Source organism: Chryseobacterium sp. ON_d1 (genome assembly GCF_006829085.1).
In the GTDB taxonomy this organism is placed as follows: Bacteria; Bacteroidota; Bacteroidia; order Flavobacteriales; family Weeksellaceae; genus Chryseobacterium.
Genome location: NZ_BJTC01000003.1, coordinates 115,344 through 346,029, shown reverse-complemented (window position 1 = coordinate 346,029; position 230,686 = coordinate 115,344). Strand labels below are relative to the sequence as shown.

The 230,686-nt window shown below is 37.5% G+C and carries 204 protein-coding genes and 1 riboswitch (2 of these 205 only partly in view); of the genes, 119 read left to right on the top strand and 85 right to left on the bottom strand.

Annotation, left to right across the window (positions count from 1 at the left end):
• From CRS_RS24795 to CRS_RS07025, 6 genes are all read left to right on the top strand, one after another.
• Positions 1 to 5, top strand: the final stretch of a protein-coding gene (locus tag CRS_RS24795) for a helix-turn-helix domain-containing protein (RefSeq protein WP_373995761.1). It extends 124 nt beyond the left edge of the window; 5 of the gene's 129 nt are visible here — the last part of the coding sequence; the start codon falls outside the window, past its left edge; the stop codon is at positions 3 to 5.
• 989 nt (positions 6 to 994) lie between these two features.
• Positions 995 to 2,062: a S9 family peptidase gene (locus CRS_RS07045; RefSeq protein WP_142723358.1), complete on the top strand. Its 1,068-nt coding sequence runs from the start codon at positions 995 to 997 to the stop codon at positions 2,060 to 2,062.
• An 806-nt stretch (positions 2,063 to 2,868) separates the two neighbouring features.
• A complete protein-coding gene (locus CRS_RS24600) occupies positions 2,869 to 6,117 on the top strand; it encodes a phage baseplate assembly protein V (RefSeq protein WP_185150434.1) in 3,249 nt (1,082 codons plus the stop codon).
• Between the two features lie 46 nt (positions 6,118 to 6,163).
• On the top strand, positions 6,164 to 6,877 hold the full coding sequence (locus tag CRS_RS07035) for a hypothetical protein (protein WP_142723357.1): 714 nt from the start codon (positions 6,164 to 6,166) through the stop codon (positions 6,875 to 6,877).
• A 5-nt stretch (positions 6,878 to 6,882) separates the two neighbouring features.
• The gene (locus tag CRS_RS07030; protein ID WP_142723356.1) at positions 6,883 to 7,236 is read left to right on the top strand and encodes a DUF4280 domain-containing protein; all 354 of its coding nucleotides are present in this window, start codon (positions 6,883 to 6,885) and stop codon (positions 7,234 to 7,236) included.
• 801 nt (positions 7,237 to 8,037) lie between these two features.
• Positions 8,038 to 8,418 carry a hypothetical protein gene (locus CRS_RS07025; protein WP_142723355.1) on the top strand — a complete coding sequence of 127 codons (381 nt, stop codon included), beginning with the start codon at positions 8,038 to 8,040 and terminating at the stop codon, positions 8,416 to 8,418.
• Between the two features lie 728 nt (positions 8,419 to 9,146).
• On the opposite strand, the gene CRS_RS07020 is transcribed toward CRS_RS07025, so the two are convergent.
• Positions 9,147 to 9,779, bottom strand: coding sequence for a hypothetical protein (locus CRS_RS07020; RefSeq protein WP_142723354.1), 633 nt, complete (start codon positions 9,777 to 9,779; stop codon positions 9,147 to 9,149).
• Positions 9,780 to 10,441: 662 nt separating this feature from the next.
• Between CRS_RS07020 and CRS_RS07015 the strand changes: the two genes are divergently transcribed.
• Together CRS_RS07015 and CRS_RS07010 are read left to right on the top strand one after the other, a co-directional pair.
• Positions 10,442 to 11,842 carry a tetratricopeptide repeat protein gene (locus CRS_RS07015; RefSeq protein WP_172617017.1) on the top strand — a complete coding sequence of 467 codons (1,401 nt, stop codon included), beginning with the start codon at positions 10,442 to 10,444 and terminating at the stop codon, positions 11,840 to 11,842.
• A 500-nt stretch (positions 11,843 to 12,342) separates the two neighbouring features.
• Positions 12,343 to 13,539 carry a hypothetical protein gene (locus CRS_RS07010; protein WP_142723352.1) on the top strand — a complete coding sequence of 399 codons (1,197 nt, stop codon included), beginning with the start codon at positions 12,343 to 12,345 and terminating at the stop codon, positions 13,537 to 13,539.
• Between the two features lie 296 nt (positions 13,540 to 13,835).
• Here the strand turns inward: CRS_RS07010 and CRS_RS07005 are convergent, their stop codons facing one another.
• The 3 genes from CRS_RS07005 to CRS_RS06995 all read right to left on the bottom strand — a co-directional run bounded on the left by CRS_RS07005 (position 13,836) and on the right by CRS_RS06995 (position 16,879).
• The gene (locus tag CRS_RS07005; protein ID WP_142723351.1) at positions 13,836 to 14,648 is read right to left on the bottom strand and encodes an AraC family transcriptional regulator; all 813 of its coding nucleotides are present in this window, start codon (positions 14,646 to 14,648) and stop codon (positions 13,836 to 13,838) included.
• A 103-nt stretch (positions 14,649 to 14,751) separates the two neighbouring features.
• The gene (locus CRS_RS07000; RefSeq protein ID WP_142723350.1) at positions 14,752 to 15,795 is read right to left on the bottom strand and encodes an aldehyde reductase; all 1,044 of its coding nucleotides are present in this window, start codon (positions 15,793 to 15,795) and stop codon (positions 14,752 to 14,754) included.
• Positions 15,796 to 16,180: 385 nt separating this feature from the next.
• Complete coding sequence (locus CRS_RS06995) at positions 16,181 to 16,879, bottom strand: DUF1826 domain-containing protein (RefSeq protein WP_142723349.1); 699 nt, start codon at positions 16,877 to 16,879, stop codon at positions 16,181 to 16,183.
• 195 nt (positions 16,880 to 17,074) lie between these two features.
• Here CRS_RS06995 and CRS_RS06990 point away from each other — a divergent pair, with 195 nt between their 5' ends.
• Positions 17,075 to 17,893 (top strand): helix-turn-helix domain-containing protein, encoded by an 819-nt coding sequence (locus CRS_RS06990; RefSeq protein WP_142723348.1) that lies wholly within the window; start codon positions 17,075 to 17,077, stop codon positions 17,891 to 17,893.
• Here the strand turns inward: CRS_RS06990 and CRS_RS06985 are convergent.
• The 3 genes from CRS_RS06985 to CRS_RS06975 all read right to left on the bottom strand — a co-directional run bounded on the left by CRS_RS06985 (position 17,890) and on the right by CRS_RS06975 (position 25,314).
• Positions 17,890 to 18,339 (bottom strand): DUF4440 domain-containing protein, encoded by a 450-nt coding sequence (locus tag CRS_RS06985; RefSeq protein ID WP_142723347.1) that lies wholly within the window; start codon positions 18,337 to 18,339, stop codon positions 17,890 to 17,892. The genes CRS_RS06990 and CRS_RS06985 overlap by 4 nt on opposite strands.
• Positions 18,340 to 18,497: 158 nt before the next feature.
• Complete coding sequence (locus CRS_RS06980) at positions 18,498 to 20,360, bottom strand: T9SS type A sorting domain-containing protein (protein ID WP_172617016.1); 1,863 nt, start codon at positions 20,358 to 20,360, stop codon at positions 18,498 to 18,500.
• A 70-nt stretch (positions 20,361 to 20,430) separates the two neighbouring features.
• On the bottom strand, positions 20,431 to 25,314 hold the full coding sequence (locus tag CRS_RS06975; protein ID WP_142723345.1) for a PKD domain-containing protein: 4,884 nt from the start codon (positions 25,312 to 25,314) through the stop codon (positions 20,431 to 20,433).
• A 513-nt stretch (positions 25,315 to 25,827) separates the two neighbouring features.
• Here CRS_RS06975 and glsA point away from each other — a divergent pair.
• Positions 25,828 to 26,841 carry a glutaminase A gene (gene glsA, locus CRS_RS06970; RefSeq protein WP_142723344.1) on the top strand — a complete coding sequence of 338 codons (1,014 nt, stop codon included), beginning with the start codon at positions 25,828 to 25,830 and terminating at the stop codon, positions 26,839 to 26,841.
• Between the two features lie 70 nt (positions 26,842 to 26,911).
• On the opposite strand, the gene CRS_RS06965 is transcribed toward glsA, so the two are convergent.
• Positions 26,912 to 27,787: an alpha/beta fold hydrolase gene (locus CRS_RS06965; RefSeq protein WP_142723343.1), complete on the bottom strand. Its 876-nt coding sequence runs from the start codon at positions 27,785 to 27,787 to the stop codon at positions 26,912 to 26,914.
• A gap of 1,223 nt (positions 27,788 to 29,010) precedes the next feature.
• Between CRS_RS06965 and CRS_RS06960 the strand changes: the two genes are divergently transcribed.
• From CRS_RS06960 to CRS_RS06880, 17 genes are all read left to right on the top strand, one after another.
• Positions 29,011 to 36,033 (top strand): type I polyketide synthase, encoded by a 7,023-nt coding sequence (locus CRS_RS06960; protein ID WP_142723342.1) that lies wholly within the window; start codon positions 29,011 to 29,013, stop codon positions 36,031 to 36,033.
• A gap of 19 nt (positions 36,034 to 36,052) precedes the next feature.
• Positions 36,053 to 40,306, top strand: a complete 4,254-nt coding sequence (locus CRS_RS06955; protein WP_142723341.1) for a type I polyketide synthase — start codon at positions 36,053 to 36,055, stop codon at positions 40,304 to 40,306.
• Positions 40,294 to 40,593, top strand: a complete 300-nt coding sequence (locus CRS_RS06950; RefSeq protein WP_002977699.1) for an acyl carrier protein — start codon at positions 40,294 to 40,296, stop codon at positions 40,591 to 40,593. Before CRS_RS06955 ends, CRS_RS06950 begins: the two co-directional genes overlap by 13 nt.
• The gene (locus CRS_RS06945) at positions 40,584 to 41,366 is read left to right on the top strand and encodes an alpha/beta fold hydrolase (RefSeq protein WP_142723340.1); all 783 of its coding nucleotides are present in this window, start codon (positions 40,584 to 40,586) and stop codon (positions 41,364 to 41,366) included. The genes CRS_RS06950 and CRS_RS06945 overlap by 10 nt, the downstream gene beginning before the upstream one ends.
• A complete protein-coding gene (locus CRS_RS06940) occupies positions 41,359 to 43,761 on the top strand; it encodes a glycosyltransferase (RefSeq protein WP_142723339.1) in 2,403 nt (800 codons plus the stop codon). The genes CRS_RS06945 and CRS_RS06940 overlap by 8 nt, the downstream gene beginning before the upstream one ends.
• Before the next feature lie 87 nt (positions 43,762 to 43,848).
• Positions 43,849 to 45,120 (top strand): condensation domain-containing protein, encoded by a 1,272-nt coding sequence (locus tag CRS_RS06935; protein WP_142723338.1) that lies wholly within the window; start codon positions 43,849 to 43,851, stop codon positions 45,118 to 45,120.
• Positions 45,117 to 46,370 (top strand): condensation domain-containing protein, encoded by a 1,254-nt coding sequence (locus CRS_RS06930; protein ID WP_142723337.1) that lies wholly within the window; start codon positions 45,117 to 45,119, stop codon positions 46,368 to 46,370. Before CRS_RS06935 ends, CRS_RS06930 begins: the two co-directional genes overlap by 4 nt.
• A complete protein-coding gene (locus tag CRS_RS06925) occupies positions 46,367 to 46,918 on the top strand; it encodes a hypothetical protein (RefSeq protein ID WP_142723336.1) in 552 nt (183 codons plus the stop codon). The genes CRS_RS06930 and CRS_RS06925 overlap by 4 nt, the downstream gene beginning before the upstream one ends.
• Positions 46,919 to 47,093: 175 nt before the next feature.
• A complete protein-coding gene (locus CRS_RS06920) occupies positions 47,094 to 47,924 on the top strand; it encodes an AraC family transcriptional regulator (protein ID WP_142723335.1) in 831 nt (276 codons plus the stop codon).
• Between the two features lie 46 nt (positions 47,925 to 47,970).
• Positions 47,971 to 48,387 (top strand): hypothetical protein, encoded by a 417-nt coding sequence (locus tag CRS_RS06915; protein ID WP_142723334.1) that lies wholly within the window; start codon positions 47,971 to 47,973, stop codon positions 48,385 to 48,387.
• A 315-nt stretch (positions 48,388 to 48,702) separates the two neighbouring features.
• On the top strand, positions 48,703 to 49,227 hold the full coding sequence (locus tag CRS_RS06910; protein ID WP_142723333.1) for a hypothetical protein: 525 nt from the start codon (positions 48,703 to 48,705) through the stop codon (positions 49,225 to 49,227).
• Positions 49,228 to 49,299: 72 nt separating this feature from the next.
• Positions 49,300 to 50,103, top strand: coding sequence for a molecular chaperone (locus CRS_RS06905; protein ID WP_142723332.1), 804 nt, complete (start codon positions 49,300 to 49,302; stop codon positions 50,101 to 50,103).
• Positions 50,096 to 51,124, top strand: coding sequence for a hypothetical protein (locus CRS_RS06900; protein WP_142723331.1), 1,029 nt, complete (start codon positions 50,096 to 50,098; stop codon positions 51,122 to 51,124). Before CRS_RS06905 ends, CRS_RS06900 begins: the two co-directional genes overlap by 8 nt.
• Positions 51,125 to 51,165: 41 nt before the next feature.
• Positions 51,166 to 53,922, top strand: a complete 2,757-nt coding sequence (locus tag CRS_RS06895) for a hypothetical protein (protein ID WP_142723330.1) — start codon at positions 51,166 to 51,168, stop codon at positions 53,920 to 53,922.
• A gap of 783 nt (positions 53,923 to 54,705) precedes the next feature.
• Complete coding sequence (locus CRS_RS06890) at positions 54,706 to 56,004, top strand: DUF262 domain-containing protein (RefSeq protein WP_142723329.1); 1,299 nt, start codon at positions 54,706 to 54,708, stop codon at positions 56,002 to 56,004.
• Complete coding sequence (locus CRS_RS06885) at positions 56,004 to 57,842, top strand: DUF262 domain-containing protein (RefSeq protein ID WP_142723328.1); 1,839 nt, start codon at positions 56,004 to 56,006, stop codon at positions 57,840 to 57,842. Before CRS_RS06890 ends, CRS_RS06885 begins: the two co-directional genes overlap by 1 nt.
• Positions 57,843 to 57,898: 56 nt before the next feature.
• Positions 57,899 to 58,747 carry a GIY-YIG nuclease family protein gene (locus CRS_RS06880; protein WP_142723327.1) on the top strand — a complete coding sequence of 283 codons (849 nt, stop codon included), beginning with the start codon at positions 57,899 to 57,901 and terminating at the stop codon, positions 58,745 to 58,747.
• 86 nt (positions 58,748 to 58,833) lie between these two features.
• Here the strand turns inward: CRS_RS06880 and CRS_RS06875 are convergent, their stop codons facing one another.
• On the bottom strand, positions 58,834 to 61,305 hold the full coding sequence (locus CRS_RS06875) for a TonB-dependent receptor domain-containing protein (protein WP_142723326.1): 2,472 nt from the start codon (positions 61,303 to 61,305) through the stop codon (positions 58,834 to 58,836).
• A gap of 396 nt (positions 61,306 to 61,701) precedes the next feature.
• Between CRS_RS06875 and CRS_RS06870 the strand changes: the two genes are divergently transcribed.
• Both CRS_RS06870 and CRS_RS06865 read left to right on the top strand, forming a co-directional pair.
• Complete coding sequence (locus tag CRS_RS06870; RefSeq protein ID WP_142723325.1) at positions 61,702 to 62,022, top strand: GIY-YIG nuclease family protein; 321 nt, start codon at positions 61,702 to 61,704, stop codon at positions 62,020 to 62,022.
• Between the two features lie 572 nt (positions 62,023 to 62,594).
• Positions 62,595 to 63,737 carry a 1-acyl-sn-glycerol-3-phosphate acyltransferase gene (locus tag CRS_RS06865; protein WP_142723324.1) on the top strand — a complete coding sequence of 381 codons (1,143 nt, stop codon included), beginning with the start codon at positions 62,595 to 62,597 and terminating at the stop codon, positions 63,735 to 63,737.
• Between the two features lie 70 nt (positions 63,738 to 63,807).
• Here CRS_RS06865 and CRS_RS06860 read toward each other — a convergent pair whose 3' ends face one another.
• Positions 63,808 to 64,854: an alpha/beta fold hydrolase gene (locus CRS_RS06860; RefSeq protein ID WP_172617015.1), complete on the bottom strand. Its 1,047-nt coding sequence runs from the start codon at positions 64,852 to 64,854 to the stop codon at positions 63,808 to 63,810.
• 192 nt (positions 64,855 to 65,046) lie between these two features.
• Between CRS_RS06860 and CRS_RS06855 the strand changes: the two genes are divergently transcribed.
• From CRS_RS06855 to CRS_RS06825, 7 genes are all read left to right on the top strand, one after another.
• Entirely contained in the window at positions 65,047 to 65,895 is an 849-nt protein-coding gene (locus CRS_RS06855; RefSeq protein WP_172617014.1) for a helix-turn-helix domain-containing protein, read from the top strand.
• Between the two features lie 82 nt (positions 65,896 to 65,977).
• On the top strand, positions 65,978 to 67,183 hold the full coding sequence (locus tag CRS_RS06850; protein WP_142723322.1) for an NAD(P)/FAD-dependent oxidoreductase: 1,206 nt from the start codon (positions 65,978 to 65,980) through the stop codon (positions 67,181 to 67,183).
• Positions 67,184 to 67,385: 202 nt separating this feature from the next.
• Positions 67,386 to 68,369 (top strand): L-histidine N(alpha)-methyltransferase, encoded by a 984-nt coding sequence (egtD, locus tag CRS_RS06845; RefSeq protein WP_142723321.1) that lies wholly within the window; start codon positions 67,386 to 67,388, stop codon positions 68,367 to 68,369.
• Positions 68,370 to 68,455: 86 nt separating this feature from the next.
• The gene (gene egtB, locus CRS_RS06840; RefSeq protein ID WP_142723320.1) at positions 68,456 to 69,625 is read left to right on the top strand and encodes an ergothioneine biosynthesis protein EgtB; all 1,170 of its coding nucleotides are present in this window, start codon (positions 68,456 to 68,458) and stop codon (positions 69,623 to 69,625) included.
• A gap of 10 nt (positions 69,626 to 69,635) precedes the next feature.
• Positions 69,636 to 70,556, top strand: coding sequence for an ABC transporter ATP-binding protein (locus CRS_RS06835; protein WP_142723319.1), 921 nt, complete (start codon positions 69,636 to 69,638; stop codon positions 70,554 to 70,556).
• Entirely contained in the window at positions 70,553 to 72,121 is a 1,569-nt protein-coding gene (locus tag CRS_RS06830; RefSeq protein WP_142723318.1) for an ABC transporter permease/substrate-binding protein, read from the top strand. Before CRS_RS06835 ends, CRS_RS06830 begins: the two co-directional genes overlap by 4 nt.
• Before the next feature lie 107 nt (positions 72,122 to 72,228).
• Positions 72,229 to 72,774, top strand: coding sequence for a hypothetical protein (locus CRS_RS06825; RefSeq protein ID WP_041461650.1), 546 nt, complete (start codon positions 72,229 to 72,231; stop codon positions 72,772 to 72,774).
• Positions 72,775 to 72,783: 9 nt separating this feature from the next.
• On the opposite strand, the gene CRS_RS06820 is transcribed toward CRS_RS06825, so the two are convergent.
• The 3 genes from CRS_RS06820 to CRS_RS06810 all read right to left on the bottom strand — a co-directional run bounded on the left by CRS_RS06820 (position 72,784) and on the right by CRS_RS06810 (position 75,455).
• A complete protein-coding gene (locus CRS_RS06820) occupies positions 72,784 to 73,188 on the bottom strand; it encodes a DUF3592 domain-containing protein (RefSeq protein ID WP_228451199.1) in 405 nt (134 codons plus the stop codon).
• 119 nt (positions 73,189 to 73,307) lie between these two features.
• Positions 73,308 to 74,789 (bottom strand): serine hydrolase, encoded by a 1,482-nt coding sequence (locus CRS_RS06815; RefSeq protein WP_142723316.1) that lies wholly within the window; start codon positions 74,787 to 74,789, stop codon positions 73,308 to 73,310.
• An 87-nt stretch (positions 74,790 to 74,876) separates the two neighbouring features.
• A complete protein-coding gene (locus CRS_RS06810) occupies positions 74,877 to 75,455 on the bottom strand; it encodes a helix-turn-helix domain-containing protein (RefSeq protein WP_142723315.1) in 579 nt (192 codons plus the stop codon).
• A gap of 188 nt (positions 75,456 to 75,643) precedes the next feature.
• On the opposite strand from CRS_RS06810, the gene CRS_RS06805 reads away from it, so the two are divergent.
• Positions 75,644 to 76,537, top strand: a complete 894-nt coding sequence (locus tag CRS_RS06805; RefSeq protein WP_142723314.1) for a CPBP family intramembrane glutamic endopeptidase — start codon at positions 75,644 to 75,646, stop codon at positions 76,535 to 76,537.
• Between the two features lie 62 nt (positions 76,538 to 76,599).
• On the opposite strand, the gene CRS_RS06800 is transcribed toward CRS_RS06805, so the two are convergent.
• Positions 76,600 to 78,339 carry an amidohydrolase gene (locus CRS_RS06800; RefSeq protein ID WP_228451198.1) on the bottom strand — a complete coding sequence of 580 codons (1,740 nt, stop codon included), beginning with the start codon at positions 78,337 to 78,339 and terminating at the stop codon, positions 76,600 to 76,602.
• 259 nt (positions 78,340 to 78,598) lie between these two features.
• Entirely contained in the window at positions 78,599 to 80,044 is a 1,446-nt protein-coding gene (locus tag CRS_RS06795; protein ID WP_142723313.1) for a hypothetical protein, read from the bottom strand.
• Positions 80,045 to 80,416: 372 nt separating this feature from the next.
• On the opposite strand from CRS_RS06795, the gene CRS_RS06790 reads away from it, so the two are divergent.
• The 11 genes from CRS_RS06790 (at position 80,417) to CRS_RS06740 (ending at position 84,940) form a co-directional block, all read left to right on the top strand.
• Positions 80,417 to 80,632 carry a RebB family R body protein gene (locus tag CRS_RS06790; protein ID WP_047400697.1) on the top strand — a complete coding sequence of 72 codons (216 nt, stop codon included), beginning with the start codon at positions 80,417 to 80,419 and terminating at the stop codon, positions 80,630 to 80,632.
• A 17-nt stretch (positions 80,633 to 80,649) separates the two neighbouring features.
• On the top strand, positions 80,650 to 81,165 hold the full coding sequence (locus tag CRS_RS06785; protein ID WP_142723312.1) for a hypothetical protein: 516 nt from the start codon (positions 80,650 to 80,652) through the stop codon (positions 81,163 to 81,165).
• A gap of 38 nt (positions 81,166 to 81,203) precedes the next feature.
• Positions 81,204 to 81,392 carry a hypothetical protein gene (locus tag CRS_RS06780; protein ID WP_142723311.1) on the top strand — a complete coding sequence of 63 codons (189 nt, stop codon included), beginning with the start codon at positions 81,204 to 81,206 and terminating at the stop codon, positions 81,390 to 81,392.
• Complete coding sequence (locus CRS_RS06775; protein ID WP_142723310.1) at positions 81,389 to 82,204, top strand: hypothetical protein; 816 nt, start codon at positions 81,389 to 81,391, stop codon at positions 82,202 to 82,204. Before CRS_RS06780 ends, CRS_RS06775 begins: the two co-directional genes overlap by 4 nt.
• Before the next feature lie 27 nt (positions 82,205 to 82,231).
• Positions 82,232 to 82,609, top strand: coding sequence for a hypothetical protein (locus CRS_RS06770; protein ID WP_142723309.1), 378 nt, complete (start codon positions 82,232 to 82,234; stop codon positions 82,607 to 82,609).
• A gap of 19 nt (positions 82,610 to 82,628) precedes the next feature.
• Complete coding sequence (locus CRS_RS06765) at positions 82,629 to 82,856, top strand: hypothetical protein (RefSeq protein ID WP_142723308.1); 228 nt, start codon at positions 82,629 to 82,631, stop codon at positions 82,854 to 82,856.
• Positions 82,857 to 83,317: 461 nt separating this feature from the next.
• The gene (locus tag CRS_RS06760; RefSeq protein WP_142723307.1) at positions 83,318 to 83,575 is read left to right on the top strand and encodes a RebB family R body protein; all 258 of its coding nucleotides are present in this window, start codon (positions 83,318 to 83,320) and stop codon (positions 83,573 to 83,575) included.
• Between the two features lie 77 nt (positions 83,576 to 83,652).
• On the top strand, positions 83,653 to 83,910 hold the full coding sequence (locus CRS_RS06755; RefSeq protein WP_228451197.1) for a RebB family R body protein: 258 nt from the start codon (positions 83,653 to 83,655) through the stop codon (positions 83,908 to 83,910).
• 82 nt (positions 83,911 to 83,992) lie between these two features.
• Positions 83,993 to 84,250: a RebB family R body protein gene (locus CRS_RS06750; protein WP_228451196.1), complete on the top strand. Its 258-nt coding sequence runs from the start codon at positions 83,993 to 83,995 to the stop codon at positions 84,248 to 84,250.
• A gap of 84 nt (positions 84,251 to 84,334) precedes the next feature.
• The gene (locus CRS_RS06745) at positions 84,335 to 84,592 is read left to right on the top strand and encodes a RebB family R body protein (protein ID WP_142723304.1); all 258 of its coding nucleotides are present in this window, start codon (positions 84,335 to 84,337) and stop codon (positions 84,590 to 84,592) included.
• Between the two features lie 84 nt (positions 84,593 to 84,676).
• Positions 84,677 to 84,940: a RebB family R body protein gene (locus CRS_RS06740; protein ID WP_142723303.1), complete on the top strand. Its 264-nt coding sequence runs from the start codon at positions 84,677 to 84,679 to the stop codon at positions 84,938 to 84,940.
• A 66-nt stretch (positions 84,941 to 85,006) separates the two neighbouring features.
• Here CRS_RS06740 and CRS_RS06735 read toward each other — a convergent pair whose 3' ends face one another.
• Genes CRS_RS06735 through CRS_RS06720 form a run of 4 tightly spaced genes read right to left on the bottom strand, consistent with a single transcriptional unit; the run spans position 85,007 to position 87,752 of the window.
• Positions 85,007 to 85,687 (bottom strand): response regulator transcription factor, encoded by a 681-nt coding sequence (locus tag CRS_RS06735; protein ID WP_142723302.1) that lies wholly within the window; start codon positions 85,685 to 85,687, stop codon positions 85,007 to 85,009.
• A gap of 7 nt (positions 85,688 to 85,694) precedes the next feature.
• The gene (locus CRS_RS06730) at positions 85,695 to 86,444 is read right to left on the bottom strand and encodes a sensor histidine kinase (protein WP_142723301.1); all 750 of its coding nucleotides are present in this window, start codon (positions 86,442 to 86,444) and stop codon (positions 85,695 to 85,697) included.
• The gene (locus CRS_RS06725; protein ID WP_142723300.1) at positions 86,414 to 87,058 is read right to left on the bottom strand and encodes a hypothetical protein; all 645 of its coding nucleotides are present in this window, start codon (positions 87,056 to 87,058) and stop codon (positions 86,414 to 86,416) included. The genes CRS_RS06730 and CRS_RS06725 overlap by 31 nt, the downstream gene beginning before the upstream one ends.
• On the bottom strand, positions 87,045 to 87,752 hold the full coding sequence (locus CRS_RS06720) for a hypothetical protein (RefSeq protein ID WP_142723299.1): 708 nt from the start codon (positions 87,750 to 87,752) through the stop codon (positions 87,045 to 87,047). Before CRS_RS06720 ends, CRS_RS06725 begins: the two co-directional genes overlap by 14 nt.
• Before the next feature lie 205 nt (positions 87,753 to 87,957).
• Here CRS_RS06720 and CRS_RS06715 point away from each other — a divergent pair, with 205 nt between their 5' ends.
• From CRS_RS06715 to CRS_RS06670, 10 genes are all read left to right on the top strand, one after another.
• Entirely contained in the window at positions 87,958 to 88,593 is a 636-nt protein-coding gene (locus tag CRS_RS06715; protein ID WP_142723298.1) for a LysE family translocator, read from the top strand.
• A 174-nt stretch (positions 88,594 to 88,767) separates the two neighbouring features.
• Positions 88,768 to 89,634: an AraC family transcriptional regulator gene (locus tag CRS_RS06710; RefSeq protein ID WP_142723297.1), complete on the top strand. Its 867-nt coding sequence runs from the start codon at positions 88,768 to 88,770 to the stop codon at positions 89,632 to 89,634.
• Positions 89,635 to 89,722: 88 nt separating this feature from the next.
• Positions 89,723 to 90,445, top strand: a complete 723-nt coding sequence (locus tag CRS_RS06705; RefSeq protein ID WP_142723296.1) for a siderophore-interacting protein — start codon at positions 89,723 to 89,725, stop codon at positions 90,443 to 90,445.
• A gap of 511 nt (positions 90,446 to 90,956) precedes the next feature.
• On the top strand, positions 90,957 to 91,532 hold the full coding sequence (locus tag CRS_RS06700; RefSeq protein ID WP_142723295.1) for a TerD family protein: 576 nt from the start codon (positions 90,957 to 90,959) through the stop codon (positions 91,530 to 91,532).
• A 5-nt stretch (positions 91,533 to 91,537) separates the two neighbouring features.
• A complete protein-coding gene (locus tag CRS_RS06695; RefSeq protein ID WP_142723294.1) occupies positions 91,538 to 92,197 on the top strand; it encodes a stress protein in 660 nt (219 codons plus the stop codon).
• A 28-nt stretch (positions 92,198 to 92,225) separates the two neighbouring features.
• A complete protein-coding gene (locus tag CRS_RS06690; protein ID WP_142723293.1) occupies positions 92,226 to 92,864 on the top strand; it encodes a VWA domain-containing protein in 639 nt (212 codons plus the stop codon).
• A gap of 2 nt (positions 92,865 to 92,866) precedes the next feature.
• A complete protein-coding gene (locus tag CRS_RS06685; protein WP_142723292.1) occupies positions 92,867 to 93,505 on the top strand; it encodes a VWA domain-containing protein in 639 nt (212 codons plus the stop codon).
• Between the two features lie 83 nt (positions 93,506 to 93,588).
• Complete coding sequence (locus tag CRS_RS06680) at positions 93,589 to 95,073, top strand: protein phosphatase 2C domain-containing protein (RefSeq protein WP_228451195.1); 1,485 nt, start codon at positions 93,589 to 93,591, stop codon at positions 95,071 to 95,073.
• A gap of 1 nt (position 95,074) precedes the next feature.
• A complete protein-coding gene (locus CRS_RS06675; protein ID WP_142723291.1) occupies positions 95,075 to 96,586 on the top strand; it encodes a helix-hairpin-helix domain-containing protein in 1,512 nt (503 codons plus the stop codon).
• 8 nt (positions 96,587 to 96,594) lie between these two features.
• Complete coding sequence (locus tag CRS_RS06670; protein WP_142723290.1) at positions 96,595 to 97,611, top strand: TerC/Alx family metal homeostasis membrane protein; 1,017 nt, start codon at positions 96,595 to 96,597, stop codon at positions 97,609 to 97,611.
• An 88-nt stretch (positions 97,612 to 97,699) separates the two neighbouring features.
• Here CRS_RS06670 and CRS_RS06665 read toward each other — a convergent pair whose 3' ends face one another.
• The 4 genes from CRS_RS06665 to CRS_RS06650 all read right to left on the bottom strand — a co-directional run bounded on the left by CRS_RS06665 (position 97,700) and on the right by CRS_RS06650 (position 102,134).
• Complete coding sequence (locus CRS_RS06665; protein WP_142723289.1) at positions 97,700 to 98,278, bottom strand: NAD(P)H-dependent oxidoreductase; 579 nt, start codon at positions 98,276 to 98,278, stop codon at positions 97,700 to 97,702.
• Positions 98,275 to 99,297, bottom strand: coding sequence for a saccharopine dehydrogenase (locus CRS_RS06660; protein WP_142723288.1), 1,023 nt, complete (start codon positions 99,295 to 99,297; stop codon positions 98,275 to 98,277). The genes CRS_RS06665 and CRS_RS06660 overlap by 4 nt, the downstream gene beginning before the upstream one ends.
• Positions 99,298 to 99,350: 53 nt before the next feature.
• A complete protein-coding gene (locus CRS_RS06655) occupies positions 99,351 to 99,917 on the bottom strand; it encodes a Crp/Fnr family transcriptional regulator (protein ID WP_142723287.1) in 567 nt (188 codons plus the stop codon).
• A gap of 447 nt (positions 99,918 to 100,364) precedes the next feature.
• Entirely contained in the window at positions 100,365 to 102,134 is a 1,770-nt protein-coding gene (locus tag CRS_RS06650; protein ID WP_142723286.1) for an aminopeptidase P family protein, read from the bottom strand.
• A 570-nt stretch (positions 102,135 to 102,704) separates the two neighbouring features.
• Here CRS_RS06650 and CRS_RS06645 point away from each other — a divergent pair.
• Together CRS_RS06645 and CRS_RS06635 are read left to right on the top strand one after the other, a co-directional pair.
• The gene (locus tag CRS_RS06645; RefSeq protein ID WP_142723285.1) at positions 102,705 to 103,139 is read left to right on the top strand and encodes a DUF6526 family protein; all 435 of its coding nucleotides are present in this window, start codon (positions 102,705 to 102,707) and stop codon (positions 103,137 to 103,139) included.
• 196 nt (positions 103,140 to 103,335) lie between these two features.
• Entirely contained in the window at positions 103,336 to 104,442 is a 1,107-nt protein-coding gene (locus tag CRS_RS06635) for a DNA topoisomerase IB (RefSeq protein WP_142723283.1), read from the top strand.
• Positions 104,443 to 104,563: 121 nt separating this feature from the next.
• Here CRS_RS06635 and CRS_RS06630 read toward each other — a convergent pair whose 3' ends face one another.
• From CRS_RS06630 to CRS_RS06570, 13 genes are all read right to left on the bottom strand, one after another.
• Positions 104,564 to 105,454, bottom strand: coding sequence for an AraC family transcriptional regulator (locus CRS_RS06630; RefSeq protein WP_142723282.1), 891 nt, complete (start codon positions 105,452 to 105,454; stop codon positions 104,564 to 104,566).
• 193 nt (positions 105,455 to 105,647) lie between these two features.
• The gene (locus CRS_RS06625; protein WP_142723281.1) at positions 105,648 to 107,894 is read right to left on the bottom strand and encodes a TonB-dependent receptor plug domain-containing protein; all 2,247 of its coding nucleotides are present in this window, start codon (positions 107,892 to 107,894) and stop codon (positions 105,648 to 105,650) included.
• A gap of 195 nt (positions 107,895 to 108,089) precedes the next feature.
• A complete protein-coding gene (locus CRS_RS06620; RefSeq protein WP_142723280.1) occupies positions 108,090 to 108,983 on the bottom strand; it encodes an urea transporter in 894 nt (297 codons plus the stop codon).
• Between the two features lie 159 nt (positions 108,984 to 109,142).
• A complete protein-coding gene (locus CRS_RS06615; RefSeq protein ID WP_142723279.1) occupies positions 109,143 to 109,844 on the bottom strand; it encodes a hypothetical protein in 702 nt (233 codons plus the stop codon).
• A gap of 140 nt (positions 109,845 to 109,984) precedes the next feature.
• A complete protein-coding gene (locus tag CRS_RS06610; RefSeq protein ID WP_142723278.1) occupies positions 109,985 to 110,773 on the bottom strand; it encodes an urease accessory protein UreD in 789 nt (262 codons plus the stop codon).
• Positions 110,774 to 111,412 carry an urease accessory protein UreG gene (gene ureG / locus CRS_RS06605; protein ID WP_002977658.1) on the bottom strand — a complete coding sequence of 213 codons (639 nt, stop codon included), beginning with the start codon at positions 111,410 to 111,412 and terminating at the stop codon, positions 110,774 to 110,776.
• 135 nt (positions 111,413 to 111,547) lie between these two features.
• Positions 111,548 to 112,237 carry an urease accessory protein UreF gene (locus CRS_RS06600; protein WP_142723277.1) on the bottom strand — a complete coding sequence of 230 codons (690 nt, stop codon included), beginning with the start codon at positions 112,235 to 112,237 and terminating at the stop codon, positions 111,548 to 111,550.
• Position 112,238: 1 nt separating this feature from the next.
• Entirely contained in the window at positions 112,239 to 112,748 is a 510-nt protein-coding gene (gene ureE / locus CRS_RS06595) for an urease accessory protein UreE (RefSeq protein ID WP_142723276.1), read from the bottom strand.
• Positions 112,738 to 113,385: a hypothetical protein gene (locus CRS_RS06590; protein WP_142723275.1), complete on the bottom strand. Its 648-nt coding sequence runs from the start codon at positions 113,383 to 113,385 to the stop codon at positions 112,738 to 112,740. The genes ureE and CRS_RS06590 overlap by 11 nt, the downstream gene beginning before the upstream one ends.
• A 113-nt stretch (positions 113,386 to 113,498) precedes the next feature.
• Complete coding sequence (gene ureC / locus CRS_RS06585; protein WP_142723274.1) at positions 113,499 to 115,220, bottom strand: urease subunit alpha; 1,722 nt, start codon at positions 115,218 to 115,220, stop codon at positions 113,499 to 113,501.
• A gap of 1 nt (position 115,221) precedes the next feature.
• Complete coding sequence (gene ureB / locus CRS_RS06580) at positions 115,222 to 115,590, bottom strand: urease subunit beta (protein WP_068944101.1); 369 nt, start codon at positions 115,588 to 115,590, stop codon at positions 115,222 to 115,224.
• Positions 115,591 to 115,601: 11 nt separating this feature from the next.
• Positions 115,602 to 115,904 carry an urease subunit gamma gene (ureA, locus tag CRS_RS06575; RefSeq protein WP_002977652.1) on the bottom strand — a complete coding sequence of 101 codons (303 nt, stop codon included), beginning with the start codon at positions 115,902 to 115,904 and terminating at the stop codon, positions 115,602 to 115,604.
• A 156-nt stretch (positions 115,905 to 116,060) separates the two neighbouring features.
• Positions 116,061 to 116,426 carry a hypothetical protein gene (locus tag CRS_RS06570; protein WP_002977651.1) on the bottom strand — a complete coding sequence of 122 codons (366 nt, stop codon included), beginning with the start codon at positions 116,424 to 116,426 and terminating at the stop codon, positions 116,061 to 116,063.
• Between the two features lie 406 nt (positions 116,427 to 116,832).
• Here CRS_RS06570 and pruA point away from each other — a divergent pair, with 406 nt between their 5' ends.
• The 3 genes from pruA to CRS_RS06555 all read left to right on the top strand — a co-directional run bounded on the left by pruA (position 116,833) and on the right by CRS_RS06555 (position 119,502).
• Positions 116,833 to 118,458: an L-glutamate gamma-semialdehyde dehydrogenase gene (gene pruA / locus CRS_RS06565; protein ID WP_142723273.1), complete on the top strand. Its 1,626-nt coding sequence runs from the start codon at positions 116,833 to 116,835 to the stop codon at positions 118,456 to 118,458.
• 270 nt (positions 118,459 to 118,728) lie between these two features.
• Complete coding sequence (locus tag CRS_RS06560) at positions 118,729 to 118,950, top strand: cytochrome C551 (RefSeq protein WP_142723272.1); 222 nt, start codon at positions 118,729 to 118,731, stop codon at positions 118,948 to 118,950.
• A gap of 342 nt (positions 118,951 to 119,292) precedes the next feature.
• A complete protein-coding gene (locus tag CRS_RS06555) occupies positions 119,293 to 119,502 on the top strand; it encodes a hypothetical protein (RefSeq protein ID WP_142723271.1) in 210 nt (69 codons plus the stop codon).
• 318 nt (positions 119,503 to 119,820) lie between these two features.
• Here the strand turns inward: CRS_RS06555 and CRS_RS06550 are convergent, their stop codons facing one another.
• Positions 119,821 to 121,449: an AraC family transcriptional regulator gene (locus CRS_RS06550; protein ID WP_172617013.1), complete on the bottom strand. Its 1,629-nt coding sequence runs from the start codon at positions 121,447 to 121,449 to the stop codon at positions 119,821 to 119,823.
• Between the two features lie 300 nt (positions 121,450 to 121,749).
• On the opposite strand from CRS_RS06550, the gene CRS_RS06545 reads away from it, so the two are divergent.
• Positions 121,750 to 122,910 (top strand): thioredoxin family protein, encoded by a 1,161-nt coding sequence (locus CRS_RS06545; protein ID WP_142723269.1) that lies wholly within the window; start codon positions 121,750 to 121,752, stop codon positions 122,908 to 122,910.
• 160 nt (positions 122,911 to 123,070) lie between these two features.
• Here the strand turns inward: CRS_RS06545 and CRS_RS06540 are convergent, their stop codons facing one another.
• Complete coding sequence (locus CRS_RS06540; RefSeq protein WP_142723268.1) at positions 123,071 to 124,093, bottom strand: 3-oxoacyl-ACP synthase III family protein; 1,023 nt, start codon at positions 124,091 to 124,093, stop codon at positions 123,071 to 123,073.
• 73 nt (positions 124,094 to 124,166) lie between these two features.
• Between CRS_RS06540 and CRS_RS06535 the strand changes: the two genes are divergently transcribed.
• The 6 genes from CRS_RS06535 (at position 124,167) to CRS_RS06510 (ending at position 129,736) form a co-directional block, all read left to right on the top strand.
• Positions 124,167 to 125,066 carry a CorA family divalent cation transporter gene (locus CRS_RS06535; RefSeq protein WP_142723267.1) on the top strand — a complete coding sequence of 300 codons (900 nt, stop codon included), beginning with the start codon at positions 124,167 to 124,169 and terminating at the stop codon, positions 125,064 to 125,066.
• 116 nt (positions 125,067 to 125,182) lie between these two features.
• Positions 125,183 to 126,769 (top strand): patatin-like phospholipase family protein, encoded by a 1,587-nt coding sequence (locus CRS_RS06530; protein ID WP_142723266.1) that lies wholly within the window; start codon positions 125,183 to 125,185, stop codon positions 126,767 to 126,769.
• A 32-nt stretch (positions 126,770 to 126,801) separates the two neighbouring features.
• A complete protein-coding gene (locus CRS_RS06525) occupies positions 126,802 to 128,271 on the top strand; it encodes an FAD-binding oxidoreductase (RefSeq protein WP_142723265.1) in 1,470 nt (489 codons plus the stop codon).
• Between the two features lie 49 nt (positions 128,272 to 128,320).
• Positions 128,321 to 128,791 carry a hypothetical protein gene (locus tag CRS_RS06520; protein WP_142723264.1) on the top strand — a complete coding sequence of 157 codons (471 nt, stop codon included), beginning with the start codon at positions 128,321 to 128,323 and terminating at the stop codon, positions 128,789 to 128,791.
• 17 nt (positions 128,792 to 128,808) lie between these two features.
• A complete protein-coding gene (locus CRS_RS06515) occupies positions 128,809 to 129,246 on the top strand; it encodes a hypothetical protein (RefSeq protein ID WP_142723263.1) in 438 nt (145 codons plus the stop codon).
• A gap of 37 nt (positions 129,247 to 129,283) precedes the next feature.
• The gene (locus CRS_RS06510) at positions 129,284 to 129,736 is read left to right on the top strand and encodes a hypothetical protein (RefSeq protein ID WP_142723262.1); all 453 of its coding nucleotides are present in this window, start codon (positions 129,284 to 129,286) and stop codon (positions 129,734 to 129,736) included.
• 46 nt (positions 129,737 to 129,782) lie between these two features.
• Here CRS_RS06510 and CRS_RS06505 read toward each other — a convergent pair whose 3' ends face one another.
• The gene (locus CRS_RS06505; protein WP_142723261.1) at positions 129,783 to 130,313 is read right to left on the bottom strand and encodes an NAD(P)H-dependent oxidoreductase; all 531 of its coding nucleotides are present in this window, start codon (positions 130,311 to 130,313) and stop codon (positions 129,783 to 129,785) included.
• Positions 130,314 to 130,404: 91 nt separating this feature from the next.
• Between CRS_RS06505 and CRS_RS06500 the strand changes: the two genes are divergently transcribed.
• Entirely contained in the window at positions 130,405 to 130,776 is a 372-nt protein-coding gene (locus CRS_RS06500; protein WP_142723260.1) for a helix-turn-helix domain-containing protein, read from the top strand.
• Positions 130,777 to 131,337: 561 nt separating this feature from the next.
• Here CRS_RS06500 and CRS_RS06495 read toward each other — a convergent pair.
• Positions 131,338 to 131,889: a DNA-3-methyladenine glycosylase I gene (locus CRS_RS06495; protein ID WP_142723259.1), complete on the bottom strand. Its 552-nt coding sequence runs from the start codon at positions 131,887 to 131,889 to the stop codon at positions 131,338 to 131,340.
• Positions 131,890 to 132,154: 265 nt separating this feature from the next.
• On the opposite strand from CRS_RS06495, the gene CRS_RS06490 reads away from it, so the two are divergent.
• Genes CRS_RS06490 through CRS_RS06480 form a run of 3 tightly spaced genes read left to right on the top strand, consistent with a single transcriptional unit; the run spans position 132,155 to position 134,520 of the window.
• The gene (locus CRS_RS06490) at positions 132,155 to 133,069 is read left to right on the top strand and encodes an alpha/beta hydrolase (protein ID WP_142723258.1); all 915 of its coding nucleotides are present in this window, start codon (positions 132,155 to 132,157) and stop codon (positions 133,067 to 133,069) included.
• A gap of 17 nt (positions 133,070 to 133,086) precedes the next feature.
• Positions 133,087 to 133,458 (top strand): hypothetical protein, encoded by a 372-nt coding sequence (locus CRS_RS06485; protein WP_142723257.1) that lies wholly within the window; start codon positions 133,087 to 133,089, stop codon positions 133,456 to 133,458.
• 48 nt (positions 133,459 to 133,506) lie between these two features.
• The gene (locus CRS_RS06480; protein WP_142723256.1) at positions 133,507 to 134,520 is read left to right on the top strand and encodes a TQO small subunit DoxD; all 1,014 of its coding nucleotides are present in this window, start codon (positions 133,507 to 133,509) and stop codon (positions 134,518 to 134,520) included.
• Positions 134,521 to 134,846: 326 nt separating this feature from the next.
• On the opposite strand, the gene CRS_RS06475 is transcribed toward CRS_RS06480, so the two are convergent.
• From CRS_RS06475 to CRS_RS06455, 5 genes are all read right to left on the bottom strand, one after another.
• Positions 134,847 to 135,443, bottom strand: coding sequence for a hypothetical protein (locus CRS_RS06475; protein WP_142723255.1), 597 nt, complete (start codon positions 135,441 to 135,443; stop codon positions 134,847 to 134,849).
• 262 nt (positions 135,444 to 135,705) lie between these two features.
• Entirely contained in the window at positions 135,706 to 137,283 is a 1,578-nt protein-coding gene (locus CRS_RS06470) for a DHA2 family efflux MFS transporter permease subunit (RefSeq protein ID WP_142723254.1), read from the bottom strand.
• Between the two features lie 92 nt (positions 137,284 to 137,375).
• Entirely contained in the window at positions 137,376 to 138,479 is a 1,104-nt protein-coding gene (locus CRS_RS06465) for an HlyD family secretion protein (protein WP_142723253.1), read from the bottom strand.
• A gap of 16 nt (positions 138,480 to 138,495) precedes the next feature.
• The gene (locus CRS_RS06460) at positions 138,496 to 139,812 is read right to left on the bottom strand and encodes a TolC family protein (RefSeq protein WP_142723252.1); all 1,317 of its coding nucleotides are present in this window, start codon (positions 139,810 to 139,812) and stop codon (positions 138,496 to 138,498) included.
• Positions 139,796 to 140,434 (bottom strand): TetR/AcrR family transcriptional regulator, encoded by a 639-nt coding sequence (locus CRS_RS06455; RefSeq protein WP_142723251.1) that lies wholly within the window; start codon positions 140,432 to 140,434, stop codon positions 139,796 to 139,798. The genes CRS_RS06460 and CRS_RS06455 overlap by 17 nt, the downstream gene beginning before the upstream one ends.
• 224 nt (positions 140,435 to 140,658) lie before the next feature.
• On the opposite strand from CRS_RS06455, the gene CRS_RS06450 reads away from it, so the two are divergent.
• Complete coding sequence (locus tag CRS_RS06450) at positions 140,659 to 140,889, top strand: hypothetical protein (RefSeq protein WP_142723250.1); 231 nt, start codon at positions 140,659 to 140,661, stop codon at positions 140,887 to 140,889.
• 47 nt (positions 140,890 to 140,936) lie between these two features.
• Here CRS_RS06450 and CRS_RS06445 read toward each other — a convergent pair whose 3' ends face one another.
• Entirely contained in the window at positions 140,937 to 142,055 is a 1,119-nt protein-coding gene (locus CRS_RS06445) for a DNA polymerase III subunit delta' (RefSeq protein ID WP_142723249.1), read from the bottom strand.
• Positions 142,056 to 142,473: 418 nt separating this feature from the next.
• Here CRS_RS06445 and mdlD point away from each other — a divergent pair, with 418 nt between their 5' ends.
• From mdlD to CRS_RS06415, 6 genes are all read left to right on the top strand, one after another.
• Complete coding sequence (gene mdlD, locus CRS_RS06440) at positions 142,474 to 143,793, top strand: NAD(P)-dependent benzaldehyde dehydrogenase MdlD (RefSeq protein WP_142723248.1); 1,320 nt, start codon at positions 142,474 to 142,476, stop codon at positions 143,791 to 143,793.
• A gap of 196 nt (positions 143,794 to 143,989) precedes the next feature.
• Positions 143,990 to 145,306, top strand: a complete 1,317-nt coding sequence (locus CRS_RS06435) for a hypothetical protein (protein ID WP_142723247.1) — start codon at positions 143,990 to 143,992, stop codon at positions 145,304 to 145,306.
• A gap of 1 nt (position 145,307) precedes the next feature.
• On the top strand, positions 145,308 to 145,898 hold the full coding sequence (gene lptC, locus CRS_RS06430) for an LPS export ABC transporter periplasmic protein LptC (RefSeq protein ID WP_142723246.1): 591 nt from the start codon (positions 145,308 to 145,310) through the stop codon (positions 145,896 to 145,898).
• 11 nt (positions 145,899 to 145,909) lie between these two features.
• On the top strand, positions 145,910 to 146,953 hold the full coding sequence (locus CRS_RS06425; RefSeq protein WP_142723245.1) for an anhydro-N-acetylmuramic acid kinase: 1,044 nt from the start codon (positions 145,910 to 145,912) through the stop codon (positions 146,951 to 146,953).
• A 211-nt stretch (positions 146,954 to 147,164) separates the two neighbouring features.
• Positions 147,165 to 148,031, top strand: a complete 867-nt coding sequence (locus CRS_RS06420) for an AraC family transcriptional regulator (protein WP_142723244.1) — start codon at positions 147,165 to 147,167, stop codon at positions 148,029 to 148,031.
• Between the two features lie 72 nt (positions 148,032 to 148,103).
• Entirely contained in the window at positions 148,104 to 149,162 is a 1,059-nt protein-coding gene (locus tag CRS_RS06415) for a hypothetical protein (RefSeq protein WP_228451194.1), read from the top strand.
• Between the two features lie 121 nt (positions 149,163 to 149,283).
• Here CRS_RS06415 and CRS_RS06410 read toward each other — a convergent pair whose 3' ends face one another.
• Positions 149,284 to 149,673, bottom strand: coding sequence for an orotate phosphoribosyltransferase (locus CRS_RS06410; protein WP_076597685.1), 390 nt, complete (start codon positions 149,671 to 149,673; stop codon positions 149,284 to 149,286).
• A 35-nt stretch (positions 149,674 to 149,708) separates the two neighbouring features.
• On the opposite strand from CRS_RS06410, the gene CRS_RS06405 reads away from it, so the two are divergent.
• Positions 149,709 to 150,317 (top strand): NUDIX hydrolase, encoded by a 609-nt coding sequence (locus tag CRS_RS06405; protein WP_142723242.1) that lies wholly within the window; start codon positions 149,709 to 149,711, stop codon positions 150,315 to 150,317.
• Between the two features lie 162 nt (positions 150,318 to 150,479).
• Here CRS_RS06405 and murF read toward each other — a convergent pair whose 3' ends face one another.
• The gene (gene murF, locus CRS_RS06400; RefSeq protein ID WP_142723241.1) at positions 150,480 to 151,751 is read right to left on the bottom strand and encodes a UDP-N-acetylmuramoyl-tripeptide--D-alanyl-D-alanine ligase; all 1,272 of its coding nucleotides are present in this window, start codon (positions 151,749 to 151,751) and stop codon (positions 150,480 to 150,482) included.
• Between the two features lie 154 nt (positions 151,752 to 151,905).
• The gene (gene gldJ, locus CRS_RS06395) at positions 151,906 to 153,507 is read right to left on the bottom strand and encodes a gliding motility lipoprotein GldJ (RefSeq protein WP_142723240.1); all 1,602 of its coding nucleotides are present in this window, start codon (positions 153,505 to 153,507) and stop codon (positions 151,906 to 151,908) included.
• Positions 153,508 to 153,671: 164 nt separating this feature from the next.
• Here gldJ and porU point away from each other — a divergent pair, with 164 nt between their 5' ends.
• Both porU and porV read left to right on the top strand, forming a co-directional pair.
• On the top strand, positions 153,672 to 157,571 hold the full coding sequence (gene porU / locus CRS_RS06390) for a type IX secretion system sortase PorU (RefSeq protein WP_142723239.1): 3,900 nt from the start codon (positions 153,672 to 153,674) through the stop codon (positions 157,569 to 157,571).
• A gap of 59 nt (positions 157,572 to 157,630) precedes the next feature.
• Entirely contained in the window at positions 157,631 to 158,794 is a 1,164-nt protein-coding gene (gene porV, locus CRS_RS06385; RefSeq protein ID WP_142723238.1) for a type IX secretion system outer membrane channel protein PorV, read from the top strand.
• 139 nt (positions 158,795 to 158,933) lie between these two features.
• On the opposite strand, the gene blaCHM is transcribed toward porV, so the two are convergent.
• Positions 158,934 to 159,692: a CHM family subclass B1 metallo-beta-lactamase gene (gene blaCHM, locus CRS_RS06380; RefSeq protein ID WP_142723237.1), complete on the bottom strand. Its 759-nt coding sequence runs from the start codon at positions 159,690 to 159,692 to the stop codon at positions 158,934 to 158,936.
• 223 nt (positions 159,693 to 159,915) lie between these two features.
• On the opposite strand from blaCHM, the gene CRS_RS06375 reads away from it, so the two are divergent.
• Entirely contained in the window at positions 159,916 to 162,180 is a 2,265-nt protein-coding gene (locus CRS_RS06375; RefSeq protein WP_142723236.1) for an FUSC family membrane protein, read from the top strand.
• On the opposite strand, the gene CRS_RS06370 is transcribed toward CRS_RS06375, so the two are convergent.
• Positions 162,161 to 162,775 (bottom strand): 4'-phosphopantetheinyl transferase family protein, encoded by a 615-nt coding sequence (locus CRS_RS06370; RefSeq protein WP_142723235.1) that lies wholly within the window; start codon positions 162,773 to 162,775, stop codon positions 162,161 to 162,163. The genes CRS_RS06375 and CRS_RS06370 overlap by 20 nt on opposite strands.
• A gap of 228 nt (positions 162,776 to 163,003) precedes the next feature.
• On the opposite strand from CRS_RS06370, the gene ahcY reads away from it, so the two are divergent.
• The 5 genes from ahcY (at position 163,004) to CRS_RS06345 (ending at position 169,347) form a co-directional block, all read left to right on the top strand.
• A complete protein-coding gene (gene ahcY / locus CRS_RS06365) occupies positions 163,004 to 164,317 on the top strand; it encodes an adenosylhomocysteinase (protein ID WP_142723234.1) in 1,314 nt (437 codons plus the stop codon).
• Positions 164,318 to 164,419: 102 nt separating this feature from the next.
• The gene (locus CRS_RS06360) at positions 164,420 to 165,229 is read left to right on the top strand and encodes a hypothetical protein (RefSeq protein WP_142723233.1); all 810 of its coding nucleotides are present in this window, start codon (positions 164,420 to 164,422) and stop codon (positions 165,227 to 165,229) included.
• 251 nt (positions 165,230 to 165,480) lie between these two features.
• Complete coding sequence (gene yiaA, locus CRS_RS06355; RefSeq protein ID WP_142723232.1) at positions 165,481 to 165,873, top strand: inner membrane protein YiaA; 393 nt, start codon at positions 165,481 to 165,483, stop codon at positions 165,871 to 165,873.
• Positions 165,874 to 166,211: 338 nt separating this feature from the next.
• On the top strand, positions 166,212 to 167,771 hold the full coding sequence (locus tag CRS_RS06350) for a BspA family leucine-rich repeat surface protein (protein ID WP_142723231.1): 1,560 nt from the start codon (positions 166,212 to 166,214) through the stop codon (positions 167,769 to 167,771).
• A gap of 16 nt (positions 167,772 to 167,787) precedes the next feature.
• Complete coding sequence (locus tag CRS_RS06345; protein ID WP_142723230.1) at positions 167,788 to 169,347, top strand: BspA family leucine-rich repeat surface protein; 1,560 nt, start codon at positions 167,788 to 167,790, stop codon at positions 169,345 to 169,347.
• 53 nt (positions 169,348 to 169,400) lie between these two features.
• On the opposite strand, the gene purE is transcribed toward CRS_RS06345, so the two are convergent.
• Positions 169,401 to 169,904 carry a 5-(carboxyamino)imidazole ribonucleotide mutase gene (gene purE / locus CRS_RS06340; protein ID WP_034699885.1) on the bottom strand — a complete coding sequence of 168 codons (504 nt, stop codon included), beginning with the start codon at positions 169,902 to 169,904 and terminating at the stop codon, positions 169,401 to 169,403.
• Positions 169,905 to 170,091: 187 nt separating this feature from the next.
• Between purE and CRS_RS06335 the strand changes: the two genes are divergently transcribed.
• Complete coding sequence (locus CRS_RS06335) at positions 170,092 to 171,000, top strand: DMT family transporter (protein WP_142723229.1); 909 nt, start codon at positions 170,092 to 170,094, stop codon at positions 170,998 to 171,000.
• Positions 171,001 to 171,094: 94 nt separating this feature from the next.
• Here the strand turns inward: CRS_RS06335 and CRS_RS06330 are convergent, their stop codons facing one another.
• On the bottom strand, positions 171,095 to 172,024 hold the full coding sequence (locus tag CRS_RS06330) for an alpha/beta hydrolase (protein ID WP_172617012.1): 930 nt from the start codon (positions 172,022 to 172,024) through the stop codon (positions 171,095 to 171,097).
• Between the two features lie 156 nt (positions 172,025 to 172,180).
• Here CRS_RS06330 and CRS_RS06325 point away from each other — a divergent pair, with 156 nt between their 5' ends.
• The 3 genes from CRS_RS06325 (at position 172,181) to CRS_RS06315 (ending at position 175,957) form a co-directional block, all read left to right on the top strand.
• Positions 172,181 to 172,744, top strand: a complete 564-nt coding sequence (locus CRS_RS06325; protein ID WP_142723227.1) for a hypothetical protein — start codon at positions 172,181 to 172,183, stop codon at positions 172,742 to 172,744.
• A 6-nt stretch (positions 172,745 to 172,750) separates the two neighbouring features.
• Positions 172,751 to 174,874 carry a cation:proton antiporter gene (locus CRS_RS06320; protein WP_142723226.1) on the top strand — a complete coding sequence of 708 codons (2,124 nt, stop codon included), beginning with the start codon at positions 172,751 to 172,753 and terminating at the stop codon, positions 174,872 to 174,874.
• A gap of 270 nt (positions 174,875 to 175,144) precedes the next feature.
• Positions 175,145 to 175,957, top strand: coding sequence for a hypothetical protein (locus CRS_RS06315; RefSeq protein ID WP_142723225.1), 813 nt, complete (start codon positions 175,145 to 175,147; stop codon positions 175,955 to 175,957).
• Positions 175,958 to 176,075: 118 nt separating this feature from the next.
• On the opposite strand, the gene CRS_RS06310 is transcribed toward CRS_RS06315, so the two are convergent.
• A complete protein-coding gene (locus tag CRS_RS06310; RefSeq protein ID WP_142723224.1) occupies positions 176,076 to 177,188 on the bottom strand; it encodes a 5-(carboxyamino)imidazole ribonucleotide synthase in 1,113 nt (370 codons plus the stop codon).
• 23 nt (positions 177,189 to 177,211) lie between these two features.
• On the bottom strand, positions 177,212 to 177,763 hold the full coding sequence (locus CRS_RS06305; RefSeq protein WP_142723223.1) for a DUF1543 domain-containing protein: 552 nt from the start codon (positions 177,761 to 177,763) through the stop codon (positions 177,212 to 177,214).
• A 97-nt stretch (positions 177,764 to 177,860) separates the two neighbouring features.
• Between CRS_RS06305 and CRS_RS06300 the strand changes: the two genes are divergently transcribed.
• Together CRS_RS06300 and CRS_RS06295 are read left to right on the top strand one after the other, a co-directional pair.
• A complete protein-coding gene (locus tag CRS_RS06300; protein WP_142723222.1) occupies positions 177,861 to 178,691 on the top strand; it encodes a sulfite exporter TauE/SafE family protein in 831 nt (276 codons plus the stop codon).
• A complete protein-coding gene (locus CRS_RS06295; RefSeq protein ID WP_142723221.1) occupies positions 178,691 to 179,074 on the top strand; it encodes a DUF1634 domain-containing protein in 384 nt (127 codons plus the stop codon). Before CRS_RS06300 ends, CRS_RS06295 begins: the two co-directional genes overlap by 1 nt.
• Positions 179,075 to 179,078: 4 nt before the next feature.
• Here CRS_RS06295 and CRS_RS06290 read toward each other — a convergent pair whose 3' ends face one another.
• Both CRS_RS06290 and CRS_RS06285 read right to left on the bottom strand, forming a co-directional pair.
• Entirely contained in the window at positions 179,079 to 179,456 is a 378-nt protein-coding gene (locus tag CRS_RS06290; RefSeq protein WP_142723220.1) for a VOC family protein, read from the bottom strand.
• 35 nt (positions 179,457 to 179,491) lie between these two features.
• Positions 179,492 to 179,929, bottom strand: a complete 438-nt coding sequence (locus CRS_RS06285; RefSeq protein ID WP_142723219.1) for a nuclear transport factor 2 family protein — start codon at positions 179,927 to 179,929, stop codon at positions 179,492 to 179,494.
• A 122-nt stretch (positions 179,930 to 180,051) separates the two neighbouring features.
• On the opposite strand from CRS_RS06285, the gene CRS_RS06280 reads away from it, so the two are divergent.
• Positions 180,052 to 181,119 (top strand): endonuclease/exonuclease/phosphatase family protein, encoded by a 1,068-nt coding sequence (locus CRS_RS06280; RefSeq protein ID WP_228451193.1) that lies wholly within the window; start codon positions 180,052 to 180,054, stop codon positions 181,117 to 181,119.
• 55 nt (positions 181,120 to 181,174) lie between these two features.
• On the opposite strand, the gene CRS_RS06275 is transcribed toward CRS_RS06280, so the two are convergent.
• From CRS_RS06275 to CRS_RS06230, 10 genes are all read right to left on the bottom strand, one after another.
• Positions 181,175 to 182,233: a diphosphomevalonate/mevalonate 3,5-bisphosphate decarboxylase family protein gene (locus CRS_RS06275; protein ID WP_142723217.1), complete on the bottom strand. Its 1,059-nt coding sequence runs from the start codon at positions 182,231 to 182,233 to the stop codon at positions 181,175 to 181,177.
• A gap of 21 nt (positions 182,234 to 182,254) precedes the next feature.
• A complete protein-coding gene (locus CRS_RS06270) occupies positions 182,255 to 184,024 on the bottom strand; it encodes a long-chain fatty acid--CoA ligase (protein WP_142723216.1) in 1,770 nt (589 codons plus the stop codon).
• Complete coding sequence (locus tag CRS_RS06265) at positions 184,021 to 185,034, bottom strand: NAD-dependent epimerase/dehydratase family protein (protein WP_142723215.1); 1,014 nt, start codon at positions 185,032 to 185,034, stop codon at positions 184,021 to 184,023. Before CRS_RS06265 ends, CRS_RS06270 begins: the two co-directional genes overlap by 4 nt.
• A gap of 257 nt (positions 185,035 to 185,291) precedes the next feature.
• Positions 185,292 to 186,296: an MvdD family ATP-grasp ribosomal peptide maturase gene (locus tag CRS_RS06260; RefSeq protein ID WP_142723214.1), complete on the bottom strand. Its 1,005-nt coding sequence runs from the start codon at positions 186,294 to 186,296 to the stop codon at positions 185,292 to 185,294.
• Positions 186,289 to 187,245, bottom strand: a complete 957-nt coding sequence (locus CRS_RS06255) for an MvdC family ATP-grasp ribosomal peptide maturase (RefSeq protein WP_142723213.1) — start codon at positions 187,243 to 187,245, stop codon at positions 186,289 to 186,291. The genes CRS_RS06260 and CRS_RS06255 overlap by 8 nt, the downstream gene beginning before the upstream one ends.
• 74 nt (positions 187,246 to 187,319) lie before the next feature.
• Positions 187,320 to 187,544, bottom strand: a complete 225-nt coding sequence (locus CRS_RS06250; RefSeq protein WP_142723212.1) for a microviridin/marinostatin family tricyclic proteinase inhibitor — start codon at positions 187,542 to 187,544, stop codon at positions 187,320 to 187,322.
• 51 nt (positions 187,545 to 187,595) lie between these two features.
• Positions 187,596 to 187,832 (bottom strand): microviridin/marinostatin family tricyclic proteinase inhibitor, encoded by a 237-nt coding sequence (locus tag CRS_RS06245; RefSeq protein WP_142723211.1) that lies wholly within the window; start codon positions 187,830 to 187,832, stop codon positions 187,596 to 187,598.
• 114 nt (positions 187,833 to 187,946) lie between these two features.
• Positions 187,947 to 188,726 carry an alpha/beta fold hydrolase gene (locus CRS_RS06240; protein WP_142723210.1) on the bottom strand — a complete coding sequence of 260 codons (780 nt, stop codon included), beginning with the start codon at positions 188,724 to 188,726 and terminating at the stop codon, positions 187,947 to 187,949.
• A gap of 94 nt (positions 188,727 to 188,820) precedes the next feature.
• On the bottom strand, positions 188,821 to 189,540 hold the full coding sequence (locus tag CRS_RS06235; protein WP_142723209.1) for a pyridoxine 5'-phosphate synthase: 720 nt from the start codon (positions 189,538 to 189,540) through the stop codon (positions 188,821 to 188,823).
• Positions 189,541 to 189,712: 172 nt separating this feature from the next.
• Complete coding sequence (locus CRS_RS06230; RefSeq protein ID WP_142723208.1) at positions 189,713 to 190,981, bottom strand: mechanosensitive ion channel family protein; 1,269 nt, start codon at positions 190,979 to 190,981, stop codon at positions 189,713 to 189,715.
• A 257-nt stretch (positions 190,982 to 191,238) separates the two neighbouring features.
• On the opposite strand from CRS_RS06230, the gene CRS_RS06225 reads away from it, so the two are divergent.
• The 3 genes from CRS_RS06225 (at position 191,239) to CRS_RS06215 (ending at position 193,517) form a co-directional block, all read left to right on the top strand.
• Entirely contained in the window at positions 191,239 to 192,420 is a 1,182-nt protein-coding gene (locus CRS_RS06225; protein ID WP_172617011.1) for a carboxypeptidase-like regulatory domain-containing protein, read from the top strand.
• A 79-nt stretch (positions 192,421 to 192,499) separates the two neighbouring features.
• Entirely contained in the window at positions 192,500 to 192,991 is a 492-nt protein-coding gene (locus tag CRS_RS06220) for a DUF456 domain-containing protein (protein WP_142723207.1), read from the top strand.
• Between the two features lie 16 nt (positions 192,992 to 193,007).
• Positions 193,008 to 193,517: a hypothetical protein gene (locus tag CRS_RS06215; protein ID WP_142723206.1), complete on the top strand. Its 510-nt coding sequence runs from the start codon at positions 193,008 to 193,010 to the stop codon at positions 193,515 to 193,517.
• Here CRS_RS06215 and CRS_RS06210 read toward each other — a convergent pair.
• From CRS_RS06210 to CRS_RS06200, 3 genes are read right to left on the bottom strand one after another with little or no spacing between them, the layout of a single operon-like run.
• Positions 193,504 to 194,145, bottom strand: coding sequence for a uracil-DNA glycosylase (locus CRS_RS06210; RefSeq protein WP_142723205.1), 642 nt, complete (start codon positions 194,143 to 194,145; stop codon positions 193,504 to 193,506). The genes CRS_RS06215 and CRS_RS06210 overlap by 14 nt on opposite strands.
• Before the next feature lie 36 nt (positions 194,146 to 194,181).
• Entirely contained in the window at positions 194,182 to 195,180 is a 999-nt protein-coding gene (locus CRS_RS06205; RefSeq protein WP_142723204.1) for an acyltransferase, read from the bottom strand.
• Between the two features lie 43 nt (positions 195,181 to 195,223).
• The gene (locus CRS_RS06200) at positions 195,224 to 195,745 is read right to left on the bottom strand and encodes a GNAT family N-acetyltransferase (RefSeq protein WP_142723203.1); all 522 of its coding nucleotides are present in this window, start codon (positions 195,743 to 195,745) and stop codon (positions 195,224 to 195,226) included.
• Positions 195,746 to 196,105: 360 nt separating this feature from the next.
• Here CRS_RS06200 and CRS_RS06195 point away from each other — a divergent pair, with 360 nt between their 5' ends.
• The gene (locus CRS_RS06195) at positions 196,106 to 198,253 is read left to right on the top strand and encodes a DNA mismatch repair protein MutS (protein WP_142723202.1); all 2,148 of its coding nucleotides are present in this window, start codon (positions 196,106 to 196,108) and stop codon (positions 198,251 to 198,253) included.
• Between the two features lie 61 nt (positions 198,254 to 198,314).
• On the opposite strand, the gene CRS_RS06190 is transcribed toward CRS_RS06195, so the two are convergent.
• Positions 198,315 to 199,379 carry a T9SS type A sorting domain-containing protein gene (locus CRS_RS06190; protein WP_142723201.1) on the bottom strand — a complete coding sequence of 355 codons (1,065 nt, stop codon included), beginning with the start codon at positions 199,377 to 199,379 and terminating at the stop codon, positions 198,315 to 198,317.
• A gap of 457 nt (positions 199,380 to 199,836) precedes the next feature.
• Between CRS_RS06190 and CRS_RS06185 the strand changes: the two genes are divergently transcribed.
• The 4 genes from CRS_RS06185 (at position 199,837) to CRS_RS06170 (ending at position 203,582) form a co-directional block, all read left to right on the top strand.
• Positions 199,837 to 200,499 carry an ATP-binding cassette domain-containing protein gene (locus CRS_RS06185; RefSeq protein ID WP_142723200.1) on the top strand — a complete coding sequence of 221 codons (663 nt, stop codon included), beginning with the start codon at positions 199,837 to 199,839 and terminating at the stop codon, positions 200,497 to 200,499.
• 30 nt (positions 200,500 to 200,529) lie between these two features.
• Positions 200,530 to 201,330: a hypothetical protein gene (locus tag CRS_RS06180; protein ID WP_142723199.1), complete on the top strand. Its 801-nt coding sequence runs from the start codon at positions 200,530 to 200,532 to the stop codon at positions 201,328 to 201,330.
• Positions 201,331 to 201,364: 34 nt separating this feature from the next.
• Positions 201,365 to 201,545: riboswitch (cobalamin riboswitch) on the top strand.
• 115 nt (positions 201,546 to 201,660) lie between these two features.
• Positions 201,661 to 202,044 (top strand): acyl-CoA thioesterase, encoded by a 384-nt coding sequence (locus tag CRS_RS06175; RefSeq protein WP_002977578.1) that lies wholly within the window; start codon positions 201,661 to 201,663, stop codon positions 202,042 to 202,044.
• Positions 202,045 to 202,208: 164 nt separating this feature from the next.
• Positions 202,209 to 203,582 carry a DUF4932 domain-containing protein gene (locus CRS_RS06170; RefSeq protein WP_142723198.1) on the top strand — a complete coding sequence of 458 codons (1,374 nt, stop codon included), beginning with the start codon at positions 202,209 to 202,211 and terminating at the stop codon, positions 203,580 to 203,582.
• Positions 203,583 to 203,630: 48 nt separating this feature from the next.
• Here the strand turns inward: CRS_RS06170 and CRS_RS06165 are convergent, their stop codons facing one another.
• On the bottom strand, positions 203,631 to 204,221 hold the full coding sequence (locus CRS_RS06165) for an HD family hydrolase (protein WP_142723197.1): 591 nt from the start codon (positions 204,219 to 204,221) through the stop codon (positions 203,631 to 203,633).
• Between the two features lies 1 nt (position 204,222).
• A complete protein-coding gene (locus CRS_RS06160; protein WP_142723196.1) occupies positions 204,223 to 204,924 on the bottom strand; it encodes a hypothetical protein in 702 nt (233 codons plus the stop codon).
• 514 nt (positions 204,925 to 205,438) lie between these two features.
• Here CRS_RS06160 and CRS_RS06155 point away from each other — a divergent pair.
• From CRS_RS06155 to CRS_RS06135, 5 genes are all read left to right on the top strand, one after another.
• A complete protein-coding gene (locus tag CRS_RS06155; protein WP_142723195.1) occupies positions 205,439 to 205,768 on the top strand; it encodes a PadR family transcriptional regulator in 330 nt (109 codons plus the stop codon).
• Positions 205,769 to 205,779: 11 nt separating this feature from the next.
• On the top strand, positions 205,780 to 207,501 hold the full coding sequence (locus CRS_RS06150) for a PspC domain-containing protein (protein ID WP_142723194.1): 1,722 nt from the start codon (positions 205,780 to 205,782) through the stop codon (positions 207,499 to 207,501).
• Positions 207,502 to 207,817: 316 nt separating this feature from the next.
• The gene (locus tag CRS_RS06145) at positions 207,818 to 208,426 is read left to right on the top strand and encodes a 1-acyl-sn-glycerol-3-phosphate acyltransferase (RefSeq protein ID WP_142723193.1); all 609 of its coding nucleotides are present in this window, start codon (positions 207,818 to 207,820) and stop codon (positions 208,424 to 208,426) included.
• A 25-nt stretch (positions 208,427 to 208,451) separates the two neighbouring features.
• The gene (locus CRS_RS06140; protein ID WP_002977570.1) at positions 208,452 to 208,880 is read left to right on the top strand and encodes a PaaI family thioesterase; all 429 of its coding nucleotides are present in this window, start codon (positions 208,452 to 208,454) and stop codon (positions 208,878 to 208,880) included.
• Between the two features lie 159 nt (positions 208,881 to 209,039).
• Positions 209,040 to 210,008: a chorismate-binding protein gene (locus CRS_RS06135; protein ID WP_142723192.1), complete on the top strand. Its 969-nt coding sequence runs from the start codon at positions 209,040 to 209,042 to the stop codon at positions 210,006 to 210,008.
• A gap of 241 nt (positions 210,009 to 210,249) precedes the next feature.
• On the opposite strand, the gene CRS_RS06130 is transcribed toward CRS_RS06135, so the two are convergent.
• From CRS_RS06130 to CRS_RS06085, 10 genes are all read right to left on the bottom strand, one after another.
• On the bottom strand, positions 210,250 to 210,450 hold the full coding sequence (locus tag CRS_RS06130; RefSeq protein WP_142723191.1) for a hypothetical protein: 201 nt from the start codon (positions 210,448 to 210,450) through the stop codon (positions 210,250 to 210,252).
• A 5-nt stretch (positions 210,451 to 210,455) separates the two neighbouring features.
• On the bottom strand, positions 210,456 to 211,058 hold the full coding sequence (locus CRS_RS06125) for a MarC family protein (RefSeq protein ID WP_062674416.1): 603 nt from the start codon (positions 211,056 to 211,058) through the stop codon (positions 210,456 to 210,458).
• Positions 211,059 to 211,102: 44 nt separating this feature from the next.
• Positions 211,103 to 212,842, bottom strand: coding sequence for a BatD family protein (locus CRS_RS06120; RefSeq protein WP_142723190.1), 1,740 nt, complete (start codon positions 212,840 to 212,842; stop codon positions 211,103 to 211,105).
• Positions 212,842 to 213,585: a tetratricopeptide repeat protein gene (locus CRS_RS06115; protein WP_142723189.1), complete on the bottom strand. Its 744-nt coding sequence runs from the start codon at positions 213,583 to 213,585 to the stop codon at positions 212,842 to 212,844. Before CRS_RS06115 ends, CRS_RS06120 begins: the two co-directional genes overlap by 1 nt.
• Positions 213,586 to 213,685: 100 nt before the next feature.
• Entirely contained in the window at positions 213,686 to 214,693 is a 1,008-nt protein-coding gene (locus CRS_RS06110; RefSeq protein ID WP_142723188.1) for a VWA domain-containing protein, read from the bottom strand.
• On the bottom strand, positions 214,693 to 215,685 hold the full coding sequence (locus tag CRS_RS06105; protein WP_142723187.1) for a VWA domain-containing protein: 993 nt from the start codon (positions 215,683 to 215,685) through the stop codon (positions 214,693 to 214,695). The genes CRS_RS06110 and CRS_RS06105 overlap by 1 nt, the downstream gene beginning before the upstream one ends.
• A complete protein-coding gene (locus CRS_RS06100) occupies positions 215,678 to 216,574 on the bottom strand; it encodes a BatD family protein (RefSeq protein WP_142723186.1) in 897 nt (298 codons plus the stop codon). Before CRS_RS06100 ends, CRS_RS06105 begins: the two co-directional genes overlap by 8 nt.
• Positions 216,575 to 216,630: 56 nt before the next feature.
• Complete coding sequence (locus CRS_RS06095; RefSeq protein ID WP_142723185.1) at positions 216,631 to 217,494, bottom strand: DUF58 domain-containing protein; 864 nt, start codon at positions 217,492 to 217,494, stop codon at positions 216,631 to 216,633.
• Positions 217,495 to 217,546: 52 nt separating this feature from the next.
• Complete coding sequence (locus CRS_RS06090; RefSeq protein WP_142723184.1) at positions 217,547 to 218,005, bottom strand: GNAT family N-acetyltransferase; 459 nt, start codon at positions 218,003 to 218,005, stop codon at positions 217,547 to 217,549.
• Positions 218,005 to 219,009 carry a MoxR family ATPase gene (locus CRS_RS06085; protein WP_041461642.1) on the bottom strand — a complete coding sequence of 335 codons (1,005 nt, stop codon included), beginning with the start codon at positions 219,007 to 219,009 and terminating at the stop codon, positions 218,005 to 218,007. The genes CRS_RS06090 and CRS_RS06085 overlap by 1 nt, the downstream gene beginning before the upstream one ends.
• A 252-nt stretch (positions 219,010 to 219,261) precedes the next feature.
• On the opposite strand from CRS_RS06085, the gene CRS_RS06080 reads away from it, so the two are divergent.
• The 7 genes from CRS_RS06080 to CRS_RS06050 all read left to right on the top strand — a co-directional run bounded on the left by CRS_RS06080 (position 219,262) and on the right by CRS_RS06050 (position 227,160).
• Positions 219,262 to 219,735 (top strand): DinB family protein, encoded by a 474-nt coding sequence (locus tag CRS_RS06080; protein ID WP_142723183.1) that lies wholly within the window; start codon positions 219,262 to 219,264, stop codon positions 219,733 to 219,735.
• A gap of 114 nt (positions 219,736 to 219,849) precedes the next feature.
• Positions 219,850 to 220,599, top strand: a complete 750-nt coding sequence (gene rlmB / locus CRS_RS06075) for a 23S rRNA (guanosine(2251)-2'-O)-methyltransferase RlmB (RefSeq protein ID WP_142723182.1) — start codon at positions 219,850 to 219,852, stop codon at positions 220,597 to 220,599.
• 3 nt (positions 220,600 to 220,602) lie between these two features.
• Entirely contained in the window at positions 220,603 to 221,721 is a 1,119-nt protein-coding gene (locus tag CRS_RS06070; RefSeq protein WP_142723181.1) for a serine hydrolase, read from the top strand.
• A 13-nt stretch (positions 221,722 to 221,734) separates the two neighbouring features.
• A complete protein-coding gene (locus CRS_RS06065; protein WP_142723180.1) occupies positions 221,735 to 222,784 on the top strand; it encodes a DUF6263 family protein in 1,050 nt (349 codons plus the stop codon).
• Between the two features lie 62 nt (positions 222,785 to 222,846).
• Positions 222,847 to 223,077, top strand: coding sequence for a hypothetical protein (locus tag CRS_RS06060; RefSeq protein ID WP_142723179.1), 231 nt, complete (start codon positions 222,847 to 222,849; stop codon positions 223,075 to 223,077).
• A gap of 31 nt (positions 223,078 to 223,108) precedes the next feature.
• Complete coding sequence (locus CRS_RS06055) at positions 223,109 to 225,649, top strand: YfhO family protein (protein WP_142723178.1); 2,541 nt, start codon at positions 223,109 to 223,111, stop codon at positions 225,647 to 225,649.
• Between the two features lie 221 nt (positions 225,650 to 225,870).
• The gene (locus CRS_RS06050; protein ID WP_142723177.1) at positions 225,871 to 227,160 is read left to right on the top strand and encodes a glycosyltransferase family 4 protein; all 1,290 of its coding nucleotides are present in this window, start codon (positions 225,871 to 225,873) and stop codon (positions 227,158 to 227,160) included.
• 63 nt (positions 227,161 to 227,223) lie between these two features.
• Here the strand turns inward: CRS_RS06050 and CRS_RS06045 are convergent, their stop codons facing one another.
• The gene (locus CRS_RS06045) at positions 227,224 to 227,865 is read right to left on the bottom strand and encodes a hypothetical protein (protein WP_142723176.1); all 642 of its coding nucleotides are present in this window, start codon (positions 227,863 to 227,865) and stop codon (positions 227,224 to 227,226) included.
• A gap of 131 nt (positions 227,866 to 227,996) precedes the next feature.
• Between CRS_RS06045 and CRS_RS06040 the strand changes: the two genes are divergently transcribed.
• Positions 227,997 to 228,962, top strand: coding sequence for a YpdA family putative bacillithiol disulfide reductase (locus tag CRS_RS06040; RefSeq protein WP_142723175.1), 966 nt, complete (start codon positions 227,997 to 227,999; stop codon positions 228,960 to 228,962).
• Positions 228,963 to 229,052: 90 nt separating this feature from the next.
• Here the strand turns inward: CRS_RS06040 and CRS_RS06035 are convergent, their stop codons facing one another.
• On the bottom strand, positions 229,053 to 230,234 hold the full coding sequence (locus CRS_RS06035) for an MFS transporter (RefSeq protein ID WP_142723389.1): 1,182 nt from the start codon (positions 230,232 to 230,234) through the stop codon (positions 229,053 to 229,055).
• Between the two features lie 288 nt (positions 230,235 to 230,522).
• Here CRS_RS06035 and CRS_RS06030 point away from each other — a divergent pair, with 288 nt between their 5' ends.
• Positions 230,523 to 230,686, top strand: the 5' portion of a protein-coding gene (locus CRS_RS06030) for an AraC family transcriptional regulator (protein WP_142723174.1). 715 nt of this gene lie beyond the right edge of the window; only the first 164 of its 879 coding nucleotides appear in the window; the start codon lies at positions 230,523 to 230,525; its stop codon lies beyond the right edge, outside the window.

Here is a 230,686-nt window from a genome sequence, read left to right as displayed (position 1 = left end):
GATAGTAGACACCGGATTTCAATCCAAAGTGTGCACCCAGGTTTAGTCCCTGGATCCAGGGAAATTTGATTCAATCTGTATCAAAGATAAAAGTTCATCCGAAATTTCAGCTTTCAGTTTTTAAGTGCAGCGATCCGCTCTGCCAGGTGTTCAGAATAGATTTTGGATCCCTAAATCTCTAAAGGCCCAATAGGCATCATTCAAAAGGTGCCCAGGTACGAAAAAACAGCCCATCTAAACCAGATCACCTAGCACAATCTACACTTTCTTTTTAAGCGGATTTTAAAGCATCTGCAGCGCGTTTTATTACCCGGATGATAAAAGATTCCGGTAGGCTAAAAATCAAGTTTAAAAACGCTAAAAATCAGCCGACTGCACACTTTAAGCGGTAATCTGTGCACATTTTGGAGCGAAATGAGTGGTCATTTTGGTTAGGAATGAGTGGACACTTTTCGGATAATCCCCAGATTTATCCGAGAACCCAAATTGTAACACATGATCTTTCAATTCGCCAAGTAATTTTCGAAGGTACTTGGTCATTCGATAACTTTCATCAATAATTCGCAGTGATTCCCCACTGACTTTCTGTTCGTACTTCAAGATGCTCGAAATAGCATCCTTGTAAATCTGGTTTTTCATGGTAATAATTTTTAGTGAATAGTCAATATCCCCTAGAGAGAATTTTTAGACCTTCAACTTAAGAAATAAAATTTTAATTCTCAATACTGCGAAATAAAATTTTATCGATTTCCTTGGCTAAAAATCCCGCCTTCAACAATCATTATAAATCTTGTCTTGGAGTTAATTTCCGAAGTGATTAATATTACCAATCTAAAAAATGAAATTAGTTTTTTTGACGGACATTTCGTGATATATTAAAAAGAAGCCGGAAGTCTTTTATCGATATTTAATGTAAATAATTCTGATATTTTCCTGAATTTATACGTAAATTTAAACCGTTCTAAACTAACCATTTCAATATCCATCATCACTTATGAACATTAAATTATCTATTTTCCTGTTTTCATTCATGCTTCCATTTCTGGCTTCTGCACAATCAAAAAAAAACCTGAATAACACAATTTCTACCCGTCAGATTCACGAAGAGCAATATATTCCCATCAATGGAATTGAACAATGGGTAACTATTAACGGGAATCCTTCCAAACCTGTTATTTTGTTTTTGCATGGTGGGCCGGGAAGTCCCATTACCCCATATATTGATGTTCTGTATAAAGATCTCGAAAAAGATTTCATTGTTGTGCAGTGGGACCAGCGCGGTTCTGGAAGAACATATGGACATAATAATCCTCCTGATGAACTGACTCCAGAATATTTAAAAACCCACCCACTCACCCTGGAACAAATGACAAATGATGGCATTATGCTTTCCCAATATCTTCTACAGCACCTTGAAAAGAAAAAAATCATCCTTACTGGTACATCCTGGGGATCTGCTCTTGGTGTAAAAATAGCCACCAAAGCTCCTGAGCTTTTTTATGCGTATGTAGGACATTCTCAGATTGTGAATCCTAATTTCAGTACAGAAAGATATTCAAAGCTTTACAAAACAGCAGAAGACCAAAAAGATAATGACGCTCTGAAAATATTGAACACCATAGGTAAGCCGCCCTACTCCAGCGCAAAAAGCACAGGCATGCTTTACAGAGTGATCAAAAAATATGAGAAAGCAAATTCTACTCCCGCTCCGGAAAACTGGTTTGTAGTAGCTCCAGAATACAACAATGAAAAGGACCGTAAAAACAGAGAAGACGGTGACGATTACTCATTTGTCAATTTTGTCGGAGATCAGAAACTGGGTGTACAATCGATGGGAGCTTCCATTGATATGATGAGAGATAATCTGAATTTTAAAATTCCTGTTTATCTGATCCAGGGTGAAGGAGATATTCTGACGCCTAAGGAAATGTCCAGAAACTATTTTGATACCCTGAAAGCTCCTAAAAAAGAATATTTCTTACTGCCTAAAGCAGCACACGGATTTAACCAGTCTGTGGTGGATACTCAATATAAAATCTTCAGAAGTATAAAAACAAAGTAAGGCAAGGAAATGGGAAACAGGAAGTTATGATCATATAAAATCAAATAACCCAAACCTTTGTCACTACTATGTTGAATCTTTCATTTCTGATGAGAAATATTGAAGACCATTGCTGGTGAACAATTTAGATATCCAAATGCAAATGCTGCGACAAACAATTAAAAAAACATATTGAACTTCATAGGGAAGCAAGAATTTTTAATTCAGTTATTTTTGGTTTGATTTCATAATAACTTTACCTTTGTACTAGTTATTATTGGTTTGTGGATATTTATCCCCCATTTGTCCCTCAAGCGAGATAAAAAACTGTAAGATAAGGATTTATAAGTTTTGTATCGGAAAGTAGATGTTTTTAAGATTATATAATTGAGTTTTTTATAAAAAATCAGAGCAAGCTGTTAGCTTGCTTTTTTTGTTTTTATAGTTTTATGAAATAATGGGTGACGAACGTAACGCTTGCGCCAGCGAGGGGGCGAGAATATACGATTTTGATCATTGGTAAGAGTTTAATATAAGTATTTTCAAAATTTATTTACGTCCTCTTTTACTTAAGGCAATAAAAGCATTAGGTTTTAAAAATATAAAAGCGGTAAAGTGCCAAGGTACTAAAGAATAAAGGTATACAAACACCTGGTCAATCTTTAGACATATAGTTAAAGAATAGGCTATTTCGATTGTTTTAATGTCAAAATTGCATTGTGCTATTTGAATCGTAGTTTTACTACAATTTTTGAAATAATATCAAAAAAATTCAGTTTTGGCATTGTTTTTATCTACATTTAGTGATATAAAACACACAAATCATAATGAAAAAAAATAGATCTAATGCCGAGAAAATTTCGGATAATCATATTGCAGGCATTAACCGTGTGGTGAAGCTTGACATTATGATTGATGGAAAACCCATCAGCCACTTTAAGCATTTCCGTCTACAGCAAAGTGTCAGAACACACCATTACTTTGAACTTACTCTAGCACACGATTCATTAGGTAAAACACAAAGCCATAATTTAGAGCAGACAAAACAGTTTTTGGGAAAAAGATTAACAGTTATTTTCAAGTATAAAGACCCTGAAAACGAAAGTCCAGAACGCACATTTGTAGGAGTTATTATGAAGGTAGCATTTAATCAGGAAAAGATGCGTCTGGGAAATATTGTATTGAAAGGAAATAGTCCTACCATTCTGATGGATTCTGCTCCGCATACTCAAAGTTTTGGAGGCAGCCAACCAGTCAATACTTCCATTATTGCTGATAGAGTGATCAAAGAAGCATTGAGTAACAATGATTTTGATATTAGAATAGATACGCAAAACAATAGTTATATCAACTACAGTTCACAATATTGCGAAACCCATTATAATTACCTTGCCAGAATTGCAGAAGCTTATGGGGAACAATTCTATTATGATGGAGAAACGCTACACTTCGGAAAGTTACCTCCTCATGAAAAGTCTATAAAGCTTATTGATGGCAGTAATATCAATGGGATACAGATAGAGTTAAATGCGATACATATAAAGCCTGAATATTTTGGATACAATAGCAGTAATCACGCAAAGATGATTGGTGTTGATAATCAGATCAAGCATCTTGGTGAACTATCATCTGAAACTTATGAACTTAACAACAATATATTTAAAACCCGCTCATTGACTCCTGCTCCTGTAAATCCTAATATGTTTCTAGATATAGATGATTCACAGAAAAGTGCAAGAGGAAGTAAAGCGGTAGATGTTTTTAAAGTTTCAGGAAAAACAACTGTACCATTTCTATATACAGGCTGTGTAGCAGATCTAGCCATGAGAAAACCAGATAGCAACCAAACTTCACACTTCACTAGATTGATGATAACTGAAGTAAATCATGAGGTGGATGCAAGAGGATACTATACTGGAGATTTTGAAGCTATTGCCGAAGGAACTGGCTTTATACCTAAACCTGATTTTCTAATACCAAAAGCTGAACCACAAGTAGCAACTGTAATCTCTAACGTTGATCCTTTAAACCAAGGAAGAATACAGGTAAGATTTGATTGGCAGTTGAATGATACCACCCATTTTATCAGAATGATGAGCCCTGATGCGGGCGGAACAGATGCAGTAAGTCAAAACAGAGGATTTGTTGCAGTCCCTGAAATCGGAGATCAGGTAATGGTTGGTTTTGAATATCACAATCCAGATTTCCCTTTTGCAATGGGTGGAATGTTTCATGGTAAAATTGGTTTAGGCGGAGGGGCTGATAATCATCTTAAATCCATACAAACACGTAGCGGAAATAAAATTCTTTTTAATGATACTGAAGGACAGGGAAGTATACGAACAGAGGATGGAAGTACCAACTTTATTTATTTAGATGGTGAAGGGAATATCAGAATAAATGCTCCTAACAATATTATACTTGAGGCTGGAAATAATTTGGATATGAATATTGGAAACAATATGACATTCAATGTTGTGAATAATGCAATGCTCAACATTTTACAAAAAATGATGGTTAACTCTCCGACTTTATTGCAAAATATAACAGAATTTTTCCATACACAAGCAGGTAAAGCTGTATTTAATTCTGAAAATGAGATCAAAATTGAAGCAAAGGAAACCAATGTAGCTGGAACCCAAAAACTGTTTATGCATTCTGATAAAAATACAATTGTAAACAGTAAGGGAATTGTAGATATGCATGGTAAACAGGGAAATAATCAAACTAACAAACCTCAAAACTATAAATATGCTCCTGTTTATGTGGATGAAAGATGTCTCGTAAGTTTTAGACCAAAAGATGATTGGGGTGGCAAAGGATATGGTTTTGACTGGATAAGAGTTGGTGATACGAAAATCCCAGGAGATGTTTACTATGGAAATAGAATAGGAAAATATCGAGATAGTAATGGAGCATTACGACAAGTATATGATAATGATCCTAATCTTCCTCCTGTAAGTTTTTTTGTTAGTGATAAAACTGAGTTTGTTAAATTAATGTCATTATTCAATCCTCATGTCTATACTGTAAAAAATAAAAAAGGTAAAAAAATAAAGATAAACTATTGTGTTCCTTGGTTAAGCTTATATCCTAAAATAATAATCAAAAATATTAAACAGAGTAATGGAAAAGTTATACCTAAAGAACTTGCAACCACATATAAAAATACTTTAGCTACATTAAGAGTAATAGTTGATATAAAAAAGAAACCTGAAAAATTAACATTAGAATATGAAAATAAGTTTTTCAACATAACCCATGCACCTTTTCCTTTAACTATAGGAAAACATGAATTAGAAATGAACATTACTTGTCTGAAAGAATTTGCAACAGACCAGCCTATTAAGGTTATCGCAACTTATAAAGACTCTCAAGGTAAAGAAGAACTATCTTTGGCAGGTAAATTAAAAGTTGCGAAAAATAAAAATAGATATAAAGCCAAAATTGTTTTTATTGAAGTATGGACAAATATTGGCAATGGTATAAAAAAAGCGCAACCAGTAGGTCGAAGTATTGAGCTTACACAATACATGAACCAAGCATTAATAAATCCACATTTTGAAAATAAATTAACATTAAAATTCCATGAAGATGTTGATTCAATAACGAAACAAAAACATAATCGCAAAACTAATTTTAATAATACGCTTGTCATTGTTGGCTCAAATGCAAAAAAGAGAATTGAAAACGGATGGTCTGATAACATTTACAATTTTTTAAATAATGAGCTTTATAAAAAATATGATAAAACAAAGAATTATAGGGATTATTATAAAATTTATTTTATAAATGAATCAGCTGGTGGTTTATATGGTATTGGACGAAGTGTAGATAAAGATTTGAGAACAATTATAGTTTACGCAAAGGGATTCAATGACAGCACTGTGGCTCATGAAACTTTACATTCTTTAGGTTTGTATCATAGCTTTGATAATGATGGAGAATTTACTCTTGAACAAAATATTACTGATAATATAATGGACTATTCTGATATGGCAACTCCTCCTGTCCCTGTTATTAGCATTTATCATTGGCAATGGACAAAAGCACAAAAAAGATGTGAAAAAGAATAATTTGCCTGATTTTTTTAAAGAGTAATAATATTATAAAAAAAATAAAATGAAAAACTTAATTTATATAACCTTTATATTCTTATTTCTTTCTTGCGAAGGACAAAATAAAAAACAAAGTACCGCAGATAAACCAAATATACCGACCTCTATAAAACATTCAGCTATGCATACACAAAACAATTATAAAAATCTTATTAATGATAAAGTAGAATATTTTGACATAAAATATTTTGATAATCATAAAGATGAGGCAGAAAATTTAATTTACACAGACAACTTCGGTTCAGAAATAAAAATATTTGGAGATAAAGAAAGTGGCTACTTTAATGACACGACTCCTAAAAATTCTTTATTTACAATTCATAAAGAATATAATCACAAGGGAGTTATTCATCAAAAATGGGTAAATTTCAAAAATGGTATTGGAGCTATCGGTATCAAATATGAGTTTGACGATTCAGGAAAACTTATCAAACAAACAGACACAGACAAAGATTTTAAAATAACACCTGACGATATTATCAATTATTGCAACAAAAATAATATTGATTTGCATAATGAATATACTTCAATAAGCCGAGGAGTTGATGACATAACTAAAAAAAGTACTTGGGAAATAGAATATAGAGGAAAATATGACGGTAAATATGGTTCAAGTATAATAATTGAGCTTGAAGGTAATACCGGTGAGATTCAAAAGGTAACTTGCATCAATGGCAAACATAATGATTCTGTTGAAATTCTATATGAAAAAAAATAACCTTTATGCCACAAAAAATTACTGATACCGCCCAATTATCCTGTAACCAAGGAACAACACCAAGTATTCTAAGTGTTACCAGCCAGAACTTCTCTACGGTTGAAGGAAAATATATTGCTACAGAACAGGATGAGCAGGCGAATGTAAATATAAAACCTTTTGGACAATGTAAATTAAAACCTACTTCAGCTGGATATTTACCATGTATGCCAGCACCAACGGCTTGGCAGAAAACAACAGAAAAAGATACCATCAATAGCTATAAAATCCTTACAGAAGATTCATTTTGTATGTGTAGTATAGGAGGTAAAATAAGTATAAAAAACAAAGGGCATAAAGAAGACCATGAGGCGCGGTGAATAATTTGGTTTCACTGATGACATAATTTAAAAAGCATCTACTCCACTCATAAACCTATGTTTTTTAAATAAAAAAATTAACATTGTGAATCATTTGAATTTGTCTCCAGTTTTGTCCCAATTCTAAAGTAAAAAATTCAAGATTTTATAGGTTAACTCACTGCACTTAACAGACACTATCACTTTATAAATAATCAATTACTATTTATTTCAACAGAATTTTTCAGAATTTTCACCAGTTTTTCAAATAATCGATTAAGAACATATCATTAGTTTAGTTTGGATAGTTGGCCTATTTCTTCACTTTGAAGAATTTATTACGTCCATTAAAAGGTTAATTTACTATACTTAATAAATTGATTAACAATTTTCAAAAGCTGATTGTTAAAGTTCTCTCAACATTCTATATCATCCACTTTGAGAGAATTTGAGTGAGGAAAACAAATAAATTAGCCTGAGTCCAAAATATATAATAATAAAAATTCATTTCTAAAAAATGAAGTCACTGAGAAAGTAAACCACAGCTCTACATAGCATTGCTTGATAATACAAATGACTTTAGACAATTAGGTTTTCAAATTTAACACATATATAAAATCTATCGATAATTACCTGATTTACAATAAGTAAAAATTATATTTACAACATATTATTCACTAGTCATTGAATACAAATCGCCAAGATAGTGCATAGTGCAATAACATTTGTGATGTTCAACTTTCGAATCATATTTTAATCACATTGTTTTATTAGACATTCATATTATTAAATACTTTTTATTAACCATAAAATCATTAAAACATGAGTTATCCATTAACACCTGTTGGTGTAAAACAAAAGCAGGCTGAATTGTTTCAGCTTTCAGACAACGAATTGCAACAGGTTGCCATCGAAATGGCAACTGATTTAAAATCTTGGGTTTTAGCCAATTTTGTAGTAACCCAATCCCAGCAGGAATATTATGAAGGCATGGAAGAGGGTTTTAGGCTGGTGCTTGGCTGGCAGACTGCAACTTCTATTCTATGCAGGGATTATGTTGAATTTGGAGATGTACCCGTTAATGCTACTGCTGAACAAAAAAAGGCAAGATCCACTACAGGGGAAGTCACTGGTAACGTATCGTATTCTCCTGGCACTGGTTGGCAAGGAAATATTGGTTTTACTGTAAAATTCGCTCTTTAAAAAGGTGACAATATACTTGAATGTACCAAAATTTATTTTTTAAATAATAGAATTTTATAGATTGGCAGATCAAATATTTTAAGTTAATTAACGTCCTATTTTATACGACTAAACATTTGGTACATTTAAGTATATCATTATCAAAATAATTTAGGTACTATTTTGAAAGTGAATTATTTATATTAATTATGACTGTTTTGTTTTCATAATAATTTGTCCTTTGTAATAGTTATTATTGGTTTGTAAATATTTACCCCCCAGTTGTCCCTACCCTTATAAAGATAAAACACAATGACAGCAATGAAATTTTTATTTTGTAGGGTATTAAAAAATCCTGTCTCCAAAAAAGAGACAGGATAACCGAAAAGACTAAAAAATATTTTTAAATGAAAAAAAACTTTTCCAAAAGTATACAGCATCATACCAATCACTTTATCTTTCCGGTACATTTTGAAGATAATAATACTGATTACTAGTTCTTTAATAAAAATCCTAGATTTAATTTATCAGAATACTTTTTGGAGATATCGATTTTATTATATTCCGGATATTCAATTTTCTTCACAATAATTTATTTTATCCTAGTCATTTATGTCTTTAGAATCTACGAATGAAATTGGCTAATATTCTTAAACTGCAGTCAACATTGAGTGAGGGAAAACAGCTAACTACTTTCAAGTAAAATGAATACTTTTCGTAGCTTTTCTAAAGCTAAAAAGAATTCATTTTTAGTAAGAGCTTGTTATATACCAATAATTTCCTTTCGAATGAAATGTTAAACATTTATTAGTATTTGGATTGACTATTGTGCTTGGAGTTGGTCCATGTAATGGCAAGTATATTTGTGACCCGGAGGAAGAAGATATTAACTTCCCTCCAGAATTTGCTGTACACAAAACCAGAATTCTATTAATATTTTTGCCACCTGGCGGAGGTAAAGTTATATTTCCTTTAAGAATGATAGTATAATCATCATCAAGTACAGAACCACTTCCTTCTCTGATCTTGGCATATATGCCACTTCCTGAATAGGTTGTGGAATCCAGGCCAGAACTAAATCGCACCCAGATACTACCATCAAAGTAATAATAACCTTCTTCTTTAACGTTTTTAGTTTGCCCTGTGGAATTATTAGCTGCTGAGGTAACATATACAATTGCCCCTTTCTGACTTGAAGTATAGTTTTTTTCAGAAAGCTGATTTCCTGTAATTCTTGGAGCAATAATACCATCATAAAAAGCGGGATTTTCGGGCTTACCTACGACATCTAAGCTTGCATTAGGATTAGTAGTATTTATCCCTACCTGACTAAAAAAACTAGCTGATAAACAAAAACTTACCATAAAAGTAACCTTTTTCATAAGTACATATAATTTTAATTATAAATTGAATTTAAAATGTAATCTCTAAAACATATCTGGACTTAATACTTTAAAAGCCCCTGTCTGGTTATTGTACTCCACCTTTGCAAAAGTTATCTGTCTGACAGGTCATTACTAAACTTTCGTAAATACAAATGGATTCGTTTTGCATCGCAAAATTGAAAAAAAACATCTTTCCTCTAAAAAAATATACTATCCACAAATACTCATTTATACCTGCTTTAAACCATATTACCAATAAAACAATTGACGGAGTTTTAAAAAAAAATTGAAATAACTTATTACCCGTCATAAAAACTCTTATTTACACTAAAATGCCAGTAGCTCGCAACATAAGAGTATCTTAGTACTATGAATTCACATGTTATCAAAAGCTTGTAGGATTAATGTTTAATATCTGATAGTCATTTTGGATGTTTAAATGATGTCTGTACATTATTAAAACAAGGGTTTAGATTGCCTAAACCCTTATTTTTTTAGTATAAGCTTGTACAGAATACAGTATAGATTTATTTTTTAATAATTTATATATAATTTTGCACCTACAATTCAGCAGTTTCATGCTATAAACACAAATAATTTATACAATAAATTAGATTATGAAATTTTTTTGCTTAATGTTTTCATTCATGATATTAATCGTGAATGCTAAAGATCCATCCCAACGTCAAATTGATAGCCTCATCAATGTAGCAAACAATAAAAATGCATATTCAAATTTAGGAGATAAAGAAATGCTAAGGTTAATCACCGAAGCTTATTATCTTTCAAAGGACCGGGGCTATGATGGAGGCCGTTTAGCATCATTAATTAAGTTTCTGGAAATATATTATAACACAAACAATATCAATGGTATATATGAAAAATCTGATAAAACAATTAGACTGGCTACAGAGTTGGATAATAATTATATTCTAAGCAGAGCGCTCAGATATAGAGCATGGATGTATATTAAAATAGGCAAATATAATCTAGCAAAAAATGAATTAAAAAAAGCTGCAGAAATTGCTTCAAATATTATTGACAATGATCAAAAATACAAATCTTTAATGAACATTAGTTCTACTATGGCCTCTTATTACGAAGCTTATAGATCAGATACTGATTCAATGCTATCGCAAGCAAAAAAAGCATATCAATACGCTTTCCATATCAAAAGTTCGAATCCAGATAAAAAAGGATACCTCTCAGCAACAGCCACTGTAATAGGTCATATTTTATTATATAAAGGAAATGTAAAAGATGCTAAAAAATATATTCTTAATGCTGAAAAAAATCTTATTAATAGTCCAGATAAGGCGACTCTGGTAAAAATATACAAAGCATTAGGAATAATTTCAATGAAGGAAAATCAACATGAACTGGCCATAGATTATTTTAATAAATCTATTTTTCTTGCAAAAAAATATAATCAGAATGACGAGTTAAAAAATATCTATCCAATGCTATCAGAAGCTTATGAGGCATTAAAGGATTATCAAAAAGCTCTTAATCAACATAATAATTACAAGAAAATCAATGACAGCTTGAATTTTGAAACAAAAAAAGTAATAAATAAAATAAAAAATCTTGAGAATAAAGATTACCAAAGCTTTGATTTCTTTGACTACAGTATACTTGGAGTATGTTTATTGCTTATTATTCTTATGATTATACCTAAGCAAGATATAGTAGAAACGCCCAGATCAGAAATAACGCTAACGACTGAGAAAGAAAATCATAAACAAAATATTTTATCATATGCCACCATAGAACAGTTGAATCAACTTACAGATCTTGCTACAAAAAATGAACAGGCATTTTATACAAAATTCCAAGAAATATATCCCCACTTTATAATAAATATAACTGAAAAATTTCCAAAACTATCCACAGCTGACATTAGATTATGTGCATATTTAAAAATGAATTTTGACACCAAACAAATTGCTGTTTTTACTAATTCTACCATACGATCTGTGGACGCAAAGAAATATCGCCTTAGAAAGAAAATAAATCTTAACCCAGAAGAAGAATTATACACTTATTTATCAAAATTCTAATTTTCTAATTAAGGCTAGTCATTGATTGTAATTTTTGGATTTTATCATTAGTGTGATGTAGTAGTAATTCTTTCTTTTAAAATTATTTATATTTTGTGATAATTATTAATAGTTGAAAAAAGGTAAACCTTATTTCCCACGATTTAGATAAAACTTTTATTATTAAGGATTTTACGTTTTGTATCGGGAAATAACCTTTGTTTTATTTTATTAAAATATTCCTTACCTCTATTCACCCTTGCTTGTTTTTCTATTTTATATTATGCACATCTTTTGTACTCTTCAACCAGGAAAATTAGAAGTGTTCAAAATAAATATATGTTTTGCAAAAGCCTTTGCTATACTTCTTAATAGACTATTTTATTTTTAAAAAGATTTTTAATGACAAAAATTCACTAAAATGTGAATGTGTTATTTTTTTTTGTGAAAAAATAATAGTAAATTTGACTGAACGACAATCACATAACACCAATAATCGTATGAAAGCAAAATTTACACAATTGAGTATAGTACTTATTTCCGGATTCTCGATTGCACAAGTAGGGATTAATACAGCCTTACCTAAAGCAACAATGGATATATCTGCTAAAAGAGATAATTCCGGACAGATTACAGACAATACACAAACTTTTGGATTGCAGGCCCCAAGACTTACCAGAGCCGAGTTAACAGTAAACACAGCTACCTATAATAGTGATCAGAGAGGAGCTTTAATTTATATTACAGATGTTACCGGTGGAGATAATGCGGGACAACGTGTAAATATAACTTCGATGGGCTACTATTATTTCGATGGAACGGTATGGCAAAAACTTTTAGAAGCTACCAATACCATCGCTCCTGCAATTAGTGCTTTACAATGCAACTCTGCTTATCTGAATCCTTCTACTTATACCGCTGGGACTCCTTTCAATGGTAACTTAAGAATTACCTATAGCCAAGGAAACGGAGGGCGATATAACTCAGGAGCTCCATTTACAGTAAATGGATTAACTTTCCAATTAAGGCCGGGGACTCTTGAGTTCGGAGATGGGGAATTGGTATTTTCTGTGACGGGAACTCCTACTAATGATAACAACATGCTCCTTCCTATGACCACCGCAGCAATTCCTTTCTTAACCGCAGCACAAAACTGTACGGCTACCGTGGGAAACAACAGTCATGCGGATATTACCCCTGTCGCTGTAATGGGTTATCCTTCCTTAACGACTGATGCTAACGGAAAGCAGGCTTACACCTTAGCGCTACCTACCCCGGATGGTAAATATTCGATTAGGGTTATATTTGATACCACAAGCGGAACAACTCCTGCAATCCCTAATGTTCAATTATATAATAATACCGGTTCTACAGTTAATCTATACTGGAATTATAATACTGAATATGGCGGGTATATTGGTGCTGCTGTAACGACAAACAATATCACTTCAGGAGTATGGGGAGGTATGGGAGATGCATCAGCTACATGGTATCCACAAGGCACAGGAGCAGTGGGAAGTGCGTACTGGGGGAATGTAGGGATTATAGATGGATCCGGTGGGGGACCTGAACACAGGAGATATACCTGGATAGACAGCAATCCTTCTTCAAAAACAGCTTATACTGCAACCATTATGGTGGGAGCTCCTACTACAGGCAGTGCTCAGCCTAACCTTTCAAAAATATTTATAAAGCTGGAACAAGTGAAAGCTCAATAATGAGATGTATCTATACGAATACCTATATTGAACGCTTTTGAATATTTTTTTATTCAATGATTTAATTCTGATAGCACAAACGAAAGAAGAGGCTGTATTGAAAGTTTTTATACTTTGAAACAGCTTCTTTCTTATTACTGAATTAAATCTTACAGGTTCTTATTCTTTGGATACAAACGTACATAAAAAAGGACAGAAACCATAGGTTACTATCCTTAATTAATTTAAAACCTTCAGAAAACAGATCTGCTATTTTATCGGGATTTTATTTGAATTATCTTTTAAATCAGCATAATTTATGGACTCTTCACATCTTTATTTCTCTTCTCAATCAATTGTGTCGGAGGATGCCCGAACAATTTTCTAAATGCAAAAGAGAAATGAGAAAAATTCTCAAAGCCAAGATCAAGATAAATTTCAGAAGGCTTTTTACCTTTCTTATCGATAAGGTAATAAGCTTCTTCCAGTCGTTTCTGTACAAGCCAATGCTTGGGAGTTGCACAGAATATCTTTTCAAAATCACGTTTGAAAGCGGACAGACTTCTGCCAGTGAGATAAGCAAACCGCTGTAGACTCACATTGAATCTGTAATTACGGTTCATAAATTCCTCAAGATCTATTTTTTCAGGGTTAGTGAAGTCAAAAAAAACATTCGCAAGCTTCGGATTTACCTTCAGCAGAACCAATAAAAGTTCGGTCCGTTTAACATTTAAAAACTGTTCTTCTATGATCCCGTTTTCATTAAAATAAGGAATAATGGATTCCATAAAATTTTTGACCAGTTTATGTTTTGCCATCGGAATGATTGCATCAGTTGTTTTACTCCCTTCAGCACTGAATTTGTAAGTATCATTAAAGGTCTTTAAAAAATCCTGTTCAAATAAAATGAATATCTTTTTGAAGGCCTCATTGTCAGGCTTTTTGGTATATTTTGCAAGATGGTTCCTTCTGCCTATTCCATAATCTCCGGAACTGATTTTATATTCCTTGTGTCCATCATAAACAAGCATAGCTCCTGAAACCAGATACATAAAGCAATGGTCCTGTATAAACTGCTCCGTATGAGGGGACGGAGTCATATAACAGGAAGCAATAGCTGATTCTTTCATAGGATAAATTTAATAAATATTGCTTTGTCAGATGCCTAATATAACTACTTTTCAATAAAAAACTAAGACCAGCCTCCTAATACAGCACCTCTTATAATATCTTTTACTTTTTAATTAACCCCAGCTGTAACATAGTTTCTGCCGTTGCCATAATCGCCTCTTCACCGGAACGGGGTGACCAGTGTAATAATTGTCTTGCTTTCTCGCCACTTGTTTCTGCATATTGACCAAGTAAAGTAGCCAGCATTCTTAATGATGGATTGAAAATAGCAGCTGCCCTTACGAACCAATTGGGCAGTTCTTTAGCGGGAGCCTTTGCTGCTGTTTCTCCTAAATTTTTCTTCAGTATCTGAGCTATATCAAGCATTGACAGTGCATTCCCTGTGGTAGCCAGAAATCTTTCACCGTTGGCTTCCGGATGTATCATGGCAAGCAGATGCAAATCAGCAACATCACGGACATCCACATAGCAGCAGTACACTTTCGGGCATGCTTTTATCTCACCTTCCAGCATTTTTTTCACCACCTGATTGGAATGAGAATAATCTGTTCCGAGTACGGGCCCCATTACAGCAACAGGATTGACCGTAGACAGTTCAAGTCCTCCCCCTTCACTTTTGATAAATTCCCATGCCGCTTTTTCAGCAATTGTTTTTGATTTTTGGTAGGGATGAAGATTTCCATTAAGATTAGACCAGTCTTTTTCCGTATATGGTGTTGTGCGGTTTCTATTTCCCATCCCTATCGCTCCATAGGCCGATGTTAATACAATCCGTTTCACACGGGCAGCCCTTGCCGCTTTCAGAATTCTTAATACACCTTCTTTTGCAGGAATGATCATTTCATCTTCATGTTTATAATTAACAACAGGCGTTGGAGATGCTACATGCAGAACATAAGTACAGCCCTGCACTGCCTTATCCCAATTCTTATCTTTCGAAAGGTCAGCCTCAATAAAGGAGAGTTCTTCAAAAGAGCTGATGCCTCCTTTCCTCAGCATTTCCCTCACTTCATGCTGCCTGTTAAGAGTCCGAAGCGTTGTTCTGACCTTATAACCTTGCTCAAGTAACTTTATAATACAATGAACAGCGATGAAACCGGATCCGCCTGTTACCAGAACGGTTATCCCATTATTTGAATTTGTCATATTCTTTGAATTTATAATGCAAAGATCGCTGGAAAAGTCAGTAGCATGTTTTGCTGAAAAATCCAAATTCATTGTGCTGGAAAGTTCATCACGAAAGGTATCCGCGATGTTTTTCTATCGCTGATTATGCACCCCGGTTAGCCACCAGTTCATTAAAAACATTTGTATTTTGATATTGTTATCTGGAAAATATTTTGTGCATGGTTATTTTTTTCTGTGTTCTTCAATCAGGTTTTAAACACTTAAGTTTTTTCAGAACCAGACCTTTTACGTAATAAAGCATCCCTAAGTTTTGTGAAAATCTTTGATTTTCATCTTATGTGAGCTTTTCTGCAGTATCATCTTAAACTTATTAAGTGAACTCAAGTATTTTAAAAATAAATCATCAGCAAATCAGTAACAGCCGGTATTCACCATCATTTTCCACAGGAGCTCTGTGTACACAGGGCAATACCTGCTGCTCAGGATGATCTACTGCAATTCGCCAGAGATGACCCGTCTCTAAATTGACCGGCTCTGCACCAGGCTTAGGCTGGTAATGAAGATCAAAGAAATAATCTTTCAGGAAATCTTCAAATTCTTCTTCAGGACCTCCGTGTAACTGTTTGAGCTGTTCACGTATTTCAGGAACTAAAATTTTCTGTTCAGCCTGATCATTGGGAATAATATCACTGGCTGCTCCGTGATACGTACAAAGGAAAGTATCTGTACCAATGGGTGAACGATCTACATGATAGGAATATACATCCGTTGATATAAAACCGAGTTCTTCATCCCGCTCATAACATTTAAGTAAATTAAGAACTGGAGAAGCTCCCCAATCGGTCAATAATTCCAAATCCTTTAAGATGGTTTCTCTTGCCAGATTTCCTTCATCTGATAATTGCAATGCCAGCAGATCTTTAGCGGAAACTACTGTAATATTATCTTTTAACTGAAGATTGGAGACAATTTCTTTAAAATCCCCGGCTAAATTTCTATGCCAGCAAATTGCATTCACGGTTCCATGAAACTGAGTATTTACAAGTTCAGAAAAAGAAGAGACCACATCAATTTGATGATGCCCGGAAAATGTATTGTTCATAATTTTGAGAAACCTTTCAGCGGCTTATTTTTTTACAAAAATACGGAATAGGTTATTTAAAATCTTGACTATAAAAAATTCTGATAGATTTTTAAATGGTTATTTTTATTTTAATATACTCTTTTTTTATTCGTATTGTATTTATTCCTAACTTCGAATTAATGATCCATCAGTCAATTAACCCCAAAAACAGCTATGCAGATTCTCCCTTCTCCCCGCTTAGCGCCTTATATAAAAAGTTACACCGTTATTACGATTGAAAAGGCCCTCAAAGATGAAGTATTTTACCCGAGCGGATATGTTGATCTGATCATTAACATTTCCGGAGGTTTTGCAGCAACTATCATCAATGGAAAGCAAAAGGACACCCCGGATATAGAACTGCTGGGACATCTTACCCTTCCCACACGGCTTACAGCTGCAAAGGGAACTTCGGTGCTTATCGCAAGGATTTATCCTTATGCCAGCACTTTATTTTTTTCTGATCCCCTATCAGAATTCACAAACTATGCTACTGATATGTATGACATTGCAAAAAGCGAAAGCAGAGATTTGTATGACCGCATAATGCAGGCTGAAAACCTCTCCTCCAAAATCAATATTTTAGAAATTTATTTTCTTCAGCAACTGAAAAAAAATGAATCCAGACTAAAGAAAGCAACAACAGTTCAAACCCTCAGCCAACAGCTTATCATGGACCATTATCAGCTGAATTTACCTGCTCTCGCAAAAAGTTCAGGATTATCAGAACGATATATCCAAAAGCTTTACCTTATGAACATAGGGATAAGTCCGTCAGCTTTTGCAGCCGTAATCCGGTTTAACAAAAGCCTGCACAACGTGCTCAATACTTCGGAATCTCTTACAGCCATAGCTTATGAATGCGGGTATTACGATCAGGCCCATTTTATCAAAGAGTTTAAAAAGTTCACCGGCATTCCCCCTTCTGCAACCAGGCTGTCGCTGATCAAAAACGATACAGATCTCCAGCAGGCTCTCAATATTGGTTTTTAATTCGGTTTCACAGGATGATTACTGCTGAACATATCCCTGTGCATCTTCCAGCCGTCTTTTGTATTCTTCCAGATCACAATCACCTTTCCGTCATCCATTTTTTTACCTTCTAAATCTGTCATCTCATAATAACTTTCTTCAGTAACTGCCGTTTTTCCATCTCCATATAAATTCTGAATCGTGAACTTAACATGTACCTTTGGTCCGTTCTTAAAGAAACCAAGTATAGCTTCTCTTCCGCATACCGGTGCTGCATTGGGAGGAAACAGACAGGCATCGCCGGTATACCTGGTGAGGATTGATCCGTCATCTTTATTAGCCAGATCAGCATAAACTGCGTTACTGGCTTCAATAGTTTTTCTTACAGCGTTCACAGGGCCTTTAGCCTGAGCATTACACCAGAATGTGAACATGAGTAATCCGCTTAGAATAAGTAATTTTTTCATTTTATTTTTTTTACAAAGCAAATCTTTCCTACAGGTAAAAAATTGTAAAATTGCGAACAAATATATACTCTGAACCGACAGACCGAGTCATAAAAAAACAGTATCCTCTTTCGGAGAACACTGCTTATATATAAAGTTAGTGATTTTCAGTTTTGAGTTTACTTCTTCAATATTTTCTCTGTTACTGTCGAAGATTTGGTTTTGAGTTTAATGTAATATACTCCTGTCTGAAGAGAAGATACTACCACCTGCTCCTGCATCATATTCAGAGCTCCCTGTTGTACCTGCTGTCCTGTCGGTCCAAAAATTTCATAGGAAATCAAAGGCTCCTTACTCCGGATGCTAAGCACATCCTGAACCGGATTCGGATATAATTGTATTCCTGCCTGGACAGCCGTTTCCTCTACCGACATCTGACTGCATGCCGATTTGGAATATTTTGTAATAAAAGACTGGGACTTCCCTCCCGTTACATTGACTGTCATCGTATTGACATTATCATTGGATTCTGTAAACAGCTGGTCATGAAAAAGACCCCCTAAAACATAATTCCCGTTCTTGTCTACAGCAATCGCTGTAAATTCATCCTGAATCTGAAAGTTACTGTGAATCTCCCCGGTACCTATTACCATTCCTGTATCTTTATTAAAACGCACTAACAAAGGATCAGACAAATCCGAATTTGGACGTGTCATTGAAAAAGCTCCCCAAATTTCATTCCAGCTTCCTTTAGCAAATGCTAATTCATTCCCGTTAAGTGCAATTTTGCCTTTCATAAAGCGGTAAGCAGAAAAACTGGTAAGCCCGTCGGGAACCTTCGCCCATTGTACTATCCCATCAGCATTAAGCTTCATCACAAAAGGAGTTTGCCCCTGATATATTTGGACAGGAAAAGAGTAACTTCCGAAAGTTGTAGGAACCGTTCCTGAAAAATAACGTCCTGAAATATAAATATCTGAAGAACCTGCAGCTTTGATAACAGAATGAATTTCATCATCCATAAACCCAGGTAAGCTGTTATCAAATTCTTTTCTCCATAATTCTGCCCCGGTACTGCCATTAAACGCAAGCAGATAGGCATTTTTTGTAAACGGAACGTTATTGTATGAAAAGCTCTCCATATTACTGCTATAGTTTCCAACCATTCTTTTACCAGCCAGATAATACCTGTTTAAAGTTTCATCATACAGCAGATTCACTTTACCATCTGTTCCTCCCGCTGTTAATCCTCCTGTAATAGGAAGTAACAAAGGTGTTGCAGGTGTCATATTCCCATTGTCATAGTTAAATTTGACCAGATAATACTGCAACGATGTAGTGAATGTTGAAGGCACTGTAATCAAACCATTTAAATGAGTACCTGCTCTGAAACCCATAATAGCATGAATATTTTTGGATGAATCCATATACATCATCTGTACATCACAACGTCTGCTAAGATAACTGACATCTCCCTGTAAAGCCTTACTCCAATCCAGTGTTCCATCAGCCGTTTTATATTTAAGCAGATAACCTGCTTTATGTGCGGGTTCTACCGTCTGATCATAATAGGTATACAAAGGCAGTGTATGAGCAGCATCAAAATGCATAGGAACAGCAGTTGGATCTCCACTATATGAATTATTATAAAGAGTAGCCATTACATATAATCCACCATTATTATCCACTTCAATATGCCAGGCATTTTCTCCATCTTCTGACCCTCCGATAACGGTAGACCATAATGTATTACCCTGACAGTCTGTGGCAAACAAAATAAGATCACGAAGTCCATAATTAGGAACAGATACACCGTTCAAATTTTGATCACCATTCCATACACTTGCGAGATAATAGGTGTTGTTATTATTATCAACAACAATATCCCGGATAGATTCATCAAATTGGTAATTAAATCCCGGATCGGCAGAACCAGATTGTCCACCAGCCTGTTTTGCCCATTGCCATTGGTAAGTCTGACTAAAAGATAATACCGGCATCATAAGAAGCAATCCCCAGAGTTTGTTTTTTAATTGTATCATAAAAATCATTTAATTATAACATACTATAAAAAAACAGTGCTCTCCGAAGAGAACACTGCTTTATAAGCTACTAATTTTTAATTAGTTTTCCTTGTAATGATGTATCTCCCGTTTGTACAATAACGATATAAACACCTTGCAGCCAGCTGGAAACTTCCACGTCCAGTTCTCCTGAAGCCGTTTTAAGTTCCTTACGGAATTTGATATTGCCCATAGCATCAAAAACTGTAATCTGTTTTGCCAGTAATTTTTCATCGCCCGTATTATACGAGATTTTCACTTTTTCCTTTGCAGGATTTGGGATCATTTTCAGAGAAGAAACTGAAGCTGAGCTTACACCTCTTCCTGCATTTTTCATCCCCATCCAGTCCGGATCTACTGCCTTAATGGTAAACTTACAGGTTTCGTTAGAGAATAATATCTCATCTGCTCCCTGGAAGCTTGAGTTTGGATAGAATGCCAACGGATTTGCGTTCATGTCATACATTCCTCCTGCCGGAATTGTAATAATAGATGGAACATAGATTCCGAATCCATTAACACTTGATACCGTAAGACTTATCGGCTGGGTTCCTGTGTTGTAAATAAAACCATAAACAGCATAATGATCTCCAACCCACTTCATTCCTTTAATTTCTCCTTTGATCTTACAGTCTTCGGATCCACATTCTTTACCCGGATAGTAATTCATAGTTCCGGATGTGTACTGGCATCCTAAATGGTTAACCTGTAACTGGTAAGTTCCTGCATTAATGATGTACAGCGGAAAGATGAAGTCATTGTTTCCGCTCTGGATATTGTTTCCGAACAGCTGCCAGTCATGGTGGTCAAATACTCCTTTAGGCCCTAAGATATAGTTATTCTCTCTGATACATTCGTCATAGCATCCTGTAGGGAATACCCACATCAGGCTTTCAAGACTTAATGGCACTTCTACATAATTAGATACTTTACAACCGCTTGGCGCTGTATAAATAACCTGGTACGCACCACCTTCATTTACGGTGATTGTCTGGCCTGACATTCCATTGCTCCAGTTATAATCTCCTGAAGATGGTCCTGATGCAGTTAACTGAATTTTATAAGGCTGGCAACTCACCAAACTATACGTTGCAGTAATAGATGATGGCGGATTACTTACTGTAAGGGTAAAGTTTTTAGAACTTATGCACCCTGATGTTCCTGGAGTTCTTACCTCCAGTGTATAAACATAGGTTCCTGCCGTTAATGCTCCTGTATTATAAGTGATAGGATAAGGAGCAGAAGTCCATGGAACAACCACTGAACCGGCTTTTTTCCATTGGTATTCTAATGTATTGTCAGTTACAAGACCACTGAGTGTTGCAGAAGATCCTGCACAGATATTCGCTTTACCTGAGATATTTACATAGGGAACATTTTTAACTGTCACTGTTGCTGCTTTAGTACTCATGATGCTTGTTCTACAACCATCAGATGATACCAGTACCGGCCAGTAAGTTCCCGACTGAGTAGGTGTGAACGTCATTGAATTTGGTGCTCCCGGCACTGGCTGGGAACCGTTCATCCAGATATACTGGCTGGCCGTTCCTACTGAACCATTAAATACAAGTGTAGGAACAGATCCTGCACAGGCAACTACGTTAACAGGTGAGATATTACCATCAATGAAAGCTTCATTCACGCTAATGTTTGCAATTGGTGAAGTATACACACATCCGTTAGGGGTCGTGATTTTTAGCTGTACTGTTTTGGCACCACTTGTATTATACGTAACCGTAGCGCCTGCTCCGGTAGCTACATACGCTGTACCATCAAAAAGCCATGTGTATGTATTAGCCGGGGTGTATCCTGGCGCAGTAAATGTAATAGGTTCACGTACACATATCCATGCCGGAACCAGGAAGCTGGTACTAGGAACCGGAGCTAATGTGATGGTCTGTGTAGTGGTACACACTGGTTTCCCTGGCGCAGACATTGTCATTGTGAAGGTATAAGTACCTGGCGCCAGATTATTATATGTAGCCGTCTGACCTGTCTGAGTTGGCTGTCCGGGACTGGTGAATGTGTAGGTAACAGATGCCGGATTGATCTCAAATATTGTAGAAGTGTTGAAAAGAGTCACATTATACCCGTTTCCATTACACACTGTACTGATATTGAATTTAGGCTCATAATTTTTTCTTACTTCTACGGCTTTGCTGTACCAGCATGCACCGTATCTCAAACGTACAAAAACAATATGTGCCCCTGCAAGACCAGTCTGGTATGTAGCTGTAGGCTGTCCCTGAGGAGAAGTTAAAGTAAGAACATTGTCTGATGACCATTGAATCTCATCAGGAGTTCCGTTATAGGTTAAACCTGAAACAGAAATCGTATTACAACCTGACCACGAAGCAGCAAAACTGATCTGAGGATCTGCTGTACATGTCCCGCTGCTTGGGCATAACTGAGCCACATTAACGTCCTGTGAATAAACCACACACCCATTAACATCTATAGCCCGTACTTTATAGGTTCCAAAAGCACCTGCTCCAGCTATCGTGTAAGAGTTGGTAGTAGCACCTGGTATAGATGTATTATCTTTAAACCACTGCCATGAAGTAATATTGGTAAGCCCGGTAGAACTGTTTGCCGTAAGGGTATATGGTGTCATAGTTGCAGGATCACATACCAGGATATTATATACCGGAGAAATTGTTATAATGGTTTCAGGATATATCGTAAAGTTTGCGCTTGCAGTAGGCTTATAGTTACATCCGTTAGTTCCTTCATATGTTACAGTAACCGTTTGGGAAACATTGCTTCCTGAATTGTTCTGGATATATCCGTTATTTGGGAAGCTGTAAACTCCGGTCGGGTTAAAGGTTGCAGGAAACTGAGTTCCATTAGCAAAAGTGAATATCACATTTGTTGCTGAAGTGATTGTTCCCTGATTCACGGTGAAAGAAAGGTTTGAGCCTAAACAGACTCCTCCAATATTAGTAAAGCTTACTACCGGAAGCGGTATTAAAGATACCGGCATGCTGATAATTTTCGTTACTCCACATTTTACCACTCTTAAGTTCAGCATGGTGTTGCTTGTTGAAGAAATTTCGTTGAAGTTTACCGTAATATTAGCGGTGCCCTGACCTCCTATAACACTTCCAAAGTTGGCACTTCCGAATGTCCATTCCATAAAGTCGGGAACAATACCGTTCAGATTGGCACTGAAAGTCTGGGTACTGCTCGGACAGAAAGGTCCTGAATTAGGGGTGATCGTAATCGTGTTAAGATCCAGCGCCGTAACATTGAATGAAATAGGAGCCGAAAGGCAACCTGCATTACTGATTGATTTGTTCTGCGCTGAAACGGTGTATGATGAAGCGCCAGAGTTAAAGATCACTGTTACAGAAGAACCGGCATTACTGCCCTGAATTGTTCCGTTCGTAACACTCCAAACCGGTATCATTCCTGCATCTACAGAACTGATGGTATATACATAAGGTTTTCCCGGACACACTTTTGTTTCTCCAGAGATTGTTCCGGAAGGTGGCTGTGGAATTGGGAGTACCTTAATGATTCTTGAATTACTCTCGCAGCCTCCCCCTTGTTTGGTAGCTGTAATGGTATAAGTACCTGCTGTTGCAAAGTTGTAGGTAAATGTACCTGTTGTTGGTGGAGATGTATAAGTAGATCCTCCTGTCGTTACTTTCCAGATAACAGGTACGTTTGGTGTAGCTGTAAATGCCTGGCTTGTTTCTGCACAGATCTCATCTGTTCCTCCGCTTATCACCACAGGTGCTTCCACTACGATATCGATAGAGGCACTCCCCCCACATTTTAATAAGGTATTCAGATAATTAGCCGTAAGATGATATGTCCCCGGTTGCGTAGCTGAAAAAACAATTTCATTTCTCTGCTGGGTATTGACCAGCATACCTCCTGCAGGACCTGATACATTCCATTGAACACTGGTTGTAGGCCATTGAGGAATTGAATAAGTATACTGTTTTCCTGCACATATTACTGCCTGGCCATTAACTTTCGCATTTTTTAGCACTACAGGAATTTTAATAGTAGTCCACTCAGGGCAGCCGCATTCAGACCGATACATCACGTAACCGAAGCCATCAAGCGGATCTACCTGATCCCACTTCACTTCAATTTCGTTACCATTATTGCTGACAATTGAGCCTCCGATAACTTTCCATTCTCCTTTACAGTTATCCTGCACATTGTATTTTTCCAAACTGTTTTCACATACTACAGAAGCACAGTTGATCTGTACAGGATCCGTTTTTATCACCTTGATCTCTTTTTTATATTTGCTCTGGCAGCCGCACTTGTTCGTTACCGTCAGCTGAACAACATAATTACCGGGATTGGTATACGTATGGGAAGGTTCAAAAGCTGTGGATGTGGAAGTAGCTCCATCTCCAAACTCCCAGAAATAATTGATAATATCCGATCCTCCGTTTTGATCAGAAAGATTATCAAAATAGACCGTTGTATTTTTACATACGGTATAATCCAGATTTAACAATTCAAATTTGGCGATGGGCCTGTTGATCTTTTCAATACAGATCGTCTGGGTTTCAATAGTTCCGTCACTGTAGGTGATAACTGCCTGTAAAGAACCGCTGCCTGCCGCTCCCCAAATAACGTTCGCAACCGTATTTCCTGGTCCGGAAATGGCTGCAGTTCCTCCGGAAACAGTCCACTGTACATTGGAAACATTTGATCCCTGAACCTCATATTTAACAGGAGTGACTGATTTCTCACAGACACGGAGGCATTGGGATGAGTTGATGTAAGAACTGGCGATCCCATTATCAGGGACCTGACTTTCTTTTTCGCCACGGAATTCCTGGCATCCGACCTGTTCAGTCCATGTAATTCGAGCTTGTGCCTGCAGTACCCATGGTACCAAAAGCCAACATAGTAGTAGCCATCTGAAGATGTACTGCCTACCAAAATAGGTGTTGTTTTTCATAGTTATTAAAAAAGTGTTATTAATTTTTTGTCAAATTAATAAAAAAAATAATATAAAAATCATTTTATAGTGAAAAAATAACATTATTTCACTATTGAATTTCAACAATATAAAGAAATTCATAAGTATATGTTATTTCACACACCTATTAATTATGCAGGAAAAGTCAGCATTCTCGCGGGTTCTTGAGTATAAATAAAATAAAATTCTACATTTATACCATATTAAAAATAAAATAATAACTAAAATATAAATTAATGTTATTTTTTTATAGTTAAAATAAATTAATACTTAAATCATTACACATACAAAACATGCAATTCATATCAATTCCCTATCCTTTAATTTTGCCATGAACTTACTCTCCACATATAGATCTGTATAACCATATTTATTACCTTAAATAATACTGATCACCGAAGGCATATACAGGATAGAATTGCCGGCACGATTAAAATATTTTATCTTTGTTTCTCGAGGCTTATCATAAATATATATTTGAAGATCTTCCCTATGAAAAACAACAGCTTTTTATTTTCTGCAAAAGGAATTTGCACCGCGGCTTTTTTATCCTTAAACACCATTGTTTATGCTCAGAAAGCAGCAGATATTTCAACCATATCAGAGAAAACTTTAAATACCATTCTTGAGAAAAACAGAGCATATTATACCCAGGGAAAAGTAGCCGATTATATTCCTGAACTGGGAAAAATGGATGCTAAAGCCATTGCTTTCTCAGTGGTGGATAAGAACGGAAAGGTATTCAATACTGGTGATGTAAGCAAGAAATTCACAATGCAGAGTATTTCTAAAATCATTTCACTGATGGTTGCAGTTAACGAAAAAGGAGAAACCCATATTTTTGATAAAATGGGGTACTACGGTTCAGACAAACCTTTTAATCATTTTTCAAATCTTGAAACCACAGGAAAACCGCTCAATCCAATGATGAATGCAGGAGCTATTCTTACCACTTCATTAATATCAGGAGATGGTGAAAAACCTTTCCTTAAAATACTGGACATGGTGAGGTACATTACCAAAAATCCTTCAATAGAGTATAACAAATCCGTTTATGAATCCGAAAAATCAACGGGACATCGCAACCGTGGCATGTTTTACATCATGAAAAACAGTGGTCTTATTTCAGGAAACGAAGACCAGCTGGACAATTATTTCAAACAGTGTTCTATTGAACTTACCGCGGAAGACCTTGCAAAAATCGGGTATTTCTTTGCCAATCAGTGTGTAAGATTTGACGGAGATTCTACATATAAAAATGCTGACATGGCCAAACTGATAGAATCACAGATGCTGACTGCCGGAATGTATGAGTTCAGCGGAGAATATTCCAGAATGGTAGGTCTGCCAAGTAAATCCGGTGTCGGTGGTGGAATTACAGTGAGTGTTCCCGGAAAAATAGGAATCGGGGTATTCAGTCCTGCCTTAGATCAGCATGGAAATTCGCTGGCAGGTTACCACATGATTTTAGATCTGGCCAAACAGTACGGATTAAGTATTTTTTAAAGATTAAAGCACATAAAGTATCATAAGGGGCTCCAAAACATTTTGTTTTGGAGCCCTCTTACATAAAGGCTTAATGATGATCTCTCCTATTTATTAAAAATGTATTTATTTTATCTGCAAGACCGACCAGTACATGCCCTTTTTCCGGATCAATATAAGATTCAAAATCCGGAAGTAATCTTTCAAGTCTTTCTTTTATCTGTTGAGAATCCCGGATCACATCATCTGCTCCTCCTATAAAGAAGACAGGCATGGTGATATTTTTCAATTCTTCATCAGAAAAAATATATTCCTTATCCATCCTTGCATTAACAGAAGACTGCATGAGATTCATAAAGTCCAGAATCGGCTGATCTATTTTCTGTGAACCCATAATCAGTTTATTGATTTTTCTCTTCCCGGCATTCCCGAGAAAAGAAAAGAGTATCGCTTTCAAAACAAAACTGCGCTTCGTTTTTACAATTCCTCCCGGAGAAAGAAGAATGAGCTGACTGACCTTTTCAGGATATCTGGATGCAAACTTTATTGCAAGCCATCCGCCTTGAGACAATCCCACCAAAGATGCTTCTGCTATTTTCAGCTGTTGGAAAATCTCATTCAGCCAGTCACTGTAATGATCCCCTTTGTAAGGAAGTCTGTTTTGCTCACTTTTACCTGGTTCCCCAATAATATCAATAACATATACTTTGTATTCTTTGCCGTACAAAACAAGATCTTTTATCCAGGACGCAGCATTAGAATTAGCCCCATGAAGTAATATAAGTTTAGGATGATCTTCATTTCCATAACTCAGAACATGGGTTTCTCCAAAATTTGTTGGGACCATTTGCTGACGGATATTTCCTTTAAAATTTGCCAGCACAGTATCATACTGCTCCAATACCTTTTCTCTGTGAGCATCTGATTTGAAAATTGTTGTCTGTTTCATATATATACCTGTTTTCATTTGTAGTATTTTTTTAAATCCAAAACAAATTTCTGTATGATACCCCCAAAAAGTCAGATCTCCGGAATCTGAATGCAGTTATTCAAGATCAACCAGAAACTGGTCAATTTCAAAAAAGGCAGGTTTACACGAATGAGTAATGGATGGATAATATTGAAACTCATTCTTGATCACCATCATTGATCAATATCAGAAAATGAGCTTCATATTATAAAGTACAGGCATATATCAATCATAATTTCATCAGATATCAAATTATGATTTAGTTTGTAACAGTGCAAAAATACAAAAGTTTTTACAAAACACTGGTATTATCATAAATTGTAAATGCAGGACAGATGTTTTTCGAAATCCCCAAAGAGGTTATACGCCAATATAACTCATTAACAAACAGATTATTTACTCTAAAAAATAAAAAAAATACTGATATGAGATATTTACTTTTTTTTATGAATTTCGAAAAGATATATTAATTATTCTTAAAAATACCTATATGTTTATTTATCAAAAAGATATGAAAAATTCACAAATAATTTAAATTAAATCACAATATATTGATTAATTTTATTTATATTCGCATTATCGTTTTATCAGATTGATAAAGACTATTCTAGCATTTCTGAACATTATTCACTGTATATTATCTTTTTGTAATATATCAAAAACAAATCTCTCTTTTTTGAAATATTTTATTTTTTATTACTATATTTGCTTAACATTTCTTTAACTATAATTATTTATAGTTATGGCTAATAAGATTGTATCGACCTGTTTCTAAGAATAATAAAACAATAAATATACTTTAATAAAATTTGAACAATTGAATTTTTTATATTAAAAAATCATTATCAAATTTCATTTATGATTGAATATATATTATATTTTTATTATTTTTATTCACCATAACAAGAAATCTGCAGTTAAAACTGTCTGAATTGATATTTTGTTATGATATATTACCAACTATTCAATACCGTAAATGCTATGAAAAACTTGAGTAAAATCAGGCTAATGCCCTTTGAAAAGCCGGACATTAAACTTACATCTAATAAGTTATTGAAGAATAACAAATTATTGATGAGTTATCACAAAACGATACATTTCGTTAACGATTTAACAAAAACCAATTTTATTATATCATAATGAAAAGCATGGGGTCTTATTACCGAAAGGCCCAGCACTTTGTTATGAATCTCTTGCCATCATTCAATAATTATCACGCCATGAAAAACTTAACCATTATTGGACTAACGCCATTCGAAAAACCTGACGTTAACCTTATGCTTAAACTACATCAGGCGGGTGCATTTCCCGTCCTGAGTCTAGGTGACGAGCTGACAACTGCCCAGGAAGCGTTACATCAACTTGATCAGATAGACGTACCATCCTATGGTATTTATTTTTCTAACAACAATTTCACTACCCTGCAAATTCCTGAAAAAGTCAGGTTTGCGATTCTTCCATGCGGAATTTCCGGGCCTTCTCATCTGCCTGCTGTTTATCAGGTAAGCAGTGTGGAAGAAGCCAGACAGGCTGAACAATCCGGAGCAGAAGGAATTATTATTAAGGGGAATGAAGCTGGCGGATGGGTAGGTTATGAATCCACGTTTGTATTATTTCAGCGTGTGATCAAAGAAATACAGAGTATTCCGGTGTGGGTACAGGGAGGAATAGGTCTCCATACTGCCGCTGCATCTAAAGCATTAGGTGCTGCAGGAGTAGTACTGGACAGCCAGCTGGCTTTGTTCCCTGAAAGCTCAGTTCCCCAGGAACTGAAGGATGTATGCTCAAAACTGAATGGTACAGAAACTAAGATAATCGCCAACCATCGGGTGCTGGTAAGACCAAACTCTCCTTTGTTGCCAGAAAATGTTACCGCTGAAGATCTGAAACAGTACTTTAAAGGACTGAACCTGAGTACATGCTACATTCCTATGGGACAGGACATTTCACTTGCAACAGACCTGTATGAAGACTTCAGGACGCTGAAAAAAATGATTTTCGGATTCAAAGAAGCCATGTATGGACATTTGAAGCAGGCAAAGGCGCTGAAGGTAATTGATAAAGGTAATCCGATGGCTCAGGAACTGGGTTTAGATTATCCTATCGCCCAAGGTCCTATGACCCGCGTAAGTGATGTTCCTTTATTTGCCAATGCAGTTGCTGATGCCGGAGCTTTACCATTTGTCGCTTTATCCTTATTGAAAGGAGAGTCTGCAAAGTCTCTGGTAATGGATACCAAAAAGCTGGCTGGGGAGAAAACCTGGGGAGTGGGAATTTTAGGTTTTGCACCACAGGAATTAAGAGATGAACAGACTTCCTACATATTAGAAGCGAAACCGCCTGTAGTTTTGATTGCAGGAGGAAGACCCGCCCAGGCCAAAATATTTGAAAAAGCAGGAATAAAATCATTCCTACACGTTCCGTCCCCTGCCCTTCTGGATATTTTCCTGAAAGAAGGCGCTAAAAACTTCATTTTTGAAGGACGCGAATGTGGAGGTCACGTAGGCCCTCTGTCCAGTATGGTTCTTTGGGAAAAACAGATCGAACGTATCTTGAAAGAAGACCATCCTGAAAATATCAGTGTCTTTTTTGCAGGAGGAATTCATAACGCATTTTCAACCGCTTTTGTATCCATTATGGCCGCACCTTTAGCCGCAAGAGGTGTAAAAGTAGGTGTACTGATGGGAACAGCCTATCTCTACACCCATGAAGCGGTACAGACCGGAGCTATTCAGGAAGAATTCCAGTCGCAGGCTATGCAGGCGAAAGATACAGTCCTTCTGGAAACAGCTCCCGGACATGAGACACGCTGCCTGAATACGGCATTTGCACATCATTTCAATACTGAAAAAGCAAAGCTTTTAGCTGCAGGAATGGATAAAAAAGAGGTATGGGAACAGCTTGAAAAATTAAACGTAGGCCGTTTACGTATTGCTGCTAAAGGTATAGAGCGTCAGGGCGATAAACTTGTCAATATCCCCAAAGACGACCAGCTGGATCTAGGAATGTATATGATCGGTCAGGTGGCTACGATGCACAACCGTGTAATTTCACTGGCAGCTCTTCACCAAAACATTACAGATAATTACGAATATATTCAGAATGCAGCATTACCGGAAAAGCCGGTTTCTACAGAAAAACCGCTGGATATTGCAATTGTAGGGATGGAATGTATCTTCCCCGGTGCTAAAAACCTTGATGAATACTGGAGAAATATCATTTTAGGAAAAGACAGTGTTACCGAAGTACCGGATGAAAGATGGAATAAAGAACTGTATTATCACCCGGATTCTGACGGTCCGGATGTATCCCATTCAAAATGGGGAGGATTCATTCCTAAAATCGATTTTGATCCATTGGCATTTGGAATTCCGCCACAATCATTGGCAGCCATTGAACCTACACAATTACTGACCTTATTGGTAGCAAAACGTGCCATGGAAGATGCCGGATATGGTGAAAAACACATCAACAGAGAAAACATTTCTGTCATTATAGGAGCTGAAGGGGGAAATGATCTTGCCAACAGCTATAGTTTCAGAGGATATTATAAGCAGGTTTTCGGAGAAATTCACGAAGAAGTAAAAGAAGCATTTCCGCACACCACAGAAGATTCTTTTCCAGGTATCCTGGCGAATGTAATCGCGGGTAGAATTACAAACCGACTGGATCTGGGAGGCAGAAACTTCACCGTAGATGCAGCCTGTGCCTCTTCACTAGCCGCTATTGATCTTGCCTGCCAGGAACTTGTCTTAGGAAAATCCGATATGGTTCTTGCAGGAGGAGCAGATTTACACAACGGCATCAACGATTACCTGATGTTCTCCAGTACCCATGCGCTTTCCAGAAAAGGAAGATGTGCTACGTTCGACAGTGATGCAGACGGCATCGCTCTTGGAGAAGGAATTGCTATCCTTGTCCTGAAACGATATGAAGATGCTATCAACGATGGTGACCGTATCTATTCTGTAATTAAAGGAGTAGGCGGATCCAGTGACGGTAAAGCTCTGGGATTGACTGCCCCTAGAAAAATAGGCCAGGTAAGGGCATTAGAACGTGCTTACACCCAGGCAGGCATCAGCCCTGCTTCCGTAGGGTTAGTGGAAGCTCACGGTACCGGAACTGTCGTGGGAGATAAAACAGAATTGAGTGCCCTGACAAATCTGTTCAGCCGTTCAGGGGCGCTACCTGGGCAAACCCATCTAGGTTCAGTGAAAACACAGATCGGACATACGAAATGCGCCGCCGGATTAGCAGGATTAATCAAAGCTTCCCTTGCGGTATATCATGGTGTAAAACCACCTACCCTTCATCTTCAGCAGCCTAATGCCTATTACAATGCTGGAACCAGCCCATTTGCATTCCATTCAGAAAGTGGATTATGGTCAGAAAAAAACCGTTATGCAGGAATCAGTGCTTTTGGATTTGGGGGAACCAACTTTCATACGGTCATTGCCAACCATCCTAAACAGGATAATTCAATTGCCATGCAGTCATGGCCTTCAGAATTATTTGTTTTCCGTGGAGATACTTATGAAGAGGCAAAAGAACAGTCCGGTCAGATTAAAACTTTATTAGAAATTAATGATGGTATTCCGTTACAGGATATTGCGTACAGCTTAAGCATCAGTTCAGAAAAGCCTATCCAGTTCAGCATCGTAGCAGATACGGTGGAAGATCTGATGATGAAGCTTGAGCTGGTATTGCTAGGGATTGAGACAAAAGACACCTTTACTGTAAATAAAAAAGAAGGTAAAGTCGCATTTACATTTCCTGGACAGGGCAGTCAGAGAATTAATATGGCCCGTGACCTGTTTGTAGTTTTCCCGGCCATGCGTAAACTTCTTGATGAATACCCTGATCTTGAAAAAGTAATTTTTCCTTCTAAAACCTTTAACGAAGCTGATTTAAAGCAACAGAAAGAAACGATCAGAGATACCCGTTTGGCTCAGCCGCTTTTAGGAATTGTTGATCTTGCATTGGCTAAATTCCTTGAATCATTAGGCATTATCCCGGATATGCTGGCAGGTCATAGCTATGGTGAATTACCGGCTTTATGTTTTGCAGGAGTATTCGGAGAAGACAAGCTGGTGGATTTAAGTGTTAAGAGAGCTCAGTCTATTTTAGATTCAGTAGAAGGCGGAGACCCTGGTTCAATGCTGGCTGCAAGTGCTACTCCGGAACGTCTTCAGCCTGTTATTGCTAAAGTAGAAGGATGTTATCCTGTGAACTTCAACGCTCCTACACAATGTGTTATTGCCGGAAGTACGGAAGCCATCAATAAACTGCTTGAGATGCTTAAACAGGAGGGTATTTCTGCTAAAAAACTGGAAGTTGCCTGTGCATTCCACAGTCCTTTATTGGCAAAATCCAAGGAACTATATGCTGAAGTGTTGAAAGATATTCCTTTCGGGGAAATGCAGATACCTGTATGGTCTAATACTACAGCACAGGTATATCCAGAGAATCCATATGAAATAAAAGAAAGACTTACCGATCATCTGGTACAGCCTGTAAGATTTGTAGAACAGCTGCAGGCCATGTATAATGACGGTGCAAGAATATTCATCGAGGTAGGACCAGGAAAAGTACTTACCGGACTGACCAAATCCTGCCTGGAAAAAGATCAGCTGACCCTATATGTTGAAGACAACAGCCACAATAAATTCAGTCATCTGCTTTGCATGCTGGCACAATATTTAGGAACGGGCAGAAGCTTTAATATTGACAAACTGTTTGATGGCAGAAACGTGAAGGTTATTGATCTTAATCAACCTGAACTTTATAAGAAAAGCCCTGCTATCTGGCGTGTTAACGGGCAAACTGCCCACCCAACTACCGGTAATCTGCCATCTAATGGTGCACCACCACTCATAAACCCTATTCCCATGAACAATTTTACTACAACTCATCAGGCACCAGCAGCCGAAGCACAATCTACTGCCGAACGTATGCTGCAGGAATATTTAAACAGTATGAAATTAATGATACAGGCACAGCGTGATGTAATGCTTTCCTTTATGGGACAGAACCCTCAGGCATTCCCCGCTCCTGTCTATAATTCTCCGGTACCCGCTCCTGCCCATCAGCCCGTATCTGCTATTCCGGTTCAGCCTGTTCAACAGGAAAAACCAGCAGTTGCCTCAATACAACAGGCACCATCAAGAGATATCAAATCCTTATTACTACAGGTGGTAAGTGACAAAACCGGATATCCTCAGGAAATGCTGGGTATGGAAATGGATCTTGAAGCCGATTTAAGCATCGATTCTATTAAAAGAGTAGAAATTATCGGAACACTTCGCAATGAACTGGGGACGCTGGGTAACGGAAATACCAGTGAAGATACTGTTATGGAACAGCTTGCAGGAATAAAGACCTTAAGCGGACTGGTTTCATGGCTTACAGAATTTTCAGGAACAGAAACATCTGCTACTCCTGAAAAAAAAGGATCTGCGACTGAATCAACAGTTTCAAAATCACAATCTCAACCGGCATTCTCTCTGGAAGATCTTCAAAATGCCATTCTGAATATTGTAAGTGAAAAAACAGGATATCCAAAAGAAATGTTAGGTCTTGATCTTGACCTGGAAGCAGATTTAAGTATAGACTCCATCAAACGTATGGAAATCATCAGTGATCTTAAAACCAAGATCGGATTTGGTCAAAACCTTGAACAGGCCGATGATGTCATGGAAAAACTGGCTGCTATTAAAACCCTTCGAGGTCTGGCGAGCTGGATCAGTGAGATGAATGGTGAAACCAACGATGCAGCTCAGAAAGTGAAAGAAAAAAATACTACAGAACCAACTCAAAACATACTTTCACGTCTCCGTTTTGACATCACTCCTACAGATGCTTCTTTAGTACAGAATACAGAAGTTTTGAATGGAAAACGTTTTGCTATCACTCAGGATGACAGCAAACAAACTTCTGCAATCAAAGAAGCTTTGGAGAAACACGGAGCTATCGTAGAATTGGCAGATACAGAAAAAGATCTTTCCGATATTGACGGATTAATTATGCTGGATCTGTTCTCAGCAACTGATAAACCGAGCATTATTGATCATGTAGATCTGATCAAAAAACTGGATTTTGATAAGGCGAAATGGGTATACCTGATCTCAGACATTCCGGCACACCTTCAGGAAATTACAGATGCAAGCATATTACGTCATCATCAGGGATATCCTGGACTTTTCAAAAGTTTGGCAAGAGAATTTGATAATACAACTTGTAGATTAATCAGCCTGAACACCCCTCAGGAAGTAGACCAGATTGCTGAGATTACTTTAAAGGAAATCCTTACCAACGATAAACCTGTTGAAATCATTTATAAAAATGACCAACGACATAAAGTAGATATCATTCCCTCTCCATTATCAACAAGTCTGAATGAAGCTCATATCCAGTTAGATCAGAAATCTGTAGTCCTGGTACTGGGAGGTGCACAGGGAATTACTGCCGAACTGGTGAAACATATGTCTCAGGCTTATCCTTGTACTTATATTCTGGTAGGTAGATCCGCTGATCCCAGAAATGAACTTTCTGCGAAAGACTTTGAAGGCATGAAAACCAAAGAAGAAATCAGAGGCTTCCTGATCAAGTCAGGTCAATTTACATCCCCTGCAGAAATAGAAAAAGAAACGACGAAGATTTTCAAAAATAACCAGATCCTACGCACAATACGCGATATGGAAGAACTTGGAAATACGATTATTTATCAATCACTGGATCTTTGTGACGAAGAAGGCTTGAGTCATCTGATCAGTCATATCTATGAAAAATACAACCGTCTTGACGGGGTCATTCATGGAGCCGGTCTTTTAGAAGATAAATTATTCAAGCAAAAGACAATAAGCTCTTTTGGACGTGTATTTGATACCAAAGTGAAACCACTTCGTGTATTGGCAGAACAGCTTCGTTCAGACTGTCAGTTTGTGGTATTGTTCTCAAGTATTGCTTCCGTGTATGGTAACAAAGGCCAGACAGATTATGCTGCCGCCAACAGTGTACTGGATGATTATGCCAATGCTTTAAACAAAAGATTAAAGGGGAAAGTAATTTCCATCAACTGGGGACCATGGAAAGGTGCCGGAATGGTTTCGTCCACCCTTGAATCAGAATACGAACGAAGAGGTATTTCTATGATTCCGTTGGATGAGGGAAAAGAAATATTCCTTAACGAGATCAAATACGGAACGGAAAGCCAGGTGCTGATCATGTCAGGAAATAATTGGTAAAACACTGTATAAACAAAGTATGAAAAAAACAGATGTTGCTGTAATTGGCCTATCCTGTGTCTTTCCCGGGGCACAGGATGCCAACACTTTTTGGCAGAATATTGTCAATAAAGTTGATTCTACCGAGCTCGCTCCGGCGGATCGGATAGATCCGGTTCATTTCAGTGATACCACAAGTCCCGTTGACCGTTTTTACTGTCAGCGCGGAGGATTTATCCCTGATTATACTTTCGATCCTACCGCCTTTGGCATTCTGCCATTGGCTGTGGAAGGAACGGAACCTGACCATTTGCTTACCCTTGATCTGGTACAGAAAGCACTGGAAGATGCAGGCGTATTTCAGAAAAATATTTCCCTTGAAAAAACAGGCATCATCATTGGTAAAGGAAACTATACAGGTCCGGGCGCTACCCGCGCTATTGAAATCGTAAGAACCGGAGAACAGATTTCTTCGTTACTGCAGGAACTGCTGCCTAATGTTTCCTCTTCTGATATTGAAAAGGTAAAACATGCATTTCAGGAACGCAAGGGACGTTTTGCCGCAGATACCGCGATGGGATTAATTCCTAATCTTGTAGCGTCTCTTGTAGCGAACCGCTTCAATTTAGGAGGTGCTGCATTTACCGTAGACGCTGCCTGTGCCTCTGCCTTAATTGCCGTAGACCATGCTGTACAGGAATTGCAGAGAGGCCGTTCCGATATCATGATTGCAGGAGGTGTCCACACGGGACAGAACGCTGCTTTCTGGAGTATTTTTGCCCAGCTGGGAGCCATGTCCCGCCAACAGCAGATCAAACCGTTCAGTAGTGATGCTGACGGCTTACTGATTGGTGAAGGTTGTGGTTTCGTCGTGCTAAAAAGACTGGAAGATGCCGTTAGGGATCAGGATAAGATCTATGCAGTGATCAAAGGTGTAGGAGTCAGCAGCGACGGTACCGGAACCAGCGTGATGAGCCCTTCTGTAAAAGGTCAGCTGAAAGCTTTGGAACAGGCATGGATCAATGCTGATTTAGATAAAAATAAAGTGGGATATCTTGAGGCTCACGGCACAGGAACACCCCTTGGAGATAAAACAGAACTTCAGACCTTAGCCCAGTTCTTCGGAAAAGAAGAAACTGCTCAGGCTGCAGGTATCGGATCTGTAAAGTCCAATATCGGGCACGCTATGCCGGCCGCCGGAATTGCAGGATTAATTAAGACCTGTTTAGCATTACATCACGATACCTTGCCTCCAACCTTATATTGTGAAAACCCAACTGCCGAGATGCAGAACACCAGATTTGAACCGGTACAGGAAGCTAAAAACTGGTCAAAAACCGGACTTCCTAAAGTGGCTGCAGTGAATGCTTTCGGATTTGGAGGAATCAATGCCCATGTTGTTTTGGAAGGGTATGATATGCCCAAAAAAGATCAGGTATTGATATTGGCCAGACCTACGCATGAAGAACTGCTTTCGGCCTTACAAAATAATGAAACCACCATTGGTGAAGGGGATTTCAGGATTGCGATATTCGATCCGACACCTGCCAGAGTAGAAAAAGCCATTAAAATTGTTTCCAAAAATATCACCTGGAAAAACAAACAGGATATCTGGTACACCTCTGCTCCTTTATTAAAAGATGGCGGTAAAGTAGCCTTTGTATTTCCTGGCTTAGATGGACTGGCAAAAGGTGAGGTAGAAACGGTAAGCCGTTATTTCGGACTGAAAGCACCTATTGAAACGGAAGGCGAAGGCCTTCTAACTGATGCTTTAAACATCTTCAACAACTGCAGTATTCTCGATAATTCACTGAAAAAACTGGGAATTATTCCGGATATGAACGCCGGACACAGTTTAGGAGAATGGCTGGCAGGATATTCGTCTGAACTGGCAGAAGCCAATTCTGTAAAAGCCTTAATTGACGTACTGAATCCTGAAACTTTTGAATTAAAAGATTCCAGATTCATTGCCATAGGAGCCGGAGTTGAGGTAGTACAGCCTTTTATTTCAGAAATTTCAGACTTATATATTTCCAATGACAACTGCCCTAATCAGGTGATTCTCTGCGGAAGTAATACGGCATTGGATGAATTGGTACCTTTGTTAAAAGCAAAGCAGGTATTTCATCAGATTCTGCCTTTCCAATCAGGATTCCACTCTCCTTTTATCGCCGATAAGCTGGATGTAATCCTTGCAGGAATGGAAAAAGCACAGTTTCAGCAAACAAAAATTCCATTGTGGTCTGCCACAACATTAGAACCTTATCCTGCAGATCAGGTAGCGATCAGAAAACTGAGTGCCGAGCATTTGGTTGAACCTGTCCGCTTTCGTGAACTGACCGATAAATTATACGAAGAAGGCGCAAGAGTGTTTATTCAGGTGGGTACCGGAGGTCTTATTGGATTTATTGATGATACCTTGAAAGGGAAATCCTTCAGTACCATTCCTTCCAGCGTTCCTACCCGTTCTGCTCTGGCTCAGCTGCAGCGTGTAGTGGCTTCATTATTTGTAGAAGGTAAAACAGTTGCCCTTGATTTTCTGGAGATTCAGCATCAGTCAAAAAAATCATCAGGAAAAGGCATTAAGCTGGAATTAGGCTCCCCTATTATCCGTAATTTTAAAGAAGTGAAAGCGTTGGCTCTGTCTTTTGACACGCCAAAACAATATACCGCAAAAGCTTCAGCTATTGCCACCAAAAGTGGTCATCCACTGGTACAGGCATTCCAGGATAACGTAGCTGAGATGATCCGTATGCAGGAAGAAGTATTAACTTTATTCCAGAACCGTCCGGAAATCACAATCTCAAGACCAGCACCTGTAGCACACGCTGCCCAACCGGCGCCAAGGAGTACAACTTTCTCAAAAGACCTGCATGTAACTCTGGAAAGCCACCCTTACCTGATCGATCACAGTTTATTGAGACAGCCAAAAGGATGGGCTCATTTAGCGGATATGGAACCGGTCATTCCAATGACAATGATCTTTGAACAGTTGGCAGAAATCGCAGAAGCAGAAATTCCGGGAACACAGGTTCATAAAATCATGAACGTAAGTGTCTTCCAATGGATGAACGTTGCCCAACCTTTTGAAAAAACCGTAAAAGGAGAATGGCGCTCACCGAATCACGCTTATCTCGATATCGAAAACTTTGCCAATGCGGAAGTAGTCTTAAAATCTACTCCCGTTCCGAAACCGGCCTTCAATCTTTCCATCGGTAATCTTTTACCTATTGAAAGAACCCCTGAAGAGATCTATGACATGCACATGTTCCATGGAGATAAATATCAGGGAATTACTGAAGTTTCAGCCGTTGGAGACAAAGGAATCATTGGTAAGATAAAAGGAAACGGAGGTAAAGGCTCCTTGCTTGATAATGCAGGACAGCTGTTCGGGCTTTGGCTTCAGCTTACTTTGGTGAAAGACCGTATTGCATTCCCTGTGAAAATCAGAGATATTGAATTCTTCGGAGATATGCATGATCAGGAAGGTATTTTTGAATGCACCTGTATGCTGACCGAACTGAATGATGAATTTGCCATTGCAGATATCATTCTGACAAGAGACGGAAAAGTATGGTGCGCGATTACCGGATGGCAAAACAGAAGACTGGAAATCGATGCAGCATTATGGAATGTCTCTATGTCACCCCTGCACAACAGACTTTCGGAAGAGATTGCTCCTGAAATATTTTTCTTCCATCAGGCATATACCAGAGTGGCTTCATGGGATTTTATCCTGAAAAGATATTTCAACCAGACGGAAAAACAACATCACCAGCAACTGTTACCGAACAAGAAGAAAAACTGGATGGTAAGCCGCGTAGCGGTAAAAGATGCTGTAAGAAACCTTCTCCGCAAAGAAAAAAATCACGCCTGCTTCCCGATCACATTTGAAATCCGTTCCGATGAAGTGGGGAAACCTTACCTCATCAGTGATTTCACAGAGGATATCCATATTTCCTTAGCCCATAAAGGCAAAGAAGCTGTTGGGATCGCCAGATATGGAAAATCTGTAGGAATCGACATGGAACTGATAGAAGAACGCAGCTCCGGATTCTATGACATGGTATTTACTGACAACGAATTAACCTTATTAAAAGACAGAGACCAGGCAGAATGGACCACCCGTTTCTGGGTAGCCAAGGAAGCCTACGGAAAATTCCTGGGAACAGGACTCAAAGGAAATCCTAAAGCCTTCGAAGTCGAAATGATAAAAGACGATCACCTGTGGATCGATAACATTGAAATCAAAACTATTAAACATAAAAATTATATTATCGGATGGACACTGTAAACGCAACATTAAAAATGAACCACGAAGAACTTTTTACTTTATTAAAAGGTTTCATTACTGAAGTGATAGGTGCTGAATTTGTAGAAGAGATGGACATTACTCCTGAAAGTTCATTCACCAAAGATCTTGAAATGGACAGCATCGAGATTGTCTCTTTCTCAGAAAAGATCAAAGCGCATTTTGGCGATCAGATCGACTTTACAGGCTGGCTGTCTTCTATGGATCTTGACCAGCTGATCAATCTTGACCTTAGTATGATCATCAATTATATCTACGAATGCCAATAATAACTGTCAATAACAGACAAGTTCATATACAGGAACTCAACAAAGGAGCCGAACAAACCGTGGTACTCATCCACGGTATGTTCAGTAACCTGTCCATTTATTATTTCAATATTGCCCCGGTGCTGGCAAAACATTTCCATGTGGTGATGTACGATCTGAAAAGCCACGGTATGAGTGAGCGCTTTCCGGATGGGTATGACCTCGACAATATGTCTTCCGACCTGATAGGTTTAATAGATCATCTTCAACTGGAAAAAGTACACCTTGTAGGCTATAGCTTCGGAGGTCTTATTGCCTTAAAAACAGCTTTAGAGAATCCTGAACGTATCAGTCAATTGGTAGTGATGGAAGCTCCGGACCCTCAGGACGAAAAAGCCCGTAACATCATTGATGAATACAGCAAAGAATTTCTTGAGCACTATGTCGCCAATTTTACAGATACCACCAAGGTACAGATGGGCAAAAGACAGATGGAAAAGAACCACCGTATGTATGAATTTCTGTTTAATCAGACCAGCATTAAAGCAGATATGATTAAGGAAAAAAATTTCCTTGGCGAAGCCCGTTTCAATGAATTGACGGCTGCTACTCTGTTGCTTTATGGTGCTGATTCCAACTGCAGACCAACCGGTGAGTGGCTGCAATCTCAAATCAGCGGCTCTGAACTTGAATTAATCCCGGGTGATCACAACATTCCGATCCAGGAACCTCAGCTCATTGCTGAAACGATTGCTCAATTTTTATCTAAAATTTTAACACAAAACCATGGCTAAATTTGCATTTATAGTTCCACCACTGACAGGCCATGTCAATCCTACCTTAAGCATCGGTGCTACGTTGCTGGAAAGAGGACATGAAGTAGCCTGGATCAGCCTTGACCCTATGTTAGAGGCCAAACTTCCTGAAGGAGGAAAATTATTACTGATCCAATATGATCAGACCGATGAAGAAAAGAAAGAAAGCGAACAGTATCTAGATATTATTTCAAAAAAAGTAGTGTATGGTATAGACAGCGTTAAGTTCCTGTATGAAGATGTACTTATCCCACTGAACAGGCATTGCTATAAGGGAGTTATCGCTTTATTAAAAATAGAGCAGCCTGATTTAATTATCGGGGATCATCAGCTGTTTGCAGTTCCTGTTGCCGCGAAAATTCTTGGAATTCCTTATGCCACTTCTGTTACCGCTCCGGCTGCCATCAAAATCATGAATGAATTGCCAAAAGTACACGAATGGCAGGTCAATCAGATTATCGATTTACAAAAAGAACTTGGTTTTCATGAGGAACGTTCTCTGGCAACCTCAGATCTGCTGACACTGGTTCTGACTTCCAATTATTTCTTTGGCGAAATGGATGATCTGCCTTCTCAATATCAGTTTACAGGCCCGGTTCTTACCGAAAGACGTATCTCATGTGAATTTGACTGGGATAAATTAAAAAACAAAACCAACAAAAAGATCCTGGTAAGTATCGGTACTACCTTCGATCACGACCATAAAAAAGCCTTTTTCCAGAAGGTGATTGATGCCTTTAAAGATGAAGATTTAACCGTCGTAGTGGTTTCCGATCCACAGCTTTTCGGGCAATGGCCGGACAACTTTATGGTCTATCAGCAGATTCCTCAGCTGGATCTGCTTCCTCATCTTGACGGTGTGGTTTGCCATGGCGGTCATAATACGGTTTCTGAAACATTATCCAACGGTATTCCTCTGGTAGTGATTCCGATTGCGTATGACCAGTCTCATGTTGCAGGGCGTGTGGTGCGCACAGAAGCGGGTGAACGTCTTAATTTTAACCGATTTAAAGCCAATCACCTGAGAGAAGCCGTACAACAGATTTTAAATAACCCGGGCTACCGTGAAGCAGCTCAGAAAGTGGGACAGTCTTTTGCGGAGGCAGGAGGTGCAGCAACAGCAGCGAGCCTATTGGAACAGACTATTTCAAAGGCTTCAAAACCTGAAAAGCCCTCTAAATTTCTATTCGTTGTCCCACCGTTTTTCGGACATGTAAGTCCTACTTTAAGTGTAGGAGCCAGCCTGATTGCCCGTGGACACGAAGTAAAATGGTTTGGGATTACCCCCCTAGACCGTAAACATATTCCAGAAGGAGGCTCTTATTTCTATCCTGAAGAAGATCTTATTCCATACCAGGAGGAAATTGCCCGCATTTTAAAAAGACAGGATGACGGACCGGCATGTTCAGGACCTGAAGTAATGAAATTAGCACTTGAAGAAACGTATGTTCCTTTCGCCAAAATGATGATGCCGGGATTAACCCGTTTAACAGAAAGCTGGATGCCTGATGTTATTGTGAATGACTGTATCACTTTCGGAGGAGCTCTTTTTGCCCATAAAAACAATATCCCTTGTGTAACGACGACTCCTGTTCCGCCAGATGTCATGGGAGATACTGAAAAAAGCGCCCCTAAAATATGGGAATGGCAGCAAAACCTCATCAAAGACCTGCAGAAAGAAGTAGGCATTCATGAAGAAGGAATTTACATCCATTCTCACAAACTGAACATGGTGTTTACTTCACAGGCATTTGCCGGTTTTGAAACAGTCCCACCTCATATGAAATTCGTAGGTCCCGTGAAAGGCCGCCCGAATGACGCCCCATTTGACTGGGATAAATTAAACGCTTCCACAACTCCGAAGATATTCGTATCATTGGGAACACTCCTGGTTGACATCAGAAAAGCATTTTTTGAAAAGATCATTGCTGCATTTAAAGACCAGCCGGTTACGGTAATTGCTGCTACTCCACCGGAAATATTTGAAGAATGGCCGGATAATTTTATCGTGAACAGCTTCGTACCCCAGTCTGCAGTGATGCAGCAAATGGATATGGTCATCTGTCACGGTGGTTTTAATACGGTTAATGATACCTTCCGAAACGGATTACCTATGCTGATCACGCCCATTGCTTATGATCATTTTCATATTGCAAAATTAATTGAGCAGGCAGGCTGCGGAATCAGTATCCGATATAAAAGACTGCGTGTAGATGCTCTTCGTGAAACCGTTTTTGAATTACTGGAAAATCCTAAATACAGGGAAGCTGCCAGAGAAGTTCAGAATACATTCACTCTTGCCGGAGGAAATGATAAAGCGGTAGAACTGTTAGAAAATTTTGTACAGGAACATTCAGCATTAGCATCTGTATAGCCTGTAAAATTCTTACGATTTGCAGACTCCACATGATGATGAAAACGATTTGATTACATATGACCTAATTAAAAAAGACATCTACCTATGAAAAGAAGATTGTTATTTGGGGAACGTATGTTATTAGGTGACGGTACAGAACCTTTTAACGCGGTCATCCCGTTCAGGCTGAGAGGTACTTTTACCTTAAAGGAAATCCAGCAGGCGCTGGCACAGATTCAGAATAAACATCCATGGCTGAGAGCATTGATCAGCCATGATGAAAAAAATACACCATGGTTTAACGTTCCTGAAAAAACGGTTTCTATTCCTGTAAGAATCATCACCAGACAAGGTGAAGATCAGTGGCAGGAAGAATCCAGAAGAGAATGGAACACCACCTTTCATTATGAAAAATTGCCCCTGATACGGTTTGTCTGGATCAAGGGGGAAGACGTTTCCGACATGCTGTTTGCCTTCCACCACTGCCTGTGCGATGGTGGTTCTGCAATGGCTTTTCTCTACGAGTTTCTTAAGGTTCTGGACAATCCGGCCGCTGATATTGGAACTGAAAACCCGATATTGGGAATCCAGGATGTAGTTCCTGCCAACATTCTCAACAGCCGCAGACAGAAACTGAAAGCAAAATTTATCGGAAAGCTTGCTGCCACTGCAATCAAATGGATTCCGGTAGGTAAAAAAGCTGTGGAAAGGCAGAATGACTACCTGATCAACTGGAAACTGGATGAAACAGTAAGCAAAGAACTGATCGCGTATTGCAAATCCCAGGGAGTGACCGTGAATACATTTTTGAGTGCAGCAGTATTGCATGCATTTAAAAAAGTAAGAGGGGAAAAATCCTTCAATAAAGTTTCCTGTCCGGTAGATATCAGACGTTTTGCCACTCAGATCAAAGAAGATCATATCTTTGCTTTCGGACTGATGATCGTGGTGTCTGCTGATGAAAAGCTAAACTTCACAGACAATCTCCGTGTGATGCAGAAATCTGTGGAACAAAAGACCTCAAAGCTGAATCCTTATCTCACCATGATGGTGATGGAATCCGGACACAATGCGCTGAATAATTTCACAAAGCTGTTAAAAAACGGAAAGTCATCCAACGACTGTATGTTTTCCAACCTGGGACGTATTCAGATCCCGCATGAATATAAAGAATTTACGGTGGACACAATTTTCAGTCCATCAGTCATTGGTCCGTTAGGAAATACTACTACACTGGTAGTTTCCACCTATCGTGGAAAAATGGATTTTTCATTCATGGGAAGTGAAGGCTATCTGCCATATACTGATGCACTGGCCGTCCGCGATGAGGTCATGCAGACCATTCATTCACAACTAAAACAAGCCGTGCTATCATGATCAAGAGACCTTTAATGATGGTGGAAAGGATCATGTATGTAGATCCTGAAACTCCAGTCAACTGTATATTCACCGTAAAAATCGACGGGACGCTTCCTGAGCAAAACTTCAAAACAGCCCTCGAAAAAATCCAGCAGAAACACCCTATGCTCAGAACCGTTATTGATTACAAAAGTGAAAAATATCCTTTTTTCGTCGAAGAAAAGGATATCACTCCTATCCCGCTCCGCATTGTGGAAAGGAAAACAGATGAAGACTGGCTTCTGGAATCCCAAAAAGAATGGTACCGTTTATTTGAGGGGGAAAAGCAACCTCTGGCACGCCTGGTTTGGATTAAAGGACAGCATACCTCAGAGATCCTTTGGGTAATGCCTCACTGTATTTCTGACGGAACTACGGGAGTCACTCTGATGCAGGAGCTTCTTTCCCTGGTAGATGATCCTTCCGTGAAGCTTGAATCTTATGAAGCTTTTGAATCTGTTAATGATTTTCTGCCTTCTGATTTTAATGCAGGTATCAGGAAATACAAAGCCGGCCTTTATTTACTGTTTGCAAAAGTCTTCTTTATGATGCAGCGAAAGAGTAAAAAGAGAAATCTCGGAGAAAATTATGCCATTCACTGGAAAATGAGTCCGGAAATCACCGCCGAAACCGTTGCAAAATGTAAGGCCCACGGGATTTCTGTTCATGCACTTCTATGCTCTACTTTTATGCAGGCTTTTCAGGAGATCAAAAGGGAGCGGGCTAAGGGAAAGGTGATCAGTCCGGTGGATGTGCGTCATTTTATTCCGGAAATCAAACAGGATCATCTGTTTGCCTTTGCCCCTACTATTGAACTGACACTAAAAAAAGGAAGTAAAGATCTGCTGGACAATGCGAAAGAGATCAAAAAAGATATTGTTCAGAAAATAGGAAATATGGAAACCCGGGAACTCCTTTGGATGGGTGAAAGAATGCATCCTATTGTCGACAGAATGATCTCTATGCTGAAATCCACTGAAGGCGGTCACGATGTAACCTTCTCCAATATGGGGAAGATCAATATCTCCAATGATTACAAAAATTTTAGGATTGAAACCATCTTCAGCCCCACGGTAGCTTTCCCATGGTTAAATTCCAACACCTTGGTGACCACCACATACAATCAACAGATGGACTTTGCATTTATGTCCAATGAGCATTTTCTTCCGAAAGAAGAAGCGAAACAAATAAAAGATAAAGCCCTTGAGCTATTGACCACCTTTCTATGAAATTTAAAATAAAGCCTCCAAAGCCTAAACCAATAAAGAAAACCACTTTAAGACGCTTCCTCATAAGGCGTACGATTTATTATGTCCTTCCGAATGTATTTTTTAATTTCATCATTGCCTATGCCAGTTTTAAAGAATTAGGTTACACCCATTTCTTTTCGGGCACTCAAAATCTGGCCCGTCTTACTCTGCCTATGGCCATTTTCCTTCCGGTTGTCCTTACCATTGATATTATCAAAAGAGTGACAGATGCAGCTAACCAGGAGGCCATAGAATTTACGGTAGACGAGCAGCTCAATATTAAAAAACTGATGACCAGACTGAGTATTTTACACGGACTGATTACGGGTTCACTGGTATTATGCCTGCTCTTTTTAGGACAGTACAATTTGTCAAAAGATTACAGGCTGGATGCTACGGCAATGGCTGTGGTAGTAGGAACACTGGCAGGTATTTTGTCTGTAATTTTTGTATATCTTCCGGTGTGGAGGCTGAAAAGGTGGATGTGTAAACGAACGCAGACGATGGCTGTGGATTTACATCAATAGCCTATTTTAATATCAACTTTTATCTCTGACAGCATTACATGATATGGCCAAAGAATAGCTTCATTATTTTTGCAGCTCAAATTAATTTTTTTCTTTAAAACACAATATTTAGTAATTTTTTTATATTTATATAAATAATTACAAGAATTTTCTTGGGCAGAGTTATCAGTAATGTATGTACAGAATCACGGATCAGTTAAAAAATATAGGCTTCAGTATCAATCGTTTAGACTTCCTTATTAATAGAAATAATAACAAAAGAGAATTCAATACCCTGGAATATTTCTGCATTTACATCATTCTTGAAGACATTCTGTTGACGGTAGAAGATGTCCCGTATCCATTGAAAGGAGGAAATATTGCTTTTGTAGGGCCACAAAAGAAAATAGTTTTCGGGGAGACCAAAAGGTCTGATGTTTATTCAATTGCTTTTTCATCCAGTTTTTATGAACGGTCAACCAAAGACAGTCTTTTTATCAATTCACAGCTTTTTTACAATTATAATTCTGAAATATTTATCGCTCCGTTCATTAATATAGAACAGATGAGGATCATATTTCTGGAACGAATGGAAAGTTTCAGGAATAAGGATGAAAGCCTGTATATCTCTGCTGCCCATAACGCCATAGAAAGGCTGATGCTGGATGCTTTTTTACATATTCCCACCGAAGAAATCAGGAAAGATATCAAATTTGACTATATGTATTATGTCAACCGGTTCAAAATCCTGTTACAAAGAGATTACAAAAAAGCTAAAAAGGTTGCCTATTATGCCGGGGAACTCAATATCTCTTCAAGAAAACTGACCGAGATGACAGAATATGTATTGGGAAAAACAGCCAAACAGATCATTATCGAAAAACTAATCACAGAATGTAAAAAATCATTAAGTTTTTCAAATTCAACGATTTCTGAAATATCTTACGAACTTGGATTCAGCAACGAAGGAAACTTTACAAATTTCATAAAAAAACATACCGGAAAAAGTCCCTCAGAAATGAAATAATTTGTATATTTACATAAGTAACCTTTTGGGGAAAAATACAGGTTATATGTTTGCAAAGTACATTTTAATCATTTTATTATATTTTGCTTTTACAAAATCATTTGCACAGGCAACAGACGGGTTAAGTCTTAATGTAAGGCTTTATCCGGTACAGATGCTGGCTTATGGGACAGGATTTTCGGAAGGCGAAACCGAATCTTCCTACCAGGAGGCTCGGTCTGTCATGATCTCAAGCCCGTCAGGATTTCAGCTGAATGCAGGATATGATAAATATTATGATACAGCAGACAATCCCAAAAGCAACAGAGAAAGATCTGATGAATATCTGCTCATCACCCACCAGAAAGGAGTGGTTGAACAGCGATATGCCATCGGTAATGAGATAGAAAATGCAATAAATAATTTAGGTGCCGGCGGCAGCGACGGACCGGATTCTTTAATATTAACTCTAATTTCTCAGTAAAAAAATGAACAGGAGGTTAAAAAATTATTATGCACCGAATAATAATTTTACAATTTACCCATTCCTGATATGCTAAATAAAAGCAAATGTTTAAGATAAAAAAGCATTTATTTTATTTTATGGCAATTTTATTGGTACTTAAATAACACTTTTTATGTCCTTTTTCATAAAAAGACGTTCCTGTTTACGACGAATTGAGCAGTAAAAATTCACAAATAATAAGTGTTTTTTCACAAAGGCACTGACGTTCTTTGTATTTACCTTTGCCACCGCAATTTTAAAAATTTATTAATACAAAAAAACGTCACTAAACCAATGAAAAATTTTATTTTGGCATCTTTTGCTCTCTTGGGATTCGCAACATTAAAAGCACAACAAAATGTAACACTGAATGTAAGACTTAAGCCTATCCAGACTCTTGTAGTCAACAATGCTCAGAAAATTGTTAACCTAGACTACGTAACTAAAGACGATTACGCAAACGGTGTATCTTCTGTGAATGCAGATCATTTGAGCATTTACAGCACAGGAGGATTCCAGGTGAAAGTAAAGAGTGCTAACGCTGCATTACAGAACGGAGGTAAAAACATCCAGGCCAACACGATACAGATTAAGGCAAGTGCCGGTTCTGAAGCTGTAAACGGCGCTCAATATGCACAAAATGTACAGTTATCTGCTAACGAAACCACTTTGGTAAGTTCTTCTAACGGAGGAGTAGATAAAAAAATCAACATTGAATATAAAGGAGCCGGTGCTAACGCTTATCTGGACAATTATATCGCAGGACAGGATCCTACTGTATATACCACTGAGCTGACGTATACGATTATTTCTCAATAATATATCATTATGTAATGATAAAGTGTTGTACCTACCGCAGCACTTTATCCTCACTTAAAACTAATATCCGTCATGAGCAGATTCTCTTTCCTCCTTTTCAGCATTCTTTTCTTATTTTCTTTTCAGGGGTACGCACAGACAGGAGTTTCGGTTTCGCCTCCAAGACTATATTTTGAGTCGGCAAACGGAAACAGTAACACCCAGAAAATAACGGTAACGAATGTAAGCGCAAAGAATTCTCTGGATCTGGCTGTAAGTCTGGGAGACTGGGAATATGACGGTAAAGGTGAAAATGTAACGTATCCCGCCAACACCCTTCCTGCATCCTGTGCAAGCTGGGTTTCTGTAAAAAAAGAAGATAATTACTTTACGCTGGCTCCGGGAGAAAAGAAAGACATTGAGATTACCATTACGGTTCCGAATGTCCTTTCAGACCAACTGGCGGCCCACACAGCAGTCCTTTATGTAAGCCAGATGAATCCTGTGGATGATGTAGATCACAAAGGAGCCAATATCAAAGTAAGCATCCGCTCAGGGATCAAGCTGTTTCATAAGCTTCCTGCTGCCAAAACAAAAAAACTTGAAATCCAGAATCTGGTATACGGAAAACCGACCAACACAATCAACCTCTTTTTTGAAAATCATGGAGACGTATGGGCAGATGGGAAAATATATACCGATTTTGTCAATACACAAACCGGAAAAAAAGTATCACTTGATCCTGTCATCTTTTATACCATGCCCGGAAATAAAAGGGAAATGGATATTCCACTTCCGGCAGGCCTTGAAAAAGGAAAGTATACCGCTTCGGTAATGATTGATTATGGAGACAACAATAATCTGGAATTGGGAGAATTAAGTTTCAGCTATGAATAGTAAAAAATTCTTCTGTTTCTTTCTGTTGGTTTCTCTGAACTGCTTCTCACAGGTCAATTATAACTCATGGGTGAACAGCTATCTGCAGATTAATTCCTACAGCGGAAATACCAATCCTGATGCTTATACCTTTACCCTGGCTGGTAATGGAGCGTTTAATATTCCTTACTGGAAAATATCCATCAGGCTGAAACAGCCTATCACTTCTACTGACGGAAATTATACGATGCCTGCCAACAAAATATCATTTCAGCCGGTTTCCACTTCAGGACAGGCTTATCCGGGACCTGTACCCACGATTCCTCAGATCGGAATGCCGTTAAATATTTTTCTTCAGGCAAACCAGGAAGTCTTTTTAATTCCACAGTCCAATGCAGCGTTGTACAATCAGCCGCCACAGCCCAACGGCTATTATAATCTGCAGGTAAAATACAGCCTGACCGTTATGGGAGGATCTTATCTAGGAAGCTACCCTTCCTGGACCAGATTTAACGTTCCGGTGCAGTTTACGGCGTATGACCAGTACAACAATATTATTGGCAGAGCTGATCATAATTTTCAGATTCACATCGGACCCCTCAGCGGAACTCCGACCGATGTACCCGAAATGTCGCTTCAGTTTTCCGCAAAAGCGGTCAACGGATCACTGGAATTCAAAAGCATGTCAGATTACGTAAACGGAGTCAGTGTCATCTATTCCAATGGACTGATCGTAAAAAGCAATACCAATTACCAGATCAAATTACGTTCTCTTCAGGGGCAGTTCAGCTCTCCTGCCGGGAATTTCATTCCTCTAGACACCGTAAAACTGAATCTCACTCCCGTTTCGGGAAATACGGGTAATGTATATCCTATCTTACTGAGCGCTTCCCCACAGCTTATTGCAACAGGAGGGTCTACCGGAAACTCCAGTGTCAATTACGATATCCGATATTCAACCAAAGCGAATGACGAAAGGGTAATTAATGCCAAGTCAGAAGAATACTCCACGACTCTTCAATACGAGATTATCCCCCAATAACCATGCTTCAAGACCTGTTCAAAAAAATCTTTTTCATTTTTTTGATTTCGTTTCAGATATGGATTCCGGCACAAAGCAGTTCCTGGGTAAGTCTTGATATCCGTAATGAATCCAGAACAGATAAAGCAGGTATCCTGGACCTTATAGCCGTACTTGAAAATCAAGGCCCCAATGATTTCAAAGGAAAGGTAAGCATTACAGTTCCTGACGGATTCAGAAATATTTCAGGAAACAATCTTCAGGTCGAAATGAAATCCGGAGAAAAGCTGTTCTTACCGGTAAAAATCATCGTCAGCAACAATGCTGTTTCGGGAGCATCCAGAATTGCTTTCCGGCTTTCGGACCAGCAGAATAAAACAGCTGCTGAAAAAGAAATACTTTATACCGTTGCTGAAAATAACGCAATGCGCATCACGGCAGAAAATCCGATGATCTATGTGAATAAAGCCACCGACTCCGTAGAGGTCAGAGCGCGGGTTTCCAATCTGGGCAACAGAAAGCAGGATGTTACCATTGTATTTAAAATTCCCGAAGCCGAACAGGGCAATGCCTTTATAGAGAAAAAAGGAAGCATCGGTGTTCAGAAAGATTCAGTTTTTGTATTCCGCTTTATGCCTTCCAGGGTCAGATCCCGAAGCTCACAGCTTTCTGTCAATATTGCAGGCTTCAGGGAACCGGACAGAGAAATATTCGGCAACACCAGTGTATCCATACAGAATGTTTCTTCCGTACAGCGTTATGAAGATCTTGAATCCACAGCATTTTCAAATTTTACCAAGAATACCATAACTGCCAGCTACAGGCGTGCCGGGGAAAACCTGGATATGTATCAGCTGACAGGTTCCGGGGGCTTCAACCTGCCTTCCGGCTATGTTTTTATGCGGGGGAATATCTATACGATCAATCATCAGAGCGATCCTATTGTCAACAATACCTACCTGACCTATCACCGGGAAAACAGCGAATTCACTGTCGGAAACATCAATAAGCTGCTGGAACTTTCTTTATTTGGAAGAGGGCTGGAATATGCCTATACCTCTCCGGATAAGGACAAGAAAATTGAAGCAGGCTTCGTTGACCAGACCTACAGCCTGATCGAAAGAAATTCATTTCTGAAGTACGGCTACGGATTCTACACCAGGGGAACTCTGGGAGCTCAAAACGCTTCACGTAATATCTCCGGAACTTATATTTTCAGGGACGATCCTTATGAAAAAGCCAGGCATCATGTAGCCGGAACAGATCTTCAGTATGCTTTCGGCAAAGACTGGAAAATGAATACAAAGATGTATGGCGGTCTGAGTTTTTATGAAGGCAACCAGCCTACCAAACCCTCTCTGGCTTTGGAATCACAGTATTCAGGGATGATCAGGAAGATCAGCATGAACGGAAATTATTTTTACAGTACTGATTACTATCCCGGAAACAGAAGGGGAATCCTGCAGATCCAGCAGAATTTTTCCACCATGATTTTCAAAGACCATTATGTGTATGCCAACATTATGGCTTCTCATTTTTCGCCTAAATTTTACTTTTACAACAATACCCTGAATTCAAGCAACTTAAGACTGGACACAGGAATTAACTTTCCTAAAAAAGGCAATTTCGGGATGGGATTGGGCTACCAGTACCAGGAAGAGAATTCCAACTCTTACAATAATTTCTTCAATGCACAGCCCTACGAGAATACCAAACAGCTGAAAGCACAGCGTTTTACAGAATACCTTACCTGGCTGAGTCCTGACAAACAGCATACCTCGATCCTCAGCATGGAAAACGGATTGGTTAAATATCCGGACAACAACAAACAGCAATACCAGATGAAAGTAAGCGGAACCTACAGCTACAAATGGCTTACCCTGAACGGTATCTACCAGCATGGAAGTTATTTCCTTTCTGAATATGCCTTTTCCAGGCTGATGAACACAGCCAGCACCTACGAAAAGCTTTCCCTTTCTGCGTTTGTCAATAAAAACTTTTTCGACCATAAGCTGAACGTAACCTCAGGACTCTCTTATACGGATGATGTTCTGTACGGGAAATCACCATCAGCTTTTATGAATCTGAAGTACTCACGGGAGAGATATGCCCTCTACCTGAATTCATCTTACTTCAATTATTCTTCAGGAAATTTTACCAATAATCTGTTTACCATTGAAGCCGGCGTTACCCTCAACCTGAGAAACAGCACCCTGGATCCGGGTAAAAAAGGCGACATCAAAGCGTTTGTCTATTATGACCTGAACGAAAACAATATCTACGACGAAGGTGACAGAGAAGCGGCAGGCTACCTCATTATGCTCAACAACATTTCATTTAAAACCGACCCGTCAGGCTCTATCAGCTACCGTTCCATCCCGTACGGAAAGTATACTCTGAAACAGATCATCCAGCAAGGCTGGTATTATGATGAAATGGAATTTACCATAGACAGGCACCACTACGCTCTCGAAATCCCTCTTCATCAAAACGGAACCACCCAGGGAAAGGTAACCTACGATTTTGATGCGAAAACAGCAGTGGATTTCTCTCCCAAAACCGGAGGTGTACTATTTAATATTTACCGCAACGAACAGTTAGTACAGCACATCATCACCGATGACAACGGGGAATTTGCCTCTTTCCTACCCTCCGGAAATTACAGGATTGAACTGAACAAAAACTCTCTGCCTTCCAATACCTATTGTGAACGCTCCAGTGATAATTTCAAAGTGGAAGCCGGAAAGATAGTACATCTTGAGCCTTTTGTGATTAAGGTAAGGGAAAAGGTGATCAGGGTGAAGAAGTTTGGGAGTTAGAATGATAGAATAAAAGTCATTAGTCATAGGCTTCAATAACTAGTTTATTTTCAAAATATCTATCCGGTTCTCATATAAATCTCTATCATTGATACTATTAAAGAGATGAAACCTCCCTATACTTTTACAATCTCAAAATAAACATTGTATACTGAAGACAGAATTTTCTTATTTAAAGAAAAAGTAAAACAAAATACGTTCAGCAGAAAAGACTATATGCAGAACTTCAGGAGTATTTCTGCACCCTACTTCAATGAAATGGGCTGTTGAACAGGGTATTTTATTAAAATCTGGAAAACAGAGGTTGACAGAATATTGGTTTAAAGAATGATGATGTAGATACTGTTTGTGATTTTGTGTTATGAAGGATTTGGAAAATTAAAATCATAAATAGAAAGGGTCAGCATGTGCTGGACCTTTCTATTTATCTTAAGTCATTCCTTCTCAATCAACCTTTCCAGCCTACCCATCATCTCATCCTTCTCCTTCAGTATCCTTTAATAAAGAGCAATCTTATCTTCATGGAATTAAACCATTTTTTCAATAGGATGAAAACTAATTATATCATAATTAAATGAGCTATTGAAAGCATGCTCACCATCAAAATTCTGAAACGCTTCCACCGGAATTTTCAATACCAGCAGATATTCATTAAAAATTATGGTTTCCCGTAGACGAGATTTAATTTTTTTTGGTATAATTGCCTTTTAAAACCTATAACCATGCCAGTACCCGACTTTCATAGTATCACGTATTCTTGTTTACCTTTATCAGAAATTAGCAATGAATAATAAAAATGAAAACTCCGTTGTTCTGGCAGATTTTTTTTCAACATTTCAGTTAAAAATATCAGATTACCAACGTCCCTATATTTGGACGTTCACACAATTTTTGAAATTATACGAGGATCTTATTAATTATCAAAAAAACTTAGAAAATTCGACGCCATTATATTATCTTGGAAATATTATCCTCGTCAAAAACAATACTGAAGGTTATGATATCATTGACGGACAACAAAGAATAACAAGTCTCCTAATCCTTGCAAATCTTTTACAACAAAAAGAACTCTTATCTTGCAATAATGAATTTGCGATCAATTCTACAATTTCTAAAAATAATATTAAAGCCAATGCAGAATACTTCAGACACTATCTGAAAGATAAAAATGTAGAAAAAATACAGTTTGAGAAAATTAACATTACCTACATTATTGCTGAAAATCAGGATCAGGCATTCAAGTTCTATACTACCCTTAATACCTCTGGAAAGAGACTAAATGGATTAGATATAGTTAAACCTTTTCATTTACAGGCATTAGCTAAAGAAAAACAGGAAGAAAAGGCAAGGTTATTTGAGAAACATCAATTCTCCAATAATCTTTTGGATAAAATAATAAAATTAAGTTTACGAATTAGATACTGGACAGGCTTACCTTTTCGGGATTTCCCAAGAAATCATGAAAATAGCTGGAATGAATTTCTTCCCCAAGAATTTGCCTACTCTGAAATGCTGTCTAAACATGATTATAAATACGCAACAATTGTAGAAGATAAAGATAGTACTGAATCTTCAGTTCCAGCTTATCAGGTAAATCAGCCGCTATATAAAGGAGAGAATACGATTCATTATCTTGTTTATTGGTGTGAGGTATGGCTGATTGTAGAAAATAAACTAAAATCTGAAATATTTGATAAAATGGATAAACTTGAAGGCATTGAATTTAACAGAGAATATTATGAAATGGCCTTACTTTGTTACGCCAGCAAATATGGTATAAGTGCTATTGAAGAGGATAACTTTATTACAATTGCAAAAGGGCTTTTCAAAGTCTGTTTTTATACCCGATTAACAAAACCGTGCTCAAAAATTTCAATTAAAAATAGTGAAGAGGAAAATCAATTGCTGAAGCGAATACTTTATGCTTTTGATAAAAATGAAATTATAGAGTATTATAACAGTTTTTTTAATGAAGCAACTCTTAACACTGCAGCAGAAACGAAAACCGGAAGAGTGCAAAAATTTAAAGATAGCTTCGGATTTAAAGAAGACCACTATGAACAAACTTTTTTCAACCAGTAATGAATCCAAGATTATTTACAATCAATAGAAAGACACTTAGTGATTTTAGTCATGAATTATTTGTTATCCCAGCATACCAAAGACCTTTTAGCTGGGGATATGATGAAATCACCAAACTTTTATATGATTTAAAGGAAAATCAAGAAGAAAACCTTTATTTCATCGGAAATATAATAGTAATTTCCAATAATGGAAAGTTTGATTTGGTAGATGGACAACAGCGATTTACTACTTTATGGATGATAACCCTTTATCTAAGTAAAATGTACAATGATCATGATTTTATTCAGTTTTGTACTCTGAATAATAGATCACGCTTAAGCTTTGCCATACGGGATAAAACAGATAAATATTTAAATACATTATTGATATCTGACACAAAGGGTTCTAAAAACTTTTGGGAACTAACTGATTTTTTACCCGATGATAATACCCGGGATCCATCTCTAACACAAAATCAAATCATTGCCAATAATTTTAAAATTATTGATCAGTGGGTTCATGAAAATAAAATAGAAAAAAGTTTCTTAGAGTTTATAAAAACAAACCTAACATTTGAATTCTTAATTGCTCCTTCAGGCACAGATGAAAACAAATTATTTATTCAGATAAATACAAATGGAGCACAGCTGCAACATTATGATATTTTAAAATCTAAGATAATAAATGCTGTCAGAGAAGAAGAAAGACATGAGTATTCTGTTAAATGGGACAGATGTTCTGAAATATTTGACCATAAAGGTGATGATAATTTCTTTCCAACTTTTGAAGAGAAATTAGTAGATATTTTGGATTCTGATGAAAAAAAACGCTACTTCAAACAGCATAACAGTATAAAGAATGAACCCAGAGATGCTTATCAGCAGATTATTAGTTTCAGTACCTTATTGATTCATACTCTTTTCATTTATACAAAAATTGAAAAGGATAATTTAAAATTGGATTTTCCAAAATTCTTTAACATAGAAAAACTTTTAGATGTATTTGGTGAATTGAGCCGTTGTATGGACAAAGCTGATCTGGAACAAAAAAATCAATATGCAAAGAATTTTATAGATTGTTTAGTAAACGTAAAAGAAAAACTTAGCGCATCTATTATTTTTTCAGATTTGGAAGACAATGACTTTGGGTTACTTATTAATCTTAAAAATAAACAGGAAGAAAGGGAGGAAAATAATAAGTCCGTGGAACAGCTCCAGAGAATGCTATATCACAGTAATAATGATACCAATCATTATTGGTTGGGTATTTATTTGGATCAACTATTAGATTCCCCACAATCTGGCTTTCTGGATATACTTGAGAAAATTGATAATATTATTTCCATTAATGGAAATACATTTTCTACCTATAAAAGCTATTTTGAAAACCCGGCGGATTTTCTTTGTCAAAAAAATGAATTTAATTTAACCAATTATACTTTCACATTTAAAAACTTCAATAGATACTGGTTTTACAAATTAGAATATCTCTTATGGAAAAATGATACAGGCAATCTGTCAAAAATTATATCCAGAACATCAGTAGAACATGTTTTACCACAAAGTGAAAAAAAACATTATAAAGAAAAAACTATTGATATAGATGAATTAGGAAATTTAATATTGATAACGGTTTCTGAAAATTCGCGTTTTTCAAATAAAGATGTGCTGGAAAAAAATGAATACAGAAAAAGGCTATCTAATCCCCCATTAAAGATGACAAAACTATTTAATGATTTAGATCAGTATAAACTAATTAAAGATAAATATTCCGATGATGAATTAATTAAATTGAAAGAAGTTTTAAAAAATCATCAGTGTGAAATGCAAAATTTATTGATAAAGCATTACAAGTAACATAGTAAAACGAAAAATATCAATATCCAATTAATAATAACCCTTAAAAACCACATATGAACATCTTCGGAAAAACCATACGCCTATTCTTTGTAGATGGCACCCCAAATAGTCTCACTACAGCAGAGCTTAGCAACTGGACAGGAATAGCCGTTAGAGTTCCACGTATTAAAGTAAGGGAATTTAGCAACAGAGCAGAGTTTAGAAAACCTGGTGTCTATATCCTGATTGGCAAAGGAGACAATAATGAAGATGCAGCCTATATTGGAGAAGCAGAAGTAATTGCGGACCGTCTTGTAAGCCATATTGCCAATAAAGAATTTTGGAATGAAGTGTTATTCTTTGGAAGCAAAGATCAATACCTGAACAAAGCGGGAGTCAAATACCTGGAAAACCGCTTGTATGAACTAGCCATCCATGCAGAGCGATATACGGTTAATCAGAATATCCCTACTCGCCCGGAATTATCCGAAGCAGAGCAAGCTGAATTGGAAGAGTTTTTGTCCAATATAAAAATATTGACAGCTTCATTGGGACATAAAATATTTGAATCTCTGGAAGAAACTGTTGAACAGGACGAAACGAATCAACTGATCTTATTCTGTAAAAACGGTGCTGGAGCCAGCAGCAAAGGAAGTCCATCCACTGAAGGTTTTGTTGTATACAAAGATTCTCTTTTGATGGTAACAGAACAGCCTTCATTACCTAATAGTATAGTAGCAGAACGGAAAAAAATGTTAGATGAAGGGATTTTACAAATAGAAGAAGGTTTTTATAAACTTACTAAAGATTACATCTTTACATCATCTTCAAGAGCAGCAGCAGCTATACTGGCAAGATCATCAAGCGGTCCTGTAGAATGGAAAACTGAAGGAGGAATTCAACTCAAGTATTTAGAAATATAAGCCATACGATTAAAATTCCCTTTTTAAAATTTAAAATTTTAAAAAGGGAATTTTATTTCTATCAATTATTTGGTCATAGATTAATTCTAATTTCCCGATCCCGGCCCATTCAAATACTCATTACTGATATCCTTTTCCTTTTTAAAATCCATTTTTCCGAACTTATAGCTGAAGCTGATTCCGAAAGAACGGTAAGGCAGATCTCTTACGGAATAGGACTGATAGTCTCCCGTATCTACTGTAGTTATCTGTCTGATATACTTGCTAAAAGGGTTTGTGATGGTAAAGCCTATGCTTGCTTTTTTGTTCCAGAGTTCTTTTCTGCCGGCAAAAGTATAGGTGATGGATTGCGGGTTTTTCCCCTGGATATTCTTAGCGGCTGAGTTATAGTTTCCGAATACTTCCAGTACAAAATTTTTCGGAAACTGGTAATTAAGATTCAGATTCGCGCGGTAACGCATTCCCATATCCAGGTTCCCTACATAAGCATGGCTCACAATATAACGGTGAAATACCATGATATTGCTTCTCAGATTCATAGCATTATGAAAAAACGGAAGCGAAAGGGATATGATTCCACCCGAGTTATATTCTTTCCCGATATTATCCCTTGCCGTAACAGACACATTAGTGTATTCCGTACCATTGGCTGTAAAGGTGGGATAAAATGTGGTAATCTGTTTTAAATCCTGGCTGTTGATCCGCTCAACAAGCGACATGGAAATATTTCCTCCATTGGTAAAGTTCTTAGTATAGCCCAGCTCCATATTATCCCCTATTTCAGGTTTCAACGCAGGGTTCCCTGTGGTAATATTATGAGGGTCACTGAAGTTCAGGAAAGGATTGAGTTCCGTATATTCAGGACGCTCTACCCTTCTTGTATAGGAAAGTTTCAGGGTTTCACCACTGTCAAATTTGTGGGAAAGAATGAAGGAAGGAACCAATAAACCATAGGACGGAATATTCGTATCGGGAAAATCGATTTTCAGGGTCGTATATTCATACCGCAGCCCTGCTCTTACATCCAGCCAGTTCCATAGCTTAAGTTTTGATGAGAAATAAGCGGCATAGATTCCCATGTCATAATTCAAATGATAAGACTGCAGAGGATCGGTTTCGTACTGCCCTGATAAAGCATTCAGAACATGAACATCAGTAGCGTTGGTGATATGCTGCTGTACGGTTTTCGCTCCCATTTCAAAAGTAATATTGTCATTCACAGGATGTACATAATCTACCGAAAGGTTGTGACTGTTGTCTGTTCCGGGATTGTTTCCTGAAATTCCATTGTACGGAAAAGAAGCTCCTGATAAACTCTGAGTCTGGAAATAACTGGAAGCAGGAGAACCATAGCTGAATACATAGTCTGCTGTAAGCTCCTGCCCTTCCTTTTGGAAAGTCTTTCTGAAACTAAGACTTCCATCAATGGAACGTACGGAAGATTGGTTATCAGAAGTTCTGGATCCTATAATCGGCTGTACATTCGAGGTAGCATAATCTGTGATATACTGCTGTTGACTGATCAGTCCGGTACTTCTGTTCGAAAAGCTGTTAAAAGAAAGGGAACCGCTTAAAGAAGTGGATTTACTCATTGACCAGTCAAATCCCAGACCTGTTCTGTAGCCATGTCTTTCAAAATCGGTATAGCCATCCTGCAATAAATGAGTTCCCGTATTGGAAGTGGTATCCCTGGAAGTTCTGTCTTGGGAAAAAGGGGTCTTTGCCTTTAACTGAGCATTACCGCTGAAAAAGGCATTCATGCTGAAATTATTGTTCTTATAATTCAGATTCAGGGATCCGGTTTCAAATAAAGTCCCGCCGGTAGCATTTACAGTTCCGTTGATACCCCTTACCTTATTATCTTTTAAAACAATATTAATAATTCCGCCAGTCCCCTGAGCATCATATTTCGCTCCCGGACTGGAAACCACTTCAATACTTTTAATCTGGCTCGCCGGAATAGAAGCCAACGCATCTGCCAGGCTGTTTCCAAATATACTTGACGGCTTTCCATTGATTAAAAAACGGATATTTGAATTCCCCTGAAGTTCTACATTTCCATCCGCATCCACAGTTACCTGCGGTACTTTCCTCAGCACATCAATAGCTGCACCATTCTGGGAAGTCACATCATTGGCCGCATTGAATACAATTTTATCAACTTTATTTTCAACCACTGCCTTTTTTCCTACAATCGTTACCCCTTCTATAGCGTTTTCCCCATTCACCAGTCGAATATCACCAAGAACCATACTGGTATTATGATCTTTAAGCTGAATATCTGATGTCGTTTTATTTTTATAGCCTGCATAGAAAACAGCAATTTTATAGGTCCCTGACGGAATATGATCTATAGAAAATTCCCCTTTTTCATTGGACGTAGCTCCATTCACTTCTTTGTTATCCTGATTCAGCAGACCAATACTGGCATGATCTATGACATTTCCCGTTTTGGAGTCTACAATTCTTCCGCTTATTTTTCCCTGACCGGCTCCTTGTTGTGCATTGATCATTAAGGCTGAACACAGCATCGCTACTAAAATTGTTACTTGTTTCACAGTGATATTAGAATTAATACAGGGCAAAGGTGAGAACCAATTTGGTAGGAATTCTGAATTTTCAATTAAATGACTTAAATAAAATGATCGAGATTTCTGCGTAATGACAAGGTGGGCGCGTAAGTATTGGTGTATAGCTGACTACTTTCTCCAGACATAATATTAACCATTCTCCTAGCCTATCCACACCGTTTGTCATTCCGTAGGAATCCAGACACAGAAAGCATTTAATAATAAATAATGATAAAGGTTAGATTCATGCTGAATGACAAGGTGAACGCGTGTATGTGAGTGCATAGTCGCTTATTTGCTCCAGACATAAGTAAAGGTAAAATAAGTGTTTAGATTATTGCAACACCAGTAAGAATTTTTGTAACTTTTATAAAACAAACACAAATGATGAAGTTTTCAAAAAGAAGCCATACCTACTATATCTATATTCTTACCAATAAAAGCAGAAAGGTACTTTATACCGGTGTTACCGGGAACCTCCACAGGAGATTGTATCAACACAAAACCAAGTTAAATCCCGGTAGCTTCACCGCAAAATACAATCTTGAATTTCTAATTTATTACGAAAAATATAATTGGATTCATCATGCCATTGAAAGAGAAAAGGAAATTAAAAACTGGTCAAGAATTAAGAAACTTGAATTGATAAGGAGCACAAATCCTAATTTAGAATTTTTGAATTACTTGTTTGAGAATTGGCTTTGAGTTGAATATTTTTTTGCATTCTATACTTTTAATTGGTATAAATGATGATAATAACAGTTCAGATTCCTGCGGAATGATAAGGTGGACGTACAAATGTTGGTGTATAACCGATTACTTGCTACTGACTTAATGTAGACTTCATACTAATTACTCACTTAGACTATCCACAATGCTTTGTCATTCCGTAGGAATCCGGACACAGAAAGCATTTAATACATTTAATAATAAATAATGATAAAATAACAGTTTAGATTCCTACGGAATGACAAGGTGGTGCTTATATGTGGGAGCATAGCCGCTTACTTACTCCAGACATAATATTAACGATTCCCCTAGTCTATCCACAATGCTTGTCATTCCGTAGGAATCCGGACACAGAAAGCATTTAATGATAAAATAAAACAGTTCAGATTCCTGCGGAATGATAAGGTGGGCGCAAATATAGTTCGCTTTGTTATAAATCCGTTTATTTAACCTAACTCCTACGCCCCTCATAATACTTTAACACCCATTATACCCTATCCCCCAATAAATTTTCGTTCTTTTGCAAAAATTATAATTTTTATATCCGCATGTCGAAGTTTGATGCAATCCGGTATTTCTATGATCCGGAAGTGAACGAGAGATTACAGAGCATAGCCCGTGATCCTATGATGAAAGCACTGATGAATTTTACTTTTCCGGATACGGATGAGCAGGTCTGGCTGGAACAGTTTAAAAATGTTCATTCCATCAGCGATTTTCAGCATCAGTTTGTAGCCTATGCCGTTCGGCAGATCCTTGCGAAAAGTTCGGAAGGTTTGACGACTTCAGGCTTTGATAAGCTGGACAAAAATACCCCTTACCTTTTCATCTCCAATCACAGGGATATTGTATTGGATACTTCCCTGCTTAACCTCGTTTTGCTGGAAGGTGGTTATATTATGACTGCCTCGGCGATCGGAGATAATCTTGTCCGCAAAAAATTTCTACATGTACTGGCCAAACTGAACCGCAACTTTCTTGTACAGAGAGGCCTTTCGCTTCGTGAACAGCTGACGAGTTCACAAACGATGTCCGAATACATTAAAGTGCAGCTGCATCAGGAAAACCGTTCCGTATGGATTGCCCAGCGTGAAGGCCGTACCAAAAACGGTAACGACGCTACCCAGCAGGGTGTTTTGAAAATGCTGGCTATGGCAGCCGGAGATCAGCCACTGACGGAGTATTTTAAATCCTTAAAGATTGTTCCCATCTCCATCTCCTATGAATATGACCCTACAGATTCCTTAAAGATGCCACAGCTGCTGGCCCAGCACAGGGATGAGGAATATATTAAAGGGAAAAATGAAGATTTCACCAATATCCTGAGCGGAATTCTGGGGCAAAAGAAACGCATTCATCTGCATGCAGGAGACGTTATAGGTCCAGAACTGGATGAAATTGCTGCTGCCACCGATAATAAAAACAAACAGCTGCAGGCGATTACACAGGTTATTGACCACTCTATCATCAGCAATTATAAGCTTTGGCCAACCAAGTATATTGCCTATGATCTCTTGCACAATACCCATACCTATACCTCTGAATATACAGAGCAGGAAAAACAGTTATTTGTCCGCAGACTTGAAATGCGTATTGATCCGTCTGATCCTGTTTCCAGAGAGTATTTCTTATCGATGTATGCCACTCCTTTGGTTAATAAGCTAAAATCTGAAGAGAGATCTGAAAAATAGGTTACCATTCAATAAACGTAAAAACCACTGCTGCTGAGCAGTGGTTATGCTACTTTAAATTCTTCAGTTTTTATCTGGACTGCGACATAAAATCTGCTTCTATGACTGCGTCTGCAAATGCTTTTGGAGCTTCCTGCGGTAAATTATGCCCAATTCCTCCTGTTAAAGTATGGTGTATATATTTGCCGATATATTTCGAAGCATAACTTTCCGGAGCAGGAAATGCCGCTCCGTTGGCATCACCCTCCAGGGTAACTGTAGGAACTGTAATGGACGGGGATTTTGCCAGCCTGGTTTCAAGCGCATCATATTGTTTTTCTCCTTTCGCCAATCCAAGACGCCAGCGGTAATTGTGGATCACGATATCAACATGATCAGGATTATTGAATGCTGCTGCAGAGCGTTCATAGGTCTGGTCATCAAAAGCCCATTTTGGTGAAGCCGTTTTCCAGATGAGTTTATTAAATGCCATGGTATTCGCCTGATACCCATTATATCCTCTTTCGGTTGAAAAGTAATATTGGTACCACCATAAAAATTCAGCATTGGGGGATAAAGGTTTTTCGTTTGCCTTCGGACTTCCTATTAAATATCCGCTTACTGCCACCAGTCCGGAACAACGCTCAGGCCACAGTGCAGCAATGATATCAGCTGTTCTGGCTCCCCAGTCGAAACCGCCAATGACTGCCTTATCTATTTTCAGGGCATCCATAAAAGCAATGATATCCAATGCCACGGCACTTTGCTGACCGTTTCGTTTTGTATCGGGTGATACGAAGGTAGTAGTGCCATAACCCCTTAAATAAGGGACCAAAACACGGTAGCCTTTCTCAGCAAGTATGGCGGAAGACTGTTCAAAACTATGGATATCATAAGGCCATCCGTGAAGAAGAATAACAGGTTTTCCATTGGAGGGACCTACCTCTGCATACCCCACATCCAGCAGTCCGGCCCTGATCTTCTTTGTATTCTGAAAAGCTGATCTGATGCTTTCCGTATCTTTTTCAACCGTGGTATAAGTCTGTGCTTTTAAAGACCATAATCCTGTTCCCATAAAAATAATCAGGGATAAAACGGATCCTATTTTTTTGCTCAAATTCAATGCAGTATTATTCATAATAATAATGTTTTTGTGATGGTAAAATTATGGTAAAGCGGCCCTTACAATAAGAACAAATACTCTGAACAGGTCATATTGAACGTTGAATCCCGATTTTCAGCCGTTAAAGCAGACAATCCAATAAATAAAATGCCTCAACATCAATCATCGTTCATCATTTATCATTTATCACGTATCTTCGTAAATCGTATGAAACAAGTAATTCCATCCCACCACAATCAACTGGAAAATTCAGCTGTACGGCTAATGCCGTTATCCATTTTTCATGAAAAACAGGCAGAAGTTCACAGAGACGATCATTATATGTTTATCCTTCAGCAGAAAGGAGACTTTGTGATGGAAATAGATTTTAACAGGATTGTATTGAAAGGCCCTTCCTTATGTTTTACCGGTCCCGGACAGATTCATCAGTATATTCATCAGAAAGACAACGAGGGATGTTTTTTTTTCGTAGAGGCTGAACTTGTTCCTGAGGCTTACCGTGAAGCACTGGACCTCCACCAATGGCTCCGTCAGTCCTCAGCTGTTACGGAAAATGACATTATTTTCGATCTGCCACCCCTGTTTGAAAAAGCTGAAAAAGATCCGGTACTGCATATACCTTCCATCATGAGATCACTGGCAGAATCTGCAGTTGGAATCATTATTTCAAGAATTTCAGGAACAGAAACAGAAGGTTTTCATCAGCAGGGCCAAAGGTATTCGATTACAAGACAGTTTAAAAAGCTGATCACAGAACACTTCATAACTGTCAAACAGGTACAGCAGTATGCAGAATTTCTCAATATTACTCCGCTTTATCTGAATGAAGCTGTAAAAGATGTTACCGGATATCCTGCCAGTTTCTGGATACAGCAGAAAGTCTTATGGGAAGCCCGCCGCCTGCTGTTTTATACCAGTATGGATGTAAAGCAGATCGCCTTTGAACTGGGCTATGATGATCCTGTTTATTTTTCACGCTTCTTTAAAAAAGGAACAGGGATGACTGCTTTACAGTTCAGAGCTAAAAACCATGATTTGTCCCATTATCACCATTAAATAGCTCTCTGACTCCCGGACCTCAGATTCTAATTTTGTCCCGTCAATCATCAAAAACAAATAACAGGATTGATCAGCAATTATGATGGTACAACAATTAAAAAACAAACGTATTGCAGTTATAGGAGCCGGATTGGGAGGTCTGTGTCTTGCTCAGGGATTAAAAAAGAATGGAATCCCCTTCACGATATTTGAAAAAGATACTGCTATAAACACCCGGTCACAAGGGTACAGAATCAGGGTGAATGAGCCTGGCAGAAAAGCTTTAGAGGAGTGCCTTCCCGGAAATCTGTACAGGCTGTTCCTGGACACCTGTGCGGCAAGCTACAGTGGAATGAAAGTTTTGACCACAACCCTTGAAAGTTCCCGAAATGCCCTGGTAGAATCCTGGAGTGACGGAGTAAAAGAAATGCCGGACCTGAAACCCAACCGCTTGACATTACGTGAAATTTTACTTCAGGGGATACAGGACCATATCTGCTTTGGAAAGGAGCTCACAGCCTGGAAAGAATCAGAAAACGGTGAAGTGGAACTCGCATTTTCAGACGGCTCAACCTATACCGCAGATCTGGTAATAGCTGCCGACGGGGTTCATTCCCGAATCGGAAAAGAGTATTGCAAAGACCATAAAATCAATACCGGGAATATAACCATCTATGGAAGAACTTTCTGTTCTCCCGAAGCTCAGAACGCTATTGCTCAGGAATTGCAGGAAGGTACATCAGTGATTATTGGTGACCGGTTTTCTTTAATTACAGATTTTATGAGTTTTGATTTTTCCCGGAAAGATACATCCTGGAATCAGCTCAGTCCGATTTCCGATTATTTTTACTGGGCATTCATCGGAAATCCACAGGCTTTTGGAATGGCAAAGTCTGATTTTTACAGCCATTCAACAGAAGAGATTTTACAGGCAATCAATAAAGTGACCTATCAGTGGCACCCTAAGCTTAAAGCATTATTTCAGTATGCTGATCAGCCTTCATTATCCGTAACCCCTATCCGGTCTTCTTTGCCAAAGGAACCATGGACATCCGGAAATATTACAGCATTGGGTGACGCCGTCCATACGATGAGCCCTGCAGGAGGAGTCGGAGCCAATACAGCCTTTACAGATGCTGCCCTTCTGACCCGTTATATAATCAGTAAAAGCAGTATTCCGGAAGCTGTCGAAGAGTATGAAAAACAGATGATTATGTATAGTAACCACGCGATTGAAATATCTCTGAAGGGCGGCGAGATCCTGCATGGGATCACTGAAGATCACGGAAATAAAGAATCATTGTAAAGCGGCTTTATTTTGTGTGATAAGCCTGGTATGCCCGATGCGATCATGAATCAAAAAAGTACCACATCTGGCAAAAACATGGTGAAAATCATTTTATTAAAAGTAAAATTGTTTATATTTAATTAGATAAAAGCAAAGATTTTCATGTTGTAAAAAGGCAGGATAATTGCAATGATCTACAAAACCACACAAAATAAGATTTATGAATGTACAGTTAGATCCATATGCTAAGACTGAAAAAAATACTGTTGACCAATTTCGTTCAGATATTTTGAATGGACTACAGAATATGCCTAAAAAGCTATCTTCAAAATATTTTTACGATAAAACCGGTGATCATCTTTTTCAGAAGATTATGGCCATGCCTTCCTATTATCTGACCCGTTGTGAACTGGATATTTTCAAGAATAAAACAGACGAACTTATTGAGCTTCTCATTCCGGGAAATGAACCTTTTGACCTGATCGAGCTGGGTGCAGGAGATGCAATGAAATCAAGCTATCTGCTGGAACAGCTGATCAAAAAAGAGTTTAATTTTACTTATATGCCAATTGATATCTCAGGAAATATTCTTTCGATACTTCATGAAAAACTAAGCAGCCGGTTTCCGGAAATGAAAATCACCTGTCTGGAAGGGGATTATTTTGAAATGCTTCAAAAGGCCGCTTCATTATCAGACAGGAGAAAAGTGGTCATGTTCCTGGGCAGTAATATCGGGAATATGACTCCGGAAGAAGCTGAAGTTTTCTGCCTTCACCTGAATAAAAATCTATCACCTAAAGACCGTGTACTGATAGGATTTGACCTGAAGAAAAATCCACATATTATCCTGGATGCTTATAATGATAAAGAAGGAATTACCGCTGCCTTTAATCTTAATCTTCTGACCCGTATCAACCATGAACTGGGAGGTAATTTTGACCTGACACAATTTCAGCATTACCAGACTTATGATCCGGTTACAGGAGCCTGCCGAAGTTTTCTGGTAAGCCTTACCGGTCAGCAGGTAACCATTGGCGATATCGTGATTTCATTTGAAGAAAATGAACTTATCGATATGGAGATTTCACAGAAATTCTCTCCTGAAAGAATCAGGGAACTTGGCGAAAAATCAGGTTTTTCCATCACCGGAGAGATCAGAGATTCTAAAAAATGGTTTTTAGATACGATCTGGCAGGCAAAATAGAAAGATAAACAGCACATCACTTCTTTAAAAGTGAAAAAATAAAATCATGCTTTTTCATTAAAAATCAATCATTAAAACTAAAAGACATGACACCAGAGATCACCATAAAAGACAGTACAAAAAAGTATATGGACATCCGCAGGCGTTCTGAAGAAATCTGTGCACCGCTGGAAACCGAAGATTATGTAGTACAGCCTATTGTAGATGTAAGCCCTCCGAAATGGCACCTTGGTCATACCACCTGGTTTTTTGAGACGTTCATTCTCATTCCCCATTTCCCTGATTACAAAGTTTTTGACCCTCAGTATAATTTTGTTTTTAACAGTTACTATGAGACCGTTGGTGCAAGGGTTATCCGAACCGACCGCGGCAATCTCAGCCGCCCTTCTGTTTCAGAAGTATATGAATACAGAAGGTATGTGGATGAACACATGAAAGCTTTTCTTGAAAGTTCTTTCCTTACAGAAGCAGTTGAGCCTCTTCTGGAGCTGGGGCTCAACCATGAACAGCAGCATCAGGAGCTGTTAATTACTGATATTAAATATATTTTAGGCCATAATCCGCTTTTCCCTGTTTACACAGAAGAAAAACCTGTACATAACAGCTCAAAAGATCCCGAAATGCTCAGCTTTTCTGAAGGAGTCTATGAAATTGGTTTTAAGGGGGAAGGATTCTGTTTTGATAACGAATTGGGAAGGCATAAAGTTTATCTTACCGATTTTGAGATTGCCAGTCAGCTGGTCACCAATAAAGAGTATTTAGAATTTATGAAAGCCGGAGGGTATGAAGATTTCAGACACTGGCATGCGGAAGGATGGGACTGGGTGAAACAAAATTCTGCGAAATCTCCTATGTACTGGCATTATATTGAAGGGAAATGGATGCATTATGCGCTGAACGGATTACAGGAAATAGATCCTGATGCTCCGCTATGCCACATCAATTTCTATGAAGCCTCCGCTTTTGCTTCCTGGAAAGGAATGCGTCTCCCTACTGAAGCAGAATGGGAAACCGCCTCCGACTATTTTGACTGGGGAACACGCTGGGAATGGACCAATTCTGCTTATCTTCCCTATCCTCATTTTAAGAAGGAAGAAGGAGCCGTAGGTGAATACAATGGAAAATTCATGGTAAATCAAATGGTATTAAGAGGAGCGTCTGAAGCTACTCCTCCCGGACACAGCAGAAAGACCTACCGGAATTTTTTTCAGCCCAATTTAAAATGGCAGTTCACAGGAATCAGGCTCGCCCAGTAATTTTTTACCGATGATCACAGTAGAATCAGTCTCAAAAAGTTTTAACGGAAAAAAAGCAGTGGATCATATTTCTTTTCAGGCATCTGATCAGGAGATCCTTGTCCTCCTGGGCACGAGCGGTTGCGGAAAGACGACAACCCTTAAGATGATCAACCGTCTCATAGAAGCAGATTCAGGAAATATCCTCATTAACGGAAAGAACATCCGGGATCAGAAACCCGAGGAGCTGAGAATGGGAATTGGCTTTGTCATGCAGCATGCCGGATTATTTCCTCACTATACGATTCAGCAGAATATTGCGGTAGTTCCTGAACTTTTGAAATGGGATACAAAGAAAACAGAAAGAAGAATGCATGAGCTTCTGGCTAAACTGCATCTTCCGGAAGAGATTCTTTCCCGGTTTCCCCACGAGCTCAGCGGCGGACAGCAACAGCGTGTGGGTATCGCAAGGGCACTGATTGCAGACAGTCCGGTTTTGCTGATGGATGAACCTTTCGGGGCACTGGATACCATCACCAAGGCTGATATTCATTCGGAATTTAAATCGCTGGAAGAACTTAAAAGTAAAACCATCATATTGGTTACCCATGATGTGCAGGAAGCTTTTGAACTGGGACACCGGATATGCCTGATGGATCATGGGAAAATTATACAGACCGGTACTCCCAAGGAAATGCTATACCATCCTGCCACTCATTTTGTCCGTGATTTTTTTGCTGAAAACCGGCTTTTGTTAGAATATAAAATAGCCGCTCTACATCACATCAGTCCGTTTCTCACTCCGGAAAGCTCATATTACAGACCGGACAGTACAGACAATACAAGTGTCTGGGATGTTTTACAGCAATTGAGTTCTGATCATCAAAATGCTGAGGTGTATGAAGAAGTGGTGAGAGCCTTTAACCATTATAAAAAATCACAGAGGGTATGACACAACAGCAGAGTCTATGGCAATTTATTGCTGAACAGCATGAAAAGCTGACCGCCCAGATTATCCAGCATCTTGGGCTTACCTTTTTGTCCCTGCTCCTCGCCATCATAGTCGGTGTACCTTTAGGTATACTGATCTCCAGAAAAAAGAAACTTTCCAGCCCGGTGCTGGGCATCGCCGGTATTTTACAGACCATACCGAGTATTGCCCTGCTGGGTTTTATGATTCCTGTTTTTGGCATTGGCCCCAAACCGGCAATTGCGGCTTTACTCATCTATGCGCTGCTTCCCATTATCAGAAATACCTATACCGGAATTACGGGCGTGGATCCGGCAGTGATTGAGGCTGCCAAAGCAATGGGAATGAACAGAAACCAGCTTCTTTTTAAAGTGAAGCTCCCTTTGGCAATGCCGGTGATTATTGCCGGTATCAGAACTGCGGCAGTTATTAATGTAGGAGTGGCTACCCTTGCCTCTTTTGTGGCAGCAGGAGGTCTGGGAGAGTTTATCTTTGGAGGGATTTCACTCAACAATACGAATATGATCCTCGCAGGAGCCATTCCGGCAGCATTGTTGGCTGTTATACTGGATCAGGTTATTGCAGTGATCCAGAGATCAGGTTACCGTTTTTTTCAAAAACTGAAATATATTCTTCCGGTTGTTCTTATCATTTTAGGAACAGGTTATCTTCTGACTTTTGTGTCCCACCGGACCATTAAAGCAGGTTTTACACCGGAATTTATGGGGAGGCAGGATGGAGATATCGGGCTGCGTTCGGTATATGGGCTCAGTGTGAATCCTCTTATTGTAAGTGATGCAATTATGTATAAAGCAGCGTATGGGAAAGAGCTGGATCTGATCAGCGGATATTCTACAGATGGCAGAATCAAAGCTTATGATCTGTATGTGCTGAATGATGACAAAAAAATATTTCCGCCTTATTATGCAGCGCCCATTATCAAAAACCAAACACTGAATAAATTTCCGGAACTGGAAAAAACCTTGAATCTACTGGCCGGAAAGTTCAATGATTCTCTCATGACGGATCTGAATTACAGGGCTGATCATCTCCACCAGACTCCGGAGAGGATTGCAAAGGATTTTCTGATCAGCAACAATCTTTATAAAAGTCCCCGAAAAGGAAATTCAGGAACCGTCCGGATTGGCTCAAAAATCTTTGGAGAGCAATATATCCTTGCAGAAATGTATACCATGCTTATTGAAGGCTACACTGACTATAAAGTGGAAACCAAAACCGGTTTAGGAGGAACGAAAATCTGTTTTGATGCGCTGATGAATGATGCGATTGATTTTTATCCTGAATATACGGGAACCGGACTTCTGGTTCTTTTAAAGCCTTCGGCAGAAACAATAAGAAATATTTCCCAAAGTCCCGATAAAACGTACAGATATGTGAATTCAGAATTTGAAAAACACTATGGAATCCGATGGCTGCAGCCTTTAGGATTCAATAATGCCTATGCCCTGATGATGCGGAGAAGCCAGGCTGAAGAGCTTCAAATCAAAAATATATCTGATCTTAAACAATATTTTAACGGGAAATAATGGTGATCATTCACCATCATCAACCCTTCTGTTCTTTTCCTGATATAAAATTACAGACAGTCTTTTTTTAAATGCTATCTTCGCAGGAGATAAAAAAATCTGACAAAATGAAAAAAATACTATTTCTGGCTTCGGCTGTACTGGTTCTCAATTCATGTGTAGTAAGAACAGCTACAAAAGTAGTATCCGGAGCTGTAAACTTAGGATATAAAGCTGTCAAAGGAACTGTCAACGGAATCAGCTGGGCAGTGAGTAAGGCGAAAGGAAAAATAGATGAAGACCGCTTGGACGGCACCTGGAAAGTAGTGGGTGTTTACCGTGGTTCTTTTGAAGATTTTTCTAAAGACCAGAACCCTGACGGCTCATTTACTTCAGAATGTACAGAAGGTTTTGATCAGATCGTTTTCAAGGCTAAAAAGTCTAAATTCAAGCCGGTACACTGCAGCACCCAGGATGAAGATTGGGTAAAATATTCTATGGAGTTCGGAAAAAATCCTTCAACAAAAGAAAAGGAAAATTATATAGAATACAATTCCAACAACTATATTTCTGTCATTGATGTCAACAGTAAAACAATGGTTCTGGAAGGTAACCTGATGCCCAAATTAGGATTTTCCGGTGCTAAGTTGTATCTTCTGGAAAAGGTAAAATAGAAATTCAGACTATTGTAAAAACCTTTCTGCAATAAAATATCCTCCACCCACTACCAGTAATGGCAGTGCTATTGAGAGCAGTATTAAAGGCCAGGCAAAGATTCTGAAATAGGTATATAAGCTTACAGAAGAAGGATCATCCGGATCATAGATAACAGTCTCAGTCTCCCCTACCGACCAGGCTGAAGGATTCGTACCTTCCGGAAGTTCATAGCTATATTCTGTATTATTCCGGGTCCTGAAAGTAAAAAGGGGGATATACACTTCTCCATCCGAATCATCTATCCGCAGTGAGGTAACAGTAGCTGTTGCCTTTTCTGCTTTTTTTAAGAATGCAAGAGTACTTCTTAAACTTAAGAGTGCAAAAATAAACAGCGCTATTCCTGCACCGAGAATGATATAATATTGCCACATAGTTTTCTTTTTATTACTGCCCATACCCATTTCATCTCCTGAAAAACAGATTTATTGCTATCCAGCTTATTTCCAGATTGATATCCGAATATACAAAAAGATTTTTATTGTATAGGCAGTTACCTGGTTTCTATATCTACAATCTTTTTGCCTTCTTCTCCCAGATAATGAAGAACCAGCTTTTCGTAGACCTTATACCCGTCATCAACATTGGTAAAAATAACGATCCCCTTACCCGTTTCCGGCAGTATAATAGCAATACACCGGGTACCCTGGTCTGCCCCGCTATGGGATAAAGCATACTCATTATTTCCCAGGTCATAAATTTCAAAACCTAACCCGAAATATTTATTTTCTTTAACCTTTACCTGTCTTGTTGTCATTTCCCGGAAAATTTCAGACTTCAGATTTTTTCCTTTCATGATACTCACCATAAAATTTCCGTAATCTTCTATTGTAGTATGCAGGTCATCGGCAGCATTAGCCTTTGTAATTTTCTCTATCGGATAGGCGTCTCCTTTTTCATTATACCCCATTATAAATCTTGATGTATCAGTATTCTTATCCCAGATATAGTTGGTATCATTCATTCTGAGAGGCTGAAAGATGAGCTCTGTGGCCAGCTGATCCAATGATTTTCCAAATTTCTTTTCCAGCGCTTTGCGAAGGTATTCAAACCCTTCTCCTGAATACTGGTATTTTGTGCCGGGATCAAACTGAAAGTTCAGCTTTTTGTCTGCATTCATCCATCTCCAGTTCGGAAAGCCAGTCTGATGGGTGAGAATAATTCTGGTTGTCAATTTTTGATGTCTCGCATCATTTACAATATCCGGATCTGTCCAGTAAGTATCAAGAGGTTCATCCAGCTTCCATTTTCCCAGACTTACAAGGCGTAAGGCGACCATTGCTGTAACAGGTTTGGTAAGAGAAGCTACATTAAAAAAAGCATTGCGGGGTGCTGAAATTCCTTTTTTAACATCGCCAAAAACTTTGACCTGCTGTAGTTTTCCGCCTTCAATAATACCTAATCCCAAAGCAGGAATATTATTTTCTTTCAGCCAGCTTTGCATCGACTGGTCGTTATCAAACATCGCTTCATTATCGGTCGTCTGTTTCGGATGGTGATTAAAACTTAATGAATTCCTAAGTTTCCACTCAGCATTCTCCAATATCCACAGATGGGTAAACTTTGCTTCCCCCACCAATTTCTCAGCCTGATTCCCAACTCTTTCATAAAACAGGTGATCTCCATTCTGAATGGCCGCATAGAGCTTTCCGTCTTTATACATGGGATAAATCTCTGTATCAATCAGAACTCTCTTTACCTGATAAGTTTCCGGAGATTTGCACAATCCGGTTTTAAAATCACTGATAAATTTCTTTTTGTCTGCAAAACCACCTTTATCGTGATAAAATTCAAACCTGTCGTCTAAGACACTTTCTATCTGCCCAATGTTGCATCGGTTGTACCCTGCAGAAAAGAGCAGGCTGTCTTCAGACATAATTTTTTTATAAAGTGAATCTGTTTTTTTTACCTGTGCATGCAATACACTGATGAACAGCATAAGAAATGGGAGGATAAACTGTGAAGACTTTGTCATTGTTATTTTTTTGACAAAGGTTAGATTTTTAACCAATTTTTCATTAAAAATAAACCTGACAAAGACCCGACAAAACCCTGACAGAATTTATATCATATTGAATTTCAATTTAATATATAATTTTTTACGACGGTCAATTTCGGCTGCATTGCGGAGGATAATAAATACATTGGAAAGTACAATCAGGATCATAAGAACCAGGGTGAACTGTTTTCCGAACTTTAAAAAGATTCCAAGCATGAAGATAATGGGTGCGATCACTGTCCAGATCATCTGTACTGAAATGATCTGTCTGGCCAGAGCGTTTTTCTGCTTCAGGGTAAACATCAGGATCAGCGGAGCGAAAATGTTCAGCGGAGGTAAAAGTGTAAAGATGAGTGATGAAAGATTAATGATCTTGATATAAGAATAATTGATTGATGCTTCCTGTTCTTCTGCTCCTGTTTCAATCTCAACTGTTTCTGTTATGACCTTTGACGGTGCCTTATCCTGCAGTAATGCAGACTCTTCTATTCCCAAAGTCTGCGCCAGAATTCTCAGCGTATGTCCCTTAGGTTCCGTGCCGGATTCTATCCTCTGAATCGTTCTTACAGAAATCTTTGACTGTTCTGACAGCTCCTCCTGAGTCAGATTTTTTTGTTCTCTTATGGCTTTTAGCTTAGACATTTTTAAGTATTCGAAAAAGAATATTTTGTTTTGGCTAATTTACAGTTTTCTATTATTAAAAACATCAAGACATTTTCTTTGTATGGAGTGATAATAAATGATCATTCTTATCAAAAAATAAATGTATTTTTATTGAGAATAACATTCTATTTTTCAATCCATTATAAACTCCAACACCAGATCAGTTTATGAAAAAAACAATATCCAAATCCGAAATCAGGAAAAATATTGCTACTTACCTGATTCTTACCCTTCTTTTCTGTCTCCCGGTTTATTATATGTGTATCCGTACCGGAAAGCTTGGTGGCGGTATCATTTCTTATGCCACCATTGTCATGTGGTGCCCGGCTATAGCAGCCCTTCTTACCTGCCGTATCCGGAACATTCCGGTTTCTTCCCTGGGCTGGAAATGGGGTCTTACGAAGTACCAAATCATGGCGTACTGCATCCCTGTTCTTTATACATTTATCCCTTACCTTATCATCTGGATGAGTGGTGCTGGAGGTTTCTATAATCATGAATTTGTGGCGGAAGTTGGCAAAGGAATGGGCTGGAATCTTTCTGATGGTCTGACCATTATATTGTATATTATTCTGATGAGTAGCTTTGGTATGGTGCGCTCTATAGGATCTGCACTGGGTGAAGAGATTGGCTGGCGGGGCCTTCTGACCCCTCAATTAGCTAAGATCAATTCTTATACTGCTACTTCTCTTTGGATGGGTCTCATATGGTCGATTTATCATTATCCTCTTTTGCTTTTTTCCAATTATAATTCAGGAGGTCCCAAATGGCTTGCTCTTTTATGCTTTACAATAATGATATTTGCATCCTGTTTTATTTTTACGTGGTTACGGTTAAAATCCGGGAGTTTATGGACAGGCGCTATTTTGCATGCCAGCCACAACCTATTTATACAGTCTATTTTTACGCCGCTTACTGCAGATACCGGAAATACCAATTATTATATTGATGAGTTTGGGATTGCTTTGCCTATTGCTACAGCCATTGTTGCTTACTTCTTTTGGAGAAAAAGAGATGAACTCCCTGACACAAACACTGAAAATAACCTTCTTTCCACATAGGATACAAAAACAGCCTTCTGTGTAGAAGGCTGTTTTTGAAATATGATATGAATTGAGTGTTATTATTTTTTATATACCTGCTTCCCGTCTTTATACGTTTCCATCACAACAATATCTTTGATATCAGCAGAATTTACTTTAATCGGATTTTTATCCAAAATAACAAGATCTGCTCTTTTATTTTTTTCAAGGGTTCCTTTTTCTTTTTCTTCTCCCCACTGCCATGCCGCATTGATTGTAATTGCCTTAAGGGCTTCGTAAGGACTGATACGCTGCTCGGGTCCCAGTAAATACCCTGAACGTGTTTTCCGGTTAACCGCAGCATATACTGCTGTCATCAGATCTGGCGGTGTTACAGGTGAATCATGGTGAATCGTAAAGCGGATCCCCTGATCCAGACCTTCCTTCAGCGGGCTGATTCTTTCGGCCCTTTTTTCTCCCAGCACATTGGTACGGTGCCAGTCTCCCCAAAGGTAAACATGAGTAGGGAACCAGCTTGGCATAACTCCTATTTGCTTATAACGCGGAACCTGATCTTTACGGCATACCTGACTGTGGATAAGAACGCATCGCATATCTTCGGTAAGCTTTTTTTCTTTTTTCAGACGCTCCAGCAGATCAAGACCTTCATCGATGGCAGCATCACCATTACAGTGAATATGAACCTGCATTCCTTGTGCGAAGATTGCTTTAAGTCCTTTATAGGCCGCCTCTCTTGAATAAATAGGCTGTCCTTTAAAACCTTGTTTTTCTCCATCCGGAGGTATCAGATACGGCTCTGTAAGCCATGCTGATTTTCCTTGTGGGGATCCGTCAAATGTCATTTTTATTCCTCCAATTTTTACATGCCCATTGTATTTTTTATAAAATTGCTTCCAATGGGCAAGTTTATTGGCATTCAAATCATAGTCCGGCAATATGACATAATCTCCTTTGAGTAATCCTTTTTTATCGGCTTCTATAATATGATCAATATTGTCCGGTGCTGAACGTCCTTCACAGATTGTAGTCTGGCCATTGGCAAACCATGCCTGTTCTGCTGCCTGCAAAGACTTATACTGATCACTTTCTGCAGGTCTGGGAAGTTGGGTAACCGCATATTGCAGGGTATTGATATTCGCATTTTCCTGCATTTTTCCTGTAAGCTGTCTGGTGGCAGGATCTTTACCAATAATGCCGCCTGTAGGATTGGGAGTATCATAGGTAATATTCATATTTTTCATCAGTAAAGAATTGGCCACTCCCATATGCCCTGAAGCATGTAGTATATAAATCGGATTGACAGATGATACCTGATCCAGTTCCTGTGCAGTAGGGTGTCGGTGTTCTTTCATAATGGCATCGTCATATCCGTTTCCAATGATAAGTGTCCCGGGTGGAATTTTATTGTTGACAATATAATCTTTGAGAACCTTCAGCAGTTCGGGAATAGACATTACTTTCCCATAAGGTTCCGGCTGGAGGTCAATCATCTGTGATGCAACAGCATATTGAGAAATATGACCGTGGGCATCTATAAATCCAGGCATCAGTGTACGGCCGGACAGGTCTGTCAACTTTGTTTTGTCTCCTTTAAGAGTCATTGCCTGCTTTTGGGTTCCTGCAAATACAATTTTTCCGTCCTTTATGGCAAGAGCTTCTACATAAGAAGCTTTAGGGCCTGTCATGGTCAGAATATCTCCATTAACAAAGATCTGATCAACATCTGTTTTTGCCGTACACCCTACTGTTAGAGTATAAATGGCTGCTGTAGCAGCAAATGATGTCCATAATTTTCTGATTAAGTGAGGGATTTTCAACATATTTTATTGTTTTTTAAAATGTAAGTACAGTCACTTATTGTAATTCTAAATATAGTGATTTAAAGCGTTAAAAACAAGATTCGGGACAGTATTTTTTGTCCTGTCCCGAATTTCAATAAATATTCATATAAAAAAAACTTAACCTAATCTGTATCGGATGGGTAACGGTTGTGCCAGAAATTTCGGCTTAGTACTCATGGTATCAATAGTGAAAACATATATTTTGATCCATCGGTATGTTCACTGACAGATATTCTGATCAAATATTCCCGGAACTCTCTAACAGTTTTTCGTAAACTTTCCTTTTTTGTGGGATGACAGGATTATAAGTAACTTGTCTGTCTATCCAACGCTCAGGTCGCAAAAATCCCAGAATAATATTCATGTCACCATCATTAAATCCTTCTGAAAAACGGCTTTTTTCATCTTTAGAAATAGGAATAGGAATTGTACCATCTTTTTTACGTGGAGCAAAATAGGCTCCCGTGTATTTGCTTTTTCTCCTTCCTGCCTCTTTCTCTATTTCTTCTTTTTCTTTTTCATCATTTATCTTAGCCTTTTCTTCTGCTGCTTCCGTATTTATTTCTCTTATTTTCTTCTGAAGATATTTCCCTGATCGCGTTGGAGGCTCAGCAAGTTGTAAACGCTCATATCCGGTCGCATCACCTTTCTTTTCAGTTTTACCGCCTTCTACAGCCCTCCAGGCAAACATTCTGGCACCACTTTCACTTCCCACTTCTTCCAGGTACCTGACTTTATACCCCAACATCGCCATCACTTCAAGATTTCCACTTCTGAATCCTAAGTGTTTTACTTCATTAAAATGTCTTTCAAAATAATCATACAGCTTAAACTGACCGAACCGGGTGGTACCCATCCATGATAAAAATTCCGGCTCCCCATCCCAAAATTCGGTGATATTGAAAACTCTGGAAGATTGAACGTCTGTATTAACCTCTCTGGCTATATCATCAAATTTAGATCCTCTCTCTTTTATATACCCCTTATCTCCTGTTATAATGATTGTATCATACATCTCCGCTACTCTGTAAACAATCTGCTTAATACCGGTATAACTTGTATCGTGCTCTATGTGAATGTCCCCCCCTTTTCCACTGAATCGTGACCATAAAATAAGTAATCGGTCTCCACTTGTCGGTATTCCCTGCTGTTCCAGCCATCTTTTTATAGCATCATCTTCACGATGATTAATATCCCATCTGTCTTTTAACTTATTCTTCAGGTTTTCTGAATATTTTCTGGCAATATAGTCGGTTCCATAGTTTACTCCTCCAATACGCCTTCCCCGCCGAAACTTAGCCGCCCTCTGTTTTAATTTTTCTTTGGTAACCGCTCCCCGTAGTTTTTTTACGTTTATAACATGTATTCTTTTTTCATCTATTCCTGAATCTTTATAAAACTTTTGTATAGAATCAGCTTTATCCGTATGGTCTATAAAAGTACCATTGCCTTTTGAAATAACAACATGAAGTTCTTCATCATCAATTAAAGCAGCAGCGATTCCAAACATATCACCTGTGGCGTATCCGGGTTGGATAAGTACTCGCAGATCAGGATCTGGTTCTCGTTCACGGATAATTACGGGTCTGGGTTCATGAATCGGTTGATGCCGGTTAATAATACGAGTTGTATTAGGTACTGGTACTGTATTTCTCTGTTCTGTAACATGTCTGTTTCTTATCATATTTTTTACGGTTTATATGTTATACAACAAATTTCAAGGTAAAAAACCTGAGAGCACAGAGGGGATCACCCCATTTTCAAAAAATAAGGGTTTACCCGTATGAATTGGAAAATGTATTGATGTATTCACGCATAAACAAATGGTTTTAAGTTTAAATTTCACGTGTAAGAGAATTCCCTTATTTTTTAAAATTCCGTTTTTTCCCTTAATGAAGATTTATTTTGTTTGATGAAATTTGTATCAGACAAAAGAGATCAGCAATTTCATAGATGATGGCTCAACTGAAAAAATAAAGAGGATGAGTTGAAAGAAAAAATCTTTGAGAAAAGATCTTCAAACATTAAAACAATAATAACCCATTAAACCCAGAATATGGCAGACACCGTAAATAACCAGACTACAGATGCAGTAACGCAGACCAATGTTACCGTGCTTGGTGAATCTCCCGCACAGGCCATGAGTATGCTTTACCAGATGGCTACCCACGCCAGCGGAATTTCCATCCAGAATTCGGTAACCAATCAGCAGAACTTGAACCAGCTTAACCCTGCAATTGTTGCTGATGCCATTAAAATTTTAAAAGGATAATATAAAACCTTACGATCATGAGTGAACACAACAGTGAAACCCAACAAACCCAGGCGGCAGATGCCGGCACTCCGGCGGAGAAAGCTGTAGTATTTGTGAACAGTGAGGTACTGGCTCCGCCTAAAGCTTCTCCAATGACCGGAGTGACCAAAGTAATGATAGAACAGTCCACGGGAATGATGGTTCAGGATTTACAGTCTTTTTTGAAAGGATTTGAACAGGTGGGCCTGATCGCATTAAGCCGACTGGCCAATAATCTACTGACCTATGGAACGACTTTCGGGCCGGCACCGGGCAGTAAAGAAACCTCAAACCAGATCTCAGAGCATCTGCAGAGCCAGGATGCAGGAAAGGGAAATGAAATGATGAAAGACTTATTCAAAATGGTGAGTGACTATGCTGAAGTAAAAGCAAAAATTTCCAATACTATTTATAATGTCAATGCACTTCCGGTTCCGGATGTACTTCCCTCTTCTCCCTTATTTACGGAAGTTTCTCCTGGGAATGAAGACTCTGAAAAAAAAAACGGGTAGATCCGGCTCCGGAAAAGGACTTACCCGAAAAAGACAGTATGAGAAAAAGCTTTATCACGGCTGATCATGGAGGAAAATTAGTATTAAAGTCAGTAAAACTGACACAGCCACTCGTAAAACCAGAGATTAAAGAAGCAGTAATTCCTTCAGTGGAAATTGAAGTCAATCCCAAGAAAAAAACAATAATAACCCAACTCTTTGAAAAAATTAAAATAAATAAAAGATGAACTATTCTTCAGTAACCAAACCCGCCAAAATTTTAAATCTGGAAAGCTTAACCGATTTAAATGAACGACTTTACCTGACCAGAAGCAACGATACTCTTTATCTGGATCCTAAAAAGGCCGATCGTAATGCAGACCGCTCTGTATTTAATCTTCAGACCTCCAATATGAATGTACAGCCCTCTATAAGGCTGGTCAACTGCCTCAACAGAGGCAATAAAAGATACAATCATTTTCAGTCTTTTGTAGTAGAACCCAAGGATAAATCTACAGGAATAGCCGTGATTATGATCAAACTGGATGATCCGAAAGCATTTTACTGCAATGTGAGAATTTTACCTTTTTCCAATTTAAGTGAAATTGCCGTTCCGGATCTTGATTCAAAGCTTCTCACCATCAATCTTGAGAAATCAAAATGGATACTCAAAACTGATATTACAATCACACCATCCAATACGGGTGAGGCTCAGTATTCTGTACATGATGTAGATGTAGCAGCTATTGCAGAACTGGTGACCCAGGATGAATTGGTAGAATTAAAAAGAGAGCTGGAATTCCAGGCCTCCAAACTGATTGCCCATTACTTTCAGGAGATCCTGAGTATTGTTGTGAATGAAATACCTCCGAACCATGGAACTCCTCCCGTGATTCCGGATGACTATATCCTTACCCTTCCCCTCAATCAGCTGAAAGAAATGTTGTCTGCCAGTGCTATTTCAGCATGCATCGCTTTGGAGATTACAGGCTACAATGTAGTTAAAGAGATCAATCCCGACTGGAGGGCTGCTGCTGCATTTATCAATTATCTGCTGTAATATCTTTAATCTTTAATCAGAATCTTTATGCGCAGAAGAATCCGAAAAAAAGCTCCTGCTACAAAACCTCCGGTGCCTGTAGCAGAGCCTGAAGTCATCGAAAATGAAATCATGCCTTTTGTTCTGAGACATGAAGATGAAATCATTGCTTATATCAAGGATAAAGCGGTCAAAGAGACCATGAAGTCACTGGCTCCGCTGCTGGAAAAACTGGAAGAAGCCGTCAAACAACAGCAGGTTCCTCCAGTCCCTGAACCCCCACCACCTGATACCCCTGTAATGGATTATGAAGAGCAGCTGAAAAAACTTCAGGAAGCCTCCAGGGCCAAGGTAAAGGAGAAAGAACTTAAAATTATGGAGCGGATGAATAAGCTGAATACCAGACTGAACAATATCCGTCCTTAAAAACAATAAATAAAATATTATGAACGAAATTGACACCATCATCATGGGAATGTCTACCGCTGTACCTCAGGCAATTTCAACCCAGGTAAGTGCACATTCTACAGGATCTATGCAGATCAATTCAGCATTGAACCAACAGCGAAATGCCATGACCGGCATCAGCAACTATGTCATGAGCTTAAAAAAAATGAGTCCCAAAAATATAAAAATCAAGGAATTAGGGACATTAAAAAAAGACCGTTTTTAATCGAACTCTCTAAAAACTACGGATGCGGTATACATTCTCTGCAAAGATGAAATCCGGTGCCCTCAGCATATATACAATCAGGTCAACATTTATTTCGCACCGTGTTTCAGATACTGCCAATGTACAAAAGCAATTATTCAGAATCCATTTTTAGCCCAAAGGAATCCGCCATTGACAGTATACCTGCAGCAGAAATTTATTTTTAAGACAGATCGTAAAAATAAAAACCGCATCCTTTTATAAAAAACAAGCTTAAACTCGCACAGATTTTACAGACAGTTTCAACGATTGTATTCAGAGCCGCCTTTCAGATCCAATCATCATCCACCAATCTGTATATACCAATACTTTGAAATCTTTTTATCTGAAGGATCTGTGGTGAGTTTAAAATCCAAATATCAAACTAGTTTACCTCAATAATTATTAACCGAGATCAGATCTCAAAAAAAAAAATTACAATTATGCCAGTCAACGAACAAATCACAGACGCAGTAACACAATCCAACGTAAAAGTAGTCGCAGAATCTCCTGCAATGGCCCTGGCCAATGTGTACCAATCTGCAGCACACTCAACAGGAATCATGTTTGAAAATGCGGTAAATACGCAAAATCAACAGAACATTTTAGGTCAGGCAGCCACCACTCAGGGAATCCTGCAGATCTATAGCCTGGACACCGTATCAGATGCGGTTTCTATTGCGAAGATTCTTAAGCCTTAATTTTTAAACTTTTTGATAAAAGTAAATACCTCAACCGGAAAGTCCGGTTGTTTTTAACCCAATAAACCATAATCATTATGCCAGTTAATGAACAAATCACAGACGCGGTAACGCAGTCTAATGTAAAAGTAGTAGCAGAATCTCCTGCAATGGCGTTAAGTAATGTGTATCAATCTGCTGCCCATTCTACAGGAATTATGTTTGAAAATGCAATAAACGCGCAAAACCAACATAATATTGTGACCCAGGCAGCTACGACACAGGGGGTTACTCAAATTTACAGCAAAGATACCATCGCCGATGCTATCTCAATTGCTAAAACCCTTAAACCTTAATTGATTTTGCAGTCCGCAGAATAAAACCATTTTATAGAGCCGGAAAACCCGGTGCTTTTAACCAAAATAAACAATAATCATTATGCCAGTAAACGAAAAAATCACAGACGCAGTAACACAATCCAACGTAAAAGTAGTGGCAGAATCTCCTGCAATGGCTTTAAGCAATGTATATCAATCAGCAGCACATTCTACAGGAATTATGTTTGAAAATGCTATCAACACTCAAAATCAGCAAAACATTGTTACTCAGGCTGCCACAACGCAAGGAGTAACTCAAATCTACAGTCTGGATACAATAGCCGATGCCGTATCTATTGCTAAGATCCTTAATCCGTAAACCCTTTACGAACAGCTTACATCCTATTATCCGAACAACCGGAAACTCCGGTTGTTCTCTAAATCAAAATAAACAATAATCATTATGCCAGTCAACGAACAAATCACAGACGCAGTAACGCAATCGAATGTAAAAGTAGTAGCAGAATCTCCTGCAATGGCTTTAAGCAACGTGTATCAGTCAGCTGCCCATTCTACAGGAATCCTGTTTGAAAATGCAGTGAATACACAGAATCAGCAAAATATTGTAACCCAGGCTGCAACTACGCAGGGAATTGCACAAATCTATAGCCTTGACACTGTAGCCGATGCAGTTTCAATTGCTAAAATCCTTAATCCATAATTCATTTTTACGAATCATTTAAATTCCATTATCCGACAACCGGAAATTCCGGTTGTTTTCTAACCCCAATAAACAATAATCATTATGCCAGTCAACGAACAAATCACAGACGCGGTAACGCAATCGAATGTAAAAGTAGTGGGAGAATCTCCCGCAATGGCCTTAGCTAATGTCTACCAATCCGCTGCCCATTCTACAGGAATTATGTTTGAAAATGCAGTGAATGCACAAAATCAGCAGAACATTTTAGGCCAGGCAGCCACTACGCAAGGTGTGATCCAGATCTACAGCATGGATACTGTTGCAGATGCAGTTTCTATTGCTAAAATATTACATCCTAAATTATAGTGTTTTTTTAGATTTCCTATCCGGAAGCCCATGTATGAGCTTCCGGATATTTTTTTGGTGATACAGTTATTTATCAAACAATACAATTTCATCAGCATCTATCACTTTATTCTGTACTGCATAGATAACAAGCCCCGCCATATTTTTCACTCCGGTTTTGATCATCAGATTGGTCTTATGTGTTTCTACCGTTTTGGGAGAAATAAACAGCGAATCTGCAATTTCTTTAGTATTGAACTGCTGGCAAACCAACCGTAATACCTCTATTTCTCTGTCTGTCAGTTCATTTTTTGAGAAGGCATGAAACTCCGGCAGCTTATTCGAAAGCTGGGTTCTCATCACATTGATCTGATCATTGGAAAAATAATGACCTGTTTGATATACCGTGTTCATGACAGCCAACAATTCCTCAAGTTCAATTTCTTTGGGTAAGAAAGCGTGAGCTCCCATTTTCAGCATCTGCCCCATAAACGAACGCCGATAAAAGCTTGAAAGAACGATAATTTTTGTTTCAGTTTCGCTTTGGACCAATTCACCCAGAACCTCAAGGCCATCTCCGTTGGCCATCCTCAGATCAAGAATCAGGATATCTAAAGAAACAGAGCCCCGTTCTTTAAGAAACTGATGGCCTCCCGTTGAGGTCAGAACCACCTGATAACTGCCATTATTTTCAATATAGTTTTTCAAAAGCTGCACAAACAGCAGGTCATCATCTACAATGCCGATTTTAATTGTTGAATATTCCATGTTTATATTATTGTATTGCCATACAGGCTATAAATTTTGTTCCTTTTTCAGGCTGTGTTTTAATTTTATAAATGGCTTTAATTTTCTGTGCCCTGGACTGGATATTTCTCAGTCCGATACCTCCCGATTGAGATTCTATAATAAATCCGCACCCGTTATCTTCTATGATCAGAACCATATAACAAACTGATATTCTAAGATATACATCAACCCTGGTCGCCGAAGCATGTTTTAATATATTGGTGATCAGTTCCTGAACAATTCTGAAAAGATTCAGTTTTACAGGATTGCTGATTGGTATTTTTATGGTGATATGCCGGAAAATAACCTCTATATTTTTGCTGATCTGATCCAAATAATCTGCAATCAGATCTTCAAGTTCAATCTCATCAAGATCAGGTGGGGTAAGATTGTGGGAAAATTCCCGTATCAGCTGCATAGATCTTTTTAAATCCCAGTTAAGCTGTTCAGTATTTTTATCATGAAGATTCAAACGAATGAGATTCAGCTGCGAGATAATATTATCATGAAGTTCTTCTGCCAGACGTTCCCTGTCCCGGTCCTGTAAATGCATTATGTTCTCCCGATATTCTTTTTGGGTATTCCGGATCAGCTGAGAGACTTTCTGTTTATTCTTTTTTATACTTTTTAAATAATTAATCACCAATGCTGTAATTAATACTGTTGTTAAGAGAAACAGCCCTATACCAATCCATATCCAAACAACTATCTGGTCCTGATCTTCCCAACGCCACATCCCAGATTAATAAAAGCAAGATATAAAAACAACAGTAAAAAACCCCTGAAAAGCCAGATAGGGGCGACCCAGTTCAAATGGTTGCTGATTAGAAAATTAAATGCAGTAGAAATCAGGCATTCAACAGAAAAAAAGAGAAAAACAATGATGTTCACAATGAACATATTCTTTTCTGCTCTGCCTTCCCTGATGATCTTCAAAAAATAAGACGCTGCATAGCTGCAAATAATAATACTTGTGATAATATTGGAGTAAAAAGTAACCAGTCCTTCATTTTGTGCTGAAAATATATTCGTAAACAAGGTCAATACTGCATAACAATAGATCATCCATTGTACCCCACGGGAAATCCGGATATAATAACGGCTGTAAATCACGGTAAGAACAATCAACCCAAAAAATTGACTCAATGCATAATTGCAGGTATTAAGCGTATTTAATTTCATCAGCCGGTCCGTTAGATCCGTCAGCTCCAGCATCAGTTCTCCTGAAAGAAGCACCACTAAAGAAAGTTTTGTTTTTACTCCTTCTTTCACCAGAACAATCAGCCCTGAAAACAGGACAAGATTAATAACAATTTGCAGATACAGGGATAAACTGTTATACGAAAACACTGTTGCTTTGCTTCAAAAGTTGATAATCATTAAGAGTATCAATGGTAAAAGGAGGTCTCGGAGTAGAATAATTTTCTGCGGTCTCACTCATATGATTGACTGCCAAGCTTTTCACCGTGATAATCTCAATATGATAAGAAAAATCTGACCCTTTTTTTACCAGATCATCAGTAAGTCCAAAGAAACTGGTGCAGGTCTGTCCTCCTTCAATACCCATTTTTGCATAATCTGAAAACGGAATGGAAATCAGCTGAAAAAGATCTGCGGTTTTCTGGGCCTGCATCCATGCAGTCCCAAACATATTCCACCTGAAGCTGCGGTTAATGGCTGATTCTGCGGTAATGGGGGGAGGTGTTACCTCAAGATCATTACTTTCCATCTTTTCTTCTGTAAACTCACGGGAAAATTCCTTGGTAAGAATGGTATTGAAATTGGCATCTTTATCACTCCTGGAATCAATCAGAAAAAATTTCAGCCGGTTTTCATGAATACCTACGTAGGCATGAATCGTTTTCAGCTCTTCTGATGCAAGATTTATTTTCCATTGCTCAATTTCTTCACCTGAAACGCTGAAGTGAGTTCCCTGATTCAAATAATTCAAAATTTCTGCCCCATTCGCATCAATTCCATTTTGGTAAGAATCAATAAGATTTTTCCATTTCCTGATGGCTGCAAAGATGTTTTCAGTAGTCATGATAATATATATTTGTGAATGATAATTATTTTATGTGTTGAAATTTACAAAAAAAACAGACTGATATTCATTTTTAAATCACATCGAAGTGGAAAATAAAATACAATTGAATAAAAATCAATGTTTCGTCAGTTTTCATAAAATTAAATCACAAACACCTTGTATCTTTGCGCCGGGAACAACTTTAATTAAATAAATACTCTTTATGATTCCACTTCACGAACTTATATTTTTCATTCTGGCGGCACTCATTTTAGTCATCAGTCCCGGTCCTAATATGATTTATCTGATCTCAAAATCCATAACGCAGGGGAAAAAGTCCGGATTTATCTCATTGGGCGGAGTCGTGTGTGGTTTTTTATTCCATATTATTATGGTTTCTTTTGGTCTTACTGCTGTTTTACTTGCCGTCCCATTGGCTTATACCGTTCTTAAAACACTGGGAACTGTATATCTTTTATACCTGGCTTATCAGGCTGTAAAACCCAAGAGCAGGAATATTTTTGAGGTTGATAAAAACGGAGTACATGACAGTCCTAAAAAGTTATTTACCATTGGTTTTCTAACGAATGTATTGAATCCAAAAGTTGCTGTCTTTTACCTGTCATTCTTCCCTCAGTTCATCAAGCCTGCCTATGGTTCTGTATTCACCCAGAGTCTTGAACTTGGGGTAATTCAGGTTCTCATCAGCTTCAGCGTCAACTTTATCATTGTATTAACCGCTGCAAGAGTTGCCTTGTTTTTCTCTCATAATCCGGTATGGATTAAAGTTCAGAAATGGTTTATGGCCAGTGTATTGACTTTTTTGGCTGTAAAAATGGCATTTTCAAAGGCCAGATAAAATCCGGAACAGCTTTCTTTCTGTCCCGAATTCCTGTGTATATCATATAAAATCTGACTTGAAGACAGCATCATCATGATGCACTGCGAATTTGAGATTAATATCCGGGATATGAAACCGTGAAAATACGTAATTTTGTGGTTGCGTATTATCCTTATCACAACAGCTCCGGTAATGAAACAGACAATTCCCACCTATGATTTAAATGGGATTTCCCATCACCAATTCCACGTCAAAAGAATGGATCAGAATACCCAGATACCAGAGGATAATATTCTTATGGATAAAGGAATACATCGGGACAGCCATTATATTTTTACCTGTATGGAAAGCGGACATGTAAAAATGATGGTAGACTTTAAAACAGTTGAAGCAAAAGGTTCCGTTCTTTTCTGTGTACTGCCCGGCCAGGTACATCAGGGACTTTTAATGAATAATATTTCCGGATGGTTTGTTGCTGTTAAAGCTGAACTTGTTCCTGATACCGTCCGTTCTTTTTTTGATGAATCCCTGGTTGAAATACAGCCTCTTTTCATTGATAAAAACCTTATCGAAAGAATCAGCACAACAGCAGATATTCTTCATTCTTCATATACTCACGAAATACTTTCCTCTAAAGAAGGTTTTCTGGTTGCACAGTCTTTACTTAATGCTTTTCTGGGAATGTTTACCATGCTCTATTCTCAAAATAATATTTCTCATGGTTCTAACGAAAGCCGTGCTTTACAGCTGTCACGAGCATTCCGAATTCTGATTCGACAGCAATTCAAAACCTTGAAAAGTCCATCTGAGTATGCGGAACTTTTAAATATTACAAGAGGATATTTAACAGAGACTGTTCGTGAAGTAACAGGAAAGCCTGCACAGCACTGGATCCATCAGGAGATTTTAATTGAAGCCAAAAGATTACTGGTTTTTACCAATCTGAGTGTAAAAGAAGTGGCTTATGAGCTGGGATACAGTGACCACACCTACTTCAGCCGCTTATTTTCCAAATTGGAAAACCAGTCACCTTCAGAGTTCCGGAATCAACACCAATAAGATCACCCACGAATAGTCCAATTAATCCCCCGAAACAGCTATCGGTATTTTCTGATTTTGCAACGTCCTTTGCAATAAAAAATGACTTATGCCAAGCCTACCGAAATGGATCAATGATACTGTAGAAAATGTCTGGTCCTCAAAATTTAAAGATTGTACTGTAACCGATATAGAATCCATCACTTCTGATCTTCGCCGGATATATTTTGAAGGTGATTTACAGGATGTTCAGTTTGAACCTGCCTATGCGATAGGGATCAGGGTCAGTGATAGAGATTTCCGTAATTATTCACCATTTAATTTTAACAGTGAAACAGGAACTTTTGAAGTGATATTTCATGTACATGATGACAAAGCTGTAGGGAGCCAGTTTATCAGCCGCTTATCTACCGGAGATTCTGTAAGAATTTTAATACCAAGAGGAAAACGATTTTTTGAACCCCATGCAAAAATTCATTTTTCTGTAGGAGATGAAACTTCACTCGGAAGCTCCCTTTCCATTAAAGAAGCTGTTGAAGAAAATGGATTACAGTTTATATGCCTGCATGAACTGGAAGAAGCCTCAGCGCTTGAAAATCTCAATCTATACGGTTATCACATTCCTAAAAACAATACCATGAGAATGATTGAAGCACTCAACGATTTTCTGAGAGAAGAAAAGGAAACCATCAGTGATGATGATGTTGTTTTTTATCTCACCGGAAACGGAGGACGAATGTCGCTGATCAGAAAATTCCTTAAAGCCAGAGGTGTATCTCCGAAATGCATAAAATCACAGGCGTATTGGATTGAGGGAAAAAAGGGATTATAGTAATATCTAAAACAATCTTACAGATGCGATGGAACTGACCCTTTACTATTTTATCAAAGAGTCTGTTTAAATTTTTATAATCATTATTTCAGATTTTAGACATAAAAGTTTTAAACACTTAAGCTTTTCAGAACCAGGTCTTATGCGTAATAAGTCCCCCTAAGTTTTGTGAAAATCTTTGATTTTTATATTATGTAAACTTTTCTGCGGAATCATTTCAAACTTACTTAAGTGAATTCAAGTGTTTTAATATGAAACCTTTTGTGACTTTTGTGGTTAGGTAAAGTTTAAACATTTTAAAAATAAAAACATAATAGTGTATACTGTTATGTTTTTTTTATTTAAAGCGGTCAGAAGATTCCCCATTAATTAACTGAATTTCCAATTCAGTATGCCTTTACGGTTTTCCGTAATGATTGTCAATATGATGTATTTACTTTTACCACATCAGAAAGTTAAAACATTTTCAATAAAGACAAACTTTTGAATATATAAAACTTAAACAGATTGTATGGCAATTAATTTACAAAAAGGTCAGAAAATTAATATCGGATTAAATAATATGACCATTGGCCTGGGCTGGGATCCTAATGAAGGAACCGGTTATGAATTTGATCTGGACGCATCCGCTTTTATGATCAATGAAGAGAGGCTTATCCCTTCTGACCCTTTTTTCATTTTTTATGGAAACACAGAATCCCCGGACGGAGCATTGGTGCATACAGGTGATGATCCTGATGGAAAATCAAGTGATGGGGATGATGATGAATCTATCATGGTTGATCTATCAAAAATTGATCCTCGTATTACTGAGATATTATTTGTTGTAACGATTCATGAAGCTGATATAAGAAAACAGAACTACGGACAGGTACGCAACTCATACATCAGAATTGTCGACAATTCTACCGGACAGGAAATAGCCAAATACGAGCTGGGTGAAGACTTTTCTATTGAGACGGCTGTCGAATTCGGACGTCTTTACAAAAAGAATGAGCAGTGGAAATTTGAAGCTTCCGGCATCGGATACAGAGAAGATCTTGCCTTTTTTCTATCAAAGTACTATAAAGGAAACATTATAAAATAAAAACCATGTCTATTAATCTACAAAAAATCACCATTGAAAAAAAGGGAGACATCCATTCTATTGACCTTACCAAACCTGAAATTTCTAAAAAGGAAATTATCATTAATCTCAACTGGTCCCAACCTCAACAAAAAAAAGGCTTTTTCTCAAGTCTATTAGGAGGGAACAGCAGCATTGATCTGGATCTGGGATGTTTTTATGAACTGAACAATGGACAGAAAGACTGTATCGATGGATTACAGTTTGCCAATGGCAAAGGAGGTTCAAGAGACAAACTTACCAGGCAGGGAAGATACAGCGATGCCCCTTTTATCTGGCATACCGGAGATGACCGTGGTGCCAATTCAGGATCAGGTGAAAACATACTTGTAAACCCCGTTGGCATCAACAGTCTTAAAAGAATTGTGATCTACTGTTTTATTTATGACGGTGTTGCCAGATGGAATGAAACGAATGGGATCATCAATATAAAAGTTTCAGGGAATCCCGATATAGAGGTTGAAATGGGTAAGCAAAATGACTCAAGAAAGTTTTGTGCTATTGCTGAAATCCTTTTTTCTCCTCATTCTATGCAGGTAAAAAAACTGGTAACTTTTCATAATTCTCACGCAGACTGTGATAAAACGTACCGCTGGGGAATGAAATGGGCTCCGGGATCTAAATAATAATCAAAAAACAATAAAAAAAACTACCATGAGAAGACTTCCCGTATATTTACTTCTGGATACCTCGGGCTCAATGACCGGTGAGCCCATTGAAGCCGTTAAAAATGGAGTTCAGATGATGCTTCATTCGCTCCGTCAGAATCCTCAGGCTATAGAAACCGCTTATGTAAGTATCATTACTTTTGACAGCCAGGCCAACCAAATTATCCCTTTAACTGACCTTGCTTCTTTTCAAATGCTTGACTTAAAAGCTTCCGGTACAACTTCATTAGGGGCCGCCCTGAGCCTGTTAGCAGATAAAATGCAGTCAGAAATCATTAAGACGACAACGGAACAAAAAGGAGACTGGAAACCTTTAACTTTTATCATGACAGATGGTGTACCTACTGATAACTGGCAAACCGGATATCAGAAACTGAAATCCGTCAATAAAGGGCTGATTGTAGGATGTGCTGCCGGACAGGGAGCAGATGATGCTGTGTTGAAACAGATTACCGAAGCTACAGTAAGATTAGATAATGCAGATTCTGAAAGTATTTCAAAATTCTTTCAGTGGGTAACAGCGTCTATTTCAACCACTTCAACCAAAGTGGAAACAACAGGAGTAGAACTGGCAGGAATAGATCAGCTTCCTCCACCCCCATCTGAACTGGTAATTGTGGCTTAGATATGAACAGAAGATTATTGGCTTACTTCCTGTTGGATACTTCCGGCTCAATGAGAGGAGAACCGATACAGGCACTTAATAATGGTTTCAACGGGCTTATCAGTATGCTTCGGTCAGATCCGCAAGCAATGGAATCTCTTCATATCAGTGTTATCACTTACAATCGTGAAGTGAACAATATGGTGCCTCTTGTTGATCTTGCAAGTTATCAGCCTGTAGAAATAACATGTCCGGACAGCGGCCCCACGCATACCGGGGAAGCTCTTGCCATGATGTGTAATCTTGTCAGTAAAGAAATTGTAAAAGGCTCCCTGGTCCGTAAAGGGGACTGGAAGCCTTTACTCTTTGTTTTTACGGATGGGAAACCATCTGATATTCAAAAGTACAGAGAAATAATTCCCAGCGTTAAAAAACTTGATTTCGGAGTTATTGTAGGTTGTGCTGCCGGCCCTGAAGCAGAAATAAGTTTTTTACAGGAACTTACCAGTCATGTTGTTAAACTTGAATCTACGGATGCCGGTACACTGGCTACTTTCTTTAAGTGGGTAAGCACTTCCATTGAAATGGGTGGGAAATCTCAGGGAACCGGAGAAACGATGGTATTGCCTCCACCACCAGCAGAGCTCAATATTATTGTATAAAATATAACGATGGTCTTACTGACATTTCAGCATCATTGAAAAAACAGAAAAAATCCGGAATTGAATTTCAAAAGATGGATTTGATGGAAACAGAACATGAGAATAATATGGAAACATTTTTAAAAGACATTTTAAAAGATTTTGAGATTGAAGAAAATAAGATTGTAGAAACCACGATCTCCAAACTCATGCAAAATGCAAAAGTAAGTGACCTTGAAAAGTCAATGCATTCAATAAAAAAACAGGTTTTAGAAATCTTCAATATGTACAGAGATAAAGAGGAGTTTAAAGAAAAATATATTGCTATTCCCAATGCCAATGCAAAAAAAGAATATCAGTATTCATTCAATACAGGTGAATTTCCGAATATAGTTATCCGTGAAATTAAAAATCTGGATATCGCAGGACTGCAGTTTGATCATGAAAAATCTTGTATTACAGGAACTCCCATGATGGCTAATACTATTGATATTCAAATTGTATTTTATAACAGAAATGACAAAAATGAAACAGATGACATTAAAATCATTCCATTTGTAGTCAATGCAGATCCAAAAGATCTTTGGATAGATAAACCCAGTGATAAAGGCAGTAGATTTGCCAAATCAGATACTTCTACCCTGTCTGCAAAATTTCTGGATAAAAAAATTGTGATTGCTTCAAAAAGAGGCCGTTCACACGCCCATGCAGGGACATTCAGAGATGATGATTTTCATCTGCTTGAATTACCTGACAACTGGGCTGTCATTGCCGTAGCTGATGGGGCGGGATCTGCCCAATATGCACGAATGGGTTCAAAAATAGCAACCGAATATATCACAAGAAGTTTTGATGATACTGAAGTGCTGCAGCAGCTTTCTGAACACATCATTGATTTTTTCAGTGAGCACTCAGTAAAAGATCCAGAAAAAACGGAACCCCAAAATACCATTGATGATATTCCGCAAGAGAATAAAGATAAAAACGAAAATTTGGATGAGGACTACAGACTGCAAAAAAAATCAGCCATCATCAATATTCTTTACAAAAATGTAAGAAATCTTCATCATGAGCTTAAAAATTTTGCCGGCCAGGAGAATATACCTATCAAAGACCTCAATACTACCATCATCTTTGCCCTGATAAAAAAATTTGATTTCGGCTATGTGATACTTAGTTTTGGAGTGGGTGACTGTCCTATCAATATCATGACTGATCAGCATGAAAAAGTACAACTTTTAAACTTTCTTGATGTAGGTGACGTAGGAGGCGCCACCCGTTTTATTACCATGGCAGAAATATTTTCAAGCCCGGATATGGGAGCACGCTTTGGCATCAACTGTTTTGAAGATTTCTCAAAATTATTCCTGATGACAGATGGAATATATGATCCTAAATTCCTGGTAGAAAGTAAATTGGAAAACATTGACAATTGGAAAGAATTTCTAAGAGATCTTGATGGGGAGAATGAAGAGCTGGTGAAAGTTGACTTTGAAGAAGACTCTGATATTGAATCCCAACTCCTTCATTGGATGGACTTTTGGAGCAAAGGGAATCACGACGACAGAACACTTGCTATAATTTACTGAGATGAATATTATAAAAGTAAAATCAGTCATTGATCCATCAAAAATTTACGAATACGTAGATGATGGTAATCCTAAAGTGGGAGGCGTAAAAGATGTCTATTTTTCACCAGACAAAAAATATGCAGTCGCTTTCTTTCGTGATTTTATAGATTTCAACCATAAAGAAAGTATCAAGAAAATTGTCACCTTATACCACAACAATATCAAAAACGGAAATTCATCTGAATATTTTTTAGATGAAATCTACAGATGGCCCTATGATGCAGTTGAAAAAAATGGAAAATGGGGAGTCATCGTTCCTTTCTATAATGGTAAATTTTTCTTTAAAAAAGGATATACAGCCAATGAAACGATCAAAAATGGTGAAAAAGTTGGAAAATGGTTTACAACCCCTTCCTTCAGAAACAAACAATATCCTTTATCCCTTGACCGTTCTGAACTGGGAGATTGGTTAAGCTATTTTCAGATTGCCATCAATATTTCCAGAGGGGTAAAAAAAATGCATCAAATGGGACTGGCCCATTCTGATCTTTCCTATAATAATGTACTTGTAGATCCTGTCACAAAATCAGCATGCATCATAGATATTGATGGTCTGGTAGTACCGGGACTTATTCCTCCCAAAGTAATAGGGACTGCAGATTTTATAGCTCCCGAAGTTTTAAAAACCAAACATTTGAATATCGGAGATCCAAACAGGATTCTTCCCAATCAAAAAACAGATCTTCATGCCCTTCCTGTGCTGATCTATATGTATTTATTAAGGAGACATCCTTTCAGGGGAGGAAAAATCTGGGATCTCGATGCTGAAAAGGATGAAATATTGGCTATGGGAGAAAAAGCTGTTTTTATAGAACATCCTGAAAATCCTATTAATCGTGTAAAAACAGATCATCTCAAAAAGTGGAATATATTCTGGGGAGACCCTAAGAAATCACCTTTTACCATTACGGGACCTTATCTGACAGAACTCTTTAAAAAAGCGTTTATCGATGGTTTGCACAATCCTATTCTAAGACCCATTGCCAATGAATGGGAAACAGCTCTTCTGAAAACAGTAGACCTGATACAACCCTGCAGCAATCCGGATTGTGATGAAAAATGGTATGTCTTTGACAATACCTCTGCTCCCAAATGCCCTTTTTGCGGCACCCCTCACAAAGGAAGTTTACCCGTTATTGATCTGTATTATAAATTTAAAGATAATGTATGGAAACCTGAGAATCACAGACTGATGGTATACCATAATCAATATCTTTTTAAATGGCATGCGTCCAGGAAAGTAATCCGGAATGAAAGTCTCACCCCGGAAGATAAAAAACCCGTAGGTTATTTTACATTTTACCAAAACAAATGGATGCTCGTCAATCAGGGAATGCCTTCCATGAAAGATCTGTCTGAGAATAAGGTTATCCCCGTTAATTCGATGGTCGAAATCAGGGACGGAAAGAAGATTATGCTTTCAGACGAAGAAGGAGGAAGGCTTATGTATATTACTTTAACTCATAATTAATTCTTATTATGGATCAACAAAATATTATAGATTTACATCCAGGACTTATCATCGGCTTTGCATTACTTATTATGATAATGCTGTTGCTGGATCTGGGTGTTTTTAACAGAAAAGCCCATGAAGTTTCCACTAAAGAAGCAACAGTATGGTCAGTCATATGGATTTCACTATCAATGGTTTTTTCAGGTATTATCTACTGGATATTCAATCAGGATGAAGGAGGCAATGCACTGGCCTTTGAAAAATTCACACAGTTCCAGGCTGCCTATTGGATAGAGAAAGCACTTTCCGTAGATAATCTGTTTGTTTTCATCCTTGTTTTCAGCTTTTTTAAAGTACCCAAATATCTGCATCATAAAGTATTGTTCTGGGGAATTATTGGAGCTTTAATTTTCAGAGCTCTATTTATATTTGCTGGTATCGGAATCATACAGTTAACTTATCTCCCTGAGACACATATATTCGGTAAAGCAGTACAGATCAACATTGTAATGACGCTGTTTGGTCTATTTCTGATATATGCCGGAGTCAAATCGTGGGGAGAAGGAGATGATGAGGATGAAAAAGATTTCAGTAATACTGCTGGTGCAAAACTTATAAAAAAATGCTGGAAAGTTTCTGACAACTATGCCGGTGATCAATTTTTCACCATTCAGAACGGCATTAAAATGGCTACTCCCCTCCTGATTGTAGTAGCTGTTATTGAGTTTACTGACGTTTTATTCGCAGTGGATTCCATTCCTGCTATTTTTGCTATTTCAAAAGATCCTTTTATTCTCTATACCTCTAATATTTTTGCCATTCTGGGCTTAAGATCGTTGTATTTCTTACTTGCAAATTTCATTCATATGTTCAGCAAACTGCCTTACGGGCTGGCTGTTATCTTAAGCTTCATTGGCGTTAAAATGCTGATATCTCCCTGGGTTCATATTCCATCGCCCATATCTTTGGGAATTGTCGCCGGAATACTCATTCTATCAGTTCTTATGTCTCTTCTTTTTCCCCAGAAAGAAGCAACAACTTAAACTGACAGATAATAAAAATACTATTGAAAAAATGTTGTATCCATTAAAGATTACATTTTTTCAATAGTTTAATGGACTAAATCAAAACTCACTTTAAATTTCTCCCCAAGTCCTTCACCTTTCTCAGCCACTGATTTCGCTGCTCATCCTTCGAATTCCGGATGATACCGATGTAAGTCAGTTTAATGGGTTTTACTCCACAATATTCCAGGATGGATTTTTTAAGCTGATTGACACTGGGTCTTCCGAAAAACAAACGGTAATACCATCCCGGCTGGTCCAATGTTGTAAGGATGTGAGCTGTTTTTCCTTTTAGCAGTTTATCCCACCACACGGAATTTTCCCGGTATTTATAAGCCATTCCGGGTAAAAATAACCGGTCTATAAATCCTTTCATAATGGCTGGAAATCCTCCCCACCACACAGGATGTACCCAAACCAGATGATCTGCCCATTGTATAATTTCCCAGGCTTTCACCAAATCCGGTTCAAGTTCCATTCTTTTCCGGTATCCAAACTGCAGATTGGGATTGAAATCTAAATCCCGGATCACAATTTCCCTGACTTCGGCTCCTGATGCTACAGCTCCCGACTTATAAGCTTCCGCAACTCCAAAATTGAAGGAATCTTTATGGGGATGTCCGTTGATAATTGCTATTTTTTTCATGATGTCACATTGATATTGATAGAATCATAGGCATTAAGCTGTGCCAGTAATGATAAAGGCTCATGCAGCTGATGGCTGAAATAGACCTTATTTTCATGAGGATTTCTCAACAGTTCTTCGGTATGCAGAACAGCAGATAGAGCAGTAAGTTCTGCCTGTCCTTTTAAGCTCTGCAAACTCAGCTTCTTTTGTCCAGCCTGATCATCAACTACAATTTCAAAGACTGACTGGTCACCGTTTCCACTCGACCCGAAAATCATTTTTCTCTCCTTTAAAGACAGTATATTATAAATTCTTAAGTATTGAAATGCCCCCAAAAGCCAGGTAATGAATTTTGAATTATAGGTCATTTTTACGTTAACATCAGAAATTCTTTCCACTTTGTTGAGAATGTACAAATCAGGCACATCAAAATTATATGCACTTCTCCTCCCTATTCCAAAAGAAAAATTAAAAGCTTCAGTATCTAAAAAATGCCTGATAGAAACCGGTTTATCATTTTTATAATGCACAAAAGGTACCGCTACGTTTTCCGCCATAAAATGCGCAGAACTCTCCCCTGCCAGGTCTTTCACGGAATAGTAGACAAAGAGTTTTACTTCATTAATATCCCCTGAATCAGACAAGATATTAACCAACCCGGGGACAATACCGCCCATCCAGCCTGAACTGAAGACAATTCTGCTGTTCACTTCCGCTTTTCCGGCAATATTATAGGCTTTCACCAAGGCCGGGGTAGGCTTCGTAATATCCAGATAATCTATCTGATGATCAATAGCGAAACGAAGAACATGATCCTCTTTATCATTGACGGAAAGAATGATGAGATTTATTTTTTTGTCAGAAATCACTTTAAAAGAAGAAGGATCTGTAATATCAATTCTCAGATCTTTATCTGTTTTTCCTCCTTTTCGGCCTCCGATAAAAACAGTAAGATGAGGATTTCTTGATTTCAGGATTCGGGAAATTGTTTTGCCTACCAACCCGTTTCCTCCGATAATTAAAATATTTTGCTCCATAACTTTTTTTGACAAAAGTATAGCGCATCTGTTTTAACAGACAGGACAAATGTCTAAAAAGAAATTTCCTTTCGGATACGGCTAAGGTGACGCTGTGTGATGCCAAGATAGGAGGCCAGATATTGCAGTGGGATTTTCTGAATATAATCAGGCTGATTCTTTAATAACGCTTCATACCGTTGCACTGCATTATCCCTTTGAAGCTGAAAAAAACGGGTTTCAAGTTCGAGATATTCCTGCTCAGCAATGATTTTTAAAAACTGAGTCCAGTTCAGAGCATCCTTTACCAGGAGATCCATTTTTTCTTTTTTCAGAATCAGCAATTCTACATCAGTAATCGCCTGAATGCTTTCTTTACTAAGACATCCTGAAATAAATGATGAGTAAGCAGCAATCATCATATTGGGAAATTTGAAACAATAGGTCATATCTTTTCCGTTATCAGAAGTATAGAAAGACCGGAAGATTCCTGAGTTGATAAACGCTACTTCCCTACATCTTTCACCTTCCTGCACAAAATAGTCATTTTTATTCAGCCTTCGGATTTCGAAAAGCTGTAGGAACTCTTCAATTTCATCTTCTGAAAAGAGATTAAAGCTTCGAAAGTAATCACGTATCATTTTTTTAAATAAGGATGTTTCTAATGAATTACGAAAATAGATAAAAAGACGGAGGTTCCATACCGGATCAACACAAAGTTTTAATTTTTGCAGAATTATGGTAAAGACCGCATCAATTTCATGAATTGTTTTGAGCTTACCCACTATAATTTTTGATTAATATAAAAAAAAATCATCTCAGGACGAGATGATCTACCGTTTTGAATTTACTTGAGTTATTTATGAAGATATGAATGATGTTTTGTTGATACAAATATAGGGCAGCCCTATTTTTTTTACATCAGGGTAATCCCTAGAATTATATCCGTAAAAATACGGTTGCATAAAAAGAAAAGCCCTGCAGGAAATACCCTACAGGACTTTGGTTTATCTAACAATTATTCTGTTTAACAGTTAAAATGAAAATTTAAACCACTGATTATCAACAGATTTTAATTTTTATTTATTTTAAAGAGGGCTTACCAGTTGCAGGAACCATTCTTTAACTTCTCCCTCCAGATAAGGAGCCAGTTTTTCTTCACAGCTTTTGTGGTAGCTATTTAACCACGCGATTTCGCTTTCTGAAAGGATTTCTTTTACTACCGTATCTTTAAAGAATGGGCAGAATGTTAGAGTTTCAAACTCATAGAATGTTCCATGAATCGTTTTTTCTGCTTCTTTTACAGCAATAAGGTTCTCATGACGGATTCCGTAATGTCCTTCAAGATAGTATCCAGGCTCATTGGACAGCACCATTCCCGGAAGAAGTTCCTGAGGGTTCAGATCTTTTCTGATGTTCTGCGGACCTTCGTGTACATTCATGAAACTTCCTACTCCGTGTCCGGTTCCGTGATTAAAGTCTTTTCCTTCCATCCATAACGGAAGTCTTGCGATGGCATCTAAATGTACACCTTTTGTTCCTTTCGGGAATTTCACCATTGATAAACGGATCAATCCCTGTAATACCAATGTTGAGTTTCTTTTAAATTCCTCCGAAGGGGTTCCTAAAGCGAAAGTTCTTGTAATATCTGTAGTTCCTTCAAGGTACTGACCTCCTGAATCTACAAGAATAGTATCCTCATTGGTTACTTCTTTGCTTCCTTCTTTTTTGGCAGAATAATGCATGATGGCACCGTTATCTTTATATCCTACAATGGAACCGAAACTTTCTCCTACAAAATTTTCTCCTTCTGCACGAAAGCCTCTCAGTTTCTCACCGATAGAATATTCGTTCATGGCTTCTTTTCCCGCATTGTGTGTTAACCAGTAAAGGAATTTTACCATAGCCACACCGTCTCTTACCATCACTTTTCTGAAACCTTCCAACTCAGCTTCATTTTTCTGGGCTTTCATCAGGTTACCGGGAACCGGAGCTTTGATAAACTGGTTCTCCGTCTTTAATGTTTCAAAAATCTGCTGGTTGCTGTTTGGAGAAACCAGTACTTTTTCATTTTTGAAATTCTTCAGATAATTGTAAAATTCTTCATAAGGCATCATTTTCACAAAGGCATCATCCATTTGTTTTCTAGCCGCTACTTCCATTTTTTCCAGCCCTGTAAATAAAACAGCATCATTTTTAGTGATTACAATATATCCTAAAAAAACAGGGTTGCTGTCTACATCACTTCCTCTGAGGTTCAATGTCCATGCGACATCATCCAGACTTGATATGATGTGTACGGTAGCCTCCTGCTCTTCCATTTTCTGACGGATAGCAGCAATTTTATCCGATACAGATTTACCGGCTCTTTCTACAGGATGTACAAAAATAGGGTTAGCAGATGGTGTTCCTCTGTCTTTCCAGACTTGTTTTAAAAGCGGAAGATCTATCAGGGTAATATTTTTTGAATTAAATTTTTGAGAAAGCAGTTCCCAGTTGGCATTAGAAGCAGCCAAAGCATTTACAGCCACTTTACTGCCTGAAGGAATTTCTGAAATAATCCAGTCGATATAATTAGGGGTTCCTTCCATACCGTCTTTGAAAAGGTCAATTCCGGAACCTTCCAGCTCGATAGCAGCTTGTGTAAAGTACCTTCCGTCTGTCCAGAGTCCGGCTTTGTCTTTGGTAACCACCACAAAACCGGCAGAACCAAGGAAACCTGACAACCAAGCTCTTTCCTGCCATTCTTCGGGAAGGTATTCGCTCATATGCGGGTCTGCAGAATATACAATAAATGCATCAACATTATTTTTCTGCATTTCTTCACGAAGCGCAGCAACTTTTTCCTTTGAAGTCATTCTTTTCTTTTTTAACCACCGAAAGTTACGAAAAATTTAAAGTCTGAAGATGAAATTAACAGGCTATTTTGCTTAATAATCTGTTATTTTTAAAGGACTTCTTATTGAAGCTGTTTCAACTTTTATATTCATTATTTTTAACCACAAAAGTTTTAAACACTTAAGCTTTTTAGAGTCAAGGTTTATGTATAATAAGTGCACTTAAGTTTTGTAAAATCTTTGATTTTCATCTTATGTGAACTTTTCTTCAGTTTCATTTTAAACTTACTTAATAGAACTCAAGTGTTTAAAATGAAACCCTTTTGTGACTTTTGTGGTTTTGTAAAGTTTAACAACTTTATTGAGAAGATTGATCACTTGAACATCAATGCCATATTAAATAAATCAGATACAAACTTTGACTTTCGTAATCACTGAAAGCATATTTAAATATTGAAATACAAACAATATAAATTTACAACAAAGAATATCAATACAAAGAAGGTAAAATAGACAAACTAAACATACCACAAATGTTGATTTATTATCAAAATAATAAATTTTGGAAAGATTATTGCTGCATGCTACCTTATGAAACAGCAAAACTACAGTAACCACAGGAAATTTTATCCGCCACATCACTTTATTTATCTTCCGATATTGATCCTACTGGAGATTTTCGGAATTTATAGAATCTGGAATGACCCGGAAAATCAGTTGATCTGGCTCCTGTTTTCTATTGTAATTTTTCTGCTTTTCTACCTTGCATTTATGACTCGGCAGCATTATGCACTGGGACTGCAAAACCGGATAGTGGTTCTTGAATTTCAGCAACGGTATTTTGAAATCTTCAATATAAGATCGGATGAAACGGTTGAAAAATTGAAATTCGACCAGATTGCTGCCTTAAGATTTGCTTATGACGAGTTCAAAGAGCTTTTATACAAGGCACTTCATGAAAACATCTCAGGAGATGAAATTAAAAGATCTATCAAAAAATGGAGAGCTGATCATTTAAGAGTTTAACATCACAAAATATACTACTATGAAAAAATTAAGCTTATACAGTATAATGATATTAAGCTTGTTGACATTGACAAGCTGTGAGGCCGTAGAAACAATTTTTAAGGCTGGAATGTGGTGGGGAATTCTCTTAGTCTGTGTAATAGTAGGGATTCTTTTACTGATTTTTTCGAGGGGTAAAAACTCTTAACCATGCTTTATGGAGAAGAATACAGACCTGGAAATCATTTCTCATCTGAAACCTTCAAAAATTGTTAAGATCATGAAGGATCCGGAAGCTTCTGCAAAGGCGGTACATCTTGTATATACCACCGATGCAGAGACCGCCGGAATTACCCGTAAGAAAACAGGAAAGAAATATTCCTATTACAGGGATGGTGAAAAAATAAAAGACAAAGAGGAAATCACCAGGATTAATAAACTGGTCATTCCGCCCGCCTGGGAAAATGTATGGATCTGTGCGCTGGAAAACGGACATCTTCAGGCAACAGGTTTTGATGTCAAAAAAAGAAAACAATACCGTTACCATCCTCTCTGGAGCGCTCTGAGAAATCACACAAAATTTTACCGCATGCTTCAGTTCGGATATTCATTACCCAATATCCGCCTGCATGTAGAGCAGGATCTTGCGCTGAGAAATTTTGAAAAGCGAAAAATCCTTGCCTTAATTGTCAGTCTCATGCAGAGAACCAATATCCGTATCGGCAATAATGTCTATGAAAAACTGTATGGTTCTTTCGGGCTCACTACATTAAAAGACAAACATGTACAGGTGAAAGGGCAAAAGATCACTTTTTCTTTTAAAGGAAAGAAGGGAGTCATGCACCATGTTGATCTCCGGAGTAAAAGATTGGCAAGGCTCATTCAGAAATGTAAGGATATTCCCGGTAAAGAGCTTTTTCAATATTTTGATGATGAAGGAAACCGCCATTCTGTAGATTCCGGTATGGTAAATGAGTATATCAAAGAGATCAGTGGTGAGGATTTTACAGCTAAGGACTTCAGGACATGGTCCGGAACGGTAAGTGCTTTGATCGCCTTCAGGGAAATCGGGTATGCCGAAAATGACACTCAGTATAAAAAGAAAGTAAAAGAAGCTCTGGACATCGTTGCAGAAAATCTGGGGAATACGTCGGCCGTCTGCAGAAAGTATTACGTTCATCCTTTAGTGATCAACCTTTACGAAAACAATACGATCAAAAAGTATCTTGACGAACTGGAAGTTATTGAAGAAAATGACGGAAAAGCTGATCTTACAAAGGAAGAAAGGCTGGTTCTGAAAATCCTGGAAAATGAGAGGATGTAGTAAGTTTTTCAATCAATAGTGAATTTGCTTCGCAGTGAATTTTTTATTCTGTACTTCATTAACCAATTGACTATTCACTTGCGAAGCAAAATTGACCATTGATATTTAATTATTTTTCATATCAAACGGAAATCCTATTATTATTCAAAAACTGTATTCTGTATTCCTTAGGGGTTATGCCTGCAATCTTTTTGAAAAGCTGGGTAAAGTGGGAGGCAGTATGAAAGTTCAGTTCGTAGGCAATTTCTGCAATATCTTTGCTGGAGTGTAGCAATGCTTTACTGTAATTGATATCAATCTCGTTGATCCACTGTTTCGGGGATTTTTGGGTAACACCTTTCACACATTTGTTCAGATAACTTTCCGTTACAGACAGTTTATCAGCATAAAATGCCACTCTCTTTTCTCCTACATGATATTTAAAGAGTAAATCCCGGAACTGCAGGGACAACTCCATTGGGCGTGTTGCCGATTTATGGTGAGTATCAGAATCTGTGCTCAGCATTTTGATCAATATGAGATGAAGCATCGTTACCACTACGTCATTGGTATTAAGGTTATTCAGCCATAATTCCTGTTCCATGATGGGAAGAAGCTGGGTAATGGTTCCGTATGTCAGGCTGTCAAGATTCAGGAAGGGTGTCATGAAAAAAATACTGCTTTTATGTTTGGGCAGTTCCTGTTCAGACAGAATATTATTTTCATAAGCAAGGAAGAAACCTTCAATATCATCGGATAATTCAACAGTTGCCGTGATTGTCCCCTGTTTGATAAAGATCACGCCCCCTTTTTCAGCATGGTATTCTTTATTTTCAAGGTATTGCCTGATGTGACCGTTGGTAACGAAAATAATAAAATTGAAAGTTGTACGGTACGGAATTACCGGCATCAGAATTCCTTTAAGATAATTTTCTATCCGGTACAGCTGTATATCAGCATTGTTGGCCAATATTTTTTCCGTAATATTCGGAAGAAAGAGCTTCTTGTATTGAAAATTGGATAATACTTCCATAATGAATTGATTATTACAAATTTAATACTGAAATTGTATTATTGGGAGGTTTTTGTACAATGTCGGATGTAAAATGTACAATGTATGAGAATGACATTATCTGAACCATCGTTTTTATTTTTAATCCAGAAAACAATTTACCGTCGCTACATTATACATTATACATTATACATTATACATTATACATTATACACTAGAACTTATAATACACCCCTACTCTCACTCCAAAAGGACTTCCGGGCGTATAGGTAAGATCTGTAACAGGTTCTGCTTCTCCTTTCAGCTGAGTTTCGGTGGCAAACTGGGCTTCGTTCCATTTTACGTTGAAAAGGTTATTGACCTGAAGATTGGCACCCCATTTCTGTCGGTTATAAGAGAGCATCAGATCATTCACAAAATAGGCTTTGGTTCTGATGCTGTTATCTTCCACGGCGGGCCTTGCTCCCAGATATCTGTACTGAAGCCCCAAAGAAAAGCCATTCAGGAAATCCCAGTTTACCGATCCTGTGCTGGTAACTACCGGCGCCAGCGGAACATAATCCTGTCCTTTTTCTTCTTCAGTAAATCGGGCATGGGAATAATTGATATCTGCATTCAGATAAAAGTTTTCCAAAGGCTGGAAACGAACTCCAAGATCTACCCCGAAACGTCTTGATTTCCCTGAAGGCTCTACCACAGCATCATCTCCTACATACACGAATTCCTGCTGCAGATCCATATACCATAATGCTGGTGTAATAATCAGTGATTTGAATGGATGCAACCTCACCCCAAAATCTGCTCCGATAGAGTATGGAAGGGTATTTTCATTCTTATTGGGAACAACCACTCTCAGGTCATTGGAATGAAAGCCCATTCCTGTTTTCAGGAACCACATCACATTGTCATTCTGAGCATAGGAGAAATTCAGTTTTGGACTCAGTCTTGTTGCTTCTTTTGACTGTCCTGATGGCAGCAGTTCGGCATCCAGCAGATTATGCAGATTGAAAATAAAATGATCTACTCTCAAAGCCGGGTTGATCGTCCATTTTCCGGTTTTCCATACTATCCCTGAATAAGCATGAAGATTGGTTTCTGTTCCCGTCACGTCTGATAATCTGTCAAGCAGCATATCTCTGTGATATACATGATTAAGCTGCAGAGTATTAATATCATCATTTCTCAGGCCTATTCCTGAAGTCCAGTTTAAAGAACTGTTTGCCAAGGAAAAAGTTTTGGTATATTTTACTTCGGCTCCGTAGATATTCCTTCCATCGGTCTGCTGGATTTCATCCCCATGGTCTTTGTCTTTTAAATTAAAGGTGAAGTCAGAATACAGATTGAAATCATACTTTGAATAAAATGCCATAGCATCAATCTGTTCGGAAGGAGAAATAAGATGCTTAAAATTCATCTGAAGGTTTGTTCTTGAAGTTTTTCCTCCTTCAGTCGGATCTATACTTCCCCATCTTCCAATAATTCCTTCATCTACGGCACGTTCCGGGATCTGTCCTGAAGCATTCCAGGAAGAGTTGAATGTTGAAAACTGAATGTTGAAATAATCGTTATCCGTAAGCCATTGATTGTATTTTCCGAAAATATTAACTCTGTTAAAATTCTGTTTCACATCGAAAGGGCCGTCTGTATAATTGTATTCTGCTGCTACATATGCATTTTTTCTTCCGAGATCATCATGCAGAATATTGAACATTCCCAATACTCTTTTTGAATTGAAAGAACCTCCTTCCAGTTTAATCATGCTGTTTTTCAAACCGTTGTACGTCTGAAAATCCACATACCCCGCCGTATTAAAGTCCCCACGGTCTATATAATAAGCTCCTTTTCCGAAATCGATATTATTTACCGTTTCAGGAATCACAAAATGCAGGTCAGAATATCCCTGTCCGTGGGCATGGGAAACGATATTCACAGGCATTCCGTCTACATTTACACTTACATCGGTACCATGATCGGCATCAAATCCTCTTAAAAAAAGCTGTTCTGCTTTTCCTCCTCCGGCGTGTTGTGCAATAAAAAGTCCCGGAACTTTTCTCAACAGATCCTGCGCTGAGTTTACCGGAAATTTATTCAGATCAACCTTGGTAATGGCTGATAGAAATGAACTGTGGTTGATCGCTACTTCGGAAATCTGAAAAGGCTTATGCTGTAAAAAAAAAACTTTATTTTTGTCTTCATCATTGGTTACCACCCATTTTACCTCATCATACCCCTGACGGCTGATCACAAGGGTATCAGGAAGGGATTTTACAGGAATGGCAAATGTGCCGTCCGGTCCTGTATGGGTATGGCTGTTTCCGTTGTCATATTTTACCAAAGCATCCGCAATGGGAAATTTGTCATCTGCATCTTTTATCAGCAACTGTTTTTCTGCTTCCTGCGCCGACATTTTTCCACCAAACGTCATGACCAGAAATACAGCTGCTATTTTTGTTATTTTCATTTTTTATTTTTTTTGTACAATGTAAAATGTATAATGTATTAATGATTTTAGAAGTTAGAAACCAGAGGTTAGAAGTCAGAGGAGTAGCAATAGTGAATTTTGCTTCACAAATGAATCGTCAATCATCGTAAAAGAACTTTAAATGTGAACCTTAAACTCCCCTCAAACTCTCAAACCCTCCGACTCTCCCACTCTCTAACCATTAGATTTCGCTTTAAGAAATACCTTCTGAATTAAAAGGGTAATCCACGTTCCGGCTACAAACGGGAAAGTAAATACTCCGCCAACGATATCCAGACAATGATTGTCTATTAAGAAATCATCAATGGCAATGGTAATAAGAACTGCAATAAGCACCCATAGACCGTCTGTTTTTCTGACTCCGGAAAAAACGATAGCGGAAAGCACCGCGTTGAATCCAAATAATCCCATGTGGATTTCTTTGATGGGTTCTCCATTCAGTTGTGATAATCCTGCACCAAGAATGGATGCGACTAATCCATATAACGCTGCTACCGGAGAACTGATGAAAACAGCCAGGAAGAAAATCATTCCTGAAAGTACCCCTCCCTGAAAGATTACTTCACCAAACCCATTGGTACATGTTAGAAAGTCATCATATTCTGTAGGAACTACTTCACTGCTTAACATGACAGAAGGTGGAATGTGGGTAAAATGACGCAATGCAAAAACCAATACCCATGTAATAATGATGAAAGGAAAAGTAAACACCGGAATTTCCTTCTGGATAAAGAAATGCTGGATAACAGCAGCCAACGCTCCACCTAATAGGATTAAAATCCAGATCAATACCGTAGTTTGGAAAAGAAATGCCAATGCTACTCCCACCAGCGCTGCACTGAAACCATAGAATCCCGCATTGATTTCAGATGGGTTGTATTTAAGCTTCATTGCTGTGAAAGTTCCAGCTGATGTTGAAAGTAATACCGCAACTCCGCACTGCCAGCTTCCCATGAAGATTCCTATAAGAAACAGAAGCCCGGTCCACCGGTTTTCCTGAAGCATGATCTGTCCGATTCCTTTGAATATATTGTCTAAAAAAGGTAGTTTTCTGAAAAATTCGTCCATAGTTTTTTTGTATAATGTATTGTGTACAATGTAAAATGTATTGATGATTTGGATAAGGTAGTAGAGGTTAGAAACAGGAAATAGAACTTTACTCTAAAAGCTCTTACCCTCTCAAACTCTCTTACCCTCAAACTCTACCACTCATATCCCGGCCCCCGTTTACCATCCAAGAAAGACCATTCCCACTCCGCAAACGGTTACTACCGCTCCACTTACCAAACCCATATATCTTTCAAGTTTTTCGGTATTGAATAATGTTGAATATCCATAGCGTCCCAGAAGAACCATTCCAAGCATCGTCAAAACTGTAGTTGCAGTGAAAGAAATTACCAGTATGGCAATTTCAGACATAGAATGTTTTACCCCTGAATAGAATAATAAGGGAATCAGAGGTTCACTTGGTCCCATTACAAAAATCATAAACAATACAAGCGGAGTTACTTTTATTCTTTTTTGAGGCATTACCATTTCGCTGTGATTATGTTCATATACATACACATCGTCACCCATCACATCAAAATGCTTATGTGGTTTGTTTCTGATTGCCTGAATAAGACCATATACCAGATAAATGCCTCCGAAAATCAGCAGTGCCCATCCTGAGAAGTTCCCCCTGATATCCTGAAACCATGAGATCTTATTCAGCTGCCAACCGAGAAAAACCCCGATAAAGCCTAAAATCAGGGAGCTCAATACATGGCCAAGTCCGCAGACAACCGTTAATACTGCGGTTTTCATTCCGCTCCATTTTTTAGATTTTGAGATCACTATGAATGGCAGGTAATGATCCGGCCCTGAAGCGGTGTGTATAAAACTTATTGAAACGGCGCTTAAAAGAAGTGCCCAAACTGTACTGTCCATTTTCTATTTATCTATTGCTGTTCTGTTCTCTATTAAGTTTTGGCTAAAGCCAATGGAAGCATATCTTTTAGTATTGCGGGCTAAAGCCCGCCTCTATTGAATATTTTCTCTGTAACTTAAATAAAGAATCATTTTAATTTTTATTCTAAAGACCAAAGGATTTCCTGAATATGCAGGAAGAAGTTGTACATCAATTCTCCTCCATGTCCCAAAACTCTTACTACAAAACCATTGTCATCCATTGCAGAAACTCCTACTTCCATTTGTTCATGGTGCTGTGAGGATGCTTCAACTATTTTTTCAATCAACCCGTTTTTGTCTACACTTTCCTTCGTACTGTAGAAGATCAGGGTTCCCTGGTGAGTATACTGTTCAAGATTTCCGATGCTGCTGATCGGGATCATATCAGGCTGAATCAAGACATTATCTTTTACAACCAGTTTATTGTTGTGGTAGATTTCCATTACATTCTGAAAACGTTTCAGTTTAAAAACTTCTCCATAATGTTTTCTTCCGCAGGTAATGATCTCACTGATGATGATCTGGCTGTTGTTCCCGATATGAATCTTCGCTTTACTCTTAAAATTGGAATCTTCGTGAGGAACGATAGGATGAGGAACGTAAGCAAAAGAAGTTTCATCTTCCATAGAGACATAGAGTTCCTGAAGCGCTTTGTCCTGCATGTTGAAAAGCCTTTGATAAGATTGTGACTGCAGCTGAAGCGCGGCCCCTTTTTCAAGGGTAACATCCAGATGATAGTGGTCTCCATCCAGAATTCCCGGAGAGGAGCTCATTACCATCTGATAGAGCTTTTTGTCATTTTTTCGCTGTCCTACAGAGACTACCCTGAAAGGAAGCGAGACATAAAGATCTTTTACATAGGATTCTCCTCCCTTGAATCCTGCAATAATTTTTAAATGACTGTCCATTTATCTTACCAGGTTCGGTTCTTCAACTTCTTCTAAAAGAGCATATTTTTTAATCCAACCTATTACTTTGTCCAGTCCTTCATCTGTTTTCAGGTTGGTAAAGACGAAAGGATTTCCTTTTCTCATTCTTCTGGCGTCATTTTCCATCACCTCAAGGCTGGCTCCTACATAAGGGGCAAGGTCAATTTTGTTGATGATCAGTAAATCTGATCTTGTAATTCCCGGTCCTCCTTTTCTAGGGATTTTTTCTCCTTCTGCTACGTCAATAATGAAAATAGTAACGTCTGCAAGGTCCGGACTGAATGTCGCTGAAAGATTATCCCCTCCACTTTCAATAAGAACAAGTTCAATTTCCGGGAAACGCGCTGCCAGCTCATCTACCGCTTCAAGGTTCATACTCGCATCTTCACGGATGGCTGTGTGCGGGCATCCTCCTGTTTCTACCCCGATAATTCTGTCGTGGGGAAGAAGACTGTTTTTTGCCATAAATTCAGCGTCTTCTTTGGTATAAATATCATTGGTAATGACTCCAAGGTCATAGGTCCCGAATAATTTTCTGCTTAAACGTTCCAGTAATGCAGTTTTTCCTGACCCTACAGGTCCTGCCACTCCTACTTTTATATATTTTCTGTTTTCCATTTTATTTAAATTTTATTTTTTAACGCTATATGCGCTAAGTTTTTTCGATTGTGAATATTTTTCGATCGCAAGGGCGTTTCACTCAGCAGAGAGCAATTCGCCAATTTGCTCTTTTACCTTTTACCTTTTACCTTTTTAGGACATATAAAGCCTTGAATACAATCTCTCATGCTGCATACATCGGATGTCAAAGGCTGTATTACAAAGCCCTACCATGTCTCTGTCCAGTTCTATCGTTTCTAAAGCTGTTTTTTCCATCACAGGGTAAAGAGAAAAAAGGATATCCTGTCCGTCCAGCTGCCCAAGAGGAACCAGTTTTACAGCATTGGTAATCATTCCCGCTACTGAAGTGTAATAGAATCCCAAAAGTGCTTCGTATAAAGGAATTTTCATCACATAAGCATACACCCCGAACACAATACAGTAATGGGAGTTCGCTTCTTTATGCCGGACTGCCTTTTCAAATGCTTCCATAAGGGGAAAATTCTCTCTTCTCTTAAAAATTTTAATCAGTCTGAGGCCCAATTTCTGACTGGCCTGGCGGATTTCTTTCGGACATTTTATAGCGTTGCACTCATTATCAAGAAGTAACAATTCCTGTAAATCTCCTTTTCCAGCTGCTTCATAAGCCAGTTTTACAAAAGCTCCATCATTGAATTTAAGGTTGTACTGAAGCATATTCTGTACAAATTCTTTCGCGGTCGCTAAATTATGTACAATCCTTTCCTGCACATAGGTTTCAAGTCCGTTGGAATGCGTATATCCGCCGATCGGAAGTGTAGGATCCGCCAAATGAAGCAAACCTGACAGAAAATTTATATTCATGCTATTCATCTTTCGGGGCTGCCATTTTTAAGATTTTGGTAAAAATTGTGGATCCAAGACTGCCATGTCCGTGGGGCTCTACATTGGATTTAAGAAGATTCAGCAGTTTCACAGATTGTTTTTCCGGCTTAAAACCGCTTGCCTCCAGCCATCTGAACATCGGCATTTCAAAAGGAAGCAATACTTGATCATTCTGAATGAAAAGCGGAATATGTTTATTTCCGATCTCATAACATACGGTACCCATTTCAAGCAGTGAAGTGGGCGACATAACAATAGCTTCTGTTTCCAGAACATTGATTGCAATTATTTTTTCTGCATCCTCAAAAAGAATATCTCCTTCACGTAAGCGCTGTCCTTCTCTGAGAAATTTGATGGCAACATCAGTTCCCTGTCTGGTTTTTTTGCGCTGGATTCTTTTGGTGGTTTCAAACCATTCCAGATCAAGATAATCTATGGTTTTGTCCGTAGGATTTTCAGCAAGATTGCCTATGATTTGATTAATGATCATTGTTGGATTTTTTTCTGAAGTCTAAGTTTTTGGAGATTCCTACCCCGAATGTTGAACCACTGATTCCTGCTATATAGCTTTTCGTCCAGCCTTCTTCTTTTGTTTTAGTTTGAAGCATAGACAGTTCTGCAAATTTGAATTTCAGTGCCCAGCCTCCTCCAAGTAATATTCCGATCAAGGGATAAGCACGAAGGCGAAATCCGTTAAAGTTCTGCATCGCATCAGCCGCTGTTGACAATTGCTGTCCCCAAACATAATGAGCATCTACCTGCCCTATCAATACAAAGTATTTTCCAAGCATTAATGAAGGACTATACCAGATTCCCGCTTCATTCTGTTTGTAAACTACATTGTGATCAACCGTATTCTGCGAGTAGGCATAATTAACCCCGACAAGATCATTATTATTTATAAAATAACCCAATCCAAGCGGTGCACTGGAAACGGTACTGCTGCTGCTTGATGGTGTAGTGATTTTTGAGTAATCCAACGAGCCGTAAACCATGAATTGACCTTTTGGTCCGTCTTCATCACTTTTAAGCCTGTGCCCGCCCAGAAACTGAGCATTCAGATTTCCTGACAGCATAGATATACCGGCTATGGCAAGAGAAAAAACTGTTTTATTTAAATATTTCATTCTATACTTAGTTCTATAATTGTTTTAAAATATGGACTGATAAATCTTTTTTTGTTGTTAAATAAACCTAACAGGTTTTTGAAACCTGTTAGGTTTTATTCCTAAAATTTATCTTAGAACAAGTAATACAACTGTGTTAAAGGAAGTGTTTCCGCAGGTTCACAAGTGATGTATTCTCCATCTACCGTTACTTTATAGTTTTCAGGATTCACTTCAATTAAAGGTGTCTTATCATTATGAATAAGGTCTTTTTTGGAAATATTTCTACAGTTTTTCACCGGAAGAATCATTTTTTCCAGCTTGTAAGAAGCAATTGTTCCGTTATCAATAGAGATTTGGGAAACGAAGTTGGCACAAGTCCCGAACTTAGCTTTTCCGTGGGCTCCGAACATATTTCTGTAAATAATCGGTTGAGGTGTGGGTATGGACGCGTTTGGATCTCCCATTTTAGCAGCGATTACAAATCCGCCTTTTACGATCATTTCCGGTTTTACTCCAAATAATGCAGGCTTCCAGATTACTAAATCAGCTAATTTTCCTTTTTCAACAGATCCCACATATTCTGAAATACCATGGGCAATGGCCGGGTTGATGGTATATTTGGCCACGTATCTTTTGACACGGTAATTATCATTATCTGCATTCTGATCTTCATCCAAGGCACCTCTCTGCTCTTTCATTTTGCTTGCAGTCTGCCATGTTCTGGTGATCACTTCTCCCGGTCTTCCCATCGCCTGAGAGTCTGAACTCATAATACTGAAAACTCCCATGTCATGAAGAATATCTTCTGCTGCAATGGTTTCCGGACGGATACGTGAGTCTGCAAACGCCACATCTTCAGGAATGTTCTTACTTAGGTGGTGACAAACCATCAGCATATCCAGGTGTTCATCAATTGTATTGACCGTGTAAGGACGTGTAGGATTTGTAGAAGCCGGCAATACATTGGGATACATGGCTGCTTTAATGATATCCGGTGCGTGACCTCCACCTGCCCCTTCGGTGTGGAAGGTGTGGATTACTCTTCCGTTGATTGCTCTCATCGTATCTTCAAGAAATCCTCCTTCATTCAGAGTATCAGTGTGGATGGCCACCTGAACGTCATATTTATCTGCAACTTTCAGTGCGGCATCAATGGTGGCAGGAGTCGCTCCCCAGTCTTCGTGAATTTTTACTCCCAAAGCACCTGCTTCTACCTGTTCTTCAATAGGTTCTTCTGCCGAGCAGTTTCCTTTTCCGAAGAAACCAAGATTCATAGGATATTCTTCTGCTGCTTCAAGCATTTTCTGCATGTTGAATCTCCCGGGAGTTACTGTGGTAGCATTGGTTCCGTCATTTGGGCCTGTACCACCACCAATCATTGTGGTAATTCCGCTGTAAAGAGATGTTTCGATCTGCTGAGGGCAGATGTAGTGAATGTGAGTATCAATGCCTCCAGCCGTTACGATATAACCCTTTCCTCCATGAACTTCCGTTGATGCCCCGATAATCATATTGGGTGATACACCATCCATTGTATCAGGATTTCCTGCTTTTCCGATTCCTACAATCTTACCATCTTTAATCCCGATATCTCCTTTTACAATTCCCCAGTGGTCTATAATTACAGCTCCGGTGATGCAAAGGTCCAGAACGCCTTCGTCTCTTTTGGCGGTAACATTCTGTCCCATCCCATCACGGACCGTTTTACCTCCTCCGAAAACGGCTTCATCTCCGTAGTGGGTGAAATCTTTTTCGATTTCAATGATAATTTCAGTATCACCCAGCCTGATTTTATCTCCGGCTGTAGGACCTAATATATTAGCGTATTGTTTTCTGTCTACGTGTAAGCTCATTTTAATGATTTTTAAAGTTTAATTCCTCAACTTTTGCAAGGCTTGCTTTTTTCTGGTCTTCGGAATCTACCTGTCCGTCAACAAGATTGTTGAAGCCCATTGCTTTTTTGGTACCTCCTATTTCTACCAGCTCCACTTCTTTTTCCTCTCCCGGTTCGAAACGTACAGCAGTACTTGCTACAATATTCAGCCTTTTTCCGAAGGCTTTTTCGCGGTCAAAGCTCATCGCTTTATTAACTTCAAAAAAATGAAAGTGTGAACCTACCTGAATAGGACGGTCTCCTGTATTGGTTACTTTTATTTTTACCGTTTCTCTGCCTTCATTGCAGATAATGGTACCTTCTTTTACAAAAATTTCTCCTGGTATCATATGAATAGGTATTAACGGATGGGATTGTGTACGGTTACCAGCTTCGTCCCATCCGGGAACGTTGCTTCAATCTGAACATCGTGGATCATTTCTGCCACTCCGGGCATTACATCCTCTTTAGTAAGAAGATTAGCGCCTTCCTGCATCAGTTCGGCTACTTTTTTCCCGTCTCTTGCACCTTCAAGCAGGAAGTGGCTGATGAGTGCTATGGATTCAGGGTAGTTTAATTTAAGGCCTCTTGCCTTTCTTTTCAGAGCGAGTTCGCCTGCCAGAAACAGCATAAGCTTTTCCGTTTCTCTCGGTGTTAAGTGCATAGTATTTTTTATTTAAAATTGGACAAAGAGAATCCTGTTCACCTTTTTGTAAAGGCAAATAGAAATATTCAAAAATGTAAAGTGGAAAAACGATTTTTACGGATCTGTATTCACATCAATACAAACCATAAAAGTCATTACGATTTAAAAAAGGAATTAGCAGCCCGCAATCTGCAGGGAATGATACAGGATGTACCTTGGTGCTGTAATATAAATACGGTTTTGAACGGCCGCAACCTTTGTACTGTAAGTGTAGCCGGCAAAGAAATAGTATAACCACTGCTGCGCAAGCACTGAGTAATCAAATTTCACTTTCTCCCAGTCATTGGAATCCTGAACATCCTGCACATCTGAAAAACTGTACATTTCAGGATGGGTCTGCTGATCGGATTTCTGCTGAAGAAGATGAATTTTTGAAAGAATATCAGAGTATGGCTGAGCTTTTCCCTTATGTGCAAAAAGACCTGCACATAACGCTGAGAAAAATATCACAAAAGAGAAAAATAAGACTCTTTTTTTCATACCTGTTAATAATGCTGTAAAATTAGAACAATCTTAAAGTCCCGGCTATCAAAAAAATTATTTAAAATGTTCAAAATCGCAACAAATGCAATTTTATGTATTTTTAACATTCAATCACAAATCCTTTATTTACAACACATAAGCACTCTTTATGAACTATGACAAATATTTTTTTGTCCTTATTCCTATAACTATGAATATTCACCTTATCTTTTTCTTCTATTTAAAAAACAAGATTAATACATGTTTTATTATCAATTATATTGGCTCAAAAAATATTATCTACTAAGGATTAATTAACAATTAAGTTTATTTCACAAAGTAAGGTGGTATTTTTTCTTTCCTTATAATTATCGTAAATTTGTATACACATCTTATTTAATTTAATAAAATAATAAAACGTAATATGTCAAAAGCAATTTCGCAAGTACCATTAGCGGTAAACGAGCCGGTGAATTCATATGAACCGGGGTCTCCGGAAGTTAAAAGCCTTATTGCCACGTATAAAAAAATGTGGGCTGAAAAGGTAGAAATCCCAATGATCATCAACGGAAAGGAAGTAAAAACTGATACAAAAGTGCAGCTTCAGTCTCCGCAGGATCATGCTCATGACTTCGGATTCTATTACCAGGGTGGTATGCAGCATGTGGATGACGCTATCAACGCGGCATTGGCAGCTAAAAAAGAATGGAATGAACTGGGCTGGGAACAGCGTGCAGCAATTTTCTTAAAGGCAGCTGATCTTTTGGCGGGTCCTTACAGAGATGTGATCAATGCGGCAACCATGATCGGACAGTCTAAAAATGTACATCAGGCTGAAATTGATTCTGCTTGTGAGTTTATCGACTTCCTAAGATTCAACGTAGAATTCATGACAGAAATGTATGCTGAACAGCCGGTTTCTGACAACGGAATCTGGAACCGTGTTGAGTACAGACCATTAGAAGGATTCTGCTTTGCAGTAACTCCTTTCAACTTTACTGCGATTTCAGGAAACCTTCCAACTTGTATGGCTATGCTAGGAAACGTAGTGGTTTGGAAACCATCTGACAAGCAGGTATATTCTGCAAAAGTAATCATGGATGTATTAACAGAAGCGGGTCTTCCTGCCGGGGTTATCAACATGATCTTTACAGACGGAAAAGAAACTGCTGAGAAAGTATTGGCTCACCCTGATTTTGCAGGTCTTCACTTTACCGGTTCTACAAAAGTATTCCAGGGAATGTGGAAAATGATCGGTGACAATATTCACAACTACAGAACATATCCAAGAATCGTTGGAGAAACAGGGGGTAAAGACTTTGTAATTGCTCACCCGTCTGCGAACGTAGAGGCTGTAGCTACTGCATTGGTAAGAGGAGCTTTCGAATATCAGGGACAAAAATGTTCTGCAGCTTCAAGAGCTTATATTCCTAAATCTCTTTGGGCTGATGTGAAAAAAGTAATGGAAGATCAGATGAGCACAATCAAAATCGGTTCCCCTGAAGATACTTCTAACTTTGTAAACGCTGTAATCGACAAAAATTCTTTCGAAAAATGTAAAGGATATATTGACAGAGCGAACGCTTCCGGTGAAGCTACTGTAGCTATCGGTGGAAAATATGATGATTCTAAAGGATGGTTCGTGCACCCAACGGTAATTGAAACTACCAATCCTCACTATGAAAGTATGGTAGAGGAAATCTTTGGCCCGATCTTATCGATCTACGTATATGAAGATAAAGACTGGAAAGAAACGCTTAAGTTGGTAGATTCTACTTCTCCTTATTCATTGACCGGTTCTGTATTCTCACAAGACCGTTACGCAATCGCTGAAGCTTACAAAGCTTTGGAAAATGCTTCCGGTAACTTCTACATCAATGATAAACCAACCGGTGCTGTGGTAGGACAACAGCCTTTTGGTGGCGGTAGAGCTTCAGGAACCAATGATAAAGCAGGTTCTAAAATGAATCTTCTGAGATGGGTTTCTGTAAGAAGCGTAAAAGAAACGTTTGTTTCTCCGAAAAACTATAAATATCCATATCTAGGGTAGTAAACAATAAATGATCATTGATAAATGATTTAACAGCCTCGGAATTTCGGTTTCGGGGCTTTTTTGTGGCACTTGGGAGTTTGAGCGTTTGAGAGTAAAGTATCGCGACAATAAAGTATTTTCCGGATTATAATTATAAACTTAAACTCCTAATCTGCTACTTGCTACCTAACATCTTTTAACAAACTTTACCTATATTTTACGATTTCCAAACCCCTATTAGGAATAATTGTTGATTTTTCATTATTACACACCCCAAAATAAAATAATATGAAAAAGTTATTGCTAGCAGCCGTTGGAATAGGAATATTTGCAGTGAGCTGTGGAACCAAAGAATCGACAATGTCAACAAGTAGTCGTGATTCAGCAACAGTAGGAAATACCCAAAAAAGTATTCCGCCTACCACTACTGATACAATGACTACAAAAATGACGAATCCTGACACGATCAAGATAAAAAGGGATTCTATGGCAACGTCTCCTGTCAAATAGTAGTTATAAAACGTTCAATCTAAAAATGGAAAATCTGCAGATGAAAGTGCTGCAGATTTTTTTATTCAATAAACAGAAATGTTGAATATACATGAAATTTGAAAAGATTCTTGTTCCAGGTTTTGGCTAAAGCCGATGATTACATATAATTTCTAATGGCGGGCTACTCCCCTATTGAATCCAGATATTTAAAGGAACATCTTTTATCTTTTATCTTTTATCTTTTATCTTTTATCTTTTATCTTTTATCTTTTATCTTTTATCTTTTATCTTTTATCTTTTATCTTTTATCTTTTATTAAATCATTATATTTGATTACACCAAACATTAAAATATATTACTATGAGAAAATTATGCATGGGAGCCGTTCTTGGATTTCTTTTCCTTGGAAGCTGTGCTCAAAACAAAGAGAAAAGAGAGGAATATAAAGAGGCTCATAATAAAGATTCTTTAAGAAACAGAATGGGTGATTCTGCAGTAGCCAATTCTATACCTTCATCATCAACAGCTGATACCTCAAAAACAAAAACCGACAGTACAAGAGTCAAATAAAATCACAAATCCACAGACATCTGTGGATTTGCACTTAAAAAAACTTGACTGAAAAAAAACCGGGCAATCAACCCCGATTATGAGGTATGGTTTATATTCCCTATGAGAATATTTCCTTAAAATTAAAAAAATGGGAATTGCAGTTTCTCTTACAATGATCTTAGTTCAGAAGACGAAATAAAAGACATAAACTATGGCAGGATTGTGTCAGAACCCGTGAAACTGTCGCAAAGATATGGCTGCAAACGTTACCTGTAAAATAATTGGTTGTTCATTTTCATGAAAATGGTAAGATAGAGTTTAAGAAAACACGTCTTTTTAATCATTTTCCGGAAAACGGACATCTTTATCTGACGGATTCTCTGAATCAAGATATTTAATATATGCCGAGGGAGAATAATCAGTAACGGCTTTGAAAACAGCTGCAAATTTACTGTGTGAAGAGAATCCGCATTCATCAGCAAGGATACTTATTTTATACTGTCTGTACTTTTCATCATTAATCAGCTTGTCCACGATATAGTTGATCCTTAAACGGTTAATATATGTTTTGAAATCAGCACTTTTATGCTGATTGATGACATAAGACAGGTATTTTGTATTGGTATTCAATTCACCGGCAAGAAAAGAAAGTGACATTCCCTTATTATTATAAAGGTCCCCTTTTTCAAAATCTTCAAGAAGTTCCAGCAGTTTTGATTCTGTTTCAGAAGTCATTAAAGAATCATTTCGCCTTCGGCCTGACTCCGGATCTTTTTCATCAATTTCTTCTACAGAAATATTGGAAAATTCAGAATCATCAGATTTTTTAAAGGGATAATGAGTTTTATTACTGATCATATTCAGCTGAGCTCTTATGATATTTCTGAACTTTGAGCGCTGTCTTTTTTGTTTTATTCTGAAGAAAGCAACTAAACCCACCAATGAAGTAAACAGGACAATAATCGCAGTATTTTTTACCAGGTTCATCTGTCCTCCTTTTTTATTCACTTTAGTTTTCAGATGATCATAGTCTTTCATCGCAAAACTTTGGTTACGGGCAGCGATGCTGTCATAAGCATGCACATATTTCACGGCATATAAAGAAGCTTTATCATTATCTCCCATTCCTTCATAATAATCATTAATATTGGAATATACTGCCTTTTTTAATTTAAGACTTTTGGAAGTATCTGCTATTTTTTCTGCTTTTTTAAGGTATATTTCAGCATCTTTCCAGTTTTTCTGCTTCAGACGGATACCTCCAAGTCCGTTATAAACTAATCCCAGCGTGCAACTTCCATTTTTAAGCAGACCTTCAGCTTTTCGGTAGTAGTTTTCAGAAAGAGTAAAATCATTAAGCCTGAAATAAACATCTCCCAATAACTGATAAGAAGCTGCTGCAGTTCTGTTTTCATTGTCAGTGTTTATTTTTTCAAAATATTTCAGAGAAGATTCAATGTACTGTATGGCATTGGAATAATTGCCCATTTCCATTTCGTAGAAAGCCATTTCCTGATTTAAAAGTCCGGCAGTCTCATTGCTTTTCTTAAAATCAGTAATCTTAGCTGAAGCTTCCAGCCCTTTTAGGATATATTTTTTTGATCTCTCATAAAGTCCTACCTGACGATATTGCCTGGCTAGCAATCGGGTCACGGCAGCCATCCATTCCGGATTATTAATCTGGCAGGCTATTGAATGGGCATTTTCACTGTAACATATTGCTTTTTTAAATTCACCTGCGTGATGATAAAGCTCAGAAGAAAGCATAAGACATTTTATTTTCTCCAGCGGCGTCTGTGCTGACATATAAAGTGAATCAGCAGTTTTGATCGCTTTGGGTAAGTCTTTGTAGGCCATGACAGAAGACGTTCTCTCACAGATAAGATCAAAGCTGTTTTTTTTCTGGGCAAATATGGGGACTGCTGTTACCAGCAAAAACAAAAATTTCAGAAGATTTTTAGACATAAAAAAACAAATTATTATTTTTATTTTATAATAATTCATCATTATTTTCACTGGGTGTCTTTTTGTTTTTTACAAAACTAGTGATATTTTATTTTTTATTAAAATATTATATTGAAATTTAATCATTTAACTTAAAACATGCATTTACATTAATTTTAATAATAAGACCAAAATAATAAACGATTATCTTACATATAAACTGATATCTGTTTTAAAACTAATATTCCCTTATAATTATTTTCAATATGAACGGCTTCAGTGTCTTCATATTTATTACATTTGTACGGAATAAAAAGTTTTATGAAAAAAATAGCAATACTTTCCTCAATTTTCATAGGAGTCCTTGCATGGGCACAGGGAATTAAATTTGAAGAGGGCAATTTTGCCTCTATCCTTGCGAAAGCAAAAAAAGAAAAAAAACTGGTCTTTATAGACGCATATGCTTCATGGTGCGGACCTTGTAAACTAATGGTGAAAAATATTTTTCCGCTTCAGTCTGTGGGGGACTATTATAATTCTCACTTTATCAATGCTAAAATTGATATGGAAAAAGGAGAAGGAATTGAGCTTGCCAAAAAATATAATGTAAAAGCATTCCCTACTTATCTGTTTATTGATGGAAATGGTGAGGCAGTTCACAGAACTTTAGGATATGTGGAAGAAAAAGACTTTATCCAGTTTGCAAAAGATGCTGAAGATCCAAGCAAAAGGCTGACTTCGCTGAAACAGCAGTTTGAAAACGGGGAAAAAGATCCTGAATTTTTAAAGAACCTGGCCGGGCTTACTATGTATAATGATGCTGAATTTGCCGGTAAAGTGATGAACCGTTACTTTCAGCAAAAATCAAGCTTAGATCAGGAAGATATTCAAATGCTTCTTTCAGGTGTTCAGACTACAGACAGTCCTCTGTACAAAATTTTCCAGGACAAAAAAGCAGATATCATTAAATTTTTCCCTGAAGACAAATATGAGAAGTTCAATAAAAATATCAAGCTGAATACCGTTTCTAAAAAGGCCTATAATCCGGATACAAAAAAATGGGATGACAGCTATTTTATGGCTGAAGCTCAGAAATTCCTGAGCAAAGAAGAGGCTGATAAGATCTTAAAAAGAATGAAAGCCAACAGGGCTTTGAAGAATAAAGATATTCCTGAGTATGAAAAATTAATTCTTGACCTTTACAAAGATTATTCTGCAGCAGGTTCCGAAGAACTGAATTCTCTGGCATGGAATTTCTTTGAAAATGTAAATAACAAAGCTTCTCTGGAAAAAGCTATCGCATGGGCACAGGAATCTGTAAAGAAAGATCAGAACTTTGCCAATACTGATACTTTAGCCAATCTTTATAATAAAGTAGGTGATAAGAAAAATGCAAAGATATGGGCAGAGAAATCTATTGAACTGGCCAAAAGCACAGGACAGGATTCTTCCGATACAGAAAAATTATTGAAAAGCCTTTAATTGATTATTAAGGTCTAAAATAAAAAAACGCAGAACAGAGTTCTGCGTTTTTTTATGATGTATAAAACTACCCGTCATAAATTCTTTGAATTTCTGCCACCCCTCCAAAGGATGGGAATTGAGCTCTTCAGTTGTGGTATAAATGAAAATAAAGCTTCTCTTAGTATTCAAAAAGAACACTACCCCATGTAAATCCACTTCCGAAAGCAGAAAGAAGGACAAGGTCTCCTCTTTTGATTTTTCCCTGCTCAATCGCTTCACTTAAAGCAATTGGAATAGAAGCCGCTGTTGTATTTCCGTATCTCTGAATATTATTGAAGACTTTCTCGTTCGGCAATCCGAATTTTTCCTGTACAAACTGAGCAATTCTAAGGTTGGCCTGATGTGGAATGAACATATCCAGATCTTCAATGGTTTTTCCTGCTTTGTTCAATGCTTCCATCATGGTTTCCGGGAATCTTGTCACCGCATGCTTGAACACGAAGTTACCGTTCATGATAGGATATACTTCTTTGTTCGTTACATTTTCGGGTTCTTTTCTCATTCTGTCACTCCATCCGAATTTTGAACCCGGGAACTGGGTACAAAGCTCATCTGCATATTTCCCTTCAGAATGCATATTCACGGCTAAGATATCTCCCGCATTTTCATCTTCTGTAGCAGAAAGCACAATCGCTCCTGCTCCATCACCGAAAATAACCGAAACCCCTCTTCCTTCATCAGAGAAATCTAATCCGAAAGAATGAATCTCAGCGCCTACCACAAGGATATTTTTATACGTTCCGGATTTGATAAATGCATTGGCCACACTCATAGAATATACAAATCCCGAACACTGATTTCTTACATCCAGCGCCCCAATTGTATCGCATCCCAACATCTCCTGAAGCAATACCCCACACCCGGGAAAGTAATAATCCGGTGAAAGGGTTGCAAAAACAATATAGTCGATATCTTTTGAGGTAAGACCAGCATTCTGAATCGCTTTTTCTGCGGCTTTAAAACCTAAATAAGCACTGGTTTCCTGAGAGTCATTTCTGTTTTTTCTGTGCCTTCTTTCTTTGATACCTGTTCTTTCCGTAATCCACTCGTCATTGGTAGTCATTAGTTTGGCTAAATCATCATTTGTAACAACGTTATCTGGAACATAAAATCCCACACCTTTTATTGTACTTTTAATCATATAGTTTTTTAATTTTGGCAAAGATAAAACTTATTTAACACATAGTTTTTCAAAATATTAGTATTTTTACTTTATGCCAATTGATACGATATACAGAACCTCCCAGTGCGAATGGGTAGATGTAGAGGCTCCTACTGTAGAAGACCTGAAATTCCTTCATGAAAGATATGAAATCAATAATCTTCTCCTGGAAGATACAATGGATCCTAACCACCTTCCGAAATATGAAGAAGATGGAAATGTAAAATTCTTCTTACTCCGTGAAAGTACAGAGCTGGAAAGAAAGAATCTGAATACCATCAGTGATATCAGCACCAAAATTGGAATTTTCCTGGTAGAAAACACCATTATTACCATCCACAGGATGAAAACCAGGAGTATTTCCGAGACCAAGAAAAAAGTTTCTCTGATCCAGGAGGATGTTACTCCTCAGCAGATCACGCTGATGATCACTTTATTGATCATGAAAAGCTTTGATGATGAATCTTTAAGCCTGTTCGAAACAATGGACAATATAGAAAATGAGATTTTCCTTAAAAATACCAATCATACCAGCCAGATCCGCCGCCTTTACAAGCTGAAAAGAAAGTCGGGGCTCAATTCACGGGTTTTGGTTATTTCTACAGACGCTATTGATAAATTTAAATTGCTGAATTTACAGGACTCCGAAATTGTCGATTTAAAGGATAAGCATAAAGATGTAGTGGCCGACTTTGACCATCTGAATATTCAGATTACCAACCTTATTTCCATGTTCCTGGCACTTTCAGATCAAAAGGCCAACCAGGTCATGAAGGTATTGGCTATTTATTCGGTATACTTTTTACCGATCACTTTTATTGCCGGGGTTTATGGGATGAATTTTGAAAACATGCCAGAGCTTCATCATAAACACGGATATTTTATAACACTTGGCGTCATGGCCACGGTCGTGATCAGTACTTTTATTTATGTGAGACGAAGACAGTGGTAAATCATTTTTCGAACGTGAAATTTTATCTTCGATAAATATGAAACTGGTTGACTATTTGATACCAGAGATTACTTCACCTCAGTTCACAATAACGACACCCATCAAAACAAAATACCATGGCTCCTGAAAACCTCAACAAAATCCTGGAAGATCGTTCCCTTTCGCAGGCATCCAAAGATAAACTGCTAGCCTTACACGGGAATATAGCAGCCAAAGAATTCTCTGACCTGCTGGACCAGTCCGGCAATCAGTATGTAGAGTTTGTACAGGAAGGTGGCGGTGTCTGGGGAAGTGCGCTGGTAGGTTATCTGTACGGACTGGAAATATTCGGTATCCGTTTTCTCAAAGTGGCAGGAACAAGTGCCGGAGCTATTAATACCATGCTCATTGCAGCCTGCAAAACCAAAGAAGAATCTAAAAGCGAGCTGATCAAAGATATTCTTTTCAGCTGGGATTTTTCAGATTTTATAGATGGGAAGACCTATGTGAAAACGACGCTCCATGCGATGCTTAACAATAAGGATTTTTTTAAGATCAATGCTGTTATTGCCGTAATTCTTTTTATGATTCTGATCAGCATTCCTTTTCTTACGACCTCAACCACGATTCTGAATGCCAAACTGATGTTTCTGATTCCACTGATTCCGGCGGTAATCCTGTTTTTCTGCATCCAAAAGCTTTACAACAATTTCAGAAAAGAAAACAGCGGGCTGAATCCCGGAAATGTATTTCAGAATACGATGCAGAATGCCCTGGATCAATTCGGAATAAAAACGGTTGCCCATCTCAATAAAAAATTCATCCAGAAAGAAAGAGAACTCAATCTCAACTACCGGTATGGAAACGGGCAGGAATATTATCTGATGGCCCTGCAAAGTATCGAAAAGATTAAAACCAAAAACCAGGAACATATTGATCAGACCCGATACAAAATTTTCTATGAAAGTTCTGCCAATAACGATTATTATAAAAACAATCCGTTTTACCTCCTTAAGTCAGAATATGTAGTTATTACCACGGATATCAATGCCAAAATTAAAGTGGAGCTTCCCACCATGGCCAATCTCTACTGGTCTGAAGAAGAACTGAAACACATCAGTCCTGCTGAATTTGTAAGAGCTTCTATGGCCGTTCCATTTTTCTTTGAGCCTTTCCAGAAACAAATCAATAAGGAAGATGATTCTGTAAAATATGCCTGGAGATACTGGATGAACACCCAACCTGAAGATATCAATCCTGCAGGCGTTTTCATTGATGGGGGCAGTATTTCCAATTTTCCCATTGATCTGTTTCATGCGGATGAAGTTTTTTATCCGAGAATGCCTCTTTTTGGAGTACAGCTGACCAGTGATTCTGCTATTCTTTCAGAAAAAGGGAAAACCAGTGAGGAAATTCTTAAAACCCCCTTCAGCTATGCCGGAAATATCATCAGCACCCTGAAAGGATTTAATGACAAGACATTTCTTACCAAACATACCTTTTATAAATTATACAGCATACAAAGCGTTAATTGCGGAACAAGCAGCTGGCTTAACTTTTTTATGAAGAGAGAAGAAAAAGAAGAACTGTTCAATAGGGGCTTCCAGGCTGCCCTTGATTTTCTCAATACATTTGACTGGGAAAAGTACAAATATGAAAGAATGATGCTTACGATGAAGGATAAAAAAATACTAAAAGAAGAGGATACGCCTACGGTGGGGTAAAGATTTTTAGTATTTTAGCTATTTAAATATCCATGAAAAAGAGACATTTTTTTATTCTGGGGATTGTTATGATCCTTATTTTTATTTCAATTCCTGTTATTCATGTTCTCAAGACCAAGTGGAGTGAATCTGGCATTAAAGCCGAAATTCCTGAAGGGTATACCAATGATGCCAGTCAGCTGAATTTAACGAAAATCGATACGCTGATCCATGTTCCGGCTTCAAAATCTGAAATTGAAAACCAGCTTCGCCAGATCATACAATACTCGAAGGAAAAGAATTTAAAAATCTCTATTGCCGGGGCCCGGCACAGTATGGGCGGACATACCATCTACCCTAATGGTATTCTCCTGAATATGCTTCCCTATAAACATATGGAACTTGATACAAAGAACAATATTCTGACCATCGGTTCTGGTGCACTTTGGGAAGAAGCCATCAGGTATCTGGACAAACACGGGAAATCTATTGCTGTGATGCAGGCTTTCAGTTCTTTCTCTGTAGGCGGATCCATCAGCGTCAACGGACATGGGTGGCAAAAAAATCTTCCTCCTGTATCTTCCAGTGTAGTTTCCTTCACACTGATGGATCAGCATGGAACCATTGTCAATTGCAGCAGAGAAGAAAATTCCGAACTTTTCAAACTGGTAATTGGCGGCTATGGCCTTTTCGGGATTATTCTTGATGTCAGATTAAAAGTAGTTGACAATATTGCTCTTCAATATAAATATATCCGTTTAAGTGCTGATCAGTATCCGAATTATTATAAGAAATTCATTTCAGAAAATCCTGATGTCAATCTGGTTTTTGGAAGACTGAGAATATCAGATAAACGATTCCTAGAGGAAGCAACCATCAGTTATTTTGAGAAAGCCAATGAAAAACCATTACCGCTTTCCCTTCAGAATGCTAAAAATGAGGAAACAAAACGTTTGGTTTTCCGAAGCACAGTAAACAGTGAATATGGAAAAAGACTTCGCTGGGACCTCGAAACCGGAATGAACAAGGTGACCAAAAATGCAGTGTATTCCAGAAATGAACTGTTAAATGACCATGTTTCACTCATCGAAAATAAAGACCCTCATTCTACAGATCTTTTGCAGGAATATTTTATTCCGGAGAGAAATTTCAGTCAGTTTATTAAAGAAATAAAACCTGTTTTGAAAAAATCTGGTTTAGATCTGCTTAATATTACCATCCGCGCCGTGAAAAAGGATGAAGACAGCTATATGAACTATGCAAGAGAAGATGTATTTGGATTTGTATTTTTATTCAATCAAAAAAAGACAGACAAGCAGGAAGAGGCCATGAAAATATTAACCAATAAACTTGTTGATATTACATTAAAAAATGAAGGAACTTTCTATTTACCTTACCGTCTTCATATTGACAGAGAGAAAATGAGAAAGGTATATCCGCAGGCAGCATCTTTTTTTGAGCTGAAAAGAAAATATGATCCTTCTGAGATCTTTGATAATAAATTTTATCAACATTACAAATAGCTAAGAAGGAAGAAAAATTAACAAAGTTTTCAATTTTAAATGTAGAATAATGGCCAGTTGTTTTATTACTTTTAAAGATGGAGCCACCTTTTCCAGAAGATGGACAGTATATGACGGTATTATACAGATAGTCATTAAAGAATTATACCTTCTCGAAAATGGTAAGCCTCTTGCTGGGTGGCTTACCCTTCAAATCCCTTTGGAGGAGGAAGATGATGACCAGAGAGCAGAATCAGGGTATGGCTTTTATCAGGAAACTACAGGTAAGTGGATCAATAGAAGCCTGGATACGAGAAGCCTCACAGAAGAAAACCAGAAGTTGTTCTGGAAAGCAATTGAAAACGGAAGGAAAAACCTTCACAATCCTGAACTGGAGAACTATTCTGATCTGAGTATTGAATACTTTGAATGTTTCTATGAAATGTATCAGTTTTCTATACAGGGAGTTCCCCCTGAAGAATATTCTCACACAACCATTAGTGGGCACTGCAGCCAAAAAAACGGTCCCGGATGGGAATAAAGATTTAAATTAGAAAAATGAACTGGATCATCAGAAGTACAAAAAAAATACTATTCCATACGAATCTAAACGAGGTTTTAAAGCCTGTGTGGGACTATCTTATTAATTATCGCTGGATTGTGACAGATCTGGACTTTATTTCTGAACAACCGCTTCCCATTAATTTTGATGAAAATTTTTTTGTTTTGGATAATCCGGAATTTGAAAAGCTATATCAAAGCAATACTCAGATGATTTGGGGAATCATATCCGCTGTTCCAAATAATATAGTACCAGATACTTCATTAATCGCTAAATTATCTGCTGAAGATTCCATCGTTTGGGAACCTAATCATTTTTTAATACAGGAAAGTATTTTAGAAATTATTGCGATTGATAGTGGATATACCCTTGTAAAATTTAAAGACAAAATCTTTCAGATAAATTTAAAGAGTATTTTCAGGAGCAGGCGGTAGATCTGCAGAAGTTCAATAAGAAATATAGGACTGGAGCATGAAAAAATTTGTGTTAGAAAAATATCATATTATTCTTTCAATACTCACTTTAGGATTTATCATATTCTGCATATTAGACGAGAATGTATGGGTAAAAAAAATGCTCAAAACCCCTAAATACACCATTGGAGAGGCTATTACTGACTGGCATCAAAAGAACAACAATGGTGTAGGAACAGATTACAAATATCAGGTTAATCATAAGATATACTTTAAAACTACAGATTGTTCTTATAAAAAAGGAGAAAAATTTCTTGTTATTTTTGATTCTGTTATACCTAAAAATGCCAAAGTTCTTGGTATTTATTCTATTGAGAATTACCTCATAGATTTAAAGATTCCCGCTAAGGGGTGGAAATATCAGGATGTGCCTTTTAATATTGATAGTAATACCATAAAGAAATATGTTCAGGACTGGAATATTGAACCATTTGAATATATTCAAAAGTAAGCTGAACTCATTTTAATAAATGAGTCCAACTTTACTTTTCGTAATATTATAAATTATCCAGGAACTCCAGATACATAGGAACACTTCTTTCAATCCACTCATCGGAAGAATCTCTTTCGATGCCGTAGTAGACGAATGGTTCCTTGTAATCTGCTTTTATATAATCAAAAGTCAGTTCATAAGGTCTGAAAAGTTCCTTCATGGTATATTTATACTCTCCGGATGCGCTGTATCCTTCTTCATCGATTCCTGCGGTAACAGCCAATGACATTTTCTTTCCGGCCAGCTTGAAACCGCTATTGCTTCCATATGCCCATCCATACAAAACCACCTCATCCAGCCACTGTTTTAAAAGCGGCGGGCTGCTGAACCAGTAAAATGGAAACTGAAATACAATCTTATCATAAGATTCCATCAGTTTTTGCTCTTCTGCCACATTGATTTTTCCATCGGGATAAGCTTCGTATAATTGATGAACCGTATATTTTTCAGGATATTTTTTTAACTCGTCAATCCATTTTTTATTGATCGCTGATTTTTCAATATCAGGGTGTGTTACAATGACTAAGGTCTTCATTATGTTTAAATTTCTGATACAAAATTACGATGCATAACTTACATTTCGTACATTAGCAACCCATTGTATGGTACTATAAAAAATGTAAGTAATGACTAAAATAAAGGAAACTTCAACCAATTTTGCCAATAAAAAAGCGCTTGCTGATGAGTGCCCGGAAATCTATGCTTCCAATATTATCGGAGGTCAATGGGCATTGGCAATATGTTGTTATCTGATCAATGGAAAGATGAGATTTGGAGCGCTTAAAAAAAAGCTTCAGAATATCACTGAACGAATGCTTACCCTACAGCTCCGCAGACTGGAAGAGGATAAAATCATTACCCGAACAGTCTATGCTGAAGTGCCACCAAGGGTAGAATATGAGCTTACAGAAATAGGTTACAAACTGAAACCGATTATTCTGGAGTTTGAAAAATGGGGAATAGAACATAGACAACTTTTAGAAAAGGAGATATCTTAGTTAAAAAAAGCTTTTATTTAGAAACTATTTTTAACCATAATCCAAAAACATATGAGTGATCCATTATCATTGGAATACCTAAAAGGAATGCTGCACACCTATGGCCAGTTAAACATGCCTGACTCCAATCTATGATGTATTTTTGATATTCGGGAACTTGAAAAATCAGAAAACGAAATTGAACGGTTCAGAGAATTAATTTTTCCGTCAAAAAAAGCAAACATTGAGTTAGCTCCTATTGAAGATTATAATAATTTTAAGACAAAAATCCTTTCCCATTGGCTATTTAGCGGTGATTGTTGGGCTTCTAGAAACTTAGACTCTGCATGGAAGGAAGATAAAACAAATTCATTTTACCATGCCTTAGCAACAGTTACACAACTTAAAACCATAGAACAATTTATAATCGATGGCTATTCCACTGATGGATTTGGAGTGCACTCAACCGCTTTTCTGATTACTGGTTTTGAAAAGAAATACATATTATACTTTATATATGATGGATAAAGTATTCTAAACGTCTGAATACTCTTTTCGATTAAGAATATTGTTAAAAAAGATTTACTTCTTCAACCACATAGGATTCTGCTCCAATACTTTTTCATAAATGGGACAGGTTTCATGATGTGATCCTTTCAAATAGCCTGTGCTCATGAGAAATTCGTTCACAATCTCTCCGCCTGTAAATTTGAATGTTTTCTTAAAAAGTTTCATCCACTCCTGTAAAGTTTTTGGATGATGATGTTCCAGCCATTTTTCAAATGAACCAAATTCTTGCTGCAGCCCGATAATCGTTTTGGCATTTTCAATCGCGGCATTTACTTTTAGCCTGTTTCGGATAATTCCACTATCGCTTAAAAGCCTTTCACGATCTTCCTCCGTATAGGATGCTATTTTTTTAATATCAAAATTGTCATATGCTTTTCTGAAACTTTCTTCTTTCTTTAAAACCGTTTCCCAGCTTAAACCTGCCTGGTTGATTTCCAGAATCAGTCTTCCAAACAATTCATTATCATCATGAATAGGAAATCCATAATAATTATCATGGTAGTTTTTATGTAATTCTTTTCTGCTTTCAGGCTGCATTCCGTCTATGGCTAAGCAATAACTCATTGAAGTATATGTTTTAGTTTATCGGGGTAAAGATAAGACAAGGTTGTGACAACTGTTAGTCAGTAGGATTTATTTTTGAAGAAAGGAAGATGGAGGCTGAAAGGTGAGAGCTTTTTGAGTATGAAAAATCTTTCAAAGTCTTTTAATAAATAGATACCTAATCTTAATTATTCTGAAAACTACGATGGTTTACAACATTCTCAATCAACAATTTCCCTCAATACTTCAGAAATATTAACTAGATTAGCAATCTCAAATATCAGCCATGAAATCACTGTTTTCTCTTCTATTTTCTTTATTCTTAATTTCAGTACACGCTCAGACTATCTATTCTAAAGCCTATGGAAATCCGACAGATCCTCCAGTCATTTTTATTCATGGCGGACCAAGTGGAAATGCAACATTATTTGAAGGAACCACAGCTCAGAAACTCGCTGACAAAGGGTTTTATGTAATTGTATATGACAGGCGTGGTGAAGGCCGATCCAAAGATGAAAATGCGACTATGACTTTTAAAGAAAGTTTTGAGGATTTAAAAGGTATTTACACAACATATCATATTAAAAAAGCCAACATTCTTGCCCATAGCTTCGGTGGAATTATAGGAACCCTCTTCGCAGCACAGTTTCCAGAAAAAGTACAATCTCTTACTCTTGCAGGCGCTTTATTTACCCAGCAGGAAACTTATGATCATATTCTTCAAAATGCAAAAGAACATTTTAAAAATGATCCGTCTCAGCTTAAAGAGATTTCTGAAATAGAAAATCTGGATAAAAATTCCGCAGCCTACAGAAAAAGATGTTATGAAATGGCTGGTAAGCTTGGTTTCTTTGACATGCCGACCCCTACTCCCGAAAGTGAAATGCTGAGAAAAGAATATGCAGCAGGAGAATTTTATAAAAACAATATAAGAAACCCAAGCTCCCCTCTTAAATTCTATCAAAATGAACCTTTAAACAATCTTGATAATACCGCTGTTTTAAAGGACATCCGCAAAAAAGGAATTCCCATTTTTGCCCTATATGGTAAAAATGATGGCATATTTTCAGAAAAACAGCTGAATGATCTTAAAAATACTGTCGGAAAGAAAAATTTCAGGATTATAGATAACTGTTCGCATTATTTATTTGTGGATCAGCAGAATGAATTTTTACAGTTTATTCAGTTAAAATTAAAATAAAGTGTAGTTTTGTATTAATGTCAAACACCAAGACCCATACGAAGACTTATAAAGCCGTCATTATGATGCTCATATTGGTGTTTTCATTATCACCATGTTCTGTAAAAAGAGATGTTCTTGATCTCTTTGATATTGAATACATCAGCGGCTTAAATAAAGTAAGAACAACAACTGGAGTTTCATTAAACTGTGATACTTCGATCGTCTCTTCAAAAACATCTCTTTCAAAAGCTGAAGTAAAGTACAGGGCCTCATTTTTGAGTTCCATTGTAATTTCAAAAATTACAGGAAAAGAAAGTATCTTTTTTAATAAGTATTCGGGACATGCTACAGGAAATAGTCCACCAAAATATATCTTATTTAAAAGACTGAAATTAAATCTGGCTTAAAAACTTTTTAATCCGTCATCAGTTTTTTACAATACAATATTAATTTCAATGAAACATACCATAAACAGCCAGTCTTTGGATCTGGCCGGGCTATATACTTTACCCTTCCGAATGGTTATCGGATGGACTTATTTTTCAGCATTCTGGCGCCGACTTATCCTTGAAAACAAGCTTATTCCCGATGAAAATGGATATATCGGGGAAAAATTCAATCATTTTTTACCAAATGCACTCGGAATAAAACCTGTTATTGAATATCTGGTTACCCATCCCGATGCTTTACAACGCTCCATGATGATTTTTACCATTATTGAAGCCATCATAGGATTACTCATCATTCTTGGCTTCTTTACTCGACTGATGAGTATAGGAATATTCAGTCTTGCATTGGGAATTTTATTGGGTTCCGGATGGCTGGGAACAACGTGCCTTGATGAATGGCAGATTGGTGTTTTGGGAGTAGCGGGTGGTTTTGTTCTGTTCCTTACCGGAAGTGGTTCTTATTCCCTCGACTATTATATTATAAAGAGAAATATAAGCTTTACTCAGAAAAAATGGTTTCAATGGTTGGGCTCAGGAAATCTTCTGATCGCAAAACCGAAAGTTTTTGTGTTGACAGGTTCATTGGCTATTTTTGGATTAACCCTTTTTACCAATCAATATTTCCATGGCGGCGTGTGGGGAATCCTTCACAATAAATCAGTAAAACCGAAGCTTGAAATTTCCAATATCTCCCATAATAACTCAGATCTGAAATTTAAAGTATACAGAACAGAAGGTGCCGATGTATACGGCTCTTTTGTAATAGGTATTCACATCCTTGACAAAAACGGAAATATTTTAAAAGAGCTTGATCATCATCAGCTTTCCGGAATTTCAAAGAAAAGCATACAAAATCATTATGTCGCCAAAGTAAAGCCGGGAAAATATAGTCTGATAGTTCCTTTGGGAGCAAAAGCTGATGTGACATTGAGTATCCGTGATGTTCTTCAGAAAAGTAAAATTCATGCCTTAAAGCTGATTGACATCAGTGGTATTGAATGGATAGAGAAAATTGAATAGGAGTTTGAGATTAGGATTCAGGAAGTGATATGTGGTTTTTATTTTTGGCTAAAGCTGAAGGTAATAATCTTTTTTTGACAAACGAGCTAAGCCCATTTCTATTGAACTATCCCTCTATGATTTTATTAAAATAAGATCTACAGGAGATAGGCCAAATCGACGGGACATTTATACGTTTTTGCCTTAAAATCCAATTCCATTACAGAAAAAGAGGTTGGCTCCTGCATATCAAAATATAGCATAGGAGACAGCCTCATTTTGAAATAAAGATCCATTACAGTGAAATCTACAGAATCTTTAAAATTGGTGAGATGATTTATAAGAATCTATTTTTCTGAAATCATTACATGGTAACTGCATGAGCTGTCCGGGTCAAGTTTCAGGACTTTTATTTCAAGTAAAACATCCAGCCCCATGGTATCGCAAACTCCCTGTATAAAAGGTTTTATGACCGGCCATTTCAACAGGCCTGCAATCTGCAGACTCTGTGTGATCTTGTGATAACGGTCTATTCCTTTGATCAGCAGTTCACCTTTGTGGTCATTTAATTCTTTAAATTCAAAATTATATTCGGGACTGGATGTAAAAACGGCTCCAATAAGTATTTTTGCGACTGCCGGGATCCCAGGCTGCAGATTAGATTTTGTTTCAAGATTTCTCAGGGTCATTCTTGATCCGAGGTCATACATAAAAGTACTGGAAAGCTGGTCTATCGCTTCTGCTCCATATAATTTTCCAGCCTGTTTAAGTATTCCTCCATAAAAAGCTCCTGTAATATCTGACAAACGCTGGGTAAGCTCTGTAAAGGTTCCGGGAAAGAAATCTGCAATAATCTGCGCCTGATTCATTTCAGTCAGATAAATATCATGTTTTCTGAAATCGGATAATGCCATGTAAGTTTCCGGCAGTTGTATTTGATTCATATTTACTCTATTTTGAGATCATGGTTAGTTTAAAAAATCGTGGCTAACTTCTCAACCGTTTAAAAAAATCAAAAAAACGATAGAAGTTGAGTTCATATTCTTTGTTTGACATTGTAAAGCTAAAAAATATAAATAAATTCTCCAATAAGTGATATTATTTTTTAATTAACAATTTGAAAACAGAAGGTATTGTATAGTATCATTTTACGGACGAAAGGGCATAAAAAAACCTTCGGAATTTCCGAAGGTTTTTGATTAAAATTTAGTGCATGGCTTCACTCAAATCTATTTTTTCTTTACTCTTTCTCTCTTTTATAAATAGTATAAACGGAATACATACTAAAAATATTACTCCCAGATAAAGAAATACATCCATATAGGATAAAACAGTGGCCTGCTTGGTTACGGACAGATCCAGCATTTTATAAGCAGCATTCATCGCTGCATCAGGTGTCATTCCTTTAGCTACAAAACTCGCTTTCAGTGTTGCCAGTCTTTGCTGCACATCAAAGCTGTTTTCGTCCAGATGGGATATTAAGTTGTTCCTGTATTTCTGACCGGCATTGGCAATAAAAGTAGTGATCGCAGCGATTCCGAAAGATCCTCCAAGCTGTCTCATCATTCCTGTAAAAGCTGCTCCCTGGCCAATTTCCTGTCCCTTCAATGTACTTAATGACAAAGAGGTAATCGGAATAAACAATAATCCCAATCCTGCTCCTCTTACAATCAGCATCCAGAAGAAAGCATCTTTACTGGTATCCGGTGTCAGGATTTTATATCCCCAAAAGCTATAAACAAAGAAAATAAACAGTCCCAGCGATACCAGGATCTGCTGTTTTGCTCCTTTCGCCAGTAATCTACCAATAATCGGCATCATGAAGGCGGTCGTTAAAGCAGCTGGAATCATCAGGGCTCCCGACTGAAGAGCCGTCCATCCTAAAATACTCTGGGTATAAAGAGGCACAATGAATGTGGAACCATAAAGTCCGAATCCAAGCACGAATGACATCATTGTCCCGATTCTTAAATTACTGTTTTTAAGCACCCTGAGCTCCACAATCGGATATTTAAAGGTAAGTTCCCGCCAAAGGAACAAAATAAATCCTAAAACGGCCGCTACAGTAAACGCTACAATCATTCCACTGGCAAACCAGTCCTCTTCATGTCCTCTTTCCAGGATAAACTGTAATGAACCTACGGTCACAGCCAATAAACCGATCCCGATCCAGTCAACATCCGAAGCCTTCCTTTTTTCAGCATATTTCGGACTTCTTACAAACTGCAGTGTCATCAGCGTCGCTGCAATTCCGATCGGAATGTTGATATAGAAAATATAGGGCCAGCTGAAATTATCTACGATATATCCTCCAAGTGGCGGACCTAACGTTGGGCCGATAATTACTCCCAGACCATAAATAGCCTGAGCCATACTTCTTTTTTCAATCGGATAAGATTCCGTAATAATCGTCTGTGAGGTAACCAGTAAAGCTCCTCCTCCGATTCCCTGCATCAATCTGAAGAACACAAGTTCCCAGATATTGGTCGCGTTTCCACATAAAAATGAAAATACGGTAAATATAATGACGGATGCCGCAAAGTAATTTCTACGTCCGAACTGCTGTGAAAGCCAGCTCGTCATCGGAACAATAATAACGTTCCCGATAGCATAAGCCGTAATCACCCAACCCACTTCTGAAAGTGTAGCTCCAAGATTCCCCTTCATTTCATTCAAGGCAACATTGACAATCGTGGAGTCTACAATTTCAAGAAGGGCACAAAGGATAGCAGTAATCGTAATGATCACTCTCCGCGCTCCATATTCTACTAATGAATCTTGCATAATTTTTATTCGAATATTTGTATTAATGTAAAATGTAGGATATTAATCATTTTCAATTCATCATGAATACATTTTACGTAAATACATCAATACTATTTCAAAGCAACCTCTGCCTTCACGTTCATTCCGGTTCTCAATCTTTTTGCAATATTCTTGTCAAGATTTACAAAATCAATTTTTACAGGAAGTCTCTGAACTACTTTTACGAAGTTACCACTCGCATTGTCTGGAGGAAGAATAGAGAAAGTAGCACCTGTAGCCGGAGAGAATGAGCTTACCACTCCTTCAAATTCCTGATCAGGGAAAGCATCAATCTCAATTTTCACTTTCTGACCTTCTACCATCTTGTCTACCTGAGTTTCCTTAAAGTTGGCCACTACCCATTTCTGGTCGTTTTTAACCAAAGCAAACAATTGTGCTCCTGCCTGCAGATACTGACCTGCCTGCGTAGGTACTTTTCCTACATAACCGTCTTCCGGTGCCAGGATTACTGTATAAGATAAATTCAACTTTGCATTTTCTACATCTACTTCTCTTTGTTTAGCTACAGATCCGGCAACACTGATCTGTTGAGAGCTTGCCGCCGTCTGAGAAGAGGCAATGTGAGTTTGCTGAGCAATTTGATTTCTCTGATCAACTAAAACCTGCAATTGTCTGTCTGCAGATTGTTTTGCTGCTAAAGCCTGCTCATACTGCTGTTCTGTAATAGAATGATCTTTTACAAGATTGGCATATCTTTTCAGGTCCTGTGAAGTTTTCCAAACATTCACTTTTGCGGCTTCTATCTGAGCATTGGCAGTGACTACTGCCGCTTCTGAAGAACCGATATTTTTTGAAGTCGCCGTCGTCGTAGCTTCTGCATTGGAAATATTGCTTTTAGCTGTGGATAATGCTGCCTGAGCCTGTTCAAGAGCCATTTTCTGATCTCTGTTATCCAAAATCACCAGTGTATCTCCTTTCTTTACAAACTGGTTATCTTTTACTTTTACTTCAGCTACATAGCCTGAAATTTTAGAAATTACCGGTGCCATATTGGAAGCAATCTGAGCATCGTCAGTCTCTTCGTGGTACTGTCCGTAAGTAAAGGCTCTGTAACCGTAGATTCCTCCTCCGATTACTACTGCTGCTAGAATGATTGGAAAAACTAAACTTTTTTTCTTTTTAGGTTCAGCGGCCTGTGTATTATTATTTTCCATTTTGGTTTCGATCTGATTATTTAATTGTTAAAGTTCCTGTTGTCTGTAATAATTTTCTATATGCCAGTGCAGCATCTGCCTTAGCATTGATCACGCCTACGTTGGCAGCAATCTGAGCGGCGTCTGCATCCAATAATTCAGTCATGGTAGCAAGACCGTTGTCGTATTTATTTTTTGTAATTCTGTAATTTTCATTGGCCTGTTCAGCAGATTTTTCGAAAACAGCAATTCTCTTTTTAGAGTAGTCTGTATTCTGGTATTCCCTGTTGACATCCAGCTTAATGTTGTCATTTAATAATTCATCGGTAGCTGCCAATTGCTTTTCTCTTGCTTTTGACTGTCTCAATGAAGAATTTTCTTTCCAAAGGTTAGACAGATTATAAGAAACCCCGATTCCTACGTTAACTGCATTATACAGGGTTAGAAATTTAGGAATGTCTGCTGCTACATATCCACCTGTAAATGCAATGGAAGGAAGATTTTCAGCTTTTGCAGCCTTAGTTCCCAATTCTGCAGCTTTTCTCTGCTGTACCAAAGCCTGCAGGTCTTTACGGTTTTCCCTGGCTTCATTTACATAAAAATCAACAGGCTTTACATCCGCTCCCTCTTCAATATAATTTTCATCCACTTCAAGTTCTGTTGTTTCAGGAAGCCCTAATAACAGGTCCATGTTGATATTGGCAATATTGTAATTATTTCTGGCTTCCAGCAATTGCAGTTCAATATTCGAAGTCTGAAGGTTTGCTTTTAATCTGTCATTTCTGGCAATCAAACCGTTATTTTCCATTTTAAGGAAAGTTTCATCTCTTTTCTGAGAAGCGGCAAGGTTTTCTTCAAAAACTTTGATTGACTGGTTGGCTTTAAATAAATTATTGTAAGCCTGAGCAACGTTATAAGCAATGGCAATTTTGTCATTCTCAGTGCTTAGTTTGGAAGCTTCTACCAGGTATTTTGCCGACTGAATGCCATATTTTATTCTTCCTCCGCTGTAGATCGGAACGCTCAGATTCGCAGAACCATAAAGTACCTGATGTACTTCCGGACCTCCTGCTCCTCCTGAAACACCGGGAAGCTTGATATCAATATTCGGTTTTATCGGAAGGTACATATAGCTGCCTGATACTTTCAGCTCCGGTAACTGCCTGTTTTTAGCTTCCAAAAGATCAGCTGTAGCCTCTTCGATCTTGGCTGCATCGATCTTGAGATTCTTGCTGTTCTGGATTCCCAGTTGTACGGCTTCATCAAGAGAAAGTGTTTTTTTCTCCTGGGCATTTGCATTTGCTATTCCTACGAATAGTGATAATGCAATCACTGAGTTATTTATTCTCTTCATAACCTAAAAGGTCTTTTAGTAAATATTTAATATGTTTATTAAGTTCTGTATAGTATTTTTCATCAAAAGTTTCTTCATCTTCTGTTTCGTTCAGGAACTCTTTATACATTTCTTTCGCATTGAATGCATAAAATAAAGTTCCGCTTACCGTAGAATGGAGAAGATAAATAGGTGGTTTTTTGGTAAAAATTCCATTTTTAAGACCACTTTCCAATATTTGTGAATACATGGAAAGAAATCCCATTTTAGTCTGTTTCAAAAATTCAACAATCTGAGGATTCTTGGTGTGCAGCTGCTCTCTCTGCATAATCCTGTAAAAGCATTTTTGAGTCCGGATCTTATTAGAAAACTGATCGATTACTTTTTCAATTTTCTGCCATTCGTTGATATCAGTTCTTCCCAAAAGATCTTTTGAAAAAAACTGACCTTCATTCATTCTGTATTCTACTAATTTCTCATAAAGTTTTTCCTTAGAGCCAAAATAATACGAGATCATAGAGATATTTACATGAGCGGCCTTTGCAATTTCCCGGGTAGAGGTTCCTTCGAAACCTTTTTCCGCAAAGAGTTCTTCGGCAGCGAATAATATATTCTCTTCTTTTGAAATCATGTTAGTATTCATTTTTCAGGCTGCAAATTTACATAAGTTTTTATTCAAATCAAACGATTGATTGATTTTTTAATATAGATTTAATGTATTATAAACAAAAGACGATTTCTATAATGCGATATTCACTTATCAAATCCTATTATTACCAACAAAAACATCAAAAATCTTCCTATTGATTTAAAATTCCTAAATGATCCGAAAAAGTATTACATTTATCCACTTTTAAATTTTTAATCATGAAAAAAATAATTTCAGTTCTGGCAGTAGGTTTATTTACATTAGGCTATAGTCAGGAAAAGCCTAAAGAAGGGGGATGCTGTGCAGGAAAGGACAAAAAGGAATGCACCGTAAAGGACAAAAAAGCGTGTGCTGATACTCACCATAAAGATTGTGATATGAAAACAAAAACAGCAGAAAACTCTCCTAAAACCAAAAATAAGAAAACAGTAAAAGTGAAAAAAGCCTAGGCTGAATTTATATAAGCTGAAACTCCGGCCATGGCCGGAGTTTCAGCTTATATACTTTTATGAATATATCTTGATAACTTTATTCCCAGATCGGTCCATACAATTTTAGGATTTCCGTTTCTTGTCAGATGCAGATCAGCAGCATTGATTTCTTCTAAAATACTTTCAATATTAGCTCCACTGATAAATTTTGAAAATCCTGCCCAATTGAAACCATCCGCATTGATTTTCTTATAGACCAGATTTTCGGACTGGTAATTCTGAAGCAATGCCAGCCTGAAAATTTCAGCACAATAGTTCAGAAAGTTTTTTTGCTTTTCACGGTTCCACCCTGCAATCTCTCTAGCCCAGAAAATAATACTTCTGAGGTATTCGGGTTTCTTTTTCACCATAAATGCATCTCTTACCCATTGTACAAATAGTTTTTCAAATTCATTGGTCTTATCACCGGAATTCAGAAGTTTTACGGCAGTGTTAAGATCTCCCTGGGCCTCATGAACAATTTCCCTCAATTTCTCTTCAGAAACAGAAAAGTTTGTTTTAAGATGGCTTTCAATATCCTCGTCCTCAATTCTCGGAATCTCTACAATCTGAGTTCTGGAAAGTATGGTAGGAAGAATATCATTGGTATTTTCAGCCGTAAGAAGAATGATGGTCTTTGCGGGCGGCTCTTCTAAGAATTTTAAAAACTTATTTGAAGCGGCAACGTTCATTTTATCTGCTCTCCAGACAATCAGGATCTTAGTGCCTCCTTCAAAACTTTTCAAAGAAAATTTCTGATTCTGGTCATCAATTTCATCTGCAGAAATAAATAACTGCTTATTTTCTGACTCCAAAAAAGCGGTCCAGTCATCATAGCTTGCATAGGGAGACTCAAGAATCATTTCTCTGAACTCATCAAATTTATTCTTGCTTAAAGAGTTTTTATTATCTGTAAAAACCGGAAAGCTGAAATGCAGATCCAGGTGATTGAGGTGCTCTACTTTCGCTGCAGCATGTTCATTTTCCAGGCGTAAGATCTCACGGGCGTAAGCCAATACAATCGGCAGTGTTCCGTACCCTTCTTTTCCTACAAAAAGTTGGGCATGGCTCACTCTGTTTTCAGCAATGCTTTCTCTAAGAAGTTTTTTAAGATTCGTCTGTCCGGCGATGTTCTCCCAATTCATGTTTCAAAGATAAAAAATCTTAATTCAATTCATAAATTAAGTCTGGTTAAAATGCATAAAAATATAGGTGATGTATTTTGAAGTTGTTTAAAATTATATAGAGGTTGTTTAACTTTTATATTCATTATTTTAAGCATAAAAGTTTTAACCACTTAAGTTTTTCAGGACCAGACCCTATGCGTAATAAGTACACGTAAGTTTTGTGAAAATCTTTGATTTTCATCTTATGTAAACTTTTCTGCGGGGTCATTTTAACTTCTTAAGTAAAATCAAGTGTTTTAAAATCAAACCTTTTGTGACTTTTGTGGTTGGGTAAGGTTTAAACAACTTTAATATCAAACAGTACATTTACAAAGTAAAATTATTCGTAAATTCATTACTATTTCACATTTTATTCAAATATTAAAATTTTATACTCATGGATACAAACCTGGAACAAAAAATTAAAGGTATATTTCAGCAACAGAAAACCTTTTTCAAAAACAACCAGACGAAAGACATTGAATTCAGAAAAGCACAATTAAAAAAATTCCGGGAAGTTTTTTTGCAGCATACTGATGCACTCTGTGAAGCTTTAGATATAGATCTGGGCAAAAGCAGAAAAGAAGCGGAATATGTGGAAATTCAAATTGTCATCAGCGAACTGGATTATTTATTGGAAAATATTGATGAATGGGCAAAACCTACACCTGTTCCTTCAAAACCACATCCGTCCGGAGCTGAGGTTGAAAGCAAGGTTACTTATCAGCCTTATGGAGTGACCTATATTATCGGTCCTTTCAACTATCCTGTCCAATTGACCTTCAGTCCGCTCATCGGAGCCTTGATTTCCGGAAATACCGCCATCATAAAACCTTCTGAAAACACACCACATGTTGCACAGGTTCTTGAAGATATTGTCAAAAAATCTTTTGATGAATCCTATGTATCAGTTATTCAGGGGGCTATTGAAGAAAATACATTATTATTAAGTCTTCCTTTTGATTATATATTTTTTACGGGAAGCCCTAATGTCGGGAAAATAGTGATGAAAGCAGCTGCAGAACAGTTAATTCCAGTAACACTGGAACTTGGAGGGAAATCGCCTACGATTATCCATAAAGATGCAGATCTGGATAAAGCTGTGACAAGAATTTCTTACGGAAAATGGATCAACTGTGGGCAAACCTGTGTTGCTCCTGACTATATTTATATTCATGAATCTATAAAAGAGGCATTTATTGAGAAATTTAAAGTTCATTTAAATACAATATATGAAGGTAATTCTTTGGGAAAAATAGGTAAAATTGTAAGCCAGAACCAGATCAAACATCTCGCAGGCTATCTGGATGCGGCTCCTGAAAAAGTAATCTACGGAGGACATTATGATCTTGAGACCCGCCACTTTGAAGCAACTTTAATGGATAATATAACCTGGGATGATCAGGTTATGCAGCAAGAAATTTTCGGGCCTATTCTTCCTGTTATGACGTATGATGATATTGAGGAAGCACTGGAAGAAATCAATATCCGCCCTAAGCCTTTGGCATTATATATTTTCACAGAAGATCAGAAATTTGCTGATTATGTTTTAAGCCATACTACAAGCGGAGATGCTGAGATCAACAGTGCCATTATTCATGTAGGCTCTCATTATTTGCCTTTTGGAGGAATAGGAACTTCCGGAATGGGCAAATACCATGGGAAGTACAGTTTTGAATGTTTCAGCCACAGCCGCTCTGTTCTTGAGGTAAAATAATAACAGGAATGTTTTTCCTGTAAACCACGACTGTTCATCATAGAACAGTCTTTTTTGTAAAAACAGAATTAATATTTTTATTGCAGAAAATTTGCATTTTTCTTTTGAAGGAAGGCCCTTAACAAACTTTAACCACATATAATTTTTACAATTCATTAATATTTAAGATATTTGCGCATTGTTTTAAAAATAAAGAATGAAAAAAATCTTTGTAGTATCATTCATATCAGTTGGATATTTTCTGAACGCACAGAGTCTAAGCAACTCTCCTTATGCAACTTATGGAATTGGAGATGTGAAATATGATAATACGATCGAAACTACTTCTATGGGAGGTATATCTACTGCTTTTATAAGTGATTTTACCAGTAGTTTCAATTTTGCCAATCCGGCAAATAATGCCAATTTTGAACTTACAAGTATCAGACTGGAAGCTACCAACGAAAACAATTATTTCAAATCGAACTATAACGATATGAAATCTACAAAGCATTCTACGTATCTTTCCAATATCTCATTGGCTTTTCCGTTATCTTCAAAAGTAAAAATGGGGATCTCATATCAGCCATACAGCTCTAAAAGCTACGATATTGTCAATGAACAAATGGCAGCAGACGGAGTAACTCCTCTTTATAAAAATAGTTTTAAAGGAAGCGGAACCATCAATACTGCACAGGTTGCTGTTTCTTATAAGATCAACCAGGAGCTATCTGTGGGAGCAAGAGCAAATCTTTATTTCGGGGACCTTAGTGATCTGAACGAGTTCCGTGCCTATAACAGTAATCTGGGGACCTATGTAGGCGAATATGTTAATGGCTATCAGACTAAAAACAGAGTCCGAAACTTTAACTTTACGCTGGGTACAAGCTACCAGACTTTAAATCCCCGTACTGATAAGAAATTAACGATCGGAGCAACGGCTACATTTGGTAATACAAGTAATATGACTACCGAGTACATCAACAGTACTTACCGATATGCTGATGCTCAGGAAACGACCAAAGTTACAGGTTCTGAAACCATTATAGACCAACAGGATACAAAATCCAAAAACCTTCTTCCATTGCAGGCGTCATTAGGAGTTGGTTACGGAAGTGAAAACCATTGGTTTGTATCCGGACAGGTGGATTATAAAAAAGGAGAAGATATTGCTTATTTTGGTAAAACTTTTGACTTCCAGGATACCTACAGAATTTCTGCCGGTGGATGGTATCTTCCTAACTATAACAACTTCAGAAGTTATTTCTCAAGAGTAATCTACCGATATGGAGCCTTCTACGAGAGAGGAAACCTTAAGCTGGATGGAAACAGCATCAATAAATTCGGTATTTCTGCGGGAGTTATGCTTCCATTCAAAAACAGCAGTATCACCAGGATGAGTGGTCTTGAAATAGGATTAGAAGTTGGTAAAAGAGGAACACTTAAAGATAACCTGATCAACCAGAATTTCATCAACCTTAGAATCGGCTTTAACTTTGCTGATAAATGGTTCAGAAAGACTCTTTATAACTAGAATGAATTTTTCAAAAAAAATATCATATAAAAATATAGCATGCCTTTTTAGTTGTGCTATATTTTTTATATTGACATCCTGTGAGGAAGATTTAACCAAAGCCAATGGCAGCCAAAGTAAAAATTTCCCGTCACAGATCATCAACAACGCCGATATTATACAGCGTGATTCAGGTTTTGTTACATTAAAAGCCAAAGCCCCTATCATTGAAAAATACGAACTGATAGACAGCCCGTACGTAGTGGCCAGAAAAGGAATTGATATCGAATTTTTTGACAAAAAGAAACCTAAGGTGCCGGGAAGAATTACCGCTAAATACGCCCGTATTTTCGAGTATAAAAAATTCTATGAAGCCAAAGGGGACGTCAGAATAAAAACCAATGAAGGGCAAAGATTTGCTATGCAGAGCATTTACTGGGATCAGAAAAGGAACAGGATCTACACCAAAGATACCGTTTATGTCACTATGGAAGACGGTTCTACGCTGGTAGGCGCCAATGGGATGACTGCAAAAGATGATTTTTCCGAATATACATTCTATAACAACTCAGGGGATTTCAGCTCAAAAAGAATCTCTGAAAGTAAAAAATAAATCCAAAAACGATGAAAGCTCTGGCAATTGGGTTAATGTCCGGAACAAGCCTTGACGGCTTGGATCTCTGTTTTGCTGAATTTGAAAAACAAGACACCTGGGCCTTTCAGATCCTGAAAGCTGAGACCCTTCCCTACCCTGAAGAGTGGGAAAACAAGCTCCGAAATTCCATTCACCTTTCTGCTGAAGATTTACTAGAACTGCATTCAGATTATGGATTTTACCTGGGAGAACGGGTAAAAGATTTTATCAATCGATATCAGCTTGAAAATATCAGCCTTATTGCTTCTCATGGTCACACAATATTCCATCAGCCACAGAGAAGATTTACACTCCAGATCGGTGATGGCAGAGCTATCAAACTGGAGACCGGCCTACCGGTAGTATATGACTTCAGAAGCCAGGATGTTCTGATGAAAGGCAACGGAGCTCCTTTAGTTCCTATAGGTGATGAGCTGCTTTTTTCCGGATACAGCGCGTGTCTCAATCTGGGTGGATTTTCTAATATTTCTTTACAGTCAGGCGGAAAGAGAATCGCCTTCGATATTGCTCCGGTTAATATTGTACTCAATCATCTGGCTCAGAAACTCAACAAAAACTTTGACGAACACGGTGAACTGGCAAGAAAAGGGAAAATTGATCAGACTTTGCTGAACAGGCTTAATGCTTTAGATTTCTATCACCTTTCCCATCCGAAATCATTGGGAATAGAATGGTGCAATGAACATGTATTTCCGGCTTTTCACAATACTGAGACGCCGGATGCACTTGCTACCTTTACAGAACACGCTGCCCAGCAAATCACCAATGTGATCAATACCAATCATATAAAAGATATTCTGATTACGGGAGGAGGTGCCTATAACACATTCCTGATTGAAAAAATAAGGGCAAAAACAAAAGCTAAAGTAATCATTCCTGCAAAAGACATTATCGATTATAAAGAAGCCCTAATCTTCGCCTTTATGGGGGTTCTGAAAATGAATAACGAGATTAATGTGCTTTCTTCTGCTACCGGAAGCTATGCTGATCACTGCTCCGGAGTAATGGTGTAAGGCCAATTACTTTCATGAATATACCAGACATGTTGATGGAAATTATAACAACCCCCAGATACGGCTTCTATCTCACAAAATATTATTCCTTTTGATCCGGTTCATAGTTCACAACACGTAAACAGCTTATTCTGTACTATCAATACTGCCAACAGACAAAAATTTGTATTTTTATCAAAATCTTTTGAACAGTAAGAAATTGTAAAGAGAAATGGCACCGATCACAAAAATCAAGACCTATCATTTTCTCCCGTATAAATACGGTTCGGAACTGCTGTTGGATATCGGGCGCATTGAAACTCTGAAAAATTATGTCTTAGATAATGCCCTGCATCAGCTTAGCTTTTATGAAATCATTTTTATCGAAGAAGGATCCGGGACTTTTATTTTAGATGAAAATACAATGGCAATCACTCCGCAAACTATTATTTTCACCAGTCCCGGACAAGTCCGTCGTTGGGAAATAGAAGAAATGGTAAAGGGGTATACATTATTTTTTGAAAAAGATTTTCTTCATCTTTTCTTTTCAGATGAGTTGTTTCTTTACCGGTTTCAATACTTCCATCAGTATTCCCATCCCAACGAAATAAAGGTATCGGAGGCAGCTTTTGAAAAGTGCCTGACACTGTTATCTGAAATAGAGCGTGAGTTCGGGCAGCTTCAAAATGACAGTAACCATTTGATCAGGTCACTTTTGTATCAGCTGCTTATCATTCTCAACCGATATTATGCAGGGGTGTATAATGTTCAGAGGGATACTTATGTTCATGCTGATTTTTACAGATTCCGGTCTTTACTGGAAAAAAGATTTATGCAGGACCAGAAAGTGGAAGCCTATACCAAAATGCTTAATATCAGCCCGGGATTTCTTAATAAAATATGCAGGCAGTTTAGTGGGCTGTCTGCACAGCAAATGATTCATCACAAGCTGATTTCAGAAATAAAGAAACAGCTTTATCAAAATAAATCGGCAAAGGAAATCTCTTATGAGCTGGGGTTTTCAGATCCATCTAATTTTAACCGCTTCTTCAAAAAGCTTACCAATACCACCCCTCAACAGTATCGAAAGAAAATGTAAAATGATCATTATAAAGATAAAATGACCTTTTTGCAGAATAGGAATGTTTCTACTTTTACAGAAAAAAGAAATATGATAAAATCTGCAACACTTGGTCTTTTATTCTTCTTTCTGAACCTATTCTCGGTAAGAGCAGAACAGCTATACGTGAATCCTCAGACCGGCAATGATACCAACTCCGGAATAAAAACCCAGCCGTTAAAAACTCTTTTAGAAGCCGCAAGGCGTGTCAACCTGAACAAAGAACAGACAGGAACAGTGATCATCCTCTCAGAAGGTATTCATCTCCTAACCCAGACGGTTATATTTACCAATGATAAATATACCTCTCAAAACCGTCTGGTTATCCGCGCAGAAGTGATGCCTGATGATACTGGCTGGACTCCTCAAAAGATGCCTGTTATAGTAACAGCAGTACCCCTTGAACCCGGTGTTGGCGGAAAAGAAGCCAAAGGGATACAACCCGAGGTAAGCCATGTTACCATTGAAGGGCTCAGGTTTACGGGCAGTCCTGACTATTCATATATCGATGGTACTAATCTACGCCGTTCGTATCCTGTATGGCGTGAGGGAAAAAACCTGGATGATCTGCTTGTAGCCCAATGTCTGTTTGCAGGAAATGCAGATGTATTACCCTTACACGTAGGAGTTATAGCCAATGGATATGGCCTGGTTATCGATCATTGTGTATTTTTCAACTGTAAGATTCCGGTTGTTTTCTGGAAAAATGATGGAAAGACAGGTAGCCGCAGTGCGATGCACCATTCATTGGTATATGGCGGTTATTTCTGCGGAGTATGGACGACACAGGGAACCAACGGAGATGAATTCGACTTTCATCATAATATCATAGCTGACACAAGCACGATATGGATCAGAGAAAAAGGGAGTAAGCGCCGGTACAAAGCTTCTGACTGTATCTTTGTCAGTTATAATAAACTGGCAGGTTATGGAAGTGGTCCCTTAAGTGACAGTGATGCCACTTCAACAGATTTTCTGGAAATGAAAAACGTACAGACTGCCGGAACAGTAACCATTGAAAAAGATCAGAGTAAACGTAATTACCTCCAGCTGGCAGAAGGCTCCATAGGATCTGATTTAAAGGCCGGTCTTTTTAAAGAAAACTTATAAAAAAGAGCAGAGTTGATGGGGATTATTGAAAAAAATACTGAGAACACAAACAGTATAAACAGATTTCACTTTCAAAAGAACCGTAAAAACAAAAAAACCTTCATTGCAGAAGGTTTTTTTATTATTTGTAAGCTTCGATTTTATCGGTAAGCGTATTGATAAAATTCTGTAATGGTTTTTCTACCATCATCTTGATAAATGGATTGAATTTCCCTTCAAATAGCATCTGAACCTCAGTCTGATTTTCGCTGATCGGATTCAAAGTAGCGGTTAATGAAAAATCCAGGCTTGAACTAGCAGATCTTAAAACAGCTTTGTGATCATCCACTTCATCTATTTTTAATGCGATCTCCGGCATTCCCTGTAATCCGAATTTAAATCCGTTATCTCTTGTTTCAAATTTCTGAAGACCATCCGGCATAAAATCTTTATAATTTTCAGGGGATTTCAACAATTCGGTAAGTTCTTTAGATGATTTATTGACAATAATCTTTCGTCCTTCTAAATTCATTTTTTATTTTTGTATTAAATTCTTAACTCTTACAAATGTATAAAGTTTTTGTCAACGAAAAAAAATTATTACTATCTAAGCATCCTGAAGAACTTGAAAAAAAGCTTGGGTATGAAAATTATACCACTTTAGAGATCGCATTGGATCTTCTGGAGAATACTTCTGTGCAGGAACTTAATGTATATGGAGAGAATTTGGATGAAATCTGGCAGGAATTCCAAAAGCTTTTTAGGATTATTGAGGCTGCAGGAGGTCTCGTTAATGATCCCGAAGGTAAGATTCTTTTCATCAGAAGGCTGGGAAAATGGGACCTTCCGAAGGGGAAGATGGAAAAAGGAGAATCCAGAGAAGAGTCTGCCGTACGGGAAATAGAGGAAGAAACGGGCCTGAGTGATGTTGAGCTTGTAAAATTCATCAATACCACCTACCATATCTATATAGAAAGAAATGGAGAGAAAATTTTAAAATGCACCCACTGGTTTGAAATGAATTTTGACGGAGAAGATACTTCCAAACCACAGATAGAAGAAGGCATTACCGAAGTGGCATGGAAGACAACATCAGAAATTGAGAATGAAGTTTTCCCAAGTACTTTCAAAAACATCCAACTGATCGTAAAAGAATTCTGGGATTTGAATAAATAAGTCATAAGGCCGGAAGTTGGAAGAATGAAGCTGGAAGTTACGATCCAGCACCGCTCGTTTTATGGTGATCATTTTATTTTAACAATGAAAATTTATAAAATGGTATAGAAAAGAGAATACTCGTTGTTTACCTTCCCTCTCCCAGCCTCCAGCTTCCTTACTCTAAATAAAGTCGATCGATTTTTCCAGCGCAATTCCTCTGGATCCTTTCAACAGTATGTTTTCGGACTGAATTTTATTCTGCTTTAAATATTCTATTAATTCTGTAGTACTATCAAAAGCAGGATCTGAAAAATTAACGGCTTTAAAATGTTTCCCTACAGTGATAATTTCATTGAAATTAAGATCATGGGCCAGTTTTAAGACATTCTGATGTTCTTTTTCACTCTCGTCTCCAAGTTCAAGCATATCTCCAATAATAATGGTCTTACTGCCTTCAAAACTGATAAAATTATTTAAAGACGCAGCCATGGAACTTGGGTTCGCATTGTAGGTATCCAGTACAAGAGTTCTGCCCTCTTTTTTCACTACCTGAGATCTCATGTTGGTAGGCGTATACAGCTCCAGCGCATGCTTTATGTTTTCAAAGCTGATTCCGAAATGAAGCCCTAAGCTTGCTGCTGCACAAAGGTTGGTAAAATTATATTCTCCTGTCAGTTTTGAAACGGCTCTTACGCCCTGATAACTCAACCCTACAAAATGTTCTTCTGAAAAAGACTCAAAATTATAATCGGAAGTATCTTTTCCAAAAGTAATTTTAGGGGAATAATTTTCAGTTTTCTCAGCCTGGATAGGATCATTTTCATTAACAACTATTGTTCTGTTATTGTTTTTAAGATAATCATACAGCTCAGATTTTCCTTTTATTACTCCTTCAAAGCCTCCGAACCCTTCCAGATGAGCTTTCCCGAAATTGGTAATATATCCGAAATCCGGTTGGGAAATGGTACACAGAAATTCAATTTCTTTCTGATGATTGGCTCCCATTTCAATCACAGCCATCTCATGTTCGGGTTTAATGGAAAGGATCGTTAAAGGAACTCCGATATGATTATTAAGGTTTCCGGATGTATACTGAACATTAAACTTTTCTGAAAGAACAGCATGAATCAATTCTTTTGTCGTTGTTTTTCCGTTACTTCCTGTAAGACCTATAAAGGGAATGCTAAGCTTAATTCTGTGATAGACCGCCAGCTGCTGCAGGAACTCAAGCGTTGATGAAACATAGAAGATATTTTTATCTCTGTTTTCAAATTCCGGAAGCTCAACAATCACCGCCAGGGCTCCATCATCAATCGCTTTTTCAGCCTGAGTAGCCGCATTAAAATTTTCGCCGGAAAAGGCAAAGAAAATATCATTCTCTGCTATTTTTCTGCTATCAATGGTCACTTTTGCAGCCTGCAGAAATAAAGGATAAAACTGTTCTATATTCATGTGGAAATATATATTTTTTTTAAAGAAGTCATATGCAATCGCCAAATCTGTACGAGTATTTCAGGCTTTTCAGTCAAAGCGATTTCATCATTCAAAAATAAAAAAACCTTCCGAAAATCCGGAAGGTTTTTTATAAGTATTTTTTTGATAAATATTATCTTCTAGTTCTACTCTTATCGCTGGTTCTGGCATCCTGTGCAACACGGAAACCTACCCAGCCATAAGCTTTGTTTTGGTTTTTATATCTTCTTTGTCCCGGATCCAGCCAATATGCTGTATCCTGCCAAGAACCACCTTTTACTACTCTAACCTCGTTAGAGATTTCAGAAGTTCTGTCTCTGGTATCTTTCTGCAGTTTTACTCTACCGTTTCCGTCTACAACGAATCTTGATTTAGGAGAGTTATACATATCGAATCCTGCAGTAGAATCTGAAGCTCTGTAATATTCTAACGAAGACTGTCTGTCACCATCTCTGTAGTTTCTGTAGTCTGCAATCGTTTGTCTTTCAAACTGTCCCGGAAGCCCTTTGTAAACTAATCTTCCGTCAGCCAAAGTATCATATTTGATTGAGCCTTCATCGATCATTTTGTAAGTTCCGTCTCCGTTTCTTACGATAGCCTGAGGCATATTACCTCTATAGTAGTTGAAATCGTTATAATCTTCATCAATGATTGGTCTGTAAACGTCAGCAGTCCATTCTGAAACGTTTCCATACATACCATAGATTCCTAAATCGTTAGATGGATACTGTCTTACGTCAGAAGTTTGTGCTGATCCGTCGTTTTTCCATCCTGCGATACCGGAATAGTCACCTTTACCCATTTTGAAGTTTTCAAGGAACATTCCTCTGTCTCTTCCTTTGGTACCTCTTAATCTTTCAATTTGAGGCTTTTTACCCAGGTATTGGTTATATTCTCTGTTTTTAGCCATCCCAAGAGCTGCATATTCCCATTCTACTTCGGTAGGAAGTCTGAATTTCTGTACCATTGCAGCATTTGGAGCTCTGTTGGCAGCAAGCAGTCTCTGGTTGGTCGTTTTCATACCTGTTTTCTGCTGCATTCTTTTTTCATTGATATATCCCTGCATTTCAGGATCATTGGATTTGAATTTATCCATATTGAATGCAGTTCCTCCCTGGTTGTTGGATTCGTTGATATACAAATCTTTGGCAATAATACCGGCCTGCATCAAAGCTTTTTCATTCGCTCTGTCTGACAGCCATTCGCAGTATCTGTTTGCCTGGGTCCAGGAAACACCTACCACCGGATAGTAATCAAACTCCGGAGAACGCAGATACGTTTCATTATAATCGTTTCTAGATAATTTGTTGTCCCATAATAAGGTATCCGGCAAAGCACCGTTATAGATCTCCTTAAAACTAGGGTCACTTGGTGGGAATACATACTTCAACCATGTAAGGTATTCGCGGTATTCGTAGTTAGTAATCTCAGTTTCTCCGATAAAGAATGAACTTACCTGCATTCTGCGAGGTGTGTTATTCCAATCGTGCATAACATCATCTTTCACTAATCCCATTGTAAAAGTTCCACCTTCTACATATACCATCCCAGGCCAACCCTTCTGCTTCTGTTGCTTTCCTGCAAAAAACCAACCCTGTTTTTCGTTTGGTTTCCAACCTGTTTTGCTGACAAATTTTTTGGTACCGCCACCTTTGCTGGTTCCTGATCCGCCACAGCTGGTTAATGCAAGTGTAGAACTTAATGCTATTAATGAAAACAACTTTAGTTTTTTCATAGTCGATATAAATATTTTCAAAGTACAAAGAAAAAATAAATTATTCAATAAATCAAATAAAGATTTGATTTTTTTGAAAAACGATAACAAATTAATTTTATTGTATCACAATTTAATTCTAAAATTTTCATTTATTTTGTAATTTAGCAATTTCAATAGTAAACATGAAACGAAAAATAACGCTTTTATCTTTAATCGCTTTTGCATCAACACTTTACGCTCAAAGAAACACCATAGAATGGAATGGTTCTAAAATCCAGGATTTTGGTGACACAAAATTAAATCTTCCCAATTTCAAAAATGAAGGTTTTTCTTTCAGCCAAAATAATGTTTTTATAGTAACCAAGCAAAAAATCGGAGAAAAGCAGTTAAAAATCTCAGACCTTGTCTGGGAAAACGTTTCCAACCAGGATTTATTTGAGCTGGATAAAGGCAGGCTTCCTGCGAATGATGTGGCAGATGTTTCTTATTATACATTAGATGGAGACAGCTATGCCAGTATCAGTGTTGCCCTTTTTAAAAATGTAAAGGGCCGTGTTCAGAGATTATCTTCCTTCAATGTTTCAGAAGCTTCTTCTTTCGTCAATACTACAGGAACGGTCAATAAAGTAGGAACTACTGTTAATCCTTTATCGAGTGGTAATTTTTATAAAATTAAGGTAGACAAATCCGGTATATTCAAAATCACCTCTCAGTTTTTGAAAGATAACGGGATCAATCCCGCTTCTGTAAACCCAAAGAATTTCAGAATTTATGGAAACGGAGGAATCATGCTTCCTGAATATAATCAGGATGTAAAATATGGAGCTCTACAGGAAAATGCGATTCAGGTGGTGGGTGAAGATGATGGTGTATGGAATGATAATGATTATGCCCTTTTCTATGCGCAGGGGCCGGATGGATATAACCTTTATGACACTTCCAACGGAAACGGTTTTAAAAGACATGAAACCCGAATCAATACAAGCAATAATGTTAAAAATATATATGAGGATTTCTCATATTACTATATCAACTTTGACAAAGGTGCCGGAAAAAGAGTTCCCACTGTTGACGGAAATCTTCCTGCTCAGCTGATCACAAGATATGACAATTACCAGGTGATCAACAAAGATCAGAAAAACCTGTTAAAAGTAGGCAGAACATGGGTAGAAGACACTCCTTTCAATAATGAAAAAACAGTAACACTCACGACCAATTCTCCTATACAGGCTAATGATGTGATACGATACAGAACTCAGGTCGTAGCATATAATTCCCAACAGAATACCATTGATTTTAAAATCAACAATTTAAATCCCCAACCGATACAAACGGTTCCTTCGGACACCTCGAGTTACCAGTATACCTTCTACCCTATAATATATTCCGGAACGCTGACCAATCTGACCGGAAACCAGTTTACACTGGTGTATAATCCTGACATCTCCAAAAATCCCAACGGGACTTTTTATTTTGATTATGTAGAAGTTCAGTACAAAGAAAACCTTGCTTTCAATGGTTCGCAGATGAACTTCAGGGATTATTCTATTGTAAGCGGAAGCAATACAGATTATGGTTTCAGTATCAGCAATGCGGCTAATATAGAGCAGGTGTGGGATGTAACAGATATTACCAATGCCAACAGAAGGGTGAATAAAGCCGGAGCCGGCTCTTTCAATTTTGCGTACACTGCTGCTGACCAGAACTTCAACAATGAATTTGTTGCTTTTCGTGCCGATGCTGCTTTCAGTCCTCAGTTTGTAGGAAGAATTGCAAATCAGAATCTTTCGGCTATACAAAATGTAGATTACCTGATTCTTACTGTACCGGAAATGATGGGACAGGCACAAAGAATTGCCAATTACCATCAGACCAATCACAATTACAAAGTAGAAATTGTAGATATTAATAAGATCTATGAAGAATACGGCAGCGGAAGCAAAGATCTTACCGCTGTAAGAGATTTCGTAAGCAAGCTGAATACGCCACTCGGAAGGCTTCAGTATGTATTCATTCTGGGAGATGCTTCTTACGATTATAAAAACAGAGTTCCAAATAATACAAACGTTGTTCCCAGCTACCAAAGTGAGCAGTCTTCAGATTACGTATCATCATTTGTAACCGATGATTACATTGTAATGACGAAGCCACAGAACACATTATTAATTGAAAATAATCTTCCGGATCTTCCTGTAGGGAGAATTCCTGCGGCCAATGTAAGCGAAGCCGGAGATATGATCAATAAAACACTGGCTTATTACAATTCCCTTCAGGGACAATCGAGCCCGTTTGGAGACTGGCGTATGAGGCTTGATTTCGTAGTGGATGATAATAATGAAGGAGGAAGTCCTTTCCACAATGTAATGAATGCTTCTCTGGCCGGTATATTTGAACAGCCAGGCCAGACTGACCTGAAAGAATATAATGTTAAAAAATTATACATGGATGCCTTCCCTGCTCAGAGCACATCCGGAGGACGAAGATATCCACAGGTCAACCAGGCTATCTCCAATGCGATAGGAAACAGCTTATATTTATTTTATTTCGGACACGGAGGAATTAACGGCTGGGCACAGGAAAGAGTACTCACAAGTACTGAGGTTCAGAATGCCAATAACTTTTCCAATGTATACAGCAGATTCCCGTTTGTATCTACCATCACCTGTGAATTTACATTATGGGATGAGCCGGCCACCAATTCTGTAGGTGAGCAGTTTATTAAAATGAAACAGGGAGGGGCTTCAACAATGATTACCTCCAGCCGTGCCATCGGAGTGGATTACGGACGTGATTTTACCAATACATTTACCCAAAATATCTTTAAATTAACCAATGATGATTTCAACTCTTTAGGAAATGCACACTTAATTGCAAAAAAACAAAAGGGTCCAAATAATAATCACCTAAAGGTTAACTTCCTGGGTGATCCTGCCATGAAACTGAGCAGACCTCAAAGACTCCTGATTATTGATAATATTGAAACTCCGGTTCCGGGGCTGATAAGAGGTTTGGATTTCGTTAAAATAAAAGGACACATCAATAATCCGAACGGAACATTAAATAATACTTTCAACGGAAAAGTAAGTATCAATATTTTCGACAAAAGACTGAACAAGAAAACCTTAAATAACAACGGACTTTTATCTCCTGTCCTTGATTACACAGAAGAAGGAAGTGCTATTGTAAAGGCTGCCGGAACTGCTGTAAACGGTGTATTCACTGCTGAATTTTATGTACCTAAAGATATTAATTATGCTGTAGGCCAGGGAAGAATACTTGCCTATGCAGATAATAAGTCAACTGATGTTTTCAATAACCAGGCCGTACAGGTAGGTGATATTAATCCAAACGGAATCAATGATAATCAGCCCCCAAAAGTAAAGCTGTACATGAATAACACCAACTTTGCGGATGGCGGAATTACGAATCAGAATCCAATGCTTCTTGCCTGTCTTACCGATGATACAGGAATTAACTCAACAGGATCTGGAGTAGGGCATGACATTACCGTATATCTTGACGGACAGATCATCAATACGGTCGTTTTGAATGATTTTTATTCTGCAGGAGAAGGAAACGGATGTTTAAACCCAAGTCTAGCCGATTATCAAAAAGGGAATGTAACCTATCCTTTCAGAAATCTGGCAGTGGGGCAACATCAATTAACATTTAAAGTTTGGGATATAAACAATAATTCGACAACTGCTACGTTAAATTTTGAAGTTAAAGATGAATCTGACCAGCACCTGACGATCAACCGTCCTCTGAACTGGCCCAATCCATTTACGAATAAAACATATATTCAGTTTGAACACAATTGTGATGATATTCTGGATGTGAACGTACAGATTTATACAATAACCGGAAGACTGGTAAAAACTTTATCACAACCGGTGGTTGCAGAACCTTTCCTACAGGGCTTTAGAACCCCTCGTCAGGCAATAGAATGGGACGGAAGAGATGATTTTGGGTCTACAGTAGCAAAAGGTACATATATTTTTAAGATATTTGCAAAAAGTCAAAATCAAGAAAAATGCAAAGGAAGTGCTACAGCTGTAGAAAAAATGGTACTTTTGAAATAATTAAATAAAACATAGACAATAATATTAATAAAAAACTGATAATATATAAAAGACAACATATGAATTTAACTACTAAACTGCTTTTAGGATTTGGTTTGAGTGCTGGTTTTTTAGGCTATTCGCAAGATTTAGGTAAAGTAAACCCAGTTCTTACCGGAGCTCCTTTCTTAAGAATCGCACCTGATGCGAGATCAGGAGGTATGGGAGATCAGGGGGTGGTAACCTCTCCGGATGCATTTTCACAATTCTGGAATGCGGCTAAATACCCTTTCAGCAGGTCAAGTTCTTCCGTAGGTCTTAACTATACGCCTTACATGGGAAAACTTACCAATGATGTATTCTTATTATATGCTTCGTTCCATAAGTTTCTGGGGCAGGAAGAAAGATCTACAATTTCCGCGAGTATCTATTATTTCAATATGGGACAGGTAGACCTGACTCAGTTGGTGGGTACAGAAATTGCTTCAATGGGTACATCAAAACCAAACGAATTCTCAATTGACGTTGCCTATGCCTTGAAGCTTTCTGATTCATTCTCCGGAGCTGTTACCGGAAGATTCATCCGTTCAGATTTAGCCGGAGGATTCAACACAGATACTACACTTAAAGCGGCTAACAGTTTTGCGGTAGACGTTTCAGCATATTATAACTCTCCAAGATTCTCCAGTATCGGTGGATATGATGGTAAAGTGAATGCAGGTTTAGCTATTCAGAATTTAGGTCCTAAACTGGATTATACAGGAAATGAAGAATCAAGATCTTATCTTCCTACCATGGCAAGATTAGGGGTTGGATATGACATGTACCTGGATGATATGAACAGAATCGGAATTTCTGTGGAAGGTTCAAAACTTTTGGTTCCCGGATCAGAATACGCAGGAATAGACCCGAATACAAGACAGCCTATTTACCAGATCCCGAACGTAGGACCTATGGCTGGTATCGGAAAATCTTTCAAAAATAAAAACAGTATCATGTACAGTGGTGCTTTAGAATATTCTTATGACAATGCATTTTCTGTAAGAGGAGGTTACTTCCATGAAAGTGAAGAGCAGGGAGCAAGACAGTTTGCTACAGCAGGTGTCGGGTTAAAATACCGCTCTTTCGGATTGGATCTTTCCTATCTGATCAATATGTCCAAAATCAACAGTGCACTGGATAATACACTCCGTTTCGGTCTTACCTGGAACATTGGAGACGAAACATCCAACGTAGATCGTTAAAAAAAACAACAGCAATAAAAAAGCCTCATACTTTGTAATGAGGCTTTTTTATTAATTGTCAATCGTCAATCCATTTCGCTTGTCAATTTCTTTTACAGACTGCAATCATTCACCATTCACTTTGCAAAGCAAAAATTCACTATTGACCTTTGAATAAATCAATGGTATAATCAAGGAGCTTTCCATCTCCATAATCTCCATGCCCCGGAACTACAACCTTCACATTGGGATATTCTTTTTTAACTTTCTTAACGGTTTTGGACCATGCAGAAATATTAGCATCTCCCAAATATCCTTTACCTGCCTCAAGCTCCTTTAATAAACAGCCTCCAAACAAAATATTTTCACCTGGAAAATACCCTACAACATTATCTCTGGTATGACCTTCTCCGAAAAATTTCGCTGTAACATCTTTATCTCCCACTTTCAGAACCAACGAATCATTAAAATCATTCTCAGGAATGACAAAATTATTCTCTTTGGCTAATTCAATTGTTTTAGCATATGAATAAGAGGGAATATTATGTTTATGAAAAGCCATCAATCCTCCTAAACTGTCATCATGAAAATGGGTTGGAATAATTGCATTGATCTTAGCATGCAACTTTTCATTGATCCATCGTATCAGCTCTTCTGAACTTTTATCCTGAGTAGGAGTATCAAAAACAATAGTTTCGTTGTGATCTTTTACAATCAGTCCATTACAGGGCACATTCCCGAAATCATTCGTCTGTTTAAAAGAAGTATGTATAAAAGAATTTTCCGAAATCTGAGTGATAACCAAGTCTTTTGATTCATAAATTTTCTTTGCTTTAAAACTGTTCTTGTTTTGTGAACTACAACTTAAAATGATAAAAGAACACAAAATGATGCATACATTTTTAATAATGAATTTCATAAAACTATTATTTAAAATTGAGATAATCTAAGATAAGAATTCATGGAACAAGATTTGTTAGCTGTTGTGTTAAAACTGGTCAAGCAATACATTATGAATCTGCTTCATCTGTCAGTTTATTTTAAATGATACAATAACCTACTTAAAAAAAATATAACATTTAAGTTGATAAAAGTATCTTTTTTATGGCGATTTTCTTAAATTCAATAGCTATTTTTGTAGTATGAACTATTCAGCGGAACTCAAAAAATTCGTAACCAGTCAGTATGTATATTCTGCGATCAGAATTACATTAGCTACTGTTCTGCCATGTTTAGTTCTCGCTCACTTTGGGATCTTAATGGAATATTTTCTATTCCCACTCGGAACCAGCTTTGTAGCTCTCACAGATCAGCCAGGCCCTTTCATCCGCAGAAGAAATGCTCTTACCTTTGCAATCTGCAGTTTTGTATTGGTAGCGCTCATTGCCAGTCTCGTGATGAGCATCAAGATACTGGTACTTCTTGAAATCATCGTATTTGGGATGTTTTTTTCCCTTATCGGAGTTTACGGACAAAGACTGGCTGCAGTAGGTTCACTATCCCTTGTTGTACTCGCTATCTTTATTGACGGACATCTTACAGGAAATAATATCTTTAAAAGCCTGCTGATATTTGCTTCCGGCTGTACATGGTTTTTACTCATATTCCTTATTGTAACAACAATTCGTCCTTATAAACTGGCAAGCCAGATGATTGGAGAAAATTATCTTCAGCTTGCCGAATTTTTAAAGATCAAAGCCAGTTATTACCAGAAAAATCCGGATTTTAATAGGCTGACCACTCAGGTTATTGCCAAGCAGATTGAAATAAAAAACCTGCAGGAAGACACCAGGGAAACAGTTTTTAAAACAAGAACAATCGTCAATGAATCTACAACAACCAGCCGTTTACTGATGTTGATGTTCCTGAATTCTATGGACCTTCATGAAAAGCTGATGACCTCTGAAAGCGATTATCAAAAGTTACAGCAGAGCTTTGAAGAAAGTATGATCCTGGTCAATATTCATGATTACCTTAATCTTTTGGCAGAAGAGATTACCAATATTGGAATTGCTCTTCAAAGCGGTACAAGAGCAAAACCTATGTTCAATCTCGAACTGGAATTAAAGAATCTTAATTATAATTATTTCGAACTCAGAAATAAGCAGCTTTCTCCTGATAACCTTGAAAACTTCATGATCCTGCGACAGATCCTGATGCGTATTTATGAGATTACCAAAGAAATCAACGAAATCTACAAAGTGTTTTCACAGGATATAAAGCTGGCAAAAAGTTTATCTACAGGACTGGACTTAAGGAAATTTATGCCCAATGAACCTAAGCTTAACGCTAAGGTATTAAGAAATAATATTTCCTTATCATCATCCCATTTCCGCCATGCAATCAGAATTACAACCGCATTGCTGTTAGGATATCTTTTTTCTATGTTTGATTTTCTGGGACTGGGGCATACCTACTGGATATTAATCACCATTACAGCTATTCTGAAACCTGCCTATTCCATTACCAAGCAGAGAAATCTTCTTCGTCTTTACGGAACCATTGCAGGAGCTGTTATTGCTTATGCCATTCTGTATTTCATACATATCAACGGACTGCTATTCGCTATCCTGCTTATCAGTATGATCATGTGTTTCAGTTTTTTAAAAGGGCGGTATTTCTGGGCAGTTTTATTCATGACCATCTATATTTTCCTCAGCTTTAATTTTCTGAATCCGGGGAAAGTCAATATTATTTTTAAAGACAGAATTGTTGATACGGCTATTGCCGGAATTATCGCTTTTGTGGTATCTTACATTGTATTGCCCGTTTGGGAACATACACAAAATCTGGACCTGATGAAAAAGTCCGCAACAGATAACCTCATCTACTTCCAGAGTGTGATTTCAAAATTTCTGAAGGGAAATTTTGACCTTGAAGATTATAAGGTAAAGCGAAAGAATGCCATCATTTCTTTAGCCAACCTTTCCGATAATTTCCAGAGGATGATTTCTGACCCTAAAAACCAGCAGAAAAAACTGGAAGTTGTCCATCAGTTTGTAGCAACATCACATCTTATTACAGCATACACCGCTTCCCTGTCTCAATATTCCAAAAGCAATGAGCAGTATCCGGAAATAGATGCTGAAAGCTGGAGCAGAAAGATTGAAGCAGAGATGCAGCAAACTTCTGCCCTTCTCAACGGAAATGATATCAATGAAACACTGAAAATGGAAAGCCGTCTTGAGCCTGAAGATTCTTCCATTGAAGACATGCTGCTGAAAAGAAAAACTGAGATTGAGGAAAATGATATTACAGACAGAAGAGATCCTGATAAGATATCACACCTGACAGAGCTTAAAAATATCCAGGATATTCTGGAACTGATCTACGATGTAGCGAAAGAACAGAGAAAAGTGATCGAAAAGTACAGAAACGAAACAACCCCTACTCCTCCACAATCGTAAAGCAGTAATCATCAAAAAACTCTACCCTGGCTTTGAATTCATCAGAAAACTGATCATCATATACCCTGCAGCTTATTTTATGAAGATGCTTCAGCTCAAAAGGCTTTACTTCATAGTTTTTCTTTAACGACCAGTACTTTGAATGATGAATTTTGTACATACTTTCCTTCACACTCCATATGATAGTATAAAAGGTATCTGCTTTATCTTCAGGAATAAACCCACGCTCATTTTCGTAGGTAAACTTATCAATGACCCTTAAAATCTTAGGATTAAATTTTTCAATATCAATTCCTATTTTGCTTTTAGAAATGGCAATTGCGGCAAAGGGAAAAGAATGGGTAATGGAAATTTCTGCATCATATGGAGAAAGAAAAGGCTCTCTCTCTTTGTATAAGATTTTAGAACCAGGCTTCAACCCTTTTAGAAGCTTACGCACCATCAGAACTTCCAGCAATTTTTTAGGATGATAATCTTTTACTTTTTCTACATTTTCAGGTTCCAGAAGTTCATTGATATCAAGTTCTTCACTTTCATCATACTTCCAAACAAGGATGGTGGCATTATCATCTGAAAAATCTCGGTAAAGGGGCATTGTTTTTTTATTGGACAAAAATAGTGAAAAGAAATCATTCGAAAAAAGATGAAGGATGGAGGTGGCTTGAAGTGTATAAAGATTAATCATAGCGAGAACTTTCTTCCATGCTTCAGAATTTCATGTTGAATCTCATAGATGTTAAGTTGATCTGTCGTTTTTATATCTTAATTATTAATCGTAATTTTGCCTTTCATTATCAATTGAATTTAAAATTATTCATTACATATGAGTACTACAACACAATACCTTCCTTATAAAGTTAAGGATATCTCCCTTGCAGAATGGGGTAGAAAAGAAATTACCCTTGCTGAAGCAGAAATGCCTGGTCTGATGTCTATCCGTGAAGAATACGGTCCGTCTCAGCCACTGAAAGGAGCAAGAATCGCAGGATGTCTTCACATGACCATCCAAACGGCTGTGCTTATCGAGACTTTGGTAGCTTTAGGAGCTGAAGTTACCTGGTCATCTTGTAATATTTTCTCTACACAGGATCACGCTGCTGCTGCTATTGCTGCTGCAGGAATTCCGGTGTACGCATGGAAAGGTTTAAACGAAGAAGAATTTGACTGGTGTATTGAGCAGACTTTATTCTTTGGTGAAGACAGAAAACCATTAAACATGATTCTGGATGATGGTGGAGATTTAACAAACATGGTTTTTGATAAATACCCTGAATTAACAAAAGATATTAAAGGGCTTTCTGAAGAAACCACTACAGGAGTACACAGGCTGTATGAAAGAATGAAGAACGGAACTTTAGTAATGCCTGCAATCAATGTAAATGATTCAGTAACCAAATCTAAATTCGACAACAAATACGGATGTAAGGAATCTGCTGTAGATGCGGTAAGAAGAGCTACAGACGTAATGTTAGCCGGAAAAAGAGTGGTAGTTTGCGGTTATGGAGATGTAGGTAAAGGGACTGCTGCTTCATTCAGAGGAGCGGGTTCTATTGTTACCGTTACGGAAATTGATCCGATCTGTGCGCTTCAGGCAGCTATGGACGGCTATGAAGTAAAAAGATTAGACACTGTAGTAGACAATGCTGATATCATCATCACTACAACTGGTAACTTCAATATCGTAAGAGGAGAGCATTTCCTTAAAATGAAAGATAAAGCGATCGTTTGTAACATCGGTCACTTCGATAATGAAATCGATATGGCTTGGTTGAACAAAAACTATGGTCATACGAAGTCTGAAGTGAAGCCTCAGGTTGATATTTATACTGTTGAAGGAAAAGAAGTGATCATCCTTGCAGAAGGTAGACTTGTAAATTTAGGATGTGCTACAGGCCACCCAAGTTTCGTTATGTCAAACTCTTTCTCTAACCAGACTTTGGCTCAGATCGAATTATGGAATAACGCTGCAGCTTATAAAAATGAAGTATACACGCTTCCTAAGCACTTAGATGAAAAAGTAGCAGCTTTACACCTTAAGAAATTAAGCGTAGAGCTTGAAACTCTTTCTCCTGAGCAGGCTGCCTATATCGGAGTAGACGTACAAGGGCCATTCAAGCCGGAATATTACAGATACTAAGATCTTAATACAACATGATATAATCCCACTATTGATAAGATAGTGGGATTTTTTATGTGATACTACCCAGTATTTCTTATTTTTGTCCACAAAAAAAATAACATGAAAAAATTCTTATTTCTGGGACTCATGAGCTCAGTCGTATTCTTTAACAGCTGCAGCAGCAATGATGATAATGAGGGCACGAATACACCTTCCGAACAGCCTCAGCTGTTATTGAGTAAGATAACCACCGTTTATTACGATAATCCTTCCAATCCTGAAACAACTGTTTCAACTTTGAGTTATAACAATCAGAGACAATTAATCAAAACAATTTCAGAAGGAAGAACTTCAACCTTCGAGTATGACAATACCGGAAAACCTTCAAAAACAAACTATTATAAGCCAGATGGTACGGTAGATTATTATTCAGTCTATACTTACAATGGTGATCGGCTGACAAACGTAAAAGCGATTTACACAAACTCTAATTATAACCGGACAGTCACCTATACCTATAATACTAACGGGCAGGTGATCTCCTCCACACTCTGTCAGAATCCTGAATGTTCCAACCCCGGGACTGATACGTATGTCTATAATGGAGATAATATTTCATCTGAAACGTCAACATTGGGAGGAACTATAACTTACAGCAACAAAAGTGATTTTTCTTATGATGACAAGCTCAATCCTTACACCAATATCAATAAGTATATTAAAATTATGATGGGAAGAGCTTATACTCTAAGCAAGAATAATTATCTCGTAGAAAAAATAAGCTTTAAAAATAACGGAGTATGGCAGCAAAGCCAGACTGTAACTTACACTATACAATACAACAGTTCAGGATTACCAGTTCAGGTTGTCGGAAAAGAAGCTGATGGAAGCCTTTCCGTTCAGTACAACTATGAATATATCACTCAATAAGATTAAGCTCTCCGGTCTGGGGAGTTTTTTATGATAGATGAGTTATGAGAGTGAGATTCGGGTGATGTGCAGCTGAGATGATTGATATGTTCTCTGAGTTTATTTTTATAATTACCCAAAGAAACGGACTTTAGTTTAAGCGTAAAAATTAATAAATATACAGTGTCCGTATTTTACACATATTTCCACTTTACTAAGGCTCTGTTTATAAAAAATGAATATCTTAGCCCTCCTAAATAAAACATTAATCTATGAAAAAACAAAAGGTATCGAATGCATTTATCGCTGCATCATGGGTAGCATTGGGAGCAGGAATGATCGGGTTCATTGTCGGCCTTGCAAGAGCTGAAATGCAGCTGAATGAAAAAGGGTATTATTTCACCATTCTTCTTTATGGTCTATTTGCCGTTGTTTCACTGCAAAAGGCGGTAAGAGACAGATTGGAAAACATTCAGGTAACAGATATTTATTATGGGATCTGTTGGTTTGCAACATTATCATCTATTGTATTACTTGCGATCGGACTATGGAATGCAACCATTCTTCCCAGTGAAAAAGGTTTTTATGCCTTTGCGTTTTTGCTCGCTCTCTTCGGAGCCATAGCAGTCCAGAAAAATACACGTGATAATATGATTCAGGAATAAAGCAGAACTCTCCATTTTGGAGAGTTTTTTATTTATATAGTTTTATTAAACAACATAAAATACTGTTAATTTTACAACAAAGTTAAAAATATATTAAGTTTTTTGTATTTTAGCTATGTTTATTTCACAAACTAATGACATGTACAAAAACTTTTACCTTTTCTCTACATATATTATCATTTCATTGTACAAAAAAATATATCCGGTAAATTCCTATAGGAAAGTGCTAATAATTCCATATTCATTCTCTAACAGGTTTTGATGAACAATAGGATCTATCCTCTCCTATTTATCAAACAGTAACCAAAGACAAAACTAATACCTATAAAACGATAAACATGATCTTAAAAAAAATTCCAACATTCTTTTTTTTTATGCTGGTCTTCCTGGTGAAAGCCCAGAATGAATTCATTACCATCTGGAAACCTGGGTCTACTGTTTTACCGCCCGTAAACGTAGATGCTCCTTATCAGGCAAATTCTCAGCAGATATGGTTTCCTGGAATTGGTGACAATTATGATATTTACTGGGAGGAGGTAGGATACCCCCAACACAACGGGACTCTTACCAATGTCACTTCCACAAAGCAGGTTTTTATTGATTTTGGAACTTCCTTTTCAGACGGACCCGATGCAAAATACAGGGTAAAAGTGAGCAATGGCAGCGGTACATTCAGACAAATCAGATTCGGAACATCCCAACTATTTCCCGGTCCCGAGCAACTCATCCCCATCTGGCAGATCAATGGAAGTACAGATAAATTACTAGAAATAGAACAGTGGGGTAATATTTCATGGACGAGTATGAACTGCGCCTTCAGTCTATGCAGGCTGATGGAGCTTACTGCCACAGATACTCCGAAACTTAATAATGTGGAGGATGCTTCTTTCATGTTTTATGGTACTACCAATTTTAAAGGCGCAAGCTCTATGCAAAACTGGGATACTTCGAAGATCCGGAATTTCAGTTTTATGTTTTCACTTTTATTTGATACACCATCGCCACCTGGGCTGACAGAGCAATTCAACCCGCCTTATCTTGACAGCTGGAATATGTCATCTGCCACGAATCTTAGCTATATGTTTTCAAACAGAACCCATTTTAACCAGACTCTTAACAGCTGGGATGTATCAAAAGTAACTGATATGAGCTGGATGTTTGGCCAGTGTTTAAGCTTCAATCAGCGTCTGGATAACTGGGATACCTCAAACCTTGAAGATATGCACTTTATGCTTCATATGATTCCTGTCTTCAATCAGCCGTTAAACTGGAACACTTCCAAAGTTACCAATATGGCTCATATATTTCATGGTTGCACATCCTTTAATCAGTCTTTAGAAAATTGGGACATGACTAAAGTAGAGAGAATTGATCATATACTGAATGGTGCCACAAACTACAATCAGCCATTAGGAAACTGGAATTTGGCTTCTCTTATCAATGGTAACGGTTCTTTAACATTATCAGGACTTAATTGCGAAAATTACAGTAAAACACTCATGGGATGGGCAGATAATCCCAATACGGCGAACAATATCTCATTAGGTCCTTTAACAGTATTAAAATATGCTTCCAATGTATCAGACAAAAGAGATATTCTCATCAATAAAGGGTGGTCATTTACAGGTGATACTGTTGGAAGCTGTTTATTGTCTTCATCAGATGTAAAGCTGAATAAAAAACTTTCGCTTTATCCTAATCCTGCAGTAGATGATATCCATATTGAAGGGCTAAGTGATATTAAAAATTATAAAATTTATGAGGCAAGCGGAAGGCTCATAAAAGAAGGAAATCCTAACAGTGATGTCATCAATGTAAGCTCTTTACCCAAAGGAAACTACATCATACAGCTTATCACGAAAGAAAAAACATTCTCTTCAAAATTAATTAAGAAATAACCATAAAGTACCCAATATGATACTGAAAAAATTTTTGGCAGTCTTTTTAATTTTGATGGTATGCATGATAAAAGCCCAGAATGAATTTATCACCATCTGGAAGCCTGCTTCTACAGTGATACAGCCTATTACTGTAAGTGCTCCCTATCAGGCTAACGATCAACAAATATGGTTTCCCGGAATTGGTGAAAACTATGACATTTACTGGGAAGAAGTGGGCTTTCCCCAACACAATGGAAGCCTGATCGGTGTAACTTCCACAAAACAGGTTTTTATTGATTTCGGGATGTCATTCGGAGATAAGGATGCTGCAAAATACAGAGTAAAAGTAAGCAACGGCAACGGTATTTTCAGACAAATAAAATTCGGCGATGTACAGGAAGTTCAGCTTCCGGATCAGATCTTCCCGATCTGGCAGATCAACGGCAGTGCCGATAAAATATTGGAAATAGAACAGTGGGGAAACATCGCCTGGACTTCTATGAACAGTGCATTCGGTCACTGTAAAATCATTCAGATCACTGCAACTGATATTCCTAACCTTAGCAATGTTGAAGATGCCTCTTATATGTTTTATGGTATAAAAAGCTTTACGGGTGCCAGCTCTATGCAGAACTGGAATACTTCAACAATTAAGAACTTCAGATTTATGTTTGCTATTATGTATGATAGTATCAACACCTCCCTCCCTGATCAGTTCAATTCTCCATATCTTAATAGCTGGAACATGTCATCGGCAACTGACCTCAGTTTTATGTTTGCGGGAAGAGGAATATTTAACCAGTCGGTAAACAATTGGAATGTTTCGAAAGTGACTGATATGAAATGGATGTTTGCTCTTTGCCCAAGCTACAATCAGCCTCTGAACAACTGGGATACCTCGAGCCTTGAAGATATCCGCTTTATGTTCCACTTTGATTCTGCCTTCAATCAATCTTTAAACAACTGGAATACTTCTAAAGTTACGAATATGGCTCATGCTATTCATGGCTGTACAGCTTTTAATCATTCTTTAGAAAATTGGGATATGACAAAAGTTACCAGAATAGACCAGATTCTTAAAGAGACTCCGAACTTTAATCACTCTCTTGCAAGCTGGAATCTGGCCTCCCTGACTATCGGTGCACAGGCTTTGATGGGGGCAGGAATGGATTGTGAAAATTTCAGTAAAACACTGGCAGGATGGGCTGACAATCCTAACACGGCCAATAACATTGATTTAGATAATACAACACCTCTGACATACGCTTCCAATGCAACAGATAAAAGAAATATTCTTATCAATAAAGGCTGGATAATGTCTGGAGATACTGTAGGAAACTGCTTACTGTCTTCATCAGAGATAAAACTCAGCAAAAAAATCCTGCTTTATCCTAATCCTGCAGTGGATGATATTCACATTGAAGGATTAGATGATATAAAAGGATATAAAATTTATGATGCAGGCGGAAGACTGGTATTGGAAGGAAATCCTAATAAAGATATGATCAATGTGGGATCTTTACCAAAAGGTAATTACATTCTGCAGCTCATCCTGAAACACTCTACGTTCTCTTCAAAATTCATTAAGAAATAAAACAAAGAAGCCCCGCTGAAAAGCGAGGCTTTTATTTTGAGTACTGAGATTAACTATTTGTCAAAATGATTAGGATGCTGAGCCTTGATATCATCTACTGTTCCTAACACCTTATCTTTTAAAGAATCCTGATATTTCTGAAGTTTTGCGGCCACTTCTTCATTACCGCTTCCTAAAATTTTTGCTGCCAATATCCCAGCATTCAAAGCTCCGTTCAAAGCGACCGTTGCTACAGGAATTCCGCCAGGCATCTGAAGAATAGATAAAACAGAATCCCATCCGTCTATTGAATTACTGGACAAGATCGGAACTCCGATCACCGGAAGTGTCGTACAGCTTGCCACCATTCCCGGAAGGTGGGCTGCTCCCCCAGCCCCTGCTACAATTACCTTCAAACCTCTTTCCTGAGCCGTCTTTGCATAATCAAACATTCTTTCAGGTGTTCTGTGTGCTGAAACTACTGTCAGTTCATAAGGGATATCAAGGCTTTTAAGAAAATTTGCAGCCTGTTCCATGATCGGCAGATCGCTCTGACTGCCCATAATAATTCCTACCATCTTCAATTTTATTAGATGTCCAAAGATAGAAAATAATGACGGAAGTTGGAAGCCGGAAGTTCTTTTATCATAAGCAAAGCCCAATCAACAATTTTTTTTCTCATATCTGTATCATCAAAAATTGAAAGAACTGTACCCATTCTTTTTCCTGTAAAAACTTTACATTTGTTTGTTACACCACATTATATTGAAAGATTATAAACTTACACTGGCTGTATGTACCGTTGCTATTGTCTGGGGTACTACTTTTTTATCAATAAGGGTTGCGGTAGAAACCATTCCCGCATGGTTTGTAGCAGGGATACGGCAATTTCTCGCTGCTATAATCATGTTTCTCATTCTTACCTATAAAAAGGAATTTAAATGGATTGGATGGAACAACCTGAAATATCAGTTTATCTTTTCAGCTTTAATGCTTGTGGTTGCCAACGGGATGACAACCGTAGCTGAAGAGGAAGTCACAAGCAGCCTGACTTCACTGATAAGTGCATGCTCCCCTATTCTGGTATTTTTCGGAAGTATGGCTTTAGGACTTCAGAAATTCAGCTGGCGGGCTTTTGCAGGGGTGGTTTTGTGCTTCAGCGGAATTCTTTTTATATTCTGGGATGGCATCAATGATCTTAAGAACCCGGACTATGCCCTTGGTATTCTGTTTTTATTTATTGCCATTGCCGGATGGGCTTCGGGAACAATTTTCACAAAAAAACTTAATATTCAAAGCGGAAATATTTCCCTGAACCTTTTTTATCAGTTTGCATTTGCGGGTGTTATACAAATCATTTTCGCTTTCCTTTTTACAGAAAATTATAATTTCGGAAACTGGAGCCTGAAAAGCATCTCTGCCATGTTGTATTTATCCTGTTTCGGTTCTGTAGCTGCATTTTTTGCCTTTCATTATGCGCTTACCAAAGTTTCTCCGGTTCAGGTATCCATATTAGCTTATATCAATACGATAATTTCCATTTTTTTAAGCTGGCTGATTCTTGATGAAAAAATTTCTGCCAAATTCATCATCGCAGCAGTATTGATTATTGTGGGCGTTTTTGTTATCAATTACAATCCTGCCATGTTTAAAAAACAAAAGATAGAATCATAATCATGTTTTATTTGAATTCATAAAAATAAATTCACACAAACAACTGTTTTCAAATATGTCATACAATTAAAAAACAATAGGCTATTTATGAAAATTACTGATCAGTATTATAAATTCTATTGACCTTCAGCCATTTTAAAAACATGTCCGTCCATTCTCCCGTATTAGTCGCCTTTTTCCCTAAACCCCAGCCATGACCGCCAGACTGAAATAAATGCAGTTCTGCAGGTACTTTATAATCCTTCAAAGCCTGATACATCAGAATGCTGTTTTCTACTGGAGAAACAGGGTCATCTTCAGACTGAGCCAAAAAAGTAATCGGAGTCTTAGCATTCACCTGCTTTTCAACAGAAAGTCTGACCTGATCCTGAGCATTGGAATTTTGTCCTAATAAAGATTTAAATGAATGGGTGTTATTATTGGGTGGCAGCATGGATACTACCGGATAGATCATTGCAGTAAAATTAGGCTGTGCAGAAACCTTATCAATATCATCCTGAGGAGGATAATAAGGAATATCGTACGTAGATGAAATATATCCGGCCAGATGCCCCCCCGCTGAAAATCCCAGAATACCAATCTGATCAGTGTTTATTTTATACTGCCCTGCATTTTTTCTGATGATCCGTAAAGCCCGCTGTGCATCCTGAAATGGAACAGACCTGATACCCCATCCTTCTTCTGGAAGCCTGTAGTAAAGCTCAAAAGCTGTAATACCGAGGGACTTCAGCCATTCACAGGCAGGATACCCTTCTGATCCTGATTCAATATGGGCATATCCGCCTCCACTGATCACTAAAACGGCAATTCCATTGGGATTTGCAGGCTGATGAATGATCAGTTTAGGGATGCCGATGTGAGTGAGAGAACCTTTGGATGAAATGACAGTTTCACCTCCGGGACCAGGACCATCCGGAATCGTTTTCCAAATATTCACAAACGGTAATTGATCCTGAACAGCGGTTGTATTTTGTGCTGAAAAAATAGTACTGAGAAACAAAAATGATAGAAATATATTTTTCATGCCATTCAATTTTAATGCTAACATACCAACAATAATCTTACCTAACCTATCCGGCTGTTTTTTAACTTATTAAAAATAATTAAAATTAAATCTGCCTCATAAGGGTTTTTATATTTCCTTCATTTTCCTTATATTGTATACTTCAACCGATACACTATGCTGAAAAACACATTTTTTTTATTTCTGGCCACCTCTTTTCTTCTGGTAAGCTGTGATTATAAAGAGAAGGAAAAAAACCTGACGGACAGGGAGAAACAATTATTAGAAAAGGAAAAACTATTTGCCAAAAAAGAGTCTGAATACCAGTCGCTCCTGAAAATGAGGGACAGTATTTTTGCCAAAAAAGATTCTGTGGTGATCGCTACATGGCCTGCGGAGATTTCCGGGCCATGGAACGGAAAGGTAATCTGTACAGAATCCAACTGCAGTGATTACGCTGTAGGAGACCAGCGTACCGATACCTGGGAGTTCGATAACGATTCCACCCAGCCTATTACCAAAATTATCAATAACAACAATCTGGTAAGACTGTATACAGGCAAATTTGAAAATAATGAGATCCGATTGTCTTTTAAAACAGACTCTACAGCCAAAAAGAATGTAGAAATGAACGTTCTTCTCAATGATATTTCGGACAACAAGATCAAAGGAACAAGAACCATCACCTCAGATGGCTGTACCGCCAAGTTCTCTGTTGAATTAGTACGTTCCACAAAATAAACACTTATGATTTTACTGAGTATACATAACCTGAGTCTTCCTATAGAAGATCCGGTACTGAAGTTCCTATTGGTACTGGTCATCATTCTGGCAGCACCACTGCTGCTTAATAAAATTAAAGTTCCGCATCTGCTGGGACTTATCATCGCAGGAGCTATCATTGGCCCGAACGGATTCAATGTATTATCCAGGGATAGCAGTATTGTTGTTACGGGGACTACAGGGCTTCTTTACATTATGTTTCTGGCAGGACTTGAGATTGATATGGGAGACTTTAAAAAGAACAAATGGAAAAGTCTCACCTTTGGGATCTATACCTTTACAGTCCCCTTTGTATTGGGATATCTGGGAGGATATTACCTTCTTCACTTCTCCATGCTGACCTCCATTCTGTTTGCCAGTCTTTTTTCATCCCATACTCTTATCGCCTATCCATTGGTGAGCAAGCTGGGAATTGCAAAAAACAAAGCGGTTAACATCACTGTTGGAGGGACCATGATCACAGATATTCTGGCCTTACTGGTACTTGCTGTAATTGTGGGAATGTCTCAGGGAGATGTCGGAACAGAATTCTGGGTTAAATTATCTGTGTCTTTTGTGGTTTTTGCATTGATTGTATTAATTGTATTTCCGATTATAGGACGCTGGTTCTTCAAAAGAGTGGATGATAAAATCTCTCAGTACATTTTTGTACTGGTCATGATTTATCTTGCAGCAATGCTGGCCGAACTGGCCGGTGTAGAAGCCATCATTGGAGCATTCTTTGCCGGATTGGCCTTAAACAGACTCATTCCTCATACCTCTTCCCTGATGAACAGGGTTGAGTTTGTCGGAAATGCCATCTTTATTCCTTTTTTCCTGATCAGTGTGGGCATGCTGATTGATTTTAAAGTGTTCTTCAAAAGCTGGGAAACCCTCGAAGTAGCAGGAATTATGCTGGTTGCTTCTATCGGAGGAAAATATCTTTCTGCTGTGGCTACCCAAAAAACATTCAGACTGACCAAAGAGGAAGGAAAACTGATCTTCGGTCTGAGTTCTGCTTCTGCAGCTGCCACACTGGCTTCAGTAATGGTAGGATATAATATTATCCTCTCAGAAACTGAAACCGGAGAACCCGTGAGGTTACTGAATGAACATGTACTGAACGGAAGTATTCTGTTGATCCTTGTTTCGTGTACCATTTCCTCCTTCATTTCGATGGCAAGTGCTCAGAAAATTGCTGAAAGTGATAATGAAGATACCGTTTCCGGAACTACCCATGAAGAAGAAAACATTCTGTTGGCAATCAACCACGAAGCAACTGTAGAAAGAATGGTGAATCTGGGAATTCTGATTAAAGCACATTCCAATACAGAAGACCTGTTTGCTTTAAATGTCATCAATGAGGATAAAAATGAATCTTCAGTAAAGAATGCTGAAAAGCTTCTCCACCAGGCAGCCGATGCAGCGGCTGCAGCTGATGTGAAACTACAGGCTTTAAAAAGATATGACAACGATGTCATCAACGGGGTAAACAATGTGATTAAAGAACAGAAAATAACAGATCTCATCATTGGATTGGAGGATGAAAAAGGCTTCTCTCCATCTTTCGTTTACAATCTCTATAACGGTTATCTGCAGAATGATGATGTGAATGTATTGGTATATCATGCGGCACAGCCTCTGTCCACTATTAAGAAATATGCTGTGATGATTCCGGAAAATGCTCATAAGGAAGCCGGGTTCTTCCACGCTTTGCTGAGAGTATGGAACATTGCCAGAAACTCCGGAGCTACGATTGTATTTTATGCTCCTGAAAATATTCTGGATATCCTTCAGAAAATTATTAAAAAAGCCAATATAGAAGCAGAATTCATCATTATGAACACGTGGCAGGATGGGGAAAGAACGGCTGCCCAGCTGAAAGATGATGAAGCCCTGATTATTCTGATGGCCAAACGGGGAATGAAATCCTATATTCCACGAATGAGACTGATTCCGGAGCTTCTGAACAGGAATCTGAAAGATAATAACTACCTTCTGATCTTCCCTTTCTCTGAGTATGACAAAAACAGTCCTGAGATACGTTCTGTAGGCAATCATGGGGATTTTGTGGAGATCGGAAATGTAATTCAGAAGATTTTTAAATAAAAGAAATTCAGATAGTATGGAAGCTGGAAGAGGGATGTAGGAAGTTTCTTCTCTGCGAATAATCATTTTTATTAGATCATTAAACAATTTCACTCATCAATAGATCAATAAGATCGGGCTTTAGCCCAATATGAACAATAGGAAAAAAATTGGCTTTAGCCGAAACCTAAAATTAAGTTTCGGCTAAAATCATTTGAATGGATAATTATTTACGAACGAGCTCAAGACTATTCCTATTGAATTTCGTATTTTGGCTCGAAAAAATAACCTATGAAACAAACTATTGGATTTCTCTTCCTTTTTATGTCCATCATTATTTCTGCACAAAGCCTTACTCTTTCAGATAAAGAACTGAAAAAGAAGCTGGATTCTATTAAAACTGAAGGAAATCTACTCTATTCTTATGAAAATGCATCATGGCATGCAGGAGATCTTGTAGGCAGTAATAAAAGACTTGCTGAAAATATAGGAAGCTATATCACATACCAGAAAAACGACACCATTAAAACCTCCTTTCTTAATAAAGCCGGTAATATGATTATTGCAGAACTTTCTTTCAAAAATAACCAGATGAAACCTGTAAAGGAAAATTTTAAAGAAAGGGGGCTTAATGAAAACGAAAATACTTTAAAAAATATCCGTTCCACTATTATTCCACAGCTGTCTGACTCAAAATATGAGGTAACAGTACCACAGGGATATAGTCTTAATATGATTATTATTCCGTTTAATGAAAACTATAAGGTATATTTAATATCAGGTACCGTACAGTCTGGAGTAATTCCGTTCGGTAATGATTATCTTTTTGTTTCTGATAAAAAAGGGAATATCATTTCCCATAAAAAGTTTCACTCAAGGCTTATTCCTGCCTTTACATCATTGGAAAACGGAGGAACAGTGACCATGTCTACCCATAGTCATTTAGTTACCAGTCCTTTTATTTCAGCAACAGATATCTGTACGTTTAAACTCTATGCTCCACTTACATCGCTTGAAGAATTCTCTATTTTATCAACCGCTTTAGGAAGTTATATTAAATACAATTATAAAAAGGATAATATTGAGGTGGTTAAAAATCCTTGATTATAAAAGATTTAAATCATCAATAGCGTTGGGCTAAAGCCCGCTTACATTGAATAATTACAACAAAAAAGGAGCGGTTTTAAAGATAAAACCGCTCCTTTTTATATTTATAAATGATTTACTCAGCAATCACTCTTACCATTCCTTTTACCTGTACAAGCTTTTCCATCAGCTCTTCTCTGGAATCCGCAAGGACATTGATGTGTCCCATTTTTCTTCCTGGCTTGGTTTCTGTTTTCCCATATAAATGGATATAGGTTTCAGGCAACTTAAGAACGTCCTCCATTCCCTCATAGATTACTTTTCCTGCATATCCTTCCGCTCCTACCAGATTCAGCATTCCGCTGTACGTGATGGCATCGGTATCTGCTAAAGGCAGATTTTTTACGACACGATACATCTGCTCAAACTGTGAATTGGTATTTCCTTCCTGGCTCTGGTGTCCTGAATTGTGTAGCCTCGGAGCTGTTTCATTCACCCATACCTTTCCTTCTCTGTCAAGGAATAATTCAATGGCAAATAAACCCGGAGAATTAACCGCGTTTAGGAATTTCTCCGTAATAGAATCAATCTGATTCTGAACATCCTCTGTCAGAAGAACCGGACATACATTAAAATCTAAAAGATTCAGCTTAGGATCTGCAACCATTTCTGTCACCGGAAAAATATTAGTTTCTCCTTTCTCGTTTCTCGCTACAATGACAGAAAGTTCTTTATCAATGTCTACAAGGCTTTCTATAACTGATGCTTCAGTCCATAGATGCTGATAATCTTCTTCCGTTCTGATCACCTGAACTCCTTTTCCGTCGTATCCGCCTGTATTCATTTTCTGAACAAATGGCAGCGGCATAATGATCTTTTCATCACTGTTCCAAACCACCTGAAATTCCGGACTTGGGATATTGTGAGCTTTATAGAATTCTTTCTGAAGGATCTTTTGCTGGATGGTTTTGATAATATTGGCATTGGGAACTACTTTTATTCCCTGTTTTTCAAGCTCTGCCAGTGCATCAGCATTTACATGTTCTATTTCAATAGTGACAACATCTTTATCTTTTCCGAAGTTCAAAACCGTTTCATAGTCATTGAAATTTCCCTGTGTAAAATATGAGATATTATGACATGGTGCATCAGATGCCGGATCCAGCGTATAAAACTCATCATCATATTTCAGTGCACTTTGTATCAGCATTCTTCCCAGCTGTCCGCCACCCAGAATTCCTATTTTCATTTTTTATTTTATTAGATTTATTTTTATTGGATTTTATCAATTTTCAAATAACCAAGCCCCATTGGGTTTTTCTGATCTTCTGCATCAGATTTTTTAAGAACGATAGAATATTTTTCTTTCATATGAGCAGGAAGAATATCACTCACATTGAAAATATCATCAATATCCACTCCATGCTTATCATCAATATGACTTACCGCTCCTTCAAATCCCATGGTCTGATAAAATTCGGTAGCTTTTGCTCTTTTTACAATTTCTCCCATAGACTGTCCTACCATCAGGTGCTGCTCATGGAACTCTTCAAAGAAGCCAGGCTTATACCCTCCCAAATTGAGAAAAAACAGTTGATCTTCAGATGGTTTTTCTCCCTTTTCCACAATCTCCACTTCATATCCGTCAGCAAATCTTACCTCCTGATAACAATCCACATGAATTTTTCCTTCTGCTTCTTTCCAAAAGTGTCTCATATCTGGAACAAGATCTTTCAGATTCTCTGCAATTCCGAAGAAAACATCGTGCTGCTCAATATTTCTTCCTTTAGAGGTTGCCCCTAGAATGACATAAAATAATTTCATTTGATTTTTCATGCATACAAAAATACGTTAAATTTATCTTTTTCAAATGTTTGGCAGACTACTACAATAATTTTATATTTGTAGCATTATTTGTAGTATGTCAGAAATCATCATACTCTTCCTTGGTGCAATTTCCGCCGGTCTTTTAGGTTCACTTACGGGTTTGGGAGGAGGAGTTATTATCATTCCTTTATTAACGCTGGGATTCGGCGTTCCAATGCATTATGCTATCGGTGCTTCGCTCATTTCTGTGATCGGAACTTCTTCCGGTGCGGCTGTTGCTTTCGTCAAAGAAGGCTTTACCAATATGAGAATCGGGATGTTTCTCGAAATAGCCACTACGGCAGGAGCTATCATTGGCGCCCTGGTTTCAGGAATGCTCAACCCGAATACCATCGGAATTATTTTCGCAAGTATTCTTCTTTTAACGGTTATTTTAAACCTTAAAGGAAAACCGGACCATCAGGAGCCTCTTGTTAAAGGAAGTCTTGAGGACAAACTGAAGCTATACGGAACATTTCCGGATAAGGGAGTATTGAAAAGCTATTCTGCAAGAAATACAGTCCCTGGGTTTTTAATGATGATGTTTGCGGGAGCAATGTCCGGGCTTTTAGGAATTGGATCCGGGGCATTGAAAGTATTGGCAATGGACAATATGATGAAACTGCCTTTCAAAGTATCTACAACCACCAGCAACTTCATGATCGGAGTAACGGCAGTAGCAAGTGCACTGATCTATTTCCAGAGAGGAGAGATTATTCCTGTCATTGTAGCTCCGGTACTCATTGGAGTGGTCATCGGAAGTTTCATAGGTTCAAAAACACTAATGGTATCAAAGACCAAAAAATTAAAAGTATTTTTTGCCATTGTGATTACTATTCTTTCGATTTATATGATGTATAACGGTATCAACAAAAGTTTCAGATAATGAAAAAGAATTTTACAGATGTAGATCTGAACCGTTCGGTAGGAAATCTTCTGAGACTGGGTGTTATTCTATCCGTAGCTACATCATTGATTGGTTTTATCAAGCTGTTCTTCGAAGGTTTTAAAATGCCTGAAAAATATACCAGCCTAGTGGTAGGCACTTCTTCTGAAAAGGTATGGGGGCATTTCTGGGATTCCCTGTGCAAAGGAGAAGGTATGGCCATTATTCAGCTGGGTATTCTATTATTGATTATTACTCCTCTGATGAGGATCGTTTTCGCTCTTATAGGCTATTTAAAAGAAAAAGACTACGTCTATGTAGTCATTTCCTCTATTGTTTTAGCCATTATGGCGGTGAGTTTCTTTACCGGTTACGCTCATTAAGATTTTACATTTCGTAAAACTCTAATGGCAGCTGATCCGGATCCTGGGTAAAGAAAAACTCTTTCCCGGTGAATTCATCTATACGGATGTCTTCACAAACAAGTCCTTTTCTTATCAGCTCATTTCGCTTTTCTGTAACATTTTCCACGGAGAAAGCAAGATGCCTTAAGCCGCATGCTTCCGGGCGTGACGGGCGCTGAGGCGGATCAGGAAAAGAGAACAGCTCAATCACATAATGATCCCCGATGGCCAGATCAAGCTTATAAGACTGTCTTTCTTCACGGTATACTTCCCGAATGATATTCAAATCTAAAACTTCTGTATAAAACTTCTTTGAAACAGCATAATCTGAACAGATAATGGCAATATGATGGATTTTCATTTTTTATTTTTAAATTATTTCTGAATTCTACTTTATTATTGTATTTCTTTACAGTTCTCTTTCCTTCTTGTATCAATGATATACTGAATTTTCCACTCATTATTCTGTTTTACCAGCTGAAAACTGTTAGCGCCGCAATGTGAAATTTTCCCCTTTAAATAAAAAGAATAGGGAGTAAAAACACTGGCCAGCTTTCCCTCTGTATGAACAGCTTCCACGATAATTTTTTCGTCCAGTTCGCCTTTCGGAAATTTTGAGACTGAAGCGATGAAATCCTGTATACTTTCACTTTTTACAGCACCTTCTTTCGTTATGGTTTGGAGTACAGCATTTTCTGCAAAGACAGATTTTACCAGCAACGGATCTGCATTTTTCATACCAAGGAACAGGTTACGGATAGGCTTTTCAATATCCTGCTGCTGCCCGAAACCTGAAATACTGATCAAAAGAAGAAATACGATTATTTTATTCATGGAACAGATTTAGATTAATAAAAATAGATAAAATAAAATTTAAATTGATCAATAAATTTTAAAATTCATTTTCCTTAAATTGTAGCAAAATTATTTCAGTTTTTTATATGTGGATTATTTATATGACTCTGACCATACTTTTACTGGTCATAACTATACTGCCAAAAATTAAGCATTCTCACTGGATATTCAGGGTTCCTGAATTTGCTAAAATACAGGTTACTTATTTTATAATTTTCACTTTTCTGCTTGGACTTATGATCCAATCAAAAGAATATGTATGGTATTATCAGGGCTTTTTATTGGCTTTGTTTGTCTACCACGGTCAGACTCTCGTTAGGTATACCCCTCTGTATCCTGTAAAAAAGCACAGACAGCTTCACAAGTCTTCTGATAAGCTACATTTTATTTCGGCCAATGTTTATCAGTTCAATAAGGAATATGAAAGATTCTCAAGTCTTGTCAAAAAGCATAATCCGGATTTTTTCATGACGATGGAAAGTAACAGCGATTGGGAGACCGCACTGAGACCACTGGAAAAAGAATATCCCTATCAGCATAAAGTGACTCTTGAAAACACCTATGGAATGCATTTTTATTCGAGGGTTATCATTAAAGAAGCCAGAACTCATTATTTTGTGGCTGATGATATTCCGAGCATTGAAATTCACATGAAAACAGCTGATGGATTTTCTTTTGTTTTCTTCGGTGTACATCCACCACCGCCGAGTCCTACAGAGGAAGAAACATCGAAGGAAAGGGATGGTGATCTTCTGAGTGCTGCCAAACGTATAAAAGACATCAGAAAGCCTGTTATTGTAGCAGGTGATTTCAATAACGTCGCGTGGTCAAGATCATCTGTACTTTTCAGAAAAACCAGTCATCTGATAGATCCGAGAGTAGGACATTCTTTTGTTTCTACCTTCCACGCCAAGTATCGTCTTTTAAGATTTCCTATTGATCTGATGTTTCACAGTGAAGATATCTTTATCAGACAGCTGAAAACCCTGGAAAGTTTTGGTTCAGATCACCTTCCTGTATACTGCGAATTTTTCATAGATCATCACAATGATGAACAAGAAGAACTGATTGAAAGAGCTACTGCCGAAGAAAAAGCAGAAGCAGAAATCATGATCGAGGAAGGAAAAAAGGAAGATGGTGAGCGTGAAACGGTTGCCACTGAAGATTAAGCATAAAAAAAGTGGACACAAGCCCACTCCTATTTGAATATTTTTCTGTTTTACTTTAGAAATTCATCACATCCTTTACTACTCCATTTTTCTGGGTATGCTGTAACAGCTCAGCTTCAATGAATGTTTTAATCTGTTCTTCAGAACCATTATCCGGGAACAGAAGATGAACGTTGGCTCCGGCATCCAGCGTGAAGAATAGAGGATATCCTGTTTCTCTTCTAAAATCCCAGATTTTATTGATTACTTCCAGTGTTCCTGTTTTCATCAGGATAAAAGCAGGATCACTCATCATCATCATGGCATGTAATGTAAGCGCTTCATGCTCTACCAGTTTGATGAAACGTTCCATATCTCCACTTTTCAGAATTTCTTTCATCGGAACAAAGTTTTCCCTGGCTTCCTGAAATCTTCTTTCTGCATAAGGATTGGTTTTCATCAGGCCGTGTCCTACCGTTGAAGAAACACTTTTCTGCCCTTCATGAATCAACAGCACCCAATCGTTAAAGTTTTTGAATACTTCGTGAATTTCAGCATCCGGATACTGCACCCCGAACAGATCAGAACTTCCTTCTACCTCATCAGTTTCTCCCCATACCACAAGCCCGTTGTATAAGCTTCTGCATGCACTTCCGCTTCCCAATCTTGCCAGAAAGGAAGCTTTTCTCAAAGATTCTTCTTCAGAAGTTTTTTCTGTGAATGAAGCATCCAAAGCCATAAGACATTTTGCAATCGCTCCAAATCCTGAAGCAGAACTTGCAATCCCGGAACTGTGCGGAAATGTATTCTCTGTTCTGATGATATATTTTCCTTTCAGAATCCATGGAAGATACTGTTCTATATTTCTGAAATATTTTTCAATTTTTTCGGCAAACTTCACTTCTTCATTTCCAGCCAGAAAAGTCTGTACCGAAAAAGGTTCATTAGCTACAAATTCCATTGAAGTATTGGTTTTACAATGATTTAAAGTATAACTGATACTTGGATTGGCAGGAATCTGATCAACATATTTTCCCCAATATTTAATCAGGGCAATATTAGACGGACAGCTCTCTGAAACCGTTTGTGTATGAATGGTGAAATTTTCTTTTCCTATAAATTCTTGTGTCGTCATAGTTTAATTTAAAGGTACTGTTTAGTACATCTTCTCTATAATATCTGCATATTTCTTAATTACCACATTTCTTTTGACCTTCAAAGTAGGGGTTATTTCTCCTGTATTGATATCAAATTCAGCCGGCATTAAAGTAAATTTTTTCACTTTCTCATAATCTGCCAGATGGCTTTGTAATTCTTTAATTTTCTCTTTATAAACATCAATTACCTTTTCATTTTTTACAGCCTCTTCCCAATTGGTAAAAGGAATATTATTCTTTTTGATATAGTCCTGTAAAAACTCAAAGTTAGGCACAATCAACGCTGAAACAAACTGTCTTCCTTCTGCAATCAGCATGATCTGCTGGATAAAATTATTATTGGTCAGAAGATTCTCGATCTGCTGAGGAGCGATATATTTTCCGTTGGAAGTTTTCATGAGATCTTTGATTCTGTCTGTAATGATCAGGTTTCCTTTATCATCAAACTTCCCTGCATCACCAGTCTTGAACCATCCGTCTTCTGTGAATACCTTCTGCGTTTCTTCAGGTTTATTGTAGTAACCTTTCATGATACCGTTACCTCTGGCCTGGATCTCATCATTTTCTCCGATACGCATTTCTACCCCCGGTAATGGTTTTCCGCTGGTTCCATGTTCAAAATGAGTAAGAGGGAAAAGAGTAAGGGTTGCAGTGGTTTCTGTTAATCCATATCCTACGGTTACATGAATTCCTACTGATTCAAAGAAACGGGTAACTTCCGGCGAAAGAGATGCACCACCACAAGGTAAGAACCAAAGTCTTCCACCCATTTTTTCTTTGATTTTACTGAAGACCAGCATATCCGCAACAGATTCTTTGAATTTCAGTCCAAAAGGAACCGGTTGTTCATTTCTTCTCAGTTCTGCAGTTTCCCATCCGGTTTTAAGTGCCCAGCTAAAGATTTTCTTTTTTAAAGGTGAACCTTCCTCCGCCTTTTCGAGAACTCCGGCATATACTTTCTGGAAAAACCTGGGTACAGCACACATTGCCGTAGGCTTCACTTCTTCCAGTGCCTTGGCTACATTTTTAGGGTCTTCCAGGAAATAAACACGCGCTCCGCCATATAAACAAAGCAAGCTCCAGCTTCTTTCAAACACATGACTTAACGGTAAAAATGCCAGCGATAATTCTTCTTCAAAGTTTTTAAACTTAAAAAATTCAAAATGGGAATCAAATGCTTTGATAAAATTTCCGTGGGTAAGCATTACTCCCTTTGGAATTCCGGTGGTTCCGGAGGTATAGATCAATGTGGCTGTATCATCATGCTCTCTTTTACAGATCTCCAGCTTTGGTGAAGCTTTTGCTATAAAATCTTCAAGGTAAAAGCTATTGAATTCCTTTTTGATCCATACTGCTTTTTTGGAAACAATAATCGTTTCCAGGCTGTTTTCTTCTTTATGTAAAAACTCCAGGCAGGCGTCATACTGCATCTGGTTTCCTACCAAAACAACTTTAGCCCCTGAATCGTTGATGATGTGCTCTGCCTGTTCAGCATTATTGGTAGAATAAATTGGTACTGTAACAGCTCCTATAGCCATTGAAGCAAGATCCATGATCATCCATTCGGACGAATTATCTGAATAAATAGCAACTCTGTCGTTTTCCTGAACACCCGTTTCCTTTAAAGCGTTGGCTGTTTTAAAAATAATCTCGCTGAATTTTTTCCAGCTCAGTTCTTTCCAGGCTTCATCTTTCTTTTTAAATCCGATGGCTGCTTTTATAGGATGTTTTTCTACATTTTTAAGGATAATTGCCTCTGCAAGATTCATTTCTTCAGCTTTTTGTCGTTAATATAATTATTCAGGTGAAAGTCTATACTTTCTTTTACGGGAATAAACTGATAGTTCAATTTTTCTTTGACTTTGTGATTGGAAATGGTGCTGAATGAAGATATGGCCTCGATATTGGATTTAGTCACCATTCTGAGCTTTGGAATCAGCCATCCGAAAAGGATGTTGGCTACCCTTCCGATATTTAGCTGGGTCTGGGTAAGAATTTTTGCTTCTTTAAGCCCAAGACGGGTCCTGATCTGTTTGGCAAGATCAGCATATCTGTTATTTTCCGCCACAATGATAAAGCGTTCTCCAAAAAAATTGTTTTCCATCAGTCCGATTGCCGTACGGGCTACGTCTCTTACATCAACATAAGCTGAACCTCCTGAAAAGGTAAAGCTGTTTTCTTCAAATGTAGAAAAAAGCTCACCGCTGCTTTGGTCCCAGTTTCCGCTTCCTATGATCATTCCCGGATTGATAATAATGACATTCAGGCCCTCTGCTGAGGCTCTCCAGGCTTCCATTTCAGATAAATGTTTTGAAATCCCATAGGCAGAGTGTTCCATTTTCGGATTAAAGTCAGAACTTTCGTCTAATTCTCCTTTTTCATTAAAATTATCAAGAACGGCAACGGAACTTACATGAAGAAACTTCTTAACGTCTGACCCTTCACAGGCAAACAATAAGTTTTCTGTACCCCTGATGTTGGTATGGTACAATTCTTTTTCGTCTTTCGGATGAAAGCTCACCTTTGCGGCACAGTGATACACCTCATCTACACCCTGCAGCACTGCTTTCAAAGAATCAAGATCATCAAAATCTACGTTTACCCATTCAATTTTATTAAAAAAATCGTCGGGATTCTCTGTATAAAAGCTGTATGAATGCCTTACGTCGTTTAAATTGCTGCCCGGTCTTTTGGAAGCACGTACATTTTTTCCTCTTTTAAGAAGTTCCAGTACAATTATTCTTCCCAGAATTCCGGTAGCACCCGTTACAAAAATCATTAATTATTTTACTTGATTGCTGACTAAAATATAACAATATTTTCTATCCGGCAATTCTTCCGGATCTATAAAAATTCTTCAGAAAAACTGCTTCTGCAAATTTGCGATTTTTAAAGCATAATTCCACTTAATTTAACCAATATTATCATTCCTCTACCAACAATCAGAAAAAAACTAAAATGCAGCATATGATTGTATGTAAAAGTCCTGAAAGAATTGACAGCTTTCAGGACTTTTAAGATTAAAAATATTTAATGCTAAGCCATTACCTCATTATTTCTCCTTGGAGCTTTGTCGCAAAGAACATCTGCAATACTTCTGGAAATAAGATTTCCTTCTGTAAGATTATCCAGCCAGAAGAATTCTCCTGCAGCATTGATCTCTATGAAATAATATTCATCTTCAGGAGAAACAATCATGTCTATTGCTCCATAATCTACGTTGTAAATATCAAGAAGCTCCAGCAGTTTGGCCTCTACATCCGCAGGAAGCTCTGTCCTGTTCCATTTATCGATAAGATTGACTCCGTCTTTTCTCCAGTCTATTTTAGCATCTTCTGACTGCTGGGAATCTATTTCAAATGCATAAACATCTCTTCCCACGATGGTAATACGGAGTTCTTTTTTCTTTTGAATCATCTGCTGAAACTGCATCGGACAGTACAATAATGAATCCAGTTCCTCTAACTTGTCCTCGCTCACAACATTGGTAAATACTACGCTTTCAACACCGTCTTCATAGATGGCAAAACCGGTTTGCATTTTGGCCACTACATTCTGATGTTTCAGAATAAATTTCCGGGCTTCATCAGGATTGTTGGTAAGGCAGGTGGCAGGAATGGTCAGTCCCAGTTTATCTGCGATTTTCAGCTGTTCTTCTTTACTGTCAAGCCTTCTGTAAACACTTGGTTTTCCCAAAGAATAGGCATCCACAGATTCAAAGAAACCAAAAAGTGTATTCCTTATTTCTCCCATTGCCGCTCCGTAAAACTTAGAATCCATTTCTTCTCTTAATCCTTTTCCGATATTGTAAGCTCTTCGGTACCAGATTGCCGAGATATCATCCAAACGGTGTTTTGCTTCAGGCGTTTCAAGAAAGCTCACCCATTCTCCATCCTGAAAAATAGTAGACAGTTTATTTTGTAAGGGATATACATCTACATCAAAGCGAATGACTTCACAGTTATTTTTTTCGATGTATTCTGTTACTTTTTCAATAGAAAAGTTATCCGCGGTATGCGTTATAATTAAAATTTTATTCATGGGAATTAATTCTTTTGATAAGGTTATCAGCAATTCTTTCTGCGATGGGAAACCCCAGTTCTTTCTGTAACATTCCCCATTCTCCCTGTGGATTCACTTCAAGGAAATAATATTTTTCGTCTCTGCCTTTGATCATATCAATAGCTCCCATATAAAGCCCCATTTCACTCATCATACCAGTTATATTGGCTTTTATAGCTTCAGGCAGTTCATATGCTGACCAGAAATAGCCTTCACGTGCTACTCTCCAATCTGCATTTTTGCTGTTATTGATCTTTCCTGTGAAAAAGCCGCCATCGATATAGACAATTCTCAATTCATATTCTTTGTCAATATAAGGCTGAAAAATCATAGGGCAATAGGCAATATCAGAAAGATGTTCAAGAGAATCTTCCTCTATAACCATAGTCGAAATCATATTTTCTCCTGACATTGTTTTTGCGGTTACTCCATGAAGCTTTGCGATTGCTTTTCCCTGGCAGTATTGATGGAAAAATGCCATTATTTTTTCTTCATCATTGGAAAAGATGGTTTTGGGAATTGTTAAATTATTTCTCTGTGCCATTTTCAGCTGAAATATTTTGTTACCATCAACCTTCTTTTCATTCTCATAAGGGTTAATCCAGGGAACATGCTCTAAGGCAGTCATCAGATTGTACCTAAGACTTCCATATTCATTCAGAAAAAGTCTTTCATAATCCTGATCCAGTTCTTCAGGAGCATTTATTCTCCAGGCTTTTCTGTGCCATACTCCTTTAATATCATCAGAATGTATTGTATTTCCAAGCTCATCAGTCAGTTCAAATGAGTTTTCATGAATGCTGATCTTCTGAAGATGGTTCAGGCGGTCAGAATTGAGTCTGAAATAAGGAATATTTTGAGAGGCCAGATATTCAAAAAAGATATCGATGTTATAAAAATCCTGTGAGTGGGTGATGCAGAGAATCATTTGCTGGTTTTATTAAAAAGGGAAACTTAATGTTTAAGTTTCCCCTACTATTTTATTTAATATTCTTTCTGATCTTACAGTGGAAGGTGGATGACATCATCATCACCGTCAGATGGATATTTCATGGTTTGCATCATATCATCTTTTGGAGATGTCACCGTATCTACTGTCGGCTTTGTGATCAAATCCGTTTGAGCAAGGGTTATATCACCTCCTCCTTTTACTGTTTCAGGATCCTTTACCTGTTTTTCTAAGAATGATGCGAAAAAAGGCTTCTTCTTTGAGTTGTTGCTTTTCATAATGTTTAGTTTTGGTTTGATTTATAATTTAGCTTATGCTTGTATATTTTCTCATACTTCTAAAACATCCTCATCACCGTCAGAAGGATATTTCATCGTTACATTATCATTATCAGGCTTAGTAACATTATCCTTAAGAGGTGTAGTGATCTGATCCTGCAGGGCTGTAGTAATCTGATCTGCAAGGACAGAAGTAATACCTCCTCCTTTTACTGTCTCAGGATCTTTAACCTGTTTTTCCAAGAATGTAGCGAAAAACGGCTTCTTTTTTGAATTTTTGTTTTCCATAAGTTAATATTTTTATTGTTTTGAAAATCCAAAGTACAAAAATTTCATCTTATAGAGAAATAATATTACGTTTTAATAAAATTTTAACATAATATAGAAAAGTGAAGTATAAAATTAATTTAAACCAAGAAATTCCTTAACAACATTTGCAAAATCAATAGGATTTTCCGCCTGTACCCAATGTCCTGCATTCTTTACTGTAACTATTTTAGCTTTAGGAAATTGCTGCTTGATTCCATATTCATCCTGCGGCAGGATATAATTGGACTTTGCCCCGGCTATAAATAATGCATCCCCTTCAAAAACTCCGAATTTAATAGCATTGGATACAAATTCATTATACTTTTCGGATAATGTTTTAAGATTGAATCTCCAGCCCAGTTTTTTTTTTTCATCCCAATAAAGGTTTTTCGTTAAAAACTGCACTGTCGATCTTTCCGGAATGTACTGATTCAGGACAGCTTCCACTTCATTTCTTGAGCTCACAGTATTAAAATCAACGGTTTCCAGAGCTTTGATAATTCCTTGATGATGCGGTGGATATGCTTTAGGCGAAATATCCACAACAATCAATTTTTCAACACGTTCAGGGTATTTTATGGCAAACTGCATGACTGCTTTCCCTCCTAATGAATGCCCCAGTACATGTGCCTTCTGAATTCCGTAATGATCCATATAACGGGCAATGTCATCTGCCAGATCATCATGAGACATGCTGTCTGAATGAAAGCTTCTTCCATGATTTCGAAGGTCAATCAGATGTACAGGAAGAAATTCTCCCAGATCTTTTCCAAAGCTTCCCCAGTTGTCAAGCATTCCAAATAATCCATGAAATACAAGAAGCGGCGTGTGGGTCAAATTTTCGCCGAATATTTTTGAATTTAAAATTTCCATATTTTACAAATTAAAGGTGAGAATTCAGAAATCAGATAAGATCAGAAACGAAGTTTTACCAGCTTCTAATCTCTAAGTTCCGGGTTCTCATTAATTACCATTTCGCCAGTCTCTTCAGATAAGCCTGAACTGTATTTTCCAATCCCATATAAAGCGCTTCTGATACTAAAGCGTGTCCGATGGATACCTCCAGCAGATTGGGAATGTTGTCTGAAAAATATTTCAGGTTTTCTAAGCTCAGATCATGACCGGCATTAATACCCAGCCCGAAATTGGTAGCTTCAATGGCTGTATCATAATAAGGTTTTATAGCCTGTTCTTTATGGGTCAGATAGTCTTTTGCGTAAGCTTCCGTGTACAGCTCTATTCTGTCAGCTCCGGCCTTAGCAGCATATTCTACCAGTTCTGGTAAAGGATCCAGGAAAACAGAGGTACGGATTCCAGCTTTTTTAAATTCTGCAATGATCTCTGTAAGGTAATCCAGATGTTTTTTTGTATCCCATCCTGCATTGGATGTAATGGCATCATCAGCATCCGGTACCAGGGTTACCTGTTCTGGTTTCACATCAAGCACCATATCGATAAAACTCTGATGAGGATTTCCTTCAATATTAAACTCAGTCGTAACCAGCGGCTTCAGATCATAGACATCTTTTCTTGTGATATGCCTTTCATCAGGCCTTGGATGGATGGTAATTCCCTGTCCTCCAAATTCCTGAATTTTTACAGCTGCTTCTGTAACACTTGGGGTTTCACCTCCTCTTGCATTTCTTAACGTCGCAATTTTATTAATGTTTACGCTTAGTTTTGTCATTTTTTATTTTAGATGTTAGATATAAGATGTCAGAAGTCAGAGGCCCGGGACCGGAAGCAAATCCGGACCTTGTGCTTCAATGGGTACTTCTGCATTCAAGATCATTTAAAAATTGAATTAAAATTTATATTTAAAAGGGATAATACTTCCAGCTTCCCTCTCCCAGCTTCTGCTACACTTTCACACTTACCTGCATCACCTGAAGTTCAAATTCTTTTGAGGCTACCAGCAGATGATCAAAGATGTCTGCCTGGATCTGTTCAAAACGTTCCCATTTGGAATCATTGGAAAAACAGTATACCTCAAGGGGAAGTCCTTGTGGAGTAATATCCAGCTGACGCACCATGCGGGTCCCATGCTTGTCTACATCAGGATCATTTTCAATATATTTCTGTGCATAATATCTGAAAACCCCGATATTGGTAAGCTGCCTTCCGTTCACAATCTTATCTTTATGGATCAGGCTTTCTTTCTCTTTTTTGATTTCAGAAGTTCTCTCTTCAAGATAATCTGATATTAAATTGATTTCTTTCAGGCGTTCAATATCCTCGTCTGTGAGGAATTTAAAAGAATTAATATTGAAGTAAATTGATTTTTTTATTCTTCTGGTATTGGATTCAGACATCACCTGCATATTTTTGATTTCAGTAGTCATCAGATCATAGGTTGGAATCGTGGAAACCGTTTTATCAAAATTGGTGATCTTGGTTGTCAGAAGATTGATCTCTGTAATGTTTCCTTCAATACTGTATTTGGGAATGCTTACCCAGTCTCCTACTTTTAAATTTTTAGAAGTGGCAACGTGAAGACCTGTTACAAATCCCAGAATTGTATCTCTGAAAACCAATACCAGTACAGCAGTAATTGCTCCGAGACTTCCTACAATTGTAGTTCCTTTGATCCCGAAAATCACACAGATTCCTACAACGGTAAATATGAAAATTCCTAAAATCTTTACGGTTTCTGAGATGGCATTAAGCGCCATTATCTTATAGAAATCCTGTTTGATGCTAAAATAATTTCTGAAAGCGGTCAGCGATCTGTAAAGCATTCCTGCAAGTATCAGCACCAATCCCAAATTGACACATCTTATAATGAAGATGGTTGTTTTCGGAAGTGCATTTTCCGGAAATATCGATCCCTGGATAGCTCCCACCACAATCAAAGCAGCAAAATGGGCTACGGAATTGGTTATTTTCGACTGATAAACAGATTTTAAGATCGGAAACTTCTGCTCGTTATGAAACAGCCTGAATACCGAATTGATGATGAACTTAAAAGCAAAATCAGTAATTAAAAACAAGACCAGAAGTAAACTCAGTTTTACAATGATATGAAAAACCCAGTCCAGCCCGGTTGGTGAAATACGGGTAATATAGATATAAAGCTGCTCACTCAGCTCCTGTATAAAATTTTTGGTTTCTTGTAACTGGTCATTCATTACAGCAAATTTATGAAATTAAGAATCATCATTTTACTATTCACAATCAATTTTCATCCCAAAAATATTCATTGAGAGATATTGATTGAATTATACTAAAAATATCAAAACCTCTACAGCACCTCATTACAAATGAAAAATTAACTATAAATAACAGATTTAAGTAAAAAATATTAAAATAAATTACAATTTTAATGTTTTAATATTAAAAATTTATTAAATTTGATTAAAACTAAACTCATCAAAATCAATTAAATATGAAACAAAATTACCTGTTAATCTTGCTATGCACGTTTGTGCTTTTAGTCAATTGCAAAGGAGATGATACTCCTGAAGAAAATCCTGCCAAAGTAGTCGCCACAGGAAAACTGGAAGGTAAGGTATTTGCTAAAAACGGTACCAAACCTATCGGAGGAGCACTCGTATTTACTACAGATGCCCAGAGCAATATCTATCATACTTATTCCAGTGCTGACGGCAGTTTCAGCTTAACAGCTCCTGAAGGGAATACCACACTCCACATTCAAACGGGTGATGGTAAAAATTTCAGAACAGAAGTTCCGGTTACTGTTAAAAAGAATGAAACTGTTACCATTACCGCTAATGATTCAAAACTGAATCAGATTGCGAAAATGGCTTACGTAAAGGGAAGCTATGACAAAATTGAAGATATTATAACTTCTCTAGGCTATACAGCAACTGAGATCAGCTATCAGGATTTAAAAAATATCAATACGATTTCCCAGTATGACATTATTTTCCTGAACTGTGGTTCCCGCACAACCACCCAGACAGGAACCTCCACTCCGTCCAATGACGTTAATGTTTACGCTAATCTTTCCACTTTTGTGACCAATGGCGGAAGCCTTTATAGCTCGGATTGGGCCTCGGCTTATCTGGTAGGAGGAAATACAAATACCGAGAATTGCAATGCTCCTGGAGGTTTCATCAATGACAATCTCCTTTGCCTGAAAAATACAGGAGCTGCAGGTACTTATACAGGCTGTAATGTTTCCAATACAGCATTAGCAAGTGCATTAGGATTTAATACATTAGATATTGAGTATGATCTCGGAGCCTGGGAAAAAATTCAAAACTATGATCCTGCCTTCTGGGATGTTCTGGTTCAAAAAGGCAATGAACCATTAATGATAAGAACAGGACATTATACCAATCCTTCTGATCCACAGACTCCCGTAGGCAATGCTTTAAACAACAACCATATTACCATCTGCCACCACACAGCCAGTGGAAATAATATCACCATTACAATTAATCAAAATGCATGGAGTGCCCATCAGGCACATGGAGATACAATGGGACCATGTACAGGGAACTCCAGCAGCGGTAATATCTACTATACCACATTCCATAACCATGCAACCGGGAATATTGGTAAAGCAGGACCCATCCTGGAATATGTAATCTTAAATTTGTAATAAAATTTTATAACTCAGTTCTCAAAGTGGCTTTTTATAAGGCCACTTTTTTTATATTGCATCTAATTTAAGAATGTAAATGGATACAACAATTATTAATATTTTCTGCCTTATTCTATTATTTGTCGGAATATTGGGAACTTTTCTTCCGGTGTTACCAGGACTTCTGCTGAGCATTTGCGGGCTTCTGATCTATAAATTCGGGACGGATGCAGATCTTTCTATGATCTATATCTGGGCATTCGGAATTCTTACGGCAGCTTCTGTCGTGCTCAGCTATGTTATTCCTGCAAAAACCAACAGAAAATACGGAGGTACGCGTTGGGGAAGTATGGGTTCTGTCGTAGGAACCATCATTGGGATATTTATTCCTATTCCACTCGGCTTTCTGATAGGTATGTTTGCCGGAGTATTTATCGGTGAATTACTTCACGACAGCAAGGATATGAATAAAGCTTTACGATCAACCAAAGGGGCACTGATTGGGTTTATTTACGGAACCGGATTCAGCTTTGTGGTAGGAGTGGCAATGTTTTTGGTAGTACTACTTAATATGTTTAACGTCATTTAATTAAATATAAGAAACTATGTTCCATAAAATTGTCCTACTCAGCCTGGGAATATTTGCATTAACAGGATGCGATGCCCAAAAGAAATCAAAGATAAACACAAAAGCCACTGAAATGCCAGCAGGTACAAAATCTACAAGCGCCAATAATCAGCAAGATGGCATTATATATCTTAATGAAGGGGAAAATAAGTTTTTAAGGGAATATCAGATGAATGTAACATTCAAAGGCGTTTCTGAGGACAGCCGCTGTCCTGAAGGAGTCAACTGTATCTGGGCCGGAGTAGCTCTTGCACAGGTGGAAGTAATGGGAACCTCTACCCGACCTGCTATTTTGAACCTTGCCAGTGCAGATTACCCGGGAAGAAACTATCATCAGTCAGCAGAATTCAACGGGTATACTGTTACATTACAGGAGATTGCACCCTATCCGAAGCAGCAGGATGGAACAAAAGCATTAGCCGGAAAATATAAAATCGGAATCACTATAAAAAAAGCCGGCCAATCAGCTGATTCTACCAAGAAATAGGTTTCTTTCCTTTAGAAACGAGATATTCGTTAATTTTTGAGAAAGGCTTACTTCCAAAAAAACCTCTGTGCACAGAAAAAGGTGAAGGGTGTGCCGATTTCAGAATAAAATGTTTAGCCGGATCTATCAGTTCGGCTTTTTTCTGTGCAAAAGCTCCCCATAAAACAAATACAACGTTTTCTTTTTTATCTGAAATTTCCTTAATAATAAAGTCCGTAAACTTTTCCCAGCCAAGATCTTTATGAGAATTAGGAGAATGGGCACGAACCGTTAAAGTGGCATTTAACAGTAAAACGCCTTGTCTGCCCCAATCGTCAAGTTCTTTGGAGGTTCTTACAACTCCTAAATCATCTTTCAACTCAATGAAAATATTCTTAAGTGACGGCGGTGCCGTTACCTGTTCAGAGACAGAAAAGCATAAACCGTTGGCCTGATAATCATTGTGATAAGGATCCTGCCCTATAATCACCACTTCCACATCATCAAAAGCCGTAAGCTCCAATGCTCTGAAAATCTGATTTTTCGGTGGAAAAACTTTGGTTGTAGCGTATTCATTTTTTACTTTTTCCCAAAGGGTTTTAAAATATTCCGTGCTCTTTATCGGGGCTAAAATTTCTGTCCAGGTCATACTGCAAAAATAATAATATTAAAATAAGAGTATCAATTATACCTTAAATATCTTCACTTTTCTTTCAATCAGCATATATGAAAAATAAGACAGCAGTAGTGAAAAAGTGATTAATAAAAGGGAATTAACAAGCGGCAGATCTACTATTATAAAGTTCTGACTTTTAACAATATAATGTACAATATACAATGAATACGAAATATTTCCTAAAATATAAACAGGCCTGGTTTCCAGAAACACCTGAAGATAATTCTTTTCTTCTGTATATAATTGTCTGATCATCAATGCCGACAAAAATGGTATAAAAACCAGCCCTCTTGTTGTAAACAGTGATAGTAAAGATAGCGTGAATACAGCATATACAGGCCAGCGGCTTTTTATTTTAAATCCCGGGAGTAAAGCAACTCCGATTCCAAAAAAATAAGAAGCTATTGTTCTGATTAAAGAATTTACGCCATATGGAATATCAAGGTATTTTGAAGATTTCCACATATTGGCGGCCCCTCCCGGGTTAAAGTACATATCAGGAAAATGCGGAAGTGCTACCCTTAAAAGCAAACCTCCAACAATCAGAATTTCACCACGAATTTTATACCGAATAATCAGATAAAGCATAAAAGGAAATATCAGATAGCATATCCATTCTGTACTCAGAGACCAATAAACGATATTCAATAAACGGTCTGGATTAAAAAAGCATTGTACCAATCCGGCATTGATAAAAAATGTAAACCATGAGATTTTCCCTGCCAACAGGATTATCAAAATAATTGAAATAAAATAGACAGGATAAATCCTATTGACTCTTTTCTTATAAAACGTCAGGATTCTTATAATCTCTAGATTTTTAAACTTATCGGAATAGGAAACCGTCAGCAAAAAAGCACTTAATACAAAAAAGACATCTACAGCAAGATATCCTTTTCCTATAATATGCTGAAGAATTTCGTTTTTGAAATCAAAAAAATGAAAAAAAGTCACCCATAACGCCATCACCCCTCTAAGTCCCGTTAAAGATTTTATTTCTTTTTTCATATAATTTCAATCGGCAATAAAGATAGAAAAAACCTGTCAGATTCTAGTGATGACCGTGGGAGCGCCCCTTAAGACTAAAGATTATATTATCAGGAAAACCTTCGTCCTTCTCCTCTTCCAACAAAACAAAATTATGTTTCAAGAGAATTCCTTTTGAGTTTTCATTAAACTTATTGGTAATAGCGAGGATTTCCTCTAAATGCAATTCATTAAAACCAACATCCAAAACAGCTTTCAAGGCTTCAGACATTATTCCCTGCCTGTGGTATTCGGGTAGCAACTCATAACCGACTTCCGCTATTTTACGGTCTTCAGAAAAATTCCAGAGACAAATTGTTCCGATAATTTTCGGCTGCTCTTTTAATGAAATTCCCAAATAGATAGTTTGGTTATTTTGAGTTCTTTCTTTAATGGTTAAAATAAACTGGAGTGCATCGTAATTATTTTTAGGAGAGTTCCTTATAACAAACTGATTGATGATTTCATTGCTCCGAATGCGTAAAATATCCTCTACGTGGCTTTCGTTGATATTTCTCAGTAATAATCTTTCGGTTTCCAGTTTCATATCCCAAATGTAATAAAAAGAACATCACAATTTAGGTAAACACTAAAGACGGAATCAAATTTATTTAAATGTAAAGATTATTAGATTCTATTATCTGACTGGAACAGATAAAGAAATACGACTAAGTCGCTGACGAAGCAGAAGAATAATCCACACGCTCAGATGAATTAATTTCATTGATCCCACCTTTGCTCTCTTGAAATAAAATCCTATAAAAAATAAAATCTGTGCGCTTAGAAATTGATCTTTTTTGATACTTAAAGATTTTCAAGAAAAAGTAAATTATCAAATTCAAAGGTAATTTATTCTGTAAATCTCTCAGATATACGTAATAATCAAAATTCTCACTAAATTTGCACTGTGTATATAGATAAAGAAGATTTAGACGAATTAGAGTTTCCGCAATTGCTCGCGGAAATCTCCCCATTTGCGTATTCTCCGAAAACAAGAGAAAAAATTCTTCAACTTCGTCCGATGGAAATAGACGAGGCAGAACTTTCATTAAAAAAAACTTCAGAATATCTGTCGAGTTTTGAAAGTTCAAATGCGATTCCGTTTGATGAATATGAAGATATTGAAAGTGAGCTGAAACTGATGCTGATTGAGAACTACCGTCTGGAAAATGCTGCTTTCATCAAAATAAAAACCATTACGGAACAGATCGGAAAACTGCAGAAGTTCTTCCCTACCATGCCGGAAACTTTTCCTACTTTATTGGAAGAAGTTTCTGTACTGGAATTCAGAAAAGAGATCATTGAGAAAGTTGATAAGGTTTTTAACCGTTTTGGTGAGGTCAAAAATGAAGCTTCCCCGGCTCTGAAAGGGATAAGAACTGAAATCCAGCATGCTAAAAAAGCGATCCAGGAAAATTTCAACCGTGCACTTACCACCTATGGACAGAGTGACTTTCTGGATGATATCCGGGAAACGATTATTGATGACCAGAGGGTTCTGGCTGTAAAATCAGGATTCAAAAAAAGAGTTGCCGGAAGAACATTAGGAATATCCAAAACAGGCTCCATTACTTACATTCAGCCGGACAGTGTTGTAAAGCATTACTTCAAACTTCGTGAAAATGAAGAGGAAGAGAAAAAAGAAATCGATAAAGTTCTCCGTAAACTTACAGCAGAACTGGCAGAATTTCAACCTCAGCTATGGAGATACCAGGTGTATATTTTTGACCTTGACCTTACGAGAGCAAAAGCGAAATTTGGTGAACTGATTAATGGAGTTCTTCCGAAAATCAATCATCATAAAACACTGAGATTAAGAGATGCCTATCATCCTCTGTTATGGTTAAGAAACAAAATAGAGAATAAAACGATTCATCCACAGACGCTTACCTTAACTGAGCACAACAGAATCATCTGTATTTCCGGTCCCAATGCCGGAGGAAAATCAATTACCCTGAAAACGGTAGGATTATTACAGCTGATGATTCAGAGTGGCATCCTGGTTCCTGTTCATCCAAAATCTGAAATGTTTTTCTTTGAGAAGATCATGACTGATATTGGAGATAACCAGTCCATTGAAAACCACTTATCGACTTATTCTTCAAGGTTGAAGAAAATGTCGGGAATCATCCGAGAAGCAGATGCCAATACGCTTCTGCTTATTGATGAATTCGGTACCGGTTCTGATCCTGAGCTGGGAGGTGCCCTGGCAGAAAGCTTCATGGAATTTTTCTATGATAAAAAAAGTTTTGCCATCATCACGACACACTATACCAATATTAAACTGGTGATAGAGCAGCTTCCGAATGCCCAGAACGCAGCAATGCTCTTTAATGAAGAAACATTGGAACCCATGTATAAGCTGGAAGTAGGACAGGCAGGAAGTTCATTTACCTTTGAAGTTGCAGAAAAGAATAAAATTCCAAGGTTTATCATCCATTCTGCCAAGAAAAAGGTAGAACATGATATTGTTAATCTTGACAAAACGATTGTAAAACTGCAGCAGGAAAAATTTGAGGTCGAAAAACTGAAATCCGATCTTGCAGAAAGAAAAGAATCCGTAGAAGATAAGCGTGATAACCTCCAGAAACTGAATGACCAGCTTCAGCAGAAGCTTTTCAATTTTCAGAAACTATACGAAGAGGAACACCGCAAACTTCAGTTCGGAAATAAAATTGAAGCATTCATCGACAGCTATACCAAAGGTAAGTCCAGAAAAGATGTTGTAAAAGATTTTGTCAAACTTCTTGAACAGGAGAAATTCAGAAAATTAGGCACGGATAAGGATGAGTCCAAACGTCTGCAGGTTGTTAAGAGAAAAATCACCCAGCAGCTGAAAAAAGAGGAAGTGATTGAAAAAATTGCTGAAACGAATGAAAGACTGGAAGAAAAACGTAAAACTGACCGTGCTGCATGGATGAAAGTCGGACAGCGTGTCCGTATTACGGGAAGCACCAGTGTAGGAACCATTGAAAAAATTTCACGCAACAAAGTGATCGTCAATTATGGAACTTTCAAGACCACGATTGATGCGGATGAACTTGAGAGAATTTAATTAATCCAAGGATTAAATATGCTAATACTAAGAGAGCCCTTTTCAGGGCTCTCTCTTTTATTTATTTCTTAATGAATTTTAATCTCGCTGCTTTGTCTTTCAGATGAATAAAATAAACTCCTTTTGATAAATGATGTACGTCTATTTTATAATTATAAATTTTCCCTTCTCCTGATTTCTGTCCTGCAGCATTATAAATTTCATAATCCATCGCTTCTGAAACTCCTGAAATATTTAAAATATCACCAACAGGATTTGGATAAATATTTATTTCACGATTTATCATCTCACGTTCATTAACATTCAAACTTACAGGATCAATAAATTCAACTTCATAATCCTGTATTTCTGCTGTAGGTCCACAATTTGAAAAATAAGGTGTCGTATTAGATATGACTCTCATAGCAACTTTACAATCCACCTGTCCGGCCTGTAGAGGTACATTAAAAGTTGCTGTAGGATTCATATCAGTACTATTACTTGAGTATAAGATTCTTTCAGTAGAATCGAATGCTCTATCACCATTGTAATCAATCCAAATTCCTATAGTAGTTGGATTTTGAGTAGCAGGTCCGGCTTTAGTTACAGAAATTGCGTTATTAGTACTTCCACGAACCAATTTTACCTTACGAGTAGGATCAGAGCGATAATCAGCATAAGCCTTTGTCCCTGTTGAACTACTTGTCATTGAAGGCAAATCTGTAGCATTTAGTGTAATATTAGATGCATATAAATAAGGAGTAATTGTTGCTGTAGAATTTTCCATACAATACCACATAGGAGTTGTAAATATAACGGGAGCTGAATATCCTCCTCCAGCCTGCACATAACTTACTTTTACTTCATAAGTGGTACATTGTGTCAAATTAGTAATAGTTATACTGTTGCTTGTAGTGTAATTTGTACCACCTGATCCCGGAAGACCAACCTTATTATAAGATACTGTACTTCCTGTACCAATTTGAGGAGTCCAGGAAACAGTAGCACTCGTAGGGGTTATATCCGTAACCGTAACACTTGCTGGTGGTAACAATAATGAACTTGTATTTTCTTTACCCTTCAATACATTACATTGATAAAACGAAATAATTGACAAAAGAAATAATAGAACTAGTTTTTTGATCATGATTATAGCTTAAAATATTAACACCAAATTTAGCCAAAATTTTAAATAAATTTAATGAATATTCAGAATACCAATCTTTTTAAGTTATGTAATAATAATATATTACCCCATTATTATTTTCTTTTTAATACATTTGAAATTCAGCTATAAAATATCAGACAGCCATTCTAAATATATTGAACATGGTCAGAAACTTTACTATTCTTTGGATTTTTTATAAAAAAATCCTTATTCCTGCCTTGCTGTTTTCATTACTTATTTCTTTTTGGCTCCCCTACCGGTTGGAAACATTTGGATTAAGCTTTCTTTTAATTTTACCGGTTCTTCATTACTTTATTTATGAGTTAAGGTTTAAAAGCGAATATTACTTTTATGCCAATTTAGGATTTTCAAGGCCTTTTCTTTGGGCAGGAACGATCGTATTGGGACTCTTTGTAAAAATTATAATATTGTTCTTATGAGTAAGCTTCATGTTGATAGTATTACAAAATCTTTTAATGAAAGAAAAATTCTGCAGGATATTTATATAGGATGCGAAACAGGGCAAGTCATAGGCCTTCTTGGCAGAAATGGAAGCGGAAAGTCAACACTGTTAAAAATTATCTCCGGAACTGAGCATGGTGATACTCAGTTTATAAGATGTGACAACAAAATTTTGAGAACCATACCTAATAGAAAAAACAGAATTTCCTATTTACCACAGGATCTTTTTTTACCAAAATATATAAAAATAAAAAATCTGATTCCTCTTTTTTGTAATCAAAGGAATACTGAGCTGCTTTTTACTTCAGAATTTGTACAGCCTTTCCTTCATGAAAAACCTAAAAACCTTTCCAAAGGCGAACAGAGAATTATTGAAACGCTGATGATCATTTATTCTGAAGCTGACTTTATTTTACTGGACGAGCCATTCCATAGTCTTTCTCCCAAGGTTACTGAAGAACTAAAGAAAAACATTCATCAGGAATCAGCATATAAAGGCTTTATCATTTCTGATCATAATTTTAAAGATGTTATGGATATTTCCGGTCTTATATATCTGCTTTCTGAGGGTCACCTGAAACAAATAAAAGATTTAAGCGAACTGCAGCGTTATAATTATATTCCGAAAAGCATTTAATTTATATATTTGAAGAATCAAAAAATTTTCATGATGACTTTCATAAACAAAGCATTCTATTTATCCGCTTTCAGTATTTTTTCTTTAGCTTTTGTAAAAGGACAGAACAAAGTTCCTTTCGGAGTGGTAAAAGCTGAGGAAGGATATGCCAATGTACGGGTTCATAAAGACAATTACAGAAAAATTGTGGACAAGATCCGTATGCGTAAAGGTGATGTATTTGTTTATGTAAAGCCTGCTCCCGGAGAAACAGAATGGATCTGGATCAAATATCCTGAAAAGCAGGATGATGACAAACCGTTTGTACGTTATGAGACGCTTGATAAAGAAGGAATGGTGAATAAAGAACGTATTGCTTATATTGATCAGCTTCCTGCCTATACTCCCTCCAAATCCAAAAACGGAAGATCACTTATTTTCACCGATAATTCTGATCCTAAAATTCCCACTGCCCAAAGAAGCAAAGTGGTGATTGATATCTATCCTTCCAATGCAGGATACCGTAAAAAGGAAAAAGACGCTGATGGGAAACTTCTTACCATTGATAAAGTAAAACCCTGGGGAATTGGAAATGACCTTCCTGAAGGAATGACTGAAATCAAATCAATCAGGGTACAACAGCCCGGAAGAGGTTCTGTTTTTGTAAGAGAAGCCATCAAAAACATGTTCCAGCCTACCATGGATTTTGAGAACGTTGGAGTAACTTCCCTTGATAACGATAATATTTTCCTGTATATGATCAACGGCTCAGGAGAAAACAGATACACAACATTGTGGACCATCAAGAAAGGAAGAGTAATCAGCCAGATTATTTATCATAATCCGGAATAAATTCATTATTTTTGCATCCGAAAAAGTTTTACGCTTATTCATCACAGAAATTGGTTCTGCATCACTGCAGATTAAAAGGGAACCGTGTGAAAATCACGGACTGTCGCGCAACTGTAAGTAACTGAAGTCTTTATCAAAGATCCACTGTGCGAGGCATGGGAAGGAGATAAATGATGTTACAAGTCAGGAGACCTGCCTTTTTCTTAAACATGTAACTTTCGCGGTCTGAAGTTGTATTGATCTGATGAATTGTTTCAGGAATTCTCCAAATTCCTGTGATTATTCTGTTGTTTTAATATCATTTCATATCGCTTTAATTAATAATGATATATGACTACAGAAGAAAGAATTGAAGCATCCGAAACCAGAATCTTTAAAGCGGTTTTCCCTAACACAACCAATCATTACGACACCCTTTTTGGTGGTACGGCCATGCAGTTGATGGACGAAGTCGCTTTTATCACCGCAACCCGCTTTGCCAGAAAAAGAGTAGTAACGGTAAGCAGTGACAAGATCGATTTCAAAAAACCTATTCCTGCCGGAACTATTGTGGAACTGATCGGGAAAGTTTCCTATGTAGGAAAAACCAGTATGAAAGTAAACGTTGAAATTTACACTGAGCAGATGTATTCCTACGAAAGAGAAAAAGCCATAGTAGGTGATTTTACTTTTGTAGCGATTGATGAATTCAAGAAACCAATCCAGATACTATAAATACTAAAAGTTTCGGGCGGCCGGAGGCCGCCCGAAACTTTCCCCGAAGCAATATAATATATCTTCATTAAACAATGATTGGAATTCATTACGTTTTTCTTTAATTTTAGCCCTCGGGAAATTATTCTTACTATTTCCCAAAACTATAGAAGAACTGATATTACATGAAAAAAATTATTTTAATCATTACACTCGTCCTTTCAGTATCATTAGCAGCACAAAGAGACGTAAAAATTGAACTCCCGGAAAGTTACGAATTGGGAAATATCATTTTAGCACTCACAGAATACGGTAAAACAGATCCATATGACGTTCAGAAAGTTTCTCCGTATTATGATGAAATTATGTCTTATTTTGAGCCTGTAAAAGATCACCCCCTCTTAAAAAAAGTAAATTATTCAAGAAAAGACTGGAAAAAATTTCTGGGCTTCCGTACTGACTTTTATGCTTTTTCATTTGATGGAAATGGATTGCTTACGAGAGATTTTCCATTCAATTCATTTGGTCCCAAAGAAGTGGATGAAAATCTGGAACTGATCAATGATTTTGTGAAGAAATCAAATTACAGGGCTTTTTATAAAAATCACCAGCAGTTTTATCATTCTTTAATTGCCAATTACAAAGAGTATTATTACATCAATGATACCTATGCTTTTTTGGATAAAATAGCAGAAAGACCTGCCAATGAAGGAGGTAAAAAGTACATTATCGCCATTTCTCCTTTGGTAGGCGGGCAGAATTGCCATAGAGATATCAACAGCACCTTAACTGTTGACTTTCCTAATATCGGAGAAGATCTTATCCTTGGAAATTTAAAAGATAATCTTGCAAGAAGGATTCTTGATAATCACACTGTATTTTCGGAAATAGACCATGGCTATGTGAATCCTGTTTCTGATAAGTACTCAAAGGAAATAGCAGCAAACTTCAATCTGGCAAATTGGGATAAAAACTCAGGATATCCGGGTATCAATTCATTTAATGAGTATATGACATGGGCTGTTTACGACTTATTTATCAGAGAAAAATTTCCAAAAGAAAAAACGGACAGTCTTTCTGCAATCTATCATAAAGTGAATATCAGACGTGGATTTATTGCTCAGAATTTATTTTCTGAAAAGGTTATACAGTTTTACAAAAAGCATAAAAGCCTGGACAAGCTGTACACTCCATTATTACAATGGACGAAGACAACAGGAAAGAAAATTTCACAGCCTTCCGTAGTTAATGCCAACAACAAAGATTTTAAGAAAGTTGACCTCAGCAATGTGGTGGTACAATTCACAGAACCTATGAAAAAGACAGCTACTCTTCAGCTGAGACTGTTCGAATATGTGGATGGAAAAGAAACAAACAATACAGTTTTTATCGTTAAAAATCCGGTTTGGTCTAAAGATGGAAAAGAAGTAAAGTTTAAACTGGATACTTCTTATAAGAATTTTGAACTGAGATTTTATATCTGGAACAGCATCGCAGGGTTTTATTCTCAAAACGGAATTTTATTAAACCCTGATAACTATTTACTTCTATCCTCATAAAAATAAAGACCCTGTTCAATGATTGAACAGGGTCTTTATTTTTTTAAATTATTTCAAAACTTTTTCCGTTTCCAGATTCCTGTTCAATAAAAACTCAAAAGCCTCTCCCATTTCATCTGATGCTCTGCTGATTGCATTTTCAAGCATATTTCGGATCTGCCTCTCTGTCACTCCTGCTTCAGTCCAGCTCTTTCCTGTCGTATGGGAATTCAGGATGAATGGCATGATTCTGTCGATTCCGCAGGCAAAGACAGCATCAGGAGTTTTCTCATCTTCAAACTCCAGCCATAAATTAAAAAACTCTGTTCGTAAAGGTTCATCCAGTATTCCAAAGATCTTTTGGGCAGATGCTTTTTCTCTTTCAAACTTCCCCACCATTGCTTTTTCGTCAAAAATAAAAGTATCTCCGGCCTCTATCTCCACAAGATCATGAATAGAAAGCATTCTTATCACTCTTAATAAATCGATATCCGCACGGTTTTTGGCATATGGATAAAGAATCTGAGCCAGAATGATAATCTGCCACGAATGCTCTGCGGTATTCTCTCTTCGGGAGTCGTCTGCATTATAATTTCTTCTCTGCACGTTTTTAAGTGCATCTACTGCCAGGATAAAATCAATTTCTTTCTGAATTTTCATCTTACTTCTTATTTCTGTTATATTGATCTGACGGATATACCTTTGTTTTGGTAATCCATTTATTATTGAGCTTTTCTTTGGTGGTCACTTTTACGCGGCCTTCTACGGTCATATCTTCTTCTTTTTCAAAGACTTTATCAAGTCCTTTATTGGGAATGACGGCATATTCTATGGTAAAAATATCACAGCAGCCGGATTTTCCATAAGAAATAAGGCGTTTGCGCCGGGCGTCCACATCAAAAATATCAAGACCGTTTGAACCTAGTTCTGTAAGCTCTTCACTTTTTACAAATGCCATTCTTGTTTTATTGAAGACATATACGTCATAAGAGGCACCACTGTAATTCCCCATATTTCCGTTCCTTATAGCCACATCTTCGGTTCCGTCAAAATTAAAGTCATCTATAATCACACACCGTTGGTCCTTTGAAAGCGGAATCAATTTTCCCGGAACCAGTTTTTGACCTTTCTCTGCATATAAAACAAGGTCATCAGAAATAAAGGTCTGTACCTTGCTGTTTTTATGATCAAATAACTCTACTGTACCTTTTCCTCCACATCTGTCATCATAACAATTTTCTATCTGGATAACAGCATCATAACTTTTTGATACATCTTTAACTTCAAACTGATATTGCCCGAAGCATGCTGGCCCAAGCAAAACAAAAGCCGATATATGCTTATATTGATTAAATAAATCCATGGTAATAGTAAGTGATTTAGGTATTTTTAATTGCTAACAAAAATACGAATCATAATACCGATCTCAAAATTCCAATGACTTATAAAATAGCCGGTTCTTTAAACAGAAAATTTATAGCAAGCTTTTCCTGCTATCCGTTCATACTCCTCGCGCCAGGGCTTTCATTCTGAATGTAACCGAAGAATCCAATGCCTGCTGTGGGGTAACCACTTCTATCAGGGCTATGTATCAGTAATGGGAATAAGAATTAAGTAAAAGGCTATTTTTTCTCTCCATTCTATTAAAAGTTTAAATTTTCAGGTATTTTCTGTCTAAATTTATTTTATTCAAAATTCAGAATAAAAATTATCTATCTGATTATTAACATATTATATATTTTATTTTAAAAATTTCACTACTTTGTATTGCATAATACCATTTTATTTACATATCTTTGTAATGTAAAATTAGAATAGGCTCAGCTAGCTAGGAGCATCTTTCTAAAAATATAACTAATTAACAAAACTTATCAAAGATGAATACCGAAAATACCAAAGCGCAAATGCGAAAAGGAATTCTGGAATTCTGTATTCTAAGTCTCATCAATCATCGCGAAATGTATGTTTCCGATCTTATTGACGAACTGAAAAAAGGAAAACTGGATGTAGTGGAAGGGACCCTCTACCCTCTTCTTACAAGACTTAAAAACGGAGAATTTCTCTCTTACAGATGGGAAGAATCTACAGGAGGACCACCCAGAAAATATTATCAGATCACTGAAAAAGGAAAACTTTTCCTGGATGAACTTCAAAATACATGGAATGAGCTGACAGCTTCAGTAAACCAAATCACCCAACAAAATTAAAAAACAAAGCTATGAACAAGACACTCTCAATAGGACTCGCAGGTTTTTCTTTTACCATAGAAGAACACGCATATATAAAGCTCAGCGACTACCTGAATGCACTGAGAAGCTCACTGGAAGCTTCAGAAGCAGATGAGGTAATGCATGACATAGAAATAAGAATGGTGGAGATTTTCAAAGATTCTTTAGGAAAACGTGAAGTGATCAACGATACCGATGTAGAAAAGGTAATCGCACAGATCGGAAGCCCTGAAAAAATCGAAGAACAGGAAGAGGCTTATTTTTCTGAAAAAACTTCTAACAGAAAAAATAATTCAGGAACCGGTTATACAGACAAAAAACAACTGTTCCGTGATCCGGAAAAACAAAAAGTTGCCGGGGTTTGTGCAGGTTTGGCTCAATATGTAGGTATGGACATTACCACGATGAGAGCAATCTGGCTGGGAATATTCATCTTAGGAATTTTTACAGCAGCCATTTCTTCATCGTTAATAGGTCTTTTATATGTAATTCTTTGGATCGTACTTCCAAAAGCTGAGACCGCAGCAGATTTCCTGAAAATGCAGGGAAAGCCTATGAACTTCGACAATCTTAAGAATGAGTCTAATAAATTGGTACAGTTTGCCAATGAATCTACTCAGAGGGTCGGAGAAATCTATAACGAAAACAAACCTTATATCAACAACGCAAGCAGCGGAGTTTGGAATGTATTCAAGTACATCGTAGGAGGATTCTTCGTATTGATGGCAGTAGGAAGTATTATCGGAGTATTTGTATTATTCGGTCTTTTCGGGATGGATACAGACTTTCCCGGAGCTAATGAAATCAGATTCTACATGGATGATCAGGGACTTGACAAAGTACTGGCAGCAATGATGGTCATAGGAAGTTTAATCCCGGCAATCCTTTTCAGCTTATTAAGCATCAAGATATTCTCTCCGAAAACAAAACTGAGAAATATCGGATGGGTTGTAGGAGGTTTGTTCCTTCTTCTGATCGGCCTGGGAACTTACTTTGGAATCAGCATGGCTAAGAAAGATATGATCTACAGAGGAAGCAAGGAAGATGTGGAAAATGTTGCCATCAATACAACTTCAGATACAGTATATGTAGATGTAAAACAGGTTAATATCCCTCAGAATTTCAAAGCTTATAATAATGATATTTATTCAGATAAAAGATCCGTTTATGAAGAAGATTATATCTCTGTAGATGTAACCAGAAAACCAGATATCAAAACACCATATCTGATCATTAAAAAAGAAGGAAAAGGCTATAACTTCCCAATTCAGATGACGGTTCCAGTAGAAGTGGTCAATAATAAAGTATTACTTCCTAATTACATAAAATATCCATATGAGCACAGATTCAGAGACTACAGCCTGGACTATGAACTTGTGGTTCCGCAAAAAGCAGTTGTTTTATCCATGAATAAAGATCGTATCCACATGGACGGAGATTTAGACGGAGACGGTATCAATGACGAAGATCAGGACAGAGATGAAGATCATAACAATGTCAGAATTGAAAAAAATAAAATAACGGTAAACGGTTCCAGTATCGAATACAACTCTGATGACAAAGACAGCATCATTGTAAACGGCAAAAAAGTTCCAAACAGCCAGGCAAAGAAAGTAATTGACTCTGCAGTGTCCAATATCAAAAAATCAAATAAAGATATGGACATCAAGATCAAAGACGGAAAAAACGAAATTTCCATACAAACTAAATAATTAACTTCAGAGAGTGGTAGAAGGTGTGAGTGGATGGCAACCGTTTGAAATTCACACCCTTCTTCTCTCAGAAAAGTGAAAATAAAACAGTATTTAGTTTCTTATATGAAAAAAATGTTTTAATTTCGTAAAGCTAAAAATTTAATAACCAATCAACCAAAAACACAGCCTTATCATGATACAATTTGCAATGGAATTCGTAATGAAAATCGTAGATTTAATTAGCGGTTTGTTTTAAGAGCGATAATATTTCAATATATTTGTAAAGTATAACCAAAGTTTGGTTATACTTTTTTGTTTTTAATCCAAGAAATCTATGAAAAAGCTGATAGGCAAAGCAATGTTAAAGATATTAGGCTGGAAAGTCGTTCTGCAGGGCGATGTCAACAACCTGAACAGATGTATACTGGTAGTGGCTCCCCATACCCATAACATGGAATACATTTTAGGAAATTTCGCCTACTGGTCTTTAGAAAAGCCTTTAAAAATTATTATTAAAGACGCTCATACCAAAGCCTGGTATGGAAGTATCGTAAAAGGGCTTGGAGGTATAGGGATTGACAGAAGCCAGAAAAACGACCTGGTGAACTTCGTGGCCAACCAGTTTTCTAAAGAGGACTTCAGTCTTGTAATAACCCCGGAAGGAACCAGAAGCTGGGTTCCGAAATGGAGAAAAGGATTTTATCATATGGCTTTGGCAGCAAAGGTTCCTATCGTACTGGCAGCAGGTGATTTCAAAAGAAAAATTGTTTACCTGGGATACACGATCCCTTATGAAAGAATAGCATCGGTACCTTTTTCTGAGATCATGCAGGAGATTCAGGATTATTATATAAAAAATGATATTGTTCCTAAAGTTCCGGCCAACTGGAATCCCAATATTATGGGAACCGGGAATGAACAGGACAGTGTAAAACAGAATTAATCAATCATCATTTAGCAATTGTAAAATGAAAGGCCAGACAAAAGAAGAAATATTAGCTTTTATCAATAACTGGGGAGACGTAACCCTTGCCAAAACACTTGAAATAAAATTCATCGATATTGATCTTGAAAACGAAACCCTTACCGCAACAATGCCAGTTCTTCCGAGAACTCATCAACCTTTTGGTATCATGCATGGAGGGGCCAGCTGTGTTTTAGCTGAAACTTTGGGTTCAAGCCTGTCCAATATTTTTATTGATGGCGAAAAGTATTATGGAGTGGGAACCAATATCAACTCCAATCACCTAAGAAGCAAAAAAGACGGTATTGTAACCGCGACAGCACGTTTTATCCGAAAAGGAAAAACCATGCACGTTTCTGAAATTGAAATCCGCGACGAAAAGGGCGTTCTTATTAATCATACGACAATGACCAATAACATTATTCACAGATAAGAATTTGATCTAGATAAAAAAATAAAGAGCTTAAAATAAATTTAAGCTCTTTTAATTTTGACATCTTTAAGACTAGTAATACCTTTGCAGAAAGGAAAATCATCGTGGAAATTTTCTCTATTATTTTCCGCTGATGATTTTCAAAATCCTTCATAACTCATGATTTATTTCAAACTTCCATTCGACGAAAGACTACTATCAGCTGATCAAAAAAACAAAAAGAATGCAGTTACCTTTTTTGCTTATAACGGCTTAGATCAGATCAGTTTTCATGGAGATATTACTGAAATTGATCCTTCAGAATTTTCACATATTTTTATTGCAAATGAAAATTTGATAAATGATTCAACCAATTCTTCTGCCGAGACTAAAGAAGAGTACTGCAAAACATTGCAGGAAGTAATTGAAGTCATTAAAGAAAATAGCCTGGCAAAGCTTGTCTACTCGCGAAGAAAGATTTTCAAAGACTTTACAGCAATTGATTATAAGGAAAGTTTTAAAAATCTATGTGCATCCTATCCGAATGCTTTCAGATATCTCTTTAATGATGGGCAAAATGCATGGATGGGAGCTTTCTCAGAAGTATTAGGAAAGTTTGACAAAACTACCCATGAATTTGAAACGATGGCTCTTGCCGGAACCCTTCCGGTATCCGAGGAATGGTCTGAAAAAGAAATTGAAGAACAGAAGCCGGTTACCACTTACATTCAGGATATTCTTAAAAGTTATTCCGACGATGTAAAACAGTCGGAAACATATGATCATATTTCCGGAAATATAAAGCACCTGCGAACAGACTTTAAAACCCATATAAAACCCGAATATCTTGACAGCCTCATTCAGGATTTACACCCTACTCCAGCCGTTTGTGGTATCCCTAAAGATTTTTGCAACGAAAATATCCGTAAATACGAAAAATTTCCACGTGAGTTATATGCCGGTTATATTAAGATCGAAACACAAGAGAGCATCTTTTATTTTGTGAACCTGCGTTGCGCAAGACTCTACAAAGACTCTGTACACGTTTTTGTAGGAGGCGGAATAACAGCCCAAAGTAACCCTGAAAAAGAATGGAGAGAAACCGAACTGAAGTCTGAAGCAATATTGAAAAATTTAGTTATTTCATAGAATTTTGTAGAATTTTCTATCGTTGTAAAGTTCTAACCGCAATTTGCAATGGTTTGCACTGATTTTGGTGTTATTTTCTTTGCTGAGTGACAACGCCTTTGCGAACGATTTTAAAGCATGAATAAAAACTTTGTGAGCTTTGCGTTGTATTCATTCTAACACCTAAAACCTCCAACCTATTACCCAATAAAAAACCTCCTTCAAAAAAGAAAGAGGCTATATCTATATTGAAATATTCAATTTATTTCTTTAAACCAATTCTGCTCCAGGTATCCATTACAAAAAGTAAGATAAGGCCTATTGCAGCAGCACCAGCTGAGAATACAAACCTAACATTATCCTCATCTCCCAAAATATCTGTTGCCTGCCAGTTGATAGCATAAAGATTGATGGTGATGAAAACAAGAAACAGTACTAAAAATACTTTATAAAACTTCTTCATGACTCTTAAAAATTAATATAATTCTGCACCAGCTGGGCAAAATTTGCGGTGAATAATTTAATTGAAATTGCCAAAAGGATGATTCCGAAAACTTTCTGAAGGATCATTAAAGTAGCATCCCCGATTTTCTTCTCCAACCATTTCGCTGATTTCAGCACCAAATATACGAAAATTGTATTAAGAATAATTCCGCAGATAATATTAATATCATGAAATTCAGCTCTCAGGGATAGTGCAGTCGTTAAAGTTCCAGCTCCTGCAACCAGCGGAAATGCGATGGGGACAATAGATGCGGCCTTTGCTTCAGTTGTTTTATTGATTTCAATTCCCAGAATCATTTCCAGAGCTATGACAAAAATCACAAAAGCTCCGGCAATGGCAAAGGAATTGACATCAACTCCAATAAGTTTAAGGATCTTGTTTCCCACAAATAGAAAAACAATCATAATAGCTCCGGCAGTGATTGCAGCCTTTCCTGCTTCAATCTGCCCAAACTTCTGTTGAAGGCTTACTATAATAGGAACTGAGCCGATGATATCGATAACGGCAAAAAGAACCATAAAGCTGGTAACAATCTCTTTAAAAGAAAAACCATCAAAAATTTCCATCTCTTTGTAATTAAAAATTTCGCAAAAATATGAAAATAAACTGATTATTTGCTAATTTGTGAATATAAATTAACAATTGTTTTCAAAAGTTCTTCAAGACCTTCAGCAGACCTTACAGGATTATATTTTTCCATCTGAACTTTCTGCTGCAATTTACTGTATTCCTCAGCAACAGAAGAACCTTTGTGCTTTTCAAGAAAAGTCTTAAACTCCATGGCAGAACCCTGAAAATACTGGCTTCTTACTTCCTCGTCCAATTCTTCCAGTGTAGCAAAAAACTTTTCATACTCTCCGTTATCTTTAAGATTTTCCAGATATCCAAAGTAATCATTGATGTCCGTTTTCATCAATTCCCGGATCTCTTTTTCTGTTTCAGCTACTGATCCTAAAGGTTTTGACGGTACAGTTTCCCTAACTAATGTACGTTTTTTTTGCCAATTTTTAAATAACAGATAGGCTATAAATAAGCTTATCAGAATAGCAATATTTGTCAGAAGAATATTCCAGTGAAATTTGCTCTTTTCTTTTACTTTGAATGAAGTGGTTTTTAAAACCGGAGTATTCACCGTCTCCAGAAGATTATTGGTATACTCATTTACTTTTTCCACAGTAGAGCGGGCCTCCATAATCTGATCGTGAGAAAATGCATTCAGATCCAGTGTTTTCTGCCCCAAATCTACATATTCTTTATTTTCAGGATTAAAGAAAGCAAACTGCTCAGTTTTAATGGAGATTGCCCCTGATTTTTTTGGAATAATTACATAATTAGCAAGGATTTCACCCTTCATCCCTGCAGTTCCCGGAGCAACTTTAGATGTAATTTTCGGAGCAAATACTTCATAATCCGGAGAAGCCGCAATTTTGGGAAGTTCCATATCCGGTAAATTACCTTCACCTGAAACTTTCACTACCACATTCAGAGGTTTTTTAGCTTCCGGTTTTTCTTTAGAAGCGTTATATACGTTTACATTAAAGTTTCCAACAGCATTTTTAAAACATTCTGGAGCTCCTTCAGGGAGCTTCCTTACATTGATTTTAACTTTATTGGAAACAATTTTGGTTTTATTTGAATAAGTACTTAGTGATGCGGATACTCCCGGAACTTCCACATACCCTGCTTCATTCGGAAATACCATAAACATAGCCAGAACCTGTGAGGGCATATTGGCATATCCGGACGGATCTATCTCAGATTTATCAAAACTGATAGGATGTACATTGATATTATCCTGTTTTGGAAGATGAATATTTTTCACCTTTCTCAGGTTATCCATGTTTCTTGAGTACACTCTCAAAACAGCTACTGTAGGCTGGTCCTGATAGACATCTCTGTCCTCGATCTCCATATTCAGATAAACATCATTGGAGGTATTGGCAGCCAACGATCTTCTGTCTACAAGATCACGGATATTGATATCAAACGGTTCTGTTTTGTAAATTCTGTTATTGACAGTAACCAATACTGAACCAATTTTTATTTTCCCTTTTTTCTTTGGTTCAAGGGCAATTCTGGATACCTTTTGGGTAATTAAAGTGTTGGTGGCCGGATCAATCACGGTATTGGTAACAGATCCGCTTCCTATGATATTAAATTTTGAAAGATCCGGAAGCTGGAAACCTGTCTGCTGCACAAGGTCACTTCCGTTAAGTTCAAGAACAATAGTAAGATTGATGATATCCTTACCTGCATACTCTGATTTATCTGCATCCATAGAAAGATTTACCTGTCCGTAAGTAATTACGGACGCAAGAGTAAGCAATATGTAAATCAATTTGTGCTGCATCACCAATCTTTCTCGTTGCTTTCAGGCATCGAATAAGAATTTTTATTTAAAATTCTTCTGGCGGTTTCTTTTTCTTTTTCGTTTATTTTATCTAAGATCGCATTTTCAAGATTCTTTGGCATCCTGCCTTCGTTATTCTGATTCTGCTTAGGATTGTCACCCTGGTCACTTTTACCTTCGTTCTGAGGGCCGTTACCCTGATCCTGTTTTTTGTCTTTGTCGCCTCTCTGATCGTCACCTTTGTTCTGATCATTTCCGCCGCCGCCTTTTCCTGAGTTATTCTGTTCGTTTTTTTGTTGTTGTTTTTCTTTTTCTTTCAGTTTGGCAATTTCATAATTTTTACGGGTTACCTCACTGTAGGGATCCTGCTTCAGGGCTTTTTTATAATAATCAGCTGCTTTTTCAGGCTGATTCATCTGCATATAAGCATTTCCTAAATTATGCAGAGCTGCTGTTTTATCAGGAAGTGTCTGTGAAAGCTTTTCTGCTTTTTCAAACTCTGCTTTTGCTTCTTCGTATTTTTTACTTTTGTATAAAGCATTCCCCATGTTATAATGAGCAGTAAAATCTTTATCATTGGATTTTATTGCTTCCATATATTTTGAAGAAGCACCATCATAGTCTTTACCGTCAAATTTCTGATTGCCTTCATGAACTAAATTCTTATAGCTTTCCTGCCCAAACAAGAAGCCTGAGAATGAGATGACAACAATAAACGACAAAAATATGATTTTAGTATTCATCACTTGCAAAATTATTCCTTTATATGTTAAGAAACAGAGTTTTATTTGTTAAAATTCGGTTAAAGTACTTGTAGAATTTCTTCTATAAATAAAGGAAAAACTACACATTAAAATCCTTTTTTGGATTAAAAATATAAATTAAAAAGAAAAACAGAATAGATACTGCAAGAAAATATTGATAATAATGATTAGCATTCTGTGATTTCACCATGGTTTCTGCGCCTGCAGACTTCTTATTCACAGCATCTACGATTCTGTCCGGAGCTTCATTGATGTTATTTCCGTCAATATAAGTACCGCCTGTAGATTCAGCCATTTTCTTCAAAGCTTCGGTTTGTCTTTTTGAGATTACTGTTCCCCCATTCATATCGGTTTTATAACCCATCAGCTGCCCAAATACATATTCCGGAACCGGAGCTCCTTCATCTGTACCAATTCCTACAGAAGTAATGCTTATTCCTTCTTTGTTGGCTAATCGTATAGCTGCATTATCATTCCCTTCATTATCTTCACCATCGCTCAGTAAAACAACTTTTCTGGAACCTTTGCTTACATTTTTAAACTTCTCCACTGCAGCCTGCATCCCTTTCAGAAAATCTGTCCCCTGAATCTGCATTGAATTGGTTTCAATACCGCTGATATAAGTTTCCGCAGAGTTATAATCAGTAGTAAGAGGCATAATAGACATTGCCTGTCCGGCAAAAATCACAATACCAACCTTATCATTAGTCATTTTCTTCAAGGAGGCTGTCATCAGATTCTTAGCTTCTGAGAGACGGCTTGGGTCTATATCCTCAGCATTCATAGAATTGGACACATCCAGCATAAAAATTACATTATTCAGCTTCTGGGTACTCTTTACTTCTTCCGATCCATTCAGAAGATCAATGATAGAGAATATCAAAAATAAGGTCCCTAATAGATAGAGCGCAGGAAAAAACTTTGTAAATCCTGATTTCTTTTCAAATAAGTTATCATGAAACTGACTGGCTGCAAAAATTTCTCTTTTTTTGTTTCTCCATTGTAAGAAACGGATCATAAAAGAAGCTAACAGCGGCAGAAGCAACAGTAAAAACAAATACCAATAATTTCCTAAAGACCAACTCATCAGCTTAAAATTTTATAAAAAACCCATCTCAACAGTGCATCAAACACCAGCATTCCCAAAGCAATCCAAAGGAAAATCTTAAAATATTCCTCATAGTTGTAAAGCTTGGAAACTTTCACATCTGACTTCTCCAGCTGGTTAATCTCATCATATACTTCTTCCAGACTGCTGTTTGAAGTGGCTCTGAAATATTTTCCTCCTGTAGTCTGTGCGATTTCTCTTAAAGTATTTTCATCAATGGTAACCTCTGCTTCAGTAAAGATAAGATCTCCAAAGATGTCCTGCGATGTCGGCATCAGAGCATAACCATTGGTCCCGATTCCGATTGCATATACCTTTATATTATTATTTTTTGCCAGTTCGGCAGCAACCTGTGGAGGAATCGCATTCTGGATATTGCTTACCCCATCGGTCATCAGGATGACTACTTTACTTTTAGCTTTGCTTTTAATCAAATGATTCACAGCAACGGAAAGCCCTTCTCCAATCGCCGTACCTGCTTCAAGGCCGGCAGAATTCAGATTTTTAATTTCATCAACAACAACCTGATGATCCGATGTAACAGGGACTTTTGTAAAAGCTTCCGCAGCATAAGCCACCACTCCTATCCTGTCATTAGGACGTTTCTGGACAAATTTTACCGCAATATCCTTCAGTGCCGTAATACGATCAGGATTTAAATCCTTTGCCAGCATACTTAAAGACACATCAATAGATAACATAATATCTACTCCCTTTGTATCATCTCTATCCTGAGAAATTGTAAACGTTCTCGGCCTTGCCATGGCAATAATCAAAGCGGAAAGAATGATATATTTTGAGATTTTCAGTAAAAAAAGTACCCCTTGTATGCCACCGCTGTGATCCATGTTTTTTATTGTAGGCACCTTTATACCCTTTCTTTTCTTTCTCCCGATATCTTTAATTAAAAGTGGGATAAACAGCAGAAAAAGCAGTAAAAACCATGGGCTGTAAAACTCAAAATTAAACATCCTTTCTTAAGTTTTCGAATTCTAAATCCTTAGATGATCTTTTTACAAACTCCCTGATATTGGCAAAATCTTTTTCCATAGTTTCCTTATCAGGAAAAGTTTTGGCAAATTTCACCAGATCGCCTCTCAGAAATACATCTTCCACAATTTTTTCGTTATCCTGGGAAATTGTATTATTCTTTTTCATGACATCAATAAGGTCATCAGTAAGAAGGACATCCGCCGGAAGCTGATATTGTCTGGTAATAAAGGTTCTGGAAATATCAATCAATTCAACATAAAAAGACCGAAAATTACCTCCCTCAATATATTTTTTCTTTTTAAGTGAATCCAGCTCTTTCAAAGTCTGGTTAGTAGCCACCACAGGGGAACTCTTCGACTTTCTGCCCCATTTTACAAACATAATAATAGCAATAATCAAAGCAATTGCTGCCAGTGCTGCCAGAATATAAAACTTATAAAGCTCCCAATAATCCTTCGCCTCAAGTTTGACTTCCTTGTTTTTCATGATATCATTAATCTGGTCTGCTTTCTGAGCAGTATTGATGACATCTATCTCATAGGGGATTGTTTTAAGTATTTTATCCCCCACTTTGAATTCCAGTTCCGGAATGGTAAATTTCCCTTCATCAAAAACAGCAAATTCAATTTTCCTTTCATAAGAATTGGCATTTTGCCCGATACTGTCTTTAGTTTCTTCAAAATGAAAAGGAAGCAGCTCATTTTTCGGAGCTGAAGCAACTTTCTGCCCATTAAGATTATCAATCTTTATGGTAATATGATTGGTTTCTCCCAGTGCAAGGGTTTTCTTTTCTACATTAGAGGATAATATCTGTGAAAAAACATTTGCACAGATCAGAAAAGGTAGTATTAAAAATATTTTTCTCAATGTTACAATAATAAAGGCAGCTGCCTGATATTTTTATTTACGGACAAAGCCCGATGTTATTTTTTCTGAAAGTAATTATACAGTAATTTTGAATAATCTGATCCTGTATTGATATTCATAAAACTTGCAGAGCTGTTGGCAAAATCTTCTTCCAAAGCTCTCAGCTTTTGTTTCTGAGCTTCTGCAAAAGTATATCTCCATCTTGCGCTGGAGGTATTAGCCCAGATCTCCTTTCCGGTTTCTGCATCATACAAAAGGGCATATCCTACATCAGGAATTTCATTATCCTTTTCATCATAAATCCTCATTCCCAGCAGCTGGTGTTTCTTTGAAGCCACTCTCAGCATTTTGGAATCATAGCCATCTTCAAAGTCTGAAAACAGGAATACCAGAGATTTCCTTTTAAATATCCCCATCATGTATTCCAGCGCTTTGTCTATTTTAGATTCTGCCGGAACATAATCTGCCGTCAGGATATTACTGATAATGGACAGAATATGTTTTCTTCCTTTCTGAGGAGGAATTACCTTGTATACTTTATCAGCAAAAAGGATCAGTCCTACTTTATCATTATTCCCGGCAGCAGAAAAGCCTAAACTCGCAGCAATTTCTGCTACATATTCTCTTTTCAGCTGAACTTTTGTTCCGTAATCCATGGAAGCAGAAATATCAACGAGAATCATCATCGTCAGCTCTCTTTCTTCTTCCATTACCTTTACGAACGGTTCACGGAAACGTGCGGTCTTATTCCAGTCGATTCTCCTGATCTCATCGCCAAACTGATAGGGACGAACTTCAGAAAAAGTCATTCCCTGCCCTTTAAAGGCACTGTGATATTGTCCCATCAAAGCAGCCTCCGTCTTTTTTCTGGTACGGATTTCAATCTGCTTTACTTTTTTTACAATATCTTTTATCTGCATAGACAAGTTTAAAATTTAATATTCAAAGTTTAATATCGATGCGGGATCCGGGTTAATCTTTTAACTCAATAGATACATTCAGCCACTCGCTGTCAAACTTTGTACTGTATTTTTTATAAAAATTGATAGCTGGTTCGTTCCAGTTCAATACCTGAAACACCATTCCGCTGTAATTATTTAATTTTCCATGTTCCAGCGTTGCATCAAACAGTTTCTTTCCAATCTGCTTTCCTCTCAATTTTTCCGTTACTACAAGATCTTCAAGATACAGCCTTCTCCCTTTCCATGTTGAATAGCGGTCATAATACAATGATATCCCAACTATTTTCTCTTCATATTCCGCCACAAAAGCTCCCCATACCGGAGAAGTACCAAAACCATCCTGAATAAAATCTTCCAGCGTTACGGTTACTTCATGCAATGCTTTTTCATATTCTGCCAATTCTCTGATTAAATCCAACATGGAAGCACAGTCTTCCAGAATTGCTTTTCTTATGATCACTTCACTCATTATGGTGCCTGGATTTTTGCTAAAATTCTGTTGATGATTTCTTCTGTTGAAATCTCTTCGGCTTCAGCCTCGAATGTTAAGCCCATTCTGTGTCTTAAGACATCTTTTGCCAACGCTTTAACATCTTCCGGAATTACAAATGCTCTTCCTTTCAAGAATGCGTAGGCTCTTGAAGCGATAGCAAGATTAATGGAGGCTCTTGGGGAGGCTCCGAAACTGATATAATTTTTAAGTTCAGAAAGCCCGTAGTTCTCAGGATAACGTGTGGCAAATACCATATCCAGAATATATTTTTCAATTTTCTCATCCAGATAAATCTGGTTGATCAATTCTTTAGCGTCTACAATGTCCTGAAGTGAAATCACCGGTTTCACAGTAGGTTGGTGTGAAGTTGAAACCATTCTCATCACCTGTCTTTCATCTTCAAAAGCAGGATAATCGATCGTGCATTTCAGCATAAAACGGTCGCTTTGCGCTTCAGGCAGCAGATAAGTTCCTTCCTGATCAATCGGGTTTTGGGTTGCCAATACCAGGAATGGTTTTGGAAGCTTCATGGTTTCATCACCAATAGTCACCTGTTTTTCCTGCATTACTTCCAGAAGGGCCGACTGTACTTTGGCCGGTGCACGGTTGATCTCATCAGCCAGTACAAAATTTGCAAATACAGGACCTTTTTTTATAGAAAAATCATTGTCTTTGATATTATAGATCATGGTTCCCACTACGTCTGCAGGAAGTAAATCCGGTGTAAACTGAATCCTTGAAAACTCTCCATGAACAGCATCTGCAAGCGTTTTTATCGCTAAGGTTTTGGCCAGTCCGGGCACTCCCTCAAGAAGAACGTGACCATTCCCCAAAAGCCCAACCAAAAGACGGTCTACCATGTATTCCTGCCCAATAATAACTTTGTTGATTTCCTGTCTCAGAAGAGAAAATAAGTAGTTTTTTTCTTTTACTTTTTCCGTCAATTGGCGGATATCTTCAGCTTGATATATCTCTGACATAGCTTGATTTAAAATAAGTGGTAAATTTCTGATAAATACTTGCATTAATCAACATAATAAATGCCATTTTTGAGTTAAAGTTTGTTAAATATTCCAGCATTTATGCAAGATCAAGAATGGCTGAAGCCTTAAAACTCAATAAGATTATCCTTTTTTTTCATAAAAATATATAAATTTCACTTTAATCTCCCGCTCAAAAATTGTCATTTCCAGTTTATTAAACTATTTTTGGAGATTAAAAAATTTTGCAAAATGAATTATCATTTTCAAGCACACAGACAGGTAAGAAAGAACCTTTTAGGCATTCTTCAGAACACATCTCATGAAGATCTGATTCTGATTCCGGATGGTTTCAACAACAATATTTACTGGAATATTGCACATACGGTTGCCACACAGCAGCTGCTGCACTACTATCTGAGCGGAAATCCGTTCCGTATTGATAAATATTGGATAGAAACCTATAAGAAAGGGACCTTACCCAACTTAAATGTTCAGAAATCAGAAGTGGAGGATTTAGAATTTTTACTTACAGAAACTTCGAAGATTCTGATGAAGGATTATGACAGCGATTTTTTTTCTGACTATACTCCCTATACCACAAGTTTCGGGATGGATCTGAAAAGCATCCAGGATGCCATTATCTTCAACAACATGCACGAAAGTCTTCACTACGGGTATGTGTTGTCACAGAAAAGAGCAATTTTAGGAGAGAAAGGAAGATAGTGAATCTTGCTGCGCAAGTCAATGGTCAGATGTGAATATACATCCAACAAATTGACTTACAAAGTAAAATTCACGATTGACAAATTCACTCTATAACTATATAATACATTTTCAATGAAAGACGATTTTATTTTCGGGCTGCGTCCCGTTATTGAAGCAATTGAAGCGGGAAAAACAATTGACAAGATCTTTGTGCAGAACGCACTTCAGGGTCCTATTTATGCTGAATTAAAAGCCATTTTAGCGAAAAATAAAATCCGTCCCAATTATGTTCCGGTTGAAAAACTAAACCGTTTTACAAGAAAAAACCACCAGGGTTTGGTTGCTTTTATTTCGGATGTTCCGTTTCATAAAGTGGAGGATATTGTTCCACAGTTATTCGAACAGGGAAAAACCCCTTTTCTTTTGATTCTGGACAGACTTACTGATGTAAGAAATTTTGGGGCCATCTGCAGAACGGCAGAATGTGTAGGTATTGATGCCGTTATCATTCCGGAAAAAGGAGCCGCTCCTATCAATTCTGATGCCATAAAAACTTCAGCAGGAGCAATCTACAATATCAAGATATGTAAGGAAAATAACCTTGCACATACGGTAGACTTTCTTCAGCAAAGCGGAATTTCTGTGTATGCAGCCAGTGAAAAAGCTCAGAAATTAATCTATGATGTGAACTTTACAGAGCCATGTGCTGTTGTGATGGGAAATGAAGAAACCGGAATCTCTAAAGAAGTATTACATCATGCTGACGAAAAAATAAAACTTCCTATTGAAGGAAAAACCCAATCCCTGAATGTTTCTGTAGCATGTGGAGCAATTTTATATGAAGCGGTAAGGCAGAAAATGACTGTAATACCCAATCCGTAAACGATGAAAATACAATCACTTTTATCCTTATTTTTTGTCCCGTTGGTTTTTAATGCCCAATCAAAAAAAATAGCAACAGACAACAGGCTTACGACTGATCTTGATAAAATGGTTCAGAAAGAAGCTCTGGTCTATATGCAGGATCCTTCACGTGTAGGGCTTTCAATAGGTGTTTTTAAAGATGGTAAAAGTTATTTTTATAATTATGGAACCACGGAACTGGGGCAACAACAACTCCCAACCTCCAAAAGTCTGTATGAGATTGCTTCCATTACCAAAACCTTTACCGGAACGCTTCTGGCTCATGCCTTAGTAGACGGTAAAGTCAAAATGGATGATGATATCCGAAAATATATAGGAAATTATCCTAATCTTGAATTTGAAAAGCATCCTATAATCATTGGAAACCTTACCAATCATTCGTCAGGATTACCGCAATTTTTACCGGATCAGTCAGAAACCTTCAAAAAGCCAATGGACTCCATTGCTTTAGCCCTGTCTGATTTTTATAAAAACTATTCTAAAAAGAAGTTTTATGAGGATCTTCATCAGGCTAAACTGGATTTTGTTCCGGGCTTAGAGTATAAATATTCCAATACGGGAACGCAAATCGCAGGAGATATCCTGGAAAAAGTATACCATAAAAGCTATGCAGATCTCCTTGCAGAGTATATTACAAAGCCTTTGAAAATGAATCATACTATTCTTGGTACGAATTCTGCACAGCTATTGACTTGTTATAATGAAAAAGGAAAAGTAATGCCCAGGAATTTCACCACAATTTTTGGCCCGGCAGGTGGAGTTCTATCCACGACAGAAGATCTGGTAAAATATATGAAATACCATTTGGATGAAAGTAATAAGTATGTGAAAGCCTCTCATATTCCTTATGTAAAAAGTAAAGGAGATGCTATTGGCCTGTACTGGAGGTTACACACGTATGAAGATGGAACTCAAACCGTTTATCATACAGGAGGTACATTTGGTTTTTCAAGTGTACTTCAGATTTATCCTTCAAAAAACATGGGAGTCGTAATACTTTCCAATGAATCTGATGGAGAATCTCAGGGAAAACTGCAGGATATTGCAGACAATTTATTAAGAAATAGTAGTAAAAAATAAAGTTAAACATCGAATGAAGAACATTGCAGCGCTTGCGCTTATATCATCAATAGCCCTTGTATCTTGTAAAAAAGAAACGGCAAAAATAACAAAAGTAGATCCTAAAACCGGAAAAACGGTCACTGTAGAAGTCCCTGCTGATTCTGTGGCGAAAGTCTCCGAAAACCCGGCTATCAAGGACTCTTCGGGAGTTATCACACAGACTTTCAAGCTTGAAAAAGGAAAAACATATCCTCTTACCACCTATCAGAGAGATGTAAAGACAATGACTGACCCTCAGGGAAAATCAATCACTGCAACAAGTGAATCTACAGATGAAATGAATTTCGTGGTAGATGATATTAAAGGAAATGTATATGAGATGACCCTTAATCTTGTGGCGAAAAGAAACTCTCAGTCTGCACAGGGAAAAACAGTAATCGTAGATACTAAACTTCCTCTTCCTAAAGAAGATGATCTTAAAATGATCTGGAATGTCAACAAAGCACTTACCGGAAACAAACTTCAGATGAAGATGGATACGAAAGGGAATGTGATTTCTATTACAGGATTTGATGCTGTATACACAAAAGTTGGGAATGCAGTAGGTACGCTGATCAAAGATGCCAATGAAAAAGCAAGCGTAGTAGCAAGCCTTAAACAGTCATTCAATGAAAAAGTACTGAAAGATCAATTCCATAAAAACCTGATGATTATTCCTAAAAAAGGAGTGAAAATTGGTGAAAAGTGGTCAACTTCCGAAAGTGCTGACCCAAGTGGAAATGTAAAAGTAACATCGAATTATGTACTGAAAAGCTTAGGAAACGGAATAGCAGAAATTGCAGTAACCGGAGGAATTCCTAAGAAAACAGAGAAGAAAGCTCAGGGACCGATTACTCACAGCCTGAGCAGTGAACTGGTTCAGAACGGAGCCATTAAGTTTGACGAAAGTACAGGATGGATTACCAACCAGAATATCAACGTAAAAACAACTCAGATAGAAACTATTTCCGATGGAAAGCAGTCTCAGTCTATGAAAAGCGTTTCCAATTCTTCGGTAATGGTAAACCCATCTGCTAAATAACTTGAATAAACATTCAGTGTTTAAAATAACTTTTAAACACTGAACTTTAAACAAAAAACATTATGAAGTACATTCTTGAGTTAGTACTCACTGCCATTATTATTTTCTTTGTCTGGAACATTCTTAAAAGAATCTTCTTCAAGACTTTCTACAGCTATCGTTTCAACAATGATGACCAGAATAAAAGACAGCAGGACATACACAACTCGAATAAGAATAACAACCAGAGCCTTAACTGGGATGCAGAAACTGTAGACTACGAAGAGGTAAAAGAGAGTAATGACAAAAGGTAAAAATTCCAGGAAATAAAAGATAATAACCAGCATGGCAAAAAATAAGAGCTTAATTTATATTGCAGTTTCATTAGTCATATTTATAGTTTTAGCATTTTTATATTCTACTCCTGTATTTACAGGGAAACAGCTTTTCCAGCATGATATCGTACAATATAGAGGTGGTGCAAAAGAACTGCTTGACTATAGAGCCAACACCGGAAATGAAACCTATTGGAGTGACTCCATGTTTGGAGGGATGCCAACTTATCAAATGGGAAGCCAGTTTAAAGGCGATATCATCAAAAAAATCGACAGCAATCTGAATTTTATGCCAAGGCCTGTCAATTACCTTTTCCTGCTGTTTGCAGGCTTTTTCATGTTAGGAATGGTAGTAGTCAGAAACTGGAAATATGCCCTGTTAGGAGCTACTTTCTTCGGACTTTCAACCTATTTTTATATTATTATTGCAGCCGGACATAACGGAAAGGTAAATACTATTGAATATTTTGCTCCGCTTCTGGCCGGAATTTTACTGGTTTATATCAGGAAACAATACATTTGGGGATTCATTGTCACCACCCTTTTCATGGGGCTTCAGATTGCAGCGAATCACCCGCAGATGACGTATTATCTGTTCCTTGCTTTAGGATTTTTATTCCTTTCCGAGCTGATCAGAGCCATCCAGAAAAAAACACCGATGAAGCATTTCCTGATATCATCAGGAATTATTGCGGCATCATGTATTATCGGAGTGGGAATGAATTCGCAGAGAATCATGGCCAATTCAGAATATGTAAAAGAAACAGTTCGTGGAAAGCAAATTCTAACCAACGAAAGCCATACTTCAGGAAAATCCGGAATGGATAAGGAAAGTATGCTGCTGTGGAGCTATGGCCAACTTGAAACTTTAAACCTTTTTATCCCAAGATTGATGGGTGGTGGAAGCCAGGAACCTGAAGGAAAAGATATCATGAACAGAGTTCAGGAACTGGTTCAGGAAAATGTAGGTTCGCAGGCTGAAATGGATAGAATTTCCAAAGGCTTCAGCGGGGTAACCTACTGGGGAGACCAGCCGGGAACTTCAGGGCCTGCCTATCAGGGAGCGATTGTATGTTTTCTTGCCTTGCTGGGATTCTTCTTCGCCTGGAAAAAATACCGTTACTGGATTTTAGGAGCTTCTGTTCTTACTATTTTACTGGCTTGGGGAAGCAACTTTATGCCGCTATCTGATTTCTTTATCGATTATGTACCGTTTTACAATAAATTCAGGGCACCTTCTTCCATTTTAGTTGTTGTGGAATTACTGTTCCCTCTGATCGCAATCCTTGGATTATACAGATTCTTCACCGATGAAAAACTGACTGAAGAATATAAACAGAAAATCCTTCTTTATGTGGGAGGAGGAACATTAGGATTTTTATTGATTCTTTTAGTCTTTGGAAAATCATTATTAGGATTTGCAACAGAAAACGAAAAAACGTATTTCCCTCCTTTCCTGCTTGATTATCTTGTAGATGAAAGATATAAACTATTTAGAATAGACGCCATAAAAGCATTTATCTATGTAGCAATTGCGGCAGCAGCACTATTCCTTGTTTTAAAGAAAAAACTCAGCCAGAATATTGCTTTGATAATAATCGGAGTGGTAAGTTTATTTGACCTTTGGACTGTAAACAAGCGTTATTTGAATGACGAAAATTATGTAGATAAAATTTTTGCTGAAAACCCTTTCCAGACTGAAAGCTCAGATCTGCTTGCTGAAAAAGTTCAGGGAAATCCAAATCTGGAATCCATTTTATCCAATGTCAATATCAACAAAACATTGGAAACCATTGCTGAAAAAGACAAAACCCATTATAGAATTTACAACCAGACACTGGGCATAACAAGTGAAACCAATACTTCTTATTTTAAAGCTTCTATTGGGGGGTACCATGCTGTAAAATTAAGAAGATATGATGATGTATTAAATGAATATATCAATAGCATTGACAGTGTAAAAACCCCCAATGTATTAAACTTGCTGAATGCTAAATACATGGTTTTCGGAGGTCCAGAGCAGCCACAGGTTGTTCCTAATCCAAAAGCTAACGGAAATGCATGGTTTGTAAGTGATTTAAAGTTTGTGGATACACCTAATCAGGAGATTAAATCTATCGGGACTATTGATAATAAAAGGACAGCTGTGATTGCATCTTCTGATAAATCATATTTTGATAACAAACCGGTTCAGGCAGATTCTACAGCATTTATCAATCTTACAAAATATCAGCCCAATGAGCTTGAATTTAAATCTCAGTCGAAGACTCCTCAATTGGCAGTATTCTCTGAAATTTATTATCCTCATGGATGGAAAGTTCTGGTGGATGAGAAAGAAGTTCCTTATATAAAAGCAGATTACTTACTTCGTGCGGTGCATGTTCCGGCAGGAAACCACCATATCAGAATGGTATTTGAACCTGAAGTCATTGAAAAAGGAAAATGGGTTTCTCTTCTTTCATTCGGATTATTTATCCTGTTGGCTGCATTTGGAATTTTCTGGATCAACAAAAACAGGAAAAAAGAAATTATAGCTGAACAAAACGCTTAATAATAGGAAAGCTCAAAAAATATAGTGCAATGTCATTCTGAACGAAGCATAACGTAATGAAGAATCTCAAAAATCAAACATGAGAACGTTAGGCACTCATAATTACTATGTTGATATACAGGGATTCAATCCAGATTGGAAATTTCTCAATGAAGAGATAGAGTGAGATTCTTCACTGCGCTCCGCTTCGTTCAGAATGACAAAGACCATTAATTAAATAAATGGAACAGAAGAAAATATTGATTATCACCTATTACTGGCCTCCTGCGGGAGGTCCTGGTGTTCAAAGATGGCTGAAGTTTGCAAAATATCTGCCTGATTTTGGATGGAAACCCATCATCTATACTCCGGAAAATCCAAGCTATCCATTGCTGGATGAGACCCTGATGAAAGATGTTCCGAAAAACATTGAAATGGTGAGAACCAAAATATGGGAACCTTATCAGCTGGCTGAAAAACTGAATAAAAGCAATAAAAAATTTAAGGCCGGACAGTTTGATGTCGGAAAAAATCAAAGCTGGAAATCCAGACTTTCAATTTGGGTAAGAGGTAATTTTTTTATTCCTGATGCCAGGGTTTTCTGGGTAAAACCATCCATTAAATTCCTCGAAAAATATCTGAAAGAAAATAACATCGATACGGTTGTAACCTCAGGCCCTCCCCACTCTCTTCACCTGATTGGTTTAGGGCTCAAAAATAAACTACAGGATCTTAAATGGATTGCCGATTTTCGTGATCCATGGACAGAGATTTCCTATTACAAACATCTGAAATTAACTAAAAGTTCGGACAAAAAACACCGCCAGCTGGAAAATGCAGTATTTAAGAATGCAGACATCACCCTGGCGACGAGTTATACCGATGCCGAAAACTTCAGGAAAGCGGGAGCCAATGCTGTTTGTATCACGAATGGATTTGATGAAAGCGATTCGGGTGAAAAAGCAGAAGAACTAAAAAAAGGAAATAAATTCACGCTAAGTTATATCGGTGTTTTGGAACAGCTGAGAAATCCGGAAAATCTTTGGAAAGTACTGGATGAACTGATAAAGGAAAACACAGAATTTGCCGCTGATTTTACATTAAAATTTGTAGGAAGAATTGATGATAAAATCCTGCATTCTATCGAAAATTCAAGCCTGAAGAATCACATCCTTAATCTTGGATATCTTTCGCATGGAAAAGCTATAGAGGAAATGCAGCATTCTGACGTGCTTCTTATTACCAACTTTCCCAATGAATCTTCAAAGGGAATCATTCCCGGAAAGATATTTGAATACCTGGCTTCAGGAAAGCAAATCCTATCATTTGGTCCGGACAAGGCTGATGTTGCCAAAATCCTGGAAGAAACGCAGGCAGGAAAACATTTTGGTTATCAGGACACAGAAACCATTAAAAAGTTTATTCTTGAAAAATATGAGCTGTGGAAAAATGACAGCCCTTTTGAAAACACCCAGCATATTGAACAGTTTTCAAGAAAAAATCTGACCCGTCAACTGACTGAAATTTTATAATATAAAGAAAGGAAGTTAGAAGCTGGAAGTTTATTTCAGTCGTCAGCTTCTAACTTCTAACTTCTATATTGTCCACTGATCATTTACAACAGCAACCAGATAATATTTCCCCTGAAACTCTTCAAAGACAAAACGAAGAGTTTTCCAATCCATATTGGCTGATTTTTCATTTCCTTTGATATAATTTTCTGTAAAATCATCTTTAGGATAAATTTCTTTTAAATTGTTAAGAGAATTACCTCCGCCAATAAATTTATTCAGTGAATATTGTGATGCTGTAAAATCTTTAGAAAACACCCATTTCCCAAGATAATCATTGATCGTTGCTTTATAAGGATCTCCGGAACCATCATGCGCTCCCCAGGTAAACAAGGTCTTGGTAGGCTGATATTTTTCAAAATCTGCTTTAGAAAAATGCTTGTCTTCTTTCAGATTAACAAAAGCATACATTGAGAAACGAACCCCTTTTTCCGGATGAATCAAAGAAGCAAAAGTGGCATAATCTTTATCTTTCAAGGTTCTCAAAACCTCATCATTAGTCTGTTTCAAAGTGACCTCCTTATTAGGATTACTATGAACGGTACCCTCACTATCTGTTTTATTTTGTGCAATAGAATCTGTTTCGTTCGGGACAGGCTTTCCAGCCTCTTTCTTACAGGCTACAATGATACTCATAATGAATACAGCAATCAATAATTTTTTCATATTTAAGATTTTGCAATGGGTAGAAAACACCAAATCTGATGCCAAGAAATATATAATTTAAAGAGATAAAGATTATAAGAGTTGAGGGATTCAGGGTTCTTATTTTAAAAATTACATCGTACATTTGTTATATGGAAATGTTGGATATTCTGATTATCGGGGCGGGGCCTATAGGTTTGAACTGTGCCCTTGAAGCTCAAAAAAACAATCTTAGTCATGTAATCATAGAAAAAGGAACCATTGTTAATTCTCTTTACAATTATCCTTTGTACATGCGTTTTTTCTCCACTGCTGAAAAGCTGGAGATTGATGAGATTCCTTTTATTTCTACCGCTCCAAAACCGGGAAGGCAGGAAGCTCTGGAATACTATCAGGGAATTGCGCGACAGAAAAAACTTAATATCAATCTGTATGAAAAAGTTCTGAATGTCTCGAAAAGGGATGAAATATTTGAGATCAGGACTTCCAAAGCAAACTACCTGGCCAAAAATGTAGTCATCGCTACCGGATTTTATGATATTCCAAATCTTATGAATATTGCCGGTGAAGATCTTCCTAAAGTCAAACATTATTATACAGAACCTTATCCTTACGCAAGACAGAAAATAGTGGTGGTAGGATCCAGTAATTCTGCGGTAGATGCAGCATTGGAAACGTACAGAAAAGGAGCTGAAGTTACCATGATCATCCGTCATTCTGAGATTTCAAAAAGTGTAAAATACTGGGTAAAACCGGATATAGAAAACAGAATTGCAGAGGGCAGCATTAAAGCCTATTTCAATGCAGAAATGATCGAAATTAAAGAAAACACAGTCGTTTTTAAAGATAACAATGGAAAAACCCATGAAATTGAAAATGATTTTGTATTGGCCATGACCGGTTACCTTCCGGATTTTGATTTTCTGAAGAATTCAGGAATAGAACTCAACGGAGACTGTCTGAATCCTTTTTATAATCCTCAAACCATGGAAACCAATATTTCCCATCTCTACCTTGCGGGAGTTGTGTGCGGGGGAAAAGATACTCATTTATGGTTTATTGAAAACTCCAGGATTCATGCCAATATGATTATTAATTCGATTATATCAAAATTTTAACCATAAGCGACTAATATATATTAAAAAGCTTCGGGCAATTTCGTAGAATTGCCCGAAGCTTTTTATTTTAAAATTCATGAATCAAAAGCATTATGTCATCTCTTCTTCAGCTTTATTTTTGTCTTTAAGCATCCATGGAATGATAAAGTAGAAACCAACAGCTATAGCTACAGCCAGCAATCCTGTTCCAATCCATAATGTATTAAATCCCAATTTTTCTGCAATCAGTGTTCCTATGTAAGGGGTGACGATAAATGCAATGGAAAAAGACATTCCGTTCAGCCCCATATAAGCACCTTTATTGTTCTCCCCTGAACGTAATGCTGTAATGGTCGACATAAAAGGAAGTGTCCATATTTCTCCCACACAAAGTAGGGTCATAGACAGGACAAGAGTCATCATACTGTAATCAAAGGCAAGCATGGCATAGGAAAATCCACACAGAAAAGTCCCTATCAGCATGGTAAAAGCTAAGGTGAAATATTTTTCGGCAATCTGTACCAATCCCATTTCAAGCAGTACAATCAGAAAACCGCTGTATCCCAAAATATATCCGATATTCTGCTGGCTCAGATGGGCTGTATCTTTATAGAATATAGTCAGTGTACTGAACAGCTGGAAGAAACATATGGAAAACAGCATACAGCATGCACAGTAAATCAAAAATTTACCATCATTGTATGGTGAACTTTCTTTTTTAATAACAACCGCATCTTTTACCTTTTTAGCCTTCTGTTTGGCTAATTTTGCCCGGTCTTTAAAGAACCAGATATACATCAATCCTGCCAGTAAAGCTGCCAGAGCATTACTGAAAAACAGAAACTCATAGGAAATAGCAGATAAAATTCCCCCCAGCGCAGGCCCGATAGAAAATCCTAGATTGACAGCCATACGATTCAGAGAAAAGGCCCTGGTGATATTTTCGGGCTTTGCATATTTGGTTATCGCTACCGAGTTTGCCGGACGGAAAGTTTCACTTACAATACTTTGGGCCAGGATAATTCCTGCCAAACCGGCTTCCGTTGTAAAAAGCGGAATCAGGCAGAATAAAGGAACGCTGAGCAGCAGACTCAGGCTCTGCACCCTGTATTCACCAATTTTATCAGTGACCATTCCACCCAGCCATGATCCAATGACTGAACCTATTCCAAAAAAGCTCAGTACAATTCCCGAATTTTCAATGCTGAAATGCAAATGATTGGTCATATAAACTCCCAGAAACGGAAGTACCATAGAGCCAGCTCTGTTGATGAGCATTACCAACGCCAGCATCCAACTCTCCTGCGAGAGTCCTTTAAAAGAACTCGTATATACATTTATTAATCTCACAATAATATTTTGGGGGTAATTTGAAAATGCAAAATTAGATAAAAATAACTCAAAAGCCTTTATTTAAAATACTTTTAATAAATACAGCTATCAAAAAATCCGTCGGTTATATCTGAAAATATTTAATATTTAAAACCCAAATACTTTTATAAAAACCGTAAATTGCAGTAACAGCGGGAGCTCTAAACCTAACTTCTGAAAAAATACAATAAATTTAATCAGCACGTAAAAATGATAACCTACGAAAATTTACATGATACACTATCTTTTTACAGTATTGACTGCCGCCAATCCTACTATATTTCTTCCGGTAAACCTATTTTTGAATTTCCAAAGACTCCTTTCAGAATGGACTACTATGCTCTTTGCATTTGTACTGCAGGTGAAATCAACAT

Bases quoted from the DNA above. Each gene is read 5' to 3' on its own strand.
- CRS_RS07045 (WP_142723358.1), top strand. From the start codon at position 995: ATGAACATTAAATTATCTATTTTCCTGTTTTCATTCATGCTTCCATTT.
- CRS_RS24600 (WP_185150434.1), top strand. From the start codon at position 2,869: ATGAAAAAAAATAGATCTAATGCCGAGAAAATTTCGGATAATCATATT.
- CRS_RS07035 (WP_142723357.1), top strand. From the start codon at position 6,164: ATGAAAAACTTAATTTATATAACCTTTATATTCTTATTTCTTTCTTGC.
- CRS_RS07030 (WP_142723356.1), top strand. From the start codon at position 6,883: ATGCCACAAAAAATTACTGATACCGCCCAATTATCCTGTAACCAAGGA.
- CRS_RS07025 (WP_142723355.1), top strand. From the start codon at position 8,038: ATGAGTTATCCATTAACACCTGTTGGTGTAAAACAAAAGCAGGCTGAA.
- CRS_RS07020 (WP_142723354.1), bottom strand. From the start codon at position 9,779: ATGAAAAAGGTTACTTTTATGGTAAGTTTTTGTTTATCAGCTAGTTTT.
- CRS_RS07005 (WP_142723351.1), bottom strand. From the start codon at position 14,648: ATGAAAGAATCAGCTATTGCTTCCTGTTATATGACTCCGTCCCCTCAT.
- CRS_RS07000 (WP_142723350.1), bottom strand. From the start codon at position 15,795: ATGACAAATTCAAATAATGGGATAACCGTTCTGGTAACAGGCGGATCC.
- CRS_RS06995 (WP_142723349.1), bottom strand. From the start codon at position 16,879: ATGAACAATACATTTTCCGGGCATCATCAAATTGATGTGGTCTCTTCT.
- CRS_RS06990 (WP_142723348.1), top strand. From the start codon at position 17,075: ATGCAGATTCTCCCTTCTCCCCGCTTAGCGCCTTATATAAAAAGTTAC.
- CRS_RS06985 (WP_142723347.1), bottom strand. From the start codon at position 18,339: ATGAAAAAATTACTTATTCTAAGCGGATTACTCATGTTCACATTCTGG.
- CRS_RS06980 (WP_172617016.1), bottom strand. From the start codon at position 20,360: ATGATACAATTAAAAAACAAACTCTGGGGATTGCTTCTTATGATGCCG.
- CRS_RS06975 (WP_142723345.1), bottom strand. From the start codon at position 25,314: ATGAAAAACAACACCTATTTTGGTAGGCAGTACATCTTCAGATGGCTA.
- glsA (WP_142723344.1), top strand. From the start codon at position 25,828: ATGAAAAACAACAGCTTTTTATTTTCTGCAAAAGGAATTTGCACCGCG.
- CRS_RS06965 (WP_142723343.1), bottom strand. From the start codon at position 27,787: ATGAAAACAGGTATATATATGAAACAGACAACAATTTTCAAATCAGAT.
- CRS_RS06960 (WP_142723342.1), top strand. From the start codon at position 29,011: ATGAAAAACTTAACCATTATTGGACTAACGCCATTCGAAAAACCTGAC.
- CRS_RS06955 (WP_142723341.1), top strand. From the start codon at position 36,053: ATGAAAAAAACAGATGTTGCTGTAATTGGCCTATCCTGTGTCTTTCCC.
- CRS_RS06950 (WP_002977699.1), top strand. From the start codon at position 40,294: ATGGACACTGTAAACGCAACATTAAAAATGAACCACGAAGAACTTTTT.
- CRS_RS06945 (WP_142723340.1), top strand. From the start codon at position 40,584: ATGCCAATAATAACTGTCAATAACAGACAAGTTCATATACAGGAACTC.
- CRS_RS06940 (WP_142723339.1), top strand. From the start codon at position 41,359: ATGGCTAAATTTGCATTTATAGTTCCACCACTGACAGGCCATGTCAAT.
- CRS_RS06935 (WP_142723338.1), top strand. From the start codon at position 43,849: ATGAAAAGAAGATTGTTATTTGGGGAACGTATGTTATTAGGTGACGGT.
- CRS_RS06930 (WP_142723337.1), top strand. From the start codon at position 45,117: ATGATCAAGAGACCTTTAATGATGGTGGAAAGGATCATGTATGTAGAT.
- CRS_RS06925 (WP_142723336.1), top strand. From the start codon at position 46,367: ATGAAATTTAAAATAAAGCCTCCAAAGCCTAAACCAATAAAGAAAACC.
- CRS_RS06920 (WP_142723335.1), top strand. From the start codon at position 47,094: ATGTACAGAATCACGGATCAGTTAAAAAATATAGGCTTCAGTATCAAT.
- CRS_RS06915 (WP_142723334.1), top strand. From the start codon at position 47,971: ATGTTTGCAAAGTACATTTTAATCATTTTATTATATTTTGCTTTTACA.
- CRS_RS06910 (WP_142723333.1), top strand. From the start codon at position 48,703: ATGAAAAATTTTATTTTGGCATCTTTTGCTCTCTTGGGATTCGCAACA.
- CRS_RS06905 (WP_142723332.1), top strand. From the start codon at position 49,300: ATGAGCAGATTCTCTTTCCTCCTTTTCAGCATTCTTTTCTTATTTTCT.
- CRS_RS06900 (WP_142723331.1), top strand. From the start codon at position 50,096: ATGAATAGTAAAAAATTCTTCTGTTTCTTTCTGTTGGTTTCTCTGAAC.
- CRS_RS06890 (WP_142723329.1), top strand. From the start codon at position 54,706: ATGAATAATAAAAATGAAAACTCCGTTGTTCTGGCAGATTTTTTTTCA.
- CRS_RS06885 (WP_142723328.1), top strand. From the start codon at position 56,004: ATGAATCCAAGATTATTTACAATCAATAGAAAGACACTTAGTGATTTT.
- CRS_RS06880 (WP_142723327.1), top strand. From the start codon at position 57,899: ATGAACATCTTCGGAAAAACCATACGCCTATTCTTTGTAGATGGCACC.
- CRS_RS06870 (WP_142723325.1), top strand. From the start codon at position 61,702: ATGATGAAGTTTTCAAAAAGAAGCCATACCTACTATATCTATATTCTT.
- CRS_RS06865 (WP_142723324.1), top strand. From the start codon at position 62,595: ATGTCGAAGTTTGATGCAATCCGGTATTTCTATGATCCGGAAGTGAAC.
- CRS_RS06860 (WP_172617015.1), bottom strand. From the start codon at position 64,854: ATGAATAATACTGCATTGAATTTGAGCAAAAAAATAGGATCCGTTTTA.
- CRS_RS06855 (WP_172617014.1), top strand. From the start codon at position 65,047: ATGAAACAAGTAATTCCATCCCACCACAATCAACTGGAAAATTCAGCT.
- CRS_RS06850 (WP_142723322.1), top strand. From the start codon at position 65,978: ATGATGGTACAACAATTAAAAAACAAACGTATTGCAGTTATAGGAGCC.
- egtD (WP_142723321.1), top strand. From the start codon at position 67,386: ATGAATGTACAGTTAGATCCATATGCTAAGACTGAAAAAAATACTGTT.
- egtB (WP_142723320.1), top strand. From the start codon at position 68,456: ATGACACCAGAGATCACCATAAAAGACAGTACAAAAAAGTATATGGAC.
- CRS_RS06835 (WP_142723319.1), top strand. From the start codon at position 69,636: ATGATCACAGTAGAATCAGTCTCAAAAAGTTTTAACGGAAAAAAAGCA.
- CRS_RS06830 (WP_142723318.1), top strand. From the start codon at position 70,553: ATGACACAACAGCAGAGTCTATGGCAATTTATTGCTGAACAGCATGAA.
- CRS_RS06825 (WP_041461650.1), top strand. From the start codon at position 72,229: ATGAAAAAAATACTATTTCTGGCTTCGGCTGTACTGGTTCTCAATTCA.
- CRS_RS06820 (WP_228451199.1), bottom strand. From the start codon at position 73,188: ATGTGGCAATATTATATCATTCTCGGTGCAGGAATAGCGCTGTTTATT.
- CRS_RS06815 (WP_142723316.1), bottom strand. From the start codon at position 74,789: ATGACAAAGTCTTCACAGTTTATCCTCCCATTTCTTATGCTGTTCATC.
- CRS_RS06810 (WP_142723315.1), bottom strand. From the start codon at position 75,455: ATGTCTAAGCTAAAAGCCATAAGAGAACAAAAAAATCTGACTCAGGAG.
- CRS_RS06805 (WP_142723314.1), top strand. From the start codon at position 75,644: ATGAAAAAAACAATATCCAAATCCGAAATCAGGAAAAATATTGCTACT.
- CRS_RS06800 (WP_228451198.1), bottom strand. From the start codon at position 78,339: ATGTTGAAAATCCCTCACTTAATCAGAAAATTATGGACATCATTTGCT.
- CRS_RS06795 (WP_142723313.1), bottom strand. From the start codon at position 80,044: ATGATAAGAAACAGACATGTTACAGAACAGAGAAATACAGTACCAGTA.
- CRS_RS06790 (WP_047400697.1), top strand. From the start codon at position 80,417: ATGGCAGACACCGTAAATAACCAGACTACAGATGCAGTAACGCAGACC.
- CRS_RS06785 (WP_142723312.1), top strand. From the start codon at position 80,650: ATGAGTGAACACAACAGTGAAACCCAACAAACCCAGGCGGCAGATGCC.
- CRS_RS06780 (WP_142723311.1), top strand. From the start codon at position 81,204: ATGAGAAAAAGCTTTATCACGGCTGATCATGGAGGAAAATTAGTATTA.
- CRS_RS06775 (WP_142723310.1), top strand. From the start codon at position 81,389: ATGAACTATTCTTCAGTAACCAAACCCGCCAAAATTTTAAATCTGGAA.
- CRS_RS06770 (WP_142723309.1), top strand. From the start codon at position 82,232: ATGCGCAGAAGAATCCGAAAAAAAGCTCCTGCTACAAAACCTCCGGTG.
- CRS_RS06765 (WP_142723308.1), top strand. From the start codon at position 82,629: ATGAACGAAATTGACACCATCATCATGGGAATGTCTACCGCTGTACCT.
- CRS_RS06760 (WP_142723307.1), top strand. From the start codon at position 83,318: ATGCCAGTCAACGAACAAATCACAGACGCAGTAACACAATCCAACGTA.
- CRS_RS06755 (WP_228451197.1), top strand. From the start codon at position 83,653: ATGCCAGTTAATGAACAAATCACAGACGCGGTAACGCAGTCTAATGTA.
- CRS_RS06750 (WP_228451196.1), top strand. From the start codon at position 83,993: ATGCCAGTAAACGAAAAAATCACAGACGCAGTAACACAATCCAACGTA.
- CRS_RS06745 (WP_142723304.1), top strand. From the start codon at position 84,335: ATGCCAGTCAACGAACAAATCACAGACGCAGTAACGCAATCGAATGTA.
- CRS_RS06740 (WP_142723303.1), top strand. From the start codon at position 84,677: ATGCCAGTCAACGAACAAATCACAGACGCGGTAACGCAATCGAATGTA.
- CRS_RS06735 (WP_142723302.1), bottom strand. From the start codon at position 85,687: ATGGAATATTCAACAATTAAAATCGGCATTGTAGATGATGACCTGCTG.
- CRS_RS06730 (WP_142723301.1), bottom strand. From the start codon at position 86,444: ATGTGGCGTTGGGAAGATCAGGACCAGATAGTTGTTTGGATATGGATT.
- CRS_RS06720 (WP_142723299.1), bottom strand. From the start codon at position 87,752: ATGACTACTGAAAACATCTTTGCAGCCATCAGGAAATGGAAAAATCTT.
- CRS_RS06715 (WP_142723298.1), top strand. From the start codon at position 87,958: ATGATTCCACTTCACGAACTTATATTTTTCATTCTGGCGGCACTCATT.
- CRS_RS06710 (WP_142723297.1), top strand. From the start codon at position 88,768: ATGAAACAGACAATTCCCACCTATGATTTAAATGGGATTTCCCATCAC.
- CRS_RS06705 (WP_142723296.1), top strand. From the start codon at position 89,723: ATGCCAAGCCTACCGAAATGGATCAATGATACTGTAGAAAATGTCTGG.
- CRS_RS06700 (WP_142723295.1), top strand. From the start codon at position 90,957: ATGGCAATTAATTTACAAAAAGGTCAGAAAATTAATATCGGATTAAAT.
- CRS_RS06695 (WP_142723294.1), top strand. From the start codon at position 91,538: ATGTCTATTAATCTACAAAAAATCACCATTGAAAAAAAGGGAGACATC.
- CRS_RS06690 (WP_142723293.1), top strand. From the start codon at position 92,226: ATGAGAAGACTTCCCGTATATTTACTTCTGGATACCTCGGGCTCAATG.
- CRS_RS06685 (WP_142723292.1), top strand. From the start codon at position 92,867: ATGAACAGAAGATTATTGGCTTACTTCCTGTTGGATACTTCCGGCTCA.
- CRS_RS06680 (WP_228451195.1), top strand. From the start codon at position 93,589: ATGGAAACAGAACATGAGAATAATATGGAAACATTTTTAAAAGACATT.
- CRS_RS06675 (WP_142723291.1), top strand. From the start codon at position 95,075: ATGAATATTATAAAAGTAAAATCAGTCATTGATCCATCAAAAATTTAC.
- CRS_RS06670 (WP_142723290.1), top strand. From the start codon at position 96,595: ATGGATCAACAAAATATTATAGATTTACATCCAGGACTTATCATCGGC.
- CRS_RS06665 (WP_142723289.1), bottom strand. From the start codon at position 98,278: ATGAAAAAAATAGCAATTATCAACGGACATCCCCATAAAGATTCCTTC.
- CRS_RS06660 (WP_142723288.1), bottom strand. From the start codon at position 99,297: ATGGAGCAAAATATTTTAATTATCGGAGGAAACGGGTTGGTAGGCAAA.
- CRS_RS06655 (WP_142723287.1), bottom strand. From the start codon at position 99,917: ATGATACGTGATTACTTTCGAAGCTTTAATCTCTTTTCAGAAGATGAA.
- CRS_RS06650 (WP_142723286.1), bottom strand. From the start codon at position 102,134: ATGACTTCAAAGGAAAAAGTTGCTGCGCTTCGTGAAGAAATGCAGAAA.
- CRS_RS06645 (WP_142723285.1), top strand. From the start codon at position 102,705: ATGAAACAGCAAAACTACAGTAACCACAGGAAATTTTATCCGCCACAT.
- CRS_RS06635 (WP_142723283.1), top strand. From the start codon at position 103,336: ATGGAGAAGAATACAGACCTGGAAATCATTTCTCATCTGAAACCTTCA.
- CRS_RS06630 (WP_142723282.1), bottom strand. From the start codon at position 105,454: ATGGAAGTATTATCCAATTTTCAATACAAGAAGCTCTTTCTTCCGAAT.
- CRS_RS06625 (WP_142723281.1), bottom strand. From the start codon at position 107,894: ATGAAAATAACAAAAATAGCAGCTGTATTTCTGGTCATGACGTTTGGT.
- CRS_RS06620 (WP_142723280.1), bottom strand. From the start codon at position 108,983: ATGGACGAATTTTTCAGAAAACTACCTTTTTTAGACAATATATTCAAA.
- CRS_RS06615 (WP_142723279.1), bottom strand. From the start codon at position 109,844: ATGGACAGTACAGTTTGGGCACTTCTTTTAAGCGCCGTTTCAATAAGT.
- CRS_RS06610 (WP_142723278.1), bottom strand. From the start codon at position 110,773: ATGGACAGTCATTTAAAAATTATTGCAGGATTCAAGGGAGGAGAATCC.
- ureG (WP_002977658.1), bottom strand. From the start codon at position 111,412: ATGGAAAACAGAAAATATATAAAAGTAGGAGTGGCAGGACCTGTAGGG.
- CRS_RS06600 (WP_142723277.1), bottom strand. From the start codon at position 112,237: ATGAATATAAATTTTCTGTCAGGTTTGCTTCATTTGGCGGATCCTACA.
- ureE (WP_142723276.1), bottom strand. From the start codon at position 112,748: ATGATCATTAATCAAATCATAGGCAATCTTGCTGAAAATCCTACGGAC.
- CRS_RS06590 (WP_142723275.1), bottom strand. From the start codon at position 113,385: ATGAAATATTTAAATAAAACAGTTTTTTCTCTTGCCATAGCCGGTATA.
- ureC (WP_142723274.1), bottom strand. From the start codon at position 115,220: ATGAGCTTACACGTAGACAGAAAACAATACGCTAATATATTAGGTCCT.
- ureB (WP_068944101.1), bottom strand. From the start codon at position 115,590: ATGATACCAGGAGAAATTTTTGTAAAAGAAGGTACCATTATCTGCAAT.
- ureA (WP_002977652.1), bottom strand. From the start codon at position 115,904: ATGCACTTAACACCGAGAGAAACGGAAAAGCTTATGCTGTTTCTGGCA.
- CRS_RS06570 (WP_002977651.1), bottom strand. From the start codon at position 116,426: ATGAAAAAAAGAGTCTTATTTTTCTCTTTTGTGATATTTTTCTCAGCG.
- pruA (WP_142723273.1), top strand. From the start codon at position 116,833: ATGTCAAAAGCAATTTCGCAAGTACCATTAGCGGTAAACGAGCCGGTG.
- CRS_RS06560 (WP_142723272.1), top strand. From the start codon at position 118,729: ATGAAAAAGTTATTGCTAGCAGCCGTTGGAATAGGAATATTTGCAGTG.
- CRS_RS06555 (WP_142723271.1), top strand. From the start codon at position 119,293: ATGAGAAAATTATGCATGGGAGCCGTTCTTGGATTTCTTTTCCTTGGA.
- CRS_RS06550 (WP_172617013.1), bottom strand. From the start codon at position 121,449: ATGTCTAAAAATCTTCTGAAATTTTTGTTTTTGCTGGTAACAGCAGTC.
- CRS_RS06545 (WP_142723269.1), top strand. From the start codon at position 121,750: ATGAAAAAAATAGCAATACTTTCCTCAATTTTCATAGGAGTCCTTGCA.
- CRS_RS06540 (WP_142723268.1), bottom strand. From the start codon at position 124,093: ATGATTAAAAGTACAATAAAAGGTGTGGGATTTTATGTTCCAGATAAC.
- CRS_RS06535 (WP_142723267.1), top strand. From the start codon at position 124,167: ATGCCAATTGATACGATATACAGAACCTCCCAGTGCGAATGGGTAGAT.
- CRS_RS06530 (WP_142723266.1), top strand. From the start codon at position 125,183: ATGGCTCCTGAAAACCTCAACAAAATCCTGGAAGATCGTTCCCTTTCG.
- CRS_RS06525 (WP_142723265.1), top strand. From the start codon at position 126,802: ATGAAAAAGAGACATTTTTTTATTCTGGGGATTGTTATGATCCTTATT.
- CRS_RS06520 (WP_142723264.1), top strand. From the start codon at position 128,321: ATGGCCAGTTGTTTTATTACTTTTAAAGATGGAGCCACCTTTTCCAGA.
- CRS_RS06515 (WP_142723263.1), top strand. From the start codon at position 128,809: ATGAACTGGATCATCAGAAGTACAAAAAAAATACTATTCCATACGAAT.
- CRS_RS06510 (WP_142723262.1), top strand. From the start codon at position 129,284: ATGAAAAAATTTGTGTTAGAAAAATATCATATTATTCTTTCAATACTC.
- CRS_RS06505 (WP_142723261.1), bottom strand. From the start codon at position 130,313: ATGAAGACCTTAGTCATTGTAACACACCCTGATATTGAAAAATCAGCG.
- CRS_RS06500 (WP_142723260.1), top strand. From the start codon at position 130,405: ATGACTAAAATAAAGGAAACTTCAACCAATTTTGCCAATAAAAAAGCG.
- CRS_RS06495 (WP_142723259.1), bottom strand. From the start codon at position 131,889: ATGAGTTATTGCTTAGCCATAGACGGAATGCAGCCTGAAAGCAGAAAA.
- CRS_RS06490 (WP_142723258.1), top strand. From the start codon at position 132,155: ATGAAATCACTGTTTTCTCTTCTATTTTCTTTATTCTTAATTTCAGTA.
- CRS_RS06485 (WP_142723257.1), top strand. From the start codon at position 133,087: ATGTCAAACACCAAGACCCATACGAAGACTTATAAAGCCGTCATTATG.
- CRS_RS06480 (WP_142723256.1), top strand. From the start codon at position 133,507: ATGAAACATACCATAAACAGCCAGTCTTTGGATCTGGCCGGGCTATAT.
- CRS_RS06475 (WP_142723255.1), bottom strand. From the start codon at position 135,443: ATGAATCAAATACAACTGCCGGAAACTTACATGGCATTATCCGATTTC.
- CRS_RS06470 (WP_142723254.1), bottom strand. From the start codon at position 137,283: ATGCAAGATTCATTAGTAGAATATGGAGCGCGGAGAGTGATCATTACG.
- CRS_RS06465 (WP_142723253.1), bottom strand. From the start codon at position 138,479: ATGGAAAATAATAATACACAGGCCGCTGAACCTAAAAAGAAAAAAAGT.
- CRS_RS06460 (WP_142723252.1), bottom strand. From the start codon at position 139,812: ATGAAGAGAATAAATAACTCAGTGATTGCATTATCACTATTCGTAGGA.
- CRS_RS06455 (WP_142723251.1), bottom strand. From the start codon at position 140,434: ATGAATACTAACATGATTTCAAAAGAAGAGAATATATTATTCGCTGCC.
- CRS_RS06450 (WP_142723250.1), top strand. From the start codon at position 140,659: ATGAAAAAAATAATTTCAGTTCTGGCAGTAGGTTTATTTACATTAGGC.
- CRS_RS06445 (WP_142723249.1), bottom strand. From the start codon at position 142,055: ATGAATTGGGAGAACATCGCCGGACAGACGAATCTTAAAAAACTTCTT.
- mdlD (WP_142723248.1), top strand. From the start codon at position 142,474: ATGGATACAAACCTGGAACAAAAAATTAAAGGTATATTTCAGCAACAG.
- CRS_RS06435 (WP_142723247.1), top strand. From the start codon at position 143,990: ATGAAAAAAATCTTTGTAGTATCATTCATATCAGTTGGATATTTTCTG.
- lptC (WP_142723246.1), top strand. From the start codon at position 145,308: ATGAATTTTTCAAAAAAAATATCATATAAAAATATAGCATGCCTTTTT.
- CRS_RS06425 (WP_142723245.1), top strand. From the start codon at position 145,910: ATGAAAGCTCTGGCAATTGGGTTAATGTCCGGAACAAGCCTTGACGGC.
- CRS_RS06420 (WP_142723244.1), top strand. From the start codon at position 147,165: ATGGCACCGATCACAAAAATCAAGACCTATCATTTTCTCCCGTATAAA.
- CRS_RS06415 (WP_228451194.1), top strand. From the start codon at position 148,104: ATGATAAAATCTGCAACACTTGGTCTTTTATTCTTCTTTCTGAACCTA.
- CRS_RS06410 (WP_076597685.1), bottom strand. From the start codon at position 149,673: ATGAATTTAGAAGGACGAAAGATTATTGTCAATAAATCATCTAAAGAA.
- CRS_RS06405 (WP_142723242.1), top strand. From the start codon at position 149,709: ATGTATAAAGTTTTTGTCAACGAAAAAAAATTATTACTATCTAAGCAT.
- murF (WP_142723241.1), bottom strand. From the start codon at position 151,751: ATGAATATAGAACAGTTTTATCCTTTATTTCTGCAGGCTGCAAAAGTG.
- gldJ (WP_142723240.1), bottom strand. From the start codon at position 153,507: ATGAAAAAACTAAAGTTGTTTTCATTAATAGCATTAAGTTCTACACTT.
- porU (WP_142723239.1), top strand. From the start codon at position 153,672: ATGAAACGAAAAATAACGCTTTTATCTTTAATCGCTTTTGCATCAACA.
- porV (WP_142723238.1), top strand. From the start codon at position 157,631: ATGAATTTAACTACTAAACTGCTTTTAGGATTTGGTTTGAGTGCTGGT.
- blaCHM (WP_142723237.1), bottom strand. From the start codon at position 159,692: ATGAAATTCATTATTAAAAATGTATGCATCATTTTGTGTTCTTTTATC.
- CRS_RS06375 (WP_142723236.1), top strand. From the start codon at position 159,916: ATGAACTATTCAGCGGAACTCAAAAAATTCGTAACCAGTCAGTATGTA.
- CRS_RS06370 (WP_142723235.1), bottom strand. From the start codon at position 162,775: ATGCCCCTTTACCGAGATTTTTCAGATGATAATGCCACCATCCTTGTT.
- ahcY (WP_142723234.1), top strand. From the start codon at position 163,004: ATGAGTACTACAACACAATACCTTCCTTATAAAGTTAAGGATATCTCC.
- CRS_RS06360 (WP_142723233.1), top strand. From the start codon at position 164,420: ATGAAAAAATTCTTATTTCTGGGACTCATGAGCTCAGTCGTATTCTTT.
- yiaA (WP_142723232.1), top strand. From the start codon at position 165,481: ATGAAAAAACAAAAGGTATCGAATGCATTTATCGCTGCATCATGGGTA.
- CRS_RS06350 (WP_142723231.1), top strand. From the start codon at position 166,212: ATGATCTTAAAAAAAATTCCAACATTCTTTTTTTTTATGCTGGTCTTC.
- CRS_RS06345 (WP_142723230.1), top strand. From the start codon at position 167,788: ATGATACTGAAAAAATTTTTGGCAGTCTTTTTAATTTTGATGGTATGC.
- purE (WP_034699885.1), bottom strand. From the start codon at position 169,904: ATGGTAGGAATTATTATGGGCAGTCAGAGCGATCTGCCGATCATGGAA.
- CRS_RS06330 (WP_172617012.1), bottom strand. From the start codon at position 172,024: ATGAAAAATATATTTCTATCATTTTTGTTTCTCAGTACTATTTTTTCA.
- CRS_RS06325 (WP_142723227.1), top strand. From the start codon at position 172,181: ATGCTGAAAAACACATTTTTTTTATTTCTGGCCACCTCTTTTCTTCTG.
- CRS_RS06320 (WP_142723226.1), top strand. From the start codon at position 172,751: ATGATTTTACTGAGTATACATAACCTGAGTCTTCCTATAGAAGATCCG.
- CRS_RS06315 (WP_142723225.1), top strand. From the start codon at position 175,145: ATGAAACAAACTATTGGATTTCTCTTCCTTTTTATGTCCATCATTATT.
- CRS_RS06310 (WP_142723224.1), bottom strand. From the start codon at position 177,188: ATGAAAATAGGAATTCTGGGTGGCGGACAGCTGGGAAGAATGCTGATA.
- CRS_RS06305 (WP_142723223.1), bottom strand. From the start codon at position 177,763: ATGAAATTATTTTATGTCATTCTAGGGGCAACCTCTAAAGGAAGAAAT.
- CRS_RS06300 (WP_142723222.1), top strand. From the start codon at position 177,861: ATGTCAGAAATCATCATACTCTTCCTTGGTGCAATTTCCGCCGGTCTT.
- CRS_RS06295 (WP_142723221.1), top strand. From the start codon at position 178,691: ATGAAAAAGAATTTTACAGATGTAGATCTGAACCGTTCGGTAGGAAAT.
- CRS_RS06290 (WP_142723220.1), bottom strand. From the start codon at position 179,456: ATGAAAATCCATCATATTGCCATTATCTGTTCAGATTATGCTGTTTCA.
- CRS_RS06285 (WP_142723219.1), bottom strand. From the start codon at position 179,929: ATGAATAAAATAATCGTATTTCTTCTTTTGATCAGTATTTCAGGTTTC.
- CRS_RS06280 (WP_228451193.1), top strand. From the start codon at position 180,052: ATGACTCTGACCATACTTTTACTGGTCATAACTATACTGCCAAAAATT.
- CRS_RS06275 (WP_142723217.1), bottom strand. From the start codon at position 182,233: ATGACGACACAAGAATTTATAGGAAAAGAAAATTTCACCATTCATACA.
- CRS_RS06270 (WP_142723216.1), bottom strand. From the start codon at position 184,024: ATGAATCTTGCAGAGGCAATTATCCTTAAAAATGTAGAAAAACATCCT.
- CRS_RS06265 (WP_142723215.1), bottom strand. From the start codon at position 185,034: ATGATTTTTGTAACGGGTGCTACCGGAATTCTGGGAAGAATAATTGTA.
- CRS_RS06260 (WP_142723214.1), bottom strand. From the start codon at position 186,296: ATGAATAAAATTTTAATTATAACGCATACCGCGGATAACTTTTCTATT.
- CRS_RS06255 (WP_142723213.1), bottom strand. From the start codon at position 187,245: ATGATTCTCTGCATCACCCACTCACAGGATTTTTATAACATCGATATC.
- CRS_RS06250 (WP_142723212.1), bottom strand. From the start codon at position 187,544: ATGAAAAGCAACAACTCAAAGAAGAAGCCTTTTTTCGCATCATTCTTA.
- CRS_RS06245 (WP_142723211.1), bottom strand. From the start codon at position 187,832: ATGGAAAACAAAAATTCAAAAAAGAAGCCGTTTTTCGCTACATTCTTG.
- CRS_RS06240 (WP_142723210.1), bottom strand. From the start codon at position 188,726: ATGGAAATTTTAAATTCAAAAATATTCGGCGAAAATTTGACCCACACG.
- CRS_RS06235 (WP_142723209.1), bottom strand. From the start codon at position 189,540: ATGACAAAACTAAGCGTAAACATTAATAAAATTGCGACGTTAAGAAAT.
- CRS_RS06230 (WP_142723208.1), bottom strand. From the start codon at position 190,981: ATGAATGACCAGTTACAAGAAACCAAAAATTTTATACAGGAGCTGAGT.
- CRS_RS06225 (WP_172617011.1), top strand. From the start codon at position 191,239: ATGAAACAAAATTACCTGTTAATCTTGCTATGCACGTTTGTGCTTTTA.
- CRS_RS06220 (WP_142723207.1), top strand. From the start codon at position 192,500: ATGGATACAACAATTATTAATATTTTCTGCCTTATTCTATTATTTGTC.
- CRS_RS06215 (WP_142723206.1), top strand. From the start codon at position 193,008: ATGTTCCATAAAATTGTCCTACTCAGCCTGGGAATATTTGCATTAACA.
- CRS_RS06210 (WP_142723205.1), bottom strand. From the start codon at position 194,145: ATGACCTGGACAGAAATTTTAGCCCCGATAAAGAGCACGGAATATTTT.
- CRS_RS06205 (WP_142723204.1), bottom strand. From the start codon at position 195,180: ATGAAAAAAGAAATAAAATCTTTAACGGGACTTAGAGGGGTGATGGCG.
- CRS_RS06200 (WP_142723203.1), bottom strand. From the start codon at position 195,745: ATGAAACTGGAAACCGAAAGATTATTACTGAGAAATATCAACGAAAGC.
- CRS_RS06190 (WP_142723201.1), bottom strand. From the start codon at position 199,379: ATGATCAAAAAACTAGTTCTATTATTTCTTTTGTCAATTATTTCGTTT.
- CRS_RS06185 (WP_142723200.1), top strand. From the start codon at position 199,837: ATGAGTAAGCTTCATGTTGATAGTATTACAAAATCTTTTAATGAAAGA.
- CRS_RS06180 (WP_142723199.1), top strand. From the start codon at position 200,530: ATGATGACTTTCATAAACAAAGCATTCTATTTATCCGCTTTCAGTATT.
- CRS_RS06175 (WP_002977578.1), top strand. From the start codon at position 201,661: ATGACTACAGAAGAAAGAATTGAAGCATCCGAAACCAGAATCTTTAAA.
- CRS_RS06170 (WP_142723198.1), top strand. From the start codon at position 202,209: ATGAAAAAAATTATTTTAATCATTACACTCGTCCTTTCAGTATCATTA.
- CRS_RS06165 (WP_142723197.1), bottom strand. From the start codon at position 204,221: ATGAAAATTCAGAAAGAAATTGATTTTATCCTGGCAGTAGATGCACTT.
- CRS_RS06160 (WP_142723196.1), bottom strand. From the start codon at position 204,924: ATGGATTTATTTAATCAATATAAGCATATATCGGCTTTTGTTTTGCTT.
- CRS_RS06155 (WP_142723195.1), top strand. From the start codon at position 205,439: ATGAATACCGAAAATACCAAAGCGCAAATGCGAAAAGGAATTCTGGAA.
- CRS_RS06150 (WP_142723194.1), top strand. From the start codon at position 205,780: ATGAACAAGACACTCTCAATAGGACTCGCAGGTTTTTCTTTTACCATA.
- CRS_RS06145 (WP_142723193.1), top strand. From the start codon at position 207,818: ATGAAAAAGCTGATAGGCAAAGCAATGTTAAAGATATTAGGCTGGAAA.
- CRS_RS06140 (WP_002977570.1), top strand. From the start codon at position 208,452: ATGAAAGGCCAGACAAAAGAAGAAATATTAGCTTTTATCAATAACTGG.
- CRS_RS06135 (WP_142723192.1), top strand. From the start codon at position 209,040: ATGATTTATTTCAAACTTCCATTCGACGAAAGACTACTATCAGCTGAT.
- CRS_RS06130 (WP_142723191.1), bottom strand. From the start codon at position 210,450: ATGAAGAAGTTTTATAAAGTATTTTTAGTACTGTTTCTTGTTTTCATC.
- CRS_RS06125 (WP_062674416.1), bottom strand. From the start codon at position 211,058: ATGGAAATTTTTGATGGTTTTTCTTTTAAAGAGATTGTTACCAGCTTT.
- CRS_RS06120 (WP_142723190.1), bottom strand. From the start codon at position 212,842: ATGCAGCACAAATTGATTTACATATTGCTTACTCTTGCGTCCGTAATT.
- CRS_RS06115 (WP_142723189.1), bottom strand. From the start codon at position 213,585: ATGAATACTAAAATCATATTTTTGTCGTTTATTGTTGTCATCTCATTC.
- CRS_RS06110 (WP_142723188.1), bottom strand. From the start codon at position 214,693: ATGAGTTGGTCTTTAGGAAATTATTGGTATTTGTTTTTACTGTTGCTT.
- CRS_RS06105 (WP_142723187.1), bottom strand. From the start codon at position 215,685: ATGTTTAATTTTGAGTTTTACAGCCCATGGTTTTTACTGCTTTTTCTG.
- CRS_RS06095 (WP_142723185.1), bottom strand. From the start codon at position 217,494: ATGCAGATAAAAGATATTGTAAAAAAAGTAAAGCAGATTGAAATCCGT.
- CRS_RS06090 (WP_142723184.1), bottom strand. From the start codon at position 218,005: ATGAGTGAAGTGATCATAAGAAAAGCAATTCTGGAAGACTGTGCTTCC.
- CRS_RS06085 (WP_041461642.1), bottom strand. From the start codon at position 219,009: ATGTCAGAGATATATCAAGCTGAAGATATCCGCCAATTGACGGAAAAA.
- CRS_RS06080 (WP_142723183.1), top strand. From the start codon at position 219,262: ATGAATTATCATTTTCAAGCACACAGACAGGTAAGAAAGAACCTTTTA.
- rlmB (WP_142723182.1), top strand. From the start codon at position 219,850: ATGAAAGACGATTTTATTTTCGGGCTGCGTCCCGTTATTGAAGCAATT.
- CRS_RS06070 (WP_142723181.1), top strand. From the start codon at position 220,603: ATGAAAATACAATCACTTTTATCCTTATTTTTTGTCCCGTTGGTTTTT.
- CRS_RS06065 (WP_142723180.1), top strand. From the start codon at position 221,735: ATGAAGAACATTGCAGCGCTTGCGCTTATATCATCAATAGCCCTTGTA.
- CRS_RS06060 (WP_142723179.1), top strand. From the start codon at position 222,847: ATGAAGTACATTCTTGAGTTAGTACTCACTGCCATTATTATTTTCTTT.
- CRS_RS06055 (WP_142723178.1), top strand. From the start codon at position 223,109: ATGGCAAAAAATAAGAGCTTAATTTATATTGCAGTTTCATTAGTCATA.
- CRS_RS06050 (WP_142723177.1), top strand. From the start codon at position 225,871: ATGGAACAGAAGAAAATATTGATTATCACCTATTACTGGCCTCCTGCG.
- CRS_RS06045 (WP_142723176.1), bottom strand. From the start codon at position 227,865: ATGAAAAAATTATTGATTGCTGTATTCATTATGAGTATCATTGTAGCC.
- CRS_RS06040 (WP_142723175.1), top strand. From the start codon at position 227,997: ATGGAAATGTTGGATATTCTGATTATCGGGGCGGGGCCTATAGGTTTG.
- CRS_RS06035 (WP_142723389.1), bottom strand. From the start codon at position 230,234: ATGCTGGCGTTGGTAATGCTCATCAACAGAGCTGGCTCTATGGTACTT.